Annotated in this window: 180 protein-coding genes, 5 tRNA genes, 1 pseudogene and 4 riboswitches (2 of these 190 only partly in view); of the genes and pseudogenes, 63 read left to right on the top strand and 123 right to left on the bottom strand. The window is 60.4% G+C overall.

Going from position 1 to position 230,686, the window contains the following annotated elements; translation table 11 throughout:
* The 8 genes from KP004_RS13940 to KP004_RS13975 all read right to left on the bottom strand — a co-directional run.
* Window positions 1-65, bottom strand: partial view of an AAA family ATPase gene (locus KP004_RS13940; protein ID WP_216799122.1) — the beginning only. It extends 1,591 nt beyond the left edge of the window; 65 of the gene's 1,656 nt are visible here — the first part of the coding sequence; it begins with the start codon at window positions 63-65; its stop codon lies beyond the left edge, outside the window.
* 185 nt (window positions 66-250) lie between these two features.
* Window positions 251-8,305 carry a cadherin-like domain-containing protein gene (locus tag KP004_RS13945; protein ID WP_216799123.1) on the bottom strand — a complete coding sequence of 2,685 codons (8,055 nt, stop codon included), beginning with the start codon at window positions 8,303-8,305 and terminating at the stop codon, window positions 251-253.
* A gap of 398 nt (window positions 8,306-8,703) precedes the next feature.
* Entirely contained in the window at window positions 8,704-10,677 is a 1,974-nt protein-coding gene (locus KP004_RS13950; protein ID WP_216799124.1) for a hypothetical protein, read from the bottom strand.
* Window positions 10,649-11,767, bottom strand: coding sequence for a hypothetical protein (locus KP004_RS13955; RefSeq protein ID WP_216799125.1), 1,119 nt, complete (start codon window positions 11,765-11,767; stop codon window positions 10,649-10,651). The genes KP004_RS13950 and KP004_RS13955 overlap by 29 nt, the downstream gene beginning before the upstream one ends.
* Window positions 11,764-12,234, bottom strand: coding sequence for a hypothetical protein (locus KP004_RS13960; RefSeq protein ID WP_216799126.1), 471 nt, complete (start codon window positions 12,232-12,234; stop codon window positions 11,764-11,766). The genes KP004_RS13955 and KP004_RS13960 overlap by 4 nt, the downstream gene beginning before the upstream one ends.
* A 10-nt stretch (window positions 12,235-12,244) precedes the next feature.
* A complete protein-coding gene (locus KP004_RS13965) occupies window positions 12,245-12,820 on the bottom strand; it encodes a hypothetical protein (RefSeq protein WP_216799127.1) in 576 nt (191 codons plus the stop codon).
* A 19-nt stretch (window positions 12,821-12,839) separates the two neighbouring features.
* Window positions 12,840-13,328, bottom strand: coding sequence for a hypothetical protein (locus tag KP004_RS13970; protein WP_216799128.1), 489 nt, complete (start codon window positions 13,326-13,328; stop codon window positions 12,840-12,842).
* A gap of 128 nt (window positions 13,329-13,456) precedes the next feature.
* Complete coding sequence (locus tag KP004_RS13975; RefSeq protein ID WP_216799129.1) at window positions 13,457-15,784, bottom strand: OmpA family protein; 2,328 nt, start codon at window positions 15,782-15,784, stop codon at window positions 13,457-13,459.
* 341 nt (window positions 15,785-16,125) lie between these two features.
* Here KP004_RS13975 and KP004_RS13980 point away from each other — a divergent pair, with 341 nt between their 5' ends.
* The 3 genes from KP004_RS13980 to KP004_RS13990 all read left to right on the top strand — a co-directional run bounded on the left by KP004_RS13980 (window position 16,126) and on the right by KP004_RS13990 (window position 20,200).
* The gene (locus tag KP004_RS13980) at window positions 16,126-17,427 is read left to right on the top strand and encodes a TolC family outer membrane protein (protein ID WP_216799130.1); all 1,302 of its coding nucleotides are present in this window, start codon (window positions 16,126-16,128) and stop codon (window positions 17,425-17,427) included.
* Window positions 17,428-17,530: 103 nt separating this feature from the next.
* Complete coding sequence (locus KP004_RS13985; RefSeq protein WP_216799131.1) at window positions 17,531-18,205, top strand: transglutaminase-like cysteine peptidase; 675 nt, start codon at window positions 17,531-17,533, stop codon at window positions 18,203-18,205.
* An 18-nt stretch (window positions 18,206-18,223) separates the two neighbouring features.
* Window positions 18,224-20,200 carry a bifunctional diguanylate cyclase/phosphodiesterase gene (locus KP004_RS13990; RefSeq protein WP_216799132.1) on the top strand — a complete coding sequence of 659 codons (1,977 nt, stop codon included), beginning with the start codon at window positions 18,224-18,226 and terminating at the stop codon, window positions 20,198-20,200.
* Here the strand turns inward: KP004_RS13990 and KP004_RS13995 are convergent.
* On the bottom strand, window positions 20,193-20,513 hold the full coding sequence (locus tag KP004_RS13995) for a hypothetical protein (RefSeq protein ID WP_216799133.1): 321 nt from the start codon (window positions 20,511-20,513) through the stop codon (window positions 20,193-20,195). The two genes, KP004_RS13990 and KP004_RS13995, sit on opposite strands and share 8 nt — an antisense overlap.
* A gap of 167 nt (window positions 20,514-20,680) precedes the next feature.
* Here KP004_RS13995 and KP004_RS14000 point away from each other — a divergent pair, with 167 nt between their 5' ends.
* From KP004_RS14000 to KP004_RS14010, 3 genes are read left to right on the top strand one after another with little or no spacing between them, the layout of a single operon-like run.
* Complete coding sequence (locus KP004_RS14000) at window positions 20,681-22,855, top strand: type I secretion system permease/ATPase (RefSeq protein ID WP_216799134.1); 2,175 nt, start codon at window positions 20,681-20,683, stop codon at window positions 22,853-22,855.
* A 13-nt stretch (window positions 22,856-22,868) separates the two neighbouring features.
* Window positions 22,869-24,227 (top strand): HlyD family type I secretion periplasmic adaptor subunit, encoded by a 1,359-nt coding sequence (locus KP004_RS14005; protein WP_216799135.1) that lies wholly within the window; start codon window positions 22,869-22,871, stop codon window positions 24,225-24,227.
* A 4-nt stretch (window positions 24,228-24,231) separates the two neighbouring features.
* Complete coding sequence (locus KP004_RS14010; protein WP_216799136.1) at window positions 24,232-24,849, top strand: response regulator transcription factor; 618 nt, start codon at window positions 24,232-24,234, stop codon at window positions 24,847-24,849.
* A 181-nt stretch (window positions 24,850-25,030) separates the two neighbouring features.
* Here the strand turns inward: KP004_RS14010 and KP004_RS14015 are convergent, their stop codons facing one another.
* The 8 genes from KP004_RS14015 to KP004_RS14050 form a co-directional block, all read right to left on the bottom strand.
* On the bottom strand, window positions 25,031-25,651 hold the full coding sequence (locus tag KP004_RS14015; protein WP_239026814.1) for a CAP domain-containing protein: 621 nt from the start codon (window positions 25,649-25,651) through the stop codon (window positions 25,031-25,033).
* Window positions 25,648-25,923 (bottom strand): hypothetical protein, encoded by a 276-nt coding sequence (locus KP004_RS14020; RefSeq protein WP_216799137.1) that lies wholly within the window; start codon window positions 25,921-25,923, stop codon window positions 25,648-25,650. Before KP004_RS14020 ends, KP004_RS14015 begins: the two co-directional genes overlap by 4 nt.
* Window positions 25,924-26,413: 490 nt before the next feature.
* Window positions 26,414-27,115, bottom strand: coding sequence for an amino acid ABC transporter permease (locus tag KP004_RS14025; RefSeq protein WP_216799138.1), 702 nt, complete (start codon window positions 27,113-27,115; stop codon window positions 26,414-26,416).
* A gap of 55 nt (window positions 27,116-27,170) precedes the next feature.
* Window positions 27,171-27,875, bottom strand: coding sequence for an amino acid ABC transporter permease (locus KP004_RS14030; protein ID WP_216799139.1), 705 nt, complete (start codon window positions 27,873-27,875; stop codon window positions 27,171-27,173).
* A 180-nt stretch (window positions 27,876-28,055) separates the two neighbouring features.
* Window positions 28,056-28,877: an ABC transporter substrate-binding protein gene (locus tag KP004_RS14035; protein WP_216799140.1), complete on the bottom strand. Its 822-nt coding sequence runs from the start codon at window positions 28,875-28,877 to the stop codon at window positions 28,056-28,058.
* An 86-nt stretch (window positions 28,878-28,963) separates the two neighbouring features.
* Entirely contained in the window at window positions 28,964-29,698 is a 735-nt protein-coding gene (locus tag KP004_RS14040) for an amino acid ABC transporter ATP-binding protein (RefSeq protein WP_216799141.1), read from the bottom strand.
* A gap of 633 nt (window positions 29,699-30,331) precedes the next feature.
* Complete coding sequence (locus KP004_RS14045) at window positions 30,332-31,759, bottom strand: sigma-54-dependent transcriptional regulator (protein WP_216799142.1); 1,428 nt, start codon at window positions 31,757-31,759, stop codon at window positions 30,332-30,334.
* Between the two features lie 232 nt (window positions 31,760-31,991).
* Window positions 31,992-33,821, bottom strand: coding sequence for a transporter substrate-binding domain-containing protein (locus KP004_RS14050; protein WP_239026815.1), 1,830 nt, complete (start codon window positions 33,819-33,821; stop codon window positions 31,992-31,994).
* Between the two features lie 225 nt (window positions 33,822-34,046).
* Between KP004_RS14050 and KP004_RS14055 the strand changes: the two genes are divergently transcribed.
* Window positions 34,047-34,541, top strand: a complete 495-nt coding sequence (locus KP004_RS14055) for a hypothetical protein (RefSeq protein WP_216799143.1) — start codon at window positions 34,047-34,049, stop codon at window positions 34,539-34,541.
* Between the two features lie 3 nt (window positions 34,542-34,544).
* Here the strand turns inward: KP004_RS14055 and KP004_RS14060 are convergent, their stop codons facing one another.
* Window positions 34,545-34,841, bottom strand: coding sequence for a hypothetical protein (locus KP004_RS14060; protein ID WP_216799144.1), 297 nt, complete (start codon window positions 34,839-34,841; stop codon window positions 34,545-34,547).
* On the bottom strand, window positions 34,838-36,136 hold the full coding sequence (locus KP004_RS14065; protein WP_216799145.1) for an NfeD family protein: 1,299 nt from the start codon (window positions 36,134-36,136) through the stop codon (window positions 34,838-34,840). Before KP004_RS14065 ends, KP004_RS14060 begins: the two co-directional genes overlap by 4 nt.
* A 316-nt stretch (window positions 36,137-36,452) precedes the next feature.
* Here KP004_RS14065 and KP004_RS14070 point away from each other — a divergent pair, with 316 nt between their 5' ends.
* A complete protein-coding gene (locus KP004_RS14070; RefSeq protein WP_216799146.1) occupies window positions 36,453-36,890 on the top strand; it encodes a MarR family winged helix-turn-helix transcriptional regulator in 438 nt (145 codons plus the stop codon).
* Between the two features lie 120 nt (window positions 36,891-37,010).
* Window positions 37,011-37,604 (top strand): YceI family protein, encoded by a 594-nt coding sequence (locus tag KP004_RS14075; RefSeq protein WP_216799147.1) that lies wholly within the window; start codon window positions 37,011-37,013, stop codon window positions 37,602-37,604.
* A gap of 77 nt (window positions 37,605-37,681) precedes the next feature.
* On the opposite strand, the gene KP004_RS14080 is transcribed toward KP004_RS14075, so the two are convergent.
* The 13 genes from KP004_RS14080 to KP004_RS14140 form a co-directional block, all read right to left on the bottom strand.
* The gene (locus KP004_RS14080; protein ID WP_216799148.1) at window positions 37,682-40,336 is read right to left on the bottom strand and encodes a PAS domain-containing hybrid sensor histidine kinase/response regulator; all 2,655 of its coding nucleotides are present in this window, start codon (window positions 40,334-40,336) and stop codon (window positions 37,682-37,684) included.
* A 132-nt stretch (window positions 40,337-40,468) separates the two neighbouring features.
* Window positions 40,469-42,100 (bottom strand): methyl-accepting chemotaxis protein, encoded by a 1,632-nt coding sequence (locus tag KP004_RS14085; RefSeq protein ID WP_216799149.1) that lies wholly within the window; start codon window positions 42,098-42,100, stop codon window positions 40,469-40,471.
* 357 nt (window positions 42,101-42,457) lie between these two features.
* Window positions 42,458-43,843, bottom strand: a complete 1,386-nt coding sequence (locus tag KP004_RS14090) for a sigma-54-dependent transcriptional regulator (RefSeq protein ID WP_216799150.1) — start codon at window positions 43,841-43,843, stop codon at window positions 42,458-42,460.
* A 70-nt stretch (window positions 43,844-43,913) separates the two neighbouring features.
* Window positions 43,914-44,966, bottom strand: coding sequence for a protein-glutamate methylesterase/protein-glutamine glutaminase (locus KP004_RS14095; RefSeq protein WP_216799151.1), 1,053 nt, complete (start codon window positions 44,964-44,966; stop codon window positions 43,914-43,916).
* 3 nt (window positions 44,967-44,969) lie between these two features.
* Window positions 44,970-45,818, bottom strand: coding sequence for a CheR family methyltransferase (locus KP004_RS14100; protein WP_216799152.1), 849 nt, complete (start codon window positions 45,816-45,818; stop codon window positions 44,970-44,972).
* On the bottom strand, window positions 45,818-48,178 hold the full coding sequence (locus tag KP004_RS14105; RefSeq protein WP_216799153.1) for a HEAT repeat domain-containing protein: 2,361 nt from the start codon (window positions 48,176-48,178) through the stop codon (window positions 45,818-45,820). The genes KP004_RS14100 and KP004_RS14105 overlap by 1 nt, the downstream gene beginning before the upstream one ends.
* On the bottom strand, window positions 48,162-49,103 hold the full coding sequence (locus KP004_RS14110; RefSeq protein ID WP_216799154.1) for a CheR family methyltransferase: 942 nt from the start codon (window positions 49,101-49,103) through the stop codon (window positions 48,162-48,164). Before KP004_RS14110 ends, KP004_RS14105 begins: the two co-directional genes overlap by 17 nt.
* Window position 49,104: 1 nt before the next feature.
* Entirely contained in the window at window positions 49,105-51,411 is a 2,307-nt protein-coding gene (locus KP004_RS14115) for a methyl-accepting chemotaxis protein (RefSeq protein ID WP_216799155.1), read from the bottom strand.
* 30 nt (window positions 51,412-51,441) lie between these two features.
* Window positions 51,442-51,984 carry a chemotaxis protein CheW gene (locus KP004_RS14120; protein ID WP_216799156.1) on the bottom strand — a complete coding sequence of 181 codons (543 nt, stop codon included), beginning with the start codon at window positions 51,982-51,984 and terminating at the stop codon, window positions 51,442-51,444.
* Window positions 51,985-52,023: 39 nt separating this feature from the next.
* Entirely contained in the window at window positions 52,024-53,775 is a 1,752-nt protein-coding gene (locus KP004_RS14125; RefSeq protein ID WP_239026816.1) for a chemotaxis protein CheA, read from the bottom strand.
* Window positions 53,765-54,184, bottom strand: coding sequence for a response regulator (locus tag KP004_RS14130; RefSeq protein ID WP_239026817.1), 420 nt, complete (start codon window positions 54,182-54,184; stop codon window positions 53,765-53,767). Before KP004_RS14130 ends, KP004_RS14125 begins: the two co-directional genes overlap by 11 nt.
* 72 nt (window positions 54,185-54,256) lie before the next feature.
* Window positions 54,257-54,673, bottom strand: coding sequence for a response regulator (locus KP004_RS14135; protein WP_216799157.1), 417 nt, complete (start codon window positions 54,671-54,673; stop codon window positions 54,257-54,259).
* A 373-nt stretch (window positions 54,674-55,046) separates the two neighbouring features.
* The gene (locus KP004_RS14140) at window positions 55,047-56,456 is read right to left on the bottom strand and encodes a sigma-54-dependent transcriptional regulator (RefSeq protein ID WP_216799158.1); all 1,410 of its coding nucleotides are present in this window, start codon (window positions 56,454-56,456) and stop codon (window positions 55,047-55,049) included.
* A 139-nt stretch (window positions 56,457-56,595) separates the two neighbouring features.
* Between KP004_RS14140 and KP004_RS14145 the strand changes: the two genes are divergently transcribed.
* A complete protein-coding gene (locus tag KP004_RS14145) occupies window positions 56,596-59,226 on the top strand; it encodes a PAS domain S-box protein (protein ID WP_216799159.1) in 2,631 nt (876 codons plus the stop codon).
* Between the two features lie 32 nt (window positions 59,227-59,258).
* On the opposite strand, the gene KP004_RS14150 is transcribed toward KP004_RS14145, so the two are convergent.
* The 10 genes from KP004_RS14150 to KP004_RS14195 form a co-directional block, all read right to left on the bottom strand.
* On the bottom strand, window positions 59,259-59,924 hold the full coding sequence (locus KP004_RS14150; protein ID WP_216799160.1) for a HesA/MoeB/ThiF family protein: 666 nt from the start codon (window positions 59,922-59,924) through the stop codon (window positions 59,259-59,261).
* Between the two features lie 3 nt (window positions 59,925-59,927).
* Window positions 59,928-60,212, bottom strand: coding sequence for a MoaD/ThiS family protein (locus tag KP004_RS14155; protein WP_216799161.1), 285 nt, complete (start codon window positions 60,210-60,212; stop codon window positions 59,928-59,930).
* Window positions 60,213-60,223: 11 nt separating this feature from the next.
* Window positions 60,224-61,444 (bottom strand): NAD(P)/FAD-dependent oxidoreductase, encoded by a 1,221-nt coding sequence (locus KP004_RS14160; protein WP_216799162.1) that lies wholly within the window; start codon window positions 61,442-61,444, stop codon window positions 60,224-60,226.
* A gap of 143 nt (window positions 61,445-61,587) precedes the next feature.
* Window positions 61,588-63,390 (bottom strand): aldehyde ferredoxin oxidoreductase family protein, encoded by a 1,803-nt coding sequence (locus KP004_RS14165; RefSeq protein ID WP_216799163.1) that lies wholly within the window; start codon window positions 63,388-63,390, stop codon window positions 61,588-61,590.
* Window position 63,391: 1 nt separating this feature from the next.
* Window positions 63,392-63,871 (bottom strand): 4Fe-4S dicluster domain-containing protein, encoded by a 480-nt coding sequence (locus KP004_RS14170; RefSeq protein WP_216799164.1) that lies wholly within the window; start codon window positions 63,869-63,871, stop codon window positions 63,392-63,394.
* Between the two features lie 345 nt (window positions 63,872-64,216).
* Window positions 64,217-64,567: a hypothetical protein gene (locus tag KP004_RS14175; protein ID WP_216799165.1), complete on the bottom strand. Its 351-nt coding sequence runs from the start codon at window positions 64,565-64,567 to the stop codon at window positions 64,217-64,219.
* A 258-nt stretch (window positions 64,568-64,825) separates the two neighbouring features.
* The gene (locus KP004_RS14180; protein ID WP_216799166.1) at window positions 64,826-66,055 is read right to left on the bottom strand and encodes a PAS domain-containing protein; all 1,230 of its coding nucleotides are present in this window, start codon (window positions 66,053-66,055) and stop codon (window positions 64,826-64,828) included.
* Between the two features lie 193 nt (window positions 66,056-66,248).
* Entirely contained in the window at window positions 66,249-66,869 is a 621-nt protein-coding gene (locus tag KP004_RS14185) for a FlgO family outer membrane protein (RefSeq protein ID WP_216799167.1), read from the bottom strand.
* On the bottom strand, window positions 66,866-67,600 hold the full coding sequence (locus tag KP004_RS14190; protein ID WP_216799168.1) for a FlgO family outer membrane protein: 735 nt from the start codon (window positions 67,598-67,600) through the stop codon (window positions 66,866-66,868). Before KP004_RS14190 ends, KP004_RS14185 begins: the two co-directional genes overlap by 4 nt.
* A complete protein-coding gene (locus KP004_RS14195; protein ID WP_216799169.1) occupies window positions 67,597-67,887 on the bottom strand; it encodes a hypothetical protein in 291 nt (96 codons plus the stop codon). Before KP004_RS14195 ends, KP004_RS14190 begins: the two co-directional genes overlap by 4 nt.
* A gap of 197 nt (window positions 67,888-68,084) precedes the next feature.
* Window positions 68,085-68,161, top strand: a riboswitch (cyclic di-GMP riboswitch).
* A gap of 70 nt (window positions 68,162-68,231) precedes the next feature.
* Between KP004_RS14195 and KP004_RS14200 the strand changes: the two genes are divergently transcribed.
* Window positions 68,232-69,098 (top strand): response regulator, encoded by an 867-nt coding sequence (locus KP004_RS14200; protein WP_216799170.1) that lies wholly within the window; start codon window positions 68,232-68,234, stop codon window positions 69,096-69,098.
* 33 nt (window positions 69,099-69,131) lie between these two features.
* Here KP004_RS14200 and KP004_RS14205 read toward each other — a convergent pair whose 3' ends face one another.
* The 10 genes from KP004_RS14205 to KP004_RS14250 all read right to left on the bottom strand — a co-directional run bounded on the left by KP004_RS14205 (window position 69,132) and on the right by KP004_RS14250 (window position 75,936).
* Complete coding sequence (locus tag KP004_RS14205; RefSeq protein ID WP_216799171.1) at window positions 69,132-69,671, bottom strand: methylated-DNA--[protein]-cysteine S-methyltransferase; 540 nt, start codon at window positions 69,669-69,671, stop codon at window positions 69,132-69,134.
* A gap of 28 nt (window positions 69,672-69,699) precedes the next feature.
* Window positions 69,700-71,163 carry an AlkA N-terminal domain-containing protein gene (locus KP004_RS14210; protein WP_216799172.1) on the bottom strand — a complete coding sequence of 488 codons (1,464 nt, stop codon included), beginning with the start codon at window positions 71,161-71,163 and terminating at the stop codon, window positions 69,700-69,702.
* A gap of 349 nt (window positions 71,164-71,512) precedes the next feature.
* Window positions 71,513-71,597 (bottom strand) — tRNA-Leu (locus KP004_RS14215).
* A gap of 57 nt (window positions 71,598-71,654) precedes the next feature.
* Window positions 71,655-71,730 (bottom strand) — tRNA-His (locus KP004_RS14220).
* Between the two features lie 12 nt (window positions 71,731-71,742).
* A tRNA-Arg gene (locus KP004_RS14225) sits at window positions 71,743-71,819 on the bottom strand.
* 22 nt (window positions 71,820-71,841) lie between these two features.
* Window positions 71,842-71,919, bottom strand: a tRNA-Pro gene (locus KP004_RS14230).
* A 186-nt stretch (window positions 71,920-72,105) separates the two neighbouring features.
* Window positions 72,106-72,696, bottom strand: coding sequence for an XTP/dITP diphosphatase (locus KP004_RS14235; RefSeq protein WP_216799173.1), 591 nt, complete (start codon window positions 72,694-72,696; stop codon window positions 72,106-72,108).
* On the bottom strand, window positions 72,693-73,412 hold the full coding sequence (gene rph / locus KP004_RS14240; protein WP_216799174.1) for a ribonuclease PH: 720 nt from the start codon (window positions 73,410-73,412) through the stop codon (window positions 72,693-72,695). The genes KP004_RS14235 and rph overlap by 4 nt, the downstream gene beginning before the upstream one ends.
* Window positions 73,413-73,684: 272 nt before the next feature.
* The gene (locus KP004_RS14245; protein WP_216799175.1) at window positions 73,685-74,869 is read right to left on the bottom strand and encodes a beta-helix domain-containing protein; all 1,185 of its coding nucleotides are present in this window, start codon (window positions 74,867-74,869) and stop codon (window positions 73,685-73,687) included.
* Window positions 74,866-75,936, bottom strand: a complete 1,071-nt coding sequence (locus KP004_RS14250) for a sensor domain-containing diguanylate cyclase (RefSeq protein WP_216799176.1) — start codon at window positions 75,934-75,936, stop codon at window positions 74,866-74,868. The genes KP004_RS14245 and KP004_RS14250 overlap by 4 nt, the downstream gene beginning before the upstream one ends.
* 237 nt (window positions 75,937-76,173) lie before the next feature.
* Between KP004_RS14250 and KP004_RS14255 the strand changes: the two genes are divergently transcribed.
* The 4 genes from KP004_RS14255 to KP004_RS14270 all read left to right on the top strand — a co-directional run bounded on the left by KP004_RS14255 (window position 76,174) and on the right by KP004_RS14270 (window position 81,149).
* Entirely contained in the window at window positions 76,174-78,408 is a 2,235-nt protein-coding gene (locus KP004_RS14255) for a vitamin B12-dependent ribonucleotide reductase (RefSeq protein WP_216799177.1), read from the top strand.
* Between the two features lie 425 nt (window positions 78,409-78,833).
* Window positions 78,834-79,070 (top strand): hypothetical protein, encoded by a 237-nt coding sequence (locus KP004_RS14260; RefSeq protein ID WP_216799178.1) that lies wholly within the window; start codon window positions 78,834-78,836, stop codon window positions 79,068-79,070.
* Window positions 79,061-80,566, top strand: coding sequence for a patatin-like phospholipase family protein (locus KP004_RS14265; protein ID WP_216799179.1), 1,506 nt, complete (start codon window positions 79,061-79,063; stop codon window positions 80,564-80,566). Before KP004_RS14260 ends, KP004_RS14265 begins: the two co-directional genes overlap by 10 nt.
* A gap of 97 nt (window positions 80,567-80,663) precedes the next feature.
* Window positions 80,664-81,149, top strand: a complete 486-nt coding sequence (locus KP004_RS14270) for a hypothetical protein (RefSeq protein WP_216799180.1) — start codon at window positions 80,664-80,666, stop codon at window positions 81,147-81,149.
* A 42-nt stretch (window positions 81,150-81,191) separates the two neighbouring features.
* Here KP004_RS14270 and KP004_RS14275 read toward each other — a convergent pair whose 3' ends face one another.
* The 12 genes from KP004_RS14275 to KP004_RS14330 all read right to left on the bottom strand — a co-directional run bounded on the left by KP004_RS14275 (window position 81,192) and on the right by KP004_RS14330 (window position 94,563).
* A complete protein-coding gene (locus KP004_RS14275; protein WP_216799181.1) occupies window positions 81,192-81,965 on the bottom strand; it encodes a class I SAM-dependent methyltransferase in 774 nt (257 codons plus the stop codon).
* A gap of 86 nt (window positions 81,966-82,051) precedes the next feature.
* Window positions 82,052-84,967, bottom strand: a complete 2,916-nt coding sequence (locus KP004_RS14280) for an ATP-binding protein (protein WP_216799182.1) — start codon at window positions 84,965-84,967, stop codon at window positions 82,052-82,054.
* 111 nt (window positions 84,968-85,078) lie between these two features.
* A complete protein-coding gene (locus tag KP004_RS14285; protein ID WP_216799183.1) occupies window positions 85,079-85,861 on the bottom strand; it encodes an enoyl-CoA hydratase-related protein in 783 nt (260 codons plus the stop codon).
* A 105-nt stretch (window positions 85,862-85,966) separates the two neighbouring features.
* The gene (locus KP004_RS14290; RefSeq protein ID WP_239026818.1) at window positions 85,967-86,641 is read right to left on the bottom strand and encodes a hypothetical protein; all 675 of its coding nucleotides are present in this window, start codon (window positions 86,639-86,641) and stop codon (window positions 85,967-85,969) included.
* A gap of 160 nt (window positions 86,642-86,801) precedes the next feature.
* Window positions 86,802-87,143: a cupin domain-containing protein gene (locus tag KP004_RS14295; protein ID WP_216799184.1), complete on the bottom strand. Its 342-nt coding sequence runs from the start codon at window positions 87,141-87,143 to the stop codon at window positions 86,802-86,804.
* Between the two features lie 98 nt (window positions 87,144-87,241).
* Window positions 87,242-88,762: a CapA family protein gene (locus KP004_RS14300; protein ID WP_216799185.1), complete on the bottom strand. Its 1,521-nt coding sequence runs from the start codon at window positions 88,760-88,762 to the stop codon at window positions 87,242-87,244.
* The gene (locus tag KP004_RS14305) at window positions 88,746-91,664 is read right to left on the bottom strand and encodes a DUF3160 domain-containing protein (protein ID WP_216799186.1); all 2,919 of its coding nucleotides are present in this window, start codon (window positions 91,662-91,664) and stop codon (window positions 88,746-88,748) included. The genes KP004_RS14300 and KP004_RS14305 overlap by 17 nt, the downstream gene beginning before the upstream one ends.
* A gap of 58 nt (window positions 91,665-91,722) precedes the next feature.
* Window positions 91,723-92,046, bottom strand: coding sequence for a hypothetical protein (locus KP004_RS14310; protein ID WP_216799187.1), 324 nt, complete (start codon window positions 92,044-92,046; stop codon window positions 91,723-91,725).
* Window positions 92,047-92,226: 180 nt separating this feature from the next.
* Complete coding sequence (locus tag KP004_RS14315) at window positions 92,227-92,655, bottom strand: hypothetical protein (protein WP_216799188.1); 429 nt, start codon at window positions 92,653-92,655, stop codon at window positions 92,227-92,229.
* A gap of 105 nt (window positions 92,656-92,760) precedes the next feature.
* On the bottom strand, window positions 92,761-93,231 hold the full coding sequence (locus tag KP004_RS14320) for a DUF5991 domain-containing protein (RefSeq protein WP_216799189.1): 471 nt from the start codon (window positions 93,229-93,231) through the stop codon (window positions 92,761-92,763).
* Window positions 93,232-93,409: 178 nt separating this feature from the next.
* The gene (locus KP004_RS14325; RefSeq protein WP_216799190.1) at window positions 93,410-94,000 is read right to left on the bottom strand and encodes an NADase-type glycan-binding domain-containing protein; all 591 of its coding nucleotides are present in this window, start codon (window positions 93,998-94,000) and stop codon (window positions 93,410-93,412) included.
* Between the two features lie 173 nt (window positions 94,001-94,173).
* A complete protein-coding gene (locus KP004_RS14330) occupies window positions 94,174-94,563 on the bottom strand; it encodes a hypothetical protein (RefSeq protein ID WP_216799191.1) in 390 nt (129 codons plus the stop codon).
* Between the two features lie 509 nt (window positions 94,564-95,072).
* On the opposite strand from KP004_RS14330, the gene KP004_RS14335 reads away from it, so the two are divergent.
* Entirely contained in the window at window positions 95,073-96,038 is a 966-nt protein-coding gene (locus KP004_RS14335) for an SGNH/GDSL hydrolase family protein (protein WP_216799192.1), read from the top strand.
* A 181-nt stretch (window positions 96,039-96,219) separates the two neighbouring features.
* Here the strand turns inward: KP004_RS14335 and KP004_RS14340 are convergent, their stop codons facing one another.
* From KP004_RS14340 to KP004_RS14365, 6 genes are all read right to left on the bottom strand, one after another.
* The gene (locus KP004_RS14340) at window positions 96,220-96,666 is read right to left on the bottom strand and encodes a carboxypeptidase-like regulatory domain-containing protein (RefSeq protein ID WP_216799193.1); all 447 of its coding nucleotides are present in this window, start codon (window positions 96,664-96,666) and stop codon (window positions 96,220-96,222) included.
* Window positions 96,667-97,343: 677 nt separating this feature from the next.
* Window positions 97,344-97,916 (bottom strand): LPP20 family lipoprotein, encoded by a 573-nt coding sequence (locus KP004_RS14345; protein WP_216799194.1) that lies wholly within the window; start codon window positions 97,914-97,916, stop codon window positions 97,344-97,346.
* A gap of 56 nt (window positions 97,917-97,972) precedes the next feature.
* On the bottom strand, window positions 97,973-99,010 hold the full coding sequence (locus KP004_RS14350; protein WP_216799195.1) for a hypothetical protein: 1,038 nt from the start codon (window positions 99,008-99,010) through the stop codon (window positions 97,973-97,975).
* A gap of 52 nt (window positions 99,011-99,062) precedes the next feature.
* Entirely contained in the window at window positions 99,063-100,088 is a 1,026-nt protein-coding gene (locus KP004_RS14355; protein WP_216799196.1) for an LPP20 family lipoprotein, read from the bottom strand.
* 115 nt (window positions 100,089-100,203) lie between these two features.
* Window positions 100,204-100,279: riboswitch (cyclic di-GMP riboswitch) on the bottom strand.
* A 1,054-nt stretch (window positions 100,280-101,333) separates the two neighbouring features.
* The gene (locus KP004_RS14360; RefSeq protein ID WP_216799197.1) at window positions 101,334-101,987 is read right to left on the bottom strand and encodes a fibronectin type III domain-containing protein; all 654 of its coding nucleotides are present in this window, start codon (window positions 101,985-101,987) and stop codon (window positions 101,334-101,336) included.
* Between the two features lie 175 nt (window positions 101,988-102,162).
* Window positions 102,163-102,801 carry an NADPH-dependent F420 reductase gene (locus KP004_RS14365; RefSeq protein ID WP_216799198.1) on the bottom strand — a complete coding sequence of 213 codons (639 nt, stop codon included), beginning with the start codon at window positions 102,799-102,801 and terminating at the stop codon, window positions 102,163-102,165.
* A gap of 282 nt (window positions 102,802-103,083) precedes the next feature.
* Here KP004_RS14365 and KP004_RS14370 point away from each other — a divergent pair, with 282 nt between their 5' ends.
* Both KP004_RS14370 and KP004_RS14375 read left to right on the top strand, forming a co-directional pair.
* On the top strand, window positions 103,084-103,341 hold the full coding sequence (locus KP004_RS14370) for a hypothetical protein (RefSeq protein WP_216799199.1): 258 nt from the start codon (window positions 103,084-103,086) through the stop codon (window positions 103,339-103,341).
* Window positions 103,342-103,392: 51 nt separating this feature from the next.
* Window positions 103,393-104,301, top strand: a complete 909-nt coding sequence (locus KP004_RS14375) for an AEC family transporter (RefSeq protein WP_216799200.1) — start codon at window positions 103,393-103,395, stop codon at window positions 104,299-104,301.
* A gap of 188 nt (window positions 104,302-104,489) precedes the next feature.
* On the opposite strand, the gene KP004_RS14380 is transcribed toward KP004_RS14375, so the two are convergent.
* Entirely contained in the window at window positions 104,490-105,323 is an 834-nt protein-coding gene (locus KP004_RS14380; protein WP_216799201.1) for a transporter family protein, read from the bottom strand.
* Window positions 105,324-105,685: 362 nt separating this feature from the next.
* Between KP004_RS14380 and KP004_RS14385 the strand changes: the two genes are divergently transcribed.
* The 5 genes from KP004_RS14385 (at window position 105,686) to KP004_RS14405 (ending at window position 113,967) form a co-directional block, all read left to right on the top strand.
* A complete protein-coding gene (locus KP004_RS14385) occupies window positions 105,686-105,916 on the top strand; it encodes a hypothetical protein (RefSeq protein WP_216799202.1) in 231 nt (76 codons plus the stop codon).
* 108 nt (window positions 105,917-106,024) lie between these two features.
* The gene (locus KP004_RS14390) at window positions 106,025-107,143 is read left to right on the top strand and encodes a glycosyltransferase family 61 protein (RefSeq protein ID WP_216799203.1); all 1,119 of its coding nucleotides are present in this window, start codon (window positions 106,025-106,027) and stop codon (window positions 107,141-107,143) included.
* 491 nt (window positions 107,144-107,634) lie between these two features.
* Window positions 107,635-109,710 (top strand): methyl-accepting chemotaxis protein, encoded by a 2,076-nt coding sequence (locus KP004_RS14395; RefSeq protein ID WP_216799204.1) that lies wholly within the window; start codon window positions 107,635-107,637, stop codon window positions 109,708-109,710.
* 452 nt (window positions 109,711-110,162) lie between these two features.
* Complete coding sequence (locus tag KP004_RS14400; protein ID WP_216799205.1) at window positions 110,163-112,163, top strand: methyl-accepting chemotaxis protein; 2,001 nt, start codon at window positions 110,163-110,165, stop codon at window positions 112,161-112,163.
* 121 nt (window positions 112,164-112,284) lie between these two features.
* A complete protein-coding gene (locus KP004_RS14405) occupies window positions 112,285-113,967 on the top strand; it encodes an amidohydrolase family protein (protein WP_216799206.1) in 1,683 nt (560 codons plus the stop codon).
* Window positions 113,968-114,131: 164 nt separating this feature from the next.
* Here the strand turns inward: KP004_RS14405 and KP004_RS14410 are convergent, their stop codons facing one another.
* Both KP004_RS14410 and KP004_RS14415 read right to left on the bottom strand, forming a co-directional pair.
* Window positions 114,132-114,659, bottom strand: a complete 528-nt coding sequence (locus KP004_RS14410) for a DUF4337 domain-containing protein (protein WP_216799207.1) — start codon at window positions 114,657-114,659, stop codon at window positions 114,132-114,134.
* Between the two features lie 42 nt (window positions 114,660-114,701).
* A complete protein-coding gene (locus KP004_RS14415; RefSeq protein ID WP_216799208.1) occupies window positions 114,702-115,718 on the bottom strand; it encodes a DMT family transporter in 1,017 nt (338 codons plus the stop codon).
* A gap of 331 nt (window positions 115,719-116,049) precedes the next feature.
* Between KP004_RS14415 and KP004_RS14420 the strand changes: the two genes are divergently transcribed.
* Window positions 116,050-116,529: a ferritin-like domain-containing protein gene (locus KP004_RS14420; protein ID WP_216799209.1), complete on the top strand. Its 480-nt coding sequence runs from the start codon at window positions 116,050-116,052 to the stop codon at window positions 116,527-116,529.
* A gap of 209 nt (window positions 116,530-116,738) precedes the next feature.
* Here the strand turns inward: KP004_RS14420 and KP004_RS14425 are convergent, their stop codons facing one another.
* The 13 genes from KP004_RS14425 to KP004_RS14485 all read right to left on the bottom strand — a co-directional run bounded on the left by KP004_RS14425 (window position 116,739) and on the right by KP004_RS14485 (window position 133,245).
* Entirely contained in the window at window positions 116,739-117,011 is a 273-nt protein-coding gene (locus KP004_RS14425) for a hypothetical protein (RefSeq protein ID WP_216799210.1), read from the bottom strand.
* A gap of 21 nt (window positions 117,012-117,032) precedes the next feature.
* Window positions 117,033-117,221: a ferredoxin gene (locus KP004_RS14430; RefSeq protein WP_216799211.1), complete on the bottom strand. Its 189-nt coding sequence runs from the start codon at window positions 117,219-117,221 to the stop codon at window positions 117,033-117,035.
* A 147-nt stretch (window positions 117,222-117,368) separates the two neighbouring features.
* Window positions 117,369-117,668, bottom strand: coding sequence for a DUF1540 domain-containing protein (locus tag KP004_RS14435; protein WP_216799212.1), 300 nt, complete (start codon window positions 117,666-117,668; stop codon window positions 117,369-117,371).
* Between the two features lie 78 nt (window positions 117,669-117,746).
* Window positions 117,747-118,040: a mercury methylation ferredoxin HgcB gene (gene hgcB / locus KP004_RS14440; protein WP_216799213.1), complete on the bottom strand. Its 294-nt coding sequence runs from the start codon at window positions 118,038-118,040 to the stop codon at window positions 117,747-117,749.
* Window positions 118,041-118,050: 10 nt separating this feature from the next.
* A complete protein-coding gene (hgcA, locus tag KP004_RS14445) occupies window positions 118,051-119,211 on the bottom strand; it encodes a mercury methylation corrinoid protein HgcA (RefSeq protein WP_275423139.1) in 1,161 nt (386 codons plus the stop codon).
* Complete coding sequence (locus tag KP004_RS14450) at window positions 119,208-119,609, bottom strand: ArsR/SmtB family transcription factor (protein ID WP_216799214.1); 402 nt, start codon at window positions 119,607-119,609, stop codon at window positions 119,208-119,210. Before KP004_RS14450 ends, hgcA begins: the two co-directional genes overlap by 4 nt.
* Before the next feature lie 106 nt (window positions 119,610-119,715).
* A complete protein-coding gene (locus tag KP004_RS14455) occupies window positions 119,716-122,733 on the bottom strand; it encodes a PKD domain-containing protein (protein WP_216799215.1) in 3,018 nt (1,005 codons plus the stop codon).
* Between the two features lie 18 nt (window positions 122,734-122,751).
* On the bottom strand, window positions 122,752-123,189 hold the full coding sequence (locus KP004_RS14460; protein ID WP_216799216.1) for a cytochrome C: 438 nt from the start codon (window positions 123,187-123,189) through the stop codon (window positions 122,752-122,754).
* Between the two features lie 342 nt (window positions 123,190-123,531).
* On the bottom strand, window positions 123,532-124,206 hold the full coding sequence (locus KP004_RS14465) for a response regulator (RefSeq protein WP_216799217.1): 675 nt from the start codon (window positions 124,204-124,206) through the stop codon (window positions 123,532-123,534).
* A gap of 24 nt (window positions 124,207-124,230) precedes the next feature.
* Window positions 124,231-125,751 (bottom strand): PAS domain-containing sensor histidine kinase, encoded by a 1,521-nt coding sequence (locus tag KP004_RS14470; protein WP_239026820.1) that lies wholly within the window; start codon window positions 125,749-125,751, stop codon window positions 124,231-124,233.
* 91 nt (window positions 125,752-125,842) lie between these two features.
* A complete protein-coding gene (locus KP004_RS14475; protein ID WP_216799218.1) occupies window positions 125,843-128,905 on the bottom strand; it encodes a PKD domain-containing protein in 3,063 nt (1,020 codons plus the stop codon).
* 161 nt (window positions 128,906-129,066) lie between these two features.
* Window positions 129,067-132,762 (bottom strand): PKD domain-containing protein, encoded by a 3,696-nt coding sequence (locus KP004_RS14480; RefSeq protein WP_216799219.1) that lies wholly within the window; start codon window positions 132,760-132,762, stop codon window positions 129,067-129,069.
* An 18-nt stretch (window positions 132,763-132,780) separates the two neighbouring features.
* Window positions 132,781-133,245, bottom strand: coding sequence for a cytochrome C (locus KP004_RS14485; RefSeq protein ID WP_216799220.1), 465 nt, complete (start codon window positions 133,243-133,245; stop codon window positions 132,781-132,783).
* 538 nt (window positions 133,246-133,783) lie between these two features.
* Here KP004_RS14485 and KP004_RS14490 point away from each other — a divergent pair.
* The gene (locus tag KP004_RS14490) at window positions 133,784-134,158 is read left to right on the top strand and encodes a hypothetical protein (RefSeq protein ID WP_216799221.1); all 375 of its coding nucleotides are present in this window, start codon (window positions 133,784-133,786) and stop codon (window positions 134,156-134,158) included.
* A 46-nt stretch (window positions 134,159-134,204) separates the two neighbouring features.
* Here KP004_RS14490 and KP004_RS14495 read toward each other — a convergent pair whose 3' ends face one another.
* From KP004_RS14495 to KP004_RS14525, 7 genes are all read right to left on the bottom strand, one after another.
* The gene (locus KP004_RS14495) at window positions 134,205-135,953 is read right to left on the bottom strand and encodes a cytochrome c3 family protein (protein ID WP_216799222.1); all 1,749 of its coding nucleotides are present in this window, start codon (window positions 135,951-135,953) and stop codon (window positions 134,205-134,207) included.
* A gap of 24 nt (window positions 135,954-135,977) precedes the next feature.
* Window positions 135,978-137,021 (bottom strand): 6-bladed beta-propeller, encoded by a 1,044-nt coding sequence (locus KP004_RS14500; RefSeq protein WP_239026821.1) that lies wholly within the window; start codon window positions 137,019-137,021, stop codon window positions 135,978-135,980.
* Window positions 137,018-138,985: a hypothetical protein gene (locus KP004_RS14505; RefSeq protein ID WP_216799223.1), complete on the bottom strand. Its 1,968-nt coding sequence runs from the start codon at window positions 138,983-138,985 to the stop codon at window positions 137,018-137,020. Before KP004_RS14505 ends, KP004_RS14500 begins: the two co-directional genes overlap by 4 nt.
* 13 nt (window positions 138,986-138,998) lie before the next feature.
* Complete coding sequence (locus KP004_RS14510) at window positions 138,999-139,577, bottom strand: cytochrome c3 family protein (protein ID WP_216799224.1); 579 nt, start codon at window positions 139,575-139,577, stop codon at window positions 138,999-139,001.
* A 13-nt stretch (window positions 139,578-139,590) separates the two neighbouring features.
* A complete protein-coding gene (locus tag KP004_RS14515; protein ID WP_216799225.1) occupies window positions 139,591-140,820 on the bottom strand; it encodes an NHL repeat-containing protein in 1,230 nt (409 codons plus the stop codon).
* A 160-nt stretch (window positions 140,821-140,980) separates the two neighbouring features.
* On the bottom strand, window positions 140,981-141,889 hold the full coding sequence (locus KP004_RS14520) for a hypothetical protein (RefSeq protein WP_216799226.1): 909 nt from the start codon (window positions 141,887-141,889) through the stop codon (window positions 140,981-140,983).
* A gap of 337 nt (window positions 141,890-142,226) precedes the next feature.
* A complete protein-coding gene (locus KP004_RS14525) occupies window positions 142,227-143,585 on the bottom strand; it encodes a cytochrome c3 family protein (RefSeq protein WP_216799227.1) in 1,359 nt (452 codons plus the stop codon).
* A gap of 446 nt (window positions 143,586-144,031) precedes the next feature.
* Between KP004_RS14525 and KP004_RS14530 the strand changes: the two genes are divergently transcribed.
* On the top strand, window positions 144,032-145,036 hold the full coding sequence (locus KP004_RS14530) for a peptidylprolyl isomerase (RefSeq protein WP_216799228.1): 1,005 nt from the start codon (window positions 144,032-144,034) through the stop codon (window positions 145,034-145,036).
* 91 nt (window positions 145,037-145,127) lie between these two features.
* Here KP004_RS14530 and KP004_RS14535 read toward each other — a convergent pair whose 3' ends face one another.
* Complete coding sequence (locus KP004_RS14535; protein WP_216799229.1) at window positions 145,128-147,485, bottom strand: hybrid sensor histidine kinase/response regulator; 2,358 nt, start codon at window positions 147,483-147,485, stop codon at window positions 145,128-145,130.
* A gap of 271 nt (window positions 147,486-147,756) precedes the next feature.
* Here KP004_RS14535 and KP004_RS14540 point away from each other — a divergent pair, with 271 nt between their 5' ends.
* Together KP004_RS14540 and KP004_RS14545 are read left to right on the top strand one after the other, a co-directional pair.
* The gene (locus tag KP004_RS14540) at window positions 147,757-149,634 is read left to right on the top strand and encodes a TonB-dependent receptor plug domain-containing protein (RefSeq protein ID WP_216799230.1); all 1,878 of its coding nucleotides are present in this window, start codon (window positions 147,757-147,759) and stop codon (window positions 149,632-149,634) included.
* Window positions 149,634-150,485 (top strand): ABC transporter substrate-binding protein, encoded by an 852-nt coding sequence (locus KP004_RS14545; RefSeq protein ID WP_216799231.1) that lies wholly within the window; start codon window positions 149,634-149,636, stop codon window positions 150,483-150,485. Before KP004_RS14540 ends, KP004_RS14545 begins: the two co-directional genes overlap by 1 nt.
* A gap of 241 nt (window positions 150,486-150,726) precedes the next feature.
* Here KP004_RS14545 and ald read toward each other — a convergent pair whose 3' ends face one another.
* On the bottom strand, window positions 150,727-151,842 hold the full coding sequence (gene ald / locus KP004_RS14550) for an alanine dehydrogenase (RefSeq protein ID WP_216799232.1): 1,116 nt from the start codon (window positions 151,840-151,842) through the stop codon (window positions 150,727-150,729).
* A gap of 165 nt (window positions 151,843-152,007) precedes the next feature.
* Here ald and KP004_RS14555 point away from each other — a divergent pair, with 165 nt between their 5' ends.
* On the top strand, window positions 152,008-152,481 hold the full coding sequence (locus tag KP004_RS14555; protein WP_216799233.1) for an Lrp/AsnC family transcriptional regulator: 474 nt from the start codon (window positions 152,008-152,010) through the stop codon (window positions 152,479-152,481).
* 363 nt (window positions 152,482-152,844) lie between these two features.
* Window positions 152,845-152,920, top strand: a riboswitch (cyclic di-GMP riboswitch).
* Window positions 152,921-153,037: 117 nt separating this feature from the next.
* Window positions 153,038-153,113: riboswitch (cyclic di-GMP riboswitch) on the top strand.
* A 223-nt stretch (window positions 153,114-153,336) separates the two neighbouring features.
* Window positions 153,337-155,895 (top strand): Ig-like domain-containing protein, encoded by a 2,559-nt coding sequence (locus KP004_RS21325; protein WP_216799234.1) that lies wholly within the window; start codon window positions 153,337-153,339, stop codon window positions 155,893-155,895.
* Between the two features lie 676 nt (window positions 155,896-156,571).
* Here the strand turns inward: KP004_RS21325 and KP004_RS14565 are convergent.
* A complete protein-coding gene (locus KP004_RS14565) occupies window positions 156,572-157,072 on the bottom strand; it encodes a response regulator (RefSeq protein WP_199390507.1) in 501 nt (166 codons plus the stop codon).
* Window positions 157,073-157,842: 770 nt separating this feature from the next.
* On the opposite strand from KP004_RS14565, the gene KP004_RS14570 reads away from it, so the two are divergent.
* Complete coding sequence (locus tag KP004_RS14570) at window positions 157,843-158,022, top strand: hypothetical protein (protein WP_129126935.1); 180 nt, start codon at window positions 157,843-157,845, stop codon at window positions 158,020-158,022.
* A 42-nt stretch (window positions 158,023-158,064) separates the two neighbouring features.
* Entirely contained in the window at window positions 158,065-158,691 is a 627-nt protein-coding gene (locus KP004_RS14575; protein ID WP_129126934.1) for a TMEM175 family protein, read from the top strand.
* Window positions 158,692-158,998: 307 nt separating this feature from the next.
* Here the strand turns inward: KP004_RS14575 and KP004_RS14580 are convergent, their stop codons facing one another.
* The 11 genes and pseudogenes from KP004_RS14580 to KP004_RS14630 form a co-directional block, all read right to left on the bottom strand.
* Window positions 158,999-160,507: a B12-binding domain-containing radical SAM protein gene (locus KP004_RS14580; protein WP_129126933.1), complete on the bottom strand. Its 1,509-nt coding sequence runs from the start codon at window positions 160,505-160,507 to the stop codon at window positions 158,999-159,001.
* Between the two features lie 135 nt (window positions 160,508-160,642).
* Window positions 160,643-161,536, bottom strand: a complete 894-nt coding sequence (locus KP004_RS14585) for a YihY/virulence factor BrkB family protein (protein WP_129126932.1) — start codon at window positions 161,534-161,536, stop codon at window positions 160,643-160,645.
* A 13-nt stretch (window positions 161,537-161,549) separates the two neighbouring features.
* The gene (locus tag KP004_RS21505) at window positions 161,550-161,960 is read right to left on the bottom strand and encodes a response regulator (protein WP_129126931.1); all 411 of its coding nucleotides are present in this window, start codon (window positions 161,958-161,960) and stop codon (window positions 161,550-161,552) included.
* Between the two features lie 96 nt (window positions 161,961-162,056).
* The gene (locus tag KP004_RS14595) at window positions 162,057-162,260 is read right to left on the bottom strand and encodes a hypothetical protein (RefSeq protein WP_129126930.1); all 204 of its coding nucleotides are present in this window, start codon (window positions 162,258-162,260) and stop codon (window positions 162,057-162,059) included.
* Between the two features lie 910 nt (window positions 162,261-163,170).
* A pseudogene (hslO, locus tag KP004_RS14600) lies at window positions 163,171-164,043 on the bottom strand (Hsp33 family molecular chaperone HslO); the annotation flags it as partial.
* 35 nt (window positions 164,044-164,078) lie between these two features.
* Window positions 164,079-166,625 carry an alpha-glucan family phosphorylase gene (gene glgP / locus KP004_RS14605; protein ID WP_216799236.1) on the bottom strand — a complete coding sequence of 849 codons (2,547 nt, stop codon included), beginning with the start codon at window positions 166,623-166,625 and terminating at the stop codon, window positions 164,079-164,081.
* 149 nt (window positions 166,626-166,774) lie between these two features.
* Window positions 166,775-167,188, bottom strand: a complete 414-nt coding sequence (locus KP004_RS14610; RefSeq protein ID WP_199390509.1) for a hypothetical protein — start codon at window positions 167,186-167,188, stop codon at window positions 166,775-166,777.
* An 80-nt stretch (window positions 167,189-167,268) separates the two neighbouring features.
* Window positions 167,269-169,815 carry a magnesium-translocating P-type ATPase gene (gene mgtA, locus KP004_RS14615; protein WP_216799237.1) on the bottom strand — a complete coding sequence of 849 codons (2,547 nt, stop codon included), beginning with the start codon at window positions 169,813-169,815 and terminating at the stop codon, window positions 167,269-167,271.
* A 566-nt stretch (window positions 169,816-170,381) separates the two neighbouring features.
* Window positions 170,382-170,810, bottom strand: a complete 429-nt coding sequence (locus KP004_RS14620; RefSeq protein ID WP_216799238.1) for a hypothetical protein — start codon at window positions 170,808-170,810, stop codon at window positions 170,382-170,384.
* A 124-nt stretch (window positions 170,811-170,934) separates the two neighbouring features.
* A tRNA-Met gene (locus KP004_RS14625) sits at window positions 170,935-171,011 on the bottom strand.
* 174 nt (window positions 171,012-171,185) lie between these two features.
* On the bottom strand, window positions 171,186-171,929 hold the full coding sequence (locus tag KP004_RS14630; protein ID WP_216799239.1) for an SRPBCC family protein: 744 nt from the start codon (window positions 171,927-171,929) through the stop codon (window positions 171,186-171,188).
* 509 nt (window positions 171,930-172,438) lie between these two features.
* Here KP004_RS14630 and KP004_RS14635 point away from each other — a divergent pair.
* Entirely contained in the window at window positions 172,439-173,275 is an 837-nt protein-coding gene (locus KP004_RS14635) for a sulfite exporter TauE/SafE family protein (RefSeq protein ID WP_216799240.1), read from the top strand.
* The gene (locus tag KP004_RS14640; protein WP_216799241.1) at window positions 173,266-173,580 is read left to right on the top strand and encodes a DUF1634 domain-containing protein; all 315 of its coding nucleotides are present in this window, start codon (window positions 173,266-173,268) and stop codon (window positions 173,578-173,580) included. The genes KP004_RS14635 and KP004_RS14640 overlap by 10 nt, the downstream gene beginning before the upstream one ends.
* Before the next feature lie 8 nt (window positions 173,581-173,588).
* Here KP004_RS14640 and KP004_RS14645 read toward each other — a convergent pair whose 3' ends face one another.
* Window positions 173,589-173,756 carry a hypothetical protein gene (locus KP004_RS14645; protein WP_216799242.1) on the bottom strand — a complete coding sequence of 56 codons (168 nt, stop codon included), beginning with the start codon at window positions 173,754-173,756 and terminating at the stop codon, window positions 173,589-173,591.
* 226 nt (window positions 173,757-173,982) lie between these two features.
* Between KP004_RS14645 and KP004_RS14650 the strand changes: the two genes are divergently transcribed.
* Complete coding sequence (locus tag KP004_RS14650) at window positions 173,983-174,672, top strand: carbonic anhydrase (RefSeq protein ID WP_216799243.1); 690 nt, start codon at window positions 173,983-173,985, stop codon at window positions 174,670-174,672.
* Between the two features lie 75 nt (window positions 174,673-174,747).
* On the opposite strand, the gene KP004_RS14655 is transcribed toward KP004_RS14650, so the two are convergent.
* The 4 genes from KP004_RS14655 to KP004_RS14670 form a co-directional block, all read right to left on the bottom strand.
* Window positions 174,748-175,158 (bottom strand): DUF309 domain-containing protein, encoded by a 411-nt coding sequence (locus KP004_RS14655; protein ID WP_367620736.1) that lies wholly within the window; start codon window positions 175,156-175,158, stop codon window positions 174,748-174,750.
* 2 nt (window positions 175,159-175,160) lie between these two features.
* Window positions 175,161-176,339, bottom strand: a complete 1,179-nt coding sequence (locus tag KP004_RS14660) for a pilus assembly protein TadG-related protein (protein WP_216799244.1) — start codon at window positions 176,337-176,339, stop codon at window positions 175,161-175,163.
* 116 nt (window positions 176,340-176,455) lie between these two features.
* Window positions 176,456-177,757, bottom strand: coding sequence for an L-lactate MFS transporter (locus tag KP004_RS14665; protein ID WP_216799245.1), 1,302 nt, complete (start codon window positions 177,755-177,757; stop codon window positions 176,456-176,458).
* Window positions 177,758-178,176: 419 nt separating this feature from the next.
* Window positions 178,177-178,380, bottom strand: a complete 204-nt coding sequence (locus KP004_RS14670; protein WP_216799246.1) for a GSU3473 family protein — start codon at window positions 178,378-178,380, stop codon at window positions 178,177-178,179.
* 264 nt (window positions 178,381-178,644) lie between these two features.
* On the opposite strand from KP004_RS14670, the gene KP004_RS14675 reads away from it, so the two are divergent.
* The 3 genes from KP004_RS14675 to KP004_RS14685 all read left to right on the top strand — a co-directional run bounded on the left by KP004_RS14675 (window position 178,645) and on the right by KP004_RS14685 (window position 181,397).
* Window positions 178,645-179,142 (top strand): Spy/CpxP family protein refolding chaperone, encoded by a 498-nt coding sequence (locus tag KP004_RS14675; protein ID WP_216799247.1) that lies wholly within the window; start codon window positions 178,645-178,647, stop codon window positions 179,140-179,142.
* Window positions 179,143-179,294: 152 nt separating this feature from the next.
* Window positions 179,295-179,753: a hypothetical protein gene (locus KP004_RS14680; protein WP_216799248.1), complete on the top strand. Its 459-nt coding sequence runs from the start codon at window positions 179,295-179,297 to the stop codon at window positions 179,751-179,753.
* A gap of 90 nt (window positions 179,754-179,843) precedes the next feature.
* Window positions 179,844-181,397 (top strand): sensor histidine kinase, encoded by a 1,554-nt coding sequence (locus tag KP004_RS14685; protein ID WP_216799249.1) that lies wholly within the window; start codon window positions 179,844-179,846, stop codon window positions 181,395-181,397.
* Window positions 181,398-181,419: 22 nt separating this feature from the next.
* Here the strand turns inward: KP004_RS14685 and KP004_RS14690 are convergent, their stop codons facing one another.
* Complete coding sequence (locus tag KP004_RS14690; protein WP_183348221.1) at window positions 181,420-181,596, bottom strand: hypothetical protein; 177 nt, start codon at window positions 181,594-181,596, stop codon at window positions 181,420-181,422.
* Between the two features lie 199 nt (window positions 181,597-181,795).
* On the opposite strand from KP004_RS14690, the gene KP004_RS14695 reads away from it, so the two are divergent.
* Together KP004_RS14695 and KP004_RS14700 are read left to right on the top strand one after the other, a co-directional pair.
* Window positions 181,796-182,986, top strand: coding sequence for a glycosyltransferase family 4 protein (locus KP004_RS14695; protein WP_216799250.1), 1,191 nt, complete (start codon window positions 181,796-181,798; stop codon window positions 182,984-182,986).
* Window positions 182,987-183,179: 193 nt separating this feature from the next.
* Window positions 183,180-183,542 carry a hypothetical protein gene (locus tag KP004_RS14700; RefSeq protein WP_216799251.1) on the top strand — a complete coding sequence of 121 codons (363 nt, stop codon included), beginning with the start codon at window positions 183,180-183,182 and terminating at the stop codon, window positions 183,540-183,542.
* Between the two features lie 170 nt (window positions 183,543-183,712).
* Here the strand turns inward: KP004_RS14700 and KP004_RS21155 are convergent, their stop codons facing one another.
* A complete protein-coding gene (locus KP004_RS21155) occupies window positions 183,713-184,387 on the bottom strand; it encodes a cytochrome c3 family protein (RefSeq protein WP_239026822.1) in 675 nt (224 codons plus the stop codon).
* Window positions 184,388-184,768: 381 nt separating this feature from the next.
* Between KP004_RS21155 and KP004_RS14710 the strand changes: the two genes are divergently transcribed.
* The 3 genes from KP004_RS14710 to KP004_RS14720 all read left to right on the top strand — a co-directional run bounded on the left by KP004_RS14710 (window position 184,769) and on the right by KP004_RS14720 (window position 191,882).
* Window positions 184,769-186,262, top strand: coding sequence for an OmpA family protein (locus tag KP004_RS14710; protein ID WP_239026823.1), 1,494 nt, complete (start codon window positions 184,769-184,771; stop codon window positions 186,260-186,262).
* Between the two features lie 75 nt (window positions 186,263-186,337).
* Window positions 186,338-187,375: a hypothetical protein gene (locus KP004_RS14715; RefSeq protein WP_216799253.1), complete on the top strand. Its 1,038-nt coding sequence runs from the start codon at window positions 186,338-186,340 to the stop codon at window positions 187,373-187,375.
* 301 nt (window positions 187,376-187,676) lie between these two features.
* A complete protein-coding gene (locus KP004_RS14720) occupies window positions 187,677-191,882 on the top strand; it encodes a cytochrome c3 family protein (RefSeq protein WP_216799254.1) in 4,206 nt (1,401 codons plus the stop codon).
* A 195-nt stretch (window positions 191,883-192,077) separates the two neighbouring features.
* On the opposite strand, the gene KP004_RS14725 is transcribed toward KP004_RS14720, so the two are convergent.
* Window positions 192,078-192,443 carry a DUF2304 domain-containing protein gene (locus KP004_RS14725; RefSeq protein WP_216799255.1) on the bottom strand — a complete coding sequence of 122 codons (366 nt, stop codon included), beginning with the start codon at window positions 192,441-192,443 and terminating at the stop codon, window positions 192,078-192,080.
* Between the two features lie 3 nt (window positions 192,444-192,446).
* Window positions 192,447-193,148 carry a glycosyltransferase family 2 protein gene (locus KP004_RS14730; protein ID WP_216799256.1) on the bottom strand — a complete coding sequence of 234 codons (702 nt, stop codon included), beginning with the start codon at window positions 193,146-193,148 and terminating at the stop codon, window positions 192,447-192,449.
* A gap of 297 nt (window positions 193,149-193,445) precedes the next feature.
* Here KP004_RS14730 and KP004_RS14735 point away from each other — a divergent pair, with 297 nt between their 5' ends.
* The 16 genes from KP004_RS14735 to KP004_RS14810 all read left to right on the top strand — a co-directional run bounded on the left by KP004_RS14735 (window position 193,446) and on the right by KP004_RS14810 (window position 212,273).
* Window positions 193,446-194,465 carry a glycosyltransferase family 2 protein gene (locus KP004_RS14735; RefSeq protein WP_216799257.1) on the top strand — a complete coding sequence of 340 codons (1,020 nt, stop codon included), beginning with the start codon at window positions 193,446-193,448 and terminating at the stop codon, window positions 194,463-194,465.
* A 594-nt stretch (window positions 194,466-195,059) separates the two neighbouring features.
* Entirely contained in the window at window positions 195,060-195,689 is a 630-nt protein-coding gene (locus tag KP004_RS14740) for a hypothetical protein (RefSeq protein ID WP_216799258.1), read from the top strand.
* A 308-nt stretch (window positions 195,690-195,997) separates the two neighbouring features.
* Window positions 195,998-196,843 (top strand): ABC transporter permease, encoded by an 846-nt coding sequence (locus KP004_RS14745; protein ID WP_239026824.1) that lies wholly within the window; start codon window positions 195,998-196,000, stop codon window positions 196,841-196,843.
* Between the two features lie 231 nt (window positions 196,844-197,074).
* Window positions 197,075-197,716, top strand: a complete 642-nt coding sequence (cysC, locus tag KP004_RS14750; protein WP_216802614.1) for an adenylyl-sulfate kinase — start codon at window positions 197,075-197,077, stop codon at window positions 197,714-197,716.
* Entirely contained in the window at window positions 197,713-198,510 is a 798-nt protein-coding gene (gene cysD, locus KP004_RS14755; RefSeq protein ID WP_216802617.1) for a sulfate adenylyltransferase subunit CysD, read from the top strand. Before cysC ends, cysD begins: the two co-directional genes overlap by 4 nt.
* Window positions 198,510-200,300: a GTP-binding protein gene (locus KP004_RS14760; protein WP_216799259.1), complete on the top strand. Its 1,791-nt coding sequence runs from the start codon at window positions 198,510-198,512 to the stop codon at window positions 200,298-200,300. Before cysD ends, KP004_RS14760 begins: the two co-directional genes overlap by 1 nt.
* 15 nt (window positions 200,301-200,315) lie before the next feature.
* Window positions 200,316-201,596 carry an ABC transporter ATP-binding protein gene (locus KP004_RS14765; RefSeq protein WP_216799260.1) on the top strand — a complete coding sequence of 427 codons (1,281 nt, stop codon included), beginning with the start codon at window positions 200,316-200,318 and terminating at the stop codon, window positions 201,594-201,596.
* A complete protein-coding gene (locus tag KP004_RS14770) occupies window positions 201,565-202,599 on the top strand; it encodes a TylF/MycF/NovP-related O-methyltransferase (RefSeq protein WP_216799261.1) in 1,035 nt (344 codons plus the stop codon). Before KP004_RS14765 ends, KP004_RS14770 begins: the two co-directional genes overlap by 32 nt.
* Before the next feature lie 26 nt (window positions 202,600-202,625).
* Window positions 202,626-203,411 (top strand): sulfotransferase, encoded by a 786-nt coding sequence (locus KP004_RS14775; protein ID WP_216799262.1) that lies wholly within the window; start codon window positions 202,626-202,628, stop codon window positions 203,409-203,411.
* A 204-nt stretch (window positions 203,412-203,615) separates the two neighbouring features.
* A complete protein-coding gene (locus KP004_RS14780; protein WP_216799263.1) occupies window positions 203,616-204,452 on the top strand; it encodes a glycosyltransferase family 2 protein in 837 nt (278 codons plus the stop codon).
* A 57-nt stretch (window positions 204,453-204,509) separates the two neighbouring features.
* On the top strand, window positions 204,510-205,235 hold the full coding sequence (locus tag KP004_RS14785; RefSeq protein WP_216799264.1) for a class I SAM-dependent methyltransferase: 726 nt from the start codon (window positions 204,510-204,512) through the stop codon (window positions 205,233-205,235).
* A gap of 49 nt (window positions 205,236-205,284) precedes the next feature.
* Complete coding sequence (locus tag KP004_RS14790; RefSeq protein ID WP_216799265.1) at window positions 205,285-206,061, top strand: sulfotransferase family protein; 777 nt, start codon at window positions 205,285-205,287, stop codon at window positions 206,059-206,061.
* Window positions 206,062-206,068: 7 nt separating this feature from the next.
* Complete coding sequence (locus KP004_RS14795) at window positions 206,069-208,192, top strand: glycosyltransferase (protein WP_216799266.1); 2,124 nt, start codon at window positions 206,069-206,071, stop codon at window positions 208,190-208,192.
* 21 nt (window positions 208,193-208,213) lie between these two features.
* A complete protein-coding gene (locus KP004_RS14800) occupies window positions 208,214-210,673 on the top strand; it encodes a glycosyltransferase (protein WP_216799267.1) in 2,460 nt (819 codons plus the stop codon).
* A 24-nt stretch (window positions 210,674-210,697) separates the two neighbouring features.
* Window positions 210,698-211,852 carry a sulfotransferase family protein gene (locus tag KP004_RS14805; protein WP_216799268.1) on the top strand — a complete coding sequence of 385 codons (1,155 nt, stop codon included), beginning with the start codon at window positions 210,698-210,700 and terminating at the stop codon, window positions 211,850-211,852.
* Window positions 211,853-211,880: 28 nt separating this feature from the next.
* A complete protein-coding gene (locus KP004_RS14810) occupies window positions 211,881-212,273 on the top strand; it encodes a hypothetical protein (protein ID WP_216799269.1) in 393 nt (130 codons plus the stop codon).
* Window positions 212,274-212,360: 87 nt separating this feature from the next.
* Here KP004_RS14810 and KP004_RS14815 read toward each other — a convergent pair whose 3' ends face one another.
* Both KP004_RS14815 and KP004_RS14820 read right to left on the bottom strand, forming a co-directional pair.
* Window positions 212,361-213,356 carry a hypothetical protein gene (locus tag KP004_RS14815; protein ID WP_216799270.1) on the bottom strand — a complete coding sequence of 332 codons (996 nt, stop codon included), beginning with the start codon at window positions 213,354-213,356 and terminating at the stop codon, window positions 212,361-212,363.
* 57 nt (window positions 213,357-213,413) lie between these two features.
* Window positions 213,414-215,741: a protease pro-enzyme activation domain-containing protein gene (locus KP004_RS14820; RefSeq protein ID WP_216799271.1), complete on the bottom strand. Its 2,328-nt coding sequence runs from the start codon at window positions 215,739-215,741 to the stop codon at window positions 213,414-213,416.
* Between the two features lie 1,188 nt (window positions 215,742-216,929).
* On the opposite strand from KP004_RS14820, the gene KP004_RS14825 reads away from it, so the two are divergent.
* The 4 genes from KP004_RS14825 to KP004_RS14840 all read left to right on the top strand — a co-directional run bounded on the left by KP004_RS14825 (window position 216,930) and on the right by KP004_RS14840 (window position 221,412).
* Window positions 216,930-217,316 carry a GxxExxY protein gene (locus KP004_RS14825; RefSeq protein WP_216799272.1) on the top strand — a complete coding sequence of 129 codons (387 nt, stop codon included), beginning with the start codon at window positions 216,930-216,932 and terminating at the stop codon, window positions 217,314-217,316.
* A 471-nt stretch (window positions 217,317-217,787) separates the two neighbouring features.
* Window positions 217,788-218,597, top strand: a complete 810-nt coding sequence (locus tag KP004_RS14830; protein ID WP_216799273.1) for a DUF3108 domain-containing protein — start codon at window positions 217,788-217,790, stop codon at window positions 218,595-218,597.
* A 111-nt stretch (window positions 218,598-218,708) separates the two neighbouring features.
* Complete coding sequence (locus KP004_RS14835; protein WP_216799274.1) at window positions 218,709-220,493, top strand: tetratricopeptide repeat protein; 1,785 nt, start codon at window positions 218,709-218,711, stop codon at window positions 220,491-220,493.
* Window positions 220,494-220,716: 223 nt separating this feature from the next.
* On the top strand, window positions 220,717-221,412 hold the full coding sequence (locus KP004_RS14840; RefSeq protein WP_216799275.1) for a hypothetical protein: 696 nt from the start codon (window positions 220,717-220,719) through the stop codon (window positions 221,410-221,412).
* Window positions 221,413-221,830: 418 nt separating this feature from the next.
* Here the strand turns inward: KP004_RS14840 and KP004_RS14845 are convergent, their stop codons facing one another.
* The 5 genes from KP004_RS14845 to KP004_RS14865 form a co-directional block, all read right to left on the bottom strand.
* The gene (locus KP004_RS14845; RefSeq protein ID WP_216799276.1) at window positions 221,831-226,255 is read right to left on the bottom strand and encodes a hypothetical protein; all 4,425 of its coding nucleotides are present in this window, start codon (window positions 226,253-226,255) and stop codon (window positions 221,831-221,833) included.
* A 106-nt stretch (window positions 226,256-226,361) separates the two neighbouring features.
* The gene (locus tag KP004_RS14850) at window positions 226,362-227,216 is read right to left on the bottom strand and encodes a cytochrome C (RefSeq protein ID WP_216799277.1); all 855 of its coding nucleotides are present in this window, start codon (window positions 227,214-227,216) and stop codon (window positions 226,362-226,364) included.
* Window positions 227,217-227,591: 375 nt separating this feature from the next.
* Window positions 227,592-229,433: a cytochrome c3 family protein gene (locus KP004_RS14855; RefSeq protein ID WP_216799278.1), complete on the bottom strand. Its 1,842-nt coding sequence runs from the start codon at window positions 229,431-229,433 to the stop codon at window positions 227,592-227,594.
* Window positions 229,434-229,437: 4 nt separating this feature from the next.
* A complete protein-coding gene (locus KP004_RS14860) occupies window positions 229,438-230,547 on the bottom strand; it encodes an NHL repeat-containing protein (RefSeq protein ID WP_216799279.1) in 1,110 nt (369 codons plus the stop codon).
* Window positions 230,547-230,686, bottom strand: the 3' end of a protein-coding gene (locus tag KP004_RS14865) for a hypothetical protein (RefSeq protein ID WP_216799280.1). Its footprint extends 1,798 nt past the window's final position; the window shows 140 of its 1,938 coding nt (coding positions 1,799-1,938); the start codon falls outside the window, past its right edge; it ends in the stop codon at window positions 230,547-230,549. Before KP004_RS14865 ends, KP004_RS14860 begins: the two co-directional genes overlap by 1 nt.

Here is a 230,686-nt window from a genome sequence, read left to right on the forward strand (position 1 = left end):
AGGAAAGACGGGTTAGGTGTAAGTGCGAAAGGTGCTTCCTTGAAGCCGAAAGATTCCCAGTACATGTTTCCCCGATGTGCCAGTATGGGCGGGAGAAGGTTGGGTGAAGTGGAGGTTATAGCTATAGTTTTTTGCGGCGGGAGTGTCAAGCGAATCCTGCGGACGGTGCTGTGTGGTTGCGGACGGAACGAAAAAAAACCCGCTGTGGAAGAGACTTCCGCAGCGGGTCGTTGTCCTCTGCAAGGCAGAATCAATGGGTCGTCTTGATGTGATCCAGAAGCGTGTCGATCGTCCCATGATCGTTAGAAGCGATATTGTCAAAGGTCACGGAGCCGACTGGATGGTTAGTGTTGTCAAGGATGGTTAACTTGAGGTGCCCTGTTCCATCATCACCCTGTTGCGGCGGATTGATTGCATTGGCGACCAAGCTACTAATATCGAGCGTGTCATGGTTAACATCGAAATCAGTAACGTGGTCATTCCCCTTCGTTGCCATGATGGTGTCATGACCACCACTGGTCGAGAAGATGTCGTCTCCTGAGGTGCCGATCATGGCGTCGCTGCCGTCGGTGCCGGCAATAACGGTCCCAGTGGTATGAACACCGAGCAGCGTCACATTCAGATCGTGCGATCCGGTCACGTCGCCGTCGCCGTCGGTTGCCGAGAGATGGAAGTTCAAAGTCTCGTCGTTGGGGATCAGCCGTTCGGTGAAGGAAAAGCTGTCCAGCTTGCCGCTACCGGCGGTGACCGTGAAGGTAATGGAAGTGAAGTCGTGCAGCGGATCAAAATGCATTTCGCCGTTGCTGCCAAGCGTTGTGGAGCCGGTATCATGCCCGGTAGTGCCGTCAGGATTGAGGTAATCCGTGACGTAGGACATGGTCAGGGAACCAGCGGCCTGAACCTTGCTGTAGAGCGAGATGGTGTCGACGGCAATGCCGTGTGCGAAAGTGACGTTGAACTGCTCGCCCACATCGACGTTGCCGTTGCCGACGCCAAAGCCCACCGAGGTCGGCTTCAGTTGCTCCGCGTTGCCGATGGACCCGTTATGGTTGGTGTCGACGGCGTTGAAGGTCGCATCGTTGAGGACGAAGCTGTTGGTGGCCGCACCGCCGTTCACATTGAGCAGGCTGATGTTGCCTGAAGCAAAGGTCGCGCGGGCGTTGACCATGTCGAAGGCATAGGTGCCATTGGTATTGATGGTCAGGTCGAAGAAGTGAGTATCGGCCGTATGGTTCGTGCTCGAGTATGCCTCCGCGGTAACCGAGCCGTCTGCATGAGTGGTGTACACGTAGTCCAGTTTGCCGTTCAGGGAATCGCCGACGACGTTGATGGAGCCGTGGGAATCTGCGCCGAAGTTGATATCGTGGTTGCCGTAGAGTACGCCGGCAGTGGAGCTGTTCTCGTTGCCGACGATGGCGTGGTCGATCATGGTGAAGACCGGATGATCGTCCACGATGGTGATGCCGAGGTTAGCGTTGGCAACGGTACCGTTGGCATCGGTGACGCTGACCAACACCTGTTCCAGGTAGCTCTCTACGCTGGCCGACGAGTTCAGCACGTTGTCATTGAGCGTGAAGCTGTACTGGAGGGTGCCGCCGGTAGCGGTATCGGTGTAACCGGTGACTTCCATATTGCCGTAAGTTACGCCGTCGATGAAGATCGGGCTAGAGGAGCCGAGGTTGTGCAGATCGGCGATGGAGATGTCCGTGTTGCCGATGTGGACGCTGCTGACGCCGTCGACTGCGGTGATCGACAGCGACCCGGTCTGGGTCAGGGCAGCGGCCGAAGGGGCCGAGCCGTCCGACAGGTTGGCCTCGTTGACGGAGACGCCGACCGGTGTGAGTGTGATGCCGTCGTCAACCGGAGTGACCTTGATGTCCAGGGTGCTGGTCGAACCGGTATTTACGGTGTAGGTGACCTGCGGAACGTCACCGTTCCAGTCGGCCACCGGCGTGAAGGTGTATTCGCCAGTCTGACCAATGGTAAGGCTACCCTTGCCGGCGATGTTGGCGGTTTCGCCGTAGGTGTAAACATGGCTGTCACCGGCAACCTGGAAGCTGGCGACGGTAAGGGTGTTGTCGACATCCGAGTCGTTGGTAAGGACGTTGCCTGTGGCCGGGTGGTCCTCAGCTACCGTATTGGTGTCGGGGGTCATCACGCTGGCGTCGTCAACCGGAGTGACCTTGATGTCCAGGGTGCTGGTCGAACCGGTATTTACGGTGTAGGTGACCTGCGGAACGTCACCGTTCCAGTCGGCCACCGGCGTGAAGGTGTATTCGCCAGTCTGACCAATGGTAAGGCTACCCTTGCCGGCGATGTTGGCGGTTTCGCCGTAGGTGTAAACATGGCTGTCACCGGCAACCTGGAAGCTGGCGACGGTAAGGGTGTTGTCGACATCCGAGTCGTTGGTAAGGACGTTGCCTGTGGCCGGGTGGTCCTCAGCTACCGTATTGGTGTCGGGGGTCATCACGCTGGCGTCGTCAACCGGAGTGACCTTGATGTCCAGGGTGCTGGTCGAACCGGTATTTACGGTGTAGGTGACCTGCGGAACGTCACCGTTCCAGTCGGCCACCGGCGTGAAGGTGTATTCGCCAGTCTGACCAATGGTAAGGCTACCCTTGCCGGCGATGTTGGCGGTTTCGCCGTAGGTGTAAACATGGCTGTCACCGGCAACCTGGAAGCTGGCGACGGTAAGGGTGTTGTCGACATCCGAGTCGTTGGTAAGGACGTTGCCTGTGGCCGGGTGGTCCTCAGCTACCGTATTGGTGTCGGGGGTCATCACGCTGGCGTCGTCAACCGGAGTGACCTTGATGTCCAGGGTGCTGGTCGAACCGGTATTTACGGTGTAGGTGACCTGCGGAACGTCACCGTTCCAGTCGGCCACCGGCGTGAAGGTGTATTCGCCAGTCTGACCAATGGTAAGGCTACCCTTGCCGGCGATGTTGGCGGTTTCGCCGTAGGTGTAAACATGGCTGTCACCGGCAACCTGGAAGCTGGCGACGGTAAGGGTGTTGTCGACATCCGAGTCGTTGGTAAGGACGTTGCCTGTGGCCGGGTGGTCCTCAGCTACCGTATTGGTGTCGGGGGTCATCACGCTGGCGTCGTCAACCGGAGTGACCTTGATGTCCAGGGTGCTGGTCGAACCGGTATTTACGGTGTAGGTGACCTGCGGAACGTCACCGTTCCAGTCGGCCACCGGCGTGAAGGTGTATTCGCCAGTCTGACCAATGGTAAGGCTACCCTTGCCGGCGATGTTGGCGGTTTCGCCGTAGGTGTAAACATGGCTGTCACCGGCAACCTGGAAGCTGGCGACGGTAAGGGTGTTGTCGACATCCGAGTCGTTGGTAAGGACGTTGCCTGTGGCCGGGTGGTCCTCAGCTACCGTATTGGTGTCGGGGGTCATCACGCTGGCGTCGTCAACCGGAGTGACCTTGATGTCCAGGGTGCTGGTCGAACCGGTATTTACGGTGTAGGTGACCTGCGGAACGTCACCGTTCCAGTCGGCCACCGGCGTGAAGGTGTATTCGCCAGTCTGACCAATGGTAAGGCTACCCTTGCCGGCGATGTTGGCGGTTTCGCCGTAGGTGTAAACATGGCTGTCACCGGCAACCTGGAAGCTGGCGACGGTAAGGGTGTTGTCGACATCCGAGTCGTTGGTAAGGACGTTGCCTGTGGCCGGGTGGTCCTCAGCTACCGTATTGGTGTCGGGGGTCATCACGCTGGCGTCGTCAACCGGAGTGACCTTGATGTCCAGGGTGCTGGTCGAACCGGTATTTACGGTGTAGGTGACCTGCGGAACGTCACCGTTCCAGTCGGCCACCGGCGTGAAGGTGTATTCGCCAGTCTGACCAATGGTAAGGCTACCCTTGCCGGCGATGTTGGCGGTTTCGCCGTAGGTGTAAACATGGCTGTCACCGGCAACCTGGAAGCTGGCGACGGTAAGGGTGTTGTCGACATCCGAGTCGTTGGTAAGGACGTTGCCTGTGGCCGGGTGGTCCTCAGCTACCGTATTGGTGTCGGGGGTCATCACGCTGGCGTCGTCAACCGGAGTGACCTTGATGTCCAGGGTGCTGGTCGAACCGGTATTTACGGTGTAGGTGACCTGCGGAACGTCACCGTTCCAGTCGGCCACCGGCGTGAAGGTGTATTCGCCAGTCTGACCAATGGTAAGGCTACCCTTGCCGGCGATGTTGGCGGTTTCGCCGTAGGTGTAAACATGGCTGTCACCGGCAACCTGGAAGCTGGCGACGGTAAGGGTGTTGTCGACATCCGAGTCGTTGGTAAGGACGTTGCCTGTGGCCGGGTGGTCCTCAGCTACCGTATTGGTGTCGGGGGTCATCACGCTGGCGTCGTCAACCGGAGTGACCTTGATGTCCAGGGTGCTGGTCGAACCGGTATTTACGGTGTAGGTGACCTGCGGAACGTCACCGTTCCAGTCGGCCACCGGCGTGAAGGTGTATTCGCCAGTCTGACCAATGGTAAGGCTACCCTTGCCGGCGATGTTGGCGGTTTCGCCGTAGGTGTAAACATGGCTGTCACCGGCAACCTGGAAGCTGGCGACGGTAAGGGTGTTGTCGACATCCGAGTCGTTGGTAAGGACGTTGCCTGTGGCCGGGTGGTCCTCAGCTACCGTATTGGTGTCGGGGGTCATCACGCTGGCGTCGTCAACCGGAGTGACCTTGATGTCCAGGGTGCTGGTCGAACCGGTATTTACGGTGTAGGTGACCTGCGGAACGTCACCGTTCCAGTCGGCCACCGGCGTGAAGGTGTATTCGCCAGTCTGACCAATGGTAAGGCTACCCTTGCCGGCGATGTTGGCGGTTTCGCCGTAGGTGTAAACATGGCTGTCACCGGCAACCTGGAAGCTGGCGACGGTAAGGGTGTTGTCGACATCCGAGTCGTTGGTAAGGACGTTGCCTGTGGCCGGGTGGTCCTCAGCTACCGTATTGGTGTCGGGGGTCATCACGCTGGCGTCGTCAACCGGAGTGACCTTGATGTCCAGGGTGCTGGTCGAACCGGTATTTACGGTGTAGGTGACCTGCGGAACGTCACCGTTCCAGTCGGCCACCGGCGTGAAGGTGTATTCGCCAGTCTGACCAATGGTAAGGCTACCCTTGCCGGCGATGTTGGCGGTTTCGCCGTAGGTGTAAACATGGCTGTCACCGGCAACCTGGAAGCTGGCGACGGTAAGGGTGTTGTCGACATCCGAGTCGTTGGTAAGGACGTTGCCTGTGGCCGGGTGGTCCTCAGCTACCGTATTGGTGTCGGGGGTCATCACGCTGGCGTCGTCAACCGGAGTGACCTTGATGTCCAGGGTGCTGGTCGAACCGGTATTTACGGTGTAGGTGACCTGCGGAACGTCACCGTTCCAGTCGGCCACCGGCGTGAAGGTGTATTCGCCAGTCTGACCAATGGTAAGGCTACCCTTGCCGGCGATGTTGGCGGTTTCGCCGTAGGTGTAAACATGGCTGTCACCGGCAACCTGGAAGCTGGCGACGGTAAGGGTGTTGTCGACATCCGAGTCGTTGGTAAGGACGTTGCCTGTGGCCGGGTGGTCCTCAGCTACCGTATTGGTGTCGGGGGTCATCACGCTGGCGTCGTCAACCGGAGTGACCTTGATGTCCAGGGTGCTGGTCGAACCGGTATTTACGGTGTAGGTGACCTGCGGAACGTCACCGTTCCAGTCGGCCACCGGCGTGAAGGTGTATTCGCCAGTCTGACCAATGGTAAGGCTACCCTTGCCGGCGATGTTGGCGGTTTCGCCGTAGGTGTAAACATGGCTGTCACCGGCAACCTGGAAGCTGGCGACGGTAAGGGTGTTGTCGACATCCGAGTCGTTGGTAAGGACGTTGCCTGTGGCCGGGTGGTCCTCAGCTACCGTATTGGTGTCGGGGGTCATCACGCTGGCGTCGTCAACCGGAGTGACCTTGATGTCCAGGGTGCTGGTCGAACCGGTATTTACGGTGTAGGTGACCTGCGGAACGTCACCGTTCCAGTCGGCCACCGGCGTGAAGGTGTATTCGCCAGTCTGACCAATGGTAAGGCTACCCTTGCCGGCGATGTTGGCGGTTTCGCCGTAGGTGTAAACATGGCTGTCACCGGCAACCTGGAAGCTGGCGACGGTAAGGGTGTTGTCGACATCCGAGTCGTTGGTAAGGACGTTGCCTGTGGCCGGGTGGTCCTCAGCTACCGTATTGGTGTCGGGGGTCATCACGCTGGCGTCGTCAACCGGAGTGACCTTGATGTCCAGGGTGCTGGTCGAACCGGTATTTACGGTGTAGGTGACCTGCGGAACGTCACCGTTCCAGTCGGCCACCGGCGTGAAGGTGTATTCGCCAGTCTGACCAATGGTAAGGCTACCCTTGCCGGCGATGTTGGCGGTTTCGCCGTAGGTGTAAACATGGCTGTCACCGGCAACCTGGAAGCTGGCGACGGTAAGGGTGTTGTCGACATCCGAGTCGTTGGTAAGGACGTTGCCTGTGGCCGGGTGGTCCTCAGCTACCGTATTGGTGTCGGGGGTCATCACGCTGGCGTCGTCAACCGGAGTGACCTTGATGTCCAGGGTGCTGGTCGAACCGGTATTTACGGTGTAGGTGACCTGCGGAACGTCACCGTTCCAGTCGGCCACCGGCGTGAAGGTGTATTCGCCAGTCTGACCAATGGTAAGGCTACCCTTGCCGGCGATGTTGGCGGTTTCGCCGTAGGTGTAAACATGGCTGTCACCGGCAACCTGGAAGCTGGCGACGGTAAGGGTGTTGTCGACATCCGAGTCGTTGGTAAGGACGTTGCCTGTGGCCGGGTGGTCCTCAGCTACCGTATTGGTGTCGGGGGTCATCACGCTGGCGTCGTCAACCGGAGTGACCTTGATGTCCAGGGTGCTGGTCGAACCGGTATTTACGGTGTAGGTGACCTGCGGAACGTCACCGTTCCAGTCGGCCACCGGCGTGAAGGTGTATTCGCCAGTCTGACCAATGGTAAGGCTACCCTTGCCGGCGATGTTGGCGGTTTCGCCGTAGGTGTAAACATGGCTGTCACCGGCAACCTGGAAGCTGGCGACGGTAAGGGTGTTGTCGACATCCGAGTCGTTGGTAAGGACGTTGCCTGTGGCCGGGTGGTCCTCAGCTACCGTATTGGTGTCGGGGGTCATCACGCTGGCGTCGTCAACCGGAGTGACCTTGATGTCCAGGGTGCTGGTCGAACCGGTATTTACGGTGTAGGTGACCTGCGGAACGTCACCGTTCCAGTCGGCCACCGGCGTGAAGGTGTATTCGCCAGTCTGACCAATGGTAAGGCTACCCTTGCCGGCGATGTTGGCGGTTTCGCCGTAGGTGTAAACATGGCTGTCACCGGCAACCTGGAAGCTGGCGACGGTAAGGGTGTTGTCGACATCCGAGTCGTTGGTAAGGACGTTGCCTGTGGCCGGGTGGTCCTCAGCTACCGTATTGGTGTCGTTTGTAAGTTGCGAACCATCGTTCGTGCCGTAGATCTTGATCTCGATGTCATGGGTCGTGCCGTCTACACTCTGCACCTTGAATTGCTCAACTTTAACATCCTCAGCGCCCAGGTACTGCACCGCGGAATTGGCAACGCTGTAGGTCCAGTGACCGGCACTATCAATTGTGATGTTCCCAACAGCACCCTCACTTGCAATAGGTGCAACAGCCGTGTTGATGCTGTAGTGATTGCCAAAGGTGTCGGTAACAGTGAGTGTACCCGTAGTAGAGAGAGTCGGATTCGAGGCATCTTCCGTGACAGAGCCGTGATCCGAACCAACGCCAGGTCCTGTAGGAAGAACTGGTGAAGTCGTGGCTACTGTCACAGGCCCTTCGATCGCGCCCGTCGTTCCGAAGGTGACGCCGGTGGTGGTCACGCCACCGGTCGGCTGAACTTCTTCGCCGGTGGGGGTGACGATGAAGACCGGGTGCGTGCCGCCCGCATCGGCGGGTCCACCGGCTGCCGGTGCTTCCAGCTCGATAGGCTGATCGCCGGTGAGCAATGCCTGCTGGATCTGAGCCACCTCGGCGGTGGTATCCGTGGTATCGCCCGACATGACCGTGCCGTAAACGTCCTGGTCGATGGACACGTTCATCATCCGGCCCAGGTCTAGCTGGTTACCCTGCGCACCGTCGAATACGATGGAGGCGCTGCCGTCGCTCTCGGTGACGATGCGGTCGTCCGCGAAAATCGGGCTGTTCGGCATGAGCAGACGAATCGCGCCGTCCGGGGATATCGCTTTCACCGTTCCGTACAGAATGACAACCTTACCGACCACCTGGTGCCCTGCTGCGTGATTGTTCTGTGCCATGACCATTCTCCATGTATTTGATAGTGACGTGAAAAGAAGCTGCTAAATTTGGTTATGGTAAAGATATCTCTGAGGGGAAACCAAGTCTATTGTACCTTGGTACTACATTGACATAGTGATCAAGGTTACAGAGAGCTCACTTTTCCCGTAACATGCCTCCGATAGCAAAATCGGAGATTGATATATTACCTGTGTCTGGACCGATGCCAAGCTTGGGACAAAAAAAAGCCCTCTTTGACATAGAGGGCTTTTTAAGAGGGGACTGGCTCCGTCAGGTGCCTGTCCCCTTGGTGTTTGAGAAGAGGACTGTGCCGAAGGGAGCGTTTCTAAGCTGAAAGGAGCGTTCCGCTGGAGGGACAGGCACCTACGGAGCCTGTCCCTTATGCCGCGCCTTTCACTCAGAACGGCCGGTCCAGCCGGTTGGGTTCCTTCACCAGTTTGGTGAAGTTGGAGCTCTTCTGAATCTCCTCCAGGTAGAAGAGCTTCAAAAGGTTGTGGGTCGGGTGATCGGGATTTCTCTGCATCTCCTCACGCATGCTCTGGAACGACGCGATCAGCTGGGTGTCCGACGGCGCGTCGGCGGTCGCGGTGCCGGCAAAGAGCTTGTCGATGGCGGTGATATAGGCAAGGCTCGCCGTCGCGGTCTCGGGACGCTGCGCGCTCACCCACTTCTTGATCGCCGGAGACTGCTTGATGCGGCTCGCCAGCGGCAGGTAATAGTCAAGGTAGAGGTTGTAGCGCCCGTCCTTCTTGAGCGCCGCCGAGGTCTGGCGCACCTCGCGCAATGAGAGCGGGAACAGCTCGGCCGAAAGAAGCCGGTGCGTGAACCACAGGTTGTAGGCACCGTTGTCGGTGCTGAACTCGCTCACCTTGCGGTAGGCGTAGGAAACCTTGTCGCTGGCCTCGAAGGCGCCGAAATATGCCGAGTCCGGGATCACGTCGTTGAACCCCCTCCCCTGCTGGGCGGTCAGGAAGTTCAGGTAGGAGTTGAGCGCCATCTGCATCGAGGTGGCGTAACTCTGGATGTTCTGCGAGTCTTGGGTCGTGTTCAGCTTCACGAGGTAATAGTCGCCGGTCCACAGGGCGAGCTCCATGATCGCCCGCCAGAGCCGGTGCGCCGACTTCAGGTACAGCTCGCGGCTCTGGTACCCGGCGCGCTCCCATCCCCCCGCCGAATAGGGCGCGATGTCGTTGAAGATCGCCATCGACTTAAGAAGCGCGGTGCGTCCCTCCTGGTCCGGGAGCGTGGCGAAGAACTTGTAGGAGGCGGCGTTCTCGTTGTCGGCCAGGCGCGGAATCGCGAAGCTGGTCATGTCCAGGTAGTCCACCGCCGCCATGACCACGCCGCTCGATCTCGGCCCCGCGGCCCACTTGAAGCAGAGGTCGTTGTAAGTCCGTGCCCGCTCGTAGGTCTTTTGCACCGCCTCGGTCATCCCCTCGGCGTCGAGCTTGGCGCTCGCCACCTGCTGCAGGCGCTTGGATTCGATGGCGGCGACGGTGAAATTCAGCCGGTAGCGGTCCGAGTCGGGCGCGTTCAGCCCGTCCACGATGCGCTGCACCAAGGTCTTCGTGTACTTCCCTTCGCTGTCCTTCTCCCCGAGGTTCCTGTCGTTCATCATCACGAACAGGGGGCCCAGCGCGTTCAGCCCGTCCAGCTTGCGCGCGATGATGGCCCGGTTCACCACCAGGTTGATGAGGTTGCGGTAGTAGAAGGGGGTGTTGGTCGGGACGGAGCCGCTGGTCGCACCGGTGGCGATCTCGTTCTTCTCGATGTACAGGATCGAGCCGTTCCAGATGCCGTAGACCTGGGTGACGAAATCGTCGGCGTCATCGCGCTCCAGCGCCTGCAGCGCCTTCACCATCCCGGACCAGTAGGCGACCTCGGGCATGGAGGCTTTCCCCTTCAGGCTCTCGATGGTCTTGGCCGCGGCGGCGAGACTCTCCTGGCTGTCGCTTTGCAGGTAGTCGACGGTCTGGGCGATGGCGAGCCGCAGATAGTCGCGGTCGCGGAACAGCTGCGGCTGCTCCCCTTTCTGCCCGGACATGAGCTTGCCGTTCCAGGTGGCGATGTAGGAGGCAAGGGTCTCGCCGATCTCCTGGTCACGCTTCTCGCGCCACTCCTTGATCTCATTGCGGTCCCAGTAGGTGAGCTCGTAGGCGACGTCGAGGTAGGGTCCCCACTCCTTGATCTGGGGGGGCACCGGGGCCTGCACGGCGGCCGCCTTGTGCTCCTTCTTGGCCGGCGCGTGGTGCCCTTTTTTCCTGGGAGCGCCCCAAGAAGGCGCGGCCGCCATCAAGAGGCACAGCAGGCAGCAGAAGATGAAAGCGACAATCCGTCTGACGTCAGTTCTTTTTAAGGCAGTGGTAAGCATATTCCAACTCCTCGCATCGCTGGGATGGCTCTCGTCCCCGGGAAGGGAAGATGATGAGGTTGAAGGACGATACGCGTTTGGTCCCCTTGAACAGGAACTCCCCTTTGTCACTGCTGCAACTCGAGCGCGCTCCCACCACGCTCAATACCGCCTTGATCGCTTCCTCCTGCTGCAGGGCGCTGTCGCAGATCTTGAGGCTCATGAGCGACACCCCGCGCGCCAGGGCGACCTCCGAACCGTTCGCGCCGCTCCCCGCCGGGCTCTTGCTGCGCTGCCGCGCCGCCGGAGCCTGCGCCCCCTTTGGTTCTTCGATGGACACCTCGGGTGCGCTCCGCACCGCCGCGACCCGCGGGGCCGGCGCGCTCCCCCCCACCTCGACGGCACGGCTCGGACGCTGCGGCAGCACGACCGGCTCGTCGGCGGCGGGAACCGCCCCCCCCGGACCGCCCCGGACCCGGTAGATGTAGGTGCTCTTGGCGGAGGGGCGCGCACCGACCTCCGCGCTCCCCGCCTCCTTCCTGAGCCTCGCAGCCGGCAGCCGCTGCGAAGCGGCGGCGCCGACCTCGTCGAAGGGTTCCGCCGCCTTGCGCTCACGGGCGATCCCCGGGTAGAGGGTCACCTCCGAACCGCTCTGGTAGCCGTACGAGCGGGCGATGGCCGGCCGCTGCAGATCCGCGGGGTAAGCCACCTCGTGCCTGAGTGGCGCGGGCCTTCCCTGCCCGGCAGGACCGGGATGCTCGCGCCCCCCCGGCTCCGGGGGACGGTACTGCGGCGGCTTCACGTCCAGGGCGTACACGGTGCGCGGCTTCTGCTGCGCGACCACCGGCTTCTCCACGGGGGCCGCCGTCTTCGGGTGCGCCGGGGGGACCTTCAGTTCCAGCCGGCTCACGTCCATGATGGTGCGCTTTGATACCGGCGCGCCCGGCATCTGGAAGCGGCTCACGCAGAAGACCACCAGACCCAGCGCCGTCACCACCAGCAGGCGCAGCCACAGCGGCACCGGGGGGCGCAGTTCGTGTTCCGCGCAGACCAGGATGTGCTTAAGCCGCGTGCCCCCGTGGCCGCAGGCGTTCTGGATGCGCAGGGTCATGGCTTGTCCCCGGTGCGCGAGGTGCGCACCACGGCAAGGCCGTTGGAGCTCCAGTACTTGCTCACCACCGCCGCCGCGGAAAGGAGGTCGCTGCTGTAAGAGTCAGGCAGGGGCACCACGACCGGCCGCGGCTGCTCCCGGTTCCCCTGCAGGTGCTTCAGCGCCGAGCACAGCTCGTCATAGGAAAGAGGCTCGGTGCGCGCCGCCTCTTTGCCGCGCAGGATGTGCGCCAGCCGGTACGGCTTGGCGCCGTGCTTCTCCACCAGGAGCTGGTGATAGTCCGGGTTTGACTGCATCGCCACCAGCTCGGGGCTTTTCGCCACCACCGGCGCGGGGAGCTGCATCTCCGCCACCTGGCTGCTGGAGGTATCCATCCGCGCCATCTGGGTGAAGACCAGAAGGAGCAAAAAGGCGACGTCGGTGAAGGAGATGAGCCACTGGTTCCGGGACGTTCCCACGGTGCGCATGATCCACCCCCTAGATCTTCACCTGCAGCCCGCGGTTGATGGAGCGCTTGGCCATCACGTCCAGGCCGACGCAGATCGCCTGCAAAAGCACGTAGTACATGAGGGCGAAGTAGGTGGACCACAGTTTCGCACCGATGGCGCCGTTGTTGATGGCGCTCCCCGGGTCCCCGGTGTAGAGGAAGATGACGATCATCCCCGCCACGGTCCCCCACAGCCCTATCGGGGGGAGGAGGTTCGCGCACATGTAGATCCGGTTCACGAAGGTGCCGTTGAAATTGTTCTGCGCCACCTCGCGCGTCGCGTCGTAGAGAAACTCCTTGGGTGCCGCCGCCCCGGTCGTGTTGTCGCTTTGGCTGGTGGCCCACAGCATCTTCGCCACGCTTTCGGCCAGGGTGTCCTCGGGAGTGGCGTGCTGGTCCTTGATGCTGTCCAGGTGCTTGTGGTCCAGCGACCTGGCGTGCTGGAGAGCCCGCACCGCCAGGATCAACGAGATGATGAAGATGCTGGTGGTAAGGGTGAGCGATATGCGCAGCGACCAGATGTTGAAGCTGTTGGGGTTGATGGTGATCAGGCCCAGAATGTCCATGGCGGCGGCTCCTTAGCGGTTATTTCTTGGCGATGCGCGCCAGGTCGCTGTCCAGCTGGCGGATGGCCTCGTCCAGCGTGGTGGTCTTCCCCTGGATCTGCACCGACATCTTCTGGTAGGGAGCGTAGAGCTTCTTCATCTCGGTGAGGACGCTGCCGGCGTCGTCGCGGTAATTGAGCACGATCAAAAGCCGCGTCTTCACCAGCGCGATCTCGGCGGAAAGCTGGGTCATCTCGATGTTGGAGCCGTCCACCGCCTGGGTCACCAGGTAGTCGGCGTGGCGTCTTAGGTAGTCGTCGAGGGGAGCCTGGAGCTGCGCGGCCGTCTTGGTCTCGCCGCTGGCGATGAAATGCTCGGCGAAGTTGAGCATCACCAGGAGGTCCTTCTTCACCGTCTGCAGTCTCAGTTCCAGCCCGAGATCGCTCGCCTGCTCGGTGGGCGCGTCCTGCGGCGCCTGGGCTGCGGGCTGCGCCTCGGCGCCGAACACCGGCGCGGCAAGTAGAGACACCAATCCCGTCACTACGACAGCTAATTTCCATCGCAATGCAATACCGTGGTCCATGTCAGACTCCTCCTTACGGATGAGCTACTTAGAGCATCGTATCGTGGGGCCGCTGCCGGGCGCGTACGCCGGGATCAGGGGCCTATGTGGTGACTGCTTCTCGGCTTGATGTTGATCCTCAACCCGGTGTCGGTCTTGAAGCTGCGGTAGGGGATGATTTCCTCCCGGCCGGCGTCGAGGGTGATCTGGAGGTGGTCGGGGAACTCTTTGAAACGAACGTTGGTGAGGTCGAATTTTTCCACCGGCGCCTTGGGAAGGCCGATGCCGTTCACCGCGCCGTAAAGGTCGATGACCAGGCTGTAGGGCTCCACCATGGTGATCAGGCTGAATTCGTTCACCTTGCCGCTCGTGTACAGGCTGAGGCCGTCCTTGTCGATGGTGATGCCGGTCAGGGCGATCCTGCCATCGGGCACGGGAGTGGGCGTGGCCGCCTTGAGCTCGAAGGGCGCCTCATCGGGAGCGGGTGCTTCGGGCTCCTGCTTTCTGAGCGCTGAGGCGACGGATGCTGCTTCGGAAACGGCAGCCGGAGTGAGTGCGGCCGGCGCGGCGGTGGTTGGGGAGAGCGCGGTCGGCGCGGCGGTGGCGGGGGTATCGGGGATAAGCTGGGCTGCCTGTTTGCTTCTTTGCGCCGCCGGAAGCGGAGACGGTTCCTTCGCCGCCTCGACGTCCGGGGCCGGCTGCGCCCCTTCGGCACGCGGAGCAACCGGCGGGGGGAGTTGCGCCGCGGGGAGCGCGGGAGCGGCTTTCACGGCGAGCGCCCCGGGTGCCGGAGGCTCACCGGCGGAGCCGGCGGCAGGCGCCTGGACGCGCTTGGCCGCGGGAAGCGGAGGGGGCACGGCCCCCTCCTGAACTTCCGGTGCTGCCGCATTGGGGAAGTACCTCGCGGTCTCTTCCCCCTTTCTTTGTGCTGCGGGCAGGAGGGCCGATCCGGATGCGGTCACACCCGGATCGGCGGCCTGCGGGAAAAAGCGTGCTTCGGGTTCGCCCTGGCGCTGCGCAGGAGGAACGTCACCGTTGGCGACGTTACCTTGCGTTGGCACCAGGGCTACCGGCTTTTTTCCAGTGGCACCTTTCTTTGCTTTTGCTGCGGGTTTGGCGGCCGTGGGGGCTGCTGTCGGCTGGGCTGCCGGCGCCTGCTGCACACCGTTTTTCTCGCACACGAGGTTCGCCTCGATGCGGCGGTTCTTGGCGCGCCCCACGGCGGTTTTGTTGGTCGCCACCGGGCGGGACTTGCCGTACCCCTTCGCGGTCAGCCGCTTGGGATCGATGTTGAAGTTCTTGACGATGTAGTCGCGCACGGACTGGGCGCGCCGTTCGGAGAGCCTCTGGTTGTAGCCGACGCTCGCGGTGCCGTCGGTGTGGCCGGAGATCTCGCCGTGGGCCTCGGGGAACTCGTTCAGGAAGTCGCCCACCGTCTTCAGCTCGGCGTGGTACTGCGGCTTCACGTTCCACTTGTCGGTGTCGAAGTTGATCATCAGCACCGCGGGCTGGTTGCAGAAGCGTTTCTCCGCCTGGGTCGGCTGGGCCACCATCACCGAAGCGTTGGCGGAGGCGGTGCCCCCCTTGCCCTGGCAGGTGACGGTGTAGATGGTGTCGACCGCCGGGCTCACGATGGTGGAACCGTTGGCGGCGACCTTGCCGATATCGGGGCGCATCTCGCAGTTGTCGGCCCGCTTGCTCTGCCAGGTCAGCACCGACTTCTCACCCTTCTTGATGCTGTCGGGTGCGGCGGTAAGCGAGACCTCGGGAGCGGCCACCGGCACCGGCGCCGGTGGCGGCACGGTCAGGTTCAGGGTCGGCTGCACCGTGGGAAGCGGTCGCGCCACCGGCTCCGGAGGAGGCGGCGGGGGCGGGAGCTTCTTGACCGGCGGGGTCGCGCCGAAGGGGATGTAAATCCCCGTGGTGTACTCGATGGCGTACCTGTCGAACTTGTTGTCGATGAAGATGCCCCGCACGTCGCCGCGCCAGGCCATGTCCTCGGTGACGAAGTACTTGAAACCTGCGCCGAGGTCGAAGGATCCTTTGGTATCCGACTTCACCTGGGTCCCCGCGTAGCCCGCGGCGATGTTGGGCACGAACTTCTCATCGGGCCGGAAGTTCCACAACAGGTCCGCGCCGTAGCGCAGGAAGTCGGTGTTGCTGTCCACCAGCGTGCCGCGGGTCTTGGCGTAGTCGAAAAGCGCCTCGGCCTCGAGGTTGCGGGTGAAGTTGTAGCCGGCGCGCAGGCCGAACACCGGTGCGGTCTCCAGGTGCTGCTCTCCGTCAAAGGATACTCCGCCGACGATCGGGGACATCGAGAAGGTCCCCACCCTGTTGCCCGCCGGGCTCCCTCCTGGCGTCGCGTCGGCTGCGGCCGACGGACCGGGACGGGAGGCGAGGAGCAACGCCATTGCCATCATCATCAATGCATGTCGTCTCAATTCATCTTCTCCGTTTCAGTTGTATTAGATTGCATTAAAGTTTCCTATTGCTCTCAGAGGCTTGCCAAAAGCTACTACTAAGCTACTATTAAATCCCGCCGTGTCAAATGCCATATGATTCTTTATGCTTGACTCGCGGCCCGACATATATTAATCACAAAATATAATATTTGCAAATTTATTATTGGGGCATAATATGAGAGTCGACATTAGCAAGTACTCGGTATATAATGGGTCAAGACCGTAAACATTTATGAAGCTTAATCTGTAACCACTTATACGCCACCACAGGAAGGTATGCTATGCCACGAAACAGGAAATTAGTGACAGTATTGGCATTGGGGATGTTCGCGTCGGCAGCGGGCGCCGCCCAGGCGGAGACGCTCCAGGACGCTGTGCAGTACATGCTTCGCTCGAACCCGGAAGTGCGGGCGAACTACTACAACAAGGTGGCACGGGAGAAGGAAGTGCGCCAGGCCAAGGCCGGCTACCTCCCCACCATGGATGTCTCGCTGGCGGCCGGGGTAACCCGCCAACACGAGCCCACCTTCGGTACCGTCTACCCCAACACCGCGACAGTGAGCGTGCGCCAGAACGTGTTCCGCTTCTTCGGAACCCAAAGCGAGGTCGAGCGCCAGGAGGCAAGGGCCCGGGCCCAGCAGTACCAGTTGGGGAACTCCGCTGAGAACAACGCCCTGCTGGCCTCGAAGGTGTACCTCAACGTCTTGAAGAGCGAGAAGCTTCTGGCTCTCGCCCAGGAGAACCTCACCAACCACCTGCGCATCCACGACCAGGTGAAACTGAGAAGCGAGTCGGGCGTAGACCGCCGGGCCGACTTCGAACAGGTGAAGGGGCGCGTGGCGCTGGCGGAGAGCAACCTCGCCGCGGCCCAGGCCAACCTCTCGGACAGCCTCGCCGACTACCAGGCGGTGATCGGCTACCTCCCCGGCGAGCTCGCCGAGCCGCAGTCGGTCGCGGCAACGCTGCCCAAAACCAAGGACGAGGCGGAGGAACTGGCGGTTGGCGGCAACCAGGCGCTCAAGTCCGCCCGGGAAGGGGTGCAGGAAAGAACGGCGCAGCACGAGGTCGCCAAGAGCCTGCTCTATCCGAGCCTCGACGTGGCCCTTGACTACCGCTGGCTCAAGGATTACAACGACTTTCCCGGCCAGCGCGAGGAGTTCCTGGGTACCGCCACCCTCACCTTCAACATCCTGAACGGCGGCTGGAACAAGGCGCGCCTGGGGCAGACCCAGAGCGAGGTGTACGAGGCGCAGGAGATCCTCGAGAACACCAAGCGCCAGACGGTGCAGTCCATCCGGCTCTCCTGGGAAGCCAACCGCTCCGCACAGGAGCGCATCAAGTACCTCGATGACTACGTGAAGGCCGCCGCCCAGACCGCCGACGCCTTCGCCGCCCAGTGGTCCATCGGCAGAAGGACCATGTTCGACCTGCTGGACACCCAGGCCGAGCTGATCAACGCCAAGGCGAGCCTGGTGAACGCCCAGTACGACCAGAAGTACGCCGAGTACCGGATCCTGAACGGGATGTCGCGCCTGCTCCCCTCCCTGGGCCTGCAGGCTCCCGACTACAACGGCAAGGTGACCACGGCTGCCACTACGCCGTAGACTATCCCGAGAGCGCGCTGTATCATAGAGCCCCGGATCGCCGCTAGCCTTGAGGACGGTCCGGGCTTTTTTTTAGAGAAAGGGCACCTTCGCCGGGACCAACGTGGGCATCTACCTGAAACGACTGACATCGCTGTCCCTCACCGCCTTCCTGGCCGCGCTGCTGCTTGCCGGCACCGTCCTGCCCGCCGGCAACTTCAGCGTCGACCGGTCCGTCCTGCAGCAGGCCGAGAGGAAGTACGGCAGGGAGGCCCTGCGCCGCCTGACCGCATGGGAGGAGCTCATCGCGCGGGACAAGAGCCGGACCGACCGGGACAAGCTGGAAAAGGTGAACCGGTTTTTCAACGAGAGGCTCCGCTTCGCCGGCGACTGGGACGTCTGGGGGGTCGAGGACTACTGGGCCACCCCGATCGAGTTTCTGGCCAAGGGGGCCGGGGACTGCGAGGACTTCGCCATCGCCAAGTACTTCACCCTGAAGGCGATGGGGCTTGAGGACGAGAAACTCCGCATCACCTACGTCAAGGCGCTGCGCTACAACATCCACCACATGGTGCTCACCTACTACAGCACCCCCGAGGCCGAGCCGCTCGTGCTCGACAACCTGGTCGACTCCATAGATCACGCCTCCAAGCGCAACGACCTGATGCCGATCCTGAGCTTCAACGGCTCCGGGCTGTGGCTCGCCAAGCAAAGGGGCATGGGCAAGCCCGCCGGCAAGTCGAGCCGGCTGAGGCTTTGGCAGGACCTTCTTCAAAAGATGTCCGAGGACAGACTGTAACGGACAAAGGGTAACCCTATGACACTGTATCGACAGCTCATCATCTTCACCGTGGTGCTCTTCCTGCTGCTGTTCACCGGCACCTGGTACGCGAAACTCGCCAACACCCGGACCTTCCTCACCAACCAGCTGGAGTCGCACGTGCAGGATACCGCCACCTCGCTCGCGCTCTCCATCTCGCCCCACGTGGCGCAGAAGGACCTGACCCTGGTGGAAGGTATGATCAACGCCCTGTTCGACCGGGGCTACTACCAGAAGATCACCTTCGCCGACCCGCGCGGCAAGGTGCTCATCGAGAGGACCCTCCCGGTCCGGGTCGAAGACGTGCCGCAGTGGTTCGTGGCGCTGGTGCCGCTGAAGACCCCGGAGGCGGTCTCGGACGTGATGGCGGGATGGAACCAGGGGGGAACCATCCTGGTGAAGAGCCATCCCGGCTACGCCTATGCGACGCTGTGGAGCGAGGTGCTCAGCATGACCGCCTGGTTCGCCGCCTGCGCGGCCTTCCTGCTCGTGACGGCGGGGATCGGGCTCAGGATCCTCCTGAAGCCCCTGGCCGCCGTGGAGCGCCAGGCTGACGCCCTGTGCCGCAAGGAGTACCAGCTGCAGGAGTCGCTGCCGCGCACCCGCGAGTTCAAGAGCGTCGTGGAGGCGATGAACCGGATGACGGTGAAGGTGAAGGAGATGTTCGAGGAGCAGGCGGCGCGCGCCGAGGGGCTCCAGGAGCGCGCCTACCAGGATCCGGTCACCCTCCTGGGCAACCGGCGCCTGTTCGAGAGCCAGGTGAACGCCGACCTTTCGCGCCAGGACCACAACGGCTGCGGTCTGCTCCTTTTGCTGCGCATCCACGGCCTGGAGGCGCTGAACCAGAAGAAGGGGCTGCAGGCGGGGGACGATCTGCTCAAGCGGGTGGCCTCCCTTTTGAGCAGCTCGGTGCACGCCTACGCCGACTGCGCGCTGTCGCGCCTCACCGGCGGCGACTTCGGCATCTTCCTCCCCGATGCCTCCCCCTCCGAAGGTGGCATCATCGCCACCGAGATCGCGGCGCAGCTTGGCCGGATCGCCATGGAGAAGATCACGCTCTCCGACAACATCGGCCACCTGGGCATCGCCACCTACCAGGGAAGCACCACCCTGCCGAGGCTTCTGGCGGAGGCGGACCTCGCGCTCTCGGCGGCGCTGCAGAAGGGGGCCAACAGCTTCGAGCTGCGGGCGGTGACCGGGGAGACGGAAACGCTGCCGCAAGGGCAGCAGCACTGGAAGGACGCCCTGGTACGGGCGCTCGAGGAGAGGCGCATCAGGCTCGACGCGCAGGGGGTGATGAAAAACGGGCCGGGAAGCAAGCTCCTCCAGCTGGAGCTCTTCGCGCGCATCATGCAGGAGGACGGCCAGCCGCTGGACGCAGCCCTGTTCATGCCGGTCGCCGAGCGGCTGAAGCTCGTCTCCGCCATCGACCGGATGGTGATCGAGGAGGCCCTGAAGGCCGACTACCGCCGCCTCGGGGTGGACCGGATCGCCATCAACCTATCCCCCAGTTCGCTCGAGGACGATGCTTTCCGCAGCTGGCTCTACGCCTTCTTGAAGGCGCTCCCCTCCGGCGCACCCCACGTGAGCTTCGAGTTCTCCGAGTTCGCCGCGGTGCAGTACCTGCAGAGCATCAGGGAATTCGCCGCCGCGGTGCGGGCCTGCGGCCACGGCATCGGACTGGACCATTACGGCCGCAGCTTCTCCAAGCTCGGTTACCTGCAGTCCCTGCACCCGGAGTACGTGAAGGTCGACCGGGCCTACACCGGCGAGCTCTCGGGCGGGGAGAACGACAGCAGGTTCTACGTCGCCTCGCTCTGCAGCGTGGCGCACAGCATCGACATCAAGGTGGTTGCGGAAGGGGTGGAAAGCGAGGAGCAGGCCGCCATCCTCAAGGAGCTCAACCTGGACGCCATGCAGGGGTACTTCTTCGGCAGGCCGATGCCGCTGGCCTCCTACCCCTCGGTCAGATGATGTCGTGCACCAGAAGGTCGTTGGAAGAGATCTTCTCGCGCAGGCTCTGGCGCGCCCTGATCCTTTGCTGCGCCTGTTCGGGAAGCTCGGTGAAGTTTATGACGTTCTTTCTGACCAGGAGGTCGACCAGGTCCTCGATGACGCGCACGGTGGCGGCGTCGGAAAAGGCAAGCGCTTCTCCCCAGGCACCGGCCTCGTTCAAAAAGGCGAGCACCTCCTCGTCCATCGGGGACTTCTGCTCGGTGGCCGATGCGGCGGGGCTTTTGTGCAGGGCGACGATCTTCCCCTCGCCGTCTCTTTCTACATAAAACATGGAGTATCCTTTCTTTGACCGGGTGGCTGACGGTATTTCCAAAAGAGGTACTGACACAGGACGACAGCCGCAAGTATAACGCAAAACGTTTACCAATGTGAAAGGTATTATGCTAGAATATTTCCCATTCATTTCAGCGGCCCCTTTTACAGCTAAGAGGAGCAGACGTGCCAGAGACTGAAAACAGCAGGCTTGAAACAGAGTGGAACATTGGCGAGGACAGCGACCGCCACGACGACCCCCTTCTCGACTCGCTGCTCCTGGTGGCCAAGCTGCACGGGTTGCCGGCGTCGCGCAGCGGGCTGACCGCGGGGCTACCCCTGGTGCAAAACCGCGTCACCGTCGAGCTCTTCCCGCGCTGCGCCGAACGCGCAGGGCTCTCCTCCCGGCTGGTGAAGCGCCCCCTGGAGAGGATCTCGCAGCTGCAGCTCCCCGCCATCCTGCTGCTGCACAACCGGCAGGCGTGCGCGGTGGTGGAGCGGCTCCCGGAACGGGACAGCTTCAAGATCCTCATCCCCGAGGCGGGAACCGGCGAGAAGACGGTGACCCGCGCCGAGCTCGAGAAGCTCTACACCGGCTTCGCCGTCTTCGTCCGCCCCAGGTACCGGATCGGCAAATCGACCAGCGTGACCCGCGAGGAAGGCAAAGGGAACTGGTTCTGGGGGGCGATCACATCCTCCTGGCGCGTCTACCGCGACGTCCTGGTCGCTTCGTTTCTGATCAACGTCTTCGCCCTGGTCAGCACCTTCTACATCCTGAACGTCTACGACCGGGTCATCCCCAACAGCGCCTACGAGACCCTGTGGGTCCTCTCCATCGGCGTCACGGTGGTCTACCTGTTCTCGGTGCTGATGCAGGGACTGCGCGGCTACTTCGTGGACGAGGCGGGCAAGAAGGCGAACCTCAAGATCTCGTCGCTTCTTCTGCAGCGGGTGCTGAACCTGCGCCTGGAGGCGCGCCCGCAGTCGATCGGCTCCTTCTCCAACAACCTGAGGGAGTTCGAGACCATCCTCGACTTCATCACCTCCTTTTCCATTACCGCGGTCATCGACCTTCCCTTCGTGATCCTGGGACTCATCGTCATCTGGTACATCGGCGGGGGGGCCATCCTGACCATCTTCCTGGTCTGCATCGCGCTCATGCTGGTCTACTCAGCCTTCATCCAGGCGCCGCTGCGCCGGGCCGTGGAAAACACCTTCGCGGCGTCGAGCCAGAAGAACGCCATCCTGGTCGAGGGGCTCGCCGGGCTGGAAACGGTGAAGATGCTGGGGGCGGAGTCCCACGTGCAGAGAAGCTGGGAGGACGCGGTCAGCTACATCTCCACCTGGAGCGCGCGCTCGCGCTTTCTCTCCTCCTCGGTGAGCCACGTTTCCTACCTGGTGCAGAACCTGGCCGTGGTCGCCCTGGTGGTGGCCGGCGTGTACGCCATCGCCATGCGCGAGCTGACCCAGGGCGGCCTGGTGGCCCTGGTGATCCTGTCCCGGCAGGTGGTGGCGCCGGTGGCCCAGGTGGCCAACCTCGCCACCCGCTACCACCGCGCCAAGGAGGCTTACAAGGCCTTGGACGACATCATGAAGCTCCCGGTGGAACGCCCGGCCGGCAAGACCTTCCTGCACCGCCCGCGCTTCAAGGGGGGCATCGGGATGAAGGGGCTCACCTTCGCCTACCCCGGCCAGACGGTCAACGCGCTCAACAACATCTCGCTGCAGATCGCACCGGGGGAGAAGGTCGGCGTGATCGGCCCCATCGGCTCCGGCAAGACCACGCTGGGCAAGCTCCTCTTGGGGCTCTTCGAGCCGGCCAGCGGCATGGTCACCATGGACGACACCGACCTGCGCCAGATCGACCCCGCCGAACTGCGCCACTACGTGGGGTACGTCCCGCAGGACATCTCGCTCTTCAAGGGAACCGTGCGCGACAACCTCACCCTGGGGGCCGCCGACATCGAAGACCACGCCATCATGCGCGCGGCGGAGCTGGCGGGAGTCGGCGAGTTCGTGAAAAAGCACCCCATGGGCTTCGACATGGAGGTGGGCGAGTTCGGCCGCGGCCTCTCCGGCGGGCAACGCCAGTGCGTCGCCATCGCGCGGGCGCTCCTTTTGGACCCCCCCGTGCTGGTCTTCGACGAACCTACCAGCAACATGGACAGCCGCGCCGAGGTGAGGCTCAAGAACAACCTGGCGGCCGGCGCCAAGGAAAAGACCATGGTTCTGATCACGCACCGCGCCTCGCTCCTGGAACTGGTGGACCGCATCATCGTGATCGACAACGGCGCCGTCATCGCCGACGGGCCCAAGGCGACGGTCCTGGAAGCGCTGCAGCGCGGGCACCTGAACATCTAGCGGAGAATACGACGTGGAGATAAAAGCAGCCAAGAACAAGGGTAACGGGGTGTTCCGCAGGATGCCCGAAGACGACGTCGACTACGTCACCGACATCAGGACCTCCATCCTGGTGCAGTCCCCGCGCGGCGGGCGGGCCATCCTCTGGGCCACGCTGGCGCTGTTCGTCATCTTCATCGGGTGGGCGGCGGTGTCCGAGGTGGAGCAGAGCACCAGGGGCGAGGGGAAGGTGATCCCGGCCAGCCAGGTCCAGGTGATCCAGAACCTGGAGGGGGGGATCCTCTCCGAGCTGCACGTGAAGGTCGGGGACACCGTCAGGAAGGGGCAGCTCCTCCTGAAGATCGACGAGACCCGGTTCATCTCCTCCCTGGAGCAGAGCCAGGCAAAATCCGGCGCCGACAAGGCCAAGGCCGCCCGCCTGCGCGCCGAGGCCGCCGGCAGCACCAGCTTCTCCATGCCCAGCGACGTCCCCGCCAGCATCGCCTCCAGCGAGCGTGCCCTGTTCGAGTCGCGCCGCTCCGAGCTCAAGCACTCCCTCGAGGTGAAGCAGTCCCAGATCGACCAGCGCCAGAGTGAACTGAGGGAATTGAACACCAGGCTGCGCGAGCTGAACCAGACCTACACCCTGTACCAGAAGGAGATCAACATCACCCGTCCGCTGGTCGCCAAGGGCGCGGTCTCCGACATGGAACTGTTGCAGCTCGAGCGCAAGGCGAGCGAGATGAAGGGGGAGATCGAGACCATCAAGCAGTCCATCCCGCGCACCCAGGCCAAGATCGACGAGAGCTACGCGGCCATGAAGGAGCTGCGCCTCAATTTCGCCAACAAGGCCAAGGCCGAGTACAACGACACCGTGGCCAAGGTGGGCGAGGAAACCGCCTCGTCGCTCGCGCTCAAGGACCGGCTGGACCGCACCCTGGTGCGCTCCCCGGTGAACGGCACCGTGAACCGGATCCTGGTCAACACCATCGGCGGGGTTATCCAGCCGGGTATGAACATCGTGGAGATCGTCCCCACCGAGGGAACCCTGCTCATCGAAACCAAGATCAAGCCGGCCGACATCGCCTTCTTGAAGCCGAACCAGAAGGCCACGGTGAAATTCACCGCCTACGACTACACCATCTACGGCGGTCTGGAGGCGCGCCTGGAACAGATCGGCGCCGACAGTCTCACCGACGACAAGACCAAGGAAAGCTACTATCTCGTCACGCTGAGGACCGACCGCAACTACCTGGGGACCAAGGAAAAGCCGCTTCCCATCATCCCGGGCATGGTGGCCAGCGTGGACATCGTGGCCGCCAAGCGGACCATCCTCTCCTATCTCCTGAAGCCGATTCTCAAGGCGAAGTACGCCGCGTTGCGCGAAAGGTGATTACATGCTGATCCTGCTGGCAAGCGCAAACGAAACCCTGGTGAACCGGTGGCAAGGGCTGGTGGAGCAAGGGAACCTGATCCAGGAATGCCGCACCCTGGGTGAATTGAAACGGCTCGCGTCGTCCGGGGAGTTCGAACTGGTGCTTTTGCACCGCGACCTGGTGGACCTGGCCGCCTGCGCCGAGCTGCGCGCCGCGGCCCCGACGGCCCGGCTCTTCCTGCTCTCGGACCGCCCGGAACCCGAGGAGGGTCTCTCCTTCCTGAAGGTGGGCATCGTGGGCTACGCCAACAGCTACATCGCCCGGGACAACCTCCTGGAAGCGCTGCGCGTGATGGCAAGCGGGGGGGTGTGGCTGGGACAGCAGGTGATCCAGCAACTGATCCTGGAAGCCGCGCAGAACAGCGCGGGGAGGGAAAGGAACACCGACAGGCTCCTGGCCCCACTGACCCCGACCGAGCGCAGGGTGGCGGAACTGGTGGCGGCCGGCAGGACCAACCTGGAGATCGCCGCCGACATGGGCATCGTGGAGCGCACCGTCAAGGCCCACCTCACCTCCATCTACGGCAAACTCCCCGCCGGAAACCGGTTGAGCCTGGCGCTCCTGGTCAACCAGGGGTAGCCGCACCGGCGAGGGGACGGGGACCGTTTCCCAGCTCTCCCCCTCCCTTGACGGGAGGGGGCAGGGAGGTGGGTGAAGCTGCCATCGAGCAGTTGCGGAGCCGAGGGGCTGGCACCTGCTGAAGCGAAGGGGGACTGGAAGCGAGGGGGACTGGCACCTGCGGAGCCAGTCCCCTTCCTGTTTAGCGGCTCTGGAAGCCTCCGGCGAGGTCCATGACGCAGATGGTGCGGTAGAGGGGATGCGGGCCGCAGGCGATACCCGCCGTGGCGTAGGAGCGGTTGAAGATGTTCTTTCGGTGTCCCCGGTCCGGGACCCCGTCGTCGATGATGAGCCCCATCACGACCTGCCTGGCCGTGTCCGGGCCGTAGCTGATGTTCTCCCCGATGGTCGAGCGCCAGGAGCCGTGCTGCTCGATCCTCTTCCTCATGTCGCCCCGTTCGCCGTGGCCGGTCTCCCCCGAGGCGCTCTGTTCCCGCACCAGGTCCGCCGCGGCCTTGGCCAGTCCCGGCGACCAGGAGAGCGCCGGCAGCGGGCGCTGCCGCGACAGGAACTGCACCGCCTCGTCCAGCGCCCCCTTACCTTCCGAGGTCATCACCACGTTCAGCGATCCCGGCAACCGATACCCTTTGCCGATGAAGCTCCTTCTGAACTCACGGATGTATTCGGCGTAGCGCTGCGGGTTGCGGCGCGCAGCGTTGGTTTCCGCGAGCACCTGTTGGCCGAGGTCGTCCGGTTCGGCGCAGGCGGCACCCCGGGCGAGCAGGAAGAGCAGGCAGGATAGAGCCAACCTTGTCTTGATCATTTTTTCCCCTCCAGCAGAGCCAGCCTCGCCTCGAACACCTTGAGCGCGTCCGCCAGCGTCGCCTCGATGTCGTCTCCGTACACCGTGAAGTAGAGGTAGTTTCCCGAGTAGTGGTGCCAGTTGAGGTCCTCGACCAGGAGCGGTTCGAGATAGCGTTCCATCTTTTCGTAGGGGTAGAAGGGGTCGCCGTTGGGCCAGGTGCGCCGCAGTTTCTGCGCCTGGTTGTCCGTAAGCGGGATGCGATACCGAACCGAAACGACCTGTGCCTGCATGACTGCCCCCTCACACCTTGAATGCGCGACCGAAACCATCCCCTCCCCCCTGGCGGGGGAGGGTTAGGGTGGGGGGGAAGACGCCACCGGCACAGCAGACGGCAGCTTCACCCACCCCCCCCCCCCCCCCCCACCCCCCCCCCCCCCCCCCCCCCCCCCCCCCCCCCCCCCCCCCCCCCCCCCCGCCCCCCCCCCCCCCCCCCCCCCCCACCCACCCCCCACACCCCCCCCCCCCCCCCCCCCCCCCCCCCCCCCCCCCCCCCCGGGGGGGGGGGGGGGGGGGGGGGGCCCCACCACGCCACCGGCACAGCAGACGGCAGCTTCACCCACCCCCCAGCCCCCTCCCGTCAAGGGAGGGGGAGCATAAGACCAAAAGGATAAGCGAGCCGGCCGCTGATGACAAGCCCCTCCTCTGTTCTCTCCGACGACAAAAAACGCCCCCCTTGGCAAGCCAAGGGGGGCGTCTCTACGTCAGGTGCCACCGGGAAACCTAAATGGACTTTCTCCAGGCGAGCCTTCCCTCCAGCCAGCGCGAGAAGCTGGTGAAGGCGAAGCAGAGCACGAAGTAGACCGCCGCGATGAAGATGAAGATCTCGGTCGGGAAGGCCATGGTGCGGTTGTTGATCTGGGTGCCGACGTGGGTCAGCTCGGAAACCCCGACGATGAAGGCGAGCGAGGTGTCCTTGATCAGCGACACGAACTGGTTCACAAAGGACGGGATCATGTTCCTAAGCCCCTGCGGCAGCACGATGTAGAGCATGGCCTGCCAGTGCTTCAGTCCGGTCGAGACGGCCGCCTCGGTCTGCCCCTTGGGGATCCCCTGGATGCCGGCGCGCACGATCTGCGACATGTAGGCCGAGGTGAAGATGGTGAGCCCCATGATGACCGTGGTCGCTTCCGGCACCGTCTTGCCCATCAGGGCCGGCAGCAGGAAGTACATCCAGAAGATCACCATCAAAAGCGGAATGCCGCGCACCGCGTTGATGAACAGGTTCACCGGGTAACGGATCACCGCGTAGCGCGACAGGCTCAAGAGCCCCAGGATCAGCCCCCCGAAAAAGGAGAGGATGCAGGAGACCATCGCGAGGTACATGGTGAGACCGAGCCCGCCGAGCGGCCCGTTCGGGTAGCGCCCGATCATGAAGTAGGTGAAGTTATCTATGATTACTTGAAAGTTGAGTGCTTCTTCCATTTTCTTCTCCGTTTCCCGCGGGAAAATCCGCCGATCTCGTTACTTAACCCGGCGCCTAGGCGCGCTGCGGGTTGAGCACCTTCTTGTTGTACAGGTCCATGAGCGCCGTGATCACCACGGACAGCCCGAGGTAGACCACGGTGGCGGCGGTGAACGCCTCGAACCCCTTGAAGGTATAGCTCTCGACCTGGCGCGCCTGGTAGGTGAGTTCCATGACACCGATGCTCATGGCCAGCGAGGAGTTCTTGGCCAGGTTCAGGAACTGGTTCACCAGCGGCGGGATCGTGATGCGCACCGCCTGCGGCAGGATGATGTACTGCATGGAACGGAGATAGGAGAAGCCGGCGCTTCTGGCCGCCTCCATCTGCTCCTTGGGAATGGAGAGGATGCCCGACCTGATGTCCTCGGCGATGAAGGCCGAGGTATAGATGGTGAGGGCGATGGCGGCCGCGACAAACTCGAAGTTCGTGCTGTTAAGCCACTCGTTGACCGCCGCCGGGAGCACCTTGTACGAACCGAAGTACCAGAAGAAGATCTGGACCAGCAGCGGCGTGTTCCGGAAAAACTCCAGGTAGGCGGTGGCGATCCAGCGCACGGGGCGGTAGTGGCTCATCTTCAGGACGGCGATCAGAAGCCCCAGGATGAAAGCGCAGACGATGCCGACGGCGGAGAGCTCCAGGGTTACCTTGAGCCCGGAAACCAGCCATTCGAAATACTTGCCGGAGGTGACGATGGACCAGTCAAATGTGTACTTTAGCACGTGAAACCCCTTAGAGGCAGATTGAAACTAAGATTAAGATTGAGACAAAACTACCAGCAACGCACTTTTCTCAACCAAAGCTCAGCATCAACCTGATTTGCTGTTGAAACGGCAGTCAAGGTCGAGGTTGAGACTAAGTATGGTTTCCCTTAATCTCAACCTCAATCTTAATCTGCTTTGTTACTTGTCAGCTACGATCTTGAAGGTGCGCTTGAGCTGGAAGTCGGTACCCTTGCCGAACCACTTCTCGAAGATCTTCTTGGCTTCGCCGCTCTTCTCCATGTCGAGGATGGTCTTGTTCACGAAGGCGATGAACTTGGCGTCGTCCTTCCTCATGCCCAGGCCGTAGGGCTCGTTGGAGATCTGGACGTTCGGGATCTCGAACTTCGCCTTGTTGGGAGCCTTGGCGAGGATGCCGGCCAGGATCGCCTCGTCGGTGGTCACCGCCTGCACCTTACCCTGCTGCAGGGCGAGGAACGCCTGCGGGTAGTCGTCGAAGGAAAGCACGGTGGCGGTCGGCAGGGCGGCCTTCACATTCTGCTCGGAGGTGGAACCCTTGGCGGTACCGATCTTCTTGCCGGCGAGATCCTTCAGGCTCTTCACTTTGCCCTTCACGGTGATGAACTTCTGGCCGGTCGCGAAGTAGGTGTGGCTGAAGCCGATCTGCTTGGCGCGCTCCGGGTTCTTGGTCATGGTGGCGGCGATGATGTCGATGTTGCCTTCGGTGAGCTGCGGCATGCGGGAAGCGGAGGTAACCGGCTTCAGCTCGACCTTCACGCCCAGCTTCTTGGCGATTGCTTTTACGAAGTCGACGTCGTAGCCCACGATCTCGCGGCTCTTCTCATCGACGTAACCAAACGGAGGGAGGGAGTCCTTGACACCGGCAACGAGGACGCCTTTCTTCTTGACTTCGGCAAGGGTGTCGGCGGGAGCCGCGGCCATCGCCTTACCGAAAGAACCAAACAGGGCCAAACCCATAACAACAGCAGCCAATCTTTTCACAGTACTCTCCTTTGATGTTCGGTATTAACAGGCACCCGCCACCCGCCGCAGGGGATCCGGCGGCGTTCGCCGGGTGAACGAGTTCTCTAGTGCATCGGCGACAGCAGCTGCTTCAGGAACTGCTTGGCGCGGTCGTGCTGCGGGTTGCGGAAGAATTCCTCCGGCTGGGCCTCCTCGAGGATCACGCCGTGGTCCATGAACACCACGCGGTCGGACACCTCGCGGGCGAAGCCCATCTCGTGAGTGACGCAGACCATGGTCATGCCGGTGCTGGCCAGGTCCTGCATGACCGCTAGCACCTCGCCGATCATCTCCGGGTCGAGCGCCGAGGTCGGCTCGTCGAAGAGCATGATGCGCGGCTTCATGGCCAGGGCGCGGGCGATGGCGACGCGCTGCTGCTGGCCGCCGGAGAGCTGGGTCGGGTAGGCGTCACGCTTGACCGCGAGGCCGACGCGCTCCAAAAGTTCCATGGCCTGCTCCTGCGCTTCCTTCTTGGGGGTCCTGCGGATCTTGGTCGGAGCCAGGGTGATGTTGTCGATCACCGACAGGTGCGGGTACAGGTTGAACTGCTGGAACACGAACCCCACCTCGGCGCGCAGCCTGTTGATGTCGGTCTTCTTGCTCCTGAGGTCCATGCCGTCGACGATCAGGCTCCCCTCCTCGATCGGCTCCAGCTGGTTGATGGTGCGGATCAGGGTGGACTTGCCCGACCCCGAAGGACCGCAGACCACGACCACTTCCCCCTGTTTGACGTGGAGATCGATCCCGTTAAGCACGTGAAGCTTTTTAAACCACTTGTGGACCCCTTCAAACTTGATCATCTGCTGCTCCTTTTCTATTTGTTGCCAATCGAGTCACTCGAAGCTGCTGCACAGGATATGGGCAGATCTCCCGCCCAGCCGTTCACGCCAACCGACGTTTTGTCTGCGGAAAGGCGAGTAAGCGTACAGTCTGGCTTTACATACAGCAAAGCCGGTGCCAAATACGACGTAAACAGCTAACAACACGGATTGATATCCGAATACGGCATTTCCGGAGCCAACATTAAAAACAATGGGGTATAACCACTCATGGAAAGCTGTTTGACAGAAATAAGGAAGTGACGAAGAAAGGGGATTTTACGGCGGGTATAACAATCATTATAGGCTTAACGAAAGTTATACCTCTTCAGGTGAGCACGAAGATGGACCGTCAGGAAAGCCGGTTTATGACAGGCGTTGGTTTGATGAAAAAAGCGGCAAAAACAGCGGTTGGCTGGTTGAGGTGACGGGGCCGGGGCTGCAAAGGGATGCCTCCAATATAGGCACACCTAGTCCCCTCCCCCGCCTGCGGGCCATAGCCCTACGGTGGGCGAAGGCCCGGAGGGGGAGGGTCAGGGAGGGGGAAATCCAGCCACTGCCAGCGCCCCCCTCCAACCTCCCCCCTCCGGGGGGGAGGCTTCACTTGCCTCTCCTCTATTCCCCTTTCCCGTCCCGTTGCAGCTTGAGCCTCTTGCTGAGCGCCGGCTGCGAAATCCCCAGCATGCGCGATGCCATGCTCTGGTTGTTGTCGGAGCGCCGCATCGCCTCGGCCACCAGCTGCTCGACCGCCGCGCTCAGGGTGGGGATCTCCTGGCAGGAGTAAAAGACGTTCTGTTCCCCCGCCGCCATGGCCTGTTCCGCGGGGACCTCCCCCTGCACCTCCATCGCCTGCCTGAAGCCGTTCATGGAGAGCATGCGCGAGGAGTGCACGCTCATGGCGTCGTAGACCATCGACCTCAGCTCGCGCAGGTTCCCCGGGAAGCTGTAGTTGGTGAGAAGGGTCAGGAGTTCCTTGGGGTAGCTGGGAACCTTCTTGCCGAACACCGCCGCGCTCTCCTTGAGGAAGTGGTCCAACAGCAGCGGGATGTCGTCCTTTCTCTCGCGCAGTGGCGGGATGTGCACGTGGTGCGCCCTGAGGCGGAAGTAGAGGTCCTTCCTGAAGCCGCCCGCATCCTTCTTCTTTGAGAGATCATGGTGCGTCGCCACCACGATGCGCGCCCTGAGCTGCTTGGGCTGGTCGCTTCCCAACGGATAGTACTCCCCTTCCTGCAACAGGCGCAAAAGCTTCACCTGGCAGGCAAGCGAGAGGTCGCCGATCTCGTCGAGAAAGAGCGTCCCCTCGGCGGCCTGCTCCACCATACCGCTGCGGCTCTCGTCGGCGCCGGTGAAGGCTCCCTTCTTGTGCCCGAACAGGGTGTCGGTGAAGACGTTGTCCTCGAGACCCGCCACGTTCACCGGGACCAGCGGTCCGTCGCCGCGGCTTAACGTGTGGATGGCGCGGGCGATCAGTTCCTTGCCGACGCCGCTTTCCCCGGTCACCAGGATGGGTTGGGTGCTCTTGGCCACCGCCTCGATGTACTGGAAGATGGAGCGCATCGCCTTGTTGTTGGTGACGAGGGAGGCGAAGGCCTCCGGGCACTCCAGGCGGTCGTTCAGGAAGCGGCGCCGCATCTCCTTGTTTTCCCGCTGCAGCTCCTGCATCCGGATGGCGCGCCGCACCGATTCGAGGATGTGATCCTCCTCGTCGGTCTTCACCAGGTAGTCGAAGGCGCCCAGTCGCATGCAGGAGACCGCCGTCTCGATCTGGTTCAGGCCGGACAGGACCACCACGGTGACCTCGGGATGTTCCTCCGCGATGCGCGCCAGGAGCTCCTGCCCGGAAAAGTAGGGCATGGTCAGGTCGAGCAGCACCAGGCCGATGTTGCCCTGGTCCAGCGCCCCCATCACCAGGCGGCTGTCGGTGAGCGCGGTGATGTTGCTGATGGCGCCGGGTCCTTCCAGCGTCATGCGCAGGCTGCGCAGCCAGGGGGCCTCATCGTCCACCAGCAGCACACCGAAGGCCGGATATAGTGCTTCGCTCATCTGCTACTCCTCTTCATCGTTTCCGGGGACTGGCTCCGCAGGTGCCTGCCCCCCTTAATCTTCATGCTCCTCCCCCCGGAGGGGGGAGGCTGGGAGGGGGGAACGCGGGCACAGAGGAAATCCCCCTCCCTGTCCCTCCCCCTCCGGGGGCGGGAACGCTCTATCGGCAGGATGCTCAAATGCCATCCTTAGCACATCGTCCCTGGGTAGTCCTCCGTGTCCTCTGTGGACCTCAGAGTCCTCTGTGTTCCGGGTTTCCCTTCGGCTGCAGCGCCGGCAACTCCATGGTGACCGTGGTACCGAATCCCGGCTGCGAATCGAAATTCAGCGTGCCGCCGTGCTGCTTCACGATCCCCGCCGAAATGGAAAGCCCAAGGCCGCAGCCACCCTCTTCGCGCTTGGTGGTGAAGAAGGGATCGGTCAACCGCGCCAGGTGCTCGGGCTCCACCCCCCTCCCCTCGTCGCGCACGGTGAGGAGCACCAGGTCCCGGAAACGGTCGTGCCGCGTGGAGATCTGGATGTTCTTGCCGGTTCCCTCCAGCGACTGGGCCGCGTTCAACAGGAGGTTCACGATCACCTGCTCGATGCGCTGGCTGTTCCCCTTCACCCGGGGCAGGGTATCGGCGAAGTTGGCGATCACCTGGTGCGAGTTCTTCACCACCGTGTTCTCGACCAGGCGCAGCGCGGCCTGGGCACAGAGATTCAGGTCCAAAAGTTCGGTGAGGTCGGCGCTGTCGCGGCGGGCGAAATCCTTCAGCTCGGCGACGATGCGCTTGATCCGTTTGGCCGCGTCCTGCGTCTCGGACAGCATGTGCGGCAGCTCCTCGCGCAGCCGGTCGTAGCTGTGCCGCCCCAGTTTGAAGTCGCCGTGCTGTTCACGGTACTCGTCCAGGATCGGCTGGGAGCCGCGCAGGACCTCCTCGAAACGCGGGAGGTTCAAAAGGATCAGCCCGTTGGGATTGTTGATCTCGTGCGCGACGCCCGCCACCAGGGTCCCCAGCGAGGCGAGCTTGTCGGCCTGGACCAGCTGGTCCTGGTGCATGCGCAGCTTCTCCAGCGCCGCCTGTTTCTCGGCCACCTCGCGGGCGAGCTCCTCGGTGCGCTGCGCCACCCGCCTCTGCAGGGTCCTCGACCAGACCACGGTCCCGCCCAGAATCAGCAATAACGGCAGGGACACCAGGGTCACGTAGCGCACCACCCGCCCCCAGGAAACCGGCTGCGATTCCATCACGCCGAGCCACTTGTTGTGGATCTCCTGGAACTGCCCGGATCGCTTCAGGATGGCGAGCCCCTCGTTGAAGCGCGCCAGCACCTCGGCGTTCCCCTTCTTGACCGCATAGCCGTAGGCCTGGGTCATGATCGGTTCCGCCACCGGCACGATCCGCTTGAGCCCCATCTCCTTTTCCAGGTACATCCCGGTCAGCCGGGAGACGAGGGCGCAGTCCCCCCTCCCCTGGTTCAAAAGCCTGAGTGCCTCGGCCAGCGTGTCGGTGAGAATGAGCCGCGCCTTGGGGTCGAACCCTTTCATGAAGTCATGCATGATGCTGTTCTTCATCACGATGACCTCTTTCCCGCGCACGTCCTCGATGGACCTGATGCGCCGGTCGTCCCGCCGGATCCAGATGGACTGGAACAAAAGCGCGTGCGGCGTGGAGAAGTCGACCTCGCTGGTGCGCTCCTGGGAGAACGCCATCCCCTGCAGAATGTCGACGTCCCCCTGCTCCAGCGCGCGGCGCATCCCGTCCCAGGGCCCGAGCGAAATCTCCACCTTGAAGCCCATCACCTCGGCTATGGCGCCGGTCAGTTCGACGTTGAAGCCGGCGGGCTTGCCGTCGTGGTCGACGAACTCGTAAGGAGGATAGTTGAAGTCTCCCCCGACCACGACCACCGGTTTGCCGATTCCGCCGCGCCCCAGGGTGGTCGCTCCCTCCACCGTGGCCGACAGCACCAGGAACAGGACCAGGAACAGGGTGATTCGGGACAGACACAGCCGCTTTCCGCCGGGACCGGCGACGCGGGATCTCTGGATGTACTGTGCTGAACGGAAAACGTGCAAGGGCAAGACACCTTAGCAGGGGTTAGCGGGATAGAGGACGATGGGAAATTAATGGCATAGACCGAAGGGTTATGTCAACCGCGATCACCCACCGGCACGGAAGACGGAAACGTGGGCACGCTGCAAAGATTATTGCGTCCCCCCCACTTGCTTTTTGCCGGGGGCCGGTATTATTTTTAACGTGACAACCGAAGTGTCCCCTCTACCACAGGTTCTACTACAGGTGATGATATGCGGCTTTCTCTCTATCTCGAACATGGCGAACAGTTCTCCCGGGCCGCGCTGAAACTTCCGGTGCAGACCCCCATCGATATCGAGTCCACCCTGCTCAACTGCTACATAGAAGTACTGCCGGTGGCGGCGTCCTATTACATGGGGCCGGAACACCTGCCAGGCATCGAGTTCCCGCACCCGGAAATCCGCGTGGTATTCCAGCTGAAGGAACACCCGCAGGTGGCGGCGGTCTACTCCATCGATGTCTTCGTGACCGATGCCATGCTGAGTCTGATCAGCCACGCCCAGGGGCATACCCACGTGGACATCAACCGCAGGGCGGCGCACATCGAGAGGCTGATATCCAACAAGCAGAACGGGCTTTTGGAACTGATCGGGTGCAACCACAACACCCTCATCGACCGGCTCACCCAGGCCTTCATCGGCCTGCGCAGCGCGTACCTCAACGCACTCAACGAAGAGGGGTGCCTCCCCATCCCGAAGCACTACTAGTGCTTACCCGGGGCGACTGAAACGCTCGAGGCAGGGCCGGCACAGGCCCTCCTCGGGCTGCCACCCGGGAAACCTCTCCTGCACCCGCTCCACGACCACCGGGTCGTCCGCCCCCTGCGCCCGGTACACCAGCTCCGGCACCTCCTGGCCACAGACCGGGCACTCCGGCACGACATCATCCCTTTCCTCCCGCATGTTCGCCGTCAGGTTGGCGCGCTGGCGTTGCAGGCAGGGAAGCCCCAAAAGGGCATCCCCCAGCCGCAGGTCCCCCGATTCCTTCCGTTTCCTACCCTGGGTCATGATCCGCTCCGCACGTCGTCTTCGTCTGCACTGCTGCGCACCGTGAGATGCAGCCCGGTCACCGCGACCACGCGCACCTTTTCCCCCTGGCGCACCGGCTCTTCGCTGCGCGCGTTCCAGTATTCGCCGCGCAGCAGCACCCTCCCCTCCGGCGCCAGGTCGGTATCCGCCACCCCGACCTCACCGAGCATCCCCTCCACCCCGGTGATCGGTTTCTCCCGGTGCGCCTGGATCACCTTGACGACCACCACCGTGAAGAAGAGCGCCGTCACCCCGACCGCCCCTGCCAGCACCTCCCAGGAGAGGCGCAGGTACGGCTCCGGCGACGGGAACAGGATCAGCGATCCCAGCACCATGGCGACCACGCCCCCGACCGCGAGCATCCCGTAGGAAACCACCTTGATCTCGGCGATGAACAGGATGATGCCCAAAAGGATCAAGGCGATCCCCGCGTAGTTCACCGGCAGGGTCTGCAGGGCGAACAACGACAGGAGCAGCGAGATGCCGCCGATCACCCCGGGCAGGATCACCCCCGGGTTGGAAAGCTCGAAGAAGAGCCCCGCGATCCCCAGGAGCATCAGCATGTAGGCCACGTCCGGGTTGCTGATCGCGTCGAGGATCCGGTCGCGGGTCCCCATTTCGTGAGTCACCACCCGTGCCCCGGCCAGGTGCAGCACGACCTCTTTCCCCCCCCGCTGCAGCTTGCGCCCTTCCAGGCTTGCGAGAAGGTCCTCCCGGGTCGGCGCCACCAGGTCGATCACCCGCTGCGCGAGCGCTGCCTCGGCGGAAAGGGAGATGCTCTGGCGCACCATCCTGCGGGCCAGTTCCACGTTGCGTCCCCGTTTGGCGGCGATCCCCTCGACGTAGGCCTCGGCGTCGTTCACCAGCTTCGCTTCCATGACCGGGTCGGGCTTGCCCCCCAGACCCACCGGATGAGCCGCACCGATGTTGGTGCCGGGGGCCATGGCGAGAATGTCCGCCGCCAGGCCGATGACCGCCCCGGCCGAGGCCGCCCGCGCACCGGAAGGGGCGACGTAGACCGCCACCGGGACCGGTGCGCTGAAGATGGCCTGGACCGCCTCGCGCATGGCCGTGTCCAACCCGCCCGGCGTATCCAGTTCCACCAGCAGGAGCCGGTCGCCCCGTTTCCCGGCCGCCGCCAGGTTCTCCTTGAGAAAGGCGGCAGTGATCGGGTTGATCGGCCCGCGCAGGGAGATGAGCCCCACCTGCGGCTCCTGCGCCGTCAGGCACAACGGCAGCACCAGCATCAGCAGCACCCAAAACAGCCGTTTCATGTCCGCACCTCCCGCAAAACCCAAAGGCTGGATGCTCACGCAAAGCCGCAAAGGCGCAAAGCTCACCGCCAAACCATCATCGGCCTGCCACGGTTAGAAGCACCAGGCGTATTTTTCCATTAAAAGAGGGTCTTGACAAGCTTTACCATGCCTTGGCGCCTTGGCGGCTTTGCGTGAGGCATATGCTTTTATTATATGGTTTCAGGAACTTGGAGTTTTATAGCGTGGCGCGAAAAAAAATAGTTTGACATTTAATCATTCCAGTTGTAGCTTTAAATCATCAAAACGATGTTGCTTCTCAACGGAGAGAAAGATCATGAAAGAAGACGCCACGACAAAACTCGCATTGAACACCTACACCAAGCTGATGCGGGGTGCCGAGTCGGTAACCGGCCGGGTGGGACGCAAGATGTCGGATGCCGGCCTCACCATCAGCCAGTTCGGCGTGCTGGAGGCCCTGCTGCACAAGGGGCCCATGTGCCAGCGCGACGTGGCGTCCAAGATACTGAAAAGCACCGGCAACATCACCCTCGTCATCGACAACCTGGAAAAACAGGGACTGGTCCAGCGCGAACGCTCCCTGGAAGATCGCCGCTACTGCACCGTGCTGCTCACGGACAAAGGGCGCGCGCTGATCGAGACGACCTATGCCGAAGTCGAGGCCGCCATCGTCGCGGAGATGGGGGTGCTGACCGATGAAGAACAGGCAACACTGGGCAGGATCTGCAAGAAACTCGGTTTACGGGAGGGATAGCGAACGAAGAGATATCGGCAGAGCTTTTTTTTGACCAAATAGTTTAACATCAAAAGACACCAACTAAAAAGATAACAACTAAAACGAATCCGGCACACGGATCAGCAAAGGAGAATCACCATGAAAAGAACGATCGCAACCATAGCCGCAGTAGCAGCACTGGCACTCCCCGCCCTCGCCTCCGCCTCCACCTGGAACATCGACCCCGACCATTCCAGCGTCGGCTTCAAGGTCCGTCACCTCATGGTTTCCAACGTGAAAGGGAACTTCGAGAAGCACAAGGGGACCGTCGAGATCAACGACAAGGACATCACCAAGTCCAAGGTCAACGTCACCATCGACACCGCCTCGGTCAATACCAACGTGGCCAAGCGTGACGAGCACTTGAAAAGCCCCGACTTCTTCGACGTCGCCAAGTACCCGACCATGACCTTCACCTCCAAGAAGGTCGCCAAGGCCGGCAAGGGGAAACTCAAGGTGACCGGCGACCTCACCCTGCACGGCGTGACCAAGGAAGTGGTGCTGAACGTGGAAGGCCCGGCCAAGGAGAGCAAGGACCCGTGGGGTAACTTCAGAAGCGGCGTTACCGCCAGCACCAAGATCAACCGCAAGGACTTCGGCCTGGTCTACAACGCGGCGCTGGAAACCGGCGGCGTCGCGGTGGGCGAGGACGTCGACATCAACCTCGAGATCGAGATGATCAAGGCCAAGTAACGCGGCGGCCACGCCGCGAAGCAGTACGCATCAAAAAGAAAGCGCCTGTTCCTTGATTGGAACAGGCGCTTTTGTCTTCAGCCGTTGGCCCGGGACGTCCCCTCGCCGCTTGCCTCCGCCTGCTGGCGAGGACTGCTGCTGGTCAGGTTCTGCCACCCCTCGGCCTGCAGGCAGGCGATGGTCGCTTCAAGCTCCTGGCGGAAATCGGCGAGCACCCGGGTCAGATCACCCTCCCCTTTCAGGGCCGTTTCCAGCCGCTGCGCGGCCCCCCGCAGCGGCTGCGCCGCCAGCACTCCGGCGATTCCCTTCACCGAGTGGGCCAGCCGCGAGGCCTCCTCTCTGTTGCCGTCCCGTATCTCGCGCTCGATCTCGCCCCCCTGCCCCTGGTACTCGCGCTCGAACTGTTTCAAGAGGTCGCGGTAGAGCTTGCGATCGCCGCCGGTCTGCCGCACGCCGGTCTCGAAGTCGATCTTCGGCACCGGCTGCCGCTCCTCTACCTGTTCCTGCCCGCCGGCGGCAGCGACCGGGCCGCCCGCACGCGCGCTCTCCTGGCCGTCCAGCCAGACCGCGATGGCGCCGTACAGCGACTCGGGGGTAAAAGGCTTGGCCACATGCCCGTTCATGCCTGCCGCGAGGCTCGCGGCCACGTCGTGCTCCATGGCGTTGGCGGATACCGCCAGGATGGGGAGGGAATCGGTCCCCGGTTTGCCCAGCGCCCGGATCTCCCGCGTCGCGGTGAGGCCGTCCTTGCCAGGCATCCGGATGTCCATCAGCACCAGGTCGAAATCGCGGTGCCGCACCAGATCCACCGCCTCGTCGCCGTTGGAGGCGACCGTCACCTGCAGCCCCCCCCGCTCCAGCAAGGCGAGCGCGACCTTCTGGTTGAAGGGGTTGTCCTCGACCAGGAGGACCTGCTGTTGCCGAAACCGCGTGAACCCCGCCTCCTTCTTCCGCTCCACCCTGCTCTCCGCGGCGGCGATGCCGAAGGGAAGCCAGAACGAGAAGGTGCTGCCGAGCCCCGGGATGCTCTCGCACCAGATCTCCCCCTTCATCATGGTGGTGAGGCGCTTGCAGATGGCGAGCCCCAGGCCGGTCCCGCCGTGGCTGCGGGTGATCGAGCCGTCCAGCTGGGTGAAGGCCTGGAACAGCAGTGCCTGGTCCTCAGCCAGGATGCCGATCCCCGAATCGCGCACCGCGAAGATGAGCTCCGCCGTGCCGGGCTCCTTGCGCGCCAGCTTGACCGCGAGCTGGACGCTGCCGTGGCGGGTGAACTTGAGCGCGTTGCTCAAGAGGTTGTTGAGGATCTGGGCCAGGCGCATCGGGTCGCCGGTGAGCAGCTCCGGGATCTGGGGATCGAGCTCGACGCGCAGCTCGACCCCCTGCTGGCGCGCCCTCAGCGAGTAAACTGCCACCAGCTCGGCGACCACGTCCTGCAGCGAGAAGGCGACACGCTCGATCATGAGCTTGCCCGCCTCGATCTTGGAGAAATCCAGCACGTCGTTGATGATCCCCAACAGCAGATCGGCGGAAACCATCAGCGTCTGCAGGTATTCGCTCTGCCGGGGGGAGAGTTCCGTATCCCTGAGCAGATGCCCGGCCCCCACGATCGCGTTCATCGGGGTGCGGATCTCGTGGCTCATGTTGGCCAGGAAATCGCTCTTGGCGGCGGAGGCGCGGGCGGATTTGACCGCCAGCTCGTTGGCGCGCTGCACGGTCCTCACCAGTTGCCGGTTGGCCTCCTCCTGCAGCCGGGTACTCTCCAGGAGCGCCGCCTCGCCCTGCTTGCGCTGCGAGATGTCCAGCATGATCCAGACGTAGTGGGACAGCTCGCCCGCCTCGTCCAGGACAGGGGTTACCGTCACCTCCTGGTCCAGCGTCGTCCCGTCGTCCCGGGTCCCCAGGAGCTCTCCCTGCCAGGGGCGCCGCGCCTCCAGGCTTTCCGAAAGACTCTCCAGGAGCTCCGGGTCCCCCCCGAACAGCAGCAGCGGGTTCTTCCCCTGCAATTCCCCGGGGCCTGCGCCCAGGATCCGGCACAGCGCCTGGTTCACCCAGATGATCTTCTCCTGCCTGTCGGCGATGACGATGCCGTTCACCGCCGCATCCAATGCCGCGCCCTGCAGGCGCAGGCGCTCCTCCACCTCGCGCCTGCCGCTCACGTCCCGGAAGGTGAGCACGGCGCCGGGGCGGCTGCCGCGGGCGAGCGCGCTGCAGCTGAAGTCGGCGCTGAAGGAGCTGCCGTTCTTGCGCCACAGCAACTCGTTGCGGGAGCGCTGCCTCCTGCCCCCGGTGAAGGCGGGATGCAGCAGGCAGCTCACCTTCCCGCAGTGGCCGCAGTCGGGATCCTTGCCGTGGTGCATGACCTCGCGCAGGTCCCGCCCCACCAGCTCACCCTCCTGGTACCCCAGGAGTTCGTGCGCCGCCTGGTTGGCGAAGGTGACGCATCCGGCTCCGTCCACCGAAACCACCCCCTCCTCGACCGACTGCAGCAGCAGGGAGGCGTGCGGCCCGGCCTCGTCCAGGGGGGCGTCGCGCCGGACCATGAAGTGCCAGGCGAGGAACCAGCCTGAAACGGTGCAGGCGGCGGCAATGAGCAGCAGGGCCAACTGCCTCGGGTGGAAAGCGCCGGCTCCGAGCTGCATTTTTTCGAAGATGAGGCAGGTGAGCCCTCCCTGCAGGACCACCAGTGCCAGCGTGCTTATTATGGTTATTTTCAGGCTGCGTTCCGCGTGCATGACGCACCTCTGTCTTGTATCTCCGCGTCCCGGCAGGCATCGGCACCTGCAGGGACGTAGTTCTTTCTTCGGGAAAAGGGCGCGCCTCTTGAGTCGAATGTCGCGCCGGTGGTTTGTTCCGCCTCCCCGGCGCTAGGCGACCCTGAACCGTGCCACCAGTGTCTGCAGCTCGTCAGCCTGCCGGGCCAACTGTGCCGCCGCCATGGCGGTCTCCTCGGCGCCGCGCGCGGTGTGCTGCACCACGTCCGTGATCTGCTGGATGTTGGACGTGACCTCCGTGGTGGTAGCGGTCTGCTGCTCGGCGGCGGTGGCGATCTGGCTCACCTGCAGGGAAACCTCGCTGATGCACCTGAGGATTTCTTCCAGCGCCTGCCCGGAGCGTTGCGACGAAGCCGCACCCTTTTCGGCCTCCTGCACCCCCTCGTCCATGGCGCGCACCGCGTCGCGGGTCTCACCCTGGATCGCCTTGATCATCGCGCCGATTTCCTTGGTCGCCTTGCTGGTCCGCTCGGCCAGGGCCCGCACCTCGTCCGCCACCACCGCGAAGCCGCGTCCCTGCTCGCCGGCCCGGGCCGCCTCGATGGCCGCGTTCAAGGCCAGGAGGTTGGTCTGGTCCGCGATATCCTCGATGGTGCCGACTATGTCGCCGATCTCTTCGGAGCGCTGCCCCAGTGCCTCCACGGTCTTCGAGGTCCGGCGCACCCGGCCGGCGATCTCATCCATGCCGACGATGGTTTCCTGCACCACCTTGGCCCCCTGGTTGGCGGACTCGGTGGACTGACGGGAGGCCTCGGCGGCCAGGACGCAATTGCGGGCGATGTCGGCGCTTGTCGCGGCCATCTCCTCGCTGCCGGTGGCCACGGTACCGGTCTGGGAAGCGACTTCCTCGGCGCCGGTGGCGATCTGGGCGGAGGTGCCCTGCAACTGGGTCGAAGCCGAGGCGATGCTGCTGGAGATCTGCACGGTCTGGGAAACGAGCCCCCTCAGGCTCTGCACCATGTGCCCCATCGCCGCCTGGAGTTGGCCGGTCTCGTCCTTGGAATCGACCACTACATCGACGGTGAGGTCACCCTCGGCGAGGCGGTTGGCCACCTGCACGGCCTTGTCCAGGGGACGGGTGATCAGCCTCGTGATGACCACACCGAGCACCAGCGCAAGGATGAGCCCCAGTGCAAGCAGTGTTGCTATCATCTCCGCCGCCTGGGTGGCTGACTGTTCGTTTTTGTGCGCAGTCTGCTGGCCCTGGGTTTCCTTCAGCTGAATCAACTGGTCGAGCAATTTCTGCTGGCGAAGGGCGGCATCCTTGCCCACGCCGTGTAGGATCTCCTTAGCCTCGCTGCCCTTTCCCGCACGATCGAGCTCAAACATACGGTCCACGTACTTGAGGTAGTCGGCGCGCGCCACTGTGAACTCGTTGTAAAGTCTGCGCCCCTCCTCACTAGCTATGGTCTTCTCGTACTGAGCCGACAGCTCAGTTATTTTCTGCCGTAGCGCTACCGCGGTATCCACGTACTCCTTGCGCTTGGCCGTATCGGTCGTCTCCAGTGCGTCTCTCACATTGATCCTCACACGCTGGAAGGAGACGGCCATGCTCGCCAGCTCGCTCAGGGGGACGGTTACGGTCTCATAGGTTCTTTTGCCTTCCCTGTTGAGGTTGTTGGTGACCCTGATACCGATGTACCCGATTACCGCTGCTATAACGGCCACACAGGCAAAACCTACTGCCAGCTTCACGCCTACTTTAAGATCTCTGATCGTTTTCATGTCATGTCTCCCGTGCCTGAAGTAGTGGCGGCATCCTCCCGGGGGGAGGTTGTGGCGGCCGGTGCCGTCGCCGTGTCCCGTGTGGGACAATGAGGACCGCCTTGATCTTGTAGGAGCATAGCCGGTGCCAAAACCGTAACCTGCTGAATTACGGCACATTGAACCCAACCGGGACAATCCCGGTTGTCCCCCTGCGGGACAGTGTGTGCGCGAGCGGGACAAGCTGAGGGGGGACTGGCTCCGCCAGGTGCCTGTCCCCTTGGGGCAGAGAGGAGCGTTCCGCTAGAGGGACAGGCACCTGACGGAGCCAGTCCCTTCTGCCGCACAACGCCGGAAAGAGGATTCATCGAGAAGGGATCAGGAACGGTAGAAGGCCTTGCGGTTCACCTTGAGCAGTTGGGACGCCTTGGACTTGTTGCCGCCGCAGCGCTCGAGCGTGATGCCGAGGATCTGCTCGTTCAAGGCGTCGAGGGAAAGCTCATCGACGGGAAGGGTGAGGTGGTAGCTGACGCGACTGGCGTCGGCGGCGCCATCTTCATTGCCGGATTCCTGCACCGCCTCCGGCGCGGCGCCGGCAAGCCCCAGGTGGACGGGGCGGATCAACTCGTTGTCGGTGAGGATGGCGGCCCGCTCCAGGCAGTTGCGCAGCTCGCGGACGTTGCCCGGCCAGCGGTACTCGAGCATCACGTCCATGGCCTGCAGGGAGATCCCGGGCAGCGGCTTGCCCAGGTGCTGGCGCAGTTGCTCCAGGATGTGGCCGCACAGGATGGGGATGTCGTCCTTTCTCTGCGAAAGCGGCGGGATGGTCAGGGGGAAGACGTTGATGCGGTGGTAGAGGTCCTCGCGGAAGCGCCCTGCCTCCACCAGGTCCGCGAGGCTGCGGTTGGTGGCCACGATGACGCGGCAGGCGACGGGAATGGGGGTGTTGCTGCCGATCTTCTCGAAGACCCGCTCCTGGAGCACGCGCAGCAGCTTCGCCTGCAGGGGAAGCGGCATGTCCCCGATCTCGTCCAAGAGGATGGTCCCCTTCCTGGCCAGGCTGAACTTCCCTTCCCGGTCGCGGTCGGCACCGGTGAAGGCGCCGCGGACGTGCCCGAAGAGCTCGCTCTCCATCAGGTGCTCGGGGATGGCGGCGCAGTTGACGGCCACGAACTCGGCGGGGAGGCCGTTGCCGGCGAAGTGGATCGCCCGCGCCAGCACCTCCTTGCCGGAACCGCTCTCGCCGTAGATCGCCACCGTGGTCTGCCGTGCGGCGGCTACCCGCGCGGCCAGCTCCAGCACCTGCTTCATGGCCGGGTTCACCGTCACGATGCTCTGGAAGGTGAAGCGTTCGGTCAGAAGCCCCTTGATCTGCTCGTTCTCCTGGACCACGCGCTGGTAGTCCAGGGCGCGCCGGATGGTGATGCGCAGATCCTCCGGTTCGTAGGGTTTCTCCAGGTAATCGTAGGCGCCCCGGCGCATCGCCTCCACGGCACTCTCCACGCTGCCGTGCGCCGTGATCACGATGATGGGGGTTGCGGGATAGAGCTTCTGCACCGAACCGATCAGTTGCAGGCCGTCCATCCGGGGCATGACCAGGTCGGAGAGCACCAGGTCGACCGTCTGCCGCTCGAGGATCTCCAGCGCCTGCAGCCCGTCGGCCGCGGTGAGTACGTCGTAGCCGATCTCGCGCAGTTGGCGCTCCAAAAGGAAACGGAATACCGGTTCGTCGTCGACGGCAAGGATCTTGGTGGTGTGAGGCATGCGATGGGGCTCCGCGCGGTTTGAGGTTCACCCTCTTATCGGCAGATGCGGGAAGAGCTTGAGACCCTTACTAGACCATGGCGGTTATGGTATCGGCGACCTGGAACAGGGGGACCTGGGCATCCACGCTGACGGCTTGGGCGACCGCCTTGGGCATGCCGTAGACGATGGCGGTCTGCTCGGTCTCCACCACGACGCGCCCCCCCGCCTTCTTGATGGCCTCGGCGCCGGCGGCCCCGTCCTTCCCCATGCCGGTCAGCACGACCCCCAGGGCCCGGCCGCCGCAGACCTCGGCGGCGGACTCGAAGAGCGCGTCGACCGACGGGCAGTGCAGGTGCCCGCCCGGCACCGGGTCGAGCCAGACCTGGAGGGCGCCGTCCTTGCGCCGCAGCCGCATGTGCCACCCCGCCGGCGCGAGGTAGACGTTCCCCGCCAGCACGGTCTCGCCGTCGCTCGCCTCCCTGACCGTCAGCGCGCTGTTTCGGTCCAGCCGCGCGGCCAGCGATGTGGTAAAACCGGCCGGCATGTGCTGCACGATGAGGACCGGGCAGGGAGGCGGCTCGAGCCGGCTCAGGACCTGTTGCAGCGCCGGAGGCCCTCCGGTCGAGGTCCCAACGACCACCACCTCGGTGCAGGCGCTGTGCACCGCCTTCCCGGAAGGGAGCGCCGGTCCGGCCTTGCGCGCCGCGCCGCGCAGCTTTTCCAGGTCGACCCCGGCCGCCACCTTGATCTTGCCGGTCAGCTCCTTGGCCAGGGCGCCGATGTCCATGGCCCCTCCCGCAGAGCTCTTGTCGATGAAGTCAACGGCCCCGATCTCGAGGGCCTTCATGGTTTTCTCCCCCCCCTTGCCGGTCAGGCAGCTGAACATGATCACCGGCGCGGGGCATTCCTTCATGATCAGCTCCAGCGCGGAAAGCCCGTCCAGGACCGGCATCTGCACGTCGAGGGTGATCACGTCCGGGCGCAGCCCTCTGGCGAGCTCCACAGCGCTCTCGCCGTTGGCGGCGACGCCGACCACCTCGATCTCCTGGCTGTTCTCGAACATCCGCAGGATCGCGCGTCGCACGAAGGCGGAGTCGTCCACCACCAGGACCCTTATTTTTTTCTGCGATCCGGTCAACAAGCTTCAAACCCTCTTCTGATAGATGATGGCGCCCGGGAAACGAAGCGGCAGGTAGGACGCCTGGGTCCGGGACAGGGACTCCGAGTGCCCCAGGAACAGGTAGGATCCCGGTCCCTGCAACGCGCTGAAGTTGTCGACCACCCGTTGGACGGTCTGGTCGCCGAAGTAGATCAGCACGTTGCGGCACAGGATGACGTCGTACCGCTCCCCCCCGATGCTGTCGGCCAGGTCGAGCAGGTTCGCCTGGGTGAAGCTGGTCCATTTCCTGAGGATGTCCCGCACCACGTACCTGTCGCCCTGGCGCTTCAGGTACCGCTCGACCAGGTGCGGCTCGGTGGCCCAGAAGGCGCGCTCGCCGTAGCTTCCCTGCCGGGCCGCGTCCAGGACGCGGGTATCGATGTCGATGCCGGTTATGCGCACGTCCCAGTCCCAGGAGAAGCCCCCCGACTCCAACAGGAGCATGGCGAGGGTGTAGGCCTCCTCGCCGCTCGAGCAGCCGGCCGAGAGGATGCGCAGCGTGCGCTCCCCTTCGGCGAGTTTCTTTTCCTTGAGCGCCGGCAGCACCTCCTGCACCAGGACCGAGAGCTGCGCGGCCTCCCTGAAGAAGTAGGTTTCGTTGTTGGTGATGAGGGGGACCAGGCGCTGCACCTCCGCGCTTCTCATCGGCGAGAACTTGAGGTAGCTGTAATACTCGGCAAAGCTTCTCAGCCGCAACTCGTGCAGCCGCGGAGAAAGCCGGGCGGCCAGTCCCTTCTGCGTCCCCTCCTCCAGCACGAGTCCCATCGACTCCGCCACGTACTCCCTGATCAGCCTGAATTCGTCAGCCTGCATCGCGATCTTCGCAAGGGTCATCAAAGGTATTCCTGCTGCCCGAAACTCTTCAGGGCCAGCTCCGCCCGGGTCCGGACCTCGAGGCTGGCGTCGTCCTTTCTGACCTGGATCAGGCGCTTGAGCGGCAGCGAATCGTAGCAGTGGCACAGCGCGTCGATGACGGCGAGCCGGACGATCTCGCTCTCGTCGTCCAAGAGCTCCAACAAGGGGTCCACGCTCCTGCGGTCGGCGATCTTCCCGATCACGTCGATCACCCGCTCGCGCAGCTCGGCCTTGTAGTTCTTCTTCATGAGACGGTGCAGCCAGGGAAGCCCGGCGCGCCCGAAGGCCACCAGCGCCTCGAAGGACTGCCTCCCCACCTCCGGGTCGTCGAGCAGCGCCACCAGTTCCGGCACGGTAACGGGGTTACGCAGCTCCCCGAGCACGGTGATGGCGTGCTTGCGCACCATGGCATCGGCATCGTTGACCCCCTTCAAGAGCAGCGGCAGCTCGCGTCCCCCGCCGATCTTGCCCAGCACGCGCAGCGCCGCGATGCGCACGCTCCAGTGCGGGTCGGCCACCGCGTCCTCGACCCCCTTGAGCGACTCCTGGTCCGCCAACTCCCCCAGGGTGTAGACGGCAAGCCGTCTGAAATCGGGATCGGCGTGTTTCAGGTAGCGCCTGAGGATCAGGTCCGATGCCTCCTTGTAGGCGAGCTTGCCGAGGGTTTCCACGATGGCGTACTCGAGCTGGCGAGACACCCCGTTGGAAAGGTACCCGACCAGGAAGCTCCCCGCGTCACGCGCCCCCATGTCCCCAAGGGCCCGGATCACGCAGTAGTCGAGGTCCTCCCGGCCGCTTCCCAGAAGGGCCAGCAGCTCGTCCAGGAGCATGGTCTCCCCCAGTTCCGCCGCGGCGAGAACCGCCGCCTCGCGCACCGGCTCCTCGGGGTCGCACAGCGCCCGGCACAAGAGCGGCACCGCCGGGACGACCTGCTGCCTGCCGATGGAACGCACCAGTTCCGCCCGCACCTCGGGCTCGTCGTCCTGGCAGAGCAGGCGCAGGTTCTCGATCCCCCCTCCCTGCTTCAGGCATCCAAGCAGCATGGCGGCCCGGCGCCGCGACGTGGCCGCCGGAGAGTGCGCCAACTGGTCGAAAAGCTCCAGCACGGGCCCGAGACGGTGGCGGGCCAGCACCTCGGCCGCCTGCTGCGCCAAGGCGTCGCTCCCCTCGGCCAGAAGGTGCTGCAGTTGCGGCAAAAGCGACTCCTCCGGGAACGATTGCAGCGTCTCCAGCACCTCGAGCTGCACCGCCTCCTCGTCCTGCGCCAAAAGGCGCGCCAGCTCGCCCGCCGCGCAGGGGATCCCCAGCCAGCGCAGCGCACGCAGGGCGACCAGGCGCACCGCCGCGCTGTCGTGGCTCAGGGCGGCCAGCAGCTTGTCTTCGGCGCCCCTCCCCAGGCAGAGCACGGCGTTCTCGACCACCTGGTAGTTGCGCTCGTCGTTCAAAAGCCCGAAGAAACCGTCCAGGGCGGAAAGCTCCCCCATCGCCCCCAGCAGTACCGCCGCCGCCTGGCACGACTCGGGGTCGCCGCTTTCCCACAGCATCGACTTGAGCCTTTCCACGCCGCGCGCGGAGAGGAGCTGGCGCAGCTGTTCCTGCTGGCTCCCCATGGCGATCCTGTTCTTGTAGCTCTCCTGGTCGTTCAGGCTGTTGTTGATGGAAGCCATGGAGCGCGCCACGCTGCGCGCGAGCTCATCTTCCACGAAAGGGAGAATCCCGGCCAGCGCGTACAGGGCGCGGTGATCCCCGGCCTTGCCCAGCGCCTCGACCACGGCGCCGCGCAGAAGCTCGTTATCGAGCAGCGGCAGAAGGTGCGGCACGGCGCGGTAGTCCCGCAGCTCGCCGATGGCGCAGATGGCCGGGTACTGCAGCCAGAAATCCCCTTTCAACAGTTCCAGAAGCGGTACCAGCGCGCTGCGGTCGCCGATCTTGCCCAGCGCCTCGGCCGCGGAGTGGCTCACGTTGCTGTCCGTGTCGGCCAGCGCGCGGATCAGGTGCTCCACCGCGTCGCGGCTGCCGATGTCGCCCAGCATCACCGCGCTGAAGTTGCGGATCTCCTCGTCATCGTCGGCAAGAAGCAGGTTCAGGCGCGGCACCGCTTCCCCCCCGATCTTGACCAGCACCTCCATGGCGCCGTTTCTCAGGTCGGCGTTGTCGTTGTCGCGCACCGCCGCCTCCAGAACGGGGTAGATCGCGTCCAGGCCGCGGCCGATGATGGTGTCGAGGGCCTCGCTCTTGCGCCCGCGCTCGGCATCGCCGACGAAGAGGAGCAGCTCGGGTAGTGAACGTTCCTGCAAGCGGATCAGTTCGGCGCCAACGGGGTCATAAGAATGAAGCATGTTCCGTGTTCTCCAGTTTGCGGTAGACGAGACAGCTGGCATCGGGGACAGCGGCGAGGTCGTGGCTGAAAAGGTGCAGCGGCTCGGCGTCGCCGGTGAAAAGGTGTCCCCCCGGGGCCAACAGCCGCGAGAGGGTTTCCACGAGGAGCTGCTGGCAGCTCGGTGCGAAGTAGATCATGACGTTGCGGCAGAAGACGACGTCGAAGCCGCCCCAGCCGGTGACGAACTCCGGGGGAAGCTCCCCCCCCATGAGCTGGTTCAGGTTGAGCGGGATGAACCGCACCAGCGACCTCAGTTCCTCCCCCACGAAGGCGCCGCCGGCGGTGGCCGCGAAGTATTTCTGGATCAGGTGGGGCGGGATGTTCTGGAGCCGGTCCGTTTCGTAGTACCCCACCCGCGCCGCATCGAGACAGCTCTTGCTGATGTCGCCGGCCACGATCTCGATGTCCCAGGCCTTGGGGTAGCGCAGCCCCTCCAATAGTGTCATGGCGACGGTGTAGGGCTCCTCCCCCGTGGAACAGCCGGCGCACAGAACGCGCAGCTTCATGACCTTCTCGCCGGAGTCCTTGCCACTTTCCCCCCACGAGCGCATCAGTTCGCGCCCCCGGACCAGCTCCAGCTCAGGGAGCACCACCTGACGCAGGTGGCCGAACTGGTCCGGGTTTCTGAAGAAGAAGGTCTCGTTGATGGTCATCAGGTCGAGCAGGGATGCGTACTCGGCCGGGGTCCGTTCCAGGTGGTCCAGGTAGGACTGGTAGTCGGCGAGCCCCAGCTGCGCCAGCCGGGTTTCCAGCCGCTGCCTGAACAGGGAGAGCTTGCGCGGGCCGAAGTAGAGCCTGCTCCTCTGGAAGACCCGTTCCCGGATCCGCTCCAGGTACGGGTCCGGTGTTTCGACCCGGCATGCCAGGTTCCCTACCGTTTCCATGTCAGGCCACCTTGAAGGTCCCTACCAGCGCCGTCATCTCGTCGGCCTGCTGGGTCAGGTTCTGCGCCGCGCGCGAGAGCTGCTCGACGGCGGAGAGGTTTTCCCTCGTGATGTCGCTGATGTTGTCCATGGCGACCACCACCATCTCGCCCCCCTTCTTCTGTTCGGCGGTGGCGTTGGCCACCGACTGGGTCATGGCGGTCATGCTGTTCACCGCGGCCACGATCTGGCGCGCGGAGAGGGACTGCTCCCGGGTGGCCAGGGTCACCTGGCTGGTCACCTGGTTCATGTTCTCCACCGCGATGCGGATCTGGCGGCTCCCCAGTGCCTGCTCCTTGGCGGAGCCGGTCACCTCCTGGGTCAGCTGGTTCATCCGCTCCACGGCGATCCTGATCTGCCTGCCGCCGGTCGCCTGCTCGCGGGCGGCGTTGGCCACCACGTCGGAGGCCCCGCTCATCTGCTCCACCGCCCTGAGCACTTGGCTGGAGGCGTTGGACTGCTCGGCGGTCATGCGGGCGATGTCGGACATGAGGGTGCTGGTGCGATCGATGCTGGAGACGATGTTCTCCAGCGAGTTCCCCGCCAGGGTGATCAGCTCCATGGAATTCTTCGCCTCCTGCGAGGCGATCTCGCCGAACTTCACCGACTCGCCGGTGTCGGCCTGCACCTGGCGGATCACCAGGGCGATCTCCTTGGTGGCCCCCATGCTGCGCTCGGCGAGCTTTCTCACCTCGTCCGCCACCACGGCGAAGCCGCGCCCGGCGTCACCGGCGCGCGCCGCCTCGATGGCGGCGTTCAGGGCCAGGAGGTTGGTCTGGTCGGCGATCTCGCCGATCACCTTGACGATGTTGCCGATCTCCTCGGAGCGCCGCCCCAGGGTGAGGATCGAGTCCGAGGTCTTCTCGATCACCTCGGCCACGCGTCCCATGGCGGCGACCGCCTGCTGCCCCGCCTCGAGGCCGGCGTTCCCCTCCTTGGCCGCCCCCTTGGCCACCTGGTCCGCCTCCTCGACGTTCCTCGCCACCTGCCGGATCGAGGCAGCCATCTCCTCGATGGTGGAGGAGGAATCCGCCACCACCTTCTGCAGCTCCTGGGAGTTGCTCGCCACCTGGTCGATGGAGACGGTGATCTGCTCGATGGTCGCGGAGGTCTCGGCGACCGAGGTCATCAGCTCGTCGGCGTTTGTCGCGACGTTCTCGATGGAGATGGTCATCTGCTCGATGGTGGCCGAGGTCTCGGCGACCGCGCTCGCCATCACGTCTGCGCTCTTCGCCACCTGCTCGCTGGAAACGCCCAGTTCCTCGATGGAGGAGGAAACCTCGTCCGCGTTGGCGGCCAGCGAATCGGCGTTACCGGCCACGGTCTGGATGGAGGCCGCCATCTGCACCATGGTGGCCGAGGTCTCCTCGGTGGCCGAGGCCTGCCCGTGCGCCGACTTGGTGAGCTGCTGGGTGTTGGCGGAGATCTGCCCCGCCGCGGAGGCCACCTCACCGGAGGTGCCCCGGATCTTGCCGATCATGGTCATGAGGTTCTGCACCATGGTCTGCATGGCGGCCAGGAGCTCGCCCACCTCGTCCTTCGAGTTCACCTCGACCGCCACGGTGAGATCGCCCTGGGCGACGGTCTTCGCCACCTCGACCGCCGCGTTGATGGGAGCGGTGATGCTGCGGGTGATCAAAAAGCTCACCAGGATCCCCACCACGAGGCTCACCAGAATGCTGCCCAGGACCAGGAGCGTCACGTGCCGGGAGAGGTCGATCATCACCTTCTCCTGATTGTCCATGCGATGGTGGCTGACTTCAGACAACTCGTTGACGGCACTCTCAAACTTGTGAATCCCCGCCTTGTACGGCTCGATGGCGGCGTTGGCCTGGGCCGGGGTCTTGATGCGCCCCGCCTCGATCCCCTGGTAGATCTTGTTGAAGCCGGCCTCGTAATTGGCGAGTTCCTCCTTCAGTGTCTTGACCCCTTCCTTCTCGTTGCGCAGGACCACGACTTGCTCCAGCTCCTTCAAGTGACTCCCCAGCTCCTCGCGCTGGTCTTGCCACTTTTTCATATACTCGGTCTCGTGTTGGCGGTCGCCGAGATTGAGGAAGAGGTCCTTCTCGTAGCGGCGCATGCCAATCACATGAGCCCGCGCCTGTGCCGCGTTTTCCGAAACGGCGGCGTCCCCCTGCAGCATGGCGATGGTGGTCTGGGTACTCTCCCTCACCCCCCAGTAGCCGGTGCCGCCGACCGCGACCACGATGAGCAGCATGATACCGAAACCAAGGCCGAGCCGGCCCCCAATGCGAACGTTCTTTAACATCTCCTTCTCCTTTACTGGTAGTGCCCCGTGCTAGAGCAGCAGTGCGCGGTTGAGGTTCAAGATGATGACCAGGCGGGTGTCGAGCTTCGCCATGCCCCGGATGTAGCTCGCCTCGGGGGTGGTGGCGTCCTCGGGCATCTCCTCCACGAGGCTGGTCGAGAACTGGATCACCTGGCGCACCGAATCGACCAGCATCCCCAGGCGCTTCTCGCCCAGTTCCACCACCACGATGCGCTGTTCCTCGTTTGCCTCGATGTCGGGGCGGGCAAAACGCCGGCGCAGGTTCACTACCGGGATGATCTTGCCGCGCAGGTTGATGACCCCCTCGACGTGGGAGGGGGCACCGGGGACCTCGGTGATGCCGCCCCCGCGGATGATCTCCTGGACGCTGTTGATGTCGACGCCATACTCCTCCTTGCCCAGCCGGAAGGTGACCAGTTGCAGCGTCCCGCCCCCCTGGGCGGCGGAGTTCAGCACCGTACCCCGGTCCACCTCCTCCTGGGCCTGTTCGATGAACCGGGCCAGCACGTCTTCGGCGAGCCCGGAGCTGGGGAGGATAAATTGCTCTGCCATGCCTTTCTCCTTTGCGATTTCTACTTACGCCTTACGGGGTCAGCGCCCCAGTATCGAAGGTATGTCGATGATGAGCGAGACCCTGCCGTCGCCGAGCACGGTGCCGCCGGAGATCCCGGGCAGCTCGCCCAGGTAGTCGTCCAGTCCCTTGATGACGATCTCCTGCTGGCCGACCAGCCGGTCCACCACGAGTCCCCCCTTCTTGTCGCCGCTGGCGACCACCACCACGTACTCCTGCTCCCGCTGCTCGGCGCTCTCCCGGCCGAAGAAGCGGTCCAGCCGGTACAGGGGGAGCACCCGGTCGCGCAGCATGATCACCTCGCCGCTGCCGGTGTCGTGGCACTCCTCCGCCTGCACCTGGACGCTCTCCAGCACTCCGGAGAGCGGCACCGCGTAGGTCTCGCCCGCCACCTCCACCATCAGCGCGGTGATGATGGCCAGGGTCAGGGGGAGCATCATGGTGAAGGTGGTGCCGCGCCCGACCTTCGACTCGATCTCGATGATGCCGTTCAAGGAGGAGACAATCTTCTTCACCACGTCGAGCCCGATGCCGCGGCCGGAGGTCTCGGTCACCTCGCTCCTGGTCGAGAAGCCGGGGACGAAGACCAGTTGCAAAAGCTCCGCCTCGCTCATGGCCCGGGCCGCTTCCGGCTCCAGCACGCCGCGGGCGACGGCCTTTTTCCGGATCTCCTCCGGGTCCATGCCGCCGCCGTCGTCGGAAACGGAGATGACGATGTGGTTGCTCTCGTGGCGCGCCCCGAGCGTCAGGGTGCCGGCAGCCTGCTTGCCGCGGGCGCGCCGTTCAGCGGGGGTCTCCAGGCCGTGGTCCACGGCGTTTCTGATCAGGTGCAACAGGGGCTCCCCGATCTCGTCCAGGACCGTCTTGTCCAGCTCGGTATCCTCCCCGGTTAGGAGCAGGCGCACCTCCTTGCCGTGGCTGACCGAGAGGTCGCGTACCAGGCGCTGGAAGCGCTGGAACACGCTCTTCACCGGGAGCATGCGCACCTTCATGATGGACTGGCGCAGATCGTCGGTGCTCTTGCCGATCAGCTGGCTGGTCTCGTTGAAGGCGTTCAGGAGCTCCCGGTCGGTCACCTGCTCGCGCAGACGCTTTTCGAGGGTGGCGAGGGCGGTGCGCTGGATGACCAGCTCCCCCATGAGGTTCAAAAGTTCGTCCAGCTTCTCGAAGTTCACCTTCAAGGTGCTGCTTTTCTGGGTGATGTAGCCGAACTGCGCCGGGGTGGCGGAGCGGGAAGGGACGGGGTCGGCGGCCGGTGCGGCGGTGGTTGCGGTCGCCGTTGCCGGTGCGGTCTGTGCGGCTGCGGGTGCGTTTGCCGTGGCGGCTGCGGGTTCGGTTGCGGGTTCCGGCGCGGGGCGGGTCGCGGCCTCAGGTGCGGCCCGCAGCGCTTCGAGGGCGCTCTCTTCGACGGCGAAGTCGAGCCCGGTGTCAGGAGACTCGGCGAAGCGAAACAGGGCGGAACGGAGCGCGTTGATGCCGCCGTAGAGGGCGCCGAAGAGGGCGGGGCCCAGCGCGAGCACGCCGGCGCCGGTCTCCTTCATCACCTCTTCCAGCCGGTGCACGTACTGCTGCAGCGGGACAAGCCCCATCATGCCGGAGTTTCCCTTGAGGGTATGCAGGTGCCCCTGGATCAGGGTGACCAGTTCGCCGTCGCAGCCGTCGGGAGCGCGCCGCTCCAGTTCGAGGAGAAATCCTTCCACCGCGTCCAGGTGCCCGCCGGCGTCCTCGACGAAGTCTCCGATCAGGGCCGTGAAATCGCACTCACCGCTCAAGGGCCGTCTCCTTGACCTGCTCCACGCAGGTCTCGCTCGCCTGCAGTACCTTTACGATCACCTCGTGCAGTTGGCTCGGGGTGAAGGGCTTGGTCAGGTAACCGTTCGCGCCCAGCTTGAGCCCCTGCACGGTGTCGGCCTCCTTCCCCTCGGTGCTGACGATGACCACCGGGACCCGCTCGGTAATCCCCAGCGCCGCGGCCTTCTCCAGAAACTGCACCCCGTTCATCACCGGCATGTTGATGTCCAAAAGCACGAGCTGCACGTCGTCCTGCTGCGCCAGGATGTCAAGGGCCTCCTGCCCGTTTTTGGCGTCGAGCACCTGGCACCGGTAGCGCGCCAGGACCAGGTGGTACATCTGGTGGATCAGCGCCGAATCGTCGACTACGAGAACCTTGTTCAACATCATCTCATTCCCTTTCCATGCATGGCGCCTCCCGGCATCGAGTGCCGGCGGGCCCGGACGGCCGCGGCCGTGGCGTTACAGGATATTGGCGCAGCGGCGCTGGTCGAGGTCGGCGACGGCGCCGGAGGTGAGCAGCTTATCGATCAGCTCGTGCAGCAGGGTGGGGTTGAAGGGCTTCTTGACGTATCCCTTCGCGCCCAACTGCAGGCCGCGGATGGTATCGCTCTCCTTGCCTTCGGTGCTGATGATGACGACCGGAATCCTGCGGGTGTAGCCGAGCGCGCCGGCCTTCTCCAGAAACTGCACACCGTTCATCACCGGCATGTTGATGTCGAGCAGGATGAGCTGGACGTCCTGGTGCCTCTCCAGAAGGTCGAGCGCCTGCTGCCCGTCCATGGCGTCGAGAATCTCGCAGTTATAGCGGTTCAAAACCAGGCGGTACATCTTGTGGATCATTTCCGAATCATCGACTACCAGCACCTTCTTAAGCATCGTGCACCTCGTTTTCCCTTTCGACTATTCCGCCGTTCGCGCATCTAGGCCTCAAAGGCGGGAGCGGCAGAGCGGCTTACCGGAATGCGGTTCATCCCGCACGTCACCGGACTGGCAAGTGCCGTGCCAGCACGGAGAAACCTGCGGATTTCCCTACTGGACGGCACTTGCAAAGAAATCGAAGTATGGGGGGGGACGCTGACGGGAGCAAGAAACCTTGACAGGCGGAGCAGAGCAGCCGAAGTTTTCATTAAACAGCAAGCGTTTACACGAAGTAGCAAGAAAAGTTGACAGGGCAAGAAATCTTGCCCTTAAGATGGGATGCGGCAGTGGAGGGAACGGATCTTGGGGCTAAATAATCGGTTGTATTACATTATTTCTTGCTAATTCTCTGATTGAGCGCCTGGCGGCTGATCCCCAAAAGTTCCGCTGCGGCCCTCTGGTTCCCCCCCGAGCGCTTGAGCGCTGCTTCGATGAGGCTTTGGGTGAGCTGCGCCAAGGTGGGGAACCCTGCGGCAAGGTTCAGCCATCCCCCCCCATCGTCGGCATCCGGGGCCAGGGCCGGAAGCCCCACCCCGATGGAGTCGCGGAAGGGAGCCAGGGAAAGCTTCCCTCTCTGGTGCCGGGTCACCACGTCGAAGACCAGTGCGCGCAGTTCCCGCACGTTGCCCGGGAAGCTGTAGCCGGTGAGGAGACTCGCCAGTTCGTACGGGTACTCCGGGACCTCCTTGTGCAGCGTGTGCGCCGCCTCCTCCACGAAGGTCTCCAAAAGCAGCGGGATGTCCTCGGTCCGTTCGCGCAGCGGGGGGATGTGCACCTGGTGGGCGCAAAGCCGGTAGTAGAGGTCGCGGCGAAAACTCCCCTCGTGGATGGCCGCGGAGAGGTCGCGGTTGGTCGCCACCACCACGCGGGCCTGGTTGGCGGAGGGGTGGTCGGCCCCAAGCGGGTAGTACTCCCCTTCCTGCAAAAGGCGCAAGAGCTTCACCTGGGTGGGAAGGGACATCTCCCCGATCTCGTCGAGAAAGAGCGTCCCCCCGGCGGCACGGACGATCATGCCGTCGCGAGCGTGGTCGGCGCCGGTGAAGGCCCCCTTCTTGTGCCCGAAGAGGGTGTCGGAAAAGATGTGGTCATCGACGCCCGCGCTGTTGACCGGGACGAAGGCCCCCCGGCGCCCGCTCAGCTCGTGCAGGGCGCGCGCGATCAGTTCCTTGCCGACGCCGGTTTCGCCCGTGATCAGCACCGGCTGCTCGGTGGGAGCCACCGCCTCCAGATAGCTGAAGATCGCCTTCATGCGCGGACTCCTGGTCTTGATACCGGAGAAGGCCTCCTCGTTGGCGGGCCTGCCGGTCAAAAGCGACTCGCGCAGCGACTCGATCTCGCGTTGCATGGTGTTGCGGTCCAGCGCCTTCCTGACGCTGGTGATGAACCGGGTGGAATCGACCGGCTTGACGATGTAGTCGAAGGCCCCGAGCTTCATGCAGTCGATGGCGGTTTCCAACTCGTTGGCCGCCGTGACGATGATCACCGGAATGCCCGGATACCCGCAGCCGAGCTCCCCGAGCATCTCCTTACCCGAGATGTAAGGCATCTGCAGGTCGAGTACGATCACCCCCGGTTGTTCCTCCGCCAAAAGCGGCAAGAGTTGGCGGATGTCGTCCAGCGTCCTCACCCGCCCGAACCCCGCCTGCCGCAGCATCACGGACGATCCGAACAGTATCTGGGGCTCGTCGTCCACCAATAGGATCAGGTCTGCCGCGCCCTTGTTGTTTCCCTGTACTGACATGTACTCTCCGCTGCCGCTTGCCATCCGCTAATGCTAATAGTCAAATGAGTGTTTGCCAGCTTAGCGTCAAAATGCTAAAAGCAAAAGAATTTTTTTCGTACCGATTGCCATGGCGGCTTCCCCTGTGGGAGGCCTAATCGTGAGGAGCCCCGTGCCCACCCACCGTTTTCGCAGGATACTGTCGCTGCAATCGACCTTTCTGGCCGTGATCCCCTTCCTGCTGGTCGTCTTTTTGAACGTTTTCCTGCTGCTCCCCCACATCACCCAGGACGTGGCGACGGGGCAGCGCGAAATGGCGCGCGCGTTCGGGGTCGCCATGGACAACTACCTCACCGCCGCGCTCACCGACGTCAGGGCGGTCGCCGCCCTTCCCCTGCACCGGCCGGCCTACCTCGCCGACCTGCAGGAGATCCTCGATGCCGAGGTGGAGGCGTCCGCGTCGCTCAACCTGCTCTATACCGCGCTCCCCGACGGCCGCATCAAGGCGGCGGGAATCCCGAAGGACCACCGCCACACCCTGCAGGACCACCTGACCCTGGAGCGGACCAGCCTGGCCCACGAACAGCTCTTCCGTGACACCCGGCGCCTGGGCAAGGCGGTCTGGTCCAACACGTTCCCTTCCGCCTTCGGCAAGGGGGTGTCCATCGCGGTCGGGGTCCCCAGCGGCAACCTGGTCGTCATCGGAGAGATCGACCTCGCCAAGCTGGTCGGCTCCATGCGCGACATCGTCGGGAGCGCGGGACAGGTGATCATCCTCATCGACCACAACGGCAAGGTAATCGCCGACCAGGGTGACCTTTCACGTGATCCTCCCCGCTTCGTGGGCGACATCCCCCTGGTGCGCACCGCACTCGCCGCCGACCACCCGGTGAGCGGCGAGTTCAGGCTGCAGGGACGCGCCCTGGTCGGCACAGTTATGCGCTCCACGCACATCGGCTGGTACATCCTGGTCGCCCAGCCCGTGCAGAGCGCCTACCGCTCCGTGGTCATCACCACGCACAACGTGGCGGCCGGTGCCGCCGCCGCGCTCCTTTTGGCCCTGACCGCCTCGCTCTTTCTGGCCCGCCGCCTGTCGCGCCGCCTCGAGGAACTGGCCGGTTTCGCCCGCAGGGTCGCCGCCGGCCACAAGGCTATTCCATGGCCCCCCGGCGAGATTGCCGAGGTCGAACAGTTGGCGGGCGCCCTTTTGAGCATGGCGGACGAGATCCAGTACCGGGAGCAGCAACTCGTTGAAGGAGAGCGGCTGCTGCGCTCGGTCACCGACCACGCCTTCCATTACCAGGGGCTCCTGACCCCGGACGGGACACTGGTCGACGCGAACCGCACCTCACTCGCCCTGGTCGCGGCCAAGAAGGAGGAGGTACTGGGCGTCCCTTACTGGGACACCCCGTGGTGGCGCCACGACCCGGAACTGCGCGAGCGGCTGCGGGCCGCCATCGCCACCGGCGGCCAGGGGGTCCCCGCCCGCTTCGAAACGACCCACCTGGACCACGAGGGAGAGCTGCACCACGTCGACTTCTCCCTCTCCCCGATCCGGGACGAGGCCGGTGCGGTCATCTACCTGGTCGCGGAAGGACGCGACATCACCGACTTCGCCCGCGCCAAGAGTGCACTCAAGGAGAGCGAGGAGCGTTTCTACCAGCTCTTCGTGCAAAACGACGACCCGGTCATCCTCATGAAGCTGGAGACCCTGCAGGTGATCGACGCCAACCCCGCGGCGCTCACACTCTACGGGCTGCGCCGCGAGGAACTCCCCTCGCTCCGTATCGACACCCTCATCGCCCCCGCGGACCTGGACAAGATCAGGACCGAGCTCGCCCAGCACAACATCTCGCAGGGATTCCTGCAGCGGGCGGTGAGCTACAAGACGGGAGGCGAGAAGATCATCATCTCCCTGCGGGGCACCAGGATCATGCTCAAGGACGAGGAGCTGCTGCTCTGCTCGATCCGGGACATCTCCGAGAAGCTCCGCATGGAGCAGGAGATCCGGGCCACCCAGGCCAAGCTGATCCAGACCAACAAGATGACCTCCCTGGGGATGCTGGTTTCCAGCGTCGCGCACGAGATCAACAACCCCAACCACTGCATCTCCATCAACAACACCGTGCTGACCCAGATCACCCGGGACGCCCTGGCGCAGTTGAAGACACTCAGCGAGGGACAGGGAGAGTTGGACCTGGGCGGATTCTCCTACGACGAGGTCCTGGATATGGTCCCCAAGCTGCACGACGGCATCCGGGAGGGATCGCTGCAGATCGACAAGATCGTGCGCGACATGAAGAACTTCAGCAAGCCGGCCGAACTGGACATGCAGGGGACCATCGACGTGAACCGGTCCGCGGAGAACGCCGCCGCCATGCTGTGGCACCACATCCAGCGCAACACCGACTGCTACCGGACGGAACTTGGGCAGAACCTCCCCGCCGTACAGGGAAGCCAACAGCAGATTGACCAGGTGGTGATCAACCTGGTCATGAACGCGCTGCAGTCACTGCCCGACAAGCAAGCCGGGGTGACGGTTCGGACCTGGTTTGACGAGGGGCGGCAGACGGTGAACGTGAGCGTCGAAGACCAGGGGGACGGCATGTCCGAGGAGGTGCTGGCGCGCCTCACCGAGCCATTTTTCACCATGAGGATCAACAAGGGGGGGACCGGTCTGGGCCTGTATATCTCCTCGTCCATCGTCAAAGAGCATGGCGGCAGTCTGGATTTCGAATCCGAGCCGGGCAAGGGAACCAGGGTAACGGTCCGCCTCCCGATCCGGCCATAGGCAATCCCCCTCAACAGGGCCCGCCCCGGGAATCACACCTCGACAAAAGAAAGGGAAAGATCGGTGAGGTCGGCGACCAGCAGGCGGTTCAAAAGCCTCGGCGTTCCCGCCATGACGTCGCACAGTTCGTTGCACATAAGCCCCGCCACCACGAATACGCCGTAGGGGGTCACCTCGATAGGCCCCGCGGGCTGACGACTGCCGGCATAGATCTCCTCGAGCGGTTGGGATTCCCCCTTCACCAGAGTCAGCACCTGCCCGCGATCTCCCTGCACGCCGCCGTGGATGAAGCGGCACCCGGCCGGAAGCGCGCCGTAGAGGGCGAAGCGGCCGGTGAAGTTGTCCAAGCAGTCGGCGACCACCGTGCAATCCCCGGGCAGGCGGAAGCCGCCCTCTATCCTCGTGTCGTGCCCCACTACCTCCACGGCCGAGTTGATCGCCTGCAGCCGCTCGCACGCCACCAGCACCTTTTTTCTCCCCAGGTCACACTCCCCGTACAGGCTCTGCCGGTGCAGGTCGGACAGCTCCACCGTGCCGTCGTCGACTACGTGCATGCGGGCCACCCCGGCGCGCGCCATGATCTGGCTCACGGTGGCACCCAGGCCGCCGACGCCGGCCACGAGCAGGGTGCTCGAGGCGATCAGACACTGTTTTTCATCCCCCCAGAAGAGTCGCTGCCTGGCGTAGCGGTCGTCCATCGCCTATCCTCCCGCTCCCGGAGGAAAGAGCGCCAGCACATCCCCGTCCTTCACCGTCGTCTCCAGCTTTTCCAGGTGCAGGATGTTCCTCCGGTTCAAAAGGATGATGGTCCCGGCGCGCAGCAGGTTTTCCCCGCTGACGAGCTTCCCGGTCACCGGGACAGGCTCGCCCGCCTGGAAGCGCTCCAGGAGCGCCCCCACGGTGTCCCCTTCGCGCCAGGGGAGCTCGGCGTATTCCCTGCCGGACAAGGCGAGCCGCAGCGTGCCGTAAAACTGGAGCCGTACCATCGCGCGCCCCCTCAGGCGATCCGGCGGGTGAAGGCGGCGTAACCGGCGTCCCCCTGCATGAGCCGCCGCCCCGGGAAGGGGAGCCGTGCCCGCACCATCTGGTAGTAGACGCCCGAATCGTTGGTCTCGCCGATCAGGACGGCACCGACGACCCGCTCCTTTTCGTCCAGAAAGATCTTCCGGTAGCGGCGGGAGGCGAGCGAGCCGTGCACCACGGTCCGCCCGACCGCGTCGGAGCAGCAGCCGATGGCGGCCACGTCCAGCCCGAAGACCTCCGTGATGTTGTTTTTCATGCTCCCTTCGTAGAGCTGGTTCAAGCCGAGCATGTTGCGCGCGGCAACCTCCCCCTGCTCGACCGCCGTGATCCAGTTCCCCTGGACCGTGGTCTCCCCGGTCACGTAGTCCCTCCCCTGCGCCGCGTCCCCGGCGGCGAAGATGGCGGGACAGCTGGTCCGGCAGCAGTCGTCGACGAGGATGCCGTCGGAGACGGCAAGGCCCGCCTCACGGGCGAGGAGGGTGTTGGGCAGCACCCCCTTGCCGACCAGCAGCGCGTCGGTATCGAGGTTTTTGCCCGATGCCAGCGACAGCCGCAGCCGCTCCCCCTCCAGCACCTCGCTGATCTCCTCGCGCTTGTGCAGCGTCACCCCTGATGCCTGGAAATGCTCCTCCAGAACGGCCGCCGACTCGGCATCGAGTAGCCGGCTGAAGATCCGGTCCGATCCGACCACCAGGTGACGCTCGACCTCCGGCGAGAGGTGGGAGAGCACCGGGACGCTGACCAGCCCGGCTCCCAGCGCGGTGACGCATCGCGCCGGTTGCAAAAGCGCAGCGAGCCGGTCCGCGTCAGCCAGGTGGCGCAGGGTGCTGACCCGCTCACTCCCCGGCTTGAAGGGGCGCGCCTCGCTGCCCAGGGCGAGGAGGAGTGCATTGAAGCCGAGCGAGCTGCCGTCGGCCAGCCGGAGCTCGCGCCGGTCCGGATCGACCGAGAGTGCCGCCTGCCCGAACAACGTGGTCACGCCCATGTCACGGTAGAAAGCGTCGTCCGCGATGAAGAGGTTTTGCCTGGCGGTCTTGCCGCCGATGAAGTATGGCGTCAGCACCCGGGAATAGGCCGGGCACGCCTCCCGGTCCACCAGCGCGACGCTGACCCGGCTCGAGTGGCGGCGGATGGTGCGCACCGCCTGCAGCCCGGCCGCCGAGTTGCCGACGATAACGATATCGAACTGCTGCATGTAACAAACCTCCTGTGTGAGCCGGAGGGGGACTGGCTCCGCCAGGTGCCAGTCCCCTTGGTACTTGCGAGGGAGGGGGGACTGGCTCCGCAGGTGCCAGTCCCCTTAGTGCTTGAGTAAGGTGGCTGAGCTGAAAGAAGCGGCTACGAAAGCCCGAGCGCCTTCACCTTCTCCGCGCTGGGGATCCCCTCATCCCACCCCCGGACCCGGTAGTACTCCGACAGCATCTCGGGAAGGCGCGACACCGCCCCCTTCATGGGCCCGTCCGGCAGCGGCTCGCTGAGGATGCGCCTGGGCAGGGTGTCCTGGGACGGGTCGATCCCCGCCTTCAGGTTGAAGAGCCGCTCCATGGTGTAGATCCGGTCCCCCGCCTCCATCATCTGCTCCTCGGTGAAGGCGTGCCCGGTCGCCGCGTTGAAGAGCTTCGTCACCTGCGGGATGCCGATGGCGAAGGTGGTGAACAGGCAGACCCCGGCGGAATCGACCACCGCGGTGACGTCCTGGAACGCCTTGGCCCAGGCGGCCTTACCCTCGATAGCCTCAGGGTCGAGCTTTTCCGGTACCCCGAGGATCTCCGGCGACACCAGGTAGCCGCGCACGTGGCAGGCGCCGCGGTTGCTGGTCGCGTACTCGAGCCCCATCCCCTGGATGGCGCGGCCGTCGTAGGCGGGAAACTCCTGTTTCTTGACCGTCATGGACAGCTCCGGCGCCCCGCAGCTCTCGGCCAGCCGGTAGGAGCCAAGCCCCGCCCTCGTGCCGAACCCTTCCCCCTTGCCGGTCAGCTCCACCAGCCGGACCATGGCGTTGCCGTCGCCGAACCGAAGCGGCATCCCGGTATCGGCGTCGCTCAAGAGCCCCTTCTCGTACAGCTCCATGGCGCAGGCCACCGTCGATCCCATGGTGATGGTGTCCATGCCGTACTCGTCGCACAGGTAGTTGGCCTTGACGATGGCGGCCAAGTCGGACACGCCGCAGGCCGCCCCCAGCGACCACAGGGTCTCGTATTCCGGCCCCTCCCCGCTGCCGGAGAAGCGCGGCTCGGCGAGCCTCGTCACCCGCCCGCAGCCGATGACGCACCCCATGCACCCCTTGTTGCGCTTCAGGAAAGTCTGGGCCAGACGCTCACCCGAAATATCCTCGGCCTTGTCGAAGGTCCCGCACTGCGAGTTGCGGGTGGGAAGCGCGCCGCTTTGGTTGATGATGTTGACCAGCACCGCCGTCCCCAGGGCCGGGAGCCCCTCCGCGGAAACCGGGTGCTGGCGCAGCATCTTCAAGGTCTCCCGGGCGCCGTCGCGAAAGGCCGCGCGGTCGGCCGCCGTCACGCCGCCGGTCCCGCGTACCGCCACGGCCTTCAGGTTCTTGCTCCCCATCACCGCGCCCACGCCGCTTCTCCCCGCGGCGCGGTGCTTGTCGTTCACGATGCAGGCGAAATGAACCAGCTTCTCCCCGGCCGGACCGATGCAGGCCACTTTGGCGTCGCCGTGGAACTCGGCGCGGATGGCATCTTCCGTCTGGTCGGTGGTCTTGCCCCACAGGTGCGAGGCGTCGGCCAGTTCCGCCGTGTCGTTGTGGATTTTCAGGTAAAGAGGCGTCTCCGCCCTCCCCTCGATGATGACCAGGTCGTAGCCTGCGTACTTCAGTTCGCAGGGGAAATAGCCTCCCGAATTGGAGCAGGCGATGGTGCCGGTGAGCGGAGACTTGGTCACCACCATGTACCGGCCGTTGGCCGCCCCGTAGGTGCCGGTGAGCGGCCCCGTGGCGAGGATCAGCTTGTTGCCGGGGGCGAGCGCGTCGATCGCCGGATCGACCTCGTCCATCAGGTACTTCGACGCCAGTCCGCGGCCGCCGACATAGGCGGCAGCCCACTCCAGGTTGAGCGGCTCTATGGTGCAGCTCTTCTCGGTCAGATTCACGCGCAGCAGTTTACCGTGCCAGCCGTTTCCCATATCACACCTCCCCCTGTCCGTCTTTCATGGTTCTGGCGAATCGCAACACCTTCTCCCGCAAGGGAAGGTCCTCCTCCGAATACATCAGGCAGTGGGTCGGGCAGAATGCGACGCACTCCGGGAAATCGTTACCGCACAGGTTGCACTTGTCAGCCTTGCCGGTCTCGTCGAGATACTTGATCATCCCGAACGGGCAGGCGCTGACACAGGTACGGCAGCCGACGCACTTCATCTCGTCGACGGTGACGATGCCCGAGGCGACGTCCTTGTCGATGGCCCCCTTCGGGCAGGCCTTCAGACACCACGGATCGTTGCACTGCATGCAGGTGACGGTGATGAACTGGGCCTCGTCCATGAACACCTCGTTCACGATGCGGGACTTGCTCGGGGCGAACTCGCCTCGATGCTTGAAGGAACAGGACATCTCGCAGTTCTTGCACCCGATGCACTTGGACGGCTCGACGCGAATCAACTTCTGCATGCTGTAACCTCCCTCTTTGGATGTCTTCTGCAGCTATGTGGGATGAAGCGATGAGCAGGTTGTCACAGTGATCCGGGGCTTGAAGCAGCAGACAACCTCCTGACAGTTTCCATGGAAGTACTGTCGCAGGACAAACGGAACAACTATTACATAACTTTAAAAAATATCCAGTTCGCGCCGTCCCCCAGAGGAAAGACAGTGAGAGCGTTCGTTTCACACAACGCCCCCACACGACAAAAGGCTTATCTCGCCGGAGATAAGCCTTTTGTTCTGTTCTGTGAGTTCCGCGGCCGGACAAGTTGTCCCTTGCCCGTCAACGCATCGCTCCGCTGCGCTTTTTACCCTCTAGGGAGCGGCCGGAGTCGCGCCCTGCCCCGCCCCCTGCTGCATGGCGGCCGCCCTGTCCTTCATCGTTTGCTGCATGGAGGTCTTCGTTTTGGACGCTGCCATGCTGGTGTGCGTCCCCTTGGGTCCGCCGGCCATGCCGCCCGATGCGGCACCGGACATGCCGGCATTCATTCCTGCTCCCGTGCCGGTCCCCGCACCGGTTCCTGTACCGGTACCCGCACCCGTTCCGGCGCCATGACCGGCACCGTGGCCGGCGCCCCCTCCCATCCCGCCCCGGGCCATGCCCTGGGTGGCAAATGAAAGCAGGGTCATCGCGGTCACCGCATAAATCGCCAACGTTCTTTTCATGGTTCGCACTCCTTTGAAGGGATTGTTCTGCTGTCCCTGTTTCTACACAAGCCGTGCCATGCCCGCCCCGTTTCGCCGCCGGTTGTCATTACCGACGGTTACCGCGGCGTACCCGCCCGCCTCCCCCCAAAGTCGGTGCAAACCGTTTCACTCGAAGTGAGAGCTTTTGCACATCGAGCTGTTACGCGGTGCGCCTTGACCTTCCCCTTGTCCTCCCCATCCACCCTTTTCGTTTGGCACCAGCCGGCGCGGGTTTCACTACTCACAGCCCAACTGCTCCGAATAATGCCTTTTGTAGCAATCCGGGCAGATGCCGTGGCTGAACTGGGCATCCGAGTTTTCCGTCAGGTACGTCTCCAGTTGCTCCCAACTCTCGTTGTTGTCATGGATCTTCTTGCAGTGCATGCAGATGGAGATCATCCCCTCGAGACTCTTGGTCCTCGCCAGGGTTTCCTGGAGTTCCTCCTTCTGCCTGGTGAGCAGTTCCTGCTGCCGCTTTTGTTCAGAGATGTCGGTGACGGAAAAGACCACGAAGGAATCAGGCACACCGGGGAACACGGGCACGGCATGATCCAGGGCCCAGAACTTCTCGCCGTTTTGCCGCACGTATTCGACCTCCCCCCAGAAGAACCCGAACCTTTCGATGCTCGCGTACATCTCCCTGCCGTATTCCCTGTATTTCTGCTCGCTCTCAAACAGGCACGCTGCCGTACGCCCCACGAGCGCCCCCGGCGCAAAGCCGAACATGACGTCGATGGCAGGGTTGCAGCGGTAGATGACGCGGTCTTTCATGATGCAAAGCCCCGTGGGGAGCGCCTCCAGTATGGCGTGCTGTTCCCTGGATAGTGCGCAGACCGCCTGGTCCGCTTCCTCCTTGGTGAGCAGCAGGATTCCGAAGCCGTTGATGAGGAGCGCCGCCAGCATGGTGAGAAAGGACGCCTTCTGGATCAGGTTGTCGGTGAAGAGGTGGAATTCACTGCTGGAAAAGGCCAGAACGCTCCTGGTGGCGATGATGAGGGCGACGAAACAGATGCTCCAGCCAAGAGTGATACGCAGGGGCGACCTCTTGACCTGGCGCCGGAGTAGAACCCACCCCGTTGCGGCGAAGAACGAGGCGGCGGTGAAGGAGGCGGCGGCGATGCGCAGCTTGCTTTCGAGCGGAGTGACGACAGCGCATATGGCGATGACGGCAATGAAGGAAGCGGTGCGGAACTTCTGGGCGAGCGCCAGTCCCGCAATGCGAAGGATGGCCCATGTTTCGTAGGCGATGCCGAGGATCAGGATTATGTTGCCGACGGTGAAACTGAGGACAACGGGCAGGGTACCCCGCCAATACAGGAGAAACCAGCCGATGGACTGCAACAGTTTGCCACGGGTCCAATCGCTGTTTCTTTGTTCTGTCGCCTCGGCTCGCTGAAAGATATAAAGCACCGAACAGAAGATGGCGTTACCAAACGACAATGCAAGGATCAGTGTCTTAATATCCATCATGTTTCCGAACTTGAGAGTGAGCGACTGTGTGAGCGAATTGGACACTGAAGATTATCAGCTGCAGCACCAATTCACAACACGCCGAACCGTTACCTATAGTACCCAAGATAATGAAACAGTGACCAAAAGAAAAAGGCCCGCCCCGCATGAGACAAGCCTTTCTCCTTTCTATGTACCGGCCGCGCCGGTTTTACTTCACGGTGTAGTTGATGACGGAGCTACCGCCGCAGGAATAGGTGAGCTCCCTGGTGACCATTTTGGAGATGGTGCCGGTTTCGGTATCCATCCTGCGCGCAAAGATGAGCACCTTGTCGTTGCTCAGGTAGGTATAGGTGCCGACCACCGCCTCGGGCTGCTGGTACTCGTTTTTCTTCACCTCGGTGGCCCTGCGCGTCAGCACCACCAGCCCGTTTTCTGACAGTTTGAAGTACTTGGCGAACTCCGCCTGCACGATCTTGTAGCAGCACACCGAGTTCAGCCCGCCTCGCATCAACTCGCCCATGAGCATCCCCGACTGGCTCGGGACGAGGCTTTGCAGGTCGGCGAAGTCGGTCACCATCACCGTCGCCCTCCCTCCGGGCTCCTCCTGGCAGGAGGCGGGCGCCCCGCATGTCTGGCGGTCGGCACACTTGTCTGTACACAGCTCCAGGGCCATGTCGTGGAACAGGGTCTTCATATCGGTCGCGTCAAGCAGCATGGGCAAGGTCTTGTTGTGGCAGTCCCCGCCCACCGTAATGGGAAGGGTCCCCGCGCATCCCGTCAGCAACGAACCGGCGATGAAGGCAAGAAGCATCAGGCGCAGAGGCTTCATTTGCGAGTCCCCTCGCCTAACGTACTCTGGCCGCCCCAGCAGGTCGGGATGTCCCGGCAGCTGTAGGGGGTGTCACCGACGATCTTCATGGTGCTCAGCTTGTCCTCGCGGAAGAGCAGGCTGTCGACGTAGTGGTTCCTGGGGAGATGGATCTGCCCTGAGGAAATCACCAGGCCGGTGCCGATGTCCATGACCCTCGCGTTGACGATGAGATGGTTGTCGGCAACGGAATAGGTTCCGGTGACCACCCCGCCGATCTTGTACAGGGCGCGGATCTTCTGTATGTCGCGGCTCAGGGAAAACTCCCCCTGTTCGTTCACGGTGGTGTCCTTGGCAAGCCGTACCTCGTAGACCTTCCACTTGCGCACCTGGAGTTCGTGGATGACATCCTCGGCGATCAGACGCCCGAACGAGGTGGTCTCGTTGAGGTTGTCGAGATTCACGAAGCTCGTGACGATGAAGGTGTTCTCCAGGCTCTTCCTGTCGGCGTTTCTCTCCAACTGGTCGGTCATGAAGATCATGCGGGCGTTGAATTTGCCCACCTGTGTCAGGCTCTCCTGGACCTGCAGCGGCTCGTCCACGATGTAGCGCTGGTCCGAGGCGAGGCTCTCCCTCTGGTAGCTGTCGGCGTCTTTGTGCATGGGACCGGGGCACATGGTGGCCGAGTTGGCGCATGCCGAACAAACCCCGATCGCGGCGGCCAGTACCAAAGCCTTCGCTGCGTATCTCATAGGTCACCCCCCTCGCGTCCGATCTCGGTGCGCGGCAGCAGGATGTACTCCACGCGGTTGGACATGTACTCGAACTGCTTCAGCCGGTAGGACACCGGGTAGTCCCGGTTGATGTTGGGGCACCAGTTGTCCCAGGTCACGTTGTACCCGTCGCGGAAGCAGAGCGAATCGGTGGTGCAGGGAATGAAGGCGCGGCTCCTGACACCGTCATTGATTACGACGGGAGTAGTTGTGGCACAGCCTGCCACCGCTGCTGACAGCAACACGAGATAGACCAGTCGTTTCATCGTCCCTCCTTGATGAAGTGAATTTGTCGACTGTTTGACCGACCTTTCCCCTCATCGGACCGAGGACGTGATACTTTAGTAAACACAGTGGCAGTTATCTCCCACTACTGACCACAAATCTCTCTGTGTTTCATGATGGTTGATTGATCTTGACAGCGGCGGCGTATGAGTGTAAGCAGGTGGAAAAAATCTATGATAAACGATAATACTAAACCATTCGCGAGAATGGGGCGGAAAGCCTAAAGGGTCTCCACGAGACAGCCGGGTTGCCGAAATATCAGACGATATTCAGCCCCGGCTTTTTTGCGTCCAGACGCGGCAGTCACGGCACCGAAAGGGATCTCATGGAGTTGGCACAGCAGGCGGCGCCGCACATCGAGCGCAGCACCAGGAAAAAGCTCGGGGAGATCTTCGTGGAGAGGGGGATACTTTCCGCCGTAACCGTGGAGAGACTGGTCAGCTACGCGCGCAAGAAGGGAAAACGCTTCGGCACCGTGCTCGAGGAGTTGGAGCTGGTGACGCCGGAGGAACTGGCCCGGGCGCTGGCGCAGCAGCACAACATGAAGTTCCTGGGGGATTTCCACCGTTTCCGGTATGCCGATGACCTGCTCAGGATGATCCCCGTCAAGGCGGCCATGGCCAACCTGATCTTCCCGTTGAAGCTTCAGGACGGCAAGCTCGGCGTTGCCATCAGCGACCCCACGTTGTCAGATGTGCTGCGCGGCCTGGCCGAAGAGCATCAGGTGGGCATCGTCCCCTACGTGGCCACTCACCGCGAAATCATGATAGCCATCAAGGTGCACTATCTCAAATCGGCCCCGGCTGCAGCCTCCGACAAGAAAAGCGTGTTGATCGTGGACGACGACCAGGCCGTGAGCCAGTTCATCAGTTCTTCGCTCCGGCGCAAGGGATACCACGTCGTCTGTGCCGGCGACGGCATGGAAGCCTTCAAGGAGATCATGTCCAACCGCTTCGACCTGGTGATCACGGACAAGGAAATGCCCAAATTGAACGGCTACGCCGTATTGGAGAGTCTGCGCACCTTCCCGGAGACCGCCAACGTCCCGGTGATCCTGATAACCTCCACGGCGACGGTGGACGAAGAGGCCACCGCCCTGCGCCGCGGCTTCTTCGATTTCATCCCCAAGCCGCTGCGCGAAGCCACCCTCTCCGTGAAAGTCGAAAGGGCCCTCGCCATGGCCCAGTATTGAGGAAACTCTCCGCTCCCGCCTCGATCAACCTCGTCAAAGAGCCGTTCCCTGCCCGGGCAGCCACAATCGCGACAGGTCGGCGCCTTCGTGTTGCAGCAGTTTGATCTTTTTGTCGATGCCTCCTGCATAACCGGTCAGGCTCCCATTGGTCCCCACCACCCGGTGACAGGGAATGATGATCGAGATCGGGTTGTGCCCCACAGCCCCGCCCACCGCCTGCGCGGACATGGTTGCCTTCCCTGTCTGAGCGGCGATCCTTTTAGCGATCTCGCCATACGTGAAGACTTTGCCGTAGGGGATCTCACACAGGATGTCCCAGACGGCCCTGCGGAACGATCCCCCTTTGGGTGCCAGGGGCAAGTCGGCGATGGCGGGCCTTTCCCCTCTGAAATAGGCGTCCAGCCACTGCCGCGCCGCGACAAGCGCCGGCAGATCCGGCTTTTCCTCGGTCCCTTCCTGCAGGCTCGCCGCAAAATATTTCTGTCCCTCCAGCCACAAACCCACCAGGCTGTCCCCATCGCTGGCGAGCATGATTCCCCCCAAGGGGGAGGCATAACGCGCGACATACATCATATCCACCTCCGGCACCGGAGCGGTGCGCTTACAACGAGTTCCACAAATTGACCGTCGCGTAACTGCGCCAGGGGCGCCACGTCTCGGCCAACGCCGATATTTCCTTCGCACTGCGCGGCGCCAAGGCCTTTTTAACACCGAAATCCGTCTCGGGAAAGGCATCGGGCCACCCCATCCCTCGCATGGCGATGTACTGTGCGGTCCACGGCCCGATGCCGGCAATGGCCAGCAACTTTTTCATTTCCCTTTCCGGTTCGGCGCCGAAAGTGAAATCGATCTCTTCCCGTGCCATGGCCCGGGCCAGTTCCAGAATCGTTCGCGCCCGGGCCCCGGTGATGCCGAGCGGGCCGAGGTGTCCGTCGATGGGCCCATCCAGGGTGATGACATGTTGAGGTGACGGGAACGCATGGGTGAGCCCCGCGATGCCGGTCGCAACGGGAGCGCCATGGGTTGCCACCAGCCGTGCGGCCAGAGTCCGGGCCGCCTTAACGGTTATCTGCTGTCCCAGCACTGCCCGCACAGCCATCTCGAAAGGATCGAAACAACCGGGCAGGCGGGTTCCCAGCGTACATAGGTCGGGGCGAATGGCGTTCATCGCGCCCAGAACTTCGTACACCGCATGCGGATCGCAGAACAGATCGAAGAGGTGCCGGATCCGGGCCAGCAATTGGGTCAATACCGGTAAAAGGGATGAGTCCACCGTCACCGTCAGCACGTTGTTTTCCGGCCGGTGCCCCACCCGTACCCAGCCATAGACATGCTGCTGCTCCGAGCCGACGAGATGCACGGTGCGCAGGTATGCGCCGTCGATGATCGTTTCCACCCCGGGAATGGCGCGCTGGGCGAGAAAGTCCAGCATCTGCCGCCACTGATAGGGGGGACGATACCCCAGGGCGAGGACGATGGCATTGTCGCGGCTTTTGGCGCTGGACGATTGCCGACGCAAGGCGGTCGGCGCCAGGCGGTACTGCGACTTGAAGAGGTCGTTGAAGCGTCGCAGGCTGCCGAACCCGGCCGCCATCGCCACGTCGATCACCGAGAGGTCGGTATCGGTGAGGAGGTTTTTGGCGAGCAGCAACCGGCAGGTTTGCAGGTATTGCACAGGGGTTACGTGGTAGGCTGCCGAAAAAACGCGGCGCATGTGGCGCCCCGTGCAGCCGAGGTGGTCGGCGATTTGATCGAGGCTCAGCCCGCTGCCGCAGTTTTCTTCCAGCAACACCTTGGCCCGATGGACCAGGGCGACGGAGGCATCGACCGGCGCGGTCCCCGGGGCGCGTTCCGGTCGGCACAGAAGGCAGGGGCGGAACCCGGCCTGCTCAGCCGCAGCAGCCGTTGTGTAAAAGGTGCAGTTTTCCGGCTTGGGCAGTTTCGCCCGGCATATCGGCCGGCAGTAGATACCCGTGGAGGCGACCCCCACGAAAAAGTGCCCGTCGAAGCGCGCGTCCTTCGCCTTCAGTGCCGCGTACCATATCCGTTCTTCATCCCTTGCCATACGTCAACCTCTTTTTGAGAAGATACAACATCCTCTCCCAAAAAACCGGCTATTTTCGGACATGCATGTAAATCTGGCAGAAGGGACTGGCTCCGCCAGGTGCCTGTCCCTCTAGCGGAACGCTTCTTTCAACTCAGGCACCTTCCTCAGTACGGCAGAACATGGATACATGCTGCCACAAAGGGGCTCACTTGAAGTGAGGTCCTCCCCTTCCACAAGGGGCTCACTTGAACTGAGGTCCCCCCCTTGTGAAAGGGGGGACAGGGGGGATTTGATTTTATGAACGGAAGATAAACAGAACAGACAAAGCCTCTATCTGTAGTCCAGATAGAGGCTTTGTCGAAAGTACTGGTGCGAGAGAGGGGACTTGAACCCCTATACCTTGCGGTGCCAGATCCTAAGTCTGGTGCGTCTGCCAATTCCGCCACTCTCGCAAAATCGAACAGCTGAAACAACAAACCCCGCTTTTAAACGGGGTTGTCTTTATAGGTTGGGGTGGGTAGTGGGATTCGAACCCACGTATGAACGAGTCACAGTCGTTTGTGTTAACCGCTTCACCATACCCACCATATTCAATTGTGGCACGCCTGAGAGGGTTCGAACCTCTGACCTACGGCTTAGAAGGCCGTTGCTCTATCCAGCTGAGCTACAGGCGCAGAAGTAAAGCCCTGCAATGAGTGGTCGGGGTGAGAGGATTCGAACCTCCGGCCCCCTGCTCCCAAGGCAGGTGCGCTAGCCAGGCTGCGCTACACCCCGATTCAAGAACCACGTTTATAGCACAGGGTTTCCGGCTGCGCAAGATCTTTTTTCTGTAAACAGAACCATAATGAACAGGGATAACTGGGATAAAAGGGATAACGTCCCGGCAAGGTTTAAACCATTCCCTTTATCCCCTTTATCCCCGTTAAATGGTTTTCTGTTCTTTCTTCGCGTCTTGGCGGCTTAGCGTGAGGACAGCGCCTCTTTGAGCATCTGCATCGCCCTTCCCCGATGACTGATGGCGTTCTTCACGTCCATGGGGAGCTCGGAGAAAGTCTGCCCGTACTCCGGGACCAGGAACAAGGGATCATACCCGAAGCCCCCGTCGCCTCGCGGCGCCTCCAGGATCTCACCGGCAAGCATCCCGTCGAAGGTCTGGCAGGTCCCGTCCGGGAGGCAGAGCGCGATGACGCAGTGAAACGCGCCGGTACGCTCCTCGCGCGGCACCCCGGCCAGCTCCTTCAGAAGAAGCGTATTGTTGTCGGCGTCACTGGCATCCTCCCCGGCAAAACGAGCCGAGAAGACACCGGGACGGCCGCCGAGGTAGTCGACGCAGAGCCCGGAATCGTCGGCCAGAACCGGCTTTCCCGTGAACCTCGCCGCCGAGAGCGCCTTCTTGATGGCGTTCGCCTCGAAGGTGTCGCCGTCCTCCACCACCTCCGGGAGGTCCGGAAAGTCGGCAGGGGACAGGATCGTTTCCACCACCCCGCGCAAAAGTTCGGCGAACTCCTTCAGCTTCCCCTTGTTGCCCGACGCCACCAGGAGTTCTTTCATGCCTGAAGCGCCTCCCGCTGCAGTTCGAAGAGACGGGAGAGCCCGAGCATGGCATGGCTGCGCATCGCGTCCATCTGCTCGATGGTGAACGGCTCCGCCTCGGCGGTCCCCTGCACCTCGACGAAACGCATCGACGAGGTCATCACGAAGTTCATGTCCACCTCGGCGCTGGAGTCCTCCGGATAGTCGAGGTCGAGGAAGGGAACGCCGTCGATGATGCCGACGCTCACCGCTGCCACCGCCTCGCGCAGCGGGCTCTGGGTCAGTTCACCGTTGTCCACCAGGCTCTGCAGGGCGTCCGCGAGTGCCACGTAGGCGCCGGTGATGGAGGCGGTGCGGGTGCCCCCGTCGGCCTGGATCACGTCGCAGTCGATGAGGATGGAGCGCTCGCCGAGCTTTTCCATGTCCACCACCGCGCGCAGCGACCGGCCGATCAGGCGCTGGATCTCGTGGGTGCGCCCCGAGAGTTTCCCCTTGGAGGACTCGCGCTGGTTGCGGGTGTGGGTCGCGCGCGGCAGCATGCAGTACTCCGCCGTCACCCAGCCCGTCCCCTTCCCTTTCAGGAACGACGGCACCTTCGCCTCCACCGTCGCGTTGCAGATGACCTTCGTGTCACCAAACTCGATCAGGACCGAACCTTCTGCATGCTTGAGGTAGTTGCGGGTGATCTTCACATCTCTGAGTGCGTCGGCCGCGCGGCCGTTTGTACGGGTCATGCTTTCTCCAAAAACCGTTCAACGTTCAACGTTCAACGTTCGTTATACTGCGTCCACTCATACCGCCCTTTCCCGACGGCTACATCTTTTCGTTATGTTCAGCATCAGCTACAGAAACTGCGAGTTCACACTTTAGACGTTGCTCCTCAGACCTTCTCCTCGTAAACGGTCCAAGGTTTTCTCCGAAGTTCTCAGACGTTCTCCGTGGCCAATGGTTTTCTAGCCTATCCGATGTCCGCTTCAAACGTCGAACGTTGAACGTTGAACGGCCGTTATTCCTTTGGCGCCGCCTTGAGCTGGGGCACGACGTTCACCCTGCCGCGGCCGCCGTTGTCGTAGATCCGCGGTCCGTTCTCGCCCCAGAAGTTGTTGGGGGCACGGAATTCCTCGGTCCCGGCGTTGTAGATGTCGTGGCCGCCGTTGCCGCTGATGGTGTTGTCCCAGGCCACGCCGGAGCCGTCGAAAACCAGCACCCCCTGCATGCCGTTGCCGGTGATCAGGTTGCCGTTCACCCGGATGCGCGAACCGGTCAGGGAGAGTGCGTAATCGCTGTTGCGCGCAAGCTTCATGGCGCTGACACTCCCCTCGCTGTCGAGAAGGGTCACCCCGCGCCCGTTATCGAGCACGGCGCCCCCCTCGAGCTTGACGCGGCAGTTATCGCCGGAGAAGGCAGAGCGGTTCATGGCGAAACTTCCGTCCTGCAGGTAGATGGAACTCTTGCGGGCGGAGATCCCCACGCGGTTGCCGATCAGGTTCAGACTGTGCAGGGTGGCCTCGCTGTTGGCGAAGATCAAACCGGTATCGCAGTCCGACGCCCCCCCTGTTTCCATCTGCACCAATGCATCCTGAAACTGCATGCCGACGGCGCAGCGTTCAACCCGCACCCCTTGCAGCGTCAGGTTGGAGAACAGCGCCTCGAGTCCCGTCTGCGCACCGTCGATGCGACAGTGGTCCAGGACGTTTTTCTTCTCGCTCCCCAGGAGGGTGATGCCCTGCCAGTCCCCGGGAGCCGAAAGAGCGAAGGTCGAGGTAAAGCGGATGGGATCGTCCTTGGTCCCCGATGCGGCGATGCGTCCCTGCACCACGAGGGTCGGATTGCGCCCCTCGCTTTTCCTGAAGCGGACCACCGTTCCCGGTTCCACGGTGAGTGTCGTCTGGGCGGCCACCGTCACCGCCCCTTCCACCAGCACCTCCCCGCGCCAGACCGTATCCTCGACCAGCACCTGGTCGCCGTACGTGAGCACCGGTTTGAAGGGCGCCTCGGTGCGCTGGGCTGCGGGCGCTGCGGGAGTTGCAGCCGCACCAGTCTCCCCGGTCGACGTCTTGACCGCCCCGGCCCCGTCAGCCGGGACCTTGACCGTCTCGGCCGGATTGTCGGTCGCGGCCTCGGCGCAGGGCGAAAGTAAAAAGGCCGCCAGAAGCGGCCCGTAGAGAAGTGTCCGCAGTTTTCTTTTCATGACGGCGGGATCTGGAGGCTATTCTGGTGGTAAACCTTGTTCTTGCCGCAGCGCTTGGCCAGGTACAGCAGCGAGTCCACGATATTGAAGAGCTCGTCCATCTTGTCGGCGTTCTCGGGATAGCTCGCCACCCCGATGCTCACGGTAACGCCGTGAGTGGTCCCCTCCACCAGTCTGCTCGCGGTCCCGGTTTGCACGCTGTCGCGCAGACGCTCCGCCGCCAGGATGGCCTGGTCCAGCCTGGTCTCCGGCAGGAGCACGATGAACTCCTCCCCGCCGTAGCGAAAGGCGACGTCCACGCCGCGGATGGTCTGCAGAATCAGTTCGCCCATCAACTCCAGGAGCCGGTCCCCGGCGGCGTGGCCGTAGCTGTCGTTGTAGGACTTGAAGTCGTCGACATCCATCATGATGATCGAGAACGGCTTGTGGTAGCGCTTGGCGCGCGCCATCTCCTGCCGGAAGTACTGCTTGAAGTAGCGGTGGTTGTGCAGCCCGGTGAGGGCATCGGTGATGGCCAGAAGCTTGGTCTGCTTGTGCAGCGTAGCGTTGTGGATCGCCATGGCGGCAAAGGAGGCCAGGATGGAGAGAAGGTTCAGCTTGTCCCGGTCGAACTGCCTCGGGGCGAAATCATCCAGGTAGAGGATCCCCACGATCCGCTCCTGGTATATGAGCGGCACGCAGACCAGCGAACGGATCCCCTCGTTGAGCGCAATCGGGTTGTTGAAGAAGGGGGTCTTCTCGGTGTCCTCTATATAGAAGATCTCCCCCGCCCGGAGCACCTGCTCCGTCAGCCCGCCGGCACTCACCTCCCAGCGCTCCTTCTTCACAAAATCAGCCGTCAATCCGGAGTGCGCGTGCAGGCTCAGCTCACGCTTGGCGTCGTAGTAGAGCGCGACGCTCCCGGCCGGGGTTTCGGCGAATCTCATCGCAGAGGTCAGGATGGCCTGCAGCACCGTGTCCAGGTCCAGCGTGGACACTACGGCTTTGGCGACCTCGATCAGGTCCTTGAGCGCCTTGACTTGGGACTCGAGCGACTCTTTTTGGCTATTGCAATCACACTGGGTCATGGGAGCTCCCGGCAGGAAAATTAACCACACATCAATATCACAGCGACGCCCCGCTTGTAAATGCCTCAGCTGTGTAAACCGCCGCAATTTCGTTTTTTATGAGCGTCCGAAATTTTAATCTATTAACGCTTGACTTCGTCATACATCTTGTGGTTTATTTCTGCCGCTCCACAAAATGTAGGGCCCAAAGCAAATAACATGGCTACATGTTGAATATCCCAAGGAGGACGAAAGGTTATGAAGAAAACAGTCGAGAAGGGTCAGATCCCGGGTCTCACCAAGAACGCATTGACGGTGCTCGAGAAGCGCTATTTGAAGAGGGACCAGGCCGGGAAGCCCCTTGAGACTGCCTCCGACATGTTCCGCCGCGTGGCCACCGCGATCGCACAGGCGGACGCCGTGTTCGACAAGAAGGCGGACATCTCCGCGCTGTCGGACAAGTTCTACAACATGATGACCAACTTCGAGTTCCTCCCCAACTCCCCGACCCTGATGAACGCCGGTCGCGAGCTGGGTCAGCTCTCCGCCTGCTTCGTGCTTCCGGTGGGCGACAGCATGGAGGAAATCTTCGAATCCGTCAAGAACACCGCGCTGATTCACAAGTCCGGCGGCGGCACCGGCTTCTCCTTCTCGCGCCTGCGCCCGGCCAACGACGTGGTCATGTCCACCACCGGCATCTCCAGCGGCCCCCTCTCCTTCATGCGCGTCTTCGACATCGCCACCGAGACCATCAAGCAGGGAGGCACCCGCCGCGGCGCGAACATGGCGATCCTGCGTGTCGACCATCCCGACATCATGGACTTCATCATGTGCAAGAACGACCAGCGCCAGCTGAACAACTTCAACATCTCGGTCGGCATCACCGAGGAGTTCATGAAGGCGGTCGACGCGGACCGCGACTACACCATATTCAACCCGCGTGACAAGAAGCCGGCCGGCACGCTGAACGCGCGCAAGGTGTTCGCCCGCATCGTGAAGCAGGCCTGGGAGAACGGCGAGCCGGGCATCATCTTCCTGGACCGCCTGAACAAGGACAACCCGACCCCGCACATCGGCGAGATCGAGTCGACCAACCCCTGCGGCGAGCAGCCGCTTCTCCCGTACGAGTCCTGCAACCTGGGCTCCATCAACCTGGGAAAGATGGTGGTCCACGGCAAGGTAGACTGGGACAAGCTGAAAGAGACCGTGCGCACCGCCGTGCACTTTTTGGACAACGTCATCGAGGTGAACAACTACCCGCTGCCGCAGATTGACGAGATGACCCGTTCCAACAGGAAGATCGGCCTGGGCGTCATGGGCTGGGCGGACATGCTGATCATGCTCGGCATCCCCTACGGCTCCGAGGAGTCCGTGGAACTGGGCGAGAAGGTGATGCAGTTCATCAACGAGGAAGGCAAGATCGCCTCCCGCGAGCTTGCCAAGTCCCGCGGCGCCTTCCCCAACTTCAAGGGTAGCATCTACGACGTCCCGGGCGGCGATCCGATCAGGAACGCGACGGTCACCACCATCGCCCCGACCGGCACCATCTCCATCATCGCCAACGCCTCCTCCGGCGTCGAGCCGCTGTTCGCGGTCAGCTTCGTGCGCCAGGTCATGGACAAGAACATCCTGGTCGAAGTGAACCCGCTCTTCGAGAAGATCGCCAAGGAGCAGGGCTTCTACAGCGAGGAGCTGATGCAGCGCATCGCCGAGCACGGCACCGTGCACGACATCAGCGCCATCCCCGAGGACGTGCGCGACGTGTTCGTCACCGCCCACGACATCACCCCGGAAGAGCACATCACCATGCAGGCCGCCTTCCAGCGTCACACCGACAACGCCGTCTCCAAGACCGTGAATTTCCCGCAGGAAGCCACCATCGAGGACGTCGAGGAAGTCTACCGTCTGGCCTACCAGATGAACTGCAAGGGGGTCACCATCTACCGTGACGGTTCCCGCGACGAGCAGGTCCTCTCCGTCGGCAAGAAGGAAGAGCCCAAGGCCGCCGCGGCCCTCACCCTCGAAGAGAAGCGCAGCATCAAGCGCGAGCGCCCCAAGGCGCTCAAAGGGTGGACCTACCAGATGCAGACCGGCTGCGGTCCGCTGTACATCACCATCAACGAAGACGCTTCCGGCCTCTTCGAAGTCTTCACCACCATGGGCAAGGCAGGCGGTTGTGCCGCCAGCCAGTCCGAGGCCATCGGGCGCATGGTATCCCTGGCCTGGAGAAGCGGCGTGCAGGCGCGTCAGGTCGTGAAGCAGCTCCTCGGCATTTCCTGCCACAGCCCGAGCGGTTTTGGCGACAACAAGGTCCTCTCCTGCGCCGACGCCGTCGCCAAAGCGATCCAGTCGCACCTGGCGCTCACCGGTCATGCCGAAGTCATCGAAGCGCCGAGCTTCGAGAGAGGCGCCTGCCCCGAGTGTGGTGGTGTCGTCGAGCACGAGGGCGGCTGCGCCGTCTGCCGCGTCTGCGGCTACTCCGAGTGCGCGTAACGAGAAGTCAAAAGTAACAATTGCGAGGAGTCTTTAGAAGACGAACTGAGCGAAGAGTAAAAAAGAAGTAGGAAGCAAACGAGGGGACCCCACTAGGCTGCGGCCGCTTCAGCAGAGATGCTGCAGCGGCACCATGCTGGTGCGGTCCCCTTTCTACTTTGTATCACCGTCCCCCTGACTGCTCCCCCTCCCCCGTCATTTTGGGCAACGGCCTCCTCCCTCACTGTCTAATCAGTTTACTTTCGCGTCTCCCGGGTTAACATTACCCAATCCCGCCACCCCCCATCAAACACAGAGGACACTGAGGTCCACAAAGGACACAGAGGAATGATGATTTCACGCTTCTGATACGCGAAGACTGCGAAGCCGTTCTCTTTCAAACACGAATATCACCCGTCTCAACCAAGACACCTAGGAGGTCAGCCGTGGAATTCTTCGTCTGTCGCTGTAGTGGCATCGGTGAGGTGATTGTCGATGGCGTGAGCCAAGGAGCGAACCGGGACGCTGACGGCAACCTCTCGGTCAAACTGTGCAATCCGGGGCTGCACGTCATCTCCCTGCGCTGCAAAAATGGCGGCAACTGCATACCCAAAACGGTGGAGGTGAACATCTGCGATACCGACCCGATCTGCCCTAAGGAGGTGCGCTTCAGATGTTCATAAAAAACCTGCCGCTGAAACTATTCCTCATCGCCACCCTCTGCTGCGCCGGGTGCGCCCACTACCGCGACAATCCGGCGGCCTCCGCCTCCCAAACGGGCTACCGCTATGACACCGTGCGCCTGCCGCCAAGCAAGGAACGACCTTTCGTCGTCCTCGCCTTTTCCGGCGGCGGCACCCGCGCCGCCGCCTTCTCGTTCGGCCTTATGGAGGAACTGCAGAAGGTCACCTACACCGCGCCGGATGCTTCCCGACGCTCCCTGCTCCAGGACGTGGAGATCATCTCTTCGGTCTCCGGCGGCAGCTTCACTTCCGCGTATTACGCACTCTTTCCCGACTCGTTCTTCGCCGACTTCCCCAGGGAGGTGCTGACCAGGAACATCCAGGGCGCGCTGATAGGGAGGATGTTCAACCCGTACAACTGGTGGCGCCTCGCCTCCCCTGACTTCAGCCGTATCGATATCGCTGAAGAGTACTACGACCATGCCATCTTCAAAGGCATGACCTTCGCCGCGCTGCTGCAACGCCCCAGGGGGAGTTCACCGTTTCTGGTCCTCAACGCGACCGACATCGGCATCACCCACCGCTTCGAATTCACGCAGGACCAATTCGATCTTCTCTGCTCCGACCTCTCGGGCGTCTCCGTCTCGCGAGGCGTCGCCGCCTCCTCCAACTTCCCGGTCGCATTCGCTCCGCTTACGCTGAACATATACAAGAAAGACTGCCCTCCCGTGCCCCCGTGGGTCGCGGAAGCGCTCAAGCCGGGCAACCGCGACAAGCGCCGCATCGCCGACGCGACGGCTGCGGACTCCTACCGCGCACCGGACCGGCGTTACGCTCACCTGCTCGATGGAGGGCTCTCCGACAACCTCGGCCTTAGAGGACCTTTCACCGCGGTGACCACGACCGACAGCCCCTATAGCCTGGTGCGGTACATAAACGAAGGGAAGATCGGGAGGATCATCTTCATCTCCGCCAACGCGAAGACCACCAAGAAACGAAGTTGGGACGCGAAGAGTACGCCTCCCGGGGTGGGCGCGGTGCTTGACATCGTGACCAGTGGCCCCATGGACGATGTTTCCTTCGACAGCCTTGAGAGCACCGACGGTCATTTCAACCAGATGAAGCAGTTGGGGCGGGCCATCGACTCCTGCAACGAGCGCCTGAAAGAGGCCGGCCGCGCGGCCGGCGAGCGGGGAGTCTCGGCAAAATGCCCCGAGCCTGAGCTGATCCCCAATCCGCTCAACACCGATTACGGCTTTGTCGAGCTTACCTTCGACGACATCCCCGACCCGCGTCTGCGCCGCTGCCTGCAGGAGCTCCCCACCAACTTCTCGCTGCCGGAACCGACCACGCGCCTGTTGCGCCAGTCCGCCCAGTACCTGCTGATGAATTCGGAACGTTTCCGGGAGGTGATGAAGCGCATGGACGCCCAGTGGCAGCCGGAGCAGATCACCATCGATCCGCTCCTCATCAACGAGGTGTGCGGCAAGTACTGAGCAAAGGTCGAAGCCGGTCGACGCGAGCATTTCCAGTCAGCAAAGAAAACATGATCCCCCTGGTCCCCGCAGGGGTCACGCCTATGGAGGCTCCGAAGTGCATACTTACTACGTAATCCAGATTGCGACGCTCGCATCATGCATTGCAGGTATAGCCAGCATTATTTTCGGCATCTTCATCTACAAAAGACAATCAAATATCCAGGTTTTCATTGCCTACACCAAAAGGTATGAGGAGGTCATGCAGTTTTTTCCACATGAGGCCATCTCGGCACGGCTTGACTCAGACTGTAGTCTTCCACCAGAAAGCCAGGAACTGACCTTAGCAGTATTGAAGTATCTGAACCTTTGCTCCGAAGAATTTTATCTCTGGAAAAGTAGATACCTGTGTTCAAAAATATGGGCGATCTGGGAAGATGAGTTAAAGCGAACTCTGAGCAGTCCCCTGTATTGCAGGGAATGGCCAAAAGTGAAAAATGAGTTTGAGAGCTATCCTGCTTTTCTCGAATTTATCCAAAAAGTGCAGAGAGAATGTCCCTTGGTTGCGAAGCTCGGCTCCAGCATGCAAAGCGGCAATCCTTGAAGCTCTTCCAGCCGTTTCTGATTCGCTCCTCCCAAACCTTTTTTATCTTTTCGTACCCACATAGACCGCGATAGGCACGGTGTAGACGATCTTGCCGTCTTCCCTGCGGGCGTTGATGCCTAAACTGTCGATGCCCACGTCGGCGGTCACCAACTCCCTGATCACCCGATCGTCTCCCGGCTTGGGAAACGACGCCTTTATCTGCGTCTCCAGCTCTATGTCGACGCCGTAGGCACTCCGGCGACAGTCAACCAGGCCGGAGTGCTGGAACAGTGCCTCGAACTCGTCCTCAGTCAAGGCATGGGTGTGGGAAGGATCGCGGATCAGCTCCAGCTCGTCGTATGCCGCCGACTTTGCCGACGGGATGGCGACATCGGCCACCATGACCACTCCGCCGGACCGGCATACCCGGATCATTTCGGACAACGCCTGCTGCGGGTCCAGCAGATGATGGAAACTGTAGCGGGTGAGCACCAGTGAGAAGCAATGGTCCGGATAAGCCAACGGGACGGCGGTGCCGATGTCCCAGGTGAGGTTGGCAAGCCGTTGCTCCGCCTGGCGCTGCCTGGCCTGCTCGATCATGGCCGGGGTGATGTCCACTCCCGTTACCTGCCTGGCATGTCTCGCGAAGGCGCAGGCAACCATCCCCGGTCCGCAGGCCACATCCAGAACCTCGTCCCGCTCGCCTACCCCCGACAACTCGACCAGCACCTGCAACGCATCGTGATGCCCCGGCACCTGCGTGAACGGCACCGCCTGCTGCGAGAATTGCTCTATGATCCTGTCCTGATGCGCCTGCTCTTTGTCCTCGGCCATGGTGTCCTCCTTTTCAAATGATCATCACAATAGCTTGCCATCGGCATGGCTGGAGTGCCGGCCCCACCTGAAGCAGACATGCCCCATTACTGAGTCATTGCCTCCCGAACCAGGTCCACCCCCTCGCGCAGCCTCTTGAGCTTCGGGACGTATGAATCTGGATGCTCACCCGCGACAATCAACTCCTTCCATTGCAACAAGCTGTCTATCTCGTCCGTCACATCCTTGATGCGAATGGAGGCATAGCTCTCGTCGCACTCGATGTAGTAAAACCTGCTGGGAACACTGGTACAGAAAATGGTGCTGAGCCCGACCTGCGTGCTGAACATGTTATTGCTTAGGCTGTAGAAGGTGCCTTGTCCACCCCTGAAGTTGAGGAGCATTTTCTCGGCGTGCGGACTGATCCCGAGCACCTCCCGAGGCAAAAACTCTCCCCCTACGAGCGCACCAGGGAACATATCCGAGGACGACTTGGTCTTGAAGTCAAACGCAGCGACTGCACCTGCCAGCGGGAAATAGATCTTGCCCGTGCCCTGGTCGACCCCGTAGATGCAGTCGCCGAACGGAAACCGCACTGGCCACGTGAGATTCTTGTTGCAAAGAATGACCCCTCTGTCCGTGACGACGACAAATTCATCCGGCTTGGTGCCAACCCGCTCGAGTGACAAAGTGGACTGGCCTTTCAAAGAAAGAAACGCGCTGGGGTTTCTGTGGTTGTTGAGGGCAAACTTGAACATTCTGTCGACTTCCTGCTTCTCGGAGTGGGAGAGAACGCAGAAATATTCATGTTCCCTGCTGGAAAGGAACAACCGGCTTATCTGAAGTTGGTGTCCCGGCCACAAGTCGGCTGTGGCTTGGACTACCCCTAAGAACCGACTTCGCTCACCATCCAGGACGAAACGCAGGAAATACTCCCCGTCCGGGCCGTAACGGAAAAGAAAGAGGTTTTCGTCGGAGTTGTAGTCCTGCAGAAAAGGGGCGGTGAAAAGCGGGGACTGCAGCGACCAGGCGGTCATTTCCTTAAGGTCGATGAACAACAGCGTCTCGTCGCCCGTGCGCAGGCACGCGTGGCGGTCGGTCACGAAATAGAGATGCGCCGGGTACTCCCTCGCCACATCCACAGGCAGGGAGGACGATACCGTAAGCTCGACCGGGGTGGCCACCACCTTCAGGGTCTTGGCGATTTTGCTGTCAATCTCCGAGATAGCCGCCGCGTCGGCTATTGCATCGACCACCGCAGCGGCCCTCGCCGCGTCGCCTATCCACTTGGCGGTCTCGTACTCCGCGAGCAGATCCTCGGCGGTTCTCAACGGCCGCAGTTCTTCCGCCCGCGCCTCCACCGTCGACAGGTACCGTGAGCGTTCATCCTGAGGCAGGTACGTCGAGGCCCGCCGTACCTCGCTGTAGATGGCGGCGACGTCGTCGAAGCTGCTCTCCTCAGCCTGCGCCACGTCGAGCAACCTCCGGACCTCGTCGCGCTCGGCCTGCTGCTCGACTGCCAGCGCCTGTTCGTACTGCTCCTGAAAATAGGGGGAGGAACGAAAATAGGCGCGTACCCGCGCCAGAATCTGCAGCGCCTCGCGCTCACGGCCGCCGCGGCGCAACGAAATGGCTGCCACGAAGTCAAGCCAGACAGCCTCGGCGCTACGATCCGGCATCCGCTCCAGGCGGTGGTTCCGGTACAGGATCTGGAAGAGCGGCGAGAGTGAAGCAGCACTGCGATACGACTCGCCGGCGTCTTCCCGGCTTGCCAGCCATCTCATCGCCTCAAAGCACTCCGCCCACTTCTCCTCCTCAAGCGCCGCGCGCAGTGCCTGCATTTTCTGCTCGACCGCCTCGCGCCGCTCGGCGTCCTGCTCGCACTGAATCAACTCCCTGATCCGGATCTCGCTGCTTTTATCCAGTTGCAGCAGCCTCTTCAAAACCGGTAGCCGCTCTCTTCTCTCCCGGCACTGTTCCAGCGTCCGCCAAAGATCGGTCACTTCCGTCATCACCGCACAACACTCCGAAAGCGCTAGGATCCTGCGGGCCTTCGGGAGGTTTCTACCCATGACCAGGGCCTCTCGGGCCAGTCCCGCGGCGCGCTCCAGGTCCCCCTGGTCCAGGGCAGCTATCGCATCCCGCAGCACCGGTTCCGCCTCGGCGGCAGCCGCCTCCTCGATTCTCCTCTTGAGGTCGTCCAAGGCTGCGAAAAATCCATCCTTCTCTTCGGCCCAACCCAACAATTTCTGGGCGAAGACCAGGTTTCCGTCGCGCAAGGCAACTTCAGCGTAGGCGCAAAGCGCATCCTTCCCCAAGTCCGAGTGGTGCAATGAATCGAAGAGAGCTCCCGCCTCACCCGGTTGGCCGTTGCCGTAGTAGGCAAGCGCCAGCAGCTCACGAACACTTTTTTCCTGCAACACGAAGCTTGGTTGGGCGAGGAGTGTATCTATTGCCGTCTGAAACGCGCCGATTTCGTCGACGAGCATCCGGATCCCCCTGGTGAACGCGACCAGATCGCCCCCTTTGGTCATGCGCAGCGCGGCCAGTTCCCTCTCGGCCCCGGGGTAGTCGTACTCGTCCAGCAACCGCTGAGCACGGGCGAGGGCTTCCCGGGGAGAGGTGGCATGAGCGGCCGGTTCATCGCGCCGGCGGCGAGTCTCTCCCGCGGCCCCTCTCGTCGCTCCGGCTCCGTCTTTTTTCGACACGCAATCCAAAGCCTTGAGCGAGAGAGCGTCGAGATGGGTGTGGCAGGCGTCGATAGAGGGAAGCAACGTATGCTTGATGAGGACCACGTTGGCGTCGCAAGGATGCGGTAACAGCTTGAAGACCTCGCCGTAACTCTCCAGGAGCAGGTTCTGCAAGCGGTTCTTCACCTCATAGCCGCGTTCCTTTTCTGTCTCGGGCAGGCAGAGCCGGGTCGGATTGACTCTTTTTATGGAGGTGATTATCAGCTCAGAAGGAGGGATGTTCGCCGAAGCGAGCAATGCTTCGGCGGCTTTGATTTCATGTACCCATGGCATGGCGCAGCACCACCTTGTTGATGGATTTTTCCCGTTGCTGCGCATCAGTGTATTAAAAGTTTACAATTTATCAACCAGAGTAAGCTGAATATCTGACATCCTGGCCCGCCACTAGCGGTCCTGGAAAACCGGCGCCCGCTTTTCCAGGAAGGCAGCCATCCCCTCCTTCTGGTCCGCGGTGGCGAAACTGTAGCCGAAGAGTTCCGCCTCGTAGACGCAGGCGCGAGCCAGGTCCATCTCCAGTCCGTTGACCACGGCTTCCTTGCAAAGCTTCACGGCCACCCGCCCCTTGGAGGCTATCTTCGCGGCCAGTTTGCGTGCCTCGCTCAGCAACTCGTCCTGCGGAACCACCCGGTTCACCAGGCCGATGCGCAGCGCCTCCGCGGCGTCGACCATGTCGCCGGTAAGGATGATCTGGAGTGCCCTCCCCTTCCCGACCAGCCTGGGGAGTCGTTGCGAGCCGCCAAAGCCGGGGAGGATGCCGATGTTGACCTCGGGCTGCCCGAACTTCGCGTTGTCGGATGCGATACGGATATCGCAGGACATGGCGAGTTCACAGCCGCCCCCCAAGGCATAACCGTTGACGGCGGCGATGAATGGCTTCGATGATCGCTCGATGGCGGCAAAGATGCCGTGAGCCTTGAGCGCCAGGTCGCGCGCCTGCGTCGAGGTCATGTCCCGCATGAGCGCGATATCGGCGCCCGCGACGAAAGCCTTCAAGCCCGCCCCGGTGATTACCGCGGCGCGGATCTCGTCGTTACCGTCTATCTCCTCTACCGCCCGTTGCAGTTCATCCAGGGTCTCCGGCGTCATGGCGTTCATGGCCGACGGGCGGTTCACGGTCAGCGTTGCGATGTGATCGGTTACTTCCAGTAGCAGGTTCTTCAAGTCCATATCTCCCTCCATGCCTCACAGGCAGCTCTCTCTGCCAGTCCTACTGACGCAGATGAGCATACCGGGAAATCAGTCACTGGCAACTCTCCTCACCGTCCCAGGATGTCACAGGATGTTGACCGCCCGTGCGGCAAGAAGAGCAATCACCGACAGTGAGATCATCGACTGCAGCATCATCAATACCTTTGCCCAGCGCGACAGGACGGGAACATCGGTTGGAGAGAACGCTGTCGATGTGTTAAAGGCAAGAAACAGGTAATCAATGAAATTCGGCGTCCACTCATGCAAACCTGCGGCATGTTTTCGCTCCGACGGCAGCGTCATCTGGGGAAAGAGAAATGCCCCCTTGAGGTGTTCCGGGCGTTGAGCTCGATGGTGCGGACCGCCGGCGTCAAGCCTCCAGTACCAGGAGGCGAAGACCAGGATATTGGATAGCCACAGCGCCGCGGCGGACTGCAGCAGTTCCTGTGGTTTTTCCAGGTGAAGCGGCAGGGCTCGTATCAGTAACACCAACGAAATGATCATGGCAGTAGTCACCACACCATTTAAAAGAAAACCGATCACCTGATTAGTGACGTGAGCTCCTTTGTAATGAGTGAGGACAAGCGGCACAGCGAGCACGGAGATGATTGCGAGGAGCAGCCAGCGGGGACCGCCAAGAAGCAAAGAGGAAGGAAGTGCCGCATACAGGCCGCCCAGCGCCAACAAAGCGCACAGGGAGGGCCAGCGGGACATCGCTGCCAGTGCAACACCCCGCAGTTTCATGTTTACTCTGATCATTTCATTGCTACCTCACCGTCATCAAAAAACACCCCGCCTCTTACGCATGGGTTCTCAGCTCAAACTTGAAGTATCAATAATGTCTCTTTCATGCCTTCCTTGGTGAGTGCTCCGGGCTTGCCCTACGGCCCTTCGGCTCCACAGGCGTTCGAGCCCGAATTCACTGCTGCTTGACTATGTCGACGGAGATCTCCACCGCTGGTATCGTCCCTTTATTCTCGAGCCAGTGTGTGGTGTTCCTATCCTCGGGCCATCCCACCCCCGGCCCGTACTCCGTCGCAAGGCCGTTTCGATGGTCAGTAATCGTTCCTTGCAGTATATAGACAGTACCAGGTCTGTCTTTATGGTCATGTACCGGGCCGAAGACGCCTCCTGGTTCGATGGTCACCATCCGCATTCGGAGTTGGCGCCCCTCCATCCCTTCGATCTCTGGGCCGAGATCAACAGTTGCAAGCAACTGCACCGAAACACCTTTCGTCTCAGGGGCGTCTTCATTGCTCATCGGGATCTCCTTTTTGTACGGCGGTTAACCACGTTCCATACCTGTAATAGTAGACACGGTGTCCCCACAGACCTGTAAAGATAGAGACTTCAAAGCTGTTAGCTTTTGTCCCGAACGAAGTCCACCTTGCCGTTATGCTCTCTGAGCAGAGCTGCCCCTGCAGGTGCTGGCTTTTCGCCGTTGCCGCTAAAACCGAAACCGTTCCATCGATATTCCATAACGGTCCGCCGGTTGGTTCCTCGCTTTCTTTTCAAAAAGGTTTCATCTTTATGAAGCGCCACCAGTATCGGCTTTTTGTTGCGGCGACTGATGAACAAAGCATCCATGAGCGGCCTACTCAACGCGCTTCCCCGCCAGAGGGCATGAAACGATCCCTCGAAGCTATAGAGATAGACTCTCTTGGCGACTTCACGGTCAAACGTCGAGAAGATCTCCTGAATCAGCATGACTTCCTTTATACCGTCACCATTTAGGTCAACCGGCTGTACTTTGCGTATAGGCATGGGCGGGGTCCTCGCCTCGCGCCGACCTGTCTCAAGATCATAGAGTTCGAGCCGCGACATCCTGCCGCTTGTGCCTTCAGGCACTTGAACCAGCCGTTTCAGTTTTGCCGACCGGCCGAAGCGGCCGGTCCAGGATGGAGTAACCGGCGGTTTGCAAGCAGCAAGTTCAGCGTTTTCCGATGCAAGCCAATCGGCCGCCGCAAGCGCTGGCAAGTAAGATCCTCGGGGGGTCTCGTGACCGATGAGTTGGCAGGAGAGCTTTCCTAGCTCAACTTCACATTGAAGCACGGCACCTTTCTTCGTCGAGTCGAACTTCTGGTCAAAAAGGAAATTCCCAAGGGACCAGACCACGGGCCTTCCTCCGACACAGGCCGTCTGCCCGGGCACATGCGGATGGGTCCCGACCACGACGTCAGCTCCTGCTGCAACGTAGCGTGACGCCAATTCCCGCATCCGTTCTGTCGGCGCGGCAATCAGCTCCCGCCCCCAATGTACGTAAACCGCAACGACCGTGCCAGCCGCTTTCAGGCGACGGATCTCCCTTTGCAATTGCGGATCATCGGCTGCCACCAGGTGCTGTCGGTCGCCAGCAGCATTTACCACATCGGTAGCAGAAAGTACGGCCAACGTGCCCCCACCGGTTTCTACCAGTGCAGACGCCTTTTTCCCGGCAAGCGGTATTATGCTCCGACGGCGCAATGCAGCAGCGGTCCTTTCGACGCCGGTGCCCCCGGTATCGAGGGCGTGATTATTCTCCAGCGATACGACGTTGAAGCCGTCCAGCAGTTCAAGCATCTCCGGCCTTATAGGGAAACAGGGATTTCTTCCCGCCTGGCAGGCATCCCCGACTGCTCCCTCCAAGTTCGCGACGCTGAGCGCGTCAGCAGCGACAAACGGAGCAAGAGCCTGTCGCACCGCCTCCCCTCCGCCGGTATCGCGTACGAATTTTTCGACTCCGCGGGAGAGCAAAACGTCACCGTAAAAACGGACCGCGGCGGCATGGGCCGGTTGCGGAAAACAGGGCGCCGCCAGCGCCATCCCCAAAAAGATGGCGGCTTTTAAAGCGGAAACGATTGTCCCGGGACGGCTGTCAGTAAAGCTATTTGCCGGCTGCATCGTCGAGAGTCTTCATCGGTGCAACGGTGGCACTGCCATAATAATCCTTGATCCAGACAGGGCGGGGCTGCTTCATCTTTCGCCATTTCTTGCTGTCCAGGCTCTCCTTTGCCGTGAATTCGTAATATGAGTAGATAGAGCCTTTGGCGATCTGCCTGCGCCCGAAGTAGGGCACCACCACGTCCATCTCCGGCGCATGGCCGAGCGCCTCATATAACCGCACCCCGTGCAGATCATCCTTCTGGACATCGACGATCTTGCGCATCGGCTCCGGGTTGGACAACGGCTCCCCGTCCGTCCCGTTTGCGCTGGCAATGACCTGCATGAAATGTTCAACGGTCCCGCCGATGGAAAGAATTTCCTCAAACTCGACATCGCTCGGCATTTCCCCGTTCAGTTCCTTACGGGCGATCGTCTCCAACGCTTGCAGGTGTACCCGATGTTCGGAAAAGCGTTTCCGGAGTTCTTGCCGCAGCTCCACATCGGGGACCGTCTTCTCGAACTGCGTTGCCAGCCGTTCGAAAGCCTTGTCCAAGGTATGGAAAAATTCAGGATTAGGCTCGACGTATCCCCTCGGCCGCCCGACCTCGAGCACTTCGTATCCCCCCTCGCCCGCTTCCGCCCCCACCTGCTCGACCATGGCAATGGTCTCGTAACGGAGGTTGACCCAGCTTCCCAGGGCGGTATTCAGTTGCTTCCTGCGCCACGCCGCAGTTTTGGTAAATGCCGGTGCCTTCTCCGGTTCCCTGGTGAGGCTTGCCATCAAGTCGAGCCAGTCCTGATAAAGGCTTGCCTCCCAGACGCTCTGGGGGAAACTTTTCACCAGGCCAGAAACCCGGTCCAGGGTACGCTCGTAATTTTCATAGCGCCCTTCTTTGAGCTCTTTCACAAGAATCTCGCGTGCTTCTGCCGAGCCCAACACGGCCATGATGTCCAGCCCTCGCGGGAGCATGCGCGGATTTGACTGCGTACCGACAGTATCCTTCCGCTCCCCGTGAGTTATCAGCTCGTCGAAGATGAAAGCGTCCAGCGTGTAAACCGGCGGCAGCAGGCGGAACTCGCTCTTCCCCTTTATCCAGGGAAGGCCGCTTTTAAACTCGGGAAGAGCGCTGGAACGGATTTCCTGCAGGTTCAGGGGACTCCGATACCTGGATTCCCCCAGCACGCTGCGGTACAGGGAGAACATCTTTTCGAGCGCCGGATACACTTTAGGATCGCGGGCAACCGCTAACACAGCCGCCGCCTGGGAACGGTCCGGCTCTTGTTGCAAATTGAAGGTGAAGGACTGCAACCACTTCAGAGCGCGAAAGTACCCTTTCAGGTCCTTGTCCCTTTCATACTTGCCGCGGATAAAAAAGTCGCCGTAAGCTACCTCTTTGCCAAAGAGCGATGGAGCGGTTCCCGTTGCTGCATCGATCCGCTTCACCTCCTCCTGCACTCTTGCCGAAGCCACTTTCAGCGTCTCAGGTTTCAAAAGGGCCAGGCCTACGCTGAAAAGCGACTCGACGTCCGGCGACGACTTCTTCTGCCGGGCGGCGGCTTCCCCCGCCGAACAAAATTCCGTCAACGCCTTGGTCAGCAGGCTCCGCTCGGCATTTGCATATAGGGTGGTAAACGAAGCATAGAAAGTTTCCAGGACGGCGTCGCTGGTAACGAAGTAAGGGCGACCATGATCGCCGAGCTCATCCAGGGTCCCGGTCGAGTACGCCTCTGAATCGTAGAGGGAATAGATCTGGTCGTAGGCCGTCTCCTGTAAAATCATCTGGTTGCGTGCAAGCTTATCCTGATCCTTCGCGCTGAAGGAGAACATCCATAGATTGGCGACGTCTCCCAAGGGGTCGGCATAAGGCTCGACCGCAAGCAATGCCTTCCCGCCGCGGTTGACTGAAAGGGCAAACCCTTGCCCGTCAGGGAAGAAGCTTGGAGGAGAAGATAGCTCAGTTCCTGCAAGTACCGGTACTCGCTTCAGGGATTGACGGGAGATGACCGCCGCCGAACGACGTGCCGGGTCATACTCGAGAAAGCTGCATTGATTGGGGGCCCAGGAGAGAATGCCAGGCGACGAGGGCACCTTTACTTTTGCAGGATGCCACCACTCGTAGTAGGTGTAAGCCAGCAGCGCCGTAGTGTTCTGTCCGGTCCGGTAGAGGAGAAGATTGCCGCTTGGAGACCACTCAGGGTTCTCTCCCCCGGAGGTAATAGGGGAAGGCGCACTAGCGGAGGCAGATTCCTTTTCCCAGTAAGGGTCTTTGAGGTATTGCGGTTTGCGTCGTGCGGAGACCGTAATCGGCTGGTCATATTCCCCCGACTCCCGGACCCACCAAATATCCTTGCGCCCCCCTTCCTCCGAGGTGTAGGCGATGCGATAATGCTCGTCGAACCGGTAGGGGGAGCAGCGCGGCCAGGTTTTTTTTCGCGCAGGATCGCGAGTCACCTGAACCAGTTTCTTCGCTTTCAGATTGTATAGATAAATCTCCGTAACCCCTTGTCGCGTTCCGGCAAAAACAACCTGGGAGCCATCCGCGCTCCAGGCGGGAGCGGCGACATCGTCCATATCGATGGTCGGAGTCGACACTGCCCCTGAGGGAAGCTCCACCACTGCGAGTCTGCTTGTGGCGCCACGCTTCAATTGATAAACCACACGTGAGCCATCTGGAGAAACGCGGGGAAACAAGGCCTCTCCGTCAGGCAGGGGGATCTCGAGATGTTGCAGCGGGTGGAAGGTGACGGGACGCACATCGACAAAATGGGGCTTTGCGGCCGGTGTCCCCCCCTCAGTACTTGGGGGAGGTTGCGGTGTCACGCTACGGAGGGTAGGTTTTCTTTGCCAAAGGAAAAACACGGCCGCGATAATCAGGATCGCACAGATTACCATTACCAAAACATTTCGTTTAAATTGCATCTCGCCCCTTCTCATGTCGAAGTTACGTCAAGACTTGCAACCTCACTCCTCGGACGTGCTACCTCGTCAATTCATCACCAGGAATGGTTTTATCGCTTCTTCTCTTTATACTTTTCCCATCCCATACATATGTTTCTTCTTCAGTGATCATGATCCCGTTGTCATCATTCCCTTGAGTACTGTCTATAATAATATCGGGAAGGCTTTTACCCTTCACATACTTAAATTCAACGCCTCTGGCCTCCGTCGACAAGACAATTTCGCACTTGTTCTGGTCACGTAAAAGTACCAACACGGCTCCATTATAAGAGGAAAACGCCCCTCGTAACAACAGAAGCTCCTTGTTCAAGCCATTTGAACGTATCGGGATTACCTTGTCCAACCTTACGGTTTCAGCTTCTTCTCCAATGCTTTTGAAGCATGCCGCCCCCACCTCACTCCGTGAAACTTCACCTTGTGGTATGTGCTCTCCTTTTTATTTGAACGATTACTCCACCCAACGTCGTGGGGGCGCACCGGCGTACCGTAGCGGAGGCCGTGTGCGGCCGGTCTTGCTAGCCGCTTACTGTGTGCGTCTCAACTGTTTCAATCCGAAATACACTCCAGAGGCATCGACGATGTCAACATTACTCATGACTCCATATTCAACTTTGGGAACTTTGCCAGGTTTGACAAAATAGTAGCCAACGTCGATTTTTCCGGGCTTGAAGACTTTCCTCTTATTGTCTGTTACGACTGCAAATTTCCTCACATATATCTCGTGAACTGAAATTCCTGCCTTCTGCAGCTTTTGTTTTACTTCCCTCAGGTGCCACTGAAAGTCGTTGAGAACTTCTGAGGTATCACCGCTTTTCTCTACTTCTTCTTGGGTAACCGGAGCGAAGAACGCAATAAGGGTCGGGCCAGAAACAGTTATAACAGGCATCTTCTCGGCCGTGTATGCAGGAGAGGCCATTATTACAAAAGAAATCCACAGAACCCAAAATCTCATTTCACTTCCTTTTTCCGTCTAACGGCGCGGCGTGACCGGCGGAGCACCTGACTCTTTCAACTTTCTCGCCCACTCTCATCAACGCGCTTGGTTGCAAGCCCATCTTTATTTGCATTGCACTTTCTCAAAGTAGACTCCAGGTCTCTGGTTTTCATCTAATTCAGGTAGAAACTCTTTCCACTCGGTAGTAATATTGCCATTGCTATATTTCAGCTCCAGAAGATTGGCATTTTGGCGATATTGACGGCCAACGCTATCCAAGGCGGATTTTACGTATCTTATCGAAACTTTGTCTCCTTGAGGTATTCCTCTTGCCTGAAGTCGTTGCATCGCCATATACCCATTGGTATTAATTGTCACCTCATATGACCCTCGAAGTTTAGAGTCCCTACGGATCGAAATTTCATAAAAAATACAATTATTCGTATCGGCGCTGAGGTGAGGCCAACATTCAGTGAATTCCCAGTCTCCAGCCCACTCTGGCGCCTCACCCCATGCAGTAGTTTCCATCAACACACTCATGGTGATCACAAAGAGAAGCAAAATTATTGACTTCATATTCTTAGTCTTTCCCATACTCAACTACTAATTTGGACCTGCGTTCGCTTCGCAAGACGGCGGCGCCATCGCGTTCACCAAATGGTGGCCCATCTCTGAATGCACGGATGTGCACTCAAATTTGCTGAACGGGGCCGACGCGCACCGCCGAAGTGTTAGCAAAGTCCGCTTGTCGCCGAGTGGTCGGAATTTCTTTTCAGTGAGCCCCGTGAGGTATCAACTCTGTAATAGCAACATCCTCATAAAGCGTTCCAGGATATGTTTCTAGGATGATTAATTTGACTATTGAACCAGGCCTGATGGTGAAAGGCGCAAAATTTACTGACTGGACTTCCATTGAGTCTGCAAGTTGAACCTCAAATAACGGTTTGTCGTTGTGTTCAATCCTTAACCTTTTTACTCTTGAATTTTCCTGCCACACCTTCTTGCTTTTGGCATATCCATTGATAAGCTCCAGCCCCCAAAACGTAGTGCTTTTCATGCCTGAGAAGTGTTTTTTCTTAAATAGAAAACTAACTGTCTCACCAATACCGTTACCTACCGGAACCCAAGCTGTATTAAATTTGCCGTCGTCTATATTTTTTATGTCGTACTTTACTTTTCCTTGCGGCTCGCGAGCTGACGAGGCTTTCATGTCCCAACCAACAGCGCACCCTAGTGAACATCCCACGCCAAACTCTTCAGTCGCTGGGCCGTCAAGAGTTGACTTGATTAACTGGACTTGTGCTGCATAAACTGACGTTGAGATTGTTAAGCAGGCAACTAGCAGCCATCTTTTTACTTTCATCAGTTTCCTCTTTCTTTCAACGGGCTGCAGGTGAGCGGCGTAGCGTCTCGCTCTTTCCGGCCTTTCACTAACTCTCATCAACCACGGAGACCGTCTCCACCTGTTATGGTTGGCATCCATCCTTAATTCGGCATCAGATTAAATGATGACTGTCACTTCGGGTTTACCTGTTGTTACCATGGTATGAACCGCCGCCATCCTTTCTTCGGTTGAATCGATTCAACTGTGTCAGTTATTTCAGGCTGATGAAATTCTGTTGGACTTGTGTAGATTTCACCGTCATCGCCTTGAACCGCTGCCCCTAGACGGCCAGCAATTTCAAGCATCTTCGTAATCATAGCCTCATCAGGGTTTTTGGAATAAATCTCTCCTTCACGCCAGTCGAGCCATGGCTCTTCATACTCCGAAGGACCAGTCCATAGGACGAAAAAGTCTCCATTGTAGCCAGCCAAAGTCAGGCTTGGGTCTTTGTTGACAGCCTCAAGCCATTCTAAACTTGTTATCTCGGGTCCATCATCGTCTGCCCAAAAGGTTTTACGGGTAATGTGAAGATCATATCCCATCGTATTTCCTCTTCGTTCAACTACCTATTAGCTAGAATTGTGGCTAACACAAACATTTAAGAACATGATCAACCGTTTGACGATGACTCCATCCGGGCAAGGTATGGAAATCGCTTCCCCATATGGCCGGATTCTATGCCAAATGGGAGGATGGACTGAAAACCACTCATCTTCCGTTACTCCCCATAACAAACCACTTTGTTCAGGTGATTGCACTCATTTGCCGCATCAAATATATCGCAATATATAGAGATCCTTCATCCATGTCAAAGCGGAAGTGACGCCTGCTACCGCGTCCCCCACCGTTCTTCGGCGAGAGTCCTTGGACGAACAGGTACCGGATATGACCTCCTGGCGGACAGGAATGACTTCAGGCGCGGGGTGACTTGAAGAAATGACGGAAAGTCTTACACTTGTTGTCATTGCACCTGCAGAAAGGAGGGTCGGCAAAGGCGCAGGGATACATCCTTGGTTGTTTCACTATGCAGTGACTATCAAAGGAGGATTCTATGGCGACGGTTCTTTTGAAGAGACGGACGATCGTGGAGATGCTGCTGGCCCTCGTGCTCCTGCTACCGGCAGGATGGGCCTCGGCACAGACATCCTTCGACCGCATCGTGGTATTCGGCGACAGTCTTTCCGATTCGGGCAACGCCTTCGCGCTTTTGGGCAAAGCCAATACCCCACCCTACCAGTTCCTCGACCAACTCCTCGTCCCGGACATGCCCTACGCCAGGGGCGGCCACCATTTCACCAACGGTGCAACATGGGTGGAACAGCTGGCACGGCAACTCTCGCTTTCGGGCAACACCCGCCCGGCCTTCGTGGAACTCGGTGTCGACGCGACCAATTACGCTATCGGCGGTGCACGGGCGCACGACGCGCCGGGCAAGGCGACCATGACCCTCGAAGTCACCACCTTCCTCAACGTCTTCCGCGGTCAGGCACCGCCGAACGCGCTCTACGTGGTCGAATTCGGCAGCAACGACATAAGAGACGCCCTGGAAGCCCAGGACCCGCAAGCTGTCATCCAGCAGGCAGTGGCGACGTTACACGCCAACGTCGCGGCTCTTTACAGCGCCGGCGCCAGGAAGTTCCTGGTCTGCAACGCCCCGGACCTCTCGCTGACACCGGCACTTCTTGCGACCGACCAGGTGATGCCGGGGGCGGCGGCAGCGGCACACCAGCTGTCCCAGTACTACAATTTCCTCCTCGATAGCTTGATGTCGACCATGTCATCCCAATTTTCCGACCTGCAGGTGGTACGGGTCAGCTTCTTCGACAAACTCGTCGAGATGGTGGCTACCCCGGACGATTTCGGGCTCAGCGTCGTCAATACTCCCTGCCTCAACCCGGGCTCGCCTCCCTACGCCTGTAACAATGCCGACACCTTCCTCTTTTGGGACGGCATCCATCCCACCAAGAAGGTGCACGGGGTCATCGCGCATCAGGCGCTGTCCGAACTGGCGAAATAACCAGACAAGACAAGACCGGAGCCCCTCCGCAGAGGAACTCCGGTCTTGTCTTGTCTGGGTGCAGGCTTGTCCGGGAAACCGGCAGGACGCCAATGAGTGGACCGAGTCAGAGGGGGGCGGAAGTTGCGGTAGCCACTCGAAAAGGAGACTGCCGCCTTTACGGCGGCAGTCTATTTAGACGCTATTTTTTCGGCTCACCTTCATTCGATGCGGAATATTCACCGAGACCGTCGAGTTGATCGCTCGGAGTCTTCGTTGTCGCCAAGGAGGCCGGGTCGTCAACAGCTTTGTAGTTATACCAGGGGTTGTTCACAAGAGTGGTCTGCCCTGCATAAACTTCAAAGCCGTAAACGTAATAAACAGCGTTACTGGACATGACAAGCTTGAGGTCGTAGGTGCCAGGGGGGACATTGGTAAGCGTAAAGGATCCGTCGGGAAGTATAGTGTGAGTCCCCAGTTGGTCAGGTCCCCACTGGTTCTGAGATGACGGGGAAACATACAGGTAGTAAACAGAGTTGGAAGCGGAGTTTGTGACTTTTACACTGCCTTTTGCAGATTCATCGCTTCCCCCACCACACCCCACCAGCAACGTTAACAGCACGAGCATCAAAGCAAATAACTTTTTCAAAGGTAACTCCTTTCGAATCATGAAATTTTATTTACAACAGATGTAACGGTTTCGCATCCCGATACGACACTGCCCCTCCACAAGAATGTCACACGCCATCACAGCCCCCCCAAAGCCCGACGCTTCTATGTTCACTCTCGTTTTGGGCATTATAATAACCAAAACTTAACACTATTTAATTTAAAAATATCAGTTAAATTCTAACAAGTCAAGCTTCGATTACTGTATGAGAAGAAATGTGTTTCACCTTGTTGCAACTTCAACCAGAAGTTGAGGGTGCTCCACACAATTGAGCACCACCTGTTACAGTAATTTTGAGTTAGAGCGCCAGTTATGACAATATTGGTTACAATACAGCCATAATCAAAGAGGATCTTTTGTTTTTGGGGGACACATCAGGAAGGGGGTAATAAGCGGTTCGGGCTTAAAGGCCTTGGCAAGGTGCGGCACATGGAGCGGGGGCAAACAAAAAGCACCCGACGAACTCTTCCGTCGGGTGCTTTTTGTACTCCAGCGATAACGATTATTCAGCGTTCAGCTGTCTTTGAACTTCTTCTGCCCTTGAATGCTGGGAATCGTAACTGTTTTGATGCGTATGATTCGGGATTGCGGCTGTGCATGCACCAAGAAACAGAAGCCAACCAAGGATTAGCATCCTCATAGTTTTTCCTTATATTCTAGGGATTGAATTCCTTGTCGACATCCTCTTCCAGTTGTTTGAATGCCTTTTTGGCTTCCTCCTTCTGGTAGAGAGCGTGTTCGTTGTTGAGGCTGGTAACCGCCATCTGTTTGGCGGCGTCTGCCACGGACTTCGGATCAAGCGCTACCAGGATGTACATGGTGCCGTCCGCACCGATCCACAGGTCCTTCTGTTTCGAACCATTCAGGGTCTGTTTTGCCAACTGCTGCGAAACCGATGTCGTCACCTTGTCAAAGGTCTGGCTATCGCCTACGCCGGTCTGCTCAGCAAAATTCTTGAATGAGTTTTTAACCTTGATGCTCAGCATCCTGGCCAACTCGTCTCTGCCACCGGCCATTGCTTCGTTTCTTTGGAACTGAATGCCACCAGGGCTCTTGGCTGCAGACCCCACGGCGTTCAGACCGGGAACCGAACCCGGATCCAGCACCCATTGGGGGGCGCCATTCCCGACAGGGTTGGCAACCCCTTTAGCCACGTTTGTCTGCGTACTGCTGCAGGCAGCCAAACACGCCATGAAAAGGACGAAAAACATAATCTTGAGCTTTGACATGGTTTCTCCTAGCACTGCTTTGGAATTATATGGCGGGTTAAGACAATAGCGGCAAATCATTTGGATATCAAGGTATTCATGAGGCTACCAGCATCTTTCATGTACTCGAAGGCCCCTTTTGAATACACTACCTTCACTTGGTCTCCAAGCTTCACTTCTTTACTTTCGTCCAAGGAAGCCATGACCCAGGAGTTTCCAGGCGTGATCTGGTTTGTAATGACGCCATCACATATCTTGCGAGTCTCGGTTTCAGTTGCTCCGGATATCTGATTCACGCTCTCTACCACAGTAAAAATCTCGCATTTATCTCCAGGCTGTGCACCTTTGTCCGCACCGAGGTTCACCTTGAATATCGCCGAAGAGTCTTTCACTTTTTTGTCGAGGACGTAGGCACGCGGGGCAACCAGATTTTTGATTTCGGATTTGATGGAACCAATGGCATCGCGCCCTGCTCCGCGCACCAGGTCGTCATCCCTTTCCGCGTAATTCTGACTGGAACGGGTCTCCTCACTTCTTGCCTTGTTGTCACTGATCTTAAACACCTTCACGACTTTCATGGAAGGAATTTCGTAAAACTTGATAGTTCCTTCTACATTCGCGGTGTAGCGGAAGGACGGGGCGGTAACAGTTACACGCCCCTTCTTGTCGACAGTGCGGGTAGCTTCGAAAAATTTATGGGTGAAGGAGGCATTGCTGATGGAACCGGAAACCGCATAATCGGCGATAATAGGTCCATCATAGGCGCCAGTCTGGTTCATCTCCGCAAGCTTTACTTCATCTTGAAGTTTGGTGGCGATTTTCCTGTCCACAATCTCGGCACTGTTGCTTTCAGTCAACACGGCCTCGAGTGCACCCGCCAGCGACAGCCCGAGCTCAGCCGCTTCGGCAACCTGGTTGCCGTTTTCAGAAAGAGGGAAAACCACGATTTTCGACTTGCCCTTTTGGAGGACTTCAGTGCTGGGTGCAAATTTCGACTTCTCGAGGGTGATAGGCTTGTACTCATCCAGAGATTTTACCTGGTGACTCGCACACCCCATAGATAAACAGAAAGAAATTACCAGCGTACCCCGAAGACCTTTTTGCAGAAATGACATCTATTCCTCCTTTTGTTTATTGTACTTGTGCCTGATTCAGGTACATTGAATGCTATTGTTGTGCAGCCTCTTTCTCCATCCCCAGCATTGCCCAGACTCCAGCTTCTTTTATTTTCTTGTCCAGGTTTATGGCTGCGGCTTGATAAGCTTCATTGAAACTAATGGTGGACGATCCCTTCGTTTCTATTTTTGCTGCCGCTACTGTGTTTCCGGCTGCAGTCTTTGCTTCAAAATTTGTTCTAAACTTCACAATTTTTGCACCGTAGAGCTCGAGTCTTTTCAGTTCAGATGAAATTTGAAGAGCGACAAGATCCTTGTTATCCGGGTCGTAAGAAGGAACTATCACTATAGAAGCATCATTTAAGTGCTTGGTGACAACTGGAATCAGTTCCTTTGAATCGGGGCCATAATCGAGGTACACCTGCAATCTGGATGATACAGCTTTTATATCAGCCGCGAGCTTGTTGTACTTCGAGTGATAGCTTTGCACATTAAAAGAAGGTTCGACACTCTGTATTATTCCCAAAAGGAAATTGTTTTCCTTAATCTTGGATGTCACACCTCTATACAGATTGATTCGTTCGATGATGCTCTTATCTGCACCAAGGGCGTAAGTACTATAAATGTACTCGTCTGCATTCTTAAGTTCTGTCACTTTTTCTGACACGAACCTCTTCTTATCCACTGAAACGAGCAAGAAGACTTCCTGCCCGTCATTTGATTTATTGATCACTTCGTAGTTGTTGAATTTTATCTTTGCAACTTTGCTGGTGATATTGTTGCTGACCTGCCTGTTGTAGCTTTCAACCCCGCTGTTAGATGCAGCCGTTTCTGTCTTCTCGAAAGCGGACCCGACAGTGATGCTCATCTTCGACGCGATCTGATTGAGAGCTTCATTAGTTGCATCCTCTACTGTCGTTCCATGTCCTGCGCCATACATAGAGGCTTCGTCATTATTGGGAGGAAGAAGGAACCATTTTGGCGGCGAATAGGAGAGTGCTGTTGAACAAGAAACGAACGTCATGGCAACACAAACGAGAATATTTACGAGGTACTTGAGATTTTTTTTGGATAACAAAACTCTCTCCAATAACATAAAGATTTGTTTTAATTGTTAAATTAATTTGAACGCAAAAAAACGCCCTACTCACCGAAGTGAGAAAGGGCGCTCGTCAAGGCTCCACTCGTTGCTCTTCGGTAACCGGCAATCCTTTTCAGGACCCTAGGGTTTTGCGTCACCAGATCACTCTGGTTTTGCTCTTATCGGTGCATATTCAATTTTAATATAAACAACTATTTACTGCATCAGTGTCTATCTGAAATACCACTGTTATTTCAGCGCTGAGCTCAGCCCCGCAATTGTGGTCCCGCTATTTGTTGGCTACCGAGGATTGTTATCAGACAAGATAGATGTAATATTTTTGTGGTCAATAATTACCAAAACCACATAACTTGATTTTTATTATAATAAACACAAACACTCTATGTCAACACTTTCTTGGAGATTCTTATTATTGGACTTTTGACTGCATCTGCTGTCATTTTCACCGGCCGCACAGAGAGCATCCGCATTCAACAACGGCGCCTCAGGCTCTCGGCTCAGGGAAGCTGGACGCCCCCATTGGGCGCTGGACGTGGAAGTGACGCGGTAGTTTCTCCAGAAGTTGTTGTCCCCACAAGTCGTTCCGCTGGACGTGATAGAAGACGGCGAAATCAACATATCGCCTGCCGGTAAGGATAATGGATTCCTTCCGTCCACCAGAGAATGCATTCGTCGTGCGGCGGATGCATTCCGTTTCCGGAGAAAGCATTCGCCGAGCAACGGATGCATTCCGTTCTCCAGAGAATGCATTCGCGGAGCGGAGGATGCATTCCGTTTCCGGAGAATGCATTCGCGGAGCGGCGGATGCATTCCGTCCTCCAGAGAATGCATTCGCGGAGCGGAGGATGCATTCCGTCCTCCAGAGAATGCATTCGCGGAGCGGCGGATGCATTCCGTCCTCCAGAGAATGCATTCGCGGAGCGGCGGATGCATTCCGTTCTCCAGAGAATGCATTCGCGGAGCGACGGATGCATTCCATTCTCCAGAGAATGCATTCGCCGTGCGACGGATGCATTCCATTCTCCAGAGAATGCATTCGTCGAGCGGCGGATGCATTCCGTTCTCCAGAGAATGCATTCGTCGAGCAACGGATGCATTCCGTTCTCCAGAGAATGCATTCGCTACGAATTGCTCTGTACATTGGATTGAGAGGAAGAGGTGTGGCGGGGACCGGTCCCCCAGACCTGCGGGGACCGGCGTTTTGGGCGTAAGGCATGAACTCTAGGTCACGATGATTCCAACCGGCTCACTCCAGGGGCCGACCTCGTTGTTGCCGATACTCCTGATTCTGAAGTAGTACCAAGACGCCCTTTCCAGATTCCCGACGACCGTCCGAACTTTCTTCAAAAATCCGTAATCGTAAAACGATTCGTCCCCATTGGGGTGTCCCTTACAGATCTGCAACTGATAGGAGCCCGCCCCAAAATCCTTATCCCAGCTCAAGGTCACTTCGCCGATGTTCGGCCCGTTCTTCGCCCTGAGCATCAAGGCAACCGCGGCAACGGCCCTGTCGAACATCCTTTTTGGCTTTTCCTTGTGCTGATACCCGCTGTTGTGGAGCCACGAGTCATCTTTCTCATGTTTGGCCCTCAGCATGAGGTAGTTGGCATTGGTATGCACGTCCTCCAACGCGGCAGCGATCGCCGCCTCGAGCTCCTTCGTCATAGCCACATTGAGGGCGGCGGCTTTTTCCAGCTCCCGTGCGATCGCCTCTTTATGCGCCCTGTATTCTGACGTTCCTGGGACCCAAACGTCCTTTTGGGTGCTGATCTTGGGGTGCGCGGCCTGCAACGTGGCTGCGTCATCGAGCCAGTGGATGAAGTCCTGGGGATCCATCTCCGCATGGTTCATTACGAATTTGTCGAATACGCTCATGCCTTTCTCCTCCCCCGCAAGATTGATTTTTACTAATCCTGCAGAGTTTACAAAGAACTGAGCGTCGGTCAAGCGTCAACCTGAAAGGATTCCGACTAGGGGGGGGAAGGGGGGGGAGATGCAAGACCGGGGGGGCTGCATGCTGCAGGCCTCCCGGCTCCTGCTCCGGCGGGATCTACTCCATTCTCAACTTCGCCTTGATTTCCGGCGCGGAGGCGCTGGTCGCATAGACCGAGGTGCCGACGTCGAAGAGCTTCGACGCGGTCAGCCCGCCCACGACGACCGGGTCGAGCCCCACGCTCCGGGCCAGTTCGACCGCGGCGTCCACCGCTTCCAGATCGTCACCGGCGATCGGGATGCCGATCCTGTCGCCGTTCTGGTTCACCGTCCGCTTCAGGTCTTCGAAATAAACCGTGTTGAAGGCCCGCACGATCCTCGCGCCTGGAAGCAGACGGGCCACCACGCTTCCCATCCCTCCCGGATCCTGTCTCGCTTCCAAGGCCATCGCCCCATCCCTGTCCGGGTAAGGATTGGAGGTGTCGATGACGATCTTCCCTTTGAGGGCCTGCTTCGTTTCGTTGTCCAGGTCCCGGTACGCCTTGAGCGGTATGGAGAGCAGGACGACGTCGCCAAAGGCGATCGCTTCAGCTACGGTCCCGACCCGGGCAGCAGAGCCCGCGTCGGGCAGGAGTTCTGTAAGGTTCTCGGGGTGCCTGGAACTGAAGCACACCTCGTATCCCGCCTTGCTCAACAATATGCCCAAGTTGCCGCCGATGTTGCCCGATCCGACGATCCCTATCTTTGTTATTTTCATGTTCGTGTCCTCCTCGTTCGCTGACCGCGTCCCTCCTTCACATGCTATTTTTTCCTCCTCAAACGAGTATACTCCCTGGCGCCATCCGGCATCCAGCGCTTATAATTCGAGGCTGGTAACCGCGGCTTTATGCTGGAAGCAGCGGTTGCCGGGAGCGACACAGCGGTGAGCAACGGCGCCGGGGGCGGCGCAGGACGCCCCTTGCGCGTTCTTTTGCTTGTGGCGGCGGGTTCGCTGTGTTACAGCAAAGGTGCAAGATCGTCATCGTTACAGGAGGATGCCGTGGCCAACATAAAACGGAGCATCTTGGGCAACGTCGCGGAAATGGTGATCGACATAGACGCCTATCCGAAAGGATTCGAGGTCTTCGGGCACGACAAGCTGGGCAGAAAGGTCGTATTCGCTCGGCGCAGCACGCTCGAGCCGATCATCCTGGACGGTGCGCGGGTGGCGCAAAGCCTTGCCGACTTCGCTAAAAAGCCGGTTACCCTGCGGGTCCAGTCCGAAAAAAGGGAGGAATTCTTCCCGACGACGGCGTAGGGCGGCCCTGCCGCCGCTCGCACTCCAGTCGGGCAGGAGAAGCTGGTAGTAATGGAAAATTTCGTATTGATCGGGGTCTTCGTCCTTCTGGGGATGCTCTTTCGCCGCCTCGAGGCCTTCCCCAAGGACTCGGCGCAGACCCTCAACATGTTCGCCCTCTACGTCTCGCTGCCGGCGCTGATTCTGCTCAAGGTGCCGCAGATCGCGCTCTCGGGGGAGATCGTCACCGCGGCGGTCGTCCCGTGGGGGATGCTGCTCCTCTCCGTCGCAGCGGTGTTCGCCGCGGCGCGGTTTTGGCGCTGGGATCGGGCGACCGTCGGCGTACTGCTCCTCGTGGTGCCGCTTGGCAACACCTCGTTCCTGGGCGTCCCCATGATCCAGGCCTTTTTCGGTGCGGCCGGCCTTCCCTACCTGATCATCTACGACCAACTGGGGACAATGATCATCATGGTCACCTACGGTTCCTTCGTCCTCGCCCTCTACGGCAAGGAAGGCTCCGTGAAGCTTTCGGCCATGGTGCGCAAGATGCTCTTCTTTCCGCCGAGCATCGCCCTCATGGCGGGCATTGCCGCCCGCGGCTGGCCCTATCCCGAAAGACTGGCCCAGGTGCTGCACAACGTTTCCCTGACCCTGGTGCCGGTGGTGATGACCGCGATCGGCATGCAGATGCGGCTCAGGCTGCCGCGCAGGGTGATGGGGCCGCTGAGCTTCGGGCTCGCCATGAAACTCCTGCTCGCCCCGCTGTCCGCCCTGGCCGTCTGCCGGCTGGCCGGGCTTACCGGCATGGTGGTGGACGTCTCGGTGCTGGAGGCGGCGATGCCCCCCATGGTGACCGCCGGCGCCCTGGCCGTGGTCGCGGGAATGGAAGCGGACCTCGCCGTGGCCATGATCGGTATCGGCATCATCCTCTCCTTCGGCACACTCCCCGCCATCTATTGGCTGACGCGCCTGATCCCCTGACGCCAGAGGGGACTGGCTCCGCCAGGTGCCTGCCCCCTTGGGGTTAGAGAAGCCGGCTGAGCGGAAAAGGCGTTCCGCCAGAGGGACAGGCACCTGACGGAGCCTGTTACTTCCATAAAAAAAACCGGAGCATCCTGACAAGGAGCTCCGGTTTTTTCGTTAGCCGCAACGGCAAGCGCTGGGCCGGCTTAGAAGAGGTAGTAGAGGGAAAGGCCGGCTTTGAACCCGTCGGCGGAACCGGCGCGGGCGACGTCATCCTTGGTCCTCACGTCGGTGGAGACCACGTAGGCGACGCTGGGCAAAACGTAGAAGTTGTGTGCCATCTGGAGGTAGCTCGCCAGCTCGAACTTGAAGTCCTCGTTGGCGGTGACGTCGCGGGTAGCGGTGTTGAAGTTCGCGTCCACCTTGGCGTCGATGGTCACCGTGTGGTTCAGCTCCTTCTCGAAGCCCACGGAGATGGTGTGGGTGTCGTACTCATCGTGGTTCCTGATGGTGGCACGGTAGATGGCGTAGGGGGTGTTGTGGTGGCCGAGGTTCGCGCTCGCCGCGATGAAGGGGCTCACGTCGGTGGTGCCGGTTCCCGCCTGGCTGTCGCCTGCGGTATCGAATTTCAGCCCCAGGCCCGCCACGACGGTGTACGGCGCTTCCTCGCCGCCCAGCAGACGGTATTTTGCCTCGAGCGCCAGGTCGCCGAAGCCGTCACGCCTCTCCTGCTCGGGTTCAAATCCGTCCATCTGAAGCTTGTCCCGCTCGCTGAAAACGTAGGGAATGGACGCGGACACTTCCAGACCATGCCCAAGGCCGACACCGACGGAATAGAGCGACTCGGTGGCATTGAGGGTGCGTTTCCCCGATTCCCCGAGGATGGTGACGTCACCTTTGACGTGGGAATACTCGAAAAGGGCCTGTGCCTCGACCTGCTTCTTGTCGAGAACTTCGGTGACCAGCAGTTTGTGCTCCGCATGCGCGGTGGCCGTCGTCATGAGTATCCCGCCCAGTACTGCCAAAACCATCTTCTTCATGTAACACTCTCCTCCTGCATTGAAATTACCCGCCGGCGCAGGTCCACAGCTGCATGCGACGGGGGAAAAGGTTTAAATACAACGAACCTCCTGTTATTACAACCCAAAACGGCGCAGTCCCATCACCTTTTCCGGGCAACGCCCCGCTTCGCCACGCCGAGAGCTGTAAACGGCGTTTACGCAGTGATACCCCGGTGTGGCACGCTCCGGCGCCACCACCCTTCCCCTGCCGTTAGAGTCCCCGCGTCGCGGGGATTGACAAAAAAGAAGTAAAATAATACATTGTTCTAGGTCTTGAAGGGGGAGCTTGCAACGCTGCCCCTGCACGACATTCCCGAACACTTCCGCAAAGGAGCAGGACAATGGCTCTCGCATTACAATGCAAGTTCTTCGGCCACATCATCTCCGTCGACAAGGCGCTGGCCGTACGGGACGGGGCGACGCCGGCACACCGGCACGCACTTCTCTTCGAGTGCGACAAGTGCGGCAAACCGGTGCGCCCGCGCGCGGCCGGCGACAAGCACGTCGCGCACTTCGTGCACATCAGGCAGAATCCCGAGTGCTGCTACGCCGAGCCAACCAGGGAATACTAGCGGAGAGCGAACGTCCCTCCGGGAGCCCCGGCCCCGTTGCGGCGGAAGCTGCCGCCCGGGCTTCCGATCGGCTGGAAAGAAAGCGGCTGCTGTGCTAGGATCGCCCGCATGACGGGTTTAAGCGAATCAGCCGCCAAGCGGCGCAAACAACTGCTGCGTTTCATCTCGACCGACCTGCTCGGGCCGATCGCGGGAAAGATGCCCAAGTCGTGCATCGAATCACTGGAAAAGGCGTCCTTCCACGCCAACATCAGCAGGCACATCCTCGATATCGTCCCGGTGACCGAAGCCCGCATCGTGAAGCACGAGGTCGCCGCGAAGCTCCCCCCTTTCCTCAGGACCGAAGCCGTCTTCGGCAAGCGCAACCTGTACCTTTTGCACAACGCCACCGTCTCGCCCCTCTCCGGCATGGCCTGGATCGAAAACAGGGTCATCGAAGAGAGCGTGGGTTCCCTGCGCCGCATCATGGATTGGGGGGACGTGCTGCACGAGCCTATGCTGCCGGTGACCGAACTCCGTGTCCCGCAGCCGGTCGTCGTCTGCCATCCCGCCTCCTACTACCATTGGCTCCTCGAGGTCCTGCCCAACGTCCTGTTCGCGGTCACCACATTCCCCGATGTCAGGATCGTGCTGCCGGAACACTCGCCGCGATATGTCCTGGACGGGCTGGCGACGGCGCTTGGCCCCGAAGCGGCGCGGGACTTCATCTTCAGTTCCACCCCAGTCCGCGTCGACAGGCTGGTCGTGCCGCAGTACCATGCCCAGCCGGAATTCACCGATCCGCAGGTGTTGGAGCTTTTGAGGTCGGCAGTGAAGGCCAAGGTGGCGCCTTCGCAACACCGGCTCGGCACGCCGGGGTCCCGCAGCCGGATCTACATCTCGCGGGGGAAAAGCAGGCGCCGCCTTGCCGGCGAGGCCGAGCTCGAAGAGAGACTGCGGCAGGCGGGCTTCTCGATACTGCACTGCGAAGCGCTCTCCTTCGCCGAACAGGTTCGCGCCTTCCACGAGGCGGAGGTCGTGGTCGGGAGCCACGGCGCCGGTCTGAGCAACCTGGTCTGGTGCGAGCCCCCCTGCCGCGTGGTCGAGATCTTCCCGAAAAACTACATCCTTGACTGCTTCGCCTGGCTCAGTTTCAGCCGCGGCTTCGATTACCGCTATGTCATCTGCGACACCGGACATAAGATTGATCAGCTCGCCATGGATGCCGTGCTCGCTCTAGTCCAATGACACCACCGCTGCCGCACTCTTTCAGATGGAAGCCTCCGACAAATAACAAAGGTTATGCAGCACACGCACATGCCTCCGGTTCCCATACCGGGGGCATGCGAGTATCATGCGCATCATTTTCCCCGCACGTGCAGCAGCATTCCAGCCGTCATTCCCCTCACCGCCGCAGATCCTGCCCAACTGCACAAGTTCACGATACTGCACCTTCCACCCCGTCCTTAGTTACAGCACAAAGTGTATACACATAATCGTTTACGAAAGGCTTGATGCTGATTCCTTTTTCGGCTATAAACGCCCCGGCCGGTATTTGTATGACAAAATATCAGCTGTCAAATCCTGCACTTATGCCAATTAAGGCTTTTTACAAATTGCGAAAGTACAGTAAAAAACCGTGAAATTAAATGTTATAAAATGACCAGAAGTTTTTTAAACAGTACTTCATGTTTCTGGGTAAGGATGAACCTGTGAAAATAAGCATAGTAACGAAGATCATGGCTCTGATTATCGCCATCGTCATCACGGCGGTGAGCGTCACGACCTATATATCCCTGGCGAAGATGCGGCAGGAAATGATGCGCGTGGCGACGGCATCGCAGGAGAGCAGGCTCAACACGTTCTGGGAGCTTCTGCGGCAAAAGGGCGAGCTGAGGATCGTCGACAACCGCCTCATGGCCGGCGACTACGTCATCAACAACAATAACGAGCTCCCCGACCAGGTAGCCAAGATCTGCGGCGGAACGGCGACCATTTTCATGAACGACGAGCGGGTCGCCACCAACGTCATCAAGGAGGACGGCAGCAGGGCGGTGGGGACCAAGCTGCAGGGGCCCGCCTTCGACGCGGTGTTCCGCAAGGGAGAACCGTACCGCGGCGTCGCCCCCATCCTCAACATCCCCTACTTCACCGCCTACGACCCGATTCTGGATGCCGGCGGCCACGTCATCGGCGCGCTCTACGTCGGGGTGAAGACCGCCGAATTCCTGCAGTCCTTCGAGCACACGAGGACCGTGGTGATCTCGCTCGCCATCGGATTCACCGTTTTGGCCAGCTGCATCGCCGCCTGGTTCACCAGGATGCTCCTCGCTCCCCTGGGCAAGGCCGTGGCCATCACCGAGGCGGTGGCGGAGGGAGATCTCACCGTGGCCATCCCGGCCGGCGGCGGGGACGAGGCGGGCAAGCTGCTCGGCTCGCTGAAGATGATGGTGGCTGGACTGTGCGGCATGATCAGCCGTGTGGCGGGCTCGGCCACGGCGCTGCAGGGGATTTCCGGACGGCTGGCGGCGGAAGCGGTGCATGCCGTGACGGCGGCCAGGCACCAGCAGGATAAGGTGGCCGAGGCGTCGGCCTACGTGCGCACCATTGCGGACAAGGCTGAGGAGATCCAGAACGGAACCCAGCGCCTGGCACAGGCCGCCTCCGAGTCTTCCTCGGCGATCCTTGAGATGACCGCCAGCACCGACGAGGTCGCCTTGAACGCGGAGCGGCTGACCACGCTGGTGGCCGAGGTCACTGCGGCGATGACGCAGAGCGCTTCCGCCACCAGCGAGATCGGTGAGCACACCAAGTCCCTGGTTTCCTCGTCGCTTTCCACCGCTTCCTCGATCCTGGAGATGGAGGCGGCGACCAACAGCGTCAAGGGGAACGCGCTGTTGACCGCGGAGGTGGCCCAGGGGGTCGAGGAAGACGCCCTGAAGGGGGTTGAGGCGATGCGCGCCATGCGCCAGGGGATGAGCGACATCCGCGCCTCCTCGGGGGTCACCAACCAGGTCATCGCGACGCTCACTGCCAGGACCCACGAGATCGGGGCCATCTCCTCGGTGATCGACGACATCGCCAAGAGGACCTCGCTGCTCGCCCTCAACGCGAGCATCATCGCGGCGCAGGCCGGGGCGCACGGCAAGCCCTTCGGCGTGGTGGCCGAAGAGATCAAGATGCTCGCGTCAAGCACGGCCAATTCGACCAACGAGATCGCGGACCTCATCGCGGCGGTGCAGTTGGAGACCGAGCACGCGGTGAAGGCGATCAAGGAAGCCGACCAGCGCATCGTCGCGGGAGAGGAGCTCAGTTCCCGTTCCAGCGCCGCGCTGGAAAAGATCGTGAACGGCGTATCCAGCGCCCGCAGCCACGTCAGCGGCATTGCGCTCGCTACCGCCGAGCAGGCCAAGGGGACCAGCCTGATCCGCGAGGCGATGGACCGGATCACCCAGATGACCGAGAAGATCGAGAGGGCGATCCGGGAGCAGGCCGGGGCCAAGGAGGCGATCATGTTCGCCGCCGAGGAGATGCGGGAGCTTGCCGCGCAGTTCCACGGCGCCACCCGGGAGCAGAGCAAGGTGGGACGTGCCATCTCCGACTCGATCCTCGACGTGAGCGAGATGTCCAGGAAGATCGAGACGGCCTGCGCGGTGCAGGCGAAGGAGAACCAGCAGATAGCGGCGGCGGTGGCGGAGATACACACGGATGCCGACCGTTGCCTGCGGGCAGCCGCCCTGTTGGAGGCAGGCGCAAGCGACCTCACCAGCCAGGTGGAAGTGCTTCAGCAAGGTGCGGCCGCTTTCCGGCTTTAGGAGGCGCAAGGCAGCACCGCAAGCGCACCCTGGCAGGAGTTGTGTCGTAAAATCAATTATTTAGTGGCGTTTTCCCGAAAAAGGTCGTACCATAAGAATCAAAGGCAGGTGAAACGAAAAAGGGTGCCTCTGCTCCCACGCCCTCAAATGAGCGCGAGTAGAAGTGGTAAGCAGTGTCACCGGAGACACCTTCTAAAATCCAAAACCTCAAGGGGTGAAAGGCAAAGAGCTGGCGAGCAGTAGAAAACGCCGGCTCTTTTTGCGTCCGCAGTTCGCGCCCTACTCCAGCGTCCTCCCCCCAGTCCCCCCCGAAGTTTCCTCACCACCGATTTGTCGCCACAGCGAGTGAGATGGCGACAAATCTGCTAAAGAAATATCCGCCTGAAGCCGATAATCCAGGAACCGGCCTAACAGAATACCCGCCACACCACCTGGCAGAGGAGACATAGAGGATGAAACGTTTTCGCGATTGGGGGATATTTCAGAAAATCATCAGCGCCACGCTTTTGTCCTGGCTGCTGCTGGTGGCGATATCGGTGTTCCTGCTGACACCGTACCTGCGCTCGCTGATCATGAACGAGCGGGAGGAAACGGTGCGCGCCCTCGTTCAGCAGGCCACCAGCATGATGAAGGGATACCAGGACCAGGTCGACCGGGGGCTTCTGACCAGGGAGGAAGCACAACGCAGGGCGATCCAGGAGGTCTCGACGGCAAGGTACCAGGGGAACAACTACCTCTGGGTCAACGACCTCACGCCGAGGATGGTGGTGCACCCCCTGAAGCCCGAGCTGAACGGCAAGGACCTGGGGCAGTTCAAGGATCCTACCGGAAAGTTGCTGTTCATGGAGATGGTGCGCGCCTGCAACGAGAAGGGTAAGGGCTTCGTCAGCTACCGCTGGCCCAAGAGCGCCGCCGGCGCTCCCGAACCGAAACTCTCCTACGTGGAGCTGTTCCGTCCGTGGGGGTGGGTGGTGGGGACCGGCATCTACCTGGACGACGTGCGGGCCACGCTATTGCGGACGCAGCTGTACATCGGCGCGGGACTCCTCGCAGTGCTCGCCCTGACCCTCATGCTCACCTGGTTCATAGCCCGCTCCATCACCCTTCCCCTGAAGGAGATGGTGCAGGCCGTGGAAGAGATCGCTTCGGGGGACGGGGACCTTTCTCGGAGTATCGCGAGCGGCCGGTCGGACGAGTTGGGCGCGCTGGCCAGGAACATGAACGTGTTCATCGAAACACTGCACAGCCTGGTAGGCAACGTGCTCAAGGTGAGCATCAACGTGGTGATCGGTTCCAGCAAAGTGCACGGCATGGCCAAGCAGATCAACAGTAACGCCGACGACCTGTCGGCCCAATCGGTTGCGGTCGCCACCGCCAGCGAGGAGATGTCGGCGACCTCGCAGGACATCGCCCGGAGCTGCGCGCAGGCGGCGCAGGGGGGAACGGCCACCACCCGTGTAGCTTCCGACGGGGCCCGCGTGGTCAACGAAACCGTGGCGGGCATGCACCAGATAGCGGACCTGGTACGGGAGTCGGCAACGACCGTCACCGGCCTGGGGCAACGCTCCGACCAGATCGGGGAGATCGTCGGCACCATCGAGGAGATAGCCGACCAGACCAACCTGCTGGCGTTGAACGCGGCGATAGAGGCCGCGCGGGCGGGGGAACAGGGGCGGGGTTTCGCCGTCGTGGCCGACGAGGTGCGCGCCCTGGCGGAGAGGACCACCAAGGCGACCAAGGAAATCGGGGCGATGATCGGCGCTATCCAGGTGGAGACCAGGGCGGCGGTGCGATCCATGGAACAGGGGGTCTCGGTGGTCGAGCAGGGTTCCCAGGGGGCGCAGCGGTCGGGACAAGCCCTGCAGGACATCATCACCAGCATCGAAGGGGTGACCGGCGACCTGGCCCAGATCGCGACGGCCGCGGAGGAGCAGAGTGCGACGACGCACGAAATAGCGGCAAACGTGCAGCGGGTGACCGAGATCGCGCGGGATACCTCTTCGCAGACGCAGCGCACCACGCACGAGGCGAACCTCCTGCTCTCCATGGCCGAGGATTTGATGGCCCTGCTCGGCAAGTTCAAGATCAACGAGGATGCTGCGCTGGTGATCAGCAGGGCGAGGAGCGCGCACATGATCTTCGTGGGCAAGATCAAGGGACACTTGGACGGCACCATCAAGATCGACCCGCAGGCACTGCCCACCCACCTCACCTGCGCCTTCGGGAAATGGTACCAGAGCAAAGGAAGGGAAGACTGCGGCCACAGCGACCTGTTCCGGCAGATCGACCCGCCGCACGCAAAAGTCCACGAACTGGGCAAACAGGCGGTCATCGCCTGCAACAACGGCGACAGGGTCAAGGCGGCGCAACTGTGCACCGAGATGGTGGCCGCGTCCCAGGTGCTGCTGGAGATACTGGAGCAGCTCGAGGGGCGGTGCGCGGGAAAACAGTGAAACGGGTTCTACGTTCTACGTTCTACGTTCTACGTTCTACGTTGACAACCTGGTGCAACCGGCATAGATTCGCCTGTGCCGGGCGTAGCTCGCACTATATCTTCAACCAAGAGAGAAACCGATGAACCTTTTCACGAAGGCCGTCCGGCCACTGGCGGCCCTCCTCACGGCAACGCTCTTGACCGCCACGCCGTCGTTTGCCGGGGACCATCCCGCTGCCGCCACCACGGCGGGGATGCAGATCTGCGGCAAGGCCAACGATGCGGTGCGGGAGTACGCCGCGGTGATCGAGAAGACCCGGAAGGAGCAGCCGCAGCTCGCGGAGGCGCTGCGCCTGTTCCCCAAGGGGGCGGACCTGCACAACCACCTATCCGGAACCGTCCCCGCTGAAAAGTACCTGGCCCTAGCCGCCGACGACGGCGCCTGCTTCGGCCCCGAGGGGAACACCGGGCGCTACACCCTGGCAGGCGCCACCTCCTCCGGCGGCTGTGGCGACGGCTTCAAGTCCATCTCCGGTGCTTCCCCGGAGGACCGTGAGAGGATCCTGCAATCGCTCTCCATGTACCGTTTCGATTATGCCGACACGCAGCAGGGACACGATCACTTCTTCGCCACCTTCGCCAGGTTCCGCGCCGTCTCCGACAACGTCTGCAACACCCCCGCCATGCTCGCCGAGGTGCTGAGACAGTCCCGGCAGGACGGGGTCTCCTACCTGGAAACCATGCTCTCGTTCCAGTCCTCGGCAGTGAACGCGCTTGCCAAGCAACTGAGACAGAAGTACCCGAAGGAAGAGTCATACCGGAACGTGCGCCAGTTTCCGGCCATGCAGCGTTTCCTGCTCGACGCCGGGCTCGCTGACACCGTCACCGCCGCCCGCACCGAGATCGCCCAATACGTGAACAAAACGCGGACGCTGCTCAACTGCGGCAGCGCAGGGCAAGAGGGCGCCTGCGGCGTGACGTACGCGTTCGTGGCCACCGTGAACCGCACTTCCGCTCTGCCGGACGGCACGCCCGACCTCGCCAAGGTGTTCACCCAGGCCGCTTTCTCGATGCTGCTCTCCGCGTCGGAGAGCCGCGTGGTGGGGGTGAACCTGCTCAGCAAGGAGGACGCGCCGGTTTCCCTGGCGGGGTTCCGGGACCAGATGCAGATCTTCCGCTTTTTCCACGAGACCTTCCCGGGGGTGAACATCGCCCTGCACGCCGGGGAGCTCACGCCATGCTTCGTAGGAAACGGCAACCCCGCGCTCAAGGAACACCTGACCGGCACGCTCAAGGCGGGGGCGAGGCGGATCGGCCACGGGGTTTCCTTTGCCTTCCTAAAACCGGAGCAGAAGTTGGAAGTGGCCGACCAGATCAGGCGCAACAACGCGCTGGTCGAGATCATGTTCACCAGCAACGCACAGATCCTCGGGGTTGCCGGGACGGAGCACCCGTTCGCGCAGTACCGCGCCTACGGGGTCCCGGTCGCCTTCGCCAGCGACGACGAGGGGGTCTCCCATGCCAACCTCACCGACGAATGGATCTACGGCGTCCGCAAGTACGGCCTTACCCGGGACGATCTGCAGTACCTCGGGCGCAACAGCCTGCAATACAGCTTCATGTCGGGCGAGCCGCTCTGGGCGGACGTGGCACGGGAAAAGCCGGTCGAGGCCTGCTCCGGTGACGTTCCCGGCTCAGCTACCCCGTCCCGGCGCTGCGAAACGTTTCTGAAGCAAAGCGCTAAGGCGGCGGCGCAGTGGGATTACGAGGCACGGCTGAAGGAGTACTGGCGCAACTACGGGAGATATTTCGGGAAGAGGTAGGGGCTCCATCCACCTTAGAGCCCTTCCCCGAAGGAGGGGACTGGCTCCGCCAGGTGCCTGTCCCCTTAGTGCTCGGGAAGGTGGTTGAGCTGAAAGGAGCGTTCCGCAAAAGGGACAGGCACCTAATGGAGCCAGTCCCTTTTACTTTTCACATCGGCGGGGGGCTACATGAAGAGCATGAAACCGTTGGCGAACTGGACCAGGCCGCAGATTCCGACGGCGACACCGGCGACCCAGACGATCTTCTTCTTCAGGAGCGCGGCGATAGAGGAGAGCAGGATGGCGATCTGCAGGAAGATGACCGCGAGCCCGAAGGGACGGCCGTGACGCTGCGCGTCATCCCTCTCCTTCTCGAGCTTCTTGGCATCGTCCTGGATCTTGGCCTTCTCCTGGTCATATTTGGCGATCTTCCCTTTGACCGCCTGTACCCTGGCCTCTATGGCGGCGGCCACCTTCTGGTCGCCGGTCCTCAATAGCTCACGCTCCAGCTGCCCCTGCTCCATCTCGGCCAGGGACTGCTTGATGCTCTTGGCCTGGTAGAAGGCCCACTGGTCCGAGGCCTGGTTCTGCACCAGTACGGATCTCGTCGAGAAGCCGCCCCCCTTGAAGGTGGCCAGCGTGGCGCAGACGGCGAGAACCACTGTGGTGAGTGCGAGATAGTTGAGCCAAGCCTCCTTTTTTTCTTCTGCCATTGTCAAACCTCCTGCTGGTAGTGGTTGTTTTCGCGGCGGCAGCTAGTGCTCGTGCCGGTAATGCTGATCGGGCCAGTGCACATGGGAATGGGTGACCGGCCGGTGTACGTGAAAGTGGTCGTGGGGCTCCGCCTGCTCCCCCTCCTGGTGTTCGTGATCGTGGTGGTCGTCGTGACGGTGCGGATGGGCGTGGGCCAGTTCCTCGTGGGTATGACGGTGACCGTGCACCTCCACGTAGAGAAGCAGGATGCCGGCCAGCATCAGCACGGTCGCAACCCAGTAGGGTGCGGGGGGGCGCTCACCCAAAAGCGCAACGGAGAGGAGCGTCCCGAAGAAGGGGCCGACCGCGAAGAAGGTCGCGGTCCGGGCGGCACCGATCTGGCGCAGCGCCTCCACGAAGAGGACGAGGCTGAGGCCGTAGCTCATGGCGCCCACGCCGAGCGCCCCGGCGATCTGCCCCGGGGTCACCGTTCCGGCACTGAAGATGAGTGCCAGGACGATGGAGAAGAGTCCCGCCGCGAGCCCCTTCACCGACGCGAGTACCGTGGAAGATATCTCGTCCACGTCCCGGGTCAGGTTGTTGTCGATCCCCCAGAAGATGCAGGCGACCACCACCAGCAGGCCGGAGAGCGAGAAGGAAAGTCCTCCTTGCGCCCTGAGCACCACGAGACCGGCACCGATCAGGATCAGGACCTTTCCGGTCCAGACGTAGGGGCCGATGTATTCCCTGAAGACGAGCCAGGCGATGAGGGTGGTGGCCACGGTTTCCAGGTTGAGAAGCAGGGAGACCTCGGAGGCGGTGCCGTACTTGATGCCGAAGGCGAGGCAGAGCGGGGCGACGATGCCGCCGGCGATGACGGCGCCGGCGAGTTTAAGCTTGTGCCCCGGGGAGAGCAGGCGCAGTTCGGCGCGGGTGCTCTTGCGCTGGAACAGGAGCAGCGCCTGCAGCCCGAGCCCGGAGCCCAGATAGAGCAGCCCGGCGAGCAGGGCCGGCGACATGTCGCCGATGAGCAGCTTGCAAAAGACCGGCGACACGCCGAAGAGTGCGGCGGAAAGCATGGCGAAAAGTTGTCCGGTGAAGACGGGCAGGCGGCACCTCCGGGAGCGATCCCTTACTGGGAGAAGAACAATAACCGAATCAGTGGGATTTTTCCAGAGCGTAAACGAGGGGAATCAAAAGCCTCAACGCAAAGGCGCCAAGGCGCGAAGACGCCGAGAAAACCTTGAAAAGCTTTTGAATGTTTCACCCCTTGCGCCTTTGCGGCTCTGCGGCTTTGCGTTGAGGCTTTTGTGACAAAGCGGAAGTATCTTTTGCTGTCGGCATTTTGTTATAATTAAGCATCGACAGAGAGCGCCTGTCACGCGTTGTCTGAGAGCAAGGGGGTACGCCATGAACGTTTTCGATTGCGCCATAAAAATAGAGGAAGAAACCAAGGCATACTATGAAGGACTGGAAGCCGAAGCCATGGAGCCTGAGATGAAGACGCTCTTCTCCATGCTTGCCGCGTCTGAGGAGGAACATCAGAGGAAGCTGAGAAGACTCAGAAAGAGAATGGACGGCGCCAAACTGGAAGGACTCACCCAAAATGCCTGCAGGTTCAGACCGCTGCTCAGCCAGAGAGAACTCCTGGAGGAAGCCGGAAGGGACCCGAACCTGTACCGCTTCGCCGTCAACAACGAGGAACAGGAGATCCGCTTCTACGAGGAACTGGCCTCGGCGGCAACGGACGAGACGACCCGCAAGGGACTGCGCATGCTGGCCCAGGAGGAACGGCGCCACCTGCAGAAGGTGACCAACATCTACTCCTTCGTGGAGACGCCGAAAACCTTCCTGGCCTGGGGCGAGTTCAGCAACATGCAGGAGCTCTAGCACCGGTTCCGGCTGAAGAAACGAAGAAGCCCGCCGGCAACGGCGGGCTTTCTGTTTTCAAAGGCAAAACCATTGGCCACGGAGAAAATCTGTGAACTTCTGAGAAAACCTAAACAGCTGCGGGTTGAACCACAAGCCTTTAACCCGTCATCTGTTTTTGATTGCTCGGATTCCCTCAGATTTTCTCCGTGGCCAACGGTTTTCGGTTCCTATTCGGTTTCGGCCTTGGCGGGGTCGTAGGCGCTGTCCGGATCGCACTCCGGACGGAGGTAGCGCTCCAGTCCTTCATAGAGGTTATCCGAGGTCAGCTTGATCGCCATCACCATGTCCATCTCCTGAACGATCCCCTGCTTCAGGTAGCTCAGGTGCAGCCGGTCCACCAGCCCCTTCAACTGCTGCGACAGGCAGTAGACCTCCTTCAGCATGACGTAGTTGCTCTCGGCTAGTTCCTGCAGCCTTTCGTCTTTCAGTCCGGATGTCATGTTCCCTCCCCGGCGCGCGTTTCAACGCCAAGCGATACAGTTGACGGGGCAGCTGTCTATGGCCTTTTGGATCTTCTCCCTGTCTCCGCCCCGTTGCACGTACACCTCGGACACGCCGTCGCCGTTTAGCCGGAACAAGTCGGGGAGTATGCTCACACAAAGCCCGCACCCTATACAAATCTGCTGGTCGACGTACACCTGGCTCGGCATCGGTAGTCCCTCCGGGTCTGAGCTGCGAAACGGATAAACGATACACGATGATCGGCAAATGTCGAACCCGCCCGGGGCAGGGGCGGGAGCCTCGAGAGGTGCTGCGGAAGGGGGCTGCGGTTCTTGGGGAATGGGAGCCGCGACGGGCTATTTCGGCTTGTAGGTGAAGCAGTCGGGATGCGACTCGTGCATGCCGACGTCCACGGCGGGAGCCGCACATTCCAGGGACTGGTTGTAGCTGCAGCTCTCCACCTTGCAGGCCCCGATGCCGCCCTGGACGTCGACGATCCCCCCCTTCTGGCTCCCCTGCATGAAGGTGTCACACTCGGGGCAGGTGTCGCCGGGGCCGCCCACGGTGATGGCGAGCGTGTGGCAGGAATTGTGTTTATTGTAGGCGCACTGCGTTACGTTGCAGGAACTGATCTTGACCATCTGCTTCTCTTGCATGTTCTGCCTCCTTTGGCGGCCCCCTTCGCGCATTAGGAGTTTTTAACAGACACGACTTGATAGTCAAGCGGGACCACGCTACCCGCAGCATCCCCCGCTGCTGATGCCCGGAATCTTCTTCTCCCGGAGCCACTCATGGATCATCCCGCTGGCGCACCCTACCCCGGCGTCCACCTTGAGCGCGGCGGCGGGACAGTTGAGCGCGCAGGCGCCGCACTCCATGCAGGCGTCCCGGTCGACGACGAGGGCCTTTTCCCCCTCGATCCGGAAGACCTGGTGCGGGCAGACTTCGACGCAGCGGCCGCAACCGATGCAAAGTGGGGCGGCGAGCTCGAGAGTGGCCACCCCCTCCAGATACCTGAACCCTTTCATAGTTCCTCCCTTAGGCCAGAAGCCGACCGGCTACGACGACGAAAAACGCGCTCGCGAGGGCACCGGCCATGAGCGGCAGTCCCAGGCGCATCTCCTTCTTCACGCCGGATTTCGAGGTGTACGTGGTGCAGCCGGTGAAGTTGAGGGTGTAGAAGGAGGAGACGGCCGGTAGCGCCAGGAAGGCCGCTACGGTCGCCGCCCACCCCCACCCCGCCCCGGCGAGCAGGTAGACAAGCGCGCAGTAGAGCACCCCGGCGAAGGCCCCCTTGACCGCGAAGCTCCTGGTGGGCAGCAGCGGCAGCAGCAGCGGACCGACGGCGACCCCGGTGCAGACCGCCCCCAGGAAGGCAAGCGCCGCTGCGGCCGCGGCATCTGCGCCCCAGACGAGTCTCGCCACGAGGTAGATGAGCGCCGCCACCGGGAGCACCGGCTTGGCCGCCAGCACCAGTTCCACCGGGATCAGCACCATGCGGTCATACCAGTTGAAGCGGAGCTCGCGCATGGCGGGGGTGCTCGCCCCCCCCTGGTCCAAAAAGGCGGGGAGATCGGCCGCGCGCATGGTGGCGTAGACGACGTCGAAGCCGCTTCTTTGCTTCACCCGGTGCGCCGACACACCGGCGGCGCCCAGGATGGGAAGGATGAGCCGCCGGTGGCTGACCACCTGGGCGAGCCCGCTCTTTTCGATGCGGCGCACCAGCTCGCCGGTGCCGAAGGTCCCCTTCCCCGCCGCGCACCATACGTTGATTCCGTAGGTCTCCAGGACCAAAAGCCAGACGTTCCTGCCGCAAAGCGCCCGCCGCACGATGTCGTAGCTCATCTTGTAGTTGGCGGTCACGACGACCGGAGCCTCCGAGCCGGGAGAGCCGATGGCGTAGAGGCCGGGGGGAACCATGAAGGTCATCCGGTTGATACCCCAGCGCGCCAGGCAGGCGCCCAGGTGATCGGCAAGGGTCAGGGTGCCGTCGACCTGGGGCGCGCGGCCGCTGCCGGCCGGTATCCAGCGCTGGAAGCCCGGGACGTTTTCGCTGATCTCTCCGCCGCCGGCGGAGGTGGGGGGACCTCAGCAGGGGGGAGCATCCGGGTTGGCGCCTTCCTGCGGCGCCGCCATGGAGGATACCGGCTGCTTCACCTCGATCTTCTTGAACCGGCGCATCCTGATCTCTTCGCTCATGGTTCTCCCTCCCCGGGGTCGCGCCCCTCTAGATCCGATTTTTTGGATTTCACCGCCTCGGGACAGCAGGCAAGCCCCCTTCTCTCCCGCAGCCGCCGCAGGTCCTCCCGTGCCGTATCCGTGACCAGGAGGAAGTTGCGCAAGACCGGAACCAGGAATTGCTGCACCGGCTCCAGGGAGGCGTTGATCGAGTAGTGGTTCCAGGCCCCGCCCCTTCTCCCCTTGACCCACCCTGCGCTTTTCAGGATGGCGAGCTGACGGGAGACGGTGGACTGGGGGAGCTTGAGGACGGCGACGAGGTCGCAGACGCAGAGCTCCTCGGCCTGAAGCAAGAGCGCCAACAAGCGCAGCCTGGTCTGGTCGTCCAGGGACTGAAACAGCAGGGCGATGTTTTCCATGCGGGGAAACATATCCGCAAAAGCGGATACGGTCAAGCCGAAAATAAAGAAGCCCGGAGGATCTCTCCTCCGGGCTCATTTCACTACGACTCCCTAACGTTGCACTTTATTGGGGAGTGACGACCTGCTGCATGTAGCCGACCTGAACGCCGGTGTTGCTGTAGCAGTAGATCTTGATGGTCTTCGCGGTCTTGGTGGCGTAGGTGTGGTTGACCGTGATGGAGCTGGTTGTGATGCCGGTCTTGGTGGTCACGCCGCCGTCGCCCCAGTAGATCTTGGCGGTGGCGGTACCGGCCGGCAGGCTCGCGAAGGTGGCGGTGGTGCCGACATAGGTGATGGTGATGACCGGATCGACCACGTTAATGGTGCTGCTTACGGTGCGGACCTTGCCCTCTTCGTCGGTCACCGTCAGGTAGATGATCTTGCTGCCGGTGCTGGCGAAGTTGAGCGTGGCGTCCTTGCCGACGACCGGGGTGCTGTTGTCGGAAGTGGTCCACTGGTAGGTCACTGTGCCGACGTCAGCGGTGTTGCCGGCGTTGGGCTGAGCGAAGGCTGCGCTCACCGCGTAGTTTTTGTCTTTGATCCACTGCACGCCGAACTGGCTGGCGTTTTCGTCGATCAGTGCGTTGATGCCCGCCACCGGGTCGACTCCGATACCGTAGTCGGCCATGTTGGTGGAGAGGGTGTTCAGATAGGTCACGAACTGGTCGCGGGTATCGGCGACCTTCGTGCCGTTGCGGTAGATCGGGTCGTTGACGTAGACCTTCCCTTTCAGCCCCAGCGGGCCGGAGTCGGTCTGCGGGGAGATGCGGATCTGCTTACCGGCAGCGGCGGTGATGGTGAGAGCGCCGCCAGCCTCGGTGATGGTGAAGTCGGCGTTGGACCTCATGCTGGCCGGGAATGCGGCGAGCACTTCCGCCATGGTGGTGGCGTTGTCTTTACCCAGCTGCGCGGTGCGGAAGGTGATTTTGGCGGGATCCGCATCGTTTTCCGGACGAACCTCGATCTTGAGCAGCCACCCTTTGGTGGAGGTCGCCTTGGACTTGACATCGCCAAGGGTCGCGCAGAAGAACGGGCTGGTGGGGCCGGAGCAGACAGCGGCCGGAGCGTCACCGGTGATGGTGCTGTACCAGGTGGTGTCGCGGGTCTGGAAGGTCTGCTCGTAGATGACCTCGCTCCTGTCGATGTTGCGCAGGGTCTGGTTGGCCACGGGGGTGGTCGCGTAGGGACCGTCGAACTTGGTCAGCAGGGTGACCGGTACCGTCCTGTCGCCCTTCTTGGTCACGACGCTCGGATGGGAGTCGGTGATGTCGGCAAGGCCGTTGACCTTGGTGAAAGTGGTGACCTGGTTGGACATGAAGCGGAAGTTGAAATTGGTGCCGTCAGCGGTACCGTCCATGTTCCCTTTGATCGGGTAGGCCCCGTTGTAGAAGCCTTTGTCGGTGCCGTGGCAGTCGGCGCAGCCACCTTTACCCCAGGCCATCTTGCTGGTCCGTGCGATGTTGTGGCTTGCCTTGAACGGAACCATCAGGAAGGACATCTTGGGGATCAGTTTGTAGGTGTTGGCGGCGTCGTTGATGCCCAGGAGCTGCTTGAGGCCGCCCGGGTAGGTGCCGGAGCCGGTGCTGGCCGTGCCGGTGCCGTCGCCGCTGATCCTGGCGAGGAGGGCGGTCACCTCGACCTCGTTCACCCAGCTGCCGTCCGCTTCCTGATGCATGGTGACCGCGGTGGCGCCCACGGCGTTGTTCAGGTCGTTGATGTGGGTCTGCAGCAGGGTATCCATGCCGGCGTTGCGGCCGTCGTTGTTGGCGTCGAGGCCGCCGTTGGCGGTATCCATCCCGTTCATGTCGCGAACGAAGGAGGAGGTGAGCAGGTTGGCACCGTAGAGTTTGCCGTTGTTCCAGTACAGGGCGTTGCCGGCGGTGCCGGCCATGTTGCGGGCGACCTGCGGCTCGTCGTGCAGGGCCACGCGCCCTTCCGCATCCGCGCCGGTACCGTCGACGATGGCGCCGCCGTCGAACTCCTTGTTGATGTGGCAGGCGGTGCAGTCCATGATGTCCATGTGGCTGGCCGGGTTGCCGTCCTTGTCGAAGGCGATCTTCGCGGTCAGGCCTTTGTTCGCATGGGCGGTCTTGGAGTTCGGCGCGCCGTAGGTCGGCCAGGTCTGAGTGGTCGCCGGCTCATGGCAGTCGGAGCAGTGCTTGAAGGCGACGGTATCGAGCTTGTTCCACATGGCGTCGAAGTCGGAAGCGCCACCCTTGGCGGGGTCGCAAAGACCCAGCTTGTCGTCGATCAGGCCGGAGGTGCCGACTGTGGGGCTGGCGATGTCCTTGCGCTCGTGGCAGGCCATGCAGCCCAGGCTGTAGTGGACTTCCTGACCATCAAGCCACTGCTCGCCGCGCTTTTTCCAGTCGACGTTGTACTGGGACTGGTGGCAGGCGGAGCAGTTGGTGGACACGGGCTTGCTGTTCAGGGTGGAGCTCAGGTCGACGTAGAGCTTGCCGGAGGCGTTGGTCTTGACCGCGGTGTAGTTGTAGAAGACGCTGGTGCCGTTGGCGACGGCGTTGGTCAGCTTGGCGCCGACCGCGCGGGATGCGTCGAACTCGCCATTTCTCACCGCTTCCTTGCGGGCCGCCCAGTCATAGCCGGTCTGGTGGCACATGAGGCAGTCCATCTCCAGGACGCCGGTCTGGGCGTAGTCCTGCTTCACGACCTCGCCGCGCTTGGTCAGATCGGTGTTGAAGATGTCGATGAAGTAGTTCCAGGCGGTGACCGCGGAGCCGAAGTCGAAGGTACGCAGGGACGCGCGCTCATGCGGCTTGTAGGTCGAGGTGCTCATGTTGGCATAGACGTACTCGTTCATGCCGCCGCCCACGTGGCACTCGGCGCAGTCGCGCATGACGCCTGCGTTGGAGTTGTCGACCTTCTGCTTGTAGGCGAGCTGCCCCGCGCCGGAATCGGCACCGAAGGAGAAGATCTCGAAGTTGATGCCGGTCGGGTTTGCCACCTGCCCGGAACCCGGGGTGGTGGGGTCCACCATGACACTGCCGAAGTTTACGGTTTCGAACCGGTTGGTGGTGCCGTTGTAGCTTGCGCCTGCGCCGTCTTTATATGCTCTCGCCAACTGGCGAGCGGAGGGCGGTCACCAGCTCCCGAAGTGGCCGGGGCTCTGCACCCAGTTCTTGCCCTGGGGGCCTGCGCCCGGACGCCACTTGTCGCCGGTTTTGGTGTAGGGGTTGTAGGCGTCAGGGTTGGCGGGGTTGAACCCCCTGAACTCGTTGGCGCCCAGCTGGGTGTGGTAGCTGTGCCTTTCGATGTCGTCGTAGCTGAACTTGGCGTTGCCGACGGCGCTGTTGCCGTGGCAGGCGACGCCGTTGTTGGTGCCGAAGCAGGTCTGCTTCACGCTGTAGGCAGGGGCGGCCAGGCCGGCTGCCGGACGGGCGATCTCGTTGCCCTGCCAGTCCTTAAGGATGATGCTGGTGTGGTCGCCGGTGGCAGCGAGCGCCGATCCCGCAGCGAGTCCCAAAAGGACCGCGGAGGAGACGGCGGCCGCTTTGACGACCTTCCTCGTGTGTTGCATGTGGAGCCTCCTTGAAGATTTCATTGTTGCCATGTCATGGTCGCCGCGGACGCGGCGACGGCAGCAAGCACGCCGGGTTCCCCGGTGGGGGAACCGGGGCGCGGTGCGTGAACTCCGCTTTGGTCGGAAGAGAGCCGAGCCAGTTGGAGTCCAGAAAGCAGGAAGTGTACCCATGCAACTGGGGTGTTGGCATTACGCGGACAAACTCAGTATTTTCAACTAATTGCGGAATGATGCAGCGAAGTGAGGGGGATTATTGCAGTGTGAGGCGGGCGTCAAACTGGGGCAAACACCCCACCGACAGGGAAGAAGGTGGGGTATTTGCCTTAGCAGGGTACTTTTCTATTTCCACTGCTCCAGGTCGATGAGTCCCAGGCGTGCGGCGTAACGCACCAGCTCGATGCGGCTGTGCACGTCCAGCTTCTTCATCAGGTTGGTGCGGTGGTTCTCGACGGTCTTGGCGCTCACCTGGAGCTGTTCGGCGATGCTGCGGGAGGAGCCTCCCTCGGCCACCAGGCGCATCACCTGCTGTTCCCGGGCGGAAAGCAGCGCGTAACGCGCGTCCTGCACGGCGCCTTCCTTGCCCTGGCCGCACAGATGCCTGATCACCATGTCTCCGGAGAGCTGGCCGTCGAGGAAGTGCTCACCCTGCGAGAGCGCATCCATCGCCTCGATGAGCCGGTCGCTGGTGGCCTCCTTGACGATGTAGCCGCGTGCGCCGGCCTTGAAGGAGTCGGTGGCGTACTCGAGGTTCTGGTACATGCTGAGCATCAGGATCTTCACGGAAGGAACCGCCTGGATGATCTTCCTGGTCGCCTCGATGCCGCTCATGTCCGGAAGCGAGACGTCCATGGTCATCAGGTCGGGGGCGAGTTCCTGGGCCAGGCGCAGCGCCTCTTCGCCGCTGCCCGCCTCGCCGACGGTCTCGTACTTGGTACTTCTGGCGATCAGGCTCTTCAGCCCGTCGCGAAAAAGTGGATGATCATCCACGATGATGACACGGCTCTTTGCTGCCATCTGTCCTCCTCATTGCATTGCAAATCAGACCGCGCTGCGGGTCCATGCCCCGCCCCGGTCGTTATTTCTGAGCAGCTCCGATTCCGCTTCTTCCGCGATGGGTATCTCGACGGTGAGGCGCGTCCCCATGCCGGGGTTGGAGTGGATCTTGAAGGAGCCGTGCAAAAGCTCCACCCGCTCCGCCATCCCCACCAGTCCCAGTCCCCCGCCGCGCTTTCCTTTGCACGAGGCGGCATCAAAGCCCGTACCGTTATCCCTGATGCGCATCCTCACGATCGGGTACGAGGCCACCAGCTGGATCCCCACCTCGGTCGCTCCGGCATGTTTCACGACGTTGTTGAGCGCCTCCTGCACCACGCGGTACAGGTTGATCTCGGCATCCTGGGAAAGGCGCACCCCTTCCATGCCGTGGTGGGTGAAGGTCACCTTCAGCCCCTGGCGTGCGGCGAGCTGATCGCAGTCGTTGCCGATCGCCTCGACCAGCCCGAGCCGCTCCAGCGAAGCCGGGCGCAGTCCCGCGCTCAGGTGACGCACGCTCTCCACCCCTCCCTTTAACATCTGGGAGAGCTGTCCCAGCCGGGCGGCGACGTCCCCCGGCGCTCCCGCGAAGTCCTGCGCCAGGAGGTCCACGGCGATCTTGGCGGCGTTGAGACGCTGCCCGAGGTCGTCGTGCAGTTCCCGGGAGAGGTGCTTTCTCTCCTCCTCCTGGACGTTTATGAGCCGGTGCGACAGGGCGCGGACCTTCTCCTCCGCCTCCTTGCGCTCCGTGATGTCGCGGGCGACGGCGAGTTTGGTGGGACGGTCGATGCCAGGCATCCGGACCGGGAGTTCGATGACGGAGTACCAGCACTGGGCGAGCTGGTTGAAGTACTCCTTCTGCATGGGGCGCTCGGAGATGAAGACGTGGTCGGTGGAGCAGTCCTCGCACGGGGACTCGAGGCCCCGGCACAGCTTGTAGCAGTACTCCTTGTCCATCTCGCCGCGCAGCGCGGCCTTCATCTTGCGGTTTGCGTAGACCAGGCGGTAGTCGTCGGTGACCACGTAGACGCGGTCTTCCATGGCGTCCAGCAAAAGGCGCAGCGTCTCCTGGGAGGCATGCATCGCCTCGCCGATCAGCTTGCAGTCGGTGCGGTCCAGGAAGGTGCCGAAAACGGCCGGTTCCCCCTGCACCTCGATGAGCCGGGCCTCCACCTCGATCCAGAAGGGGGTGCCGTCCACCTTGGCCGAGGGCTGCCCCCAGGAGATCTTTTCGTAGTTGCCGGAAAGGAGCTGCTCGTGCACCTTCCGGAACAGGTCCACGCTCTGCCAGTCCGGGTAGACCTTGGCGAACATGTCGCGGCCGATCAGGCTCTCGTGGTCCCGGTAGCCGAAGATCTCCCCGAAGCGCTGGTTGAGGAATATGGCCTTGCCGTTTTGGATCACGTAGATCCCGTCGGAGAGGTTGGCCACTATGCTGGCGAAAAGGTCCGTTTTCACTGTCACCTCTTTCTTGTCCGCTGGCTGCCTGACCAGGAAACGGCAGCGGTAGATTACCTTATTGGGCAAGCCCTGTTCAATATAAAAAGCTTCTTTGCCGGACGCCGGCACTATCGAAGGGGAAGCCCGGAGGATGTTCATCCTCCGGGCTTTTGTCATGTCAGGGTGTGATGATCTTCGTCGCGTACCCCAATTGTCCTCCACCGGAATTGTAACAGTACACCTTGATCTGTTTCGCGGTGCCGGTCGAGTAGTGGTGCACCACAGAAACGGAGGGGGTGTTGGTGGTGACCGTGCTGATCAAGCCGTCGCCCCAGTAGATCTTCATGTATGCCGTGCCTGCCGGGAAGCTCGTGAAGGTCGCCGTGTCGCTGACCGGCTCCCAACTGATGGAGATGGGGGGCACGATGGCGGTGACGCTGGTGGACGTGGTACGGGTGATCCCCTCCTCGTCGGTCACGGTGAGGGTGATGGTCTTCGCGCCGGTGGAGCCGAAGACGATGGAGGCGTTCTGGGAGTTGCCGCCGGTGATCACCGCGCCGGAGTCCGAGCTGCCCCAGGCGTAGCTCACCTGCCCCACCAGCGTCTCGCCGGCGTCGTATTTGCCGTTTTTGTTGGCATCCAGGAACTGGGCCGGCGGGCAGGACAGGGCAACCGGCAGGCCTATCACCACCTGAGTGCCGAACTGGGTGCTGTCGGCATCGGCGATCGCGTTGATGGCCGGAACGGGAGGGAGGCCGAGCCCGTAGGCGGCCGGATCGATGGCGTTCAACGCCGCGACCCTGGACGCGTCATACCCGAGGAACTCCGAGCGGCTGATGTCCCGGGTGCTTTTGGCCACGGTGTCGGCGAAGCTGATGCTGCGCCTGATGCCGTCTCGGTCCCAGGAAACGGCCTTGGCCGCGACCTGCCCGTTGCTGTTCCATCTGACGGTGACGGGGATGGTCGAGCTGTCCGGGGCTTTTGCCTTGCCGATCATGTTGATGCTGCCGTTGTAGACGCCGCCGGTGCCGCCGTGGCAGTCGGAGCAGCCGTAGATGGTGACCCCGTTGCTGCCGGTAGCGGTCTTGCCCAGGGCGAACTGACCGGTGGAAAGGACGTTATGCGTGATCAGGTACGGCTCCGATTCCAGCACGAGCTGCGGTACCAGACCGGGATCTTTGGTGGTCACCTGTGAGCGGTAGGCCTCGATCTCGGCGGGACGGGTGAACATCACGGCGCCGTCGGCGTTTTTGACGGACTGGGAGTCGAAGCCGGTGTTGCCGGTGAGCCCGGTGGGAATCCTGTTGTTCTCCTGGTTCACACCGAACCGGAAGTTCTCCTTTACCGCTCTTTGGAAAAACGGGTCCGCCGCCACGATCTTTCCGTTGTTGCTCATCCCCGTGGTGAACCCGTCGCCGTTGGCGTCCTTGGACCCCACGTTGTTCCAGTAGATGCCGGTGACGTAGTTGAAGGGATAGATGAGGCGCCGCCAAAGGGGGTTGGGCGTCCCGTCGGCGCGCAGCTTGGGGACGGTCTCCTTCCAGCTGTAGGCCAAATCGACCCGCTCGGGCCCTGAGCTTTGGTCCAGTGCGTTGCCGACGAAGTTGAAGAACTGGGCGCCGGTGCTGTAGTCGATGGAACGCGCGGCGGCGTAGCGCTTCTGGATATGGCAGCTGGTGCAGGAGATGATGTCGAGGTGGCTGCCGGTGAACTGCACCTCCGCGCCCTTGTCGTCCAGGCGCTTGGCCCCCGGCACGATCTTGGCCATCAGCCCCGCCTTGCTGTGGGAGTTGTCCGGGACCGGGGCGTAGAACCAGTCGGTATCGGTCACGCCGTCGCCGTTCACGTCGCCTTTGAGGACGTGGCAGTCATAGCAGAACTTGACCGTGCCGCCGAACTCGTCAGCGCCTTCGCCCATGGGGTCGTACCCCTTGCCGGGGCTGTGCATGTAGTTCGCGTCGTTCGATTTCCACGCCTGGAACTTCCCGGTCTGGGAATGGCAGCCGGAGCACTGCAGCCCCTTGTGCAACTCGTCGGAGTTCCAGATGTCGCCCCGCTTCACCATGTCGCTCAGGTAGCGGGCCGGCTTCACGTTGCCGGGGTTGGCCGGGTCGTCGGAGGGGACGGCATCGTAGGCGTAGAACTGCTTCTTCCAATCCACACCGGCCTGGTTTTTCACCGCGGTGGGCATGTGGCAGTGCACGCAGTTGCCCGCCTGCGGGAAGCGGGTGATGCGGTCGGTGAAGGAAAAGTCGAGGTAAAGGTTGCCGTCGCTTGCCACCATCACCTGGCTTGCATCGTAATCCATGCTGAAACCGTCGCCGGCCGCGGCATCGAGCACCGCAAGCCCGGAACCGACGGTCCCTGCGTTATAGAGGCGCTGGTAGCGGGTGATCTCCTCGTTGCGGGCCAGGTGGTCGTACCCCTGGAGGTGGCACATAAGGCAATCGAGCTGCAAGGTCCCGTTGCTCCCCCACTGCGCCCAGTCGACCTGCTGCACCGTGTCGTTGGCGACGAAGAAATCCCACGGGTTCAAAGGAACGCGCCGGGGGTAGTAAGGGCTTGAAAGCGGCAGAGGGAAGATGAAGTCGTTGGCGATGGATTGGTTGCGGAATTCGTTGTCGAGGTTGCTGTGCACGCCGCCGGCACCCAAATCCTTGCCGAAATAACTGCTGACGCGCCAGGAGAAGGTGAAGCCGTAGGGGTTGGTAATCCCCGGACCGCCGCCCACGTGGCAGACACCGCATTCCGTGGTGAATTCGAAGGCTCCGAGGTCCAGTTTCTTCACCAGGTCGGCTTCGGTGGCGTAGGTGGTGTTCATGTTGCCCAGCTGCCGGTTGTAGACGGGGGACCACCTGCCGAATTTGCCCGGGCCGGAGACCCAGGGTTTCTCCTTGTCGTAGCCGTAGCCGTACTCGGGAAGGACGATCTTGTTGTAGGACATAGTGGCATGGCGATTCTTGTTCTCGTTCGCCACGATGTCGAAGTGACAAAGGTTGCAGCTGGCGCGAATCCCGAAGGGGGCCAACCCCTTGTACCGACCGTCGACGGCCGGCCCGTATGGCCTGATCGGCGACATGCTGAAGTAGTCCAGAAGCGGGATCCCGGCCATGGCGGGGTTGAACTGAATGCCGCGGTACCCGGTCTCGCCGGGTTTAGGGTGTGCAGCTTGTGCATCCGGTGACACCATCAGAAGTGATGCTGCCAGTATAGCGAGTGCGACGGACAACGTTTTTCTCATACGGCCTCCTGAATCGTGGTGGGTGCTGCCGAAATGGGACTACGTGTTGCCTTTTGCAGCTGCAACCCCCCTGAGCCGGGGAGGCCTCGATAACATTGGAAAAAGCCCGGAGGGGTTGCCTCCGGGCTGAATTACATCTTCATTGCAGCTACCCTAACGGACTAGGGATAGACGACCGCCTGCATGTAGCCAAGCTGGACGCCGGTGTTGCTGTAGCAGTAGATCTTGATGGTTTTCGCGGTCTTGGTCGCGTAGGTGTGGTTGACCGTGATCGTGGTGGTGGTGATGCCGCTCTTCGTAGTCACGCCGCCGTCGCCCCAGTAGATCTTGGCGGAAGCGGTGCCGGTGGGCAGGCTTTCGAAGGTAGCGGTGCTGCCGGCATAGGTGATGCTGATGGTCGGCTCGATCACGTTGACGGTGGTGCTTACGGTACGCACCTTGCCCTCTTCATCGGACACCGTCAGGTAGATGGTCTTGCTGCCGGTGGTGGCGAAGTTGAGGGTGGCGTTCCTGCCGGTGAGGACCGTGTTGTTCTCGGAGGTGGTCCACTGGTAGGTAACGGTGCCGACGTCGCCGGTGTTGGTGCTGTTGGGCTGGGCAAGGGGTGCGCTGACTGCGTGGTCCTTCGCCTTGACCCACTGCACGCCGAACTGGCTGGCGTTGTCGTCGACGAGCGGGTTGATGGCCGCCACCGGGTCGACCCCGATGCCGTAGGCGGCGAGGTCGGTGGCCACGCCGGTTTCGAGGTAGGTTGCGAACTCGAGGCCGGTCATAGCGGTCGGGGTGCCGACCAAGTGCCCTTTCGCGTCGAGCTCGCCGGCCTTGTAGTACATCGCACCGTCTTCCTCGGGATAGAGGATGTCGGCACGCTCGATGGTGGAGGCGTAGCTGTAGTCGACTCCGCCTACGTTGACGTCATGGACGAAGTTGATTTCACGCGGCTGGCCGAGTTTGTTGTAGCCCTCGAAGTAACCGGTGAGGTCGCCCTTGTAGGCCTTGATGCGGACCGGCTCAAGCGGACGCATCATCATGTTGCCGTCGTCACCCTCGATGCTCCACCCCTGGGCGGTGTGACGCATCGGCTCGCCGGTAGCCGCGTCGACTACCAGGTTGTCGTAGGGGTCAAGGATCGGGGAGTTGCTCGGGTCGTAGCTCTGGGTGGACGGAAGCGCCGGACCGATCATGTCGAAGCTCCCTTTGAAGAAGCCTTTGCCGCTGGCATGGCAATCGGCACAGCCGGTTTTACCCTTGGCGTAGATGGCGGTCGGTTTCACGCCGTGGGTCACCATGAACGGCGCGCCGATCAGGGTGAGGGTGGTGCCATCCCAGGATTTGCCGTCGGTGGCGTTCTTGATGGCGCTGCGGTAGTTCTTGTAGCCGCGGATCTGGTCCGGCTCGGTGAAGACCACCGCACCACTCCAGACGGACGCGTACTTCCAGTTGTCGTTGGCGAACCTGCCGGTCTGCGGGTTGTACAGGCTCTGGTATGCGCCGGCGGTCGGGTCGGTCATGTTGGCCGGGGTGCCGAAGCCACCGAAGCCGGTGGAGATTACGGAAAGCGGTCCCGGCATGAAGTTGAAGCCGGACTTCAGGTCGCGCATGATCCACGGGTCGAAGATCGGCTTCTCGAACCCGGAGGTGTTGTTCGCGTCGGGAACGTCACCGGTGAAGATGTCGCGGTAGCCCCTAAGCGACGGTTTGGTGATGTCGTTGCCCTGGGCATCGAGGTGGTGGTTACCCGCCAGGTCGGCATCGCCGATCAGCAGGCCGCCCGGCACGCCGTCGCCGTTGGCATCGACCGAACCGCTCTCGTTGTTCCAAAGCACTGCGGTGATCGGGTTGGTCAGGTACAGCTTGCGACGGAACTGCATGTCGGTTTTCGGGGCGTTATCCATGCTAAGCGGCAGTTCCATGTTGCCGTAAGGCTGCCACATGACAACCGGTTTCCACGGCTTGAGCTCGCCGCCCATCTTGGTTACGTCTGCGCCCATGCCGGTCGGGTCCTCGAACAGACCGAGCATCCCCCTCTCGGGGTCGGTGCCGACGATGGCCGGGAAGCGCATGCCGGAGCTGGCATCGAGCGAACGAACGGCCATGCTGACCTTGTTCACGTGGCAGACGGTGCAGTCCATGACGTCGAGGTGGTTACCCCGGCCAAGGACGGTACCACCGGCAACCTTGCCGTCTTCCTGGGTGGTGAAGTTGGACAGCCTGGGCACCCCTTTGCCGCCGTACTGGCCGTGGAGCCCCATCTGGTTGACAACCTGGGTGAGGTTGGCCATGAGGCCTGCCTTGGTGTGGGCGGTGGTCGGGTCGGGCGCGCCGAAGGTGTCGATGGCGTTGCCCTGGTAGTCGGTGCCGGTCACATGGCAGAACTCGCAGCGCTTGATGGTGTTGCGGGTGTCATGCTTTTTGATGGTGGCAGCGAGATCGCCACCCTCGACGACCGGAGCGCGCTCCTTGAACGCCGGCAGGCCGTCCTGGATGGTGGAGGCCGCATCGAAGCCGCGGGCCGGGTCGCACTGGTTCTTGTCGGTGGAGTTGCCGGTGAAGTGGCAACCGGCGCAGCCGAAGGAGCCGTGAACATCCTGGCCGGTCTGCCATGCGTCGCCGCGCTTGAACCACTCGGCGCGGGGGAACGGCATGGTGGAGCGCTTCAGGATGTTCTGGTCGACGGGCTTGCCGTCCATGGTCGAGTAGTACAGCGGGCCGGTCATGGCCATGTTGCCGCCGCCGATCTCACCCTTGGTCGGATCCAGGGCGTTGAACGGAGAGGGGCCCATCGCCTGCGGGTAGGTGAGGCCGGCCATCATCATGGTGCCGGCGTTCTGGCCGGTCACCACCGGGGAGGTGCCGCTTCTCATGAAGGGCGCGTTGATGTCGTAGTTGACCATCTTCTTGCCCAGGGGGCCGACGCCGTTAGCCGGGTCGTACACCATCGGTGCGGAGGAGAGGAAGCCGGTGCTGGTGCCGGTGACGCCGAACATCTCGGGGAAGTTCTTCAGGGTCTTGGTGGCGTGGCACTGGTGGCAGTTGTTCTCGTCAGGCTTTCCTTTGATCTGGTCGGTGACCTTGGCGGTCAGGAAGACCAGCTCGTGGGACGAATAGCTCGCGAAGCCCATCTGCGGCAGCATGGCGCCCATCGGGGTGTCACTGATCTTCACGAAGGAGGACTTGCCGCTGTTCGGGTCGTACCCCATGTAGGTCGGCGACAGGGAGAACATGTCGAAGAGCCCGGCGCCGGTGGTCGGGGTGGCCGAGAGGGAACCGGCCTGGACCATCACGGAGGCGCTGACGTTGTCGTAGCCCTTGAGGTGGCAGAACAGGCAGTCCATCTCCTTGACGTTCGGCATCATGAGCTGGCCGGCCTTGACGGTGTAGGGAGCGCCGCCGTTGTTGTTGGCCATGGTCATGTCTTTGGGTGCCCAACCGTTGGGAACGATCATCGGGCCGCCGTCCGGGAGGTTCGGGTCAGGCGCGCCGCCCATCCCCATGTAGACCGGGTAGACCCAGGGAGACATGGCGACGAAGGATTTGTCCATACCGGTGGAGGAGTAGTTCTCCCACACGGTCGCGGTGATCGGGTTGAGGTTGGGTGCCTGCCCCATGAAGGCCGGGCCCCAGTCGGCCAGTGCCCTGGCCGGGAGGCGGGTGCCCATCCGGTCCTGCTCGTAGAAGACGCCGCCCACGTGGCAGGTACCGCACATGGTAGCCTGATCCCACAGGGACATGTCGACCTTCGGGTACGCGTTGCCGTAGGCGTCGTTGCCGCCTTTAAGGAAGTTCGCAAAGCCGTCAACACCCGGCTGCATGTAGTTGATGTACTGACCGCTACCGTTCAGCTGATAATCCGCCACCTGGCGGAGAGAAGGCGGTCACCACTTGCCGTTGTGCCCGTGGGACTGAACCCAGGGCTTGTTGGAGGCGAGACCGGTCTGGGTACCTTTGGGTACCAGATCGTCCGTGCCGGTGCTGACGAACAGGCCACCCTTGGAGTTATCCATCCACTCGTTGAAGCCGAGCGCGGCATGGTAGGCGTGCTTGGAGAGATCGTCGTAGCTCTTGGCGAGTTTGGAGTTGCCGGCCGCGGTGTTGCCGTGGCAGGCGACGCCGTTTTGGTCGCCGAAGCAGGTCTGCTTCGGGGAGTAGGGCATACCCTGTTTGGTCACCCTGTCGACCATGACCGGGGCTTTGGGGAAGCCCATCTGCTGGGCCACTTCTTCGTAGGTGTACAGCTGGATCGGCGGGTGCGCCGCCATGGCGATGCTCGCGCCCATGGTGACGCCGGCGACCGCCGCTGTAACCGTCAGAAGCGAACTTGTCTTTTTCGTTCTCTTCATGAGTGGTTCCTTTTTGACATTTGGATTAGTGAACCTGCATTACATGTCCTGCGCCCGCCTTGCCGCTTTTTTGGGGGGGGTGCGGAGGGCGGGGTGCTGCGGTGCTGCTACAACGGTTTTAAAGAGAGCCGCCCTAGCCGTAGCAATAGCGGTACCAATATATACAAATCGGGCCATGAATCTGGCGATCGGAGGCGAAATAATTCCGTGAGAAACCGGGATCCGCACTACAAACAACTTGAATCACGGTTCTTTTTCTGGTCTACTGCAAGTCGTCCCGCCCCCCCCGCGCACCGCCCCCCCCGGGTACAACGCTGGATCGCACCCCCCAGTCGCCCTAGGGTGAACCCCCCAGAGAGGGGGCCCGAACGCGACCGGGGCAGGGGCATTCTGAGGGGGCATTTAACCTAGCTGGGGGAAAAGACGCAGGTGGCGGCGGGGATCGGGGCTCTAATTAGCTGGAAGGACGTCGGACCGGATCCGGCTGACTATTTGCATAATGAGAATGTTATTTTTTTACCCACAGGAGGAGTCGCAGATGAAAAAGTTGTTGCTGGTGCTGGCCGCGCTGCTTGTCGCCGCATGTGCTCACGCCCCCGCGCAGAGCGCGAAGGAGGCAGGGGCTAAGACCGAGAGGAACTTCTCGCCGGCGCACGTGAAAGAGGTGATCGTCAAGGGGAAGACGACACAAAAGGAGATCCTGGCAAAGATAGGGACGCCCAACTCGGTCAAGAGAAGGTCGCTGGGGGTGACCACGGGCCCCGCCGAGGTATGGAACTACTGGACGGCGCCGCCGCTCAACGACGTGGCCAAAGGGGGCCTGCAGCCGGTAACGTCCCTGGCGGTCGTCTTTGACGACAACGGGGTGGTGCAGGACTACGCGGCGGCGGACAGCAGCGTGCTCATCCAGTAGCAACGGCCAGGCGAGGTTTGCGGGACCGGGGCCCGCGCGGCGCTCACTAAAAGGAGCGCAGCGCGGGTCTTTTCGTTCCCAGCACCTTGGCCGCGGAGGAACCGGGGCCGTAGGTCCTGGGGTTGCCGGAGTGGCAGCTGGAGGTGCAGGACTTGGGGAGTGCGGTGGAGTCGTAGCTCGCGACGATGCCGAAGTTGGTGACGAAGTTGATGAGGTGTGCGTTTTTCTGCACCGTGCCGCCATGCCCGCTGCTGACGCCGTGGGGGTCGTGGCAGATGAAGCACCCCACCCCCTGCTGTTTTACGTGCACGTCGTGCAGGGCGAGGTTCTTCGCCGGCGCGTAGAAGGGAGAGGTGGGGGTGAAAAGGGTGTCCTTGTTGTGGCAGCGGTAGCACAGGGCGTAATTGCTTTCGCTGTAGCTCAACGGGTAGAACTCCGTGTCGTAGCGCTGCAAAAGCATGTACTTGAACGATGACCCGTGCGGGCCGTTGGGGCCGCTGCCGCCGGCCTTGACGCTTTGGTCGCTGCCGTGGCAGTCGCTGCAGTAGATGACGCTTGAGGTGGAATACCCGAGGTCGGTACGCAGGCTGGGGACGCTGTCGCCCCGTCCCTGGGCCATCACCGGATGAAACGAGGGGTTGCCGGGGGAGAATTCCAGGCGGGTGTTCAAGGTAGCCACCTGCCGGGTGATCACGGTGCTGGAGAAGTTGTTGTCGCCGTGGCACTTAAGACAGACCTCGTACTCGTAGGTTGCCGTCTTCACCTCTCCGGTCATGGCGACCCCGCGCACCTGGGAGAGCCTGCCGTTCACGTAGGGGGCTACGGCAGCGGCGCCGTTGGCGGCGTGGGGGTTGTGGCAGTCCTCGCACTCGACGTGCCGTGCCGCGCTCAGAGGGTTCTCCGCGTCGTCGTGTACTCCGAAGGTCTCGTTCACCTTGTGGGCGGAGAGTCCCCCCAGCAAAGAGAAGACGTTCTTGCCGCTGCCGGTCCCGGAGTGGCACGGGGCGCAGTTTTGCTCCTCGGGGGTCTCCTTCATCAGCCTGGGGGCGATCTTGGCGTTGTGCGCCACGTGGCAGTTGCCGCACCCGTTCACGGAGGTGGCGGCGTTCAGGTAGTGTCCCCCCTGCTCCCACCCGGTCTGGTTGTGGCAGCCGACGCACAGCGCGGAGCCGGCCGGGTCCATCACCAGGAACTTGCCGTAGGGGTTGTTGTGCGGGTTGTGACATGTGGTGCACTGCAGGTTCTTGTCCGCGTCCAGCTTGAGCTTTGCCGGAATCAGTGTCGGCAGACGCAGCTGGTGGTTCTTGGCCACCAGTTCCGGGGAATACTGGAAGGAGATCGGGTGGTCGTTGGTCAGGTTCTTCCCCTGGCTGCCACCCAGGTTGGTAGGGCGGTCCTGCGGGATGGTGGTGTAGCCGCCGGCCATGGGGATGGTGACCTGGTTGATCAGGGCACCGACGGCGATGGTGCCGTCATGGCAGGAAAGGCAGAGCCGGGAGGATCCGGTCGGCTGCCCGGGCTTCGCGAAGCGGGTCGAAGAGCTGTACAGGTCGTAGACGGTTGTCGACTCCTCGCGGCTCCAAAGCGGGGTGACCTGGCTTGCGTGATGCGGCGTGTGGCAGAAGATGCAGACCTGCTGCTCGGACGCGGCCTTGATCGGCCCGGGGCCGCCGGCGGAGAGGTTGTGCTTGGTGACCAGGATGCCGTCCTGCATGGCCGCCTGGGCCGGATAGGGCAGCTGCAACAGGACGCCCCCGGTCAAAACTGTGATGGTGCAAAAGGCGCTAATACGCATGATGGTACCTCTGCCCGCCCGGCCTTAGTCCAGCCAGACGTAGCCGAACAGCTGGAAACGCTTGTTGAACGTGTCCGCGATGTAGATGTTGTCGTCCTTGTCGATGGCGATCCCCGACGGCATCCAGAATTCCCCCTTGCCGCTGCCGGTGCTGCCGAAGGTGATCAGCAGGCGCCCCTTGGAGTCGAACACCTGCACCCTGTCGTAGAGGGCATCGCAGACGTAGATGTGCCCCTCGCTGTTGACCGCGATCCCCTTTGCCTTGCCGAAGAAGCCGGGGGTGTCGCCGGCCTCGCCGAAGCTGTCCAAAAAGACGCCGTCCTTGGAAAAGATCTGGATCCGTGCGTTCAGGGGGTCGGTCACGTACAGTTTCCCTTCGATATCGACGGCGATGTCGGTGGGGAGGTTGAACTCCCCCCTGCCGTGCCCGGAGCGCCCGATCCGTCGCACCTCTTTGCCCTGGCGGTCGAAGACGACGACCTGGGCGGCCAGGGTGTCGGTGACGTACAGGAGCTTGTTCAAGGGGTTGAAGACGATGCCGGTGGGTCGTTGCAGCCCGTCCGTGAACTGGACCAGGCGCCGGTCGCTCAGGCTGAACCGGTATACCTTCCCGGCCCCCGCGTCGGTAACGTACGCCATGTTGTTCTCGTCTTCGGTGACCCCGATCGGCAGATTGAAGACGCTTTCCTCGCCGCCACTTATGAAGAAGTAGCGCTTGAGCTCGCGGTCGAAGAGGTGCACCCCGCGCTTTTGGGAGTCGACCACGAGGACCCGTTTCCTGCAGTCGGCATGGATGCCGTAGGGACGCACGATGGTTTCCTCTCCCCCCCCGGTCACCATGCGCCACAGGCTGGAGACCAGGCCGGTGCCGATGTGAAGGTCCTCGGCGTTGGCGGCGGCACCGGTCCAGACGATGCGGGTGGGGTTGGGGCTGGAGGGCCAGTTGCGTTCGGCTCCCCGGTCCGAGCCGGGCTTCACGCAGGAGGTAACCAGCAAAGCCGCCGCCACGCACAACAGACGACGATACAGCCGGGACCGCCCCTTCCTGTTGCTAGCTGCTGTTCTCAAAATGCCCTCCTTAGGGAGAAGCCGATGGACTCGCTCAAGGAGGTCCCCAGACTGGAGTAGGACCAGTTCATCGACGAGGTCAGCATCGCGGTGAGCTTGCCGAACTTCCCCTCGAGGTTCAGCAGCAGCCCGATGTACTGCGCCATGTCCCCGGTTTCAACAAGGGAGTTGGAGTAGCTGGCCTTGAGGCGGGCGGCGATGTTGTTGAAATTTCGATAGTAGGACGCCTGGCATCCCAGGCTGTTCAGCCAAGGCTCGGCGCCCCCCTGCTGCGTTCCCCAGGTCATGCGGTCGCTGGCGTCCAGGGAGAGGTTGCCCCGCAGGTACGGCGCGGAGTAGCTCCAGGAGGAGTAGATGTAGTAGTGGTTCTGCGCATAGGTCTTGTCGTACCCCATTTCCCCTCCGAGCTTGTGCCGCCCGAGGTTGGCATTGGCGCCGGCGTCGTAATGGCTGGTCCCCACCAGCGTCACCGCCGTGGCCTGTCCCCTGATCACCTCCTGTCCGGTCGAACGCGCGTTGGCGTAGAGCCGGTACTTGTCGCCGAAGAGCCCTACGGAGGTCGAGGCGCTGTGCGAGGTCGCGATGCTTGCGGTGGAAGGGTCGCGGCGGTAGCGGTAAGAGATGAGAACGGTGCTGTCCCCGGCGAAGTCGGCGATCAGCTCGATCCCGTCGGCAATGACGGTGTAGCTCCCCGGGGGATAGGGGAGCATGGTCTGGCCTCCCACCACCTCGATGCTGTCGGCGATGAAGGTTTCGTTGTTCAGCTTGATGCGGCGCGGCAGGATGAGAGGCGTCGTGTGCTGCTCGGCGGTCACCTGAACCTCGGAGACCGCGCCGGTGCTCTCCTGGTACCCCTTGCCGTAGTTGTAGCCTGCGTTGAAATTGCTGTCCTGCGGCAGACGCTTGTTGTAGTTGAAAGCCAGGCCGCCGGAGAGGGAGCGGCTGGCGCCGTTGTCGAACTGCTGTTCGTTGCCGTAGAGATTCACGCTGGTGGCGAGGCTCCCCATGAGCCTGTGGGTCAGCGACCCGGTGGCGGTGCGGGTGCGGGACTCCTGGACGTCGGACATGCTTTTGGTTTCCATCCAGGTGGCGCGCCCCTGCAGGGCCTTGCCGAACTGCCAATCCATGTTGCTGCTCAGGCTCTGGTTGTCCATCCGGACCACTCCGGTGGCCTGCTGGTAGACGTAGGAAGCGCCAAAGCCGCGGGAGAACCCCGTCGGCGACATCCAGGTCTTGTTATAGCTGGCCTGCGCGAGGGAGGTGGCGTTGTGGGTGGCGAGGCTGCTTTCGACCGCGGCGCTGTCGCTCTCGGTCATGGAGACCCCGAGGTTGAGGCTCCCCAGCATCCCGAGGTTCGGCGTCGCGTTCACCACGAAGGAGTCGCTGCTCTGCCTGAAATTGCGGACCAGCCCGGACGTTTGCGTGCTCTGCCTGCTGTACTGGATGCTGGAGGGGACGAAGTTGTTCAACAAGGAGAGCTGTGAAACCAGGCTGTCGGTATCGGTGCTGTAGGTGGGGCCGAAGGTCTCGGAGATGGTCTGCCTGCTGGAGTTGGCGGAGATGCTGACAGGGAACGAGTCCTTGCTGAAAAGCATGGAGTTGATGTTGTAGCGCAACTGCACATCCGAGCTGTCTGCGCCGTTGCGGGAGTCCTGCTGATATTCCAGGTACAGAGAGGTCTTTCCCTTGATCAACTGCGGCGCCAGGATGCTGTACTCAAAACCGAAATTGTAGTCTTCACTCGACGAGGTGTCCCTTTCACCGGGCTGACCGGAGCCCTTGGCGTGGCTGACGAAGTAAGAGGCCCCGGCGGACTGGGAGATGTCGCGAATGGAAAGCAGCGTGAGCGCCCCGGCCTGCCGTTGCGTAGCCAGCAGCAGACACACCGTCAGCGCCACCGCAAACGTTGCCGGGCGCCCCGGCGCGAAGCCCCGCCCCTTCCCATTGCACAAAAAGTACTGCATTAAAATTCCTGTCTCATTTCAGGAAATACCTGCTTGTACCGGAATGCGGATCATGACAGTCGATACAGACGACGGACGCCGACTTGATCTTGTCATGCATGGCGGCGGCGAGGCGCTTTTCGCTGTGGCATTTCTCGCATAGTTTCGACGGTTCCCGGACCAGCAAGGACGGGTAGTTCGCCTCGTGCGGCAGATGGCAGCCAAGACACTCCCCTTCCGCGGCCGGACCATGGGCGAAAGCATGTTTGAGTATCTTGGGGTGGCACATGAAGCAAAGCTCCGACTTGGGCTTTATAAGCCCGGAAACCGAGGTTTTCTCCGCCTGGTGGCAGTCGTTGCAGCGCTTTTCGGCATAAGGGGGATGGGAGCTGTTGGTGGGCGCCGCCGCCTGCTGCACCTCCCTGCCCGCGGCCCGTGCCTTAGCCGCTTGCACCTGCCTTTCCTCCGCATCGCTGCAGTATTGCTCCAGCGGCGGCAGGACCGGGACGTCGTCGAAAAAGGTCACCAGGAACTGGTGGCGCGCCACCGGGTCACACCCCCCCAGAAACAGCAGTATGGCCACTAAAAGCCTGCGCACGGAACCTTGAAACATGCCTGAAGAAAGCCTATTTCCCTGCGCCTGCAATCGGCGCGGAATCCGGAGACTTTTCCTTCTTCTCTTCCTGTGCCTTCTTCTCTTCCTGCGCCTTCTTCTCTTCCTGCGCCTTGCGCTCCTTGATGATCGCCTCCTCCTTTTTACGGATCTCCTCGAGCCGCGCATTCAGCAGCCCCTGGTAGTCGACCCCATTCTTCTTGCCCAGGCCGTAGATGCTCACCTTGTCGGCGCCGAACTGGCTGACCACGAAGATGACCTTTTCCAGGGTGAAATCGGGGGCAGCCAACTGCTGATAATAAGGGAGGTTGTCGTAAGAGACCGCTATGCCCGCGGGAACGTTGAGGGACCCGGGGGTGCCGGGGGCGCCGAAGGACATGAGGAGTTGGAACTGGTCGTTCAGGAGGCGGACTTCCTGGTTGGCCGCATCGACGATATACATGATCCCTTCCTTGTCGAAGATGACGGAGCGGGGACGGTTGAACTCGGAAAGGGAGGTACCGAGCCGGCCAAACTTGCGCAGCGGGTGACCGTCGCGGTCGAAATGGACGATCCTGCCGTCCAGGTTGGTGACGTATACCCCCCCTTTGCCGTCCAGCCCGAGCCCCAGCGGCGAGAAAAGGTGACCTTCATCCGGCCCTTCCTGGCCGAAACTGCGCACCGGCTCGGAGGTGAAACGGTCATAGAGCTGCACCACGGCTGCCTGGCCGTCCAGGACGTAGAGGTACAGGTCGTCCACCGCAACGGCCACAGGCTTCATGGGCTCGCCCCCTATCGCCCTCAGGAAGGCCCCGCTAGGCTCGTATTTGAGCACTTCGTGCCGGACGGTGTCCGTCACATAGATGAAACCGTCGCTGTCAACGGCCACGTTGATCGGTTTTTTAAGCTGTCCCGGACCGGTGTTGCCGCTTAGGTAGGATGCCTTCTTGTTGACCGGATCGAGGATGGCCACCTGGGCCCCTATGGTGTCGCAGACGTAGATGACCCCCTTGCTCACCGCGATGCCGTAGGGTTTCACGTACCCGACCACCTTCTCTTCTTCCTGTCCGAGGTCAAGGAGTTTTATCGACTTCTTGCCCACCACGTCGTTGGAGCTCGCGATGTGCTTCAGGTACTGCACCCTGGGCGGATCGGGCAGACCCGGCCAGAACTGCGGTTTGACCTGTTCTTTCGAAGCGCAGCCGCCAAGGATGGCAAGCGTGAAGGAAACCGCCAGGAAACCTTTTGAATACTTGTTCAGCATGACACCGCTCCTTGTAACGTGGTTGATTCAAATATCCGGATATATATAGTAAATTCCAACAAATGTGAAGCGATTTTTAACGCCCGGAGGGAACTCGTGCGCCGAAAAAAAAGGCCGCCACAAGGTGGCGGCCTTCTCTGGCATTGCAACAAAACAGAGCTTACTTGGTCGGGGTACCGTCGGGTACGCCCTGGAGACCGTTTTTGTTGTGGCAGGTGAGGCAGAATGCGGAGTTGACCTGCGAGCCGTACAGCAGGAAGCCGCGCATGTTGCTGGCCGGAGCCTTGTTGCCGACGGCATTGCCGTTGTGAACGTCGTGGCAGGAAGCGCAGGTCACGAAGTCCTTCACGTTGGTGCTGTCCATCGGGTCGCGGTACAGAACGCTCTGAACGGTCCAGGCGGTCTTGGTGTTGGTGGTGTCGACGAAGTTGGTGCTGGTCGGCATCAGCTCGTACGGGGTGTCGTTTTCGTCTTTGGCGCCCAGGAAGTCGCTGTACCTCATCCCGATCGGGTGGTCGTTGGAGAGCCCTTTGGGATCGGCAGCGATGCCGATGCTCTTCACGCCGCCGCCGCCCTCGGGTCCGTTGAACTCGTCGAAGGTCTGCACGGCCACCATGCTCTTGTTGCCGTAGTAGGAGTCGAGCGCGATGGTGCCGTCATGGCAGGTCAGGCAGAGACGGGACGGTCCGATGAGGGGATCGTACGGCTTGCCCAGGGAAGACGGGTTGAAGGTCTGGCTGACGTAGGCATCGGGTACCTTCTGGTTGGACATGTCGCGGCTCCAAAGCGGAGCGTAGATGTTGTAGGTGGTCCCGGCAGCGGTGCCGTCGAGGTTGGCGACGGTGTCGCTCTGCTCGAGGTTGGTGTTGGCGCTGTGGTGCGGGGAGTGGCAGAATGCGCAGATCCTCTGACCCGGGTCGCTTACGTTGTAGCCGCTTGCGCCGGTACCACGGCCGCTGAGGTCGTGAACGGAGCCAACAATACCTTTACCAGTGGAATCTGCACCCTGTGCTACTGCCGCGCCGATGGCGAGTCCTGCCACGGCCGCTACTACTGCAAGCTTTTTCATTTCCTTCCTCCATTGCATGTGATGTGTTCAATCTGTTTTTGGTATTGGCTCTCTTCCAGCTACATAAGCTACCGGTTGTCAAATCACCGTTGCCTCCTCCCCCCAGAGTCGGCCCCGGAATTGCCTGAATGAACACAAACTTAGCAACCACCGTGCCAATGGGGAAAAACGCCACAAGTGATTGAAATCACAATTGCGCAGCAATGAACGGCCTGGAAAATGAGGATACGGGGGTGGGTGAGTTGCCCCACCGGGGCGTGGAAGTGGGTTATTTATCCTGCCCCGCCGGCCCGGGGAGGGCCGACGGAGGAGGAACCGGAGAGGGGGGAAAGCGCGGTTACTTGGAGGGAGCCTTGGCCGGGGCCGCGGCCTCGGCTTTCTTTTGGTAGCTGACCGGCTTGACCCGGTCATAGCTGTAGGGCCAGTGGCAGCCGGGCGCGCAGCTCCCCCCGGTCGAGGTGAGCTTCAGGCGCGACTTGATCCGCCAGGGGCCGAAGGTCGCCCCCTCCTTGTTCCCCATCATGGTCCCGTCGGCGGCATGGGACTCGTGGCAGGCAAGGCAGGAGCGCCCCTTGAGCCGGTCGGCGACATGGACGAAATGGAGGTTCTGGTCCCCGTTGCGGAACTTGGTGTAGATCGTGGTCTGGGCGAAGGTCAGCATGTTCTTGTCATGACATCTAAGGCACAGCCCATACGCTCCCTCGCGGTAGGGAGCATAGAAGGAAGCAGGGTAGTTGCCAAGGAGCAGGCGGCGGTAGTCCGATGCGTGCGGGTCGTGGCAGCCGTCGCACTTGCCGTTTTTGATCGGCCCGTGCAGCACCTTGTTGCCGGCGAGTTCCTTGGCCATATCCCTGAGCGAGCCGGATGATTTGCCGCTGTGGCATCCGACGCAGATGGTCCTTTGGTCTCCGGCCATCATCCCCTTTGCCGCCGAATAGTGGGTGGAGTGGCAGTTGCCGCACCCTTTGGCATCGGCCAGGGGCTGATGCATCACCTTGGCGGACTTCATCTTCTTGCCGATGTCCTTGTGACAGCCGATGCACAGATCCGGCATCTTATCCTTCAAAAGGGCAGGATTGACGGAGGCGTGCGGGTCGTGGCAGGAGGTGCAGGGGGCGTTCTTCACCGGGGCGTGCACCCGGGCCGCCTGTTTCATCCCCTTGGCGAAATCGTCGTGGCATTTAAGGCAAAGCTCCTTCACGTCGCCCTTCAAGAGCCCCTTCGTGCCGGAGTCGTGCGGGTCGTGGCAGGCGGTACAGGCCCCCTCGGCGACCGGGCCGTGCACGTACTGTTTCTTGAAGGCGGCAGCGTCATGGCAGCCGAAACAGAGGGCCTTCTGGTCCTCATCCGCCTCCATCAGGAACCTGCCGTTGCCGCCGTGAGGGTTGTGACACGAGGTGCAGTCCCCCTCCTTGACCGGCGGGTGCACCACCTTCTTCTTGCCGATACGGTCATGGCAGCCGGCGCACAGGGCGCTTCCCTTGGCGGCCGTCTCGAAACTCTTCGCCTTGGGCAGCGGGTGTTCCTTCGCCTTTTGCACATGACAGGACAGGCAATCCCCCTGCGCCGGGGCGTGCGGGTGCTTGAAGGCGGCGATTTTGGCATGGCACCCTGCACTCAGGCAGTTGTCCGCCGCCGCGGCAGTAAGGGCGGAAAGGGCGAGAAGCAAAGGAGACAGCAACAGGTATCTTTTCATGGGGCTTCCTCTTGGGCAGCACCGCTGCAAGGAGAGTTCCGGTCCGGCATCGACTCACATATATACAAATCGATATATTGCAACCGCGCCCTTTGTTAACCCATAAGCGGCCGTAAGTCAATGCGAAATTGGAGAGGCTTCCCCGAGCCTGCACTCACCACTGCGGCTCGCAATTCCGCCTCGCTCCCGCCACGACCGGGGGGCGCGGCAACCATTGTGGGTCATTTGCCCCACCCCGTCGAACGCCCCTTTCTCCGTTGGGGGTTTTCCCGCACCCGACCACCCTCCCCCCGGACCGTTCCCCGCCCCAACCATGCATAAACTTAGATATTTAAATTTACGATCCACCTTGGCTTCGGAATTGCTATAGCCACTGGGTCCGTCGGCCACGCCGCAGGACGCACATCTTTTAATAGCCATCCGTTGCCAACAAAGGAGACCGTGCAATGAAAAGAATCACCAAGAGTATCGCATCGACCACCGCAGCCCTTCTCTGCCTCGCCGGCTGCGCCGGCGCCAACAAGGCGGCCCTGCCCGCAGCGCCCCCGCAGGCACAGGCCGTCGAGGTGAAGGACACGGTGCAGCTGGTAAACGGCGTCGCCATCACCCGCGCCGAGGTCGAGCGGGCCACCCGCGTGCTGCTGTCGCAAGGCGGGCAGCCGCAGCAGCTCCCCCCGCAGGCCATGCAGCAGGCGACCCAGGCCGCCCTTGACCAACTCACCATGGCCGAGCTCCTCTACCAGGAAGCGGCGAAAATCGAGATCAAGGATCTGGACCAGCAAGTCGAGAAGAAAGTGGCCGAAAGCAAGGCGCTCTACCCCTCACCCGCCGCCTTCGAGGAAGCCCTCAAGGGAAGCGGCCTCACCATGGAGGAGATGACCCGCAACGCGCGCAAGACCATCGCGATCAACACCTTCATCGAGCAGCGCTTCGCCTCCAAGGTCCAGGTAAGCGATGCCGACGCGCAGAAGTTCTACCAGGACAACCTGGAGAAATACTTCACCAAGCCGGAAAACGCACGCGCCAGCCACATACTGGTCAAGACCGACGCGAAGATGACGCCGGAGGAGAAGCAAAAGGCGAAGGATAAGGCCGAGGCGCTTTTGAAGCGGGTGAAAGGCGGTGAGGATTTCGCGGCAGTGGCCAAGGCCGAATCGGGCTGCCCCAGCGCGACGGTAGGGGGCGACCTCGGCACCTTCGGCCGCGGCCAGATGGTCCCCCCGTTCGAGAAGGCGGTTTTCGACCTGAAGCCGGGTGAGATCAGCGGCATCGTGGAGAGCCAGTTCGGCTTCCACATCATCAAGCTGGCCGAGAAGCACGAGGCGGGCAAGGTGAGCTACGACGAGGCGAAGGGAAAGATCTTCGAGTACCTGAAGGCGGAGAAGGTGAGACAAGCGGTGACGAGCTTCGTGGACGAATTGAAGAGCAAGGCGAAGATCAGCCGGGTGTAACCGACAGCGTAGGGGCAAAGCACCCTATCACCATACTTGTTATTTATGTTGCAGCCAGCGCCGACCGTCTCCCGGCCTGGCTGCTTTTTTTTCACCCGTTGCGCAACCCGTCCAGCAGCCGGCAGAGCTGGTCCGGGTCGTAGGGCTTCACCGTGGCGGCACAGAAGCCGTAGGCGTGGAAGTCGTGCATGACGACGTCGTCGCTGTAGCCGCTGGAAACGACGAGGCGCGCCGCGGGGTCCCGGGCCAGGATCTGCTTGGCCGCCTCCTTCCCCCCCATGCCGCCCGCGACGGTCAGGTCAAGGAGCGCGGCGAGGAAGGGTGTGCCGCCTTCAAGCGCCTGCTGGTACAGCTCCACCGCCTCCTGGCCGCTGCTGCAGACGGTGACCAGGTATCCCTGGTCGGAGAGCACCCCCGCGGCGAGCTGCCTGATCATCTCCTCGTCGTCCATGACCAGTACCGCATTGCCGCGACGCGGCTCCGGCGCAGGCACCTCGCCGTCGGCGCGCGAGGCGGCCGACGCGAGGCTGAAAACCGGGAGGTACAGGGTGAAGGTGGTCCCCTTCCCCCACTGGCTGTCGAAGGTGATCATCCCGCCGTGCCTGGTGACGATGGAATGTACCGTGGCGAGCCCGAGTCCGGTCCCCAGTTGCGCCTTGGTGGTGAAATACGGGGTGAAGATGCTGGACTTGTCCTCCTCGCGGATGCCGCACCCCTCATCCTGGAAGGAGAGCTCCACGTAGCAGCCGCAAAGCGGGGCCGGCAGCCTGTCCCGCTCGGAACAGACCTGCCTGCCGCGCACGGTGAGCCTTCCCCCCCCCGGCATGGCCTGCACGGCGTTCAGGCAGATGCAGTTGAACGCCTGCCGCATCTGACCGTCGTCGACGAAGACCGGCGGCAGGTGCGGGTCGAGTTCGATACTGACGGTGACGTTGCCCCCCTTGGTGGAGACCAGCACCGACTCCTCGACCAGCGCGGCCACCGGGACCCCCTTGCGCAGTGGCGCCCCCCCTTTGGCGAAGGAGAGGAGCTGGGTGGCGAACCCGGCGGCGCGCTTGGTCGCCTTCTCCGCCTGCTGCAGCAGTTCGTGGGCGTTGTGCGCCGGTTCCAGGAATTTCTTGGCGAAGGAGATGTACCCAAGCACCCCGGTCAAGGCGTTGTTGAAGTTGTGGGCGATGCCCCCCGCCAGCACCCCGATCGATTCCAGCTTCTGGTTCCTTACGATCTGCTGCTGCAGGAGCTCGCGTTCGGTCATGTCGATCATGATATCGACGATGCGGGTGCCGGAACGCTGGTTGCTGCAGTTCAGGTGGCGCACCGAGCCGTCCCAGCACTGGGCGCTGACCTCGTAAAACGTCACCAGGCTACCCTGCTCCCAGGCGGCGATGGCGGCACGGCGTTTCTCGAGCACCCCCTCGCGGTAGGCCCGGTCGGGAAAGATCAGGGCAAAGAGCGTATCCAGGTCGGGCGCCTGGTTGCCGCCGTAGCCGAAAGTTTCCACCATGAAGGAGTTGAGGTACTCGATCTCCCCGTGCTCGTCGGACCAGACGATACCCAGCGGGAGCTGCTGCACCAGGTTCTTCAGTTCCTGGCGCGCCTGGGTCCTCTGCTCGATCTCCTTCTCCAGGTCGAGGTTGACGGCAACCAGCTGCTCCTTCGAGGCGATCTCAAAGTCCATGGCCGCGATCAGCTCCGCGTGCAGGCGGCGATTCTCCTCCTCGCGCTGCCTGAGCGATTCGGCCAACTCGTTGAGAGAGGCCGAAGCGCGCCCCGGCTCGTCATCGGAGACGATGTCGATACGCGAGACGTAGTCGCCGCCATGGACCTTCTCCATCCCCCGCATCAGGGTGTCGAAGGAGGCGGTCACCCGCCGGAGAATGAAGTAACAGGAGAGGCTGACGAAGAGCCAGCAGGTCGTTGCCAGCACCACGCTCAAGGCCGCCAGGCGCCTCCCTTCCCGCCACAGGTCATCGGTGCCGCGATAAAGCCGCACCTCCCCGACCAGGTCGCCCGCCCCGCTCTGCTCGCCAGCGAGGGCCTGTTCCGGGGAAACCGTGAGAGGATGGCCATGCACCTCGGCCGTCTGGCTGATCAGTTGCTCCGACGAGCCGGGGCGCGAGGCGGAGAGCCTGACCAGGACCTTGCCGCGGGCGCTGGCGATCTCGACGGCACGGATCTCGGGGAGGCGGATGGTTTCGGCGGCATGGTTTTCCAGGAGTTCGACGCTTTCCGCGTACAAAGGGAGGCGCACCGCATCGGCCAGGGCACGGGCCTGCAGCTGGAGCATCTGTTCGGCGTGACTCTTGTTCTGGTTGATCTGGTGCAGCACAAACAGGGTGCCGCAGACCACCGCGACTACCGCGGAGAAGACGGTGAAGCGCAGGAAGAGCTTGAACTGGAAGCTGGAGCGGAAGGAGCGAAAGCGCTGGGGCAACGACAACCCGGTCATGGCTGAGGCCCTCCAGTGCAGGGTTGGATCACAATCACAGTGAAGCTACCCTGTAAGACTTTTTTGATTTATGGGACGTGATACTATAACTGACGCATTCGTGTTATCAACTTTTGCGGACAACAAACCACAAAAGAAAAACACAGGCAGTATTAAGGGAAATTATTTTGACAGGTATCTCTTAAGCTGATACGTATACCGCCACCTTTGTGCCAGTTTTTCCAGAAAAAGATGGCGCTGTCAACGTTCTTTTTTCTGATGGGCAGGATTATTGACCGTTAAGTTCCTCCGCAAATTTTTACTCGTCTCGCTGCTGCTCCTGATCCCGCTGGCGCCGCACCGGGCCATGGCCGAGCAAGAAGACGAGGTCACGCGCTCGCTCGGCCTTTCGGAAGAGCAGCCGGACGACATCTCGCGCCTGCCCCGCCCCGCATCCCTCATCGCGGAAAACGTCACCGTAGTCACCGCCGACGAAATCGCCCGGCTGAACGCCCACACCGTGGCCGACGTGCTGCAGACCATCCCGGGCGTGCAGATGGACCTGCTGCAGACACCGGGCGGCATCCTCCTTTACGACATCCTTGGCTCCCCGAACCGGCACGTCCTGGTACAGATCGACGGGGTGCCCCAGAACTTCGTCTCCGCGGAAAACCTGGCCCACGTGGGCATGATCCCGATCCAGATGATCGAACGCATCGAGGTCGTGAAGGGTGCGGCCTCTGCTGCCTGGGGCTCGGCGCTGGGGGGAGTCATCAACATCGTCACCAAGGCCCCGGTGGCCGACCGGGGCGCCGCCGGCCTCGCCTCGGCCTCCATCGGCAAGAAGGCGACCAGCGACCTGAGGGGCGAAGTAAGCGGCACCAGCGACGGCTTCGGGTACTACCTGACCGGTGGGACCATCCGCTCCGACGGGCTGCGGGGCGGCAACAACGTCGACTTCAGCCACGGTTTCGGCAAGATCACCTACGACTTCCTGGGCGGCGCCAAGGCGACCCTGGGGCTCGATGCCCGCTACGCCGACACCGGGACCATGGCCTCGACGCGCTACAACCTGGCCCAGACCGGTGCGACGCACTACCTGGACGGTTATCTCGCCCTGCAGGTGCCGCTCGCCGAGCGCGCGAGCCTCGAGGTAACCGGCCGCGGCGGCGTGCGCGACTCGGCGGACCGCCGCACCCTGCTCGCCCCGGGCCTCCTCGTCTTCAACGCCCAGACGCGCGAAGTGCACCAGGGATACACGGCAGCGCTGAATCTGGGTGACGCCCACCAGGGGGTCAAGACCGGCCTCGAGTTCGAGAGGATCGGCGTGAGCCAGGCCGAACTGGTGCAGCACAGGCCCGGCTCCGACGCCGACCTCTCACTTACCCGTTACTCCGCCTACGCCAACGGCACCTTCACCGTTGGGCGGCTCTCGCTGCTTCCCGGCGTGCGCGTCGACCACCTGAACCTGCTCGACGACGCGGTCAGCGCCACCCTGGGCGCCACCGTGCGCCTGGGCGAGAACACCCTCATGCGCGGCTATGCGGCGCGCGGCTACAGCCTCCCCTTGATCAGCTTCTTCGGCTCGACCAACGGCGAGGTGCAGCACGAGTTGCAGCAGGTGACCACGGTGCAGTGGGGAATGGAAAGCAGCGCGATCCCCTACCTCTGGCTCAAGGGGATGCTGTTTAACAACAACGTCTGGAACGTCCAGGAGTACGACTACCAGGCCGGGGTGATGCTCAAGCAGCGGCAGCGCCGCCAGGGCGTCGACCTGGAGCTGCGCACCTCCCCCTGGTACGGCTTCGCGCTGACCGGCGCCTACACCTTCACCGATGCGATCAACAGCAGCACCGGCGCGGAGCTCGACGGCAGCCTGACCGGCCCCCGCCACGCGGTCAAGGGTTCGCTCAGCTACAATAACACCGCGGCCGGCCTCACCTGCGTCGTGACCGGCAACTATACCGACTGGAAGCTCGACACACCCGGCGCGCACCCGGTGGCGACGCTTTTCGACCTGCACGTGAACCAGAAGCTGATGCCGTCCCAGGACAACTCGCCGGAACTGTTCTTCTCGGTGCGCAACATCTTCGACGCGAAGCTGTACCAATACGACTTCCACCAGGCAGCGCCGCGCTGGTTCGAAATCGGGGGGAGGTTCCGGTTTTGATGCGCCCCCTGCTCCTGTGCATACTGCTTCTCGCCTGGGCCTTCGCTGCCCCGGCGCTCGCCTCGGACCTCCTCATCCTGCAGTCCAGCCGCAGCCCGGTCTACGCCGAGGCCCTGCGCGGCCTGCGTGCCGCGGCGAGGACCAACGAGCAGCCCCTGGTGCTCTCCGACTACGCCGAGGTGGACGTGCAGCGTCTGGTCCGGGAAGAGCGCCCGAGACTGGTGGTCGCCGTGGGCGACCAGGCCCTGATCGCCTGCCGCAAGATCAGGGAGGTGCCGGTGGTCACCATGCTCTCCCTGTCCTTGTCGCAAAAACCGCAGTCAGATCGCGTCGGCGGGGTGTCCATGGTGGCGTCTCCGGAGCGCTACATGGAGCTCTTCGCCCAACTGGGCGCCAAGCAGGTCGGGGTCCTCTACGACCCGAAACTGTCGGGGCTCTACCTGAAGCGGGCTGCCGCCGAGGCAGCCGATCACGGCATCACCCTCACCATGGAGCCGGTGCGCCACTCGCGCGACCTGCAGGGAAAACTGGAGAAGCTCAAAGGAGAGGTGGACCTGTTGTGGCTGCTGCCGGACAGCACCGTGGTGACCACGGTCAACATGGAGGCGCTGCTGCTTTTTTCCATGACTCAGGGCATCCCTGCCGTCACCTTCACCGGCCAGTACCTGAAAAACGGCGCCGCCGCCTCGCTGGACGTGGACCCCTACGATATCGGGGTGCAGACCGGCGAGCTGGTCTTCTCCCTGCTGAGAAGCGGCGCATCGCAGAAGATCCCGATGCTGGACCCGCGCAAGGTCCGGCTCCAGGTGAACGAAAGCGTGCTGCGCAAGCTGCGCCTGAAGATGCCATAGGAAGCAGAAGGGACCGGCTCCGGTCAGGTGCCTGTCCCTCTAGCGGAACGCTTTTTCAGCTCAGCCAGCTTGCCGAAGCCTTACGGGGACAGGTATCTGGCGGAGCCAGTCTCCACCGGCACTAAGGGGACAGGCACCTGGCGGAGCCAGTCCCCCCCTTTCGCATCATGATCCGCAAACGAGAAGAGGCCAGCCGTTTACCGGCTGGCCTCTTCTTGTTACTGGTTATTCCCCGCTGCGCTTAGCCTAGCACCTCATCCACCGGGGTGTACTCCAGGCCGAACGCCTCGGCGACACCGCGGTAGGTGACCTTGCCCAAAGCGACGTTGACCCCCTCCCTGACGCCCGGGTTGTTGCGCGCCACGTCGCGCCAGCCGCGATCCGCCAGCGCCACAGCGTAGGGGAGCGTGGCGTTGGTGAGCGCCGCCGTCGAGGTGAGCGGCACCGCGCCCGGCATGTTGGCGACGCAGTAGTGCAGCACCCCCTCCTCGAGGTAGGTCGGCTCGCGGTGTGTGGTCGGACGCGAGGTCTCAAAGCAGCCCCCCTGGTCGATGGCCACATCCACCAGCACCGCCCCGGGCTTCATGGTCTTCAGCATGTCGCGGGTGACCAGTTTGGGCGCCTTGGCGCCGTGTACCAGCACCGCGCCGATGACCACGTCCGCCTCCTTGACCAGTTCGCGGATGGTGGCCGGAGAAGACATCACGGGGAAGCAGTTCTTCGGCATCACCTCGGAGAGGTGGCGCAACCGCTCCAGGCTCATGTCCAGCAGGTACACCTTGGCGCCCATGCCGCACGCCATCTGCGCCGCGTGGGTGCCGACCACCCCGCCGCCTATGACGACCACGGTGGCAGGCGCCACACCCGGGACCCCGCCCAGCAGAATGCCGCGCCCCCCCTGGGCCCGCTCGGCGTACTTGGCCGCCTGCTGGGCCGCCATGCGCCCGGCGACCTCGCTCATCGGGGTCAAAAGCGGCAGCGAGTTGCCCGGTCCGGTGATGGTCTCGTAGGCGACCGCAATCCCCTTGCTCTTGATGAAGGCGCGGGTCAGCCCCTCGGCCGCGGCGAAATGGAAGTAGGTGAAGACGATCTGCCCCTCACGGATCAGGTCGTACTCGCTGGGCTGCGGCTCCTTGACGTGCATGACCATGTCGCTGCGGCGGTAGATCTCCGCGGGGGTGGCGACGATCTCGGCACCGGCCTTTTGGTAGGCCTCGTCGGCGAAGCCGCTGCCGGCGCCGGCGCCGGTCTCCACCAGCAGGGTGTGCCCGTGACTCACCATGACTTCCACCCCGGCGGGGGTCATACTGACGCGATTTTCCTCTACCTTGATTTCCTTGAGAATCCCGACGATCATCTTAGTTTCCTTTCCCTTTTTGGTCAGTTGCAAGCTGATGGCCCAGCCGCGGCCGGAGTCCCGGCACCTGTAAAGAAGCATACCAAAAAAGGGCCCGTTTTTTCTTGCGAATCGCGGGCAAAGCGGTTATTTTTTCGCAGAATATTTCAAGGGTAAGGAGCGAATATGAAGGATCTTGCGCCAGGAACCGTAGACAAGATTGATCGAGCCATTCTGACCGAGCTGCAAAAGGACGGCAGGCTCTCCAACGTGCAACTCGCCGAACTGGTCGGCCTCTCCGAATCGGCCTGCCTGCGCCGGGTACGCAACCTGGAGCAAAGCGGCATCATAGATCGTTACGTGATGCTGGTGGACCAGGGGGCGATCGGCAAGCCGGGCAACGTCTTCGTGCGCGTCACCCTCGACGGTCAGCAGCGGGAGAAGCTGTCCAGCTTCGAGGAGGCGATCACGACCGTGCCCGAGGTGATGGAGTGCTACCTCATGTCCGGCGACGTCGACTACCTCTTGCGGGTGATCGTCAAGGACACCGACGACTACCTGCGCCTGCACAACAAGCTGACCGGCCTGCCCGGTGTGTTGCGGGTGCAGTCCTCCTTCGCCCTGCGCACCGTGGTGAGCAAGACCTCCCTACCCCTCTAGCTCGCCTCCGACAATTATTTTTCTAAAATCCCGATGTAACCTTTTCGTGGTTATCTCATAAGAATACTGTTACAACCAGTGCCTACAACTGTATGAATTTGAAAGAAACTTTCACAGCAGACGCGTGACGCTCTCATTAGCGAACCGCTTTATGTATTCGCCAAGTTACATCGACCACGCCCTGGCTCACCGCCCCCCTGTCCCCACCGTTTTTTCCTCATTACTACGACCTCAGCCGGCACTACGGACCTCCTGAGACAGATCCTCTTTTTTCGCATATAGCTGATTGTTGCCGTTTTTTTCTTGTTGACCATTTTTGTCGTGATGAGATATATCCGATTCAGCATCTATACAACTTGTGGTACACGATAATACTAAACCACCCGCGAGGGTGGGACGGAAAGCCTAAGGGTCTCACGCAGACAGCCGGGTCGCCGAAATATCACTCACGATACTCGCGCCCGGCTTTTTTGCGCGCGTGTTCGGAGGATATCCTTGCCGTAACGCCAACGCAGACCACATATCCGCAGCTTCTCTGCGGAGTCAAGACACCGATACACGACAATACTAAACCACCCGCGAGGGTGGGACGGAAAGCCTAAGGGTCTCACTGAGACAGCCGGGTCGCCGAAATATCTTCACGATGTTCGCGCCCGGCTTTTTTCGTGCCCGAACCAAACCTGTACCATGCAGTCGCAGTCCTTATGCTTCCGGAGTTACAGCCTGAGCCCACGCCACCAGGTAGCGGCAGGCAACGCTAAAGGAGGAGATGCACACTCCGGATGTCCGAAGCTGTATGAGGAAAACGCAGTCTCTCAAAAAAACACACAAGTTCTTACAAACAAAGGAGCTCGCATGACTCAGAAGAATCAAGGAAGGTTACTGGTGTTGTTCGTCTTCGCACTGTCCCTGCTGTCCTTTCAGCTCTGGCGCAACGAGGCGCAGGCGCAGTCGTCCTACTATACGGCCATGGGGTGCGTGAACTGCCATACCACTACCTCCACCTGCAACGGCTGTCACGCCCACGGCACCCACGCCACCAGCACCAAGAACACCATCAACGTGACCGGCACCACCAACAAGACCTCCTACGCTCCAGGTGAAACCGTATCCGTCACCATAGCCGGCGGCTACCGCACCGGTTGGGTGCGCGCCGTGCTGCTCGACCAAAGCGGCGCCCAGTTGGCAATCTCCAGCGGCACCGCCAGCGGCATGGGAAGCTCGACCACCCTCCCTGCCGTCCTGACCGCACCGGCGCCGGCCGCGGGGGGGACCTACACCTGGCAGGTGGGGTGGTACGGCAACCAGTACGACATCGCCGGGGCCGCTTTCGGCAGCTGGCTCCCCGACGCCAACAACCCCAACCACGGCTACGAGATCGTCAGCACCAACTCCTTCACGGTGGCCGCGGCTCCCGCCGCCGACACCACCGCGCCCGTCGTGGGCACCTTCACCCTGCCGGCCACCGCGACCAGCCTGACCGTACCGGTCACCGCCTTCACCGCCACCGACAACGTCGCCGTCACCGGTTATCTCGTCAGCACCAGCTCGGCAGCACCGGCTGCCTCCGCCGCCGGGTGGAGCGCCACCGCTCCGGCAAGCGTCACCGCGGTCGCCGGGAGCAACACCTTCTACGCCTTCGCCAAGGATGCCGCCGGCAACGTCTCCGCCGGCAAGAGCGCCAGCGTCACCGTCACCCTCCCCGACACCACCGCTCCGGTCGTGGGCACCTTCACCCTGCCGGCCACCGCGACCAGCCTGACCGTACCGGTCACCGCCTTCACCGCCACCGACAACGTCGCCGTCACCGGTTATCTCGTCAGCACCAACTCGGCAGCACCGGCTGCCTCCGCCGCCGGGTGGAGCGCCACCGCTCCGGCAAGCGTCACCGCGGTCGCCGGGAGCAACACCTTCTACGCCTTTGCCAAGGATGCCGCCGGCAACGTCTCCGCCGGCAAGAGCGCCAGCGTCACCGTCACCCTCCCCGACACCACCGCGCCCGTCGTGGGGACCTTCACCCTGCCGGCCACCGCGACCACCCTGACCGTACCGGTCACCGCCTTCACCGCCACCGATAACGTCGCCGTCACCGGTTATCTCGTCAGCACCAGCTCGGCAGCACCGGCCGCCTCCGCCGCCGGGTGGAGCGCCACCGCTCCGGCAAGCGTCACCGCGGTCGCCGGGAGCAACACCTTCTACGCCTTCGCCAAAGATGCCGCCGGCAACGTCTCCGCCGGCAAGAGCGCCAGCGTCACCGTCACCCTCCCCGACACCACCGCCCCCGTCGTGGGCACCTTCACCCTGCCGGCTACCGCGACCACCCTGACCGTACCGGTCACCGCCTTCACCGCCACCGATAACGTCGCCGTCACCGGTTATCTCGTCAGCACCAGCTCCGCCGCACCTTCGGCCTCAGCCATGGGCTGGAGCATGACTCCCCCGGCGGTGGTCACCGCGGTGGAAGGGAGCAATACCTTCTACGCATTCGCCAAGGACGCGGCAGGAAACGTTTCGATCGGCAAGAGCGCGAGCGTGACCGTTACCATCCCCGCGCCGACCGCCGACACCACCAACCCGACCCTGGTCGTCTCGACCCTGGCCGACGGCTCCTACACCAACAAGGTGACCCTCAACATAAGCGGCAGCGCGACCGACGCCGGCGGGCTGCAGTCGCTCACCATCAACGGCCAGGCCGTCATCGTGAACCCCGACGGCTCCTTCAGCGCCGCCGTCACCCTGGTGCCCGGCGCCAACGTGATCACCGTGGTGGCCGTGGACCAGGCCGGCAACGCCCAGAGCGTCGTCCGCACCATCACCTTCGACCCCACCGCGCCGGTGCTCGCCATCACCGCCCCCGGCGACAACAGCGACTCGGCCCAGTCCTACATCACCGTGACCGGGACCATCGATGAAAGCTCCACCGTCACCGTGACCGACAACGGCGGCAACCAGACCTCGGCCGCCATCAACGGCAACACCTTCACCGCCACCGTCAACCTGGTAGCCGGCGTCAACACCATCACCGTCACCGCAACCGACCTGGCCGGCAACGTCACCAGCGCCAAGCGGACCGTGACCTACACCCCGGCCGGCGTCCTCACCATGGCGGTGACCTACCCGGCGCAGGACATCACCACCAGCAAGAACAGCATCGTTGTGACCGGCACCGTGGCCGACACGGTCGGCAAAGCCACGGTCCTCGTGAAGATGAGCGGCCGCACCTACAAGCCCAAGGTCGACAGCACCGGCGTCTTCAAGCAGCAGCTCCGGTTCCTGAAAAACGGCACCTACGTGATCACCGTGACCGCCACCGACGCCGCGGGCAACAGCAGCACGGTCACCCGCAACGTCATCTACCGCAAGGCGACCCTCAGCGAGCTCCGGCTCAAGCACAAAGAGCGCTACGACGACTAACCCGGGCGTTGCGCCCGGCATGAAAAAAGGCCACCTCCGCACGGAGGTGGCCCACCTGACCCCGCCTCTCTCTCCGAGGCGGGGTTTCTTTCGTTTGTCTGGATAGCATATCTGCCTCGCCTGGAGCCCAACCTGCAGCCGCCGACGTATGGGCCCCCTCCGGGCGGTGCCGCCAGGGGTACAGAGCAACAACAAAGGGATCCGCCAGTGGCAGATCCCTTTGTGATGTTTTGGTTGCGGGGACAGGATTTGAACCTGTGACCTTCGGGTTATGAGAGCAACCAAGCCCCCTGAACCCACTTCAAGAAAATCAGCAACTTGCTAAAATAACGGACGGTTGAAAACCCGTAGACGAATACTCATGTATCACATGTTACCCATGTTTGCAAGACTTTAGGGTACAACAAAGGGTACAGAGAAGGTTTGCATCGAATGTCAACAAAATGACAGGACACGGGGTTCGAACCAGTTGGCTTGTGGCGCAACCGCGACTATAAAAAACAACAAAACCTATAAAATCAGACCATTAGCACTGCTCCGCCTTGCGGTTTCCGTCCGACGAAATGCATGGAGTCGAAGCAAGATCCAGCACAACCTGCGAAAGTGTTGCGAAAGGTAAACTATTTGCGCGATGGCGGTTCCGGGGGGGGGGGGGCCAAGCGCGCCGTTGCTGTCGTCAAGTGAACCTTTCGCCCAATTTCCCTTGACTTTTTGTCGACACTCGTCGGCCGGCCTCATCCACCTCAGGCACTTCACAGATCAGCCAGAAAGCGGCGATTGCCTTTAGGAATTCAATCAATTCCTTGGGGTCCTGCGGTTTGACAATATAGGCGCTTGCTCCAAGCATGTAAGCTCTTTTTATGTCATCCGAGTCATTTGACGATGAAAGTACGATGGTGGGAATGATTGCAGAGTCTGGCGTACTTTGCAGAAAGGCGAGAATCGAAAACCCGTCACCGGGAAACATTTTCAAGTCAGTGAGAAGGAATGATGGGTACTGATAGTTTGAACGGTCGTCGAACACTCCTTCACCTTTAAGGTATGCAATTGCTTCTTCTCCGCATGTCACTAGTCGAAGCTCTGCCTTTACAAGGCTGGCCTTGAAAGCTCGTTCCATCAGCAGCCGATCATTTGGGTCGTCATCAGCCACGAGAATAGTGTACTTTTTGTGCAACATAGGCCGGTTTTCCACTCAAAATAGGCATGGAATGCGGACCAGCGACCGGGGCAAGTTTGCAGGAGCATTCATCGGCTCACCCCGATCAATATGGATTGCCCGCATACAAGAGTTGTTGAAAGTAAAGTCTGTGTCAGTCGGGCAGTGCGTGAGCTTTGAGTTACGGTCAGATTATAACAGTCAAAGTGCATTTTGTACAAAACTAGCTTAGCTTATGCGGCGGAGGGGAAAGGAAGTTCTGAGTCGTTCGGTGCTTACCATCTCCCATCCGAGCTTTGCCATTTCATCCAGGTGACCCTGCAAATCAAGGGCAAGGAGATCATTTGCCGGGTAATGTTTGGTGGTGAACGTATAGGTCTTTGCCATTTTTGAAAATCCTCGACCGGCGGGATAATTGCAAACCTCGAAGGTGTCGAAACCTCGGTCCGAAGAACCGACCTGTAGGTAGTTTCATCTTTTCGTTTTGACAAGAGATTTTGGTGAGAATGGTCACTTCCCCTTTCCTTCAGTGGCTCATGCCCCTGGGGAAGGTTGCGCTGGCTTCGATTTTCGGGGCAGCGAGCAATGCTTTTCTATCCGCTTACCGCTCTTGTTCCGTATTTGTTAATTGTAACACGTTTCATGGCAGTTATAATGATGACAACACGAGTCGGTAAAACAGCGGGTTGTATCTCCGAATGAAGGCCAGGAATCGATCACCTTACCGACTCTCTGTCAGAGAACCTGAAAGCTGGAGAAGCGGCTTCGATATAAAAAGGGAGGCTAGTGATATGACCAGGATTGAGTTGACTGAAAAAGAGGCGGGCATTCTGATCGAAATACTCGAGTCATCCCTCTCCAACCTAAAAACTGAGAGAGTAGGCACCGACAACCGGGCATGGCACTTAGGACTTTTGGAACGTGAAGAATTCGTGAGTAATCTCCTGTCCCGGCTGAGAAGCAAGCCCTGAGCGATTGCTCCAGTGGCAACGTCTTGCCGGCAGCAGAGAGCCATGGTCAAGAGCTTTGCAAGAAAGGAAACAGGACGCATTGAGGCGTTCAGCGACGGGGTTTTCGCCATCGCCATAACACTGCTGGTCTTGACCATCAAAGTGCCAAATGCTTCGGAACTCGGTGCCGATCAGAGCCTGAGTTCTGCCTTGCTGGCGCTGTGGCCCCACTACCTTGCCTTCGTGACGAGCTTTGTCACGGTCCTCGCCAAGTGGGTGAACCATCACCGGATTTTCACCTTCGTCCAGAGAAGCGATCACACGTTCCTGTACTTGAACGGTTTGGTGCTGTTGCTGGTCACCTTCCTGCCGTTTCCGACCGCCTTGGTGGCGGAATACCTTCTTCACCCTGAAGCGAAGGTTGCCGGTGCGGTCTTTTCCGGCACCTTCTTCGGGATAGCAATAGCATTCAAGGGGTTGTGGCACTACGCCTCAAAAAATGGAAGGTTGCTCGGGGGGGGGCGAAGCGTGGACCCTCAGCACATTGATCAGATCACCAGACAATTCAGCTTCGGGCCGTTCATGTATCTTGCCGCGTTCGCTGTTTCTTTCGTGTCGGCAGGGTTGAGCGTTGTTTTCTGCCTCTCCCTGGCGGTAATCGTCGGTTTCAAAGGCTGGCCACGGAAGTAGCAAGCCTACACCCGCCTGGTGTTCCAGCCTCCAATCGATGACCATGCAAGATAAGCAGCGAGCGGTTTCCCACTCTCATTGCAGCTGAGTTCCAGCTTGAGGTGGTTAGGGAACGGCATAATATCGAGTACCGATTCGGAGCTGAAAGCCAAGGCGTTTTGTGCGCAAAGAACGATCTCACCGAGGATCGAAACTTAATCCAAGGAAAGCGAAACGTCTCGGCTCCGTCACGCGCGATCATGAGGTGCGCCATGTGGCTCGAACTGCATCAGCCGACGCGTCCCCGCGTGCTCCCAGGATCCTTGCCTTAGCGGCACTCATCGGTGGGTGGGGAGCAGATCTGGTCGGAAACGGTACGGAAATGAAAACCATAGATTGCCAGCGTTATGGTCAACGGGAGTAGTCGTGGTTTCCTGAGGAGCGTCCAGAAAAAAACCTTCCAATAGTGCAGCCGCTCCTTACCCAGAATCCCCAGAAAAAGCACGGATCGGAAAAATGCCCTGACATCACGCCACTGTAGCGTGGAAAACAGGGATGGTCCCGAAAGCCGGTACTCTTTCAGAAAAGTCATCATGCGATCGTAGAAATAATCCGGCGAATAAATGGTCCTCACCAGTCGCTGATAACCTGCTATCAGCACCTGTGGGCTCATCTTCGGGGTAAAAGTGAGGGCGGTATCGGTGTTGTTGCCATTGGCAGTACTGATGATCCTTCCCTCGCTGGCGAGCCGGCTATGCAACTTGGTACCACGCAGGACCATCAGTATTCCCACCATGGCCGTAACGATGCCGCTTTTCTGTATGAAGTGGAGCTGTTTGTCGAAGATTTCAGGTGAGTCACTGTCGAAACCCACGATGAAGCCTCCCTGCACCTGAAGCCCCGCCTGTTGGATATAGCGCACCGAGGCTAGGAGATCGCGGTTGTGGTTCTGCAGTTTGCCCGTTTCCCTCAGAGAATCCGGTTCCGGGCTTTCGATGCCGATGAAGACCTCCTGAAAACCGGCGGTGACCATCAATTCGAGGAGACGCGGGTCGTCCGCAAGATTGATGGAAGCCTCGGTATAGAAGAAGAACGGGTATCCATGCGCCTTCATCCAGGAAATCATCGCCGGAAGAACTTCATTTATCAGCTTTCGTTTATCGCCAATGAAGTTGTCGTCAACGAAGAAAACCCCTCCGCGCCACCCCCTGGAGTAGAGCGCATCGAGCTCGGCTATGACCTGTTCCGGAGTTTTGGTTCTCGGGTTGTGACCGAACAGTGCAGTGATGTCGCAAAACTCGCAATCGAAAGGACATCCCCGGGAATACTGTACATTCATGGAGGCGTACTTGTGCATGTCGATCAGCGCCCATCGCGGGATCGGCGTGCGAGCAATGTCGGGGCGGTTGCCGGGGAGGTAAATCCGCTGCTGGCTTTTTTTTTCGAGGTCTTCCAGAAAACGCGGCAATGTGACCTCGGCCTCACCGAGCACCAAATGGTCCACCTCGGGAAACTCATCATGGCATGTCGAGAAAAGCGGGCCTCCCCCGACGGTCTTGATCCTTAGAGAGCTGCATCGGCTCAAGACTTCCCTTACGGACTCCCTCTGGACCGTCATGGCACCGAGAAATACGTAATCGGCCCACTGCAGGTCATTATCAGAAAGCCGCTCGACGTTAAGATCGATCAGCCTCACTTCCCAGCTGTCAGGGGTAAGCGCCGCAACAGTAAGAAGACCCAGGGGAGGAAACGCGGCTTTTTTCCCGATAAACGGCATTGCATAGCTGAAACTCCAATAGGTATCTGGGTACTTAGGGTAGACGAGCAGAACCTTCATTTTCCCCTCCGAGAGCCTGCCATATTTCAGCCAGTGCTTATCAAACCCAGAACTCAGAGCAACCAGTGTTGCCGTCCAGTCGGTTCCGCAGTCCCGGTGGACGTGGGCAACAAAAGAGGTGTAAATGTGTCTAGATCATGTCTCAAATTCTGGTGGTACTTCTCCGGCCGATGCGTCGGATTTGCGTTCAAGTTCGGCAATAACCTGGGCTCCCAACAGCAGAATCAGCGCAACAGCCTCCATACTGAGAAGGGCCACCACCGTTAGGGCTATGGAGCCGTATATGATGTTTACCATGGATATAGAGGCGTAATACCAGACCAACACCCGTCGAGTGATCTCCCATAAAATGGCCGTGATTAGCCCGCCGATTATCGCGTGACGAAACCTGACCCGCACCATGGGCATGACCAGATAGAGGGCGGTGAGTAAAAGCACCTCGCCAACGATCCCCAGGATGTACAAAACCACAACGGCGGTTCCTCCAAGGTTAAAATTCCTGCCAAGTATCTCAAGATGCCTGCTTTCCAGGGTCTCGATGGCGCCAACAATATACGACACGAGCACGATACCCAGTCCCATCAGGAAAATGAACAGGTAGGGAATAATAACGGAAATGATGACGTTACGACGCTTAATCCTGACACTTTGGGAAAAAATCACCGACATGGCGTTTCTAAACATGGAAAAGGCAAGGGAGCTGAAAAACAACATGACGGTGAAACCGACCATGCCGATTACCTTGCGGTCCTTAAGGAAAATCCGCACCTGTTCGGTCAAAGTCGCCGCGTAACCGGGGATTACCATTTCAAGGTACGTTGCCATGGTGTGAATCAACCGCTGCTCTTCGATAAAATGCGTCAGCACAACGAGGGCGAGTATAGACATGGGGACAATCGACAACAACGTATAGTAGGCGACGGCGCCGGATAACAGGAGCCCCTGGTTACGTTGGAAACTGCGCAGTACCTGCAGCAGGAACACGAAGGCAAGGTTGAGGAATACACATAAATGCTGTCGTTTGTTCATAGTAGGGATAAGATCAAGTGCCTGAACGCGATCTTCCTAAACGCTCTCTTTCCACCTCAACTATCTTATCATTGACCAAAGTGATCAGTTCCTCGATGTTTATCGGTTTGCCAATTATGTAAGAGTTTTCTATACCGGACATCCTGTCTAACTCATCCTTTTGGCCGGAGCTAGTCATTATAATAATCTTAATCGGGTTGTTCTCGATTCTTCTGATACTGTCAAGCATGTCATTGCTGCTGGTAGGTTGCATCGATGTTGCTGTAATGACTATATCTATTCTGAGTGTTTTACATAATTCAAGCGCAGATTCGAATTTAGAGGTAGCATGTATGACTGCATTTGGTATACGAAAGGAAATGAGACGACAAATCAGATCCCTTGTTATTTCATCATTATCGACGATCAGTATTGATGTTATCATTTGTCGGCACCTTCCACTGGTACTACATGCGATATAAAATTAACTATCAATATTTATGTGAAAGTATAGGCTAATATAATTTTACACGGAATCGTCTCAGCGCTCATGTTCCCTACCAAGAGATTGCTTCTCTAGATTGGTTAAAATTGCTGCAAACATCTGAGTCACTAAATCTTTTGAATCGCCGGATTCGCTAGATTGAGGGTCGCCTTTAGCCGTAATGGCCGCATCTCTGATCGTTGCAGCTACGGTTAAGTTTGAAGCTATTATCATCTTTGCTTCTTGTGAAAGTTCAAACATTGAGAATCTCCTTTGACAATGTTAGCAGAATGATACGTGTAGTTACTTTCTTAGAATCACTCTCAGGCGCTGCCGCACGTGGCGCCCCGGAACTTGTGATGGGCAGTACGCCCAGAATTGCCATGGTCGCAGCACCGTTCCCGGGAAACAGGTATGGCTCATCAGGTGAACCTTTCCCCAAGTTTGCCGCGGCTGTGCGAATATACGTTTGCCGGCGGTGTCCACATCCACTTCGCAAACCAACCGGTTGGCATAATGCCCCCCTTGCGGTATGCGGTAACTTCATCTCTGCAAGTCACCATCAGGAACTCGGCTTTCAAATCACTGCCGATGTAGCCTGTTTAAACTAAGATTCCCCAAAGTGCTACCGCTACACAATAGTAACTGACGCTCAGATTATAGCTACCAGAGGCTTATTATCAATTCGCCGGCGGAAACCACTGTGGAGCGGTTTCGAATTTTGATGATCATCCGAAATCCGTCTCCCCGTTTTTTGGGGGCAATGGAGGGCACGTTGAAAAACCTTTAAGCCGCCGACGGCACTCATTTCTATCAGATTATTTCACGTCCCGAATCCCGGTGAGTATTCTCCTCCGGTCGTCGGGGAGTTCGTACCGTTGCGAGGTCTCATTTACGGGCAGCGTCTAGCGTCTCCTCTTCCTACAGGGCCGTTGCCAAGGTATCTAGGCTCAGGGTTCATTGGCCGCGAGAATACGCCCACCGCCGACATCCCCTGGTCACATGGGCAGAGAATGTCGATACGGCAAGGAACGAGATAGTATCTCGTGACCGTCCACGGTCGCATCGAAAGCAATCAGGTATTTTTGTTGATCTCTAAAGTTCTCCGAATATCCAGCACAGCGGTTTTCCCCGACTCGTCGCTTGGTGCGGGGGGGGGCGCGACAGGCTCCGACAGTGCATCAACGAGGCTTCCCATCTCTTCCTGGCTGAAGTTCCGAACCTCCCTGCAGAAGGCGCAGGTAACCGTCCCCCCGCCCTCGCGATCAGCCATCGCCCGAAGGGCATCCTTTCCCTGAGTCAAAAGCGCCTGCTCACATTTTTCCCTGCTACAGGTGCACTGGAAGGAGATCACGCGTTTTTCAAAGGTCTCGAAAGGGATCCCGACGAAGAGGACGTCCAGCAGCTGTTCTGGGGTGCCGCCGCGACAAAAGTGGTCTGAGAGCGAGGAGAGGTTACCGATTCGTTCCCAGAGAAGATGGATGGCCGTCTCGTCCTGGGGGGGGAGCGACTGTATCAGAAATCCGCCCGCCGCGCCGACCGTGCCGTCCTGTTCCACGAAGACGTCGAGCCTGACTGCAGAGGGGACCTGTTCCGATTCGGTGAGGTACATCGCCAGATCTTCGCCAATTTCACTGGAGGTGAGCCGTACCGTCCCCTGGTAAGGCTGCTTCAACCGCAGGTCCTTGGTGACGGTAAGCAGCCCGGTACGGCCAAGAGCGCCGGCCACGTCTGGCCTTCCATCGAGTAGAGGAAGGTCCACGGCCGGGTTGCCGACGGTACCTGCCACGGCTCCGGTGCTCAGGGCCTCGATGAGAATCTTGCCGAGGGGGCCGTTCCCTTCGAACTTCAGTGCCACCCGCTGGTCGGTCTTAAGGAGCGCCCCCATGAGCGCCCCTCCGGTTAGCGCCCGTCCCAGGGCCGCCGTGGCCGTGGGGAGCGTGCCGTGCCTCCTTGCAGCCTCAGCCACTACCCCTGTCGAGACGCAGGCCAGTCCCCGGAAGGTTCCCGCTTTAGTAAGAATGCGTACTAGATAGTCATCCATGTATCACTTCCTCCGGAAAGCTGTGTCCCCCCCACTCATCGTTGCCACAGAATATGAGCGGCTTCTAGAGGTACCGCGGTGCCTGCGCGGTACGGTATCACACGCGCCGTGTAGTCCATGGCTGGTCTTGACGCAGCGACCTGTACACCATAGAGATAACCGTTTTCCGCGCCAACCAGTCTAGGGCCGCGCGTCATCTCCTTGCAAACAGGGTCGCCGCCATTGACTCCGTCAGCATACAGCTCAACCTTTACCGCATTAGGGTCGAGCCCGTTGAGATAGAGCTGAACCTCGAACGTATGCAGGTTCCCTTTCGTCACAACCTTGTCAACGCCGAAACGCAGATTACCCCACTCCCGTTTTACTGCCTTCAGCCAGTTCACTATTGCTACGCCCGCTTCTCCATTATCCGCGGCGCGCTCGCGGTAGGCCGCAGCGGCTGGAATATAGTAGCTCTCGGCATACTGTCGTACAGTACGGTTACTGGAGAATCGGGTCGTCAGGCGGGCCATACTCTCGCGTATGCGCGCTACCCATGCGGGAGGAATGCCGTTTCGGTCCCGGCTGTAAAACTCTGGGATCACATCCTGTTCGAGAAGTGTGTAGAGCGCCTCGGCCTCAGTTGCATCCCAGTCGGGGTCACAGCCGTGTTCTGCGCCGTCGCCCAGCGCCCACCCCATTTCAGGAGTGTAGGCTTCAGCCCACCAGCCGTCGAGTTCCGAAAGGTTTAGTCCACCATTGACCAGCACCTTCATGCCGCTCGTTCCGCACGCCTCCCAAGGTCGTCGAGGTGTGTTGATCCAGACATCCACCCCCTGTACAAGGTGTTCGGTCAGCAGCATGTCGTAATCACTGAGGAAGATGACGTGCCGGCTCGCATCGGGGCGCCGGATGAAACGTGTCCATTGCTCAATCATGGCCTGTCCCGCCTGGTCGGCTGGATCTGCCTTGCCGGCGATGATGAGCTGCACCGGGCGTCTCGGGTCGGTGAGGATGCGCAGGAGCCTTTCAGGGTCGTGCAGCAGCAGGTTCGGTCGTTTGTAGGTTGCAAAGCGGTGCGCGGACCCCAGCGTCAATGCGTTGGTATCGAAAATATGCTGCGCGCTCATGATCTCCTCCGGTGCTGCGGCTGAAGCGGCCAGCTGCTTGGACAGCCGTTCGCGGATGTAGCCGACGAGGGCCTTGCGGGCGTCGGCACGGAACTGCCAGAGCTTGTCGTCGGGAGCACAGCGGATCTTCCCCTCCATGGGCTCCGTCATCCCCAGCCAGCGCTCCTTCCCACAGTATTCGGTCCAGATGACGTCGGCCTCTGCCGAATCCCAGCTTGGCATATGGACGCCGTTGGTCACATGGCCCACCGGTACTTCCACCTCGGGCCAGTGCGGGAAGAGAGACTTAAAGATGCCCCGACTCACGTTCCCGTGTAGACGGCTCACCCCGTTTACCGCTCCACTCCCTCGAACAGCCAGGTAGGCCATGTTGAAAAGTTCTGAGGCATCGTCGGGGTTGAACCGGCCGAGGCACAGCAGATGGCTGGCGGGGATGCCGAGACTGTTCCTGGCATAATCGCCGAGGTAATGCTCGATGAGCTGTGGGGCAAATCGGTCAAATCCATCAGCTACCGGCGTATGAGTAGTGAAGAGGTTGCCTGCCCGGGTAACGGCTAGGGCGACTTCGAACGTTTGCCCTGTCGCTGACATGAAGCTGCGTGCCCGCTCCAGCACCGCCAAGGCTGCATGCCCTTCGTTCAGGTGGCAGACCTCGGGATTGACGCCCAGTGTCTGGAGCAGACGCCAGCCGCCGATTCCAAGAACCATTTCCTGCCTCAGACGCTGTTCTGGCCCGCCGCCGTAAAGCTCGCTGGTTACCCCCCGGTAGGCTGGGAAATTCGCGGCATCATTACTGTCGAGGAGGTAAAGCTTCACTCTCCCAACCTGGACCTGCCAGGCACGCACCCAAAGCGAGTACCCTGGCAACACGATCTCAAGCCGCAACCACTCCCCACTGGGTTCACGCACGGGCATGACCGGCAACTGTCCGGGGTCGTTGTACGGAAAGAGGGCCTGCTGCGAGCCGTGCCGGTCGATCACTTGCCGGAAATAACCTTGTTGGTAGAGGAGCCCCACGCCGACCACCGGTACGCCCAGATCGCTAGCCGCTTTGAGTTGGTCGCCGGCCACGTTGCCGAGCCCCCCGCAATAAATGGGAAGTGCTTCGCTCAGCATGAACTCCATGCTGAAATAGGCGACCAAGGTCAAGGGACTACGCGGGTGCCTCTGCTGGAACCAGGCTGGCACCTCCGCCTCGTGACGCTTGGTTTCCACCAGGTCGGCAACCTTCCCGCGAAAGGCCGGATCGTCCAAGGCTTGCTTGAGCCGGTCCCGCGAAACGGTTTGCAGAACGACCCAAGGGTTGTGGGTGAGGTCCCAGAGTCCCGGGTCGAGTTGCGCCCATACTTCGTCGGCCGCGTGGTTCCAAGACCAGCGCATATTGAGCGCCAGTTCTCCCAGGGAATCGAACCCCTCTATCTCTGTTGGGAATAGAGTGTAAATGGGGCTGCTGACTCTTTTGTGTTTGCTCATCGGTGCCGTCCCTCGGACATTATTTTCGGGTCCTGGTTTTCGCGTAATTCGGGGCCACAAGGGTTTTCGGCCCAAACAGGGTGAAATATTGCCGGGATATAAGCCCTTTCACAGCCTCCCTAAAGAGCGTCGAATCTCCTATCTCGCGATCAGTGCGGCGTGCTGCAGGACTTCAGCTTGCCATTTTCCTGGAGAAAAATTGGTTCGTATTGCGCGCAGGTCTTGCCGTCGATCTGTATCGTCTGGGAAAGATCGCAGGTTTTCAATTTGCCCGATGGGTAGAAGCTGACTTGTGAGTACTGGTTGCAAATGATGGATCCATAGATGAAAAAGTCGCTTGCTACGCAGCTTTCGAGCTTCCCGGTTTCATAAAAACTGATTGGTGCATATTGTTTGCATTTAATCCCATTGCTAGCGAAATCATCCTTCAGTGTGCATGCCTTCAATTGACCGTTCGCATGATAGGTTGTGCTACCGGTATCGCAAATTAATTGATCGACACCCAGACAGGTTCCGATATCGGTTATGAATATGATGCTCAGCATGATAATGGCGAACTTCATGATTTCCTCCTTCCATGAACTCTGTGCCCAGCCCTACTCTCTGCTCTATGCCTTTGTATCAGCGGGAAGACGAACGTGTTTTACTCCGCAGCAAAGCGGCGGAAGAACCACCTCTTCATCCCTTCCACAGCCACGAGATAGGCCAGCAGCAAGGCTGTCAGCATCAGGAAAAAGAACGCCGGCGGCGCCACAAAACCGAGATGCCTGCCGATAGGGGCAAATGGCAGCAGCGCGGCCCCTGCCACGACGGTCAGCGAACAGGCGATCAGCCACGGGTTAGGGCGGCTCTTGAAGGGGCTTTGACGGGTGCGGATGATGAAGATGACCAGCACCTGCGTGGCCATGGACTCGATGAACCAACCGGTATGGAAGAGCGCCTCTCCGGCATGGAAGAACGTCAGCATCACATAGAAGGTGAGAAAGTCGAAAACCGAGCTGACCGGGCCGATAACCAGCATGAAGTTGCGAATGAAGTTCATGTCCCAGTGCCGTGGATGGCTCAGGTAATCGTCATCTACGCGGTCCAGCGGAATGGGAAGTTCAGACACGTCGTAAAGGAGGTTATTGAGCAGGATTTGCACCGGCAGCATGGGAAGAAAGGGGAGAACGAGCGAGGCCCCGGCCATCGAGAACATGTTGCCGAAATTGGAACTGGTGCCCATCATGATGTACTTCATTATGTTGCCGAAGGTGCGCCTTCCTTCCAGGACACCGGCGTGGAGGACCCCCAGGTCCTGCTCCAGAAGGATCATGTCTGCTGCGGCTTTCGCCACGTCCACAGCGCTGTCCACTGAAATGCCCACATCGGCGGAATGCAGCGATGGGGCGTCGTTGATGCCGTCACCAAGATACCCCACCACATGACCGCGCCTCTTGAGCGCGAGGATGACCCGGTTTTTCTGGGCTGGTGCCACGCGGCAGAAAAGATTCACCTGCTCCGCCCGTGCCGCGAGTGCCGGATCATCCAATTGCTGGATATCAGCCCCGGTCAGCACCCCCGTCACGGGGAGCCCTAGTTCCTCGAAGATATGCTGGGTAACCAGTTCATTGTCACCGGTGATGATCTTGACCTCGACCCGATCCGCGGCAAGGCCCGCCAGGGCTAGTTTGGCGCTGGCCTTTGGCGGGTCGAGAAATGCTGCGAATCCGGCGAAGACCAGTTCCGATTCATCGCCCACCACGGCATGAGGATGGTCCTTCCCCACCTTTCGCGAGGCAATGCCCAGCACCCGGAAGCCCTCCCGGCTCAGGGCCTCGAATTGCCCGTTAATGGCAAGCCGCGCCGCCTCGCCGAGTGGCTGCGCCTGCGCCTCCCCGTCAGCTGCAAAGCTCACCGACAACCGAAGGATATCCTCTGGGGCGCCCTTGACGACCAGGAGCCTCTCCGTGCCGTTGTCGAGGAGAACCGAAATCCGGCGACGCTCGAAGTCGAAAGGTACCTCGTCTATCTTCTTCCAACCGCTCGCGTCGATCTCGGTGTGCTCCAGGATGGCGTCATCCAGGGTGCTCTTCAGGCCGGTCTCGTAATAGCTGTTGTAATAGGCCAGCTCCAGGACCCGCAGGCTGTCCTGCCCCAGTGGATTCAGGTGGCGTTCCAGATGGATTCGGGCCTCGGTGAGGGTGCCGGTCTTGTCGGTGCAGAAGACGTCCATGCTCCCCAGGTTGTGGATAGAGGCCAACCGTTTGACGATGACCTTCTTTGTCGCCATGCGCAGCGCTCCCCGCGAAAGGGTAACGGAGACCACCATGGGGAGCAGTTCAGGGGTAAGTCCCACAGCCAGGGCCACGGCGAAGAGGAACGATTCCAGCCAGGGGCGGTGAAAGAAGGCGTTGACCAGCAGGACGAACAGGACGAGGAGCACCGTCATGCGCATGATGAGCAGACCGAAGCGGTGGGTCCCCTCTTCAAAGGCGGTGGGGGGCGCCTTGGCCAAAAGCGTGTCGGCGATCTCGCCCAGTTCCGTGCGCTGTCCGGTACGGCAGACCAGCACCTGGGCCGTACCGCTCACCACTGATGTCCCCAGAAGAACGGTGTTGCCCGCTGCAAGAACCTGAGTCTCCTCCGGTAATTCCGCTGGTGATTTCTCCACAGGGAAAGCTTCTCCGGTCAAAAGAGCCTGGTTTACGAAGAAGTCCTTTGCCTCCAGTACCCGGCCGTCGCAGGGAACCAGGTCGCCGGCAGCAAGAAGCGCCACGTCTCCTGGTACCATCTCCGCGAGCGGAATCTCCAGGAACTTGCCATCCCTAAGCACCTGCCCTCGCACTGCCACCGACTGGCGCAGTCGTTCTGCAGCCTGGCCAGCCTGGTATTCCTGGACGAAATCCAGAGTCACACTGATGAGGACAATGGTGCCGATGATGAAGAAGCTCGTAGTGTCACCGGTGAAGGCGGAGAGCGCGCTGGCCGTAAGGAGGATGATGACCAGGGGGTTCTTGAATTTGGTGATGAATTGCAGGACCAGTGCCTTTTTACGCTCACCGTGGATAAGGTTGGGGCCGAATTGGGGCAGGCGTGAAGCCGCCTCCGTGCTGGTCAACCCCTGCGGGCTTGCGGCCAACTGTTCCAAAAGCACTGGGATGGGACATTGCCAGAAGGCGGAATCCGTGTTGTCGTCAGGTGTGAGCATGTTGAATTCTCCCCTGAGTCCTGGGTGATTAGCGGACCAAATGTCAGAATAAGGTGATCCGGTTCACGCGTTGAATCTACCGAGGGCCTACAATTGGTGGCCTCGCAATCAATGGTCATTCATTGCCTCGACAAGCTTAGCACAAAGGGATTTTCAATCTCGTTCAACCCAAGACCCGCTCGCCCTGAGCCTTGTCGAAGGGGGCAACTGACCTCCCTGCAACAGCATCACTATTGGCGCCTATGGGCAAACCGTGGGCCTTGGACAGATTATAACTCTTCTAGTTTGCTCTACATGCTGCCGGGCGAAGATTTGGAAGAAATAGTGAGAGGGCGTAGCAGGATTGTAGATCTGGCTAGCGGATAGCGTGTATGGAGATTGTATTGTTATTCAAGATGGTTGTACGGTTTGGAGCTCGGGGCTGCATTTGACAAGGCCGCAGAGCACTATACTGTCGATCGGCATCCAACTTTAACCCACCATCGGCATCTTGAGACCCACCCCCTCAATCTGTAAAGCCTCAATATTTCACAGGGGGTGGGTCACCCTTGGACGCCGATACTGGGTTAAAATTCGAAGCCGATCCACAATGTGGACAGGACTTCGGCGCTGAGATGCTCGATGTGGGAGATGGAGATGATAGAGGCAGAGCCGGCACTCGGACGCTTCACGGCCTTTTGCGCGATGGCCTGGTTGCGAACCTGCAACGCTTCGCATACCGGACCGAAGGCACCGCGCAGGTAGGTGTTTATCTTAGGGATGTTCTTGTCCCTGCTGTGCCCGCTTTTGTACTTGATGTACTTCTCGAGGATGTCGCCGATGGGGGTTTTGGTGGTAAGGGGAATCTCCTCTTCGCGGAACTGAGCCGACTCGATCTGGCGCAGTTTCTCCTTCGCGACCTGGAGGGACTCCGTGTGCAGGTTCACCCTCTTCTGTTTGCCGTTGTCGTAATACTGGGCGTAGTAGGCCCTGCCCCGCTTCTTCAGACTTGCCATAAAAAAATCCTCCGCAAGTCCTATTGTGCAGGCCAGAAACCCCTTTCCCGCGGACGGGGTACAAAAAAGGGTACAGGCATGAAAAAAGGGACTTGCAACGATGTGCAAGTCCCTGATTTTCTTTTGGTTGCGGGGACAGGATTTGAACCTGTGACCTTCGGGTTATGAGCCCGACGAGCTACCAGACTGCTCCACCCCGCGTCATTGAGTCCCAACTTGTACCACAGCCCTTCCGGCGACGTCAACCCTTTTTTAGGAAAAAGTTTGATCAAGGCAAAAATGTCGCGCCATGGCTGGAACGGAGCCGGCCTAAAAAAACGGGGGAGGCGCCTCACGCTCCTCCCCCGTCCCGTTCATCCGTGCGTTAAGCCGCTATTACGGGAAGTTGATGTCCACCTGGGTGGTGAAGGTGTTCTTGCCGGCAAGCTGCTGGTCGTTGTAGATGTCGTAGCCGAGAATCACGGAGACGTTCTTGGAGAAGGCCCAGGAAGCACCGAAGCTGAAGGCGCCGACGGTGTTCTTGCCACCCTGGTAGTCGGCGGCCAGCCAGAGCTTGTCGGAAATCTCGCTCATGGTGCGGTCCCAGGAGAGGAGCACACCGTCATCCTTGGGCCCGATCACCTTGTCGTTGCCGAAGTAGTAACCGGCGGAGAGACGGCCGATGACCGGGAGGGTCTTGGCGGCGAGACCATACACGATGTTCTGATCGGTACGGAAGGCGCTGTTCTTGTCGCCGTTGGTGCCGAAGCCGTAGCCGCCGACGGCCAGGGCCGGGGAGAGCTCGAAGAGCGACCCTTCCGGGGTGCCGACCTTGGCGTTGAAGTAGATCGGCCTGCTGTCGTAGCCGTTGGAGCCGCTGGTGATGTAGTCCACGCCGACCTCGGCCTGGATCTTATCGAAGGGAAGCACCCCGGCGGTTACCCCGAGGTCGTAGACGTTGCCTACACTGGAGTTGTTGGAGGTGCGGGTGTAGTTGTCGATACCGAGGTGCACACTCTTGAAGCCCTGGATGTCGGTGGAGGGGATCCAGATCTGGGTGGAAGGGGTCGCCATTGCGATCCCGCTGGTTGCGATGGTCAGCGCCGTTGCCATGATGATGCTCTTGATGGTTCTTTTCATGTCCTTACTCCTTTGTAATGTAGTTCTCACTGTATTGGTGCTGCGAATATTTCTCTGAGCCTGCCTGCCTTTACGACCGAACCTCCCCCTTTCACTGGATTGCATAAAAAAAGGCGCCTCTCACCCGTCGTGGAGAGGCGCCTTTGCCTGTCGTACCTAGCGGTCCCGTGCACTTCGTTGTGCTTCGTTACCTGGCCATCCTTTTAGCAGAAGCTGTGCCAGATTGCCGGCTCGCGACAAAACCGCTAATATTGCGGGCCGTTACAATAAAACGCGCTCCGGACCGGCGAAATGCGCCTGACCCAGAAAGGGCAGAGCCGCCTAATACTTGTGCATCGAGTGGTGCGTACGCCGTCGCCTCGACGCCCGCGCGCCCTCCCGCCGCCGGGCACGCAAAGCGGGCCGGAACCCTAGATTTATTACCCTTTATTTATTTGTAAAGCGGGCGTAGAAAAGGTAGATTGTCCCGGTCGAAATGATCCGGCAGGGCGCCGGGGCGGAGGATATGCGTGGTTATTACCTTCATAACGATTTTCGCGATAGGAATCGCGGCCGGCGTGGTCGGGGCGATCCTCGGCCTGGGGGGCGGCATCATCATCGTCCCCGCCCTCACCCTTGGTTTCGGAATGCCCATGCGCACTGCGGTGGCAGCCTCGACCGTCTGCATCATCGCCACCTCGACCGGCGCCGCAGTGGCCTTCCTGAGAGACCGCCTCACCAACACCCGTGTGGCGATATGGCTGGAGATGGGAACCTCGACGGGGGCCCTGACCGGCGCCCTGGTGGCAGCCATGGTAAACCAGCGCGTCCTGTTCATCCTGTTCGGCCTGCTGCTCGCCTATTCCGCCTACAACATGTTCCGCACCAGGAAGGAGCATTCCAGACCCGAGGTGGTTCCCGATGCCATCTCCAGGACGTTGAAACTGGGCGGTTCCTACTACGACAAGGCGCTGGGGCGCCGGGTGGAGTACCAGGTGACCCGGACGCTGCCGGGGCTGATCATCATGTACTTCTCGGGGGCGGCTGCGGGTCTTTTGGGGATCGGTGCGGGAATCTTCAAGGTGCCGGCCATGGACCAGGTGATGGGGATGCCCTTCAAGGCGTCCAGCGCCACCTCCAATTTCATGATCGGGGTGACGGCGGCCTCGGGGGCAGTGGTGTACTTCGCGCGCGGCGACGTGAAACCGCTGGTGGCGGGGCCGGTGGTGCTCGGGGTGCTGCTCGGCGCCATCCTGGGGGCGCGCCTGATGATGCGCATGCCGGCCAGCAAGATCAGGCTGTTCTTCATGCCGATCCTGGCCTACACGGCCATCGAGATGATCTACAAGGGGGTGAAATGGTGGTAGCAATCGAGCCGGAGGAAAAGGCCGAGCACCCTATCGAACTGGTGCTGGCGCGGCTGCTAAGGTTGGGGTCTTTGGTGGCTGCGGCGCTCCTCGCCGTCGGGATCGCCCTCATGGTGCTCGGTCATACCGGGCTCGCTCCCAAGCTGATCACCGCGGGGCTGCTGGTGCTGCTCGGCACCCCGGTCCTGCGCGTCGTTGCCGCCGCGGTCATCTTCGTCAAGGAACGCGACTGGCACTTCGCCCTGTTCTCCTTCGTGGTGCTCTGCGCCGTGGCCGCCGGGATCTATTTCGGCAAGGGGATGTGACCGGAAGGCTACTCCCTTTGCCCGTCCCCTTTGCCGCTGCCGGCCAGCTTCTGGCGCGCCCTTTCGGCGATCTGGCGCCGGCGCGGCCCGCTCACCAGCTTCTCTTCCAAAAAGGCGATCATGGCGATTCCCACCGTGACCAGCACCCCGATACCCAATAGTTTCAACAAAAACATCACTTACTCCGCTTTTCCCGTGTCGTTACGTCCGCCCAATCTGCCTGAAGCGCCGACGGTTGTCAACCTTCCCCCTCCCCAACTCGCAGCAGGCCAGCCCAGATTAGGCTGGCATAATATTTCTTTTCATGTAGAATGAGGCGGCTTTTCCCTCATGACCCGCGGTTCCTCGCCGATGAGGAAAGAAGCACCATCGCCCCCCGGGCTACATTAAAAGGAGGAAACTATGAAGAGCAGCAAGCTAGCACGCAGGATCGCAGTAGTGGCAGCAGCCCTCGCCGCAACGGTCGGCATCGCTTTCGCTTCCGGCGCAGCGAGCGGCATCACGGCGGACCAGGCCCTTCAGAAACTGATGGATGGCAACGCCCGCTACGTCGACAGCAAACTGTCGGCATCTGCGCTGTGCGATGCCACCGCCCGTGGCAAGCTGGCCAAGGAACAGCATCCCTACGCCATCATCCTCTCCTGCTCCGACTCCCGCGTCCCCCCCGAGATCATCTTCGACCAGGCGCTGGGTGAGGTCTTCGTGGTGCGCGTTGCCGGCAACGTGGCCGACCCGCTGGTCCTGGGGAGTGTGGAATACGCCGCCGAACACCTGAAGAGCTCGCTCATCATGGTGCTGGGGCACGAGCGCTGCGGCGCGGTCACCGCAACCGTCGCCGGGGGCAAGGCGGAAGGGAACATCGGCGCCATCGTGAAGGAGATCGCTCCTGCCGCCAAGAAGGCCAAGGCGACCTGTAAGGGGAAGGCTAAGGAGGAGATCGTGGAGTGCGCCGTCGAGATCAACGCCAAGGCCGTTGCCGCCGCACTTCCCAAGAAATCGAAAATCCTGGCCGAGGAGGTCAAGGAAGGCAAGATCAAGATCGTCGCCGCCAGGTACGACCTCGACGACGGCAAGGTCACCCTGCTCAAGTAGTCGCTGTGCCCCAAATAAAAAAAGCCGCCTCCCATTCCGGGGGGCGGCTTTTTCAGTGTCGAGATGCTGCCGAATTCACGGTTGGGGGCGGTGCACTTTCGGGATCAGGGCCTGGTCCAGTTCGGCCATGCGCTCCTCCCCCAGCGCGAGGAGCGCCTCACGCAGGGCACCCGCCTCCGCCACCACTCGGGCGACGTCCACGCCCAGGCAGATATCCGGGACCCGTCTCAGGAGATCGGGGCCCCGTTGCAGCAGCCCTTCCGCTCCCTTGAAATTGCCGTTACGCCAGTGGTACAGCGCCACCGCGACCTGCAAAAGCCCTTGGTAGAAGTCCCGCAGCTCCCCACTCGTGCCCACCCAGAGTTCCTCGAGCGTCTCGTGGCATGCAAACCACTCCCGCAGGTTGAACTCCTCGATGGCCTGTTGCAGCTCCGGCGGAACCGGTCCCTGGCAGCGCTGGCTGTCCGGCATCCCCTGCGCCGACACCGCTAGTCCACCAGCACCGGGCGCAGCCCCGGCAGGAGCTTCCGCGCCTGGCTGTCGCAGCCGACGCAGGAAATCCGGTCGATGTAGAGCCCGTCCGCTCCCGGGGTGCAGGAGGCGGCAGGGAGATCGGCCTGGCCCGAGGACTTGCTGCACCCGGCAGCGCCGCTGGTGCAGATCCTGCTGATGCGCACCAGGGAGTACCTGGTCACGACGTGCTGCTGATAGCTTTCGCCGGGGAGGAACGAGGAGCAGTCGGCAGCGGGGACGATGACCCACCACCCGACCAGCTTGCCGCTTTTGTCATACTCCTTGTTGGAGCGGTCCACCTGGGGATCGTACATCATCGCCTTGATGTCGCGCAAAACGGCGTCGCTGTTGCTGGCCGCGGCGAAGATGGGGAGGCCGCAGACTTCCTGCACCGGCATCTCCTGGCAGACCAGGTCGGACATCGAGTTGGTGATGGTGACCGGATGCAAAAGCGAGGTGTAGAGGTAGCGCCCGGAGAGGGAGACGCCCGATGTGCGGTCCCAGGCGGCATGACTCATGCGGCGCTCGGGGATGCTGCAGATCTGGGGAAAGGTGCACGAGGGCTGGCACGCCTCGGAGCAGATGGCGATGTTGGAGCGGGTTCCGGCAACAAGGGCGGCGGTCGCCACCGGCGTGGAGCCAAAGTCCTCGGTGCCGCTGATCTTGGCGATGAAGGTCCCCAGGGTACCAAGGCCTACCGAACTGCTTTCGGCGGTGCGTCTGGTCCTGACCTGGACGGCGTTGACCGGGGTCGCCCCGGGGGTGTAGCTGCGGCTGCTCATGTTCCAGAAACCGACGGTGATGTCGTTGTCGCCGGTGAGGGCATTGCCGTTGTTGTTCAAGAGCCCGACCAGGGCCGCGGCATCGTGTTTGCCGGTAACGAGGTCCACCGCGGCGGCCCGTGCCTGGGACTGGATCGGATCCTTGGAGATGTCGGGCAGTCGCGCCGGGTCGGTCTGCGCCTGCAAAAGGTAGCGCTGCTTGATGCTCTGGGCACCGGTCAGGGCCGCCGTCTCTGCGGAATGCTGCAGGTCCTCCTCGCTGACGTACATGTACCCGATATCGATGGCAAGACCTGTCACCACCAGGAAGACGACCAGCATGATGGTGACGTAACTGGTATCGAAGGCAGATTCTTCTTCGGACACGATCATCTCCAGAATGGGCAGTGTTTGTTGCGGGTGCGACATAATAACATCATCGCGAAAAAAAGGGCCATGCAGAATCGCATGGCCCCCTTCATTTTTTTTAACCTCGCGGCAGCAGCAACCTAGGCGGAAGCCTTGACGGCGACCTTCTCGCCAGCGACCTCGGTTGCCTCGACCTCGACTGCTTTCTTCTCACGCAGGAAGAAGGTGATCACGGTACCCAGTGCCAGGCAGGAGCCTGCCAGGATGAAGGACTTGTTCAGGCCGCCCGGCTGCGCGTTCATCATCTCGGAGACACGCCCCATGACCAGGCCGCCGACGCCCCAGGCGGAGAAGAGCACGCCGTAGTTCAGGCCGTAGTTCTTGAAGCCCCAGTAGTCCTTGGCGAAGGAGGGGAACAGGGTCAGGTTGGAGCCGTAGTTGAAGCCGATGAACGAGGCGAGGAGCACCAGCATGGTGGCGGAACCGGAGCCGACCACCGGGACGGCGGCGAACATCAGGATGGCCTGGAAGCCGAGCATGATGGTCAGGGTGGCTCGACGGCCGATCTTGTCGGAGAGCACACCGGCAACCACGCGGCCGGAGGCGTTGCCGATGGCCATGATGGCCACGGCCACGAAGGCCATGGGGCCCATGCTCTTCTTGGCAAGGCCCGCGACGGAGCCGATCACCATGAGACCCGCGCCGGCGCCGATGAAGAAGGTAGCCCACAGCATGTAGAATTTCGGGGACTTGAGCATCTCGCTCACGGTGGCGTCATAGCCGGATTTCTTGGCCGGAGCGGCCTTCTCGTCACCCTTCAGGGCCGGCTCGGCCGGGACGTACCCTTTGGGGGGGTTGACGAGGGCGAAGGAGAGGCCGCAGACGATGACCGCGAAACCGGCGGCCAGGATGTACATGGACTGCTGGATGCCGTAGGCGCCCAGGAGGTAGCTGGAGAGCGGCGCGATGTACACCGGGGCGAGGCCGAAACCGGCGACCACGATGCCGGCGATGAGGCCGGTCTTCTTGGAAGAGAACCACTTAAGCGCAGGCGGGGTGGCTGCGGAGTAGCCGAAGCCGAAGCCGGAGCCGGCCAGCACGCCGAAGCCGGTGACCCAGGCCGCGTAGCTGTTGGAGTAGCCCATGAGGCAGAAGCCCGAGCCCACCAGGATGCCGCCGATCAGCGCGGTACGGGCCGGGCCGATCTTGTCCTGGCACTTGCCGGCGAGGATCATGGAGAAGGCGAAGGCGAGACAGCAAAGGGCGTACGGATCGTTGATGGAAGCCTTGTCCCACTGGAAGGCGTCCGGGGCGTGAGACTCGATGGACGCCTTGATGGCTCCTTTGAAGATACTCCAGGCATACAGCACCCCGAGCGCCAGGTTGATTCCGGTTCCGGCGAAAACTACCTGCCAGCCCTTGTTAGATGTTGTCTGTGTCATGCCTTTATACCTCCATGTTGGGATTGACCACTCTTGCCACAGACCTTAGCAACTCGCATACCAATGTTTTACAATTTTGTATATTTTTACAAGCCACGCAAAAACGGCAACTTACACAAAGGGCGTTACCCCGCCCCATGCCAAGAGCAACACCCCCTTTTCGCATAAGAGCAAAAAGGCCGCCCGCTGATAAAACCGCCGGAGATGCCCGATGCGGCGTGATATCAGCACGTTGATCATTGCGGCCTGGCCGCCGGATCCCTTTCGCACAAATGCGAAAGCAAACTTAGTGTTTTGCAAAACTGTAAATAACGCAGAATTTGTATAACAGGTGGGTACCGAATTTTAGGGAGGCCAAAAGCAAAGGCCGGCTCTATAAAAGAAGGCCGGCCTTGTCTGTTGCGGTGACGGGGACTGGTTCAGCAGAACAGGACGTTCCCCCTGCGCTCGGGGCCGCGATAGTTTCTCCCACCCATTCCTCTCACGCTGTCGATGCCGACCTGCACGCACTCACCGTCGCTGCGCAAGAATGAGACTATCGCTGCCTGCTCTATCAACTCCTGGAGTTCCTCAGCCTTTACCAGCCCGCGCCTTTCATCAGCAAACACAACCGGAATTTTCATAGCCCCTCCTCGATGACGGTTCAGCGAAGTTCAAGCTTCGTTAGTACATTCTAGCAATATGGATCGGGATGGCAAGGACCGTTCTGGCAAAAAACGCCACGCGACTCTCATATCCCGATGCGTTGTAGCCTCTTCAGTCGTCCCGGGCACAATCGGTGAGATTTCCTCAATTCGTTCACATTTGCTTCATAATCCCGCAGTACCTTAAACACATACCTAGCCCGGAAACCAGGCTGCTAAGCCAGACATGAAAGGAGAAATGACATGAACAGACAGCTAAGACAACTGGTACTACTCACCTGCGTCACCGCAACGGCCGTTGTGGGAAGCGGGAGCGCGTTCGCCGGCTACGGCCCGATGAACGGAGAAAGCGGCAAAGAGTGCTTCGAGCAGCAAAAACATGAGGGGCGTCGCGGCATGTTCATGAAGATGGCCAAGGAACTGGAGCTCTCCGACCAGCAAAAGAGCGAGGCGCGGGCCATCTTCGAGGCCGGCCGCGCCAAGAACGCCCCACTTTTCGCCTCCCTCAGGCAGGAGCGGCACGAACTGCAGACCATGGTCCGCTCCGGCAGCGCCGATGAATCCGCCATAAGAGCCCAGGCGGCGAAAGTTGCGGCGCTGCAGGCGGACGTAGCGGTGCAAAGGGGAGCACAGACCAGGCAATTTCTTGCCCTGCTGACACCGGAGCAGGCGACCAAGTTCAAGGCGTTGCGCGAGGCACGCCACGACGCCCGCGGGCACCACCCCCATCACGACAGATAACTCAACAGGCGCTGCCGCACCGCTGCGGCAGCGCCTGCCGATTCCGCACCCCTTCCTTTCATACTACTCCCCCCTGCCGCACAAACTCCGTTGCCGCGTTGTGCATTCCCCCCCGGTGGCGTAAAATAGCAGCTGGTTCAAGGAGGTGTCACATGAGAAGACTGAGACCCATCTTTTTAATGCTGTTTGTGCTCCTGGGCGCCTGCGCCACGTACCCCGACCTGCAGCAGCAACGAATGGCGGCTCTGCCGCAGCACTACAAGCAGTTCGACGTCCTGATGGGATGGGAAGTGAAGCCTGCTGACGGGAGCACCATCGTACAGGGGGTGGTCAAGAACGTACGCTACTTCCGAATGCGCAACCTGGAGATCTGGGCGTCGCAACTGGACAGCCGCGGCAAGGTCATGGTCCAGGGCATGACTTTCATCGTACCGTCGGAACTCGGACTGGATGAAAGCGCCGATTTCACCATCAAGATTCCGGCTGCACTGGCCGCGGGTGACCGGCTCCGCATCACCTATAAGTACTTCGGCAACGATGGCGGTACCCACGGGATGGGCGACGGCACCAACTGGATGCAGAGTTTCGAGACCGTGGTCCCGGCAAGGTAATCGCCCTTCCCGCAACCACGGCAACCACGGCAACCACGGCAACCACGGCAACCACGGCAACCACGGCAACCAGAGCACAGGCACGGACACATGGTCAACAAACGCGATGAAGACAAGGCGATCGGCGACGTTTCGGAAGCCGCTCAGCGGGCAAGGGACCAGCTGTTTCGCCTGATGGCGGAGCAGGTGAGGGATTACGCCCTGATCCTGCTCAACGCGAAAGGCGAGATCGTCTCGTGGAACCACGGCGCCGAGCGCATCACGCGATACCTCGCCCACGAGATCCTGGGGCGACATTTCTCCGTGCTGTACCCCAAGGAGGAGATCCGCTCGGGCGCGCCCCAGCGTGAGCTCTCCATCGCCGACAGCATGGGCAGCCTTGAGCTGCAGGGGTGGCGCATACGCAAGGATGGCAGCCGCTTCTGGGCAAGCATCACCCTCAACGAACTGCGTGGCGCGGCCGACGAGCATGCGGGTTATGTGCTGATACTGCACGACAACACCGAGCGGCGTGCTTCCGAGGAGGCCATGGTGAAGAGCCGCACCATGCTGGAGCGCCTCTTCGAAACCGCCCCCGACGCCATCGTGGTGGTGGACGGTACCGGGGTGATCCGGAAGGTGAACCAGCAGGCCGAAGTGACCTTCGGCTACATGCGGGAGGAGCTGGTGGGGCAGCGCATCGAACTGCTCATCCCCAAGCGTTTCCACAAGCGCCACCGCCAGCACCTGCGCAACTACTTCGGCGATCCCAGGGCCCGCAAGATGGGGATCGGGCTGGAACTGTACGGGCGCCACAAAAACGGTACCGAGATACCGGTGGACATCATGCTGAACCCCATCGAGGCGCAGGAAGCGACCTGGGTCTTCGCGGTCATCCGGGACATCACCATCCAGAAGCAGGGGGAGGCGAAGATCATGGAACTGAACCTCGCCCTCAGGAACCAGCTGGAGCAGTTGGCTGCCACCAACCGCGAGCTGGAGTCGTTCAGCTACTCGGTCTCACACGACCTGCGCGCGCCGCTTCGGCATATCATCGGGTTCGTGGATCTGCTGAACTCGAAGGCGGGGCTTGGGCTGGACGAGAAGAGCCACCACTACCTGGACGTAATCAGCGGCGCGGCGAAGAAGATGGGGCTTCTCATCGACGACCTGCTGGCATTCTCCCGGATGGGGCGCAGCGAGATGATGAAAGGTTGGGTGGACCTGGGCCTACTGGTGCGGGAAATCGTGGCGGATCTGCAGGGGGACCTGCAAGGGAGGGAGGTCGCATGGGACATCGCGCCGCTGCCGGTGGTGCTGGGCGACGCCGCCATGCTGCGCCAGGTGCTGATCAACCTGATCGGCAACGCCGTTAAGTTCACCCGCTCCCGTGCTCCCGCCAGAATAGCCATCGGCGCACTGGAGCGGGAAGACGATCAGGAAATTTTCGTCAGGGATAACGGTGTCGGTTTCGACGAGGCCTATGCCAACAAGCTGTTCGGGCTGTTCCAGCGCCTGCACGCCAACGAGGAGTTCGAGGGAACCGGCGTGGGACTCGCCATCGTGCAGCGCATCGTGCTCAGGCACGGCGGCAGGGTCTGGGCGGAGGGGGGAGTGGGCACGGGAGCCTGCTTCTGGTTCTCGCTGCCCAAGAAGGCAAGGTGACCCCGCATCAAGAGCACGCCCGCTAAAGCTTGTTCCTGAGTGTTTCCTTCAGTTCCAGGATGGCAAGGGTCTGCATGTACTCACCTAGAAAATCGATGTTCTTGAACGCCACTCCTTCGCCGAAATAATCGTCGATCTCGTGAATGGCCTGTTTCATCAACTTCTGCCCCGGGGTCAATCTAGCCAGATCTGGGTTCATCGTTCGCTCCGCGTTTCAGGAATGAGTGCTGGACCGATTAATCAATTCTAAAGACAGTGCCCATTGTGTCAACAACTCCGACGCTCGCCGGTCAGGAGATTTGTCTTTACCCGCCGCAGCAATCGGGTTACCCTGTGCCGCACCGATGTCATCCTGGCGGCCGCCCCAGCGCCGCCGCTAACGCGCGAGCACGGCCCACATGAAGATCCTGTTCGTCTCCCTTTTCCTGCCGCAGCAAAAGGCCTACCACGCCGGCGGCCGCTACGTGAACGAGTTGGTGCGACGCCTGTCGCAGCAGCACGAGATCCACCTGGCGACCCGGCTGGAGGAAGGAGAGGAGCCCCTGCTGGCGGAGCTTGTCCCCTATTGCGCCGGGATCCACCCCTTTAGCTATCCCCGACTGCCCAAGCGAGGGCTCCTCGCCTCGCTGCGCCTGGCCGCCAACTACCTCGCCTTCAGCATCTTCGCCAACCGCCTCATCCGACAAGGGGATTACGACCTGGTCCAGGTGGAATGGGTGGAAACCGCGCTCCTGATCCGCCGCGGCCGGACGCCGATGGTGCTGGATGCCCATGACGTCATCACCAAGCCCGCCCGGCGCTCCTACCTGCGCAGCACGGGGATGGCGCGCCCGGTCCAGTGGGTCCGCTGGCAGTTGGTGCGGCTCCTGGAAGTCACCATCATGGCGCGTTTCGACCGGATCTTCACCATGTCCGACTTCGACCGGCGTTACCTGCTCGACCTCGCGCCCAGGCTCAAGGTCACCACCGTCCCCATTCCCGCCGGGATGGATCTCACACCGGCCTGCTACCCGCGTGTGCCGGGACGGCTCCTGTTCCTGGCTTCTTACAAATATCGCCCGACCAACGTCGAGGCGGCCCTTTGGTTTTACGCCGAGGTCCTGCCGCTGGTGCGCCGCGAGGTTCCGGAGGCCGAATTCGTCATCGCCGGTTTCGGTCCGCCGCCGCAGTTGCTGGAGCTTGCCGAGCGCGATGCGCGAACCATCGTCACCGGTTTCGTGGACGACACCGACCAGCTCTACAAGAGCGCGTCGGTTTTCGTGGCGCCGATTCTAACCGGAGGCGGCATCATCGTCAAGGTTCTGGATGCCCTGGCAGCCGGCACCCCGGTGGTGACCACCTCTTTCGGCAACGAGGGGGTCGAGGCCACCCCCGGCGCCGACCTCCTTGTCGCCGACACGGCGCGGGAGTTTGCCGACGCGGTGGTAACCCTCCTGCGTGACCGGGAGCGTGCGGAGAAGCTGGGTGCCAGCGGTGCCGCCTTCGTGGCCCGCACTTTCAGCCTGAGCGCCGTGCTGCAGCGGATCGAAACCAGCTACCGCGAAGTTGCCGCCGCCACAGGCGAGCCGGGGCCTGTCGCCGGAAGTTGAAGGTAAGGGTGACGCAGAACAACGGAACGTTGAACGTGAACGTCCACATAGAACATAGAACATAGAACATAGAACGTAGAACGGTCGTATCAAGTAGACTGTCGTATCAAGTAGACGGGCGTATCAAAAAGGGGTTGCCTCGTCGAAGGCGTCGTTGCTATAGTGCGCTGGCATTTTTCAGCGGGGGTGAGGCATGTCGGACTTGGAAAACCAGATGGGGCTGTTCGAACTGGCGGGGATCGTGGAGAACCCGGCGCCGCCGCAGACGCCGCCCACGCCGCCCCCCCGCCCTGAACCCAAGGCGCGCCCCCCCAAACAAAGTCAGCCCGCCGCAGCCCCGACGCCGAAGACGGACGCGCCCGCTGCGCGCGGCAAAAAACGTGGGCGTCTTCCCAAGGGGGCCGTGAAGGCGGTGTCGGGCCTCGTTCCGGAAGGTGACGTGCGACTGACCGCCAACATCAGACAGGATCTGCACCTGAAGCTGAAGATCGCCTCCGCCTACCGCAGGATCACCATCGGCGAGATCATAGAGGAACTGGTCGAGAAGTACGTGTAGCCTTTCGCCCTCGCCGGCTCCCCCTTCCCCCTCACTCCCCCCCTTCGTATAAGTCGTCGCCGACATGCCCTCTGATGCCGGCTCGCTCCCAATGAAGTGTTCAAAAATAACGAATCCCGAACCGGAAGGCGGCTCGGGATTCAAGGGGCAATCACCTGCAGGTGTCGAGGCTACTTGTCGTGGCAGGTCTTGCACAGTGCGCTGCCGTAGTCGCTCATCACCAGGTGGCCCTTCTCGGTGTTCAGCGGGTCGTGGCAGCTCAGGCAGCCGACCTTGCCGTTCACGAAGATCATCTTGTTGTTGCCGATAGGTTTGTAACCGCGGTTGGCTGCCACGTAGGAGTCGTAAGTCATCCCTAGCGGGTGGTCGCTGTTAAAAGAATTCACCATGGACGTCCGGTCGAAAGGACGGTCCCTGAAGTCTACGTTGACCTGGGAAGCTCCGACGCCGTCATGGCAGCTCAGGCAACCGACAGAGAAAGAATCCAGTATTCCGCCGGAATTCGCGGTTTGTTTCGCAGTAGAGCCGAAGGTGATGGAGAGGCCGCCGGTGGTGCTCTCATCGTCGGAATAAGCGGCGGGAACGACGTTGCCGTACATGTCATCGACGCTGCCACCGGCAGTGTAGCTCGAGCCACGCACCGCGTCGATTTTTACCAGGTAGTCCCTGCGGGCCTGCACCGACTTCTGCAGTTGAAGGGTGTAAACGCAGGTCTCACTACCGGAGCTGGCACCGACTTTTCCGAAAGCACCGGCGCCCTGGGCAAGACCCAGGATGATCGCTGCCGCACATGCCATCCCGGTCAACTTCTGCATCATGCTCTGTTTGCTCTGTTCGGTTCTCATGGCCCACCTCCCCGGTTCGTTACCCAATCAATTACAATCGGAGTACCATCCGGCGGCACAGTCCAAAAAAACCCGCAAGCCACTTGAACAACTATGCTTTTACGGAGCAGCAAAAAGGAAACTGACTTCTCATTTCAAAAATCCACTGTGCAAGTGTTGAACATCTGAACAGGAGCTATTCTCACATTGTTCAGAAAGCCGCGTGCCGCAAGGGTCCATCCGCGGTCAAAGGTTGAACAGGGGAATTCAGCATAGAGAACGCAACAGGTGGTGCGGGATAGCGGCGGGAGACACGAGCGTGGAGACAATGGGCGTAAACGGCCTGAATCGCAGTAGTGACAGCCGGATTTGTGGTTGAAGTAAGGCTTTACTTAGTATAAGATGCGACAATCACACGTCTTGTATGGGAGTGGGAAGTTGCCCCGATTCTTTTACTGCCTAATAACCGTCCTCAGCCTGTCCCTGTTTCTTTCTTCCCCAGGACATGCAGCGACCGCAGTACCTAAGACACAGAAGCCGATAAATTCAGTCGGGCTCTCTCCTGTTGTCGGCGGCTATTATTTTTCCTCCTCCCAGGCACTGGACCCCGCCCCCACCTACGGCTTGAGGCTTAGCTACGACCATATCGGCAAGGGGCTCATCGACAGTATCGGCGTCGAGGCCACCTTCAACTACCTCAGCACAACCGTGAAAAACCAGGATACGAAGGCATCCGCCTACCTGTTCCGCACCGACGCCATCTACTCCTTCGATCCCAGGAGCAAGTGGGTTCCCTTCCTGGCCCTCGGCGCCGGCGGGATCTTCACCGACCGCGAGGGCGTCAGGGACAGCAGTCCCTTTCTCGACTTCGGCGTCGGTATCAAGTATTTCTTCGACGACTACCTGGCCATCCGGGCGGACCTGCGCCAGCTCATGGTGTACAACAACGTCAACACCAGCAACGACTTCGAGTTGACCACCGGGCTGACCTACTACTTCGGCAAGGAGCGTAAGAAAAAAGCGCCGCCGCCACCGCCTGCCCCACCGAAGGCACCGGTGCCGGTCATCGTCGAAGAACCGGCGGCAGCGCCCGCCCCCGCGGAAGCTCCCGCGGCCGCGGCACCTCCGCCCAACATCCTCGAGCTCATCGGAGCCACGGGCGCGGCGGCCCTGGGTCTCAACACGCTGCCGCCGCAGTTCCAGCCCGGCACCGCGCTCGAAACCCAGCCCAAGGTCCCGGTCAAGGCACGGAAATCGACTCTCAAGGAGATGCCGAAGACCGTGGCACCGCCGAAGGCTGCACCGGCGGCTCCCGCACCGGCTCCCGCACCGGCTCCCGCACCGGCTCCCGCACCGGCTCCTGCACCGGCTCCTGCACCGGCTCCTGCACCGGCTCCTGCACCGGCTCCGCCTGCGCCGAAAGCGCCCGAGGTTGCGCCTGCACCGGCACCGGTACAGCCCCCTGCTGCGGCTCAGGCGCCCGTTGCCCCGGCAGCGCCGCCCCAGCCGGCACCGGCACAACAGGAACCCGCGCGGCAGCCGCAGCGCTCGATCAGGACCCTGACCATCGAGTTCCTGTTCAGCAGCCCGGCGATACGCCCGATCTACCAGGCCCAACTGGCAGCGTTCGCCGCCTTGATGAAGACCAACCCGGAGTCGACCGCGCTCATCGAAGGGCACACGGACAACGTGGGCGACAGCCGGTCCAACGTCGCGCTCTCGCAGCAGCGCGCGCAGAACGTGAAGAGCGAACTGCTCAAGCATGGCGTCGACCCCGCCAAGGTCAGCGTCAAGGGGTACGGCTTCAGCAAGCCGCGGGCAAGCAATAAAACCAACGAGGGCCGACAGAAAAACCGCAGGGCGGTGGTGACGCTCACCCTTGTGATCACGCAGTAAGACGCATGACGCCAGCCGCCGAGAGACGGACGTCAAACCTCCGGCGAGGCCGGAAACACCCAAGAGGAGTAGTAAATGAAAACGATGAAGACGCTCACCACCGCGACGGCACTCACCATACTGGCAGCCTGCGCGGGTTGTTCCCTTCTTCCCGGCAAGACCGCCAAGCCGACCCCCCCCCCGGCCGCGACTCCCTACCTCCTCACCGGAAAGGTGGCTGAAACCTTCGACGCGGGCGGGTACACCTACGTCAACCTGGTGAAGAACGGCGAGAGCACCTGGGTCGCCGCGCCTGTGATGAAGGTTGTCGTGGGACAGGAGCTGCAACTCCTGCCCGGCGCCACCATGCCGAGCTTCACCAGCAAGTCCCTTGGCCGCACCTTTGAAAACATCGTCTTCTCCGGCGGCCTTCCCGCGCAGCAGAAGGCTCCGAAAGCAGCAACTGCACCCGCTGCGGGTACGGGCGCAGCCACTCCCCAAGCCGACCCCAACGCCCCCGCAGAATCCGATGAGGCCATTCTCGCCGGTACGGTGATCGACACCATCGCCGCAGCCAACTACACCTACCTGCACATCGAGAAAGACCACAAGGCCGCATGGGCTGCCGTGCCCAAGACCAGTGTCACGGTGGGCGACGAAGTACAGCTCGCACCGGGGACGGCGATGGGAGAGTTCAGCAGCAAGAGCCTGAACCGCACCTTCAAGTCCATCTACTTCGCAGGCGGAGTGGAGGTGACCAAGAAGAATCCGAAAGCGCCGGCCCCGGAGGTGGTACCCGCTGCTGCGGCTCCCGCCGCCGACAACGCGTCACTGTTCGCCGGGCATCCGAAGATCGATCCCGCCGATATGGAGAAAGCCGTAGAAAAGGCGAAGGCGGCAGCCGCGGCTCCCATCACCGGCAAGGTGACCGAAACCGCCAATGCCGGCGGGTACACCTACATCTGCGTGGAGAAAAACGGTACCAAAACCTGGGTCGCCGTTCCTCCCATGGAGGTGAAAGTCGGCGAGGAGGTAGCCCTCTCCCCCGGCAACGTGATGACCAACTTCTCCAGCAAAGCCTTGAATCGCACCTTCGACAAGATCATCTTCTCCAACGGTCCTGCCGCGAAATAGCCGTTTTTTAGGCAAAGATGTCCCCAAAGGGGGGCGGAGTTCATCTCCGCCCCCCTTTCCTTTTTCAGTTCCTCCCGCCGCCCTCCACGTCGCATCGTGCTCTGCCGCCTCCTTGCTGAACAGCTTGCCAAACTGCCCGCGAAATCACGGCGCCGCCGCCGTATCTATGTGGAAAATATAATTTTTTTAGCATTTCACCATTCTTGACAACGAGGTTCGACCACCTATTACTTATGCGGGAGGATGTGACCTGGAGCCATCCAGAGTCGTGATCGGCAAAAACAGGGAGGGAGGGTTCGGTATGGGTAAGAAATCGCTGCTGTTCCTTTGCGCTTTTCTGTCTGTCTCCGTTGCGCTCTTGTGCTGGAGTGCCACCACCTGGCAATTGCAAACCAAGCTGTCCAACACCGGAGGAACACTCCAGGTGAGAGACAAGGTCCCGCAAACCACCGCCGGGATCGTCGCGTACCACAACTTCACGACCTCCGCCCCCGTTCCGGTTACGGTCGCCGCGAATACCGGCTACCAGATCGCATCCCTATTCAGGAACGGGGTTGCCATCCCGGTCGGCAACTACACCTCGCACTACCTCACCACTTTCCAAAAAAGCGGCGCGACGCAATCGCTGGTGGCGGGGTTCGCAGCTCGACAAGTCACGGTGACCGCCTCGGTATCCGGCCCCGGCAGCATCACTCCCAGCAGTATAAAGGTGAACTACGGCGGGAGCGCCGTCTTCACCGGCGTCCCCAGCACCGCCGGCTGCTACCTCACCTCGGCAAGCGGCGGCAGCGTCACCGATCTAAACGGCGCCCCTGTCACCCTTCCCTACTCCGGGACGGTCCGGATCACAGCCGGCAACGTCACCACGCCCCGAACCGTCACCGCCTGTTACGCCTCCTACAGCGTCGACGCCGGCATCGACCAGCGGGCCCAGATAAACGGCACCGTGCGTCTGTCCGGGAGCATGGTGGGAGGCGGAGTGCCATCCTGGAGCCAGATTTCCGGCCCCGCTGTTTCCCTGGTCGGCGCAGGCACGCTCACCCCGAGTTTCGTCGCGGCAAGCACTGGGACCTACCAGTTCCGGCTCACCCAGTCGGTTTCAGGCGTCGCCGTCGCCTCGGCCACGACCCAGGTGGTGGTGGTCGCCTCCCTGGTCGAGGACATGCGGCTTGGCTGCATGGGGTGCCACGCCGCCACCGGGGTCGTTCCCGCCCCGTACGTATTCACGGGCTGGTCCTCATCGAAACACGTCGCCGCCGGGGTCTCCTGCATCACCTGCCACACCGACGGCGCCATGCCGACACCGGTGAACTCCTCCAGCGTGGACGCGAACACCTTCGCCTACCGTTCCGGCGCCGGCAGCTTCTGCCTGAACGGAAGCTGCCACCAGCCCGGCATCACCCACCGTACCGTCGGCATGACCTGCTCGGGGTGTCACGGCAGCTACAGGAGCCACAACCCGGCAACGACCTTTGGCGCGTCCTTGAATGCCTGCTTCACCTGTCACGGTGCAGCCAACTCCACCCACTACCAGGTCAGGTCCAGCCTTTCCGCCGCCGACTGCCTGATCTGCCACCGCCCCGCGGGACACGATCCGGCCCCGGATGCGAAAGTCACTGCCGCCCACTTCAACGGCTACACCTCCTACGCCAACCCCTCCTATGCCCTGGCCTACGTGACGCCGCTCACAGTCTGCGCCGACTGCCATCGGGACGGGGCCCCCAAGGGGAGTGCCGACGGCGCATTGCTTGAGTTCCGTCGCGACTGGGCCGCTTCAGGCCACGGCATCGGCCCCGCCTGGAAAAACTCGCCCTACTTCAACTGGAAGACGGCAGGCACCGCGGGGGCCAAGGCCGCGCAGAGCGCGAGCGTGACGACGGACTGCCAGCGTTGTCACAGCACTGCCGGGTTCCTCAAATTCGCCCTGTACACGAGCATCGACCCGGTCCAGGCAGGCGCCGAACGCTACAGCGAGCCGCTCACCTGCAACGCCTGCCACCCAAGCGGCGACTTCGCGGCGCCGCGCGCCATCTCCCCGCGCACCGGCTACTACAACTACTCGGGGCCGGCGACCGGAAGAGTCCAGGTGAGTGCATCGTATCCCGACGCCGGACGGTCCAACATCTGCCTGGGGTGCCACGTCGGACGCCAGGCGGGGGCCACCGTGCAGGCGCTCTCCCGGGCGACGGCGCAGAAAAGCTATTCGAGCGCCTTCTGGCGCGACCTCCGCTTCGTCGATGCACACTATCTCTCCGCCGGCGGCCAACTCTACGGAGCCACCGGATACCACTACCCGGGGCTTTCCTACGACAACGCCGGCGTGAACCACACCGCGATCGGCGACACCGGTGCTGGCCCCTGCGTCGCCTGCCATCTCCCCTCGAGCTCCCACACGCTCTCCGTTGCCGCCGGCGGCTTCACGCTCTGCAACGGTTGCCACATCGACGGCGGCCTGGTAAGCGCCGGGTTCCTCCAGCAGAGGCGCGACCAGTTCGCCGGGAGCCTGAAGGCGCTGGCGGCCGCCCTGACCGCCAAGGGGCTCCCCCCCCTCACCGATGCCGGCGGCAAACCCGCGTACCCGTACTTCGCCGCGACCAACTGGGGCGGCCGCGACGACGGACCGGGGAACCTCGGCGCCGCCTTCAACTACAACCTGCTGGTGCACGACCCGGGCGCCTTCGCCCACAACCCGGCCTACGTAAAAAGGCTGGTGCGCGACTCCATCGACTTTTTGACCTTCGGCAGCATCGACCGCGGCCGCGACCTCACCCCGACCATCGAGGCGCTGCTCCCCGGCAGCGCGGACAGGGACAACGCCACCGCCTTCCTCTCCCTCGCGGGTAGCGGCGCCTCCGCCTGCCAGGTCTGCCACCGGGGAGCGACCGACCCGCTCACCGGCGGCAACATAGTCGCCGACTACGGCGCGAGCAAGCATGCCCTGAGTGCCGGCGGTGCCGCCTGCGTATCCTGCCATGCGCCGTCGGCCACGACCATCCATCCCAACGCGGCGCCCATGCTGAAGGCGACCTCAGACATCAACCCGAAGTGCCTGAACTGCCATCCGTTGCATCCCTGGCCCAGCGAGGGGATCTGCACCGACTGCCACAACGGACACCGGCTCAAGGCGGTGCTCCCGGCGCCGCACCTGGCCAACTTCAGCACGGCACAGTACGTCACCACGCAGGTTGAGTGCGACAGGTGCCATTACACCGCCGCAGGTTCGAACGTCGCGAAGTTCGTGCTCTTGCAGGAACACCGCGACTGGGCGCAGAGCGCCAAGGGAGACTACCGCTCCCCCGCCCTGACCAGCTTCGATTTCAAGACCATGGGTACTCCGGCACCGGTCACTCCGGCGACCACCGTACAGCAGGATTGCGTGCGCTGCCACACCACCAGCGGTTTCAACAGGTACGTCCAATCCAACTTCGCCGACATCTCCCCGTTCGGGATACCCGGCGCCGCACCCGGCGGCGACCGCACCCGAGAGATGATCGGCTGTGCGGCCTGCCACGCCACGCCCCCGTTCACCGCCAACTACGACAGGTGGAAGGTCGGCATCGTGGACGAGGTTACCGGCACCCGGGACGTCAGGTCCTGGTACAACTACTCTTCCGCGGCGACAGGGAAGATCATCAGGTCGAAACTCTTCCTGGACAGCAACGCCTACGACCTCGGCGATTCCAACATCTGCATCACCTGCCACGCCGGCAGGCTGGCCGGCGACGTCATCAAGCAGACCACCACCAGCACGACGACCGGCGCGATCATCTGCTCCACGCTCCCCTCCATCGTCTGCCGCCTCGGGAACAATACCCTCGCCGACGGGCTGGTCCACGACTTCTGGGGCAGCGTCGACTTCATCGACCCGCACGGCGGAGTCGCCGCCAACATGATCTACCCGGACAACCTGCGCCCCGGGTACGAATATCGGGCCGCAGCATCGACCACCGCACACGCCAATGTCGGCATGGAGGCGGGCAGAGGTCCCTGCGTCGGGTGCCACATGAGTTCCCCTGCCGGCAGGCACGCCTTCACCGCCTTGTCCACCGCAACCAACGGCGTCATCGGTGCCATCAGGAGTGCTGCCTGCAGCGGCTGCCACGGGCCGACCGCGGTGGCGCTCACCCCGTCGGACCTGCAGGGCAAAAAGGAGGGGTACCAGGCGTCGCTCTCCCTCATCGCCGCGCAGCTCGCGGCCCAGGGGATCCACTACAATCGCGGGAAATCCCCTTACTTCTTCGATACCGCCGACGAGGCACAGCAGTCCCAGGCCACCCGCGTAACCAACTGGAACAGATCCGCCGCCTTCCGCGGCGCCCAGCTCATGGGGGCTGCGTTCAACCTGCGGCTGCTCGACTCGGGAAGCGGCTGGGTCCACAACGGGGTCTACGCCAAGCGGCTGCTCTACGACACCATCGACTACCTTGACGACGGACTCACCAACCACACCGTGGCCGCCACGGTGCAGGACCAAACGATCCTCTCGTACCTGTACCCGCGGCGCTGACACGGCGACTAAAAAAAAGCAAAAAAGAAGGCTTCGAGGAATGTTCCTCGAAGCCTTCTTTTTGCAAAAAATCCGGTCCTAACGCAAAGCCGCAGAAGCGCAAAGACACCCACTGCATTATTCGATTTAAGCCAATTTGCTCCGTTTTTGTTTTTCTTTGCGGCCTGGCGCCTTTGCGTTAAACAAGCCTTTGGCTTACAATTTGTGCGCCTTTTGCTCCTCTTTGAGATCCTCTACCTGCTTTCGCAAAAGCGCTACTTCCTGGGCGAGATTGTGGTTGCCCTCCGAGAGCCTGGAAAGGGTGACGGAGTGCCCGATGGCCACCAGCAGCAGGAACAGGACGCCGACCAGGAACAGCAGAGAGGGAGGGTAATAGATACCGATGGCAAGGGCCGCGACCTCGAGGATGTGGCGCGACACGGTAAGGAGGATGACGAAGACGGAGGTGCAGAGCCAGAGCAGGGCGTACTTCTCGCGCAGGCGGCGCTCCCTGACCAGCCAGACCACGAAGCAGAAAATGCCGACGCTGAGGCCAAGCGAAGCGATTTTTGTTAAATCCACAGGTTATGATTCCCCGACCAGATCCCTGCCGCGCATGGCATCCACCACCATCGCCAGCGTGACCTTGAGCATGTAGTAGGCGGACTTTCTCCTGGTGATGGAGGAGTGCCCGGAAAGCCTGCCCCGCATCAGCACCGGGACCTCCACCACGCGCAGCCCGTTGCGTGCGGCGGTGATGATCGACTCGACCTCGGGGTAGTCGTCGGTGTAAAAGCGCGAGAACAGGCGAATGGTCTGCTTGCCGTAGCAGCGGAACCCGGAAGTCGGGTCGTGAATGGCCTTCCCGGCCAGGCAGCGGATCAGGCAGTGGAAGATGCGCGAACCGATGAAGCGCGTGATCCCCATCTTGTAGCCGCCAGGCAGGGTACGCGAACCGATCACCAGGTCGGCCTCCCCCTTTTGCACCAGCTCGACGATCTTGAAGATCTGGTCGCCGCGGTGCTGGCCGTCGCCGTCGAACTGAATGGCCATGTCGTAGCCGTGCTCGTAGGCGTATCTGAGGCCGGTCTGCACCGTCCCGCCAATGCCGAGGTTGAAGGGGTGGCTCACCACCTCCGCGCCGAGACTCTTGGCAATGGCGGCGGTATCGTCGGTCGAGCCGTCGTTGACCACCAGGATGTCACCGCGAAAAGACTTGAGGTCCTCGATGACTGCCGTGATATTACGGGCCTCGTTGAAAGCCGGTATTATTGCAAGAATCCTCATATCCCCACCTGTGCCAACGCCATATGGCGTAAAAGAAAGCCGAAAACGGATCGTTTCTGAACGAATACAAGATCCGGACCAACTTTATAGGCACAACACTGGAGATAACGCTTGCCAAGGTTGCCGATACTAATATAAATATCTGGCGGCGCGCAATCAAAAATCCGTTCAGTGGTTGCCTTCCCAGTCCCTCTCCCTCTGGGAGAGGGTGCCCGAAGGGCGGGTGAGGGGAATTTTGTCGCGAGATCCGCGCCACAACCAGGATCGTCGTTTTTAAACTCAGCACCCGGAGCAGTCGTGCGCGTATCCGTCATCATCGTCAACTGGAACGGCCTCGGCCATTTGCCGGAATGCCTGGAAAGCCTGCAAGAGCAGACCTTCCACGACTTCGAGGTGATCGTCGTGGACAACGGCTCCAGCGACGGCTCCGTTGCCTACCTCAAGCAGCGCCCGGAGGTCAGGCTGGTCCCGCTCCAGGAGAACGCAGGCTTCGCCGCGGGCAACAACGCCGCCCTCCCCTACGCGCAAGGCGAGTACCTGGTCACCCTGAACAACGACACCAAGGCTGAGCCCGACTGGCTGGAAAAGCTGGTGGCGGTGGCGGATGCACACCCGGAGGCGGGGATGGTCGGATGCCGGATCTTAAGCTACCAGGATCCGGAACGGGTGGACTCCATGGGGATGGCGATCTGCAGGGACGGCATGTCCCGCGGCAACTTCCGGGGAAGGCGCTTTGCCGATCTGAAGGTCGAGGATGAAGCCGAGATCCTGTTCCCCTCCGCCTGCGTCGCCCTGTACCGGCGCTCCATGGTCGACCAGATCGGCTTCTTCGACGGCGACTTCTTCGCGTACTGCGAGGACAGCGATTTGGGACTGCGGGGGCGGCTCGCCGGATGGCGGGCAGTACTCGCCCGCGACGCGATCGTGTACCACAAGTATTCCATGACCGCGGGATCGCTCTCTCCTTTGAAGCTCTACCTGGTCGAGCGCAACCATTACTGGGCCGTACTAAAGAACCTTCCCTGGCCGCTGATCCTGCTGCTCCCATTTCACACCGCGCAGCGCTACCTGACGCAGGCGCGTCTCGTGCTCGGGGCCAAAGGAACCGGAGGGGAATTCATGTCCAGCGGCAGCAAGAAAGAGTGCATTCTCGCGCTGCTGCGGGGGATGCGCGACGCCCTTCTTGCCCTCCCCGCCCTCGCCAGGAAACGCGCCCAAGTGATGCAGCACAAGAAGCTGTCCACCCGGGAGATACTGCAACTGCTCAAGCGCCACCGCCTGACCTTCCACGAACTGCTCGACGTGCCGCAACCTTGAACTTGGTCTATCTGCGCTGCGGCTTCACCCCACTGCAAGATGCCCCCCCTCTCATCCTTCCTACCTTTTGCGACAATGGTGGATGCTTTAAGGATAAATCTGCACTCGTAGCGGATGCTTCACGTCTCGCAGGTCCTTCTGCCGTTAATGTAACGGTTACATGGCCCCATGTAACCGTTACATGGCCCTTTGTAACGGTTACAGACCCTCCTGCCTTCCACGCAGCATCCGAATCACCGCTTGCAAATGCCAAAGTAAGGCGAAAACTCGCTCGCGACAGGCATGCCTGACCCGATGCAGAGGCTACATTGCACTCCGTAGCCATCGCATCCCCCCATGGCACGTCCAAAACGCCCCATGTTTTTCGATCCGACGTGCATGTAACCGTTACATGGCCCCATGTAACCGTTACATTGCCCTGTACAGCCCCCCCCCCGCGAGGTCGCCGTGACAATTTCCTGCGCGGCGCCCCCCCCCATAGCAATTGGCGGTTGACATGTTAGAAGATTCTTATATTCTTCAGAGAGATGCTGCTTGGCGAAATGCTGGCTAGGCCGAGGGAGGTGAAAGCCTGTGGGCGCAAATACCACCACGATGTTGACACGCATGAGTCACTCCGAGGCGATCGTCAGAGTCGAACCGATCGTTGAGGCCTTCACCACGGGCAACCCGATACAGGGGCCAATCCCGTCGTTTCTCGTAGTCGGCGACGAGCTCAAGTCCATTTACGAGCATTTCAAGGAAGTACACCGGGGAGCAGAAACCGGCAACCATACCATGGTTGCCGAACGCAACTCCCTTCGTCCGCCGTTCAACCAGGTCTTTATCGACATCATGGATTTCGTGGAGCTTGCTTCCCGGAAGGATCCCACACTGCCCTACCGGGCCGGGTGCGAGTACTTCTGGCACAAGAAGGCCACCCCCGTGCGCACGGTAGCGGTAGGCAAGAACATCCCAGTCCTTACCGTGTCCAACCTGAACGAGCGCGGAGCCGTGTTAGGGAAGATGAAGGGGGTAGGAAAAGCAAAGAGCATTGAAATGCAGTACACGTATGGTGACCCCACCGTAGAAGCGAATTGGGCGCATCTGGCCGTACAACCGACTGCCGGCAAGATGATCACGAGGAACCTGGAACCGGGAAGGAACTGTTCCCTCAGAGGCAGGGCCGTCGCCACCGCCGGCGTCAGCCCCTGGTCCAACTACGTCACACTCATCATCACCTGATCAGCGATAAGGACCAATCCAGAGGGGCTCCGAATGAGCCCCTCTCTTGCGTTTCCGTCGCTTATTTTCCCTGTCACAGTCCCTCTACATCTGCTGCATGCCACTCTCCCTTCCTCTTCGCGTTCAATACTAGGCTAATCTCCCCTACGGCAAAACGGACTACTCCTTCACAACTGCGGTCTCGGCGGCCTGAAAAGATGCGCGGGAAAGGCAGGTCAAAGCCCCTCATGGCGGAAGAGATCTGCGAGATAGCGTGCTGAATGAGAACAGGAAAATCAATTGCTAAATCTGCGGAAGTGGAGTAAAAGATGGGGCTTATGATGTCCAGCAAGGAGAGCGACATGCAAGTCTTCAAGATGTTTCTGAATTTCCTTGGGGAGCTGCTTAAGAACCGGCATATAATTTGTGAGCTGACACTGGCCGACTTTAAAAAGAAGTACCTTGGCTCCTATCTTGGAATTCTCTGGGCATTCGTTCACCCGGCGGTTTACATCGCGGTAGTTTGGTTCGTCTTCCAAATCGGGTTCAATTCCCAACCCATGGCTAACGTTCCTTTTGTGCTGTGGATGCTCACCGCTATAATCCCCTGGTTCTTCTTCTCTGAATGTTTACAAAGCGCGACAACAAGTATTTTGGAGAACTCGTTTCTTCTTAAGAAGATGGTTTTCAGCATTGGAATTCTGCCGTTGATAAAGATATTTTCCGCGCTTATAATTCATTTCTTCTTCATAACAGTAATTTTCATCATGTTCATGGTATATGGATACCCTCCATCTCTGTACAACATCCAGGTATTTTACTATCTCTTCTGCACCATCATGTTGCTACTCGGCCTATCCTGGCTGACTTCTTCCCTCACGCTGTTTCTACGGGACACGGGGCAAATTGTGACCATGATCCTGCAGCTTGCGTTCTGGATGACTCCCATATTCTGGTCCACCGCCAAACTCTCGCCCAAAACCCTTAATTTCATCAAGCTCAATCCTTTGTATTATATCGTCGAAGGGTACCGGGAAAGCTTCATCTACAAAACCTGGTTCTGGGAAAAACATTACATGCTCACCCTCTACTTCTGGTGCTTCACCCTGTTCTTTTTTTTCATGGGGGCCCTGGTGTTCAGGCGACTGCGACCGCATTTCGCTGACGTAGCATAGGCTGTTATCGAGCTACAAAGGGATGACGGATGGGCGTTAAGGGCATGCCATTGGGAGTGATCAACATCGCAATGTTTCCCCCACCACCATCGGCTGACAGACCAGCATGATGGTCAGCGTCCCCGGCAGATATAAAGCTATCGACTTCGTTCGTGCGGGTATACCTGTGCAGATCATCTATGCTATAGTAGCGATCCCATCAATTGCATTTTTCTGGAGTGTGCCGTGACAATGCGCAGTCAAAACGTTACGTGGGAGCACCGTAAGCTCTGCAAGGAAGACCACCGGAAACGAAACGGACACACTTCGATGGTCCTTTGGCTTACCGGCTTGTCAGGTTCTGGCAAATCCACACTTGCTCACCAGGTTGAAGAGATGCTGCACAGCAAGGGATGGTACACCTACATCCTGGACGGAGACAATATACGACACGGTCTGAACGGCGACCTCGGTTTTTCTGAGAGAGACCGCAGTGAGAACATCAGGCGCATCGGCGAGGTGGCCAAATTGTTCGTCGACGCCGGAGTGGTGGTCCTGGCCGCCTTTATATCCCCCTTCCGACAGGACCGGGAACGGGTCAGGTCTTTGTTCGAACCGGGTGAGTTTATCGAGATCCACGTCTGCTGCGACCTGGAGGTCTGCGAAAAGCGTGATCCAAAGGGGCTGTACCGCAAGGCACGCGCCGGCCAACTTCCCGAATTCACCGGCATAGACAGTCCCTACGAGGAGCCAGTCAATCCCGAGCTTACCATCGATACCGGCGCGCTGAGTATCGAAGAGTCCGTCCAGATTATCGTGGACTACGTAAGCAGACATAAAGCCGAGTCAGGCGCGTGGACGGCACCGGCATCGATCAACGGGGCACCGTTATGAGCCATCTGCAAGAACTGGAAGACAAATCCGTCTACATACTGCGCGAAGCATACAAGAGCTTCGACAACCTGTGCATGCTGTGGTCCATCGGGAAGGATTCGACGGTGCTGCTGTGGTTGATGCGTAAGGCCTTCTTCGGCCACACCCCAATCCCGCTGGTTCATATTGACACGTCATACAAAATCCCCGAGATGATAGCTTATCGTGACAAGCTCGCTACCGATTGGGGACTTACCATGGTGGTGGGGCAGAACGAAGAGGCACTGGTTGCAGGGATGGCCCCCTCAGCAGGCAGGATGACGTGCTGCACCGCACTGAAGACCAAAGGTCTGCAAAAAGTGCTCGAAGAGAAGAAGTATAACGGGGTCATCGTCGGAGTGCGCTCAGATGAAGAGGGGACCAGAGCGAAGGAGCGCTACTTTTCGGCCCGCGACAAGAACAACGATTGGGATTTCCGTGACCAGCCTCCGGAACTTTGGGATCAGTTCAAGACCTCCTTCGAACCGGGAACCCATGTCCGCATCCACCCGCTTCTGGACTGGACCGAGATCAATATCTGGGAATACATAAAAAAAGAGGGCATTCCCGTTATCCCCCTTTACTTCGACAACGGAAGCGGCAAACGATACCGTAGCCTGGGTTGCGCGCCCTGCACGATGCAGATCGATTCTACGGCCAAAAACGTGGACGAGATAATCGCCGAGTTGAGAGTGACCAAGGTCGCGGAACGTTCCGGACGGGCCCAAGACGCTGACCGCGGCATGGAAAAACTCCGGAAAGACGGGTACATGTGATGGCGACGACGATGTCAGCGCCCGAAAGGGAAAATTTCCAGATCGTGTTCGTAGGCCATGTCGACCACGGCAAGTCCACGCTGCTCGGACGACTCTATGCCGATACCGATTCCCTCCCTGTCGGCCACCTTGACAAGGTAAGGGATATCTGCGCCAAGCAGGGCAAAGTTTTCGAGTATGCTTTCCTCTTTGACGCCTTCCTGGAAGAGCAGGAACAAGGGATAACCATCGACACTGCCCGGACCTTTTTCAACTGGGAGAACAGGCAGTACACCATCATAGATGCTCCAGGGCACAAAGAGTTTCTGAAGAACATGATCTCAGGGGCAGCCCGCGCCGAGGCGGCTGTCCTCCTTATTGATGCGGCCGAGGGGGTCCAGGAGCAGTCCAGAAGGCACGGGTACATGCTGAGCCTGCTGGGCATCCGGCAAGTGGTGGTCGTGGTCAACAAGATGGACCTCGTAGGTTACAACGAGGCAGCCTTTGCTGCGGTTGAAGCTGAGTACCGGCAGTTTCTGCGGGGGCTGCACCTGGAGCCGCAGCGGTTCATTCCCGCCAGCGCGCGAAACGGAGACAACGTCGCGCAGAAAAGCGCACATATGCCGTGGTACCGGGGAGCGACGCTGCTAGAGAGCCTGAACCACTTTGTCAAACCGCCACAGGGGGCGGATCTGCCACTTCGTTTTCCCATCCAGGATGTTTACAAGTTCGACTTCCGCCGCATCCTCGCTGGACGCGTCGAAGCAGGGGAACTGAGGGTCGGCGACACCCTTGTCTTCTCTCCGTCCAACAAAACGGCCGTCGTCAAGAGCATCGAGGCGTTCAACGTACCTATTCCTCCGCAGTCCGTATCGGCCGGACGCTCGTCCGGGTTCACCCTGGATGAGCAGATATTCGTGGAACGAGGCGAGATCGCCTCGCTGAGGGAGTGCCCCCCGGAGGTTTCCGACCGGTTCAGGGCCAACATCTTCTGGATGGGGAAAACCCCTCTCCAAAAGAAGAAGAAGTATCTGCTGCGGCTTGCCACCAAAGAAGTCGTCATGGAATTGGAAGAAATCATCGAGACCATAGATGCGTCGAGTCTCAGCCCGCTTACATCAAAAGAGCTGATAGAGAAGGATGACGTAGCAGAGGTCATCATAAAAACGAAGACCCCCGTTGCGTTCGATCGTTACTCCGACTGCACCCCAACCGGACGCTTCGTCATCATCGCCGGATATGACATCTGCGGCGGCGGCATCGTGATGGAGCCTCTCAAAGACGAGCAGGAACCGTTCCGCCGCGAGGCAAGGCAGCGCGATTTTGAATGGCGTCGCGGAGAGATACAGGAGGCCGAACGCGCACAACGGAACGGTCACCACGCCGGGATCATTCTCTTCACAGGGGAGAGAGGCTCCGGCAAGGCGCGCCTGGCCCGCCATCTGGAGCGGCGACTCTTCGACGGCGGCAGACAGGCTTACCTTCTAGACGGAAAGAACCTCCAGGTAGGCCTTGGCAGGGACCTATCCCTGGAAGACAAAGCCGAGTTGGTGCGCCGGTTCGGTGAGGTCGCCCAGTTGCTGTTGAGAGCCGGACTGATCGTGGTTTCCACGACCAACACCTTTGCGCTGGCGGACCACCAGACCATTCGCACCCTGGTCCATCCTCATCCCGTCATTACCGTCCATATGTCATTTGAGCCAGGACTATTGCCGGATGACACAGACCTATCCTTTTTAGAAGCGGAAGATCTTAAGGACGCCGCCAAGAAAATTATGAGGAAGATGGAGGACGTCGGTATACTTTTATAACATATGGAACTAACTATGCCAAACGCTGCAATAAAGCTTCAAGATATTTCTAAAACTTACAAATTATACGATTCGCAACTGCATCGGCTTAAAGAGGCACTCAACCCGTTGCGTAAAAAATATCATCACATTTTTTATGCCATCAACGGCGTCAGCATCACCATCAACAAAGGAGAAGTAATAGGAATTATTGGCAAGAATGGATCAGGAAAGTCAACTCTCCTAAAAATCATAACCGGTGTTTTAACCCCGACGACCGGAACGGTTGAAGTGCAAGGTAAAGTATCAGCCCTCCTCGAACTAGGTGCAGGATTTAACCCAGAACTGACAGGGTTGGAAAATATATATTTTAACGGCACACTCACTGGACAGAGCAAAGAAGAAATAGACCAGAACCTTGACCAGATACTATCGTTCGCGGACATAGGAGATTTCATTCATCAACCTGTAAAAAACTATTCCAGCGGAATGTTTGTGAGGCTAGCATTTGCTGTGGCAATTAATGTTGCCCCAGATATACTGATTGTAGATGAAGCCCTTTCCGTCGGCGACATCAGGTTTCAAAGAAAATGTTTTTCAGTTATAGACAACCTAAGAAGCAATGGAAAGACCATTTTATTCGTATCTCATGCACTTGAAACGGTAAACACTTTTTGCAACAGGGCCATTCTGATCGATGATGGACGAATCCTTGAGCAGGGCCCACCGAAGCTCATTACCAGATTGTTTCAGAAAATGATGCTGGGTGAGCATTTTGCTGGAGACAGTCTCGCAAAATATAACTCAAATGAAGGCGCCACGAAAGCATTAAATAACGATCGCAAGGCCATCATAGCCTTGGCTCAAGCCAAGCTAAATATAAATACTACAGGCAAAAAAGCTGAAATAATAGATTATGGCATTGTTGACAGCAGTGGACAGAAGGTGACTGCACTGCGATCAGGCGAGAAATACACTATTTACTCGCGAGTTCTCATCCATCAAGATCTTGACAAGATCCACCTTGGATATCCTATCAAGAATGTTCAAGGGCTCATGTTGTTCGGCGTGAACAGTTATATAAAACGGCTAAAAATCAGTCCACAACAAGCAGGAAATGTAATTGAAGGAAGAGTAGCGGTAACAATGTGGCTCGCGCCTGGCAATTACTTTTTAAGTTTCAGGGCAGGCCATATTGACGAAACGTATGACGAATTGGCTGATGCTGTTCATTTTGTCGTCACTGGCGATTGTGAAGTACTACCGGGGTCAGTTGTCAATCTAGATGCCAAGATGGATATTGCCAATATACTATAACAATACACACAACGGAGTTCCAGTGAGCCAACAAGTTGATGATAATATTGCTAATTATTATTTTAATGGGACTCTATTATCAAAAAGGTTCGGTACAAAAGAAATAGCTGCAGCAGCTGATCTGGCGCATAAGAGGTTTCCCTCTACCGCAATTCTCTATGTAACTGATCAGTACCAGGAAATTGAAATAACGAACGCAGAGCTAGTACCTTTTGATATAGAAGAATTAGAACGGCTAGACAATGAGAAGATCAAGGTTTTTTTGTGCGCGTTCGAATCCGACGAGAAATTAGTTACAGTTCTAAAAAAAATCACATCACTCAAAAATGCTTTTTATTTCACGCCACTGAAATTCTACCCGACCTCAAGGTATTTCCATAGAAATGACCTAGCTAGGACAATCTTGCAGGCAGAGCAACAGCTTGATTTGCCAAAGTTTGAAGTTGCTGACTATGAGAACTTGATACAGGCCATCGACATCACTCGTCATGTTGTCGGTGATTACGTAGAGATCGGTGTATACCAGGGTCGAAGTGCCCACTTGGCCCTGAAATATATGAAAGCCTCGGAATGCCCACGGAAGTCTTTTTTCATAGATGTTTTCGATGGATTCACGTACCCGTCTGCTTCTACAAGTCCTGACGCTCTATGGGTTAACTTTTGCCAAGATACAAGCGTGGAGTTCGTCTCGAATTTTTTATGTGAGTTTGAGGACATAGAGATACTCAAACTTGACATTATCGACGGCACAGTCCCCGCGTCAATAAAATCCATTGCAGTCTGTAACATAGATGTCGACATGTACGAAGCAGTCTTAGCTGCCTTGCTTAAAACTGCACCACTTATGAGCCAAGGAGGCATTATCGTGGTCGAGGACCAAGGTCACACGCCGGCGCTCGCAGGAGGGTATTTGGCAGTTTGTGAATTCTTGGAAACAGACATGGCAAAAGAATTCATCCCCATCCACATGGGTTCTGGGCAGATGTTTCTGATTAGACGGTAGGGCTTTAATAGTCAGCGGAGGAAGCTTTGCCACTTACGACAAAGAAGACCATTTACCGGGTGCTTAACTCTCTAAACAAGAATGCTGTCCATTTATTTTTATTGTCACCGCCGTTATGCGGATCGACGCTGGTGCAACAGCTAATTTCCACCTCTCCCAAGGCAACAACCTTCGAGCAGGAAGGCCAATGGCTTCCGGAAGTTCAAGATATTCTCGGATGCCCCGAGCGTTGGGACCCACAGCTTAAAGTTGATTGGAATAAGGTGAGGAAGACCTTCAACTCGTACTGGTCACCCTGGAAACCAGTGAGGTTTGAAAAATCACCTCCTCATCTCATGCGAGCCCAACAACTTCAGGAGGAATTCAACAATAGCCATTTCCTTATTACGATCAGAAATCCTTATGCACAGATTGAGGGAATGCTCCGACGACAATGGATGCCCTCAGCAAAATCTGCTGCGGAATTTTGGGTTATGACTGCAAGGACACAGATCTCAAACATTAAAAGCCTACAAAATAACTTTTTTTTCAGCTATGAATATCTCGTAAGCGAGCCAAACCGGTGCATTGAGAACCTAATCAGCTTCGTACCGCAGTTACAGTCGCTATCTCCTGATATTTTGTTTACTGCCCACAATGTAACCGGACAACCGATAAAGGGCATTAAGAATTTGAATGAAATTAAAATCTCCAACTTATCTCAGATGGACATCCATGATATCAATAGTGTATTGTCTCGGAATCTAGACGTTCTGCAGTATTTTTCGTACACCATGCACTTTGGCCAAGGCCGGATATTTCATGGAGGATGACCAGTCCCCCCCCGACAGCAATCCAAAATCCTTTTTCGAAGATCCGGTTATCAATGGCATACATTCCCCCACCACGACACCAAAGGGCTGTTACCGGAAACTCTCAGTAAAGGTGCAGGACTCGGTCGCAGGATCGGACTTCTCGGCCTCGATCAAGGACTATTTCTTTAAAGTGTGCAAAAACATGCGAATCTGGGTGGATGTATGTTCGGCTTTGGAAAGCGAAAGAAACCGTCAATCTCCGTCATCACCTGGGATGCCAGCTTCAGGGATTTTTTCCACACCGTGGATTGCTTTGGGAGCCAGAACTTCCCCAAAGAGGACTATGAGTTCATCTGGGTGGATTTCTACCGCAACCATAACCCTCAGTTGTTGCAGAAGATTTCCCAATACCCCAACGCCAGGTTGCTCAACCTGGATCACGACCAAAGCACCCAATGGCATCTTGGCAAGTGCGTCAACGCCGGCATAGCGGAAGCAAGGGGTGAAATCCTTGTCATCCCCGACGGCGATATCACCGCTGATGCTGATTTGCTCGATGCAATCAGAAGGGAACATGCAGAGTACAAAGATCTTGTACTTTATTTCAGGCGCTGGGATGAGCCATCGGAGAAACACGACGCTCACCAAAGCTACCAGTTGGACTACCTGCAGCGTGTCTGCGAGTTGACCAATGCGACCAACTACGGAGGCTTGATCTCGTTAAAGAGACAGACCTTGCAGCAGGTGAATAACTACGAAGAGCACTGCGTGTTCGCAGGTCCTGGTGCCAACGGGCTTGAACTGTACTTGAGGCTGAGGAACAAGGGACTCCCTATCAAGTGGCACACGAAGAAGATCTTCCACCCTTTTCACGAGAACACCGGCACTTCATCGACGGACCGTGCCGCCATGGAACAACTCGCTAAAATGCATCCCTGGATCAATCCTTACTCTGGCATCGAACAGTCATGGGTGCTAAAGTGTCGCAACCTCGACTTAAGTTGTGAGGCGAACACCGGGTATATCGATCAGTGCCTCGAGCACATTCCTACGTTATAACGGTACCCACTGGCGCGGGATTGGCGCCCCACCTCAAAGTCATCTTCTGGAGGTCAGATGTTAGAATGGCCAAGATACAGCGTTTACGACTCGCCTGATTACCTCGATCTGAGGAATAAAATCGCCAACCCCGGCCCGGGGCGACCGAAAGCCTGGGCTTACCCGTGGTGCGTACTCAACGGCAGACTGGAAAAGTATCAGACCTGCATGGATTTCGGGTGTGGCTCCTGGACCAACCTGACCCACCACATAAGCGGGATTACCGACTTTCTCACGATCGGTCTCGACCTCGACAATCTACAGCAAGACACCGACAAGGTCCGTTTCTTCATCACCCCCACAGACCGTATCGAGTTCCCCGACAACTTTTTCGACAGGGTATTCTCTGTCTCCGTGCTTGAGCATGTCCCGGTGGCGCAGCGAGAAACCGTCCTGAAGGAACTTTTCAGGGTGCTGCGCCCGGGAGGCCTTGCCGTGCTGGTGATCGACTGGGTCTTCGGGATGACTCCGAGCCTGCTGCAACAACTCAGTGTCAGCCAGTACCTGGGTAGGATCGGGTCGCAGATTTACGGCAACTATGATTTTGCCAAGCTCATAGACGATTACAGCGACATAGTAGTTCCGTTGGAAGCCATAGACAGAGCCATGTTGCCAGGCGCCGACGAATTCGATGAAAACGCTATACTGGCAGACACCGACATCCTCGTCAGCCTTTCTGACCAAGTCACAGATGTAGAGCTTTTCAAATACACGGCTCCGGGCCTTATTCTCAGGAAACTGTAGGCGTATGCGTAACTGTCTGATATTGGGATCCGGGCGAAGCGGCACCAGCATGCTTGCCGGCACTTTGGCCAAGGCGGGATACTTCATGGGGGACGACCTGTACCCCCCCCGCGATAGTAATCCAAAAGGCTTTTTCGAAGATCCAGTCATTAACGGCATCAACGAGCAGATTCTCGAGCCCCTGGATTACCGAACGACTCATCCGGTCAGGACAGCTGTCTGCGCGGCAGCGACATCACTGCCGCGATCACTCGCGTCACGTATCAACGCGGCCATCGGTACCGATTATCCGCTGACCTACGGACAAAGATGGCTGGAGCGGGTCCCGTTGGGACAGAGGATAGAGTCTACCAACCAGGTGGTAGAACAAATAAAGGAAGTCACTAAGCGGGCACCTTTTTGCTTCAAGGATCCCCGCTTTAGCTACACGCTCCCCGTTTGGCGCCCCTACCTTGAGAATACGGTGTTTATTTGCATCTTCCGCGAGCCCGGTGCTACCGCTAACAGCATCGTGAAAGAGTGCAAGGATATGGAATATCTGGAAAGTGTGAAGATGAGCTTTGACATAGCCATCGAGGTCTGGACACAGATGTATAAACATATCCTGTCGCTGCACCGTCACACCGGAGAGTGGATGTTTCTCCACTACAACCAGATGATGGATCCGAAGGTTCTCGACATGCTGGAACAATTTACAGGTGCGCATGTTGACCGCTCTTTTCCTGACATAGCCCTTAGAAGGTCTCGCAGCAACGGAGAAATCTCCCCGAAGGTGCAGAAAATCTACGCATTCCTGTGCCAACTCGCGGGTTATCACGAGACTTAGGATCTATATGCTGGTTTCAGTAGTGATATGCACCTATAACCGATCGGAGTTGCTCGAGGCAGCGTTACGATCGGTGATCAGCCAGGATTTCCCTCTGGACAGGTTTGAGGTGGTTGTCGTCGACAACAACTCTACCGATGACACCAGAGAGAGAGTAGCGGCCATCTCGTCAGGTGCCGCCGTGAAGACAAGCTATGTCTTCGTTGAGAAGCAAGGCCTCTCCTATGCCAGAAACGCCGGCATCGAGGCATCCTCAGGTGAAATCGTCGTCTTTACTGATGATGATATAGAAGCAGATCGGTACTGGCTTTCCAATCTGGTGGACGCTTTTACACAGCCTGAAGTCTGCTGTGCAGGAGGGCCTCTGAAGCCGCTATGGCTGCACCCAAGGCCGGAGTGGTTGGTGGATGAGTTGCTGCCGGCCATCGCCATCAGTGACTTCCCTGCAGCCGAACTAGGCGAGTTCAAGAGCCCCAGCTACCCGTGGGGAGCCAACATCGCCTTCAGGAAAAGAGTATTTCAAAGCATCGGCATGTTTCCCACCGACTTGGGCCGGGTAGGAACAAGGCTTTTGTCGAATGAAGAGATCTTCCTGTGCAGAAGGATCGTGAGGAACGGCCTGCGCATCGCTTTTGCAGAGAAAGCCGTCATTTATCATAAGGTGCCACCGTCCAGACTGACAAAGAACTATTTCCTGCATCGTTACAGCAACCAAGGCGCCTCCGATGCAATCCTCGACACAGTAAGCGATGACGTCCCATATCGGCGCATCCAGCAATTGTTCCTCTCTCTGAAAAACAACGACGCCTCGAAGTTCGCTGTCCGCTGTTTTTTACGGTCAGTCTCGGCGTATCTGATCCAACTTGCCTCGCTGGCAGAGGCGGGGGCTGTGCGGCTTGATGCTGTACGCCTGATACACTCAGCCATGAAAACCGTCGCGGACCGGTCAGAGACGGATGCGTTGCAAAAAGAATTACAGGACCGGACCGTATGGGCGCTTCAACTCAAAGAGGCGGTTACTGCACGCGATGAAACTGTACGGTCGCTTCAAACCACCGTGGAACAACGGACTGCATGGGCTCAGAGTGTCACCAAAGAGTTGGAACAAAGAGACTCACTGATTCAATCGCTCCAGCAGGAACTCCAGGACCGAACGGCATGGGCACTGGAACTGACGGAAACGGTGGCCGTACGCGATGAGACGGTCCGATCACTGAAGACCGCACTCGATGAGCGGACGACGTGGGCGCTAAATATCCAGGAGGAGTTACAGCAACGGGATATAGTGATTCTGGGCCTCCAGCATGAACTATCGGACCGTACCACCTGGAGCCTGTGCCTCAAGGCGGAACTGGAACAAAGCAGTACAAGACTTCAGGCCCTCCAGCAGGAGTTTGCGGACCGCACGGCTTGGGCACTTGAGCTTAATGATTTAGTGGCTGCACAGGGCGGAACAATCCGGATGCTGCAAGAGACAATCGATGAGCGGACGGCATGGGCCCGGAAGCTTGAGGATGAGTCGGGACAAAAAGATTCAATGGTGCGGGCGTTACAGGAAGAAATCGCCCAACAGACGGGGTGGGCACTCGCTCTCAAAGCCGAAACGGAGCAACAGGAAAGCATCATCGAGTCGCTGCGACAGGAACTCGATGAGCGGACAGCGTGGGCGCTTGCTCTTAAGGGGGACCTGGAACAAAGAGTTACGGCGGTGCAGTCCCTGCAACAAGAGCTCGATGAGCGGACAGCGTGGGCGCTTGCTCTTAAGGATGACCTGGAACAAAGGGTTGCGGCGGTGCAGTCGCTGCAACAAAAAGTAAGGGAACAAAACGACTGTGTAGACACGCTTAAAGCCGAGCTGGATCGAGAATTGATGCTGCACCGGGAGGAAATCCTCGAGAAAGCGCGACATCTTGAAACCGAGTTGGCATCAAAAGAATCATTGAACGAGCTGCTGCTCGAAAAGAATCGCGAGCTGCAAAGGCTTCAAATGCAATGGGATGCGGAGAGGGCGCAGCTTACCCAAGAACTTTCGGCAAATGAGTCCCGCGTCGAAAGCCTGCTCAACTCCATGAGCTGGAAAATCACTTCTCCCTTGCGATCAATCTACTCCGTTTTTACCAAAAAATCTTAAGTCAGGACCAGGAAACAGGTTATGAGTAAAATACTCTTCGTACAAAGCGGCAATGCTGAACTGGCGGCGAAGTCCCTGCGCATTCTCAAAGAGAAGATCTTTACCTCAGGCGCCGAAATCGATTTTGTTGCCGATGATGTCCATACTGCCGTGCCAGGCAACTTGGTTCCGGATCTGTGTCGTTACATTTCGCTGAAGCGCGGCATCCCGGTGGCAATCTCGTTTCTGTTCAGCCTCTGGAACACCAAGTACGACACCGTCGTCGTTATGTTCACCCGCGAATCAGGCTTCATCAAGCACAAGATCCTCGGCGTGCTGGCGAGGAAGAGCAACCTGATCATATTCAACGAGAACGTGGACTGTTTCAGCTACAGCCATAAGAAGATGTACCAACACCTGCGCTGGAGATGGATAGCCTTTCTAAACTCAAACAGGAGCGGTATCCTCAGGAGCGTCAACGACGGGCTCAAGGTCCTGCGTAACGAAGGTCCGGCGTCCTTTGTCAGCATCTGCTGGAACAGACTGAAGGCGCGCAGGCCTAAAAAGGTGAAGACACAGCTTCGCACCAACATCGGGCCTCTTACATTTCCTGTTTTCGCAGAGCCTACTGTCTCTGTTGTAATCCCCGTTTACAACAAGATCCTCTATACACAGAACTGCCTCGCTTCAATCCTTGAACAGACTCCTGACACGGCATACGAGATCATTGTCGTGGACGACAACTCGTCCGATGCCACTGAAAAAACGCTGCGGGCGATGGAAAACCTGGTGTACATCCGGGCCGAACAAAACAGGGGATTCGTCGGGTCTTGCAATGCGGGCGCCGACGTGGCTCGCGGCAAGTACATCCTGTTTCTCAACAACGACACCACAGTGACACCCGGCTGGCTCTCTGCGTTGGTAAACACTTTGGACGGTGACCCGAGCTGCGGCGCGGTGGGATCAAAGCTGGTATATCCCGACGGCACACTGCAGGAGGCAGGTGGCATCATCTGGAAGGATGCCAGCGGCTGGAACTTCGGAAAGTTCGACGATCCCTCGAAACCCGAGTACAACTATCTGCGCGCAGTAGACTACTGCTCTGGCGCTTCCCTCATGGTGCGAAAGGAACTCTTCCACCAAATCGGAGGGTTTGACCAGCGTTACGCTCCCGCCTACTGGGAGGACACCGACTTGTGCTTCTCGGTCAGGAGTCTTGGCTACCGGGTCCTGTACCAGCCCGAGTCTGTCATAGTCCATTACGAAGGTGTATCCGCAGGGACCAGCACCTCATCAGGAATGAAGAAGTATCAGGAGATAAACACGGCGAAGTTCGTGGAAAAATGGTCGGATCAGTTAAAACTGCAGTGCGAACACAGTGTCGACAATCTCTTTGACGCAAGAGACCGAAATCCGGGCAAGCGGATCCTGGTCATCGACCACTATGTCCCCACGTACAACAAGGATGCCGGCTCTTTCTTCATGTACAGCTTGCTGAGGGCCCTGGCCAACCTCGGCTTCCGGGTGGTTTTTTGGCCGGACAACCTGCATCGCAGTGAACCATACACGACACTTGTGCAGCAGATGGGCGTAGAGGTGATCTACGGACGACACGACTTCGACCATTACCTGGAAAAACATCAGAGGCACTTCGACGCCGCAATCCTGACCAGAAACCATATCGCCATCAACTTCATAGACACGGTCAGATCGAGAATCAAGAAAGTCATCTATCATGATCCAGATTTGGAGTTCCTCCGCGAGCAGAGAAGATTTCAGTTCGAGGGCGGCGAAGAGGATGAACTCGAAAATATTAAACAGCGGGAGATGTACCTCTTTAGAAATTGCGACATTATCAGCATCCACAGCACGGTCGAGCGTGACATTATTCAGGATGAACTGCAGGACGCCGCAGTAACGGTGATCCCGCTTCCCATCAACGGCATTACCGACTGCACCACGAGATTCACCGATCGGTCAGGCCTTCTCTTCGTTGGCAGCACCCACCCTCCCAACGTGGATGCACTGGCATACTTTCTGGAGAAGGTCTTTCCTCTCATCACAGCAAAGCGCCCGGACGTGAAGTTGCACATCGTGGGACAGGTCCCCCAAAGCAAGCTGAAGCACTGCAATCTCAGCAACGTCGTTTTCACCGGGTTTGTGGAAGACCTTCTCCCGTTGTTCGAGCAGGCCCGGGTCTACATAGCACCACTTCGCTATGGCGCCGGCATCAAAGGAAAGATACTGGAAGCTCTCAGCTTCGGCCTGCCGGTCGTGACCACCTCCATCGGTGCCGAAGGAATCGGCCTGACCCATGCGAAGGACGCCTTCATTGAAGACGATCATGCGGGATTCGCCGAGGCAGTGCTGAAACTATACGATGATCCACAGCTATGGGATGAAGTACGGCTAAGCGGCCAGAAGCATGTTGCGGAAAATTTTTCGCAGTCAGTTTTTACAGACAAGGTACGGGAGACGCTCACCGCGCTTCTAGACTCGTAGGAAGTTATTAAAGGTGGTAAGGCATTGAACAGACGCAACATCGATAAAGCTCCTGTTTTCGTCATTGGTTCCTATAGGTCCGGCACCAGCGTGTTAACCTGGTGCTTGGGACAGCATCCCCAGATTCTCGCGCTGGAGGAAACAAACTGGATCGCGTATCTGAGTGTCTACCTCGATACACTCTTCTTGCTGGGCACGGTAAACGCCGACCACTCGAACATCAGTTCAATCGGCGTCACCGAAGATGAGTTTTGCGAGTTTTTCGGGCAGGGGGTCAACAACTTCATATCCAACTACCTCGACAGATACCTGGAGGCTGCAAAGGCAAGGTCTGATCAGGACCCTCGGCTCAAGTCAGCACTCTACAACCTCGCACACGGCAGGGGGCAAACAAAGGATCGCTGGGTAGACGGTACGCCGGAAAACTCACACTTCGTTTACGGCCTGAACCGTCTCTATCCTGGCGCAAAATTTATTCATATCCTCAGGACCCCTCACGACGTGGCGAAGAGTTTGCAAAACTTTTCCAAGGCAGGCGGCAGGGATTACAGCGAAGAAGAGGCGTACCGTACGTGGATGAGATTGGTGAACGCATCAGCCGAAGCAGAGGCTGCCCTCGGCCCAGACAAGGTAACAAGAGTTCTGTACTCGGATCTTGTAGACAGGCCGAAGGAAGTTATCGCCCATTGTCTCGACTTCATAGGTTTGCCTTTTGACGAGACGTGCCTATTGCCGTTACATAAAAAAATCAACAGTTCCGGCGACACCACCATATCTTCAAAACCAGACTTTGAGCGTACCTATATCGCGGAGGCCTCACGACTCTATCAGGATCTGCTCCAACTGCAGCCTCGAAAAACCGTTGATCCAGAGCGGCACATGGCAATGAAAGATAAATTCCTGGAGTTTGCGAAGCAGTTCAGGCTAGAGGAAATAGACAGGCTGTCTCGATGGGGACAGGAGCTGGACGCAGAAATCCGGGAAAAAGACTGCAGGATCCTCGACCTGCAGAAAGAGGTCGAGGAACTAGGGACTTGGGGCAGGAGCCTGGATGCAACCATCGCCGAAATGGAAGACGAAATTGCAACTCTAAGAAGCCAGCTGCAAGAAAAAGATGATACGTTGCCTTTAGCAAACGGGGAAGCACCGCTTTCACCAAAATCACACATGGAGGAGTAAAGTGAAAAAACACGTAGCGATGATATCTATGCTGCTCGTTGCCGTCGCATTCGCCGGTTGCGACAAGAAAGAAGCCCAGGAAGCGTCCAAAGCCACCCAAACCGCACCTGCAGCGCCGGCCCAGCCCGGGCAGCAACTGGTTCTGGTTGACTTCGGCCCCAAAGCGACACCAGTGGGGAAAGACTTCAACATTCAGCCCAACGGTGAAAGTGCTCTTTGGGCAAAAGCAGAAAACGTAACCCCCAGCACCGTGATCGTTTTGAATAACGTCCAGATGAAAAGCAACCCGAAGAAGGAAGGGAATGCCATCACCTGCTTCGTACCCAAAAGCGCTTACTCGGCAGCGGGTGAGTATCCGGTGTTCCTCCTCGACACCAAAACCGGGTCCAAATCAAACGAGCTGAAGCTGGTGGTAAAATAAGTTAAACAAACGACGTCTGCCGAACAACAAGAAAGGGGGGGCATCCAACGATGCCCCCCCTTTCTAATACCCATTTATTGAGCGGAACTACCAGACGGGCTTCCACACGTAGGCCTCGGTTGCATCTTTAATGCAGACTTCGAGGGTATCCATGACTCCAGTACCGTTCCTGGTCAACCAGAAGGTGCCGCGGGCGTTGGTGTCACAGGTGGGTTTCGCAGTGACCGTGTTGAGACGGAGCCCGCCGTTTACCTCAACCCTTTGAGTGGGAGTGGTGGTACCGAAACCAACATTACCGGTGTTCTTGATTACCATCTGGGTCGCGAGGGTGTTGCTGCCAGCGGGAGCGCGCTGGAACACGAGCTGGTCATTGTTGATTTGAAGACCGATGCCCCAACTTGGCTTGGTGACATCATCTTGAACACCAGTTAGCGACCAGTTAGCCAGATATAGCGGGTTTCCTACTCCGCCAACTGTCATGGCATTACTAAATGAAGCTGCGGTGTTCTTAATCGTGAAGCCTGCTACTCCTGCTTGGGCTATGCGTATTTGACCTGCAACATCAAGTGTATACGCAGGAGTCGAAGTACCTATTCCGACACTGCCTGCGGAATAATAGGCATTGTTTCCTGACAATGCAAAAGGACTTGCTCCGGTGGGCCCCTGCGGACCGGTTGCGCCTGTGGGTCCCTGCGGACCGGTAGCACCGGCGGCGCCATCGGCGCCGGTGGCACCTTTCTGAGCCATCACGGTCCAGGATGCCGGCACGAGGTCGGGCTGGGCGTTGGTGCTGGCGGCAAGGGCGATGTAGCTGCCGCCACCGTAGGTGACCACATCGTCTTTGGCATAGACGGTGGCTGAGCTCCAGGCTCCCTTGAAATGGGCGACATTTTGGAGCAGTGCGCCATCTCCGGTGTACTGGCCAGCGGTCACGTTGCCTTCGGAGGTGACTTTGAACTTGACGGTTCCGGTTGAGGGGTCCTCGACGGTGATCCTGTCGGTTTCGACGGCTCCCGCCACTACGGGGAGCACACTCAGGGGCACGGCGCACAGCGCTGCGATGATCATCTTCCTGCTGTTCATGGATTACTCCTTTTCCGCAAATTGATTACATGCATAGTTGCAAATTGATTACATGGATTACTTGAACGCCAGCTTGTCAATGGCGACGGTTCCTTTGGTGACCCGCAGCTTGCCAAGCACGCCGGTCTTGTTGGAGTTGTCGGAATAAGCACAATCGTTGCCGCCGCTGAGCGAAACGGCGATATCCCGATCGAAGACGAAGTCGGCGCTGAAATCAAGGGCCTGCAGCTGCAGATCCGCCCCGCTGGCTGCGGCGAGATAGGCCGAGCTGAAGTCAGGGTAGAGAACCGGGGTGGCACCGGCGATTTCCACCGGCTGATTGCTGCAGGCGGTCGCGCTGACCGCAAGGGAGAAGCTCTTGGTGACGGCGGTTCCCATGGTGTCCGTGAGCCGTACCGTGAAGCCGAACACGCCGGTGCTGGTCGGGGTCCCGCTCACCACGCCGCCGCTCGACAGGGCGAGGCCGCCGGCGAGGCTTCCGCTTGCTAACGACCAGGTGTAGGGAGCGCTGCCGCCGGACGCGGAGAGCGTGGCGCTGTAGGCTACGCCCTGCGTTCCGTTGGCAAGGGAGCCGGCGGTGATGGCAAGGGCGGGTGCGGTGGGCCAGTTGTTCACCAGTGCATTGGCGTCGACCGAGCCCAGACCGGTGACCAAGTCGTAACCGGTGGTGCAGGAATAACCGGTGACACCGGGAACGGAGCTGCTGCCGGCGGTGGAGTCGTGGAACACGGCGGGGCCGGCAGAGGTGTACTGGGCGTTGCCCATCTGGTAGAGCTTGATGTTTGCGTTACCCTGCCTGACCCCGGTCTTCTGCACGATGAGCGCCATGATGCCGGCGAAGGAGGGAGAGGCGGCGGATGTTCCGCTCATGGTGTAGAGTGCGTTCTTGCTCCTGACCAGGTACGGCACGTGCGCCGATGCGGTCAGCGAGACGTCGGGGATGCCACGCATGGTGCCGGCCGGTACGCCCGGCGCGACCTGCCAGGACGGCTTGGAGTAGATGCTGGAAAGACCGCTGCCCGTGGCCCAGAGCTGATATCCGCCGGAAACCACGCCGCTCTCATTCCATGCGCTCTCCGGGATGTAGCCTACCGCCGAGTTGTAGTAGAGGCCGTTGGTGGCCCTCCAGTAGCCGCCGCCCCCATCGTTGAAGTTGGTCCCGCCGACAGCGACGTTGTACGGTGTGGAGGCGAGGCCGTTGATCCCCAAGCCGGTACCGGTGGCTGCGTCCGGGCTGTTGCAGCCGGCGGCGCCCGAGTCGCCGGCTGCGACAACGGAGGTGATCCCCTGTGCGGCAGCCTGCTGCCACAGGTTGTTGTAGAAGTTGTTCTGCGACGTGCCCATGGACGCCTCGCACAGACCGAAGCTGGTGGTCATGACGGGGGCGAGGTTGTGATCGACGATGTACTGTGCCGAGAGATCGACGCCGTCGGTGGTGGCGGTCGTCTTGGAGATGACGAACTGGACGGTTGCATTCTTGGCGACCGCACCGGCCCACTCGACGTCGAGGTCCGCCTCGTTGTCCTCGCCCGTGCTGACCGACCCGGGATCGGTGCCGTTCACGATCACCGTCACCGCTTTCGCCGGGAGCCCCATGATGCTGCGGAAATCACTCCAGTTGCTGCCGGTTGGATGGGTACGCCCGACAACGGCGATGGTCTGGCCGGTGCCGTCGTAGCCCGCGCTGTAGAGCGGGTTCAGGTTGTAGATGGTGGCAAAGTCGATCGGGGACATCCAGTGAATGCTGGAGCTGTAGGTGTATTCGGGGTTGACCTCGGCCAACAGTTTGGCTCCGGTGTTCATGGGCTTGTGACCGAAGTCGTGCAGGGTCGCGACGCCGGCTACCACATCGGCCAGGCCGCGGGGAATCTCGGGGTCCTGCGCGTTGGCGTGGCGAACCTTGCCGTCCACCTCGTACTTGCGGATCTTAGTGCGGAACGCCTTTTCCACCTTGGCAACGTCACCGGAGAAGTTGATCGAGGTGCGGCCGCGGGAAACCCCGTCGATGGTGAATCCCTGGGACGCGAGCCATCCCTTGATGGCGCCGATGTCCTCCGGATCCGGGGCAAAGCGGTCGGCGAACTCTTCGGGGGTCAGCCAGTGCTGGTAATCGGGTGAAGCCGGATCGTGCTGCTCCGCCAGCAGCTTGTTGAGTTGCTGGTGTTTCTCGGGTGAGAGCTGCAGCGTCAGAATCATGCGCTCCATCGGCAGCGTCGGCTCCGCAGGGCCGGCATCGAACTCGGCACGAGCGTTGGGGTGAACGTTCCCCTTCAGGGGGACCCTGTCGTTGTCGTCAATAACACGTGGCGAACGAGCGAACGCAGGAACGGCAGCCAGCAGGAGGGTTACGGCCGCAGCCGTGGCAAGACAGGTTTTTTTGCGCATCGGGTCACCTCGCCCGCAATCGGGCAGATAATTTTATTGCAATAAAAATTTATTTACAAACCCACAATCGGCACTTCTCACAATTTTGATGCCGTTTCGATACCAAAGCCCTCGTGAAAACACCGAGTAAAAAGACGGTGAATTCGCAATATGGCGTAACCGCCAACGGATTGACCGTATAAAATACAGGGGTTTCGGGCACAATGGAGATTCATGGATTACATATCTGCCAGAACCGTACCCGTGAAAGAGCGTCCGGCAAAAAGCGCTTAAGCAAACAAAGCGGTTAATCCGAAAGGAGCGGGAAGTAAGACTTTGGGCTTAAACCAGAGGCCATAGATTTCATAGCGTCCTTCGCGTCTTTGGAAACTTTGCGTAACTGCACTTAAAAGCGGTTACGCAAAGAACGCCGAGTATCCGCAATGAACGGGAAGCAAGATTTTGGTGTTAAACCAAAAGCCATAGACTCCATAGCGCCCTCCGCGCATCCTTTTGCGTGCTTTGCGTAACTGTTTTGAAAAGCGGTTGCGCAAAGAGCGCGGAGTATCCGCAATGAGCGGGAAGTAAGAGTTTTGAGGTTAAACCAGAAGCCATAGATTTCATCGCGCCCTCCGCGCATCCTTTTGCGTGCTTTGCGTAACTGCTTTGAAAAGCGGTTGCGCAAAGAGCGCGGAGTATCCGCAATGAGCGGGAAGTAAGACTTTGGGGTTAAACCAGAAGCCATAGATTTCATCGCGTCCTTCGCGCATCCTTTTGCGTTCTTTGCGTAACTGCTTTGAAAAGCGGTTGCGCAAAGAGCGCGGAGTATCCGCAATGAGCGGGAAGTAAGACTTTGGGGTTAAACCAGAAGCCATAGATTTCATCACGTCCTTTGCGTGCTTTGCGTAACTGCTTTGAAAAGCGGTTACGCAACGAACGCCGAGTATCCGCAATGAACGGGAAGCAAGATTTTGGTGTTAAACCAAAAGCCATAGATTTCATCGCGTCCTTCGCGCATCCTTTGGGTGCTTTGCGTAACTGCTTGAAAACGGTTGTGCAAGATCGCTGATGTATTCGCGAAGAGCAGGAAACAAAAACCGATAATCAAAGGGAGAAAATTTCACAGCGCGCTCGCACATTCTTTTCATGGGGGCTTTGCGTAGCCGTCTTTTGAATTAAACTACATTCATTCAAAATGACGGAGGGGGTATGGAAACGATTGATGAGGTCGGCAGATCGGTCCTTGGAGCGGCGATTAACGTGCATAGCCACCTGGGACCTGGGCTACTGGAAGCTGCTTACCAAAAATGCCTTTGCTACGAGCTTCAGTTGCAAGGCTTTACCGTCGACTGCGAAGTTGCATTACCTCTTCGGTATCGCGACCTCTGCCTGGACCTTAGCTACCGAGTGGACATGATAGTTAACAACTGTGTCCTGATAGAAAACAAATGCGTGGACAAAATCATCCCCTTACACGAAGCTCAACTTCTCACTTACCTGAGGCTAAGCGGCTTGAAGCTCGGGTACGTTCTGAATTGGAACGTGTCGCTCATGAAGAACGGCATGAAGAGAATGGTTAATAATTTGGGACGCTGAACTGTGCCGACCCTTCGCGCATAGTTTGCGTAAAAGCAGTTACGCAAAGAACGCGGAGTATCCGCAATGAGCGGGAAGTAAGAGTTTTGGGGTTAAACCAGAAGCCATGGATTTCTTCGCGCTCTCCGCGCATCCTTTGCGTGCTTTGCGTAACTCTTTGAAAAGCTGTTACGCAAAGAGCGCGGAGTATCCGCAATGAACGGGAAGTAAGAGCTTTGGGGTTAAACCAGAAGCCATAGATTTCATCGCGTTCTTCGCGCATCCTTTTGCGTGCTTTGCGTAACTGCTTTGAAAAGCCGTTACGCAAAGAACGCGGAGTATCCGCAATGAGCGGGAAGTAAGAGCTTTGGGGTTAAACCAAAAACCATAGACTCCATAGCGCCCTCCGCGCATCCTTTGCGTGCTTTGCGTAACGGCTTTTTCCCGTTTAGTCCTTTAAAAGCCCCCTCTTTATGTGCTAGATTACCCACCATGAAAAAGCCAGCTTATACATTGTTGCTTCTTTGCTTCTCTCTCTTTGCCTCCGGCACAGCTGCACTCGCCTCATCCATCCCGGAAACCCTCAACTACCAGTTGACCTGGAGCGGGGTCAAAATCGGCACTTCGACTCTTTCCACTACCACGACCGGTAGCGGCGTCGAAATCACGTCGAAGGTCAAGTCGGAGGCATGGTCCGCTCCCTTCTACAAGGTGGACGACCTGGAGACGAGCAAACTCGACAGGGAAGGCAAGGGCTTCGCGCTGCACAGTTACAAGATGAAGCTTCGCGAGGGGAAAAACGACTGGCACCGCGCCGCCAGCGTGAACCACAAGAACAACCGTTTCGAGTTCGTAAACCTCAAGACGTTCGAGAAATCGTCGGCTAAGCTGGTCGAACCGGCCTGGGACCCGGTATCCTGCCTCTTCTACCTGCGCCAGGTACCGCTAGCGGTAGGCAAGAGCATCGAGGTCAATGTACTCGACAAGGGGAAGCTGAACCGGGTCAAGGTCGCCGTGCTGCGCCGCGAAACGGTGCAGACGCCTGCCGGCAGTTTCAGGACCATCGTGGTTTCCCCCAATATGGATATCGAAAGCGAAGGGCTTTTCTACGCGCGCGGCCCCCTCACCATCTGGCTTACCGATGACGCCAAGAAGGTGCCGGTCATCGTCGAAAAAAGGATAAACGACCTGTTCCGGGAAGGCATCCCGGCCTATCTGCAGCAGTTCACGCCGGAGAGCGTGCGAAACAACATTCCGAAGATGGAGACCATCCGCGCGGTGCTGGTCGGCGGCAGCTACTGACACGCCCCCGGCGGCGCGGCCATATAGTCCGCGCCGCCTTTTTATGTGTTCTAGGTTTCCCTTTTTTGTGATAGATTACGGCCCATTCCGTCGATCACGAAAGGTAAGCCGATGTCGAAAAAACCACTCAAGTCCCGCCTTCCTCTGCACCTGTTCCTTATCGCAGTGGTCGGGCTCTTCGCGTATAGCAATTCCTTCCACGTCCCGTTCATCTTCGATGACGAGGGATCGATCGTAACCAACAACGTCATCAAGGATCTGCACCGCTTCCTGTTTGACGATGGCTACGCCTACAACCCGCGCCGTTTCCTTGGCTATCTCACCGTCGCCCTCAACTACCGCTTCGGCGGCCTCAACGTCACCGGATACCACGTCGTCAACCTGGCGATCCACATATCGACCGGGATTCTCACCTACCTCCTGGCACGCATCACACTTGCCACCCCCGTGTTGCGCCGCAGCGACGAGAGCCGCGATACATCCTGGTTCATCCCGCTTTTTGCCGCGCTGCTCTTCGTGTCACACCCGGTGCAGACCCAGGCGGTGACCTATGTGATCCAGCGCCTGGCCGCCTTGGCCACCCTCTTCTTCGTGGCTTCGATTTTCTGTTACGGCAAGGCCCGCTTGATCCAGGAAGAAACCGGCCGGCCATTCGCCCTCAAACCGCTTCTTTTCTATCTCCTGTCGCTGGCGGCTGCAGGTTGCGCCATGAAGAGCAAGGAGATCGCGTTCACCCTTCCCTTCGTGGTGGTGCTCTACGAATTCCTGTTCTTCCGGATGACGGCGGCAAAGAAGCTGCTGTTCCTGCTTCCGGTGGGCCTCACGGTCCTGATCGTCCCGCTCAGCCTTTTGGGCACCAACAAGCCCATCGGCCAGATCATCTCCGACGTGACGGCGGTAACCCGTGTCGACAGTGAACTTTCGCGTCTGGACTACCTTTTCACGCAGTTCCCGGTCATCGCCACGTACCTGCGTCTTCTCATCCTGCCGATGCGGCAGAACGTGGATTACGACTTCCCGGTGTACCACTCGCTTGCCAACGTGCCGGTCATCCTCTCGCTTTTCTTGCTGCTTGCGCTGTTTGGAACCGCCCTGTCCCTCTGGCACCGCTCCCGCGATCCGCAGGCGGCTCCAGAGCTTAGGCTGGTGTCCTTCGGCATACTCTGGTTCTTCATGACCATTTCGGTCGAGTCCAGCGTGATCCCCATTGCCGACGTCATCTTCGAGCACCGGGTTTACCTGCCGTCCGTGGGGGCCTTCATCGCGCTCGCGGCCCTGTTTTCCCTCCTCTTCAAGGGCGCCGTGTCACGCGCCGCGGTTACCATTGCCTGCGTCGTGGTCCTCGCGCTGGCGGTCACGACGGTCGCGCGCAACAGCGTGTGGGGAAGCGAATTGAGCCTGTGGGGGGACGCGGCGCGAAAATCCCCCAAGAAGGGGCGGCCGCATTACAACCTGGCGCTGGCCCTGGAGAAATCGGGGCGCCTGGAGGAAGCGCTGCAGGAAGCGGTCATCGCCACCCGTCTCTCCCCGAAGGAGGCGAACCCGTATAACCTGATCGGCAGCATATTCGGGAAAAAAGGGGACTACGATCAGGCGATTGCCGCCCTTTCCCTGGCGGTAAAGCTGGACCCCACCCTCGCGGAGGCGCAGGTTAACCTGGGCGACGCCTACCGGCTGAAGCGAATGCTGCCCCAGGCGATGGTGCAGTACCAGGCTGCGATGAAGCAAAGACCTACCGACGCCAGTATCTACCACAAGATCGGCGTCACGTTCGCCCTACAGCAAAATCTCCCAAAGGCCGCCGTCTTCTTCCAGTGCGCGGCGAGCCTCGATCCGTCAACGCCGCAATACCGCCTGGACCTGATTCGGGCGCAGTCGGGCGCACAGGGGCAATAGGCACCCTGGAATCGGCGAGGGGGGAAAAGAACACATCAGCTTCACAGGGATAAAAGGGATAAAAGGGATAAAAGAAAAAGCATCAAGCTTTTGTTGTCCTCAAAGACTTTTTTGCCGTTATCCCCTGCATCCCCTTTATCCCTGTTAAACGATTTCGATTTTACCTTTAGACGGGAACTTCCTTCCCGGGAAAGCAGCAACACCTGAAAAGGAGCAAAAGACTATGTGGCATCATCTGAAACCGTTGGCACTATGTGCAGCAACCCTCACTCTCGCCGCAGGCTGCGCCCACACGACCGGCAAGGCACCCGAAACGGCCCCGGCACCGCCCGCCGAACCTGCTCCCGCGGCCAAGGAAGCACCGGCCTCCCCTTCCGTCAACATCAACAACGGAACGGTCACCGAGGTGATCCAGGCGGGCAGATACAGCTATATCAACGTCGACAGCGGCAGCGCGAAGACCTGGTTCGCCATCCCCACCTCGGACGTGAAAGTCGGGCAGCAGGTCGAGGTGAAACCGGGCATGCAGGTGACCAACTACCTGGCGAAAAGCCTGAACCGCACCTTCGACACCATCTACTTCAGCGACGAACTGGTGATCAAGGCAGTGGTCAAGCCGGCAGCCCCCACCAAGAAGCTTCCGTCATGGCATTCGCCGCTTACCCCCACCTCCAAGACGACTGGCGGTGTGGGCGTGGCTGGGAAGATCCTCGAAGTCATCAACGGCGGGGAATACACGTATGCTCGCGTAGACCAGGGCGAGACTGACATCTGGGTCGCCGTCCCGGCCAGCGAAAAGATCCAACAGGGACAGGTCGTGAAGTTCCAGCCCGGCTCCCTGGTCAAGAACTTCGGCAGCGCAGCGTTAAACCGCAATTTCGACAAGGTCATCTTCTCCGGCGGCATCGACAAGCAGTAGTTCCTACCTTGATTTCCCTCCCTCTCTAGCAGGGGGAGGGAGCCCTTCCCATCAACACCTTTCCAGTAAAACCACGTCAAAAGCAGTTACGCAAAGAACGCCGAGTATCGGCGAAAAACGGAAAGTAAGAGTTTGGGTTAAACCTAAAACAGAAGGTTTCATGGCGCCCTTTGCGCCTGCTTTGGGTTCTTTGCGTAACGGCTTCTAAATCCTGTAAAAGCAGTTACGCAAAGAACGCTGAGTATCCGCAAAGATCGGAAGGTAAGACGTTGGGTTAAACCTCAAAGAGGAGGTTTCATGGCGCCCTTCGCGCGTACTTTGAATTCTTTGCGTAACAGCTTTTACGTTTTGCATAAAAAAACCCCGCCTCTTTCGAGGCGGGGCAAGGTACTTCATTTAATCGAACTGCTAACTGTTACTACGGACGCTCGAGGGTGTTCCAAGCACCGCTGGTGCGGTTGTAACCGGCCAGGTACTTGAAGTCCTCGGTGGTGGCAGCGTCAAGGGCGGTTGCACCCTTCACGTACTTGACGGCATCCCATGCGATGGCGGTTGCGCCGGTCGACATGTTGATGGTCTTGTCGTCGAGGAAGTCGATGGTGTCGTACAGCAGCCTGCGAGCGTAGGTCCTGGCGTGTACATAAGCAGCCGGATCGCGGTTCAGCAGGTTGATGTTGAAGCAAGCACCCATCAGCTTCTCTGCTTCTGCAGCAGTCAGCTGGCCACCGCGGGTCCAGTCTTTCACGGCGCTGTTAGCGTTGCGAGCGTCGTAGAAGTACGGGTAAGCGGAAGCGTTGTAGGTAATGCCGTAGTTAGCGGACAGCTTAGCCAGTGCCAGGGCAATGGCATCTTTGAACGGTACAGCCTGCTCCTCAATGAACACTTCTTTGAAGTTTTCAGTGGTGAGGGTGGTGGTGCCTTCTGCGGTGTGGCAGTTCACGCAGACCTCGGTAAAGGCGACAGCGCCGATCTCGAGCTCGTGATTGCCCTTAGCATAGTGGCAGGTTGCGCACGGACCGCCTTCGATCATGGACTGACCACCAACGTGGGAGTCAGTTGCCATGGCCGGAGTACCCAGTTTACGGTGGGTAGAGGTGAGGGAGCCGCCGTCTGCGTCAGAGGTCAAGGACTTGCCGTAGGTGCTGGTTCCGATCACGGTGTTCGGATCGATGAAGTTGGTGTAGCCGTTCTTCACATACATCAGACCGGCAGCCGCCATGTAGTGGGAGTTGACGAAGCTGACGTTGGTGAAGGTATTGCCAGCGGTGGTGAGGGCGGTGATGGACTCACCGGACTTCTGGCCGCCGTGGCAGGTGATGCAGACGTTGGATGCGCCGACATCCGGGAAGGATGCGTTGGCACCTTTGAAGGTGTAGTCTGCGGTGGTTACTGCACCCGGGTTGCGAAGCGCGCCGGTTTCAGCGGAGGTGTGGCAGCCCCAGCAGTACAGTACTTCGTTCTGCGGGGAGACTTTCGCGGTGGCCCACTGAGCCAGGTGCGAGAAGTCGTTGTTTGCCGGGTTGTAGGCAGCCGGGTTGGTCAGGTAGTTGGCCGAACCGGTTGCGGTGTGGCATTTCTGGCAGGACTTGCGGTCGCTAGCGGTGCCGGTGGAGTCATCCCAGTTGTAGTGCTCCCAAGCCATGCCGGTTGCGGCGGTCACGCCTACGCCCTGAACTGCAGCGTTGTTGGCCTGGGTCCTGTTACGTGCGCTGTTACCAGCGGTGGTGAATGCTGCGAATTTCACGCTGAGAATCTTGCCAGCGTGGCCGGACTGTGCCCACTCGGTCTGAATGGTGCCTGCGGTCGGGGTAGCGGAGATCACACCATTGGTGTTGGTGTAGAACTCGTGACCGTGGCAGTCGGTGCAGGCGGTCGCGCTGTTGTAGCGGACGTTGTAACCTTCGATGGTGGTACCGGAAGCGGTGGTACCGGTGCTCGGAAGGTCGTAGTGGGTGGATGCGATGTTGCGGTACCAGTCTTTGTAGTGCTGCTGCTTAGCCACGGTCTGGGTACCGTTAACGAGCAGGCCGGAAGCCATTACGTTACCGGACGCGTCGGTCAGGTTGTGGCAGGAGGTGCAGAGTTTGTACTCGACAGAAGGTGCTGCTGCGGTGTCCTTCGGCTGCGGATTCCATGCGACGTTGCGCACGGTGCCGTGCTGATCGTGGCAGGCAGCGCAGGAAACGTTCTGGGAACCGTTGTAAGCGTTGTCGAGGCCGTTGAAGCTGGGGTTACCAGCCAGAGCGGTTTTGGTGTAGTTGCCAGTCGGGCTGTTACCGGTTGCCAGGAAGGCGGTGTAGCCTTCAGTGGTGTGGCAACGGCCGCAGGTGCCGGAGTGGGTGGAAACTTCGCTGGCATGCTTGCCGGTGGCGATGAGGGTATCTTTGGTAGCGTGGCAGACTGCGCACCCTACGCTGGTTACGTATTTTTCCGCTTTTTCCTTATCGGCAGCAGCAAGAGCGCTGGCAGCGATGGTGGTTTCAGCAGAGCCGTTGATCTTGGCATCGTCGACGTAGTCGATGGTCTCCATCAGGATCTGACGTGCGAAGGTCGGGTTGTGAGCGAAAGCTGCCTTGTCGTAGGTGGCAAGGATCTGCCAGTTGTACCACGCGCCGTAAGCGTTCTTGGCGGTGACTTCATCAGCAGCTGTGCCGGCGGTTTTGCCGAAGCGGCCAAAGCGGACGTTAGCACGCTCTTCAGCGAGATCGCCAACCTTGGTCTGAAGGGAAGCCATCTTGCTGCGGATGAGGGCGTCGAGAACTGCTACGCCTGCATCGAATTCAGCTTTCTTCTCTTCCACATCGGAAGCACCGAAACCAGGACGGTGGCAGGCACCGCAGACTTCGGAGTAACCGACGGGCTCGAGGGAGTGAGTTGCACCAGTTTTGCTGTAGTGGCAACCGACGCAGGGGCCTTCGGTATCGGTGAAGTTGTTCTTGACACCAGCGTGGCCGTTGGTGCCGACGAAATCAACGCCGTCGAAGTTGTACGCGCCTTTACCGATGAAGGTCTGGCCCATGTTGGCAGCGTGCTGGTAGTAGCTGGTGGATATGGTGGTGTAGTTCCCGCCCACAGCCTTGGCCTGGTCGATAACCGCCACAAAGACGTCATCAGTGCTGCGGCCGGAGTGGCAGGGGATGCAGATCGAGGAGTTCTTGTAACCCGGGAACTGAACCTGGATCTTGGTCTTGCCTGCCGGTACAGCGGAGGCAGCGGAGCTGAACAGTGCGAAGTAACCGCCGGTAAGAGCGGTCGGGTTGCCGGCCGGGGTAGCACCGGTGCGCAGCGCGCCGGTAGCAAAGTCGCTGTGGCAGGAAACGCATGCGAGTACGTTCTGCACGCCGGTCTGCGGAGCAAGGCGGGTTGCGTCAGTGGAGCCGAGCAGCTTCAGGAAGCCGCCGGTGGTGTGGCAGCGGTCGCAGTTGCCGTTCTGACGGGTGCCGTTGTTGGTACGGGCGGACCAGTCGTAGTGAGCGAATGCATTGAGAGCCGAATCGGAAATCTTGCCGTGGCCGCCTTCTGCGTAGCCTTTGTTGACGTCGTTGGAGAGCGGGTTGTGGCAGTCAACGCAGGTAGCGCCCTGGGTCACGTACGCGGTCCTCTGGGTGCCATCAACGTAGCTCCCGGTGGACGGCAGACCAGCGAAGTGGTCCTGGCCGTTCTGGCTGTAGTAGTGCGGGGTGTGGCAGTTGCTGCAGGTGGTGGTCGGGACGACAGCCACGTCGTGGTTGAAGGTCCTTACACCGTTGTGGCACTTGTCGCAGTAGTTGTCGCCAATGTTGCCAGCGGTTGCACCCGTGATGATGAAGGTGTCCGGGTTGACGCTCTTGGTGTTGGCCGGGGTCGGCATCGCACCGTCGGTGTGGCAGGTGATGCAGTTGATGCCTGCGGTCTTGTGATCGGAAACCTTCCAGCCGTTGTACGCGTTGCTGGGTACTACGCCAGTGGTGGCGTTGTGGCAGCCGTCGCAAGCAGACTTCACGTACGCGTCCATGTCGCCGGTGGCGGTGATCTGGACGGTGTCGCTCAGGCCCATGAGGGACTCAGTCGCCTTGAAGACGTAGGTACCGGCAGTGGCCGGGGTGAAGCTCGGGGTGGCGGTGGTCCACCCGGTGGTGTCAACCGCGGGGCCGCTTACCTGGGCCCAGGCGATGGTAGCACCGGCGCCGGCGGTACCCTGGAGGGTGACCGGGGTGCTGGTCGCGACGACGTTGTCAGTACCAGCAGAGACGCTGGCGGTAGCGAAGGTCGCGGTTACGGTCTGCGAAGCCTGCACGTTGGACAGGGTGACGTTGACGGTGCCACCGCCGTACGGCAGGGTTACCGCCTTGCCCAGCATGTCCTTCATGGGGAGGCCGGCGGGGGAAATCGCGGTCAGCACCTGGTACTTGGTAGCCGGGGTGACTGCGAAGGTCGTGCTGCCACCGGTATAGACGGTAGCGCTGGACGGGGAGATGGTGCCCGAACCGATTACCGCACCGGTGACGGTGTTCGGCAGTGCTGCGAAGCTGGCGACGACGCTCTGGGTGAGGCCGCCGGCTTTCTGCAGGTCAACCGAGTAAAGGTTGGGATCCGTTACGGCCTGGGCAACGCCGCTCTTGTAGATGGTGGTGATCTTGTAGCCCGGTTTGGCGGCAACCTTGACCGGAATCAGCCCGGTGGAGGTAGTGAAGTTGTTGTAAGCTGTAGAACCGGCAGAGGTCTGGAGCGCTTTATCGCGCACCTGGATCGTACCGCCGGCAGTACTGAGCTTGGTCTGCACCTGCCATGTCGTTGCCGCATAGGACCAACCAGCGGCGACGACGGCCAGGCATCCCGCAGCTGCAATGCCTTTTTTAAACATAGGTGTCTCCCTTTTTGATTGAATGATCGCCCGTGTTCGCGAGACCCCGGGCAGCCCAAATCATAAAAGGAGGGGGCCAAAGCCCCCTCCCAGCGAGCGAACCGAATTACTTGATGTGGCAGGAGAGGCAGATGAGGGAGTCGGTCTCTTTTGCGTACAGGAAGTAGTTCGGAGCCTTGGCGGTGTCCAGCCCGAGGCTGTTCGGGGAGTAGTTGTCCTGAACCGCGTTCTCTTTGTTGTGAACTTCGTGGCAGGAAGCGCAGGTCATGATGTTGCCCTGGAACAGAACGTCTTTGATCTTCTTGTTGCCAGCGCGGGTTACAACGTTGTAGGTACCGCCGACGGTGCCGGTGGTGTCAACCGCGGTTGCGAACTTCTGCTCCGGATCAACGATCTCGGTGCCGGTCGCGTCGCCAACTACTGCAGCGGCGTTACGGTGGGTCCTGATGGCGACGTAGTCGAAGCCGATCGGATGGGTTTTGGTCAGGTCGCCGCCGAGGTCTGCACGAGCGCCTTCACCGCCGCCGATTGCGCCCATGAGGGTGGTGCCGACCTGCTCGCGTGCTTTGCCGTGCTGGTCAACAGCGATGGTACCGTCGTGGCAGGTCATGCACAGACGGCTCGGGCCCTGCAGAGCCTCGTCGCCAGTCTGCGGCTGGAAGGTGTTACCGGCTGCGTCCTGCTGGTTGAGCGGGGTGACCCACTGGTACGGGGTGTAGACTGCGGTACCGGCATCGTGGTTCCAGAGCGGAGCGTTGGAAGTAGCACCGAGGTTGGACTGCGCATTATGCGGGGTGTGGCAGAATACACAGACTCGACCCATGCTGTCGGCGTTGGTGACGACCTTGGTCATGTCGTGCAGGGAGCCGTTGACACCTGTCGCGGCCGGAAGGCCTGCCATTGCTACGCCTGCAACAGTCATGGAACCGAGAGCAACTACACCTACCAAAATCTTTTTCATTTCCGTCTCCTTTTTTTGGTTGATAACAACCGGTTTAATGTCAGCCCCATCCGGGCCAAACGATTATGATTACTCCACTACAGCAAACCTCGTTCCCAACACCGCGAATATTTTTCACCGCCCCCGCGCCAGAACCGTCAAATCCTGTTTTTACGCCCATTTAGCCGTTTATTTTTTACTGTCACCAGACTCCGGGCCACCGCTTCGCAGCGAAAACACGGCCACTGAACGCCATGCCTGCTGGCCAAATAACGGAGACCGATGCGGTCTTTTAACCGCATGTGAAGTGAGATGACGTGAGAGGGCGGAGCTGACGAAAAAAAAGCTCCCACCAGACTAATGGTGGGAGCTTCGGTGCGACTTGAAAGGGCTGGCCTAGCGCTTTTTCGGGACGGCGGCTGGTTTGAACCGCAGCACGCCTTTGGCGGCGGACTTGGTGTAGCTATGGGTGTTGCCGGCTACGGTATGGCAGTTGACGGTGCAACTGCCGGAGCCCGGTGTGTTGGTGACGTAGAGCGGGTTGGCCACTTGGACACCCACGGTGTAATCCTTGTCGAAGTTGACCAGGTGCGCGTTGTTGGCGGTGGTCCCGCCAAGCCTCCAGGGAATTCCATGCGGGTCGTGACAGGCGAAGCAGGGAATCAGGCGGTCACGGACATGGGCGGAATGCTCATTCACTCCGGCGTCGTTGAATGCCGTTCCGGCTACCATGACGTAATCCTCGGAGTGGCAACGGAAACAAAGGGCATACTGCGACTTGTTGTAGGAGGTGGTCCCCCCTCCTGCCATGGGCATGTCGTACTGTCCAATCAGTATATGCGCGAACTGGGATCCATGCGGTCCGTTGGGGCCGCTGCCGCCGGCCTTGGTGCCAAGGCTGTTGTTGTGGCAGTCGGAACAGTAGATCCGCTTCATGGAGCTCTGCAGCTCGACCAGAAGGCTCGCTCCGGAGGTCTTGCGGTCGGCCATCACCGGGTGAAAGGACGGGTTCAGGATGTCGAAGCGGAAAGCCTGGTTCTGCTCCGCGATAACACGGTTGGGCTTGGGCTCGAGGACGCCGGCGAACTTGTCGGCATTGGCACCGGAGTGGCATTTGAAGCAGATCTCGTACTCGTAGTCGGCCATCCCCCCCAGGTTGTCCTTGACGACCCCACGGAGAGTGCCGTTCACAAACGGCGGCAGTGAGAGGGGGGTCGCCTCGAGCGCGGCTTGATGGGGATTGTGGCAGTCCACGCACTGGACGTGGTGCTCGGCGGCCGGCAACGACTCCTTTTCGTCATGCCCGACGCCTCCGCCGTCCTCACCCACCGGATGCCGGTGCATCCCGGCGCCAAGGAGGGATTTGATGTCGGCCCCCACCCCGGTGCCATTGTGGCAGCTTTGGTAACAGGTATCCTCCAGCTTCGCGCCGCGCAAAAGACGCACGGGCCTCGGGGCGTTGTGAACGACATGGCAGGTCACGCAGCCGTTGGGAAGGGTTGGCGTACGGACAGGGTTGTGGGCGGCATTGTCCCATCCCGCCGGGCGATGGCATGCGACGCACAGGGGCGCCCCCGGCTGGTAGTTGGGGAGCGCGGGATTGGTGTTGTTGATGACCAGAAAGTCACCGTACTGATTGTCGTGAGGGTCGTGGCACGAGGTGCATTGCAGCACGGATCCACCTTCAAGGCGCACCCGTCCCTGCAGTGCCGAGGGTGAGACGAGCTGACTTTGCTGCGCCACGCTCTCGGTGTACTGGATGGATATGGGGTGGTCGTCCGTCAGGTTGACGGTGAGATTCGGGTTGTCGGTGGTTCCACCAGGCATGGTTACCGTGGTGGTGATCCCGCTGCCGGCGAACTGCCCGAGGGCGATGGTACCGTCGTGGCAGCTAAGACAAAGACGCGAGGCGCCGGTCGGCTTCCCCGTCACGGCCGCGGCGCTGAGAGTCGAAGACTGGTACAGCTGGTAGTTGGTCCCTTCGGGAGAAAGCGGCCGGCTCCAAAGGGGGAGACCGGGAGTGGCCTGGTGCGGCACGTGACAGAATACGCACACCCGCCTTTCCTCGCTGAAGCTGACACCGGGACGGCTCCCTCCCCGGCCGCCACTGGCGGAGAGGTTGTGAGGAGAACTGAGCACGCTCAGCTTGGCGTGGGCCGGCGTGCCGACAACGCCTGCTGCCAGCGCAGCGACGATGACAAGACATCCGACTCTCCACATCAGTGTTGGTGCTTTCATCATTTCACCTCTTACCGGTTTGCTGCGCAGCCGGTTCATCATCAGCCGGGTCCTCGTCAGAGAGGATCTGGAAAACCTGAACGCGATTGTTGTACGTGTCGGAAACAAAGACCCAGTTTTTGGCGATGTGGATACCCGATGGCATCCAGAAGTCGCCGGCGCCGGTTCCTTTGGCACCGAAACTGAACATGTACACGCCACTGGCATCGAAGAGCTGCACGGTGTCGAGGAGCGAATCGCAGACGAAGATGCGCCCCTCGGGGTCTACCGCGATCCCTTTAGCCTTGTCCATCTGCCCGGGCGCGTCACCCATCTGACCGAACCGCTGTTGCAGTTTGCCGTCCGGGCTGAAGACATTGATCTTGTAGTTGAGCGGGTCATTGACGTAGAGGCGCCCGGCCCGGTCGATGGCAAGGTCGACGGGCTTGTTGAACAACCCTTCCCCACCCTTCGAGTTATGAATGGTGAGCTTCTGCCTGGCGTTGCGATCCAGGGCGACCACACGCCCGTAGCCCGTTTCGGAGATGTAGAGAAGCTTGTTCAGCTTGTTGTAGGCGATGCCGGTAGGACGGGCCATCTCCCGACAAAACGGGATGACCGCACCGCTGGCGAGATCGTAACGGTAGACGGCATCAGCGGCTGAATCGGTGATATAGAGACCGCCTGTTTCGTCCTGCGCGAGACCGATGGGTGAGCGGAAAGGCACCCCTGAAGGACCGGTTATCCTTTTATAGACCCCGTTTTTCGTGTCGAACAGGTGCACGACGCCGACACCGGCATCCGCGACAAAAAGCCGGCCTGCATCGTCGAAGTAGACTCCGTGCGGTTTGACGATATTCTCCGCTTCGGCTCCGGTGAAGAACTCCAGGGCGTGCTTCCAGCTGCTGCGGGCGATCCCGGCGTCGCGAGGCGTGACGATGCTCTTGACCCAGCGGATTTTGGCACGCATCGGGGGCTCAGGCCACTGAGGGGCGGCCGCGTCACCACGCTGCAAAAGCGGCACGACTGGCGCAGCGCAGCCGGCCAGGAAGAACATCAAACACATTCCCAGGGCGCCCCTCAACAGTCGCAGCCGGCTGTTGCCACGCCCCCAGCTGTTACGATGGCTACGCATCAGAAACTCCTTACCACGCGCATCATGACGGTGGTGTCCCGGGTGGAGGTCTTGTCCGTCAAGCGGAAGAGGTTGGTGACGTCAACAGAACAGGTCAATTTCCTGAAGACAGTGGCGAGTCCCAACCTAGTCGCCAGCG

This window comes from Geomonas oryzisoli (assembly GCF_018986915.1).
GTDB classification, from domain to species: Bacteria; Desulfobacterota; Desulfuromonadia; order Geobacterales; family Geobacteraceae; genus Geomonas; species Geomonas oryzisoli.

Coding starts and splice junctions, on each gene's coding strand:
- KP004_RS14315 (WP_216799188.1), bottom strand. CDS start 92,655: ATGAGATTTTGGGTTCTGTGGATTTCTTTTGTAATAATGGCCTCTCCT.
- KP004_RS13955 (WP_216799125.1), bottom strand. CDS start 11,767: ATGACCCTGCGCATCCAGAACGCCTGCGGCCACGGGGGCACGCGGCTT.
- KP004_RS14415 (WP_216799208.1), bottom strand. CDS start 115,718: ATGCTTTCCGCCGCACTCTTCGGCGTGTCGCCGGTCTTTTGCAAGCTG.
- KP004_RS14795 (WP_216799266.1), top strand. CDS start 206,069: ATGCTGGTTTCAGTAGTGATATGCACCTATAACCGATCGGAGTTGCTC.
- glgP (WP_216799236.1), bottom strand. CDS start 166,625: ATGAGCAAACACAAAAGAGTCAGCAGCCCCATTTACACTCTATTCCCA.
- KP004_RS14575 (WP_129126934.1), top strand. CDS start 158,065: ATGGTCAAGAGCTTTGCAAGAAAGGAAACAGGACGCATTGAGGCGTTC.
- KP004_RS14025 (WP_216799138.1), bottom strand. CDS start 27,115: ATGGAAGAAGCACTCAACTTTCAAGTAATCATAGATAACTTCACCTAC.
- cysD (WP_216802617.1), top strand. CDS start 197,713: ATGAGCCATCTGCAAGAACTGGAAGACAAATCCGTCTACATACTGCGC.
- KP004_RS14280 (WP_216799182.1), bottom strand. CDS start 84,967: ATGCCATGGGTACATGAAATCAAAGCCGCCGAAGCATTGCTCGCTTCG.
- KP004_RS14610 (WP_199390509.1), bottom strand. CDS start 167,188: ATGAAGTTCGCCATTATCATGCTGAGCATCATATTCATAACCGATATC.
- KP004_RS14155 (WP_216799161.1), bottom strand. CDS start 60,212: ATGGTACGGCTCCAGTTTTACGGCACGCTGCGGCTCGCCTTGTCCGGC.
- KP004_RS14585 (WP_129126932.1), bottom strand. CDS start 161,536: ATGAACAAACGACAGCATTTATGTGTATTCCTCAACCTTGCCTTCGTG.
- KP004_RS14180 (WP_216799166.1), bottom strand. CDS start 66,055: ATGGATATTAAGACACTGATCCTTGCATTGTCGTTTGGTAACGCCATC.
- KP004_RS14190 (WP_216799168.1), bottom strand. CDS start 67,600: ATGAGATACGCAGCGAAGGCTTTGGTACTGGCCGCCGCGATCGGGGTT.
- KP004_RS14295 (WP_216799184.1), bottom strand. CDS start 87,143: ATGAGCAATGAAGACGCCCCTGAGACGAAAGGTGTTTCGGTGCAGTTG.
- KP004_RS13950 (WP_216799124.1), bottom strand. CDS start 10,677: ATGCTTACCACTGCCTTAAAAAGAACTGACGTCAGACGGATTGTCGCT.
- KP004_RS14800 (WP_216799267.1), top strand. CDS start 208,214: ATGAGTAAAATACTCTTCGTACAAAGCGGCAATGCTGAACTGGCGGCG.
- KP004_RS14490 (WP_216799221.1), top strand. CDS start 133,784: ATGAAAAAGTTGTTGCTGGTGCTGGCCGCGCTGCTTGTCGCCGCATGT.
- KP004_RS14080 (WP_216799148.1), bottom strand. CDS start 40,336: ATGCACGCGGAACGCAGCCTGAAAATAACCATAATAAGCACGCTGGCA.
- KP004_RS14325 (WP_216799190.1), bottom strand. CDS start 94,000: ATGAAAGTAAAAAGATGGCTGCTAGTTGCCTGCTTAACAATCTCAACG.
- KP004_RS14840 (WP_216799275.1), top strand. CDS start 220,717: ATGTGGCATCATCTGAAACCGTTGGCACTATGTGCAGCAACCCTCACT.
- KP004_RS14555 (WP_216799233.1), top strand. CDS start 152,008: ATGAAGGATCTTGCGCCAGGAACCGTAGACAAGATTGATCGAGCCATT.
- KP004_RS14830 (WP_216799273.1), top strand. CDS start 217,788: ATGAAAAAGCCAGCTTATACATTGTTGCTTCTTTGCTTCTCTCTCTTT.
- KP004_RS14785 (WP_216799264.1), top strand. CDS start 204,510: ATGTTAGAATGGCCAAGATACAGCGTTTACGACTCGCCTGATTACCTC.
- KP004_RS14650 (WP_216799243.1), top strand. CDS start 173,983: ATGAAGAGCAGCAAGCTAGCACGCAGGATCGCAGTAGTGGCAGCAGCC.
- KP004_RS14505 (WP_216799223.1), bottom strand. CDS start 138,985: ATGCAGTACTTTTTGTGCAATGGGAAGGGGCGGGGCTTCGCGCCGGGG.
- KP004_RS14285 (WP_216799183.1), bottom strand. CDS start 85,861: ATGGACTTGAAGAACCTGCTACTGGAAGTAACCGATCACATCGCAACG.
- KP004_RS14665 (WP_216799245.1), bottom strand. CDS start 177,757: ATGACACAGACAACATCTAACAAGGGCTGGCAGGTAGTTTTCGCCGGA.
- KP004_RS14210 (WP_216799172.1), bottom strand. CDS start 71,163: ATGGCAAGGGATGAAGAACGGATATGGTACGCGGCACTGAAGGCGAAG.
- KP004_RS14400 (WP_216799205.1), top strand. CDS start 110,163: ATGAAACGTTTTCGCGATTGGGGGATATTTCAGAAAATCATCAGCGCC.
- KP004_RS14535 (WP_216799229.1), bottom strand. CDS start 147,485: ATGACCGGGTTGTCGTTGCCCCAGCGCTTTCGCTCCTTCCGCTCCAGC.
- KP004_RS14510 (WP_216799224.1), bottom strand. CDS start 139,577: ATGTTTCAAGGTTCCGTGCGCAGGCTTTTAGTGGCCATACTGCTGTTT.
- KP004_RS13965 (WP_216799127.1), bottom strand. CDS start 12,820: ATGGACATTCTGGGCCTGATCACCATCAACCCCAACAGCTTCAACATC.
- KP004_RS14620 (WP_216799238.1), bottom strand. CDS start 170,810: ATGGCAAGTCTGAAGAAGCGGGGCAGGGCCTACTACGCCCAGTATTAC.
- KP004_RS14520 (WP_216799226.1), bottom strand. CDS start 141,889: ATGAAAAAGCTTGCAGTAGTAGCGGCCGTGGCAGGACTCGCCATCGGC.
- KP004_RS14335 (WP_216799192.1), top strand. CDS start 95,073: ATGGCGACGGTTCTTTTGAAGAGACGGACGATCGTGGAGATGCTGCTG.
- KP004_RS14070 (WP_216799146.1), top strand. CDS start 36,453: ATGAAAGAAGACGCCACGACAAAACTCGCATTGAACACCTACACCAAG.
- KP004_RS14780 (WP_216799263.1), top strand. CDS start 203,616: ATGTTCGGCTTTGGAAAGCGAAAGAAACCGTCAATCTCCGTCATCACC.
- KP004_RS14715 (WP_216799253.1), top strand. CDS start 186,338: ATGAAAACGATGAAGACGCTCACCACCGCGACGGCACTCACCATACTG.
- KP004_RS14430 (WP_216799211.1), bottom strand. CDS start 117,221: ATGCCGAGCCAGGTGTACGTCGACCAGCAGATTTGTATAGGGTGCGGG.
- KP004_RS14495 (WP_216799222.1), bottom strand. CDS start 135,953: ATGCGTATTAGCGCCTTTTGCACCATCACAGTTTTGACCGGGGGCGTC.
- KP004_RS14350 (WP_216799195.1), bottom strand. CDS start 99,010: ATGTCATTTCTGCAAAAAGGTCTTCGGGGTACGCTGGTAATTTCTTTC.
- KP004_RS14680 (WP_216799248.1), top strand. CDS start 179,295: ATGAGAAGACTGAGACCCATCTTTTTAATGCTGTTTGTGCTCCTGGGC.
- KP004_RS14290 (WP_239026818.1), bottom strand. CDS start 86,641: ATGATCAGAGTAAACATGAAACTGCGGGGTGTTGCACTGGCAGCGATG.
- KP004_RS14360 (WP_216799197.1), bottom strand. CDS start 101,987: ATGAGCGTATTCGACAAATTCGTAATGAACCATGCGGAGATGGATCCC.
- KP004_RS14200 (WP_216799170.1), top strand. CDS start 68,232: ATGGAGTTGGCACAGCAGGCGGCGCCGCACATCGAGCGCAGCACCAGG.
- KP004_RS14255 (WP_216799177.1), top strand. CDS start 76,174: ATGAAGAAAACAGTCGAGAAGGGTCAGATCCCGGGTCTCACCAAGAAC.
- KP004_RS14160 (WP_216799162.1), bottom strand. CDS start 61,444: ATGCAGCAGTTCGATATCGTTATCGTCGGCAACTCGGCGGCCGGGCTG.
- KP004_RS14265 (WP_216799179.1), top strand. CDS start 79,061: ATGTTCATAAAAAACCTGCCGCTGAAACTATTCCTCATCGCCACCCTC.
- KP004_RS14675 (WP_216799247.1), top strand. CDS start 178,645: ATGAACAGACAGCTAAGACAACTGGTACTACTCACCTGCGTCACCGCA.
- KP004_RS14140 (WP_216799158.1), bottom strand. CDS start 56,456: ATGTCAGTACAGGGAAACAACAAGGGCGCGGCAGACCTGATCCTATTG.
- KP004_RS14645 (WP_216799242.1), bottom strand. CDS start 173,756: ATGTTTTTGTTGAAACTATTGGGTATCGGGGTGCTGGTCACGGTGGGA.
- KP004_RS14855 (WP_216799278.1), bottom strand. CDS start 229,433: ATGAAAGCACCAACACTGATGTGGAGAGTCGGATGTCTTGTCATCGTC.
- KP004_RS21325 (WP_216799234.1), top strand. CDS start 153,337: ATGACTCAGAAGAATCAAGGAAGGTTACTGGTGTTGTTCGTCTTCGCA.
- KP004_RS14045 (WP_216799142.1), bottom strand. CDS start 31,759: ATGAGCGAAGCACTATATCCGGCCTTCGGTGTGCTGCTGGTGGACGAT.
- KP004_RS14305 (WP_216799186.1), bottom strand. CDS start 91,664: ATGCAATTTAAACGAAATGTTTTGGTAATGGTAATCTGTGCGATCCTG.
- KP004_RS14170 (WP_216799164.1), bottom strand. CDS start 63,871: ATGCAGAAGTTGATTCGCGTCGAGCCGTCCAAGTGCATCGGGTGCAAG.
- KP004_RS14690 (WP_183348221.1), bottom strand. CDS start 181,596: ATGAACCCAGATCTGGCTAGATTGACCCCGGGGCAGAAGTTGATGAAA.
- hgcB (WP_216799213.1), bottom strand. CDS start 118,040: ATGAAAGGGTTCAGGTATCTGGAGGGGGTGGCCACTCTCGAGCTCGCC.
- KP004_RS14250 (WP_216799176.1), bottom strand. CDS start 75,936: ATGACCCAGTGTGATTGCAATAGCCAAAAAGAGTCGCTCGAGTCCCAA.
- KP004_RS14460 (WP_216799216.1), bottom strand. CDS start 123,189: ATGCAACACACGAGGAAGGTCGTCAAAGCGGCCGCCGTCTCCTCCGCG.
- KP004_RS14015 (WP_239026814.1), bottom strand. CDS start 25,651: ATGATCAAGACAAGGTTGGCTCTATCCTGCCTGCTCTTCCTGCTCGCC.
- KP004_RS14580 (WP_129126933.1), bottom strand. CDS start 160,507: ATGAAGGTTCTGCTCGTCTACCCTAAGTACCCAGATACCTATTGGAGT.
- KP004_RS14850 (WP_216799277.1), bottom strand. CDS start 227,216: ATGAAAAAGATTTTGGTAGGTGTAGTTGCTCTCGGTTCCATGACTGTT.
- KP004_RS14740 (WP_216799258.1), top strand. CDS start 195,060: ATGTTGACACGCATGAGTCACTCCGAGGCGATCGTCAGAGTCGAACCG.
- ald (WP_216799232.1), bottom strand. CDS start 151,842: ATGATCGTCGGGATTCTCAAGGAAATCAAGGTAGAGGAAAATCGCGTC.
- KP004_RS14435 (WP_216799212.1), bottom strand. CDS start 117,668: ATGCAAGAGAAGCAGATGGTCAAGATCAGTTCCTGCAACGTAACGCAG.
- KP004_RS14195 (WP_216799169.1), bottom strand. CDS start 67,887: ATGAAACGACTGGTCTATCTCGTGTTGCTGTCAGCAGCGGTGGCAGGC.
- KP004_RS14380 (WP_216799201.1), bottom strand. CDS start 105,323: ATGAAGAAGATGGTTTTGGCAGTACTGGGCGGGATACTCATGACGACG.
- KP004_RS14410 (WP_216799207.1), bottom strand. CDS start 114,659: ATGGCAGAAGAAAAAAAGGAGGCTTGGCTCAACTATCTCGCACTCACC.
- KP004_RS14670 (WP_216799246.1), bottom strand. CDS start 178,380: ATGAAAATTCCGGTTGTGTTTGCTGATGAAAGGCGCGGGCTGGTAAAG.
- KP004_RS21155 (WP_239026822.1), bottom strand. CDS start 184,387: ATGAGAACCGAACAGAGCAAACAGAGCATGATGCAGAAGTTGACCGGG.
- KP004_RS14275 (WP_216799181.1), bottom strand. CDS start 81,965: ATGGCCGAGGACAAAGAGCAGGCGCATCAGGACAGGATCATAGAGCAA.
- KP004_RS14320 (WP_216799189.1), bottom strand. CDS start 93,231: ATGGGAAAGACTAAGAATATGAAGTCAATAATTTTGCTTCTCTTTGTG.
- KP004_RS14720 (WP_216799254.1), top strand. CDS start 187,677: ATGGGTAAGAAATCGCTGCTGTTCCTTTGCGCTTTTCTGTCTGTCTCC.
- KP004_RS14120 (WP_216799156.1), bottom strand. CDS start 51,984: ATGGCAGAGCAATTTATCCTCCCCAGCTCCGGGCTCGCCGAAGACGTG.
- KP004_RS14545 (WP_216799231.1), top strand. CDS start 149,634: ATGCGCCCCCTGCTCCTGTGCATACTGCTTCTCGCCTGGGCCTTCGCT.
- KP004_RS14345 (WP_216799194.1), bottom strand. CDS start 97,916: ATGTCAAAGCTCAAGATTATGTTTTTCGTCCTTTTCATGGCGTGTTTG.
- KP004_RS14060 (WP_216799144.1), bottom strand. CDS start 34,841: ATGACCCAGGGTAGGAAACGGAAGGAATCGGGGGACCTGCGGCTGGGG.
- KP004_RS14515 (WP_216799225.1), bottom strand. CDS start 140,820: ATGCTGAACAAGTATTCAAAAGGTTTCCTGGCGGTTTCCTTCACGCTT.
- KP004_RS14235 (WP_216799173.1), bottom strand. CDS start 72,696: ATGAAAGAACTCCTGGTGGCGTCGGGCAACAAGGGGAAGCTGAAGGAG.
- KP004_RS14450 (WP_216799214.1), bottom strand. CDS start 119,609: ATGGAAAACATCGCCCTGCTGTTTCAGTCCCTGGACGACCAGACCAGG.
- KP004_RS14065 (WP_216799145.1), bottom strand. CDS start 36,136: ATGAAACGGCTGTTTTGGGTGCTGCTGATGCTGGTGCTGCCGTTGTGC.
- KP004_RS14595 (WP_129126930.1), bottom strand. CDS start 162,260: ATGTTTGAACTTTCACAAGAAGCAAAGATGATAATAGCTTCAAACTTA.
- KP004_RS14010 (WP_216799136.1), top strand. CDS start 24,232: ATGCTGATCCTGCTGGCAAGCGCAAACGAAACCCTGGTGAACCGGTGG.
- KP004_RS14700 (WP_216799251.1), top strand. CDS start 183,180: ATGTCGGACTTGGAAAACCAGATGGGGCTGTTCGAACTGGCGGGGATC.
- cysC (WP_216802614.1), top strand. CDS start 197,075: ATGCGCAGTCAAAACGTTACGTGGGAGCACCGTAAGCTCTGCAAGGAA.
- KP004_RS21505 (WP_129126931.1), bottom strand. CDS start 161,960: ATGATAACATCAATACTGATCGTCGATAATGATGAAATAACAAGGGAT.
- KP004_RS14100 (WP_216799152.1), bottom strand. CDS start 45,818: ATGACCCTTGCGAAGATCGCGATGCAGGCTGACGAATTCAGGCTGATC.
- rph (WP_216799174.1), bottom strand. CDS start 73,412: ATGACCCGTACAAACGGCCGCGCGGCCGACGCACTCAGAGATGTGAAG.
- KP004_RS14420 (WP_216799209.1), top strand. CDS start 116,050: ATGAACGTTTTCGATTGCGCCATAAAAATAGAGGAAGAAACCAAGGCA.
- KP004_RS14710 (WP_239026823.1), top strand. CDS start 184,769: ATGCGACAATCACACGTCTTGTATGGGAGTGGGAAGTTGCCCCGATTC.
- KP004_RS14020 (WP_216799137.1), bottom strand. CDS start 25,923: ATGCAGGCACAGGTCGTTTCGGTTCGGTATCGCATCCCGCTTACGGAC.
- KP004_RS14135 (WP_216799157.1), bottom strand. CDS start 54,673: ATGCTTAAGAAGGTGCTGGTAGTCGATGATTCGGAAATGATCCACAAG.
- KP004_RS14090 (WP_216799150.1), bottom strand. CDS start 43,843: ATGCCTCACACCACCAAGATCCTTGCCGTCGACGACGAACCGGTATTC.
- KP004_RS14860 (WP_216799279.1), bottom strand. CDS start 230,547: ATGCGTAGCCATCGTAACAGCTGGGGGCGTGGCAACAGCCGGCTGCGA.
- KP004_RS14570 (WP_129126935.1), top strand. CDS start 157,843: ATGACCAGGATTGAGTTGACTGAAAAAGAGGCGGGCATTCTGATCGAA.
- KP004_RS14530 (WP_216799228.1), top strand. CDS start 144,032: ATGAAAAGAATCACCAAGAGTATCGCATCGACCACCGCAGCCCTTCTC.
- KP004_RS14390 (WP_216799203.1), top strand. CDS start 106,025: ATGACGGGTTTAAGCGAATCAGCCGCCAAGCGGCGCAAACAACTGCTG.
- KP004_RS14405 (WP_216799206.1), top strand. CDS start 112,285: ATGAACCTTTTCACGAAGGCCGTCCGGCCACTGGCGGCCCTCCTCACG.
- KP004_RS14810 (WP_216799269.1), top strand. CDS start 211,881: ATGCTGCTCGTTGCCGTCGCATTCGCCGGTTGCGACAAGAAAGAAGCC.
- mgtA (WP_216799237.1), bottom strand. CDS start 169,815: ATGCTCACACCTGACGACAACACGGATTCCGCCTTCTGGCAATGTCCC.
- KP004_RS14300 (WP_216799185.1), bottom strand. CDS start 88,762: ATGCAGCCGGCAAATAGCTTTACTGACAGCCGTCCCGGGACAATCGTT.
- KP004_RS14385 (WP_216799202.1), top strand. CDS start 105,686: ATGGCTCTCGCATTACAATGCAAGTTCTTCGGCCACATCATCTCCGTC.
- KP004_RS13990 (WP_216799132.1), top strand. CDS start 18,224: ATGACACTGTATCGACAGCTCATCATCTTCACCGTGGTGCTCTTCCTG.
- KP004_RS14770 (WP_216799261.1), top strand. CDS start 201,565: ATGCCAAGATGGATATTGCCAATATACTATAACAATACACACAACGGA.
- KP004_RS14835 (WP_216799274.1), top strand. CDS start 218,709: ATGTCGAAAAAACCACTCAAGTCCCGCCTTCCTCTGCACCTGTTCCTT.
- KP004_RS14150 (WP_216799160.1), bottom strand. CDS start 59,924: ATGGACGACCGCTACGCCAGGCAGCGACTCTTCTGGGGGGATGAAAAA.
- KP004_RS14660 (WP_216799244.1), bottom strand. CDS start 176,339: ATGATCGTGTCCGAAGAAGAATCTGCCTTCGATACCAGTTACGTCACC.
- KP004_RS14815 (WP_216799270.1), bottom strand. CDS start 213,356: ATGAACAGCAGGAAGATGATCATCGCAGCGCTGTGCGCCGTGCCCCTG.
- KP004_RS14115 (WP_216799155.1), bottom strand. CDS start 51,411: ATGTTAAAGAACGTTCGCATTGGGGGCCGGCTCGGCCTTGGTTTCGGT.
- KP004_RS14110 (WP_216799154.1), bottom strand. CDS start 49,103: ATGGAAACGGTAGGGAACCTGGCATGCCGGGTCGAAACACCGGACCCG.
- KP004_RS14765 (WP_216799260.1), top strand. CDS start 200,316: ATGCCAAACGCTGCAATAAAGCTTCAAGATATTTCTAAAACTTACAAA.
- KP004_RS13995 (WP_216799133.1), bottom strand. CDS start 20,513: ATGTTTTATGTAGAAAGAGACGGCGAGGGGAAGATCGTCGCCCTGCAC.
- KP004_RS14790 (WP_216799265.1), top strand. CDS start 205,285: ATGCTTGCCGGCACTTTGGCCAAGGCGGGATACTTCATGGGGGACGAC.
- KP004_RS13975 (WP_216799129.1), bottom strand. CDS start 15,784: ATGATGATGGCAATGGCGTTGCTCCTCGCCTCCCGTCCCGGTCCGTCG.
- KP004_RS14825 (WP_216799272.1), top strand. CDS start 216,930: ATGGAAACGATTGATGAGGTCGGCAGATCGGTCCTTGGAGCGGCGATT.
- KP004_RS14745 (WP_239026824.1), top strand. CDS start 195,998: ATGGGGCTTATGATGTCCAGCAAGGAGAGCGACATGCAAGTCTTCAAG.
- KP004_RS13945 (WP_216799123.1), bottom strand. CDS start 8,305: ATGGCACAGAACAATCACGCAGCAGGGCACCAGGTGGTCGGTAAGGTT.
- KP004_RS14055 (WP_216799143.1), top strand. CDS start 34,047: ATGCGGCTTTCTCTCTATCTCGAACATGGCGAACAGTTCTCCCGGGCC.
- KP004_RS14565 (WP_199390507.1), bottom strand. CDS start 157,072: ATGTTGCACAAAAAGTACACTATTCTCGTGGCTGATGACGACCCAAAT.
- KP004_RS13960 (WP_216799126.1), bottom strand. CDS start 12,234: ATGCGCACCGTGGGAACGTCCCGGAACCAGTGGCTCATCTCCTTCACC.
- KP004_RS14245 (WP_216799175.1), bottom strand. CDS start 74,869: ATGAAAAGAAAACTGCGGACACTTCTCTACGGGCCGCTTCTGGCGGCC.
- KP004_RS14375 (WP_216799200.1), top strand. CDS start 103,393: ATGGAAAATTTCGTATTGATCGGGGTCTTCGTCCTTCTGGGGATGCTC.
- KP004_RS14165 (WP_216799163.1), bottom strand. CDS start 63,390: ATGGGAAACGGCTGGCACGGTAAACTGCTGCGCGTGAATCTGACCGAG.
- KP004_RS14425 (WP_216799210.1), bottom strand. CDS start 117,011: ATGACATCCGGACTGAAAGACGAAAGGCTGCAGGAACTAGCCGAGAGC.
- KP004_RS14395 (WP_216799204.1), top strand. CDS start 107,635: ATGGCTCTGATTATCGCCATCGTCATCACGGCGGTGAGCGTCACGACC.
- KP004_RS14465 (WP_216799217.1), bottom strand. CDS start 124,206: ATGGCAGCAAAGAGCCGTGTCATCATCGTGGATGATCATCCACTTTTT.
- KP004_RS14845 (WP_216799276.1), bottom strand. CDS start 226,255: ATGTTTAAAAAAGGCATTGCAGCTGCGGGATGCCTGGCCGTCGTCGCC.
- KP004_RS14130 (WP_239026817.1), bottom strand. CDS start 54,184: ATGATGTTGAACAAGGTTCTCGTAGTCGACGATTCGGCGCTGATCCAC.
- KP004_RS14205 (WP_216799171.1), bottom strand. CDS start 69,671: ATGATGTATGTCGCGCGTTATGCCTCCCCCTTGGGGGGAATCATGCTC.
- KP004_RS14630 (WP_216799239.1), bottom strand. CDS start 171,929: ATGAAAAGAACCATCAAGAGCATCATCATGGCAACGGCGCTGACCATC.
- KP004_RS14730 (WP_216799256.1), bottom strand. CDS start 193,148: ATGAGGATTCTTGCAATAATACCGGCTTTCAACGAGGCCCGTAATATC.
- KP004_RS14525 (WP_216799227.1), bottom strand. CDS start 143,585: ATGAAAAGATACCTGTTGCTGTCTCCTTTGCTTCTCGCCCTTTCCGCC.
- KP004_RS14760 (WP_216799259.1), top strand. CDS start 198,510: ATGGCGACGACGATGTCAGCGCCCGAAAGGGAAAATTTCCAGATCGTG.
- KP004_RS14105 (WP_216799153.1), bottom strand. CDS start 48,178: ATGCTTCATTCTTATGACCCCGTTGGCGCCGAACTGATCCGCTTGCAG.
- KP004_RS14330 (WP_216799191.1), bottom strand. CDS start 94,563: ATGGGATATGATCTTCACATTACCCGTAAAACCTTTTGGGCAGACGAT.
- KP004_RS14365 (WP_216799198.1), bottom strand. CDS start 102,801: ATGAAAATAACAAAGATAGGGATCGTCGGATCGGGCAACATCGGCGGC.
- KP004_RS14040 (WP_216799141.1), bottom strand. CDS start 29,698: ATGATCAAGTTTGAAGGGGTCCACAAGTGGTTTAAAAAGCTTCACGTG.
- KP004_RS14175 (WP_216799165.1), bottom strand. CDS start 64,567: ATGAAAAGAACGTTGGCGATTTATGCGGTGACCGCGATGACCCTGCTT.
- KP004_RS14085 (WP_216799149.1), bottom strand. CDS start 42,100: ATGAAAACGATCAGAGATCTTAAAGTAGGCGTGAAGCTGGCAGTAGGT.
- KP004_RS14685 (WP_216799249.1), top strand. CDS start 179,844: ATGGTCAACAAACGCGATGAAGACAAGGCGATCGGCGACGTTTCGGAA.
- KP004_RS14820 (WP_216799271.1), bottom strand. CDS start 215,741: ATGCGCAAAAAAACCTGTCTTGCCACGGCTGCGGCCGTAACCCTCCTG.
- KP004_RS14475 (WP_216799218.1), bottom strand. CDS start 128,905: ATGAGAAAAACGTTGTCCGTCGCACTCGCTATACTGGCAGCATCACTT.
- KP004_RS14075 (WP_216799147.1), top strand. CDS start 37,011: ATGAAAAGAACGATCGCAACCATAGCCGCAGTAGCAGCACTGGCACTC.
- KP004_RS14185 (WP_216799167.1), bottom strand. CDS start 66,869: ATGAAGCCTCTGCGCCTGATGCTTCTTGCCTTCATCGCCGGTTCGTTG.
- KP004_RS14485 (WP_216799220.1), bottom strand. CDS start 133,245: ATGAAGAGAACGAAAAAGACAAGTTCGCTTCTGACGGTTACAGCGGCG.
- KP004_RS14695 (WP_216799250.1), top strand. CDS start 181,796: ATGAAGATCCTGTTCGTCTCCCTTTTCCTGCCGCAGCAAAAGGCCTAC.
- KP004_RS14640 (WP_216799241.1), top strand. CDS start 173,266: ATGGTGGTAGCAATCGAGCCGGAGGAAAAGGCCGAGCACCCTATCGAA.